Genomic DNA, 230686 nt, shown 5'->3' with positions numbered 1-230686 from the left:
CGGTGGCCTGCACTCTGGCCCCATGTTTTCGATTGAGCATGAATTCGACTCGACAGTCATTACCCTCGTGGATGAAGGCCCCAAGCCTTTGCAAGAGGATGTGGTGATCAACAGCTTCGCCGAATGCGTGACGCTGGAACAAATGGACCCCCGCACGGATCAGATCCAGAAGATCACCCTGTCGCCCGAACAGGTCCGCGATCTGGCTGCGGCGCTGGATTTGCCAGAAGGTGTCTATCAGATTCGCGAAACGCAGGATCAGGGCTCGTAGGGTTCGAGCTGTGGCGGTTCTGGCCAAGCGACGCGGAGTCTAAAATCCGTGACCAATGGTTTATTGAATTTTCGTAAGTCGCCAAGCCCCCCATCCAGTGTCATTGCGCTTGCACCCGGCGTGCCGGAATGAAAATGATCCCCAAAAATCCAACGGCCCGCCCTTGAATCGCCAGCCGTACCGCCCAAGATACAGATGGCCGATGTAAAGGAAGTTAACATATGTCCCTGAAAAACCCTGCCGCCCTGGAGTTTTTACAGTCGCGCCGGTCCAGACCGGCCAAAACACTGATTGCTCCGGCCCCGACACGGGACGAGCTTTTGCCTTTGCTGACCGCCGCCGCCCGCAGCCCGGATCATGGCAAACTGGAACCCTGGCGGTTTATCGTGATCGAAAAGGGCGCGATGGCGCGTCTTGCTGACCTGACCGAAGTCTGTGGCAAGGCGCTGAACAAATCGCCGGAAGACATTGCCAAGGCCCGCAGCCAGTTCGACATGGGACATCTGGCTGTGGCCGTGATCGAGGTTCAGAAACCGTCGGAAAAGATCCCGGCGATTGAACAAACCTACTCTGCCGGTGCCGTCTGTCTGGCCCTGCTGAACGCGGCCCTCGCCGCCGGATGGGGCGCGAACTGGCTGTCTGGCTGGCAATCGCATGACCGGGATTTCTGCAAATCCGCTTTTGGGTTGGCCGAAAACGAACGACTGGCCGGCGTGATCCATATCGCAACCGAAGGGACCGCCCCGCCAGAACGCCCCCGGCCGGACGTTGCCGCCCTGACTGAATGGCTCACGGAATGATCATCCTGAACGCGTTCTTCGCGGCCCTTGGTCAGATCGGAGACCCCAAGTTCCGCTCAGTCCTGTTTCGCGGCATAGGTCTGACGATCCTGTTGCTGATCCTCGCCTGTGCTGCCGCGATCTGGTTCATCAATGCGCTGTCCGGTGACGAGATTTCACTGCCCTTTGTTGGCACCGTGTCGTGGCTGAACGATGTGCTGAACTATTCCGGCATCCTGCTGGTTCTGGTGTTGCCGGTGTTCCTGATGGTGCCCGTCGCCTCGGCCATCACGTCGATCTTTTTGGAAGAGGTCGCGCAGGCGGTCGAAGACAAAAACTACGCGCACCTGCCCCCGGCCCCAAAAATCCCGCTTGGCGAGTCCATTCAGGATGGTCTCAGCTTTATGGGCGTTCTGATCGTGGCAAACCTGCTGGCGCTGATCCTGTATGCGATCTTCACGCCCCTTGCTCTGTTTATATTCTGGGGCATGAACGGGTTTCTGCTGGGCCGGGAATATTTCACGCTGGCCGCGATGCGCAGGTTGGGGCGTGAGCGTGCGCGCCAGCTGCGTGCGAAACACACGGCAACTATCTGGCTTGCCGGGACGCTGATGGCGATCCCGCTTTCAGTTCCGCTGGTAAATCTGGTGATCCCGATTATCGGTGTCGCCACCTTCACCCATATCTATCACAATGTGTCAGGCCGCGCGGCCTGACACGGCTCAGCGCGGCTCAAGCTGGTTCAACCAGTCGAAATCCCGAACCGAGATCACCCCGGACAGGATAATCCCGGCGATGATGGCCCATAAAACGATCGAAATGCCCGTGGTGATCCACATCTTCTTCTTCATGTGATGCACCTCCGGCGCACCCGCATGGGTGCCCGGAACGATCTCGCCCAGATCGCCCTGCGTCTTGATGCGAATGGGCAGAACGATCAGCAGGGTCAGAAACCAGATGACTGCAAACAGCACCAATGCGGCAGTGATGGTCATTTCGGGCCCTCCGAGCTTGTGGCGTTACACCTGTTCCAGTTCGACGAGGCAGCCGTTGAAATCCTTGGGGTGCAGGAACAGAACGGGCTTGCCATGCGCGCCGATCTTGGGTTCTCCGCTACCCAGCACACGTGCACCACTTTCCTTCAGGTGGTCGCGGGCCGCGATGATGTCTTCGACTTCATAGCACACATGGTGGATGCCACCGGCCGGGTTTTTCTCAAGAAAGCCATTGATCGGGCTGTCATCGCCCAGCGGGTACAGAAGCTCGATCTTCGTGTTGGGCAGTTCGATGAACACCACCGTCACACCATGATCCGGTTCGTCCTGCGGCGCGCCCACTTTGGCGCCCAGCGCGCTGCGATACTGCTCGGATGCGGCCTCAAGATCCGGAACGGCGATGGCGACGTGGTTTAGTCGTCCGATCATAGTAAACTCCTCTGTCCTACGTTGAGTGGGTTATGGGGGCAGTTCCGGCAAAGGACAAGTGCGCCAAATCGCCCGTTAACCCTGTGTTAGCCAGAAGTTCCTAGCGTGAGGCATCTGCTGGATAGGAGATCTGACATGGACGATTCGGTTCCTTTCGCCACAACTATCGCTACGCCCACAGCGACGCGGCCTTTGCTGGGACAGACCATTCTGGTTGTCGAGGACAGCCGCTATGCCTGCGACGCGATCCGCCTGATGTGCCTGCACAGCGGGGCAAGGATCCGACGTGCCGATTGCCTGAAATCCGCGCGGCGTCACCTTCAGATCTATCGCCCCTCGGTCATTCTTGTGGATATGGGTCTGCCGGACGGGTCCGGGGCCGATCTGATTGCTGAACTGACACAGGCCTCGCCCAGGATCAGTGTCATTCTGGCGATGTCCGGTGATACATGCACCGAGTCTGCTGCCCTTGGGGCCGGGGCTGACGGGTTTTTGCCCAAACCCCTAAAATCCATGTCTTATTTTCAAAAAGCCATTCTGGAACGCCTCCCCGAGGACCGTCGGCCCAGCGGGTTGCACGCCGTTCGGGACGAAGTCATTCACCCCGATCCACTGGCCTATCAGGACGATATGGCGCACATCGCGGACGTTCTGGCAGGGCCGACCGATCCGCGCATGCTGGACTATGCTGCCCAGTTTCTTCACGGCGTTGCGCGTGAGGCCAACGATACGGTGTTGGCGGACGCGGCCCGAAAACTATCACTCTCCCGGGCGCAAGGCAGTCCGATCACCGCTCAGGCCGCGCAGGTTGCCGGGCTAGTTCAAAACCGGCTGGAACAGCGGGAGGCGATCTGAGATGGCCACCGCCTATTTCATCACCGCGTCCCTGGTGTTCGGGTGGATGTACCGGCAAACCCGGCAGAGCGCCCGATCCATTCGCGTGAACCGGCAGAAGCTGGGCAAAGGGATTGATTGAATCCCTTGACGTTGCGTTTGCCGGTCTGCCCTAGACACAGGTGACAAACGCAAACCGCCCGCGCGTAGCGGACGGTTCAGTCGTCATACGGTTTGCGCCGCGCAATACGTGCGCTCATCACCAGACAAGCGACAGGCTTAATCCTGCGGAATGATCCGCAAACCAAGTTCCATCAACTGATCCGAAGTCGGATCGGACGGCGCGTCCATCATCAGGTCTTCGGCGCGCTGGTTCATCGGGAACATCATGACTTCGCGGATATTGGCCTCGTCCGCCAACAGCATCACGATCCGGTCGATGCCCGCAGCACAGCCCCCGTGCGGCGGCGCGCCATAGTGGAAAGCGTTGTACAGGGCACCAAAGCGGGATTTGACCTCATCCGCGCCGTAACCTGCCAGCTCAAAGGCTTTCAGCATGATCTCGGGCTTGTGGTTCCGGATCGCACCCGAGACCAGCTCATACCCGTTACAGGCCAGATCGTACTGATAGCCGCGCACGTCCAGCGGATTGCCCTGCAGCGCCTCCATACCGCCCTGCGGCATCGAGAATGGGTTGTGTTCGAAATCGATCGCGCCGGTTTCCTCGTCCTGTTCATAGATCGGGAAATCCACGATCCAGGCAAAGGCAAAGCGGTCTTTTTCGGTGAGGCCAAGGTCTTCGCCAATCACGTCGCGGGCCTTGCCTGCGACCTTTTCAAAGGCTTTCGGCTTTCCGCCTAGGAAGAACGCCGCATCACCGACACCCAGACCCAGTTGCTGCCGGATTGCCTCGGTGCGTTCGGGGCCGATGTTTTTGGCCAGCGGACCGGCTGCCTCCATCCCCTGCCCCTGATCGCGCCAGAAGATATAGCCCATGCCGGGCAGACCCTCTTTCTGGGCGAATGCATTCATGCGGTCGCAGAACTTGCGGCTGCCGCCGGTCGGCGCAGGGATGGCGCGGATTTCGGTGCCGTCCTGCTCCAACAGCTTCGCGAAAATCGCAAAGCCACTATCGCGGAAGTGGTCGGAGACCACTTGCATTTTGATAGGATTGCGCAGGTCGGGCTTGTCGGTGCCATACCACAAGGCCGCGTCCTTGTAGGAAATCTGCGGCCACTCTTGGTCAACCTTCCGGCCACCTCCGAACTCTTCGAACACGCCGGTCAGAACGGGCTGGATGGTGTCGAACACGTCCTGCTGCTCGACAAACGACATCTCAAGGTCAAGCTGGTAGAAATCGGTGGGCGAGCGATCGGCGCGCGGGTCTTCGTCGCGGAAGCAGGGTGCAATCTGGAAATACTTGTCAAAGCCCGACACCATGATCAGCTGCTTGAACTGCTGCGGGGCCTGCGGCAGGGCGTAGAACTTGCCCGGATGCAGGCGCGAGGGCACCAGAAAGTCACGTGCGCCTTCGGGCGAGGATGCCGTGATGATCGGCGTCTGATACTCGCGGAAGCCCTGATCCCACATGCGTTTGCGCATTGAGGCCACAACGTCCGAGCGCAGCGTCATGTTGCGCTGCATCGCCTCGCGGCGCAGGTCGAGGTAGCGATAGCGCAGGCGGGTTTCCTCGGGGTATTCCTGATCGCCGAACACCATCAGCGGCAGTTCGTCAGCGGCACCCAGCACTTCCAGTTCACGTACGTAAACCTCGATCTCGCCGGTGGGCAGCTTGGGGTTCACAAGATCCGCGTCACGCGCTTTGACGGTGCCGTCGATGCGGATGCACCATTCCGAGCGCACCTTCTCAAGTTCAGCAAAGGCCGCGCTGTCGCCGTCGCACAATACCTGCGTTACGCCGAAATGGTCGCGCAGATCGATGAACAGCACGCCGCCGTGATCTCGGACCCGATGCACCCAACCGGACAGGCGAACGGTTTCACCGACATTGGCGGCGGTCAGAGCGGCGCAGGTGTGGCTGCGATAGGCGTGCATGGAATATCCCTTCGGGCGCAGAATTCGTCGCGCCGATACACCCTGTCAGGCCCGGAAAGTCAAGGCAGGTCGCGCCGTCAAAACGGCCTTTGCACATTGCCTGAATAGAAATAAACGCCCAGCCCCACGGCAAAGATGATGTTCCCCGCAATCGCGTGCAGCAGAACGGCGTAAAAGAACGAGCCGCGCTTGCGATAGGCCCAGCTGAACAGCAGCCCGCCGACAAAGGTCATGATGGCGACAATCCAGCTCCAATACATCAGATGCGCGAAGGCGAAGATAGCCGCGTTCAGCAGGTCGGCCCTGCGCCCGTCCGGCAGGATGGCGTGGTAGCGGCGGAAAAACAGCGGGCGGAATAACAACTCTTGCGGCAGGGCGGACAGAAGCGGATAGCCGATCCAGATGAAGGCCAGCATCTCGGGCCGGTTTCTCAGCAGAAAAAAGGCCGCATCTGGCCGGGTCAGGTAGATCAGCGCGGTACAGAATGCAGCAGTCACCAGTGTGAATACCGCCAGTTCGCGAAATGACCAGTTTGCCCACTCGTATCTTAGTTCTGCCCACTGAAAGCCGGGCGTAACATGCAGCAGAACGATGCCCAAACCGGTAAAGGCAAACAGCGCCGGGAACATCCAGTTGGGTGGAAAAAACACCGCGATCACCAGCGGGGCAATGATGAAAAACAGGCCAAACTCAACCCGCAATCGCGCTGCCGCGACCGGAGGGGCGACCATCGTGCTGTCTTTGCTCACAGGTTCACCAACTCCACCGGTATCAGGCCACGTAACGAATTCCCCATGAAAACAGACTGGGCCTCTTTCATATCATTCAAGGTCAGAACCGCCTCGGCAAACTCTTCTTGTTCCAACAATTCCTCGCGCAGGATACCCGGCAATAGCCCGCTGGACAGGGGCGGAGTCAGCCGTTGCCCTTCGCGCGTTTCGATAAACAGGTTGGTGATGGAGCCCTCGCACAGCTCCTCCCGTTCGTTCAGGAACAGTAATTCGTCGATACCCTTAGGCATCGCAGCGCGGGCGGTGTCATAGAGATCACGCCGGGTGGTTTTGTGGCGCAGCCATATGTCGCCAGAGGTCAGGCGGGTCTCGGACACCCCCACCCGCCAGATCGGCGGGTTTTCCGCCAGCGGGGCGGTGGTCAGGTCGAACTGACCCGCAACATCCATGGTCAGACGACAGCGCAAGGGGGCCTCACCAGCCCCTTCGGACAACATCGCCACAGCGGCAGGTCGGTCGAAGGGCAAGCCCAAGGCATTGGCGGTGCGCGCCATTCGGTTCAGATGCCGGTCCTGTCGGACAAACCCCTGCCCGGGCCTGAAGCCCAGCGTTTCGATCAGGCGGAAATCAGGCTCAACTGGCGGGCAAAGCGGGCTTTCCATAGGGCTTCCTCGTATTCAGACGGGGCCGTGCTGTCCCAGACCACCCCACCGCCGACATTCAGCGTTGCAGCGGCACCGTCCACCATCAGCGTGCGGATGGCAACGTTGAACTCGGACCGCCCGTCCGGCGCAGCCCAGCCGATCGTGCCGCAATAGATGTCGCGGGGCCAGGGTTCGAGGTCGGACAGGATTTCCATCGCGCGGATCTTGGGTGCGCCGGTGATGGATCCGCAGGGGAACAAAGCGGTCAGGATATCGGACAACCCGGCCCCGATCTGCAACTGCGCCCGCACCAGCGACACCATCTGATGCACGGTGGCATAGGTTTCGACCTTGAACAGTTCGGGCACATGAACCGATCCGGGCAAGGCCACGCGGCTGATATCGTTGCGCAGCAGATCGACGATCATCAGATTCTCAGCCCGGTTCTTTTCGTCGCTGGACAGAAAATTGCGGCGGCGCGCATCCTCGGCCATATCTTCGCTGCGGGGCTGGGTGCCCTTCATCGGTCGCGTCTCGATACGCCCGGTCTCATCCGTGCGGAAAAACAGTTCGGGCGAGCGGCTGAGCAGGTCGGGCAGCCCCTCTTGCTGAATCAAAGCGCCGTGGCCAACGGGTTGCCCAGATGTCAGGGCCGCGTAAAGCGCCGCGCTGTCCCCTTCAACCGTCAGATCGATTGGGAAGGTCAGATTGGCCTGATAAATGTCCCCGGCCCCGATGGCGTCATGCACGGCCCGGAACGCCCGACTGTATCGGGCCTCATCCCAGCGCGGCTGGAACTGGGCAATTCCGCCCGACGCTTTGGGCAGTTCGCTTTGGTCCGGTTGGTCATAGACCCCGAAACACAGCAACGGCAGTGTCCGGTCGCCCGGCAGACGGGACAACAGGCGCGGCTCCAATGCATAACCAAGCTCGTAACAGGCGTACCCCGCTAGCCAACCACCCGCCGCGCGCGCCTCATCCAGTGCCGCCAGCGCCTGGGGCACCTCGTCCGCCGTGTCCGCGCGGATGATGTGGGATGGCCGGTCGAACCGGGTTCCCGGACCGGCTGGCCCCTGATCGAAACGAATACGCAAGTGCATCCTCATAAGCCGTGCTGCGCGATATAGAGAATACGCCGCCAAGGGAAAGAGGGGAAAGCGGCAATTTCGCACCTGTTTCCGATACCTCTTGCACCTTTTCGCGCGGTCCCTATAACGCAGGACAATTTGGGCGCTGGGGCGGTGCCCTGACTCGCGGACAATCGAAGGAACAAGGCATGCCGAGAAGAACCGACATCCAGTCGATCATGATCATCGGGGCGGGCCCCATTGTCATCGGGCAGGCGTGTGAGTTCGACTATTCCGGCGCTCAGGCCTGCAAGGCGCTGCGCGAGGAAGGTTATCGGGTCATTCTGGTGAACTCGAACCCCGCGACGATCATGACCGATCCCGGTCTGGCGGATGCCACCTATATCGAGCCGATCACGCCCGAGGTTGTCGCCAAGATCATCGAGAAAGAACGCCCCGACGCGCTGCTGCCCACGATGGGCGGACAGACCGGCCTGAACACCTCGCTGGCGCTGGAAGAGATGGGCGTGCTGGAGAAGTTCGGGGTTGAGATGATCGGCGCCAAGCGCGACGCCATCGAGATGGCCGAGGACCGCGCCCTGTTCCGCGAGGCAATGGACCGACTGGGCATCGAAAACCCCAAGGCCGAGATCGTGACCGCTCCCAAGGACGAAGACGGCAAGAAAGACCTGGATGCCGGTGTCGCCTTGGCGCTGGAAACCCTGGAAACGGTGGGTCTGCCCGCCATTATCCGCCCTGCGTTTACCTTGGGCGGCACCGGCGGCGGTGTGGCCTATAACCGCGAGGATTATATCCATATTTGCCGCTCGGGCATGGATGCCAGCCCCGTGGGTCAGATTCTGATCGACGAAAGCCTGCTGGGCTGGAAAGAATATGAGATGGAGGTGGTGCGCGACACTGCCGACAACGCCATCATCGTTTGTTCCATCGAAAACGTGGACCCGATGGGCGTACATACCGGCGACTCGATCACCGTGGCCCCGGCCCTGACGCTGACCGACAAAGAATACCAGATCATGCGCAATCATTCGATTGCCGTGCTGCGCGAGATCGGCGTCGAAACTGGCGGCTCGAACGTGCAATGGGCGATCAACCCGGTCGATGGCCGCATGGTCGTGATCGAGATGAACCCGCGCGTGTCCCGCTCCTCGGCGCTGGCCTCAAAGGCGACCGGTTTCCCGATTGCCAAGATCGCGGCGAAACTGGCGGTGGGATACACACTGGACGAGTTGGACAACGACATCACCAAGGTCACGCCCGCCTCGTTCGAGCCGACCATCGACTATGTCGTTACCAAGATCCCGAAATTCGCATTCGAGAAATTCCCCGGTTCCGAACCGTACCTGACCACCGCCATGAAATCGGTGGGCGAGGCGATGTCCATCGGCCGCACTATCCACGAATCGATGCAAAAGGCGCTGGCCTCGATGGAATCCGGGTTGACCGGCTTTGACGAGATCGAAATCCCCGGCCTGAATGTCGGTGTCTGGGACGAGGCCACCGACAAGGCCGCCGTGATCAAGGCGATCAGCAAGCAGACGCCCGATCGCCTGCGCACCATCGCGCAAGCCATGCGCCACGGCCTGACCGACGACGAAATCTTTGGTGTCACCAAGTTCGACCCGTGGTTCCTGGCCCGCATCCGCGAGATCATCGACGCTGAACGTCAGGTCCGCAAAGACGGCCTGCCCATGACCGAGGATGGTATCCGCAAGCTGAAAATGCTGGGCTTCACCGATGCGCGTCTGGGCAATCTGACCGGCCGCGACGAAGACAACGTCCGCCGCGCCCGCCGCAATCTGGGCGTCAATGCTGTCTTCAAACGCATCGACACCTGCGCCGCCGAGTTCGAGGCGCAGACACCCTATATGTACTCGACCTACGAGGCCCCGATGATGGGCGAGGTCGAATGCGAAGCGCGTCCGAGCGACCGCAAAAAGGTCGTCATCCTTGGCGGTGGTCCGAACCGGATCGGTCAGGGGATCGAGTTCGACTATTGCTGCTGTCACGCCTGCTTCGCACTGACCGAGGCGGGGTATGAGACTATCATGGTCAACTGCAACCCCGAGACGGTCTCGACCGATTATGACACCTCGGACCGGTTGTATTTTGAGCCGCTGACCTTTGAGCACGTCATGGAAATCCTGACGAAAGAGCAGGAAAACGGCACGCTGCATGGTGTGATCGTGCAGTTCGGCGGTCAAACCCCACTGAAACTGGCCAACGCGCTGGAGGCCGAAGGCATCCCGATCCTCGGCACCACGCCCGACGCCATCGACCTGGCCGAAGACCGTGAGCGGTTCCAGGCGCTGGTCAATGATCTGGGTCTGAAACAGCCCAAAAACGGCATCGCCTCGACCGACGCGCAAGCGTTGGAGATTGCCGACGAGATCGGCTTCCCGCTGGTGATCCGCCCCTCTTACGTTCTGGGTGGCCGAGCGATGGAAATCGTGCGCGATATGGATCAGCTGCGGCGCTACATCAACGAGGCCGTGGTGGTCTCGGGCGACAGCCCGGTTCTGCTGGACAGCTATCTGGCCGGTGCGGTGGAACTGGACGTGGATGCGCTGTGTGATGGCACCGATGTTCACGTTGCGGGCATCATGCAGCATATCGAAGAGGCGGGCGTGCACTCGGGCGACTCGGCCTGTTCGCTGCCGCCCTATTCGCTGTCGGATGAGATTCTGGAACAGATCAAGGATCAGGCGTTCAAACTGGCCAAAGCGCTAAACGTCGTCGGCCTGATGAACGTGCAGTTCGCCATCAAGGATGATGAGATCTACCTGATCGAGGTGAACCCGCGCGCCAGCCGCACCGTGCCCTTCGTGGCCAAAGCGACCGACAGCGCGATTGCCTCCATCGCCGCGCGTGTCATGGCGGGTGAGAAGCTGTCGAACTTCCCGATGCGCCCGCCCTATCAGGAAGGTCAGGATACAAAAATTGCCGACCAGATGACGCTGGCCGACCCGAACATGCCGTGGTTCTCGGTGAAAGAGGCGGTCCTGCCCTTTGCCCGCTTCCCCGGCGTCGACACGATCCTGGGCCCGGAAATGCGTTCGACCGGCGAGGTCATGGGCTGGGACCGCGACTTCCCGCGCGCCTTCCTCAAGGCGCAGATGGGCGCGGGTATGGTCCTGCCGTCCTCGGGTCGTGCGTTCATCTCGATCAAAGATGCTGACAAGACCCCCGCGATGCTTGAGGCCGCACAGGTTCTGGCCGCGCAGGGCTTTGTCCTTGTGGCAACCCGTGGCACACAAAGCTGGCTGGCCGAACAAGGCGTTGCCTGCGATCTGGTCAACAAGGTCTACGAAGGCCGCCCGGATGTGGCCGACATGCTGAAAGACGGTCAGGTGCAGCTGGTGATGAACACCACCGAAGGCGCGCAGGCGGTCGAAGACAGCAAGGTCATCCGCTCCATCGCGCTCTATGACAAGATCCCCTACTTCACCACCGCCGCCGCCAGCCACGCCGCCGCGCTGGCCATCAAGGCGCAGGCCGAAGGGGATGTTGAGGTGATGTCGCTGCAGGGGTGATCCTTCACCCCAAAGGGAACAAAGCAAAACCCCCGGTCCGTGACCGGGGGTTTTTCAATTAAACAGCGGATTGCGCGGCCATTTGCCTTGCCTCCTCCCGCCTGAAGAACAGCAGGTAGAACACTGGCGCGGCGACCATGGTCAGGACTGTGGCAAAGGCCAGACCGCCCATGATCGTCACGGCCATCGAGACGAAGAACGCGTCTGTCAGCAGCGGGGCCATCCCAAGGATCGTGGTGATCGCGGCCAGCATGACCGGGCGCAGACGCGAGACCGAGGCTTCGATGATCGACTCTTGCAGGGGTTTACCGGTGGCCCGGACCAGATCGATTTCCTCGACTAGAACAATGCCGTTCTTGATCAACATCCCCGACAGGCTCAGCAGGCCCAGCAGGGCGGTGAAGGTGAACGGCAAGCCGGTTCCCAGCAGGCCAATCACCACACCGTTGACCGACATCGGCACCAGCAGCCAGATGATGATCGGCTGACGGATCGCATTGAACAGCAGGACCGAGATCAGCACCATGATCAGTAAGCTTAGCGGCAATTGCCTGCCCAGACTTTCCTGCGCGTCGCGCGAGTTTTCGAACTCGCCCCCCCACTCCATCTTGTAGCCGGGCGGCAGATCGATTGCCTCAATCGCGGCGCGCACCTCGGTATGGACCTGAGCGGCGGTAAAGCCCGCCGGGATGTCGGCTCCGACCGTGATGGTCAGAACCCGGTCGCGCCGGTGGACCAGCGTGTTCAGGGCCTGGTATTCAAACCCGTCCACCATCTGTTCGATGGGCACGAAACGTTGCGATTGATCCGAATAGACGACCTGATCGACGATTGAATAATCCCCGTCCGCCGGGCGGCGCAGGATGATCGGGATCAGGCGGTCACGCTCGCGCAGGACCCCACCGGTGATCCCATCGGTCGAGAATTGCAGCGTGGCAGCAATATCTTCGCGGGACACGCCAGCGGTCTGGGCGCGTTCGGTCGCATAGATTGGCTGCACCGCCAGTTCCTTTTCACGCCAGTCGTGATGGACATGCAGCGCGTTGGGCGAGGCGGCGGCCATGCGCTGGACCGCCTCATCCGCCAATCGCCGCAGAACTTCCGGGTCGCTGCCCGAGAACCGAGCCTGGATCGGATCGCCGCCGCCGGGGCCAAAGACCAAGCGCCTGGTGCGGAACTCGCTTTCGGGAAACTGCACCGAGCCGAACGCCTCAAGATCCGCCTGCAAAGCAGGGATATCGTCCAGCGTTTCGGTGCGGATGATCATATGGCCGTAGCTGGGGTTCGGATCTTCGGCGGCATAGGTCAGCATGAAACGGGTGGCCCCCTGCCCCACGAAGGTGGTGACGGACACAACGTCGTCGCGGTCATTCAGCCACTCTTCAAACACGGCCATATCTTGGGCGGTGCGGGCGATGGTGGTGCCCTGAGGCAGCTTGTAATGCACAAAGAACAGGGGCGTGTTCGAGTCCGGGAAGAACTGCTGCTTCATCAGCCCGAAGCCCGCGTAGCAAACCACCGTAACCGCAGCCAGCCCCACAACCACCAGCCAGCGAAACCGCAGCGCGCCGCGCAGAACCGAGCCGTAGATGCGGAACAGAATGCCGCTATAGGCGTCCACTTCGCCTTCCTTGCCCTGTTTGAAGAAGTAGTGCCCCAGCATCGGCGTGACAGTGATGGCCAACACCCAGCTCAGCAGCAGCGAGATGCCGATCACCGCGAACAGCGAGAACAAAAACTCACCGGTTGCATCGGGGCTGAGACCGATGCCCGCAAAAGCCATGATGCCGATCACCGTAGCACCCAGCAGGGGAATTTGCGTTTTCGAAGCCACATCTTCCGCCGCATCGCGCGAGGATTTGCCGCGCAGCATGGCGATCTGCATCCCCTCGGCCACGACGATGGCATTATCGACCAGCATCCCCATGGCGATGATCAGTGCACCAAGCGAGATCCGCTCCATCTCAATCGAAAACATCGCCATGAACAACAGCGTTCCGACCACCGTCAACAGCAGCGTCGAACCCACGACAACCGCCGCGCGCCAGCCCATGAAAAGGCCCAGCACCGCGACCACGATGGCCACGGACATGGCAAGGTTGACCAGAAAGTCGGTCGAGGCTTGTTCGACCACCACGTGTTGCTGGTAAATTGGCAGGATTTCGACGCCAAAGGGGATCGCGGTGTCCAACTCGTCAAACTTGGCATCCACGCGCTTGCCGACTTCGACAATGTTCTCGCTCGACAATCCGGCGATGCCCAGGGTGAACGCCTCGACCCCGTCAAAGCGGATCATGATGTCCGGGTCAGTCTGCCGCGCGCGATAGACGTTGGACATATCGAACAGGTTGATCACCTGCCCCTGAGAGCCGACCGAAAGCCCGGCAATGGCAGACACGCTGTCCGAACCTTCGGCGGTCAGGATTGTGGTCCGGTCGTCCGCAGACCGCAGCGAGCCGGATGAATTCACCGAATCCGCGTTCGAAATCGCCTCGTTAATAGCCTGAATCGGCACGTTCTGGTTTACCGAGATGGCAAGGTCGGGCTCGATAAAGATCGCCTCTTGCGGCAGGCCCTGAACCTCGACATCGGCGACGCCGCTGACTGTCAGCAGCTCACGCCGAAGGAACGTGGCCAGTTCATGTTTTTCCGCGTCCGAGTAACCCTCGGCCGTCACCGCGTAGAACAAGCCAAAGACATCGCCGAACCCGTCATTCACGTAAGGCTGGCCGACGCCCGAGGGCAAGCCGCGCGCCGCATCGCGAATCTGGGCGCGCAAACGGGTCCAGATGGCGGGCAGTTCGTCACCGTCATAGGTGGACTTGATCTCGACCTCGATCAGCGACCGGCCGGGTTGGTTGACAGAGGTGATCGTGTCCACCTCGCCCATTTGCTGGATGGCGGATTCAAGCGGTTCCGAGACCTCAAGCGCCACTTGCTCTGCTGTTGCGCCGGGATACTGGGTGATGATTACGGCGTTCTTGATGGTGAATGCCGGGTCTTCGAGACGACCCAGAGACAGAAAGCCCCAGATACCGCCAAACAGGGCAATCAGGATGATCAACCACGTATATAGTGGCCTGTCGATCGAGGCGCGTGCGATGTTCATATCTCAGCCCCTCAGTTCCCAAAGCCGGAAAACCGGCGCACGGTTTGACCATCGGCCAAGGCGGCGCCACCTGCGACAACAATCTCTTCACCACCAGACAGGCCCGTCAGCACCCGAACACCACCCAACTGGGTCGGCTCGATGGTCACGGGAACGCGGCGAACGGTGCCCTCTTCTGCGCCAACCGGTGAATAGACCATGACGCCCAACTCTCCGCCCGCATCTGCGACGATGGCAGTGGCGGGCATGATGATGCCAACGCGCTGGTCCTGAACCTGTACATTCACGGTGACGGAGGATCCGGGCAAAATCTGCAGCCCTTCCGGCGGGGTCAGGCCGAACTGGATGCGGAAGGTCTGACCGACGCTGGAGGTTTCAGCATCGAATTCGCGGATTTCCAGCGGAAAGACCTCATCACTGGCGGGAAACTTGGCAGTGATCGTAATGTCGTCCTGCTGGCCGGTGCGTTGGAACAAAATCTCAGGAACATCCACTTCGATCCGCAACTCGGACATATCGTGGATGCGCACAATCGGTGTGCCTGCAGAGACGGTCGTAAACGCCTCGACCGTACGGCTGGAGATCAGCGCATCGAACGGGGCGGTCAGAGTGGCGTGTTCCAGTTCGTATTCGGCATCGCGCACGGCGATAGCGGCCAGTTGCGCCTCGGTCTCGGCGTCGTCGACGGCGACCTGGCTGGCCGTGGTGCCCCGCAGGCGCGACAGTCGGGCCTCGGTCCGGTCTGCCTGTTCCTTTTGCAGGCGCGCCCGGTCCAGGCGCAGCTGGAACGGCTCGGAATCAAGCTGGGCGATCAGCCCGCCTTTGGGAATAACAAAGCCCTCGGTGACAGGCATTTCGACAATCTGGCCTGACACCTGAAACGCCAGATCAACCGTCTGCCGCGCCGCCACACGGCCAAAGAACTGGCGCGAAAACCCCGGCGTGGTTTCCTGCACAAGCATAAGTTTGACCGGCTTTGCAACCTCTTGCGCGGCCATCGGCGATGCCAGAACAGCCAAAACAAGGCCCAGAGAAGTCAGCAGTTTCATTTCTTCAATCCCTCGGGAATTCCCGTTTTCAGAATGGTGTCACGTATCTTACACGCCAGATGCGCGAATTGAGCGGTTTCTTCTTCGTTCAGGCCAGACGCGCGATGAAACAGCGCCCCCGCTTCGGCCACAAGCATATTGCGGGCATCTTCGCCCTGTTGGGTCAGCACCAGCAACCAGGCCCGCCGATCCTGCGGGTCACGTTCGCGTGTCAGATACCCCGCCTTTTCAAGCCCATCCGCCGTCGCTGTAATGGTCGAGGGCACGGTCAGCATGTCCGTGGCCAGCACCCCCATGCGCTTGGGCCGATCCAGTTTGATCAGCATATGGCATTCCGGATGGCTCAGATCGGTCTCCATCGAATCGAAAACTTCTTCGAGTTTCCAATACAGCGCATAGACGCCCATGATCGCCTGTATCTCGGGGCTAAGGCGGCCCAACCTTGTGCTAATGTCGTCCTGCACGGTGCGTCTCCTGCGTGATTGCTGGCCATATACTTCAAAATTTGAAATATTCAAGATATGAAGTTGAAATCGACCCCTCAGAGTGTATTCCCTTAGGTTAACAACTCTTGATCAAATGCCGCTGTGACTGCATTTTAGGCGGATTCGAAACCTTCAGGACCCGTCATGTATACGCCCGCCATCACCGGTACCGGCGTTTTCACGCCAGAAAACGTCATCACAAACGCTGAGCTTGTGGAAGCATTCAACGCCTATGCCGATAAGCAGAATGCCGAAAACGCCGAGGCCATCGCCGCCGGTCAGATGGAACCGATGCAGCATTCCTCGGAAGAGTTCATCGTCAAGGCCTCGGGCATTCAAAACCGCTATGTGATGGACAAGACCGGCGTTCTGGATCCGGACATGATGTTCCCTGCCCTGCGTCAGCGCAGCGATGACGAGCCGGGGATCATGACCGAGATGGCAGTGGACGCCTGCAACAAGGCGCTGGCGCAGGCCGGTCGTACGGCCGCGGATGTGGATCTGGTCATCTGTGCCGCGTCGAACCACGAACGCGCCTATCCGGCGATTGCGATCGAGATTCAGCAGGCCCTGGGCATTGACGGGTTCGGGTTTGACATGAATGTGGCCTGTTCCTCGGCCACTTTCGGCATTCAGGCGGCGGCGGACATGGTGCGGTCCGGCTCGGTCCGGGCGGCGCTGGTGGTCAACCCCGAGATCTGCTCGGGCCATTTGGAATGGCGCGACCGCGATTGCCACTTTATCTTCGGCGACGTTGCCACCGCCACGCTGATCGAACGGATCGAAGACGCCCAAGGCCCGCATTTCGAGGTCCTGTCGACCCGTTGCGCCACCGCCTTCTCGAACAATATCCGCAACAATAACGGCTTCCTGCGCCGGTCGCGCCCGGCAGGCATGGTGGACCGTCGCGATATGCAGTTCATGCAGAACGGTCGGAAAGTGTTCAAAGAAGTGCTGCCGATGGTCAGCAAGCATATCGGCGACCACATGGACGCCGAGGGCGTCAGCAGCGATGACCTGAAACGCCTTTGGCTGCATCAGGCCAACAAGACGATGAATGATTTCATTGGCAAGAAAGTGCTGGGCCGCGAGCCGGAAGCCGGTGAGCAGCCGAACATCCTGCAGGACTATGCCAACACCTCATCCGCCGGATCGATCATCGCGTTCTCCAAGTATTCGGATGACTTGCAGGACGGAGACGTCGGGCTGATCTGTTCCTTCGGGGCTGGCTATTCGGTCGGATCGGTGATCGTGAAGCGGCACGTTTGATTGGCCTGACAGCGCGCCGTGTGCCCTTTGCACTCCGGGATGATGCGCTGACGCCAAAGGATCGCTGCGCATCCTCAGGTCAACTTGGCCAACGGCAAGCGCGCGAGACAACGCGCAGATGAACGCCCGATTGGTTGAGCCTTAGCTGACGCTTTCTTCCTCGAGATGCAGTTTCATCTCGATCAGAACCTGTTGCAGCAGGCTGGTCTCTTTCAGCAAACGCTTGGCTTCGTTCACCGTGATGATGCCGTCTTCAATCGCGGCCTGATATTCTGTCATCAGCATCGCAAAGCGCTGGCTCAGGGCAATGACATCCGAATTCACGCCGCCGGTTCGTGGCTTGTCTGTGTTGCGCCCGTCATAGGACAGGGTGATGTTCTTGAGATCGGCCAAAGCCGAGGTCACATGCGGATAGGCCGCCGCATTCTCTAGCCGGGCCACGGCGTCAACTGGCATGAACCTGTCGGCATGTTCCGCATTGTCAGAATAATACCGGCCCAGAGTCGCCTTTGATTTACCCGTAATCTCGCACGCCGCTTCGATCCCGACGTCTTTGACAAGCGCCTCGGTGTGTTTCTTCAGATAAGCCCCGATCTCTGCCATTGTTTTACCTTTGTTACCTGCACGCGCTGTTCCACCCCTGTTGTTGGGGGAAAGCCTCGGGAAATTTCCCATAACAGAGTCATAATTGAAATGTCATACATTGGCTATCCCTCAGATATGCGAGGGATTTTGTGAGTGAGTGGCGGCAGTTCCTGCCGGTAATGAGTGATCGTGGGGCAGGATTGTTTAGCCTCACACCGTTAAGGCCGCATGTTGGCCGACGGCGTCGCTGTTGTGAGAGTGGTGGTTCCATCCCCAAAGAGCATGTGCTCGGCCTTCGCAACTGCAATGGCGACGTCGATTCTTTTCAGGCATTTTGAACCCTTGTCCGTTTGGCGGATGCGTTTTAGACCCGGCGCATGGCAAAGCTGTATTTCAACTACTCTACTATGAACGCGGGCAAATCGACCGTGTTGCTGCAGGCCTCGCACAATTATCGCGAGCGCGGCATGGACACCTACCTGATGACTGCCGCTGTTGACGGGCGCGCGGGAACAGGTCGCATCGCGTCACGTATCGGCATTTCCGAACAGGCCGACACGTTCCGGCCTGATACAGATGTGTTTTCCATGATCGATACGCGGCTGAAACAAGGCTCTGTCGCCTGCGTTTTTGTCGATGAGGCGCAGTTTCTGTCGGACGATCAGGTCTGGCAATTGGCGCGCGCCGTTGACGACCTGCGCGTCCCGGTTCTGGCCTACGGGCTTCGGGTGGATTTTCAGGGCAAACTGTTCCCCGGATCCGCCGCTTTGCTGGCGCTGGCCGATGAGATGCGCGAAGTCCGCACCATCTGCAAATGCGGGCGCAAAGCCACGATGGTGATTCGTCAGGATGAGAACGGCAGGGCCATCACCGAAGGCGCACAAGTTCAGATCGGCGGGAACGAGACCTATGTTTCACTCTGCCGCAAACACTGGCGCGAAGCCGTCGGCGACTAGACGCGATTGGGCAGGTCCCGGCCCGCAACAAACGCCGCCACGTTATCCAGCGCCATGTGCCCCATGTTGGTCCGAACCTCTTCGGTCGCAGTGCCCAGATGGGGCAACAGGGTGACGTTCTCCATATCGCGCAAGGCCTGAGGGACCGCAGGTTCGAATTCGTAGACGTCCAGCCCCGCCCCGGCGATCTGACCCGCCTGAAGGGCAGCGATCAGGGCGGCTTCGTCCACCACCTCTCCGCGCGCGATGTTCACCAGAATGGCTGCCGGGTTCATGGTCTCGAGCACCGTCGCGTTGATCAGATGGCGGGTTTCGGCCCCACCTGGCACGGCCAGAACCAGAAAATCGACCGACGCGGCCAGCGCAGGCAAATCCGCAAAGTATTCTGCATCGAACTCCAACTGCTTGGCGCTGCGGGACTGGTAGGCAATCTGCATCGCGAACCCGAAATGACACCGTCGGGCAATGGCCTGACCGATGCGCCCCATACCCACGATACCGACGCGCTTGCCGGTGACGTGATGCCCCAGCATCTGAGTGGGATGCCAGCCCTGCCACGCGTCGGACCGGACCAGACGTTCCCCTTCACCCGCGCGGCGTGCGGTGGACAGCAGCAGAGTCATCGCGATGTCTGCGGTGGCATCGGTGACGGCGCCCGGCGTGTTCGTGACCGTGACCCCCGCCGCGTTCGCCGCTTCGACGTCGATATGGTTGTAGCCCACACCGAAATTGGCCAGTAGCTTGCAGCGAAGCGCAGGCACATCCGCAAACACGGCGGCAGAGAATTGGTCGCCCAAAGTTGGCACGACCACGTCGTACTGCTCTAGCGCTCGCCTCATCTCATCCTGTGACAGTGGCGAGGTGGAACTGCGGATGTCGACCTCAAACTCAGCTTTTGCCCGCGCTTCGACCGCTGGCGTCATGGGGCGGGTGATCCACAGTTTCATCAGTGCATCCGCCCGCCCAGCGGAACCTTTCCGTCTGGCCCGATCAACACGATCTCGCCGTTTTCGTCGGGCAGGCCCAAGACCAGCACCTCGGACATGAACTTGCCAATCTGGCGCGGAGGGAAGTTGACCACAGCCATGACCTGCTTGCCGACCAGAGTTGCCGGATCGTAATGCGCAGTGATCTGGGCCGAGGTCTTACGCTCGCCAATCTCATCGCCGAAATCGATCCACATCTTGATCGCGGGCTTGCGGGCTTCGGGGTAGGGCTCGGCCCGGATGACCTCGCCAACGCGGATATCGACCTTCATGAAGTCGTCGAAGGAAATCTCACTCACCGGACAGTTCCTTGGATCGGTCGGTCGCGGCTTTGACCGCGCGTTGCAGCAGATCGGGGAACCCTTCCTTCTCGTGCATCAGAACCTCAAGCGCGGCCTGCGTGGTGCCGTTGGGCGATGTCACATTGACCCTCAGTTGCGAGGGGTCCTCTTCCGCCGCCATCGCCAAGGCCCCTGCCCCGGCCACGGTGGATTTGGCCAGTTTCATCGCCAGATCATGCGGCAGGCCCTGCGCCTGTCCCGCGGCGGCGAGCGTCTCGATCAGATGGAACACATAAGCGGGACCCGAGCCGCTGACGCCGGTCACCGCATCAATCTGCGCTTCGGCCGACAGGCGCACAGTCTCACCGATGGCCGAGAGCAGGTTTTCTGCCAGCGCCAGATCATCTTCGCATGCATGGGTGTTGCCGATCATCGCCGTAATACCCTGACGGATCGCGGCAGGCGTGTTTGGCATCGCCCGCACAATCGGGGTGCCTGCACCCAGCACATCCTCGAACGTGGCAATCGATGTACCTGCCGCAACGGACACGAACAGGCTGCCGCCCCCGCCCAGCGCCTGTATAGCGGGCAATGCGTCGCCCATCATCTGCGGCTTGACGGCCACCAGAACCACGGCGGGTGCTTCCGGCAATGTGGTGTTGATATGGACGCCCTGCGCCTTCAGCCATTCTGACGGGTACGGATCAATCACCCAAACGGATGAGGCGGGCAGGCCATGTTCCAGCCAACCCGCCAACATCGCGGACCCCATCTTTCCGCATCCCAACAGCACCAGGCCGTGTTCGGCCACGCGCGACATGTCCATGATTGCCCCTTCCCTGACGTAACGGTTCGGGGCAAAGCTTTACGCCCGGCCGTAAGCCTCTGCAATGGCAACCTGCATCGCATCTTCCGGGTCGCGATTGCCCCATGTCACCAGCTGGATCGCCGGGTAGTAGCGTTCGGCGCTCATGACGGCGGCGGTGATCATCGTATCGATCTGATCCGGGCTTGCCATCTGGCCGCCGGCCAGCACCAATCCGTAGCGATAAACCATCAGCTTCTGGTTCGCCCAATATGTGAACGCCCCCGCCCAGCACTGATCGTTCATCCTGTTCAGCAACTCATAAAGCTCGCTCTCACGCTCGGACGGTGGCTCCATCTCGAACGAGCAGACCATGCGCAGCGTTTCATCATAGTTGGACCACGCCAGAGTAATGGAATACGTCCGCCACTGCCCCTCAACAGCCATGGCGATCTGATCGTCGCCGATGCGGTCAAAATCCCAGTCGTGATGTTCGGCCAGGTGTTCAACAATATCGATCGGATGAAGGTCTTCTTCGAGAAACTGCTCGGAAAGGGCCATAATGCCACCTCACTAATCTCTAGCATTTCGGGGCTGGCAGCGCCCCAGCGCTAGTTGCCTGCTCTACAAGCCGGGCTTCCCCCATGGGCCTGTACTAAATATGGTGCGCCGCTGGATGGAATCTGGCAACCCTATTTCTTGGGGATAACAGCAATAAGTTGTGGACAGTCGGCAACGGCGAACAAAATATTGGCACTAGCGCCAGCTTTGTCTTGATTAATTCCTGCAAGACGGCAAGATACACACCACCGCACAATCCTGACTTGGATTGCGCGGCGTTCGCTTTGTCTGAAAAACTTCGATTTGGACGTTACTTGTCCAGTTTCGCCTCAAGCGCGGCGATGCGCGCCTCAAGTGCTGCGTTCTCTTCCCGGGCCTTCTGGGCCATGGCGCGCACGGCATCAAATTCTTCACGGGTAACAAAGTCGCGGTCGGCCAGCCAGCGGTCGATCATGGACTTCATCGCATTCTCGGCTTCTTCCCGCGCGCCCTGCGCCACACCCATGGCGTTGGTCATCAGCTGGGAAACATCGTCGAGGATCTTGTTGCGGGTCTGCATGGCTATTCTCCGATTGCGGGCTTTTCCCTATATGGGGAATGATTGGCGCAGGCTCAAGGTTGACTTGCCCCGTAAACCCCGGGCAATGAGACGCACATGCAGGCTGTTCTGAATTTCCCCGATCTGTCACCCGAATTGTTCTCGATCTCACTCTTCGGGATGGAGTTCGCCTTAAGATGGTACGCGCTGGCCTATATCGCGGGTATTCTGATTGCCTGGCGGCTGGCCGTTGTCGCCCTGCGCCGCCCCGCGCTGTGGCCCAATGACACGCCGCCGATGAAGCCCGAACAGCTGGACGACCTGCTGACATGGATCATTGTCGGCGTCATCCTTGGCGGTCGGCTTGGGTTTGTGCTGTTTTATCAACCGGCTTACTACCTGTCGCACCCGACCGAGATTCTGAAGGTCTGGCAAGGCGGTATGGCCTTTCACGGCGGTTTGCTGGGCGTCATCCTTGCGTCTTATCTATACGGTCGGCGTCACAAAATCCCGATCCTGTCGCTGGGCGATCTGGTCGCCTACACGGTTCCGCCCGGCCTGCTGCTGGGGCGGCTGGCCAATTTCGTCAATGCCGAGCTTTGGGGCCGACCCAGTGAGCTGCCATGGGCCGTGATCTTCCCCGGCATGGCCGCGCAGGATTGCCCCGGCGTCGTCGCGGGAATGTGCGCCCGCCACCCCTCGCAACTTTATGAGGCCGCGCTTGAGGGCGTTTTGCTGGGCGCGGTCCTGCTGTGGCTGGTCTACCGTCGCGGGGCCTTTCACGCACCGGGCCGGATCATGGGGGTGTTTCTGGCCGGGTACGGTGCCTCCCGCTTTATCGTTGAGTTCTTTCGGCAACCGGACGCGCAATTTGTCTCGCCCGGAAATCCGCTGGGTCTGGCATGGCATGTCGGCGGCTATGGCCTGACTATGGGGCAGTTGCTGTGCCTGCCCATGATCGCGCTGGGCCTTTGGTTCATCCTGCGCGCCCGGCGCGCGGCATGAACTTGTCGGACCACCTGATCGCGCGCATCCGTCAGGATGGCCCGATCAGTATGGCTGAATATATGACCGACTGCCTGTTGCATCCCAAGCTGGGCTATTACAGCACCCGCGACCCGCTTGGGGCGCAAGGGGATTTCATCACCGCCCCCGAGATCAGCCAGATGTTTGGCGAACTGATCGGGTTGTCGCTGGCCCAATGCTGGATCGATCAGGGACGCCCCGTGCCTTTTACCCTTGCCGAACTTGGCCCCGGACGCGGCACGCTGATGGCCGATGCGCTGCGCGCCACGCGGCAAGTCCCCGGATTCCATGCAGCGGCTAAGATATGTCTGCTAGAGGCATCGCCTGCATTGCGGCAGATTCAGGCCGAAATGCTGAACCAGTACACGCCCGAATGGATTGAAAACACCGCCGACCTGCCTGAACAGCCCTTATTCCTGATCGCCAACGAGTTTTTCGACGCCCTTCCCGTTCGTCAGTTCATCCGTGACGGCGACGGCTGGCGCGAACGGCTGATCGGAGAGGCGGACGGCGCGCTTGCCTTTGGTCTGGGCCCGAATGCGCCTCAGGTCGCGTTAAAGGACAGGCTGGCAGACACCGAAGACGGCGATCTTGTCGAACTCTGCGCTGCTGCAATCCCGATCATGACAGTCCTCGCCAGTCGTATTGCAACCCATGGCGGGGCTGCGCTGATCATTGATTATGGCGACTGGCATTCACTGGGCGACACGTTGCAAGCGTTGAAAGCGCATGAACGGTCGGACCCGCTGGCCGATCCGGGGCAGTGCGATCTGACGACGCATGTCGATTTTGAGCCTCTGGCCATTGCGACCCGCGCGGCGGGTTGTGCGCACACGCGGCTGACGTCTCAGGGGGTCTTCCTCGAACGTTTGGGAATCACGGCCCGGGCGCAGGCCCTGACGAAAGCCGTGGACGGTTCAACGCAAGAACAGGTGATTGCTGCACATCGCCGGTTGACGCATCCCGATGAAATGGGAAACCTGTTCAAAGTACTGGGCCTGTATCCATCACATTCAGCGCCACCGCCGGGACTGGAGCCATGACACTGGAAATTCTGACCTCTGAAATGCTCGCCCCCGTGCGCCACGGCTTCTTTACCCGCCGGGGCGGCGCCTCATCCGGGATATTTTCGGGGTTGAATTGCGGCCATGGGTCGTCGGACCAAACCGAAGTGGTCGCGCTGAATCGCAGACGTGTGGCCGAAGCCATGGAGGTGACGCCTGACGAACTGGTCGGCGTTCATCAGGTGCATTCCCCAACCGTTTTGACCATCGATGCCCCGATAAAAGGCGAGAAGCCCAAGGCCGATGCGGTCGTCACAGCAACGCCAAACCTTGCCCTGACGATTCTGACCGCAGATTGCCAACCGGTGCTGTTTGCCGATCCTGACGCCAATGTGATCGGGGCCGCCCATGCCGGGTGGCGCGGCGCGCTGGATGGTGTGCTCGAAGCCACTCTGGAAGCCATGGAATCACTCGGCGCGACACGCGAAAACACCCGTGCTGTCATCGGGCCGTCAATCTCGCAGCGCGCCTATGAAGTCGGGCCCGAGTTTCTGGACGACTTTCTGGCCGATTCCCCCGAAAACAGCCGGTTTTTCGCCAATGGTCACGAAGACAGGCTGCAGTTCGACCTGCCCGCGTTCGGCCTGCACCGGCTGCGACAGGCCGGTGTCGGGCACGCCGAATGGACCCGTCACTGCACCTATTCCGACCCGGATCGCTTTTATTCCTACCGCCGTGCGACGCATGCAAAAGAAGCCGATTACGGACGTCTGATTTCTGCGATCAGATTGTAGAATTAGCCTCGATTAAGGCAATCCCGCCACCTTTCCGCCACATTCATTGTGTTTACCTGAAGGCAGAATCGTAGCGTAATTTTTTGCCAGTACTCAGATGGTTATCTGACTTTCAGACATGTGAATTCTGGCACCTCAACACGGAGGATCTGTCAAACTTCACCTTCTGTCCTGATATTTTCCCGGATACGTCACATCACTGCCGCAAATTTGCGTCACATAAGGGTTACAAAAGGAAAAAGGGGCGTCAGACCCCGCATCAGAGCAGGATCAGAAATGAAATCGAAGTCTCGTTTTCTCAGCGCGGTTGTTGCGGCCGCGCAGGACCAGAAACTGGAAATGCCGTGGAAACGAGTTTCTAGCAATTCTGTCAGGGTCGCCCGCCGGTTGGCAGCGCGTCGCTGAAAAAGAAGCCCTCGGGACCAAGCTGCCGGTCCTTTTGGGAAACGCGTGTCAGGGATGCTCCGACCTGATGTGTGTTTGGTCGCATAACGCTATGCGGCCTTTGGTTCAGGGGTGTGTGTGCGGGCAATTTCAGCCTGCAAAGTACGAGTTTGTCTGGGGGGTCAATGTGTTGACCAATGGAATGCGACGTTTTTCTCGCTGTGCACTGCGATTTCGGGTGCCCAAAGGTCTCTCATTCATTTCAAGGCAAAGAACTGTTCCGTCAGGCGGGCCTGCACGGGGGTACGCCCCGTCTGTTCGGAGATTAGAGGGGAAGGAATATTAATGACTATTCCTAATTCACTGGCCCGCGCAGCCAGAAACGCCGTCGAAACGTCGGCTTTATTGCGCGAGGCTCCAAGACCAACCGCCAAACCCAAGGCGCAACTGCGCCGATACGAGGTTTGCACGCTGCTCGATAACGGGGATATCGCGCAGACACGCCACATCGCACCAGCTCTGCCCATGTTCGAAGACGCGTTTTGCGCCTTTTCGCGCGGCTCGCTGGTCGAGACAGAACAAGGACCGATGGCAATCGAAGATCTGTTGCCGGGGGATACGGTCCTGACGCAGGATGGCACATCGGAAACCATCGTTTGGAAAGGGTCAGTTACTCTGATCCCCGGACGCGAGGATTCGCGGGGGCGCACACGACCTCTGACGCGAATCATGGCCGACACGTTTGGAATGCAAAAGCCGATGTCAGGCGTTATCGCAGGCCCGGCGGCGCGTTTGCTGGGGACACCTGCGCATTTGCGACACCTGCATGGCGACGCGCCGGTTTTGACGCCAATTGCGGAATTTCAGGATGGGATGAGCGTGATTGAAACAATGCCGCCGACTCCGGTGGAACTGTTTCACATTTGCCTCAGAAAACATTCGGTCATTCGGGTTGATGGTTTACAGTTCGAAACCTATCACCCAGGAGTAAACGCGGTTCGGATGATCAGCCATTCCTTGCGGTCGATTTACCTGAACCTGTTCGCGCATATCGAATCGCCGAGCGATTTTGGCCCGTTGCTGATGCCGCGCGCCGGAGACGGAGAGGTGGACGCGATCACTGCGTAAACGTTAACGATTACTGCATCCTGGGGGCATTATGCAGATATTACTAAGTTGGATTGTATCCTTGGCGGTCGCAGCCATGCTGCCGCCCTGTCAAACACATCAGAATCAGATGCGGTTCACGCCGTCCGGTTCATGCGTTCTTCCAGAACGTCGAATGGCACGCCTGGTTCGTCTTTTGCGCCGCGGATAACAAGCGACGTTTTAACGCTGGCCACGTTCGGCGTGGTCAGCAACTCTCCGGTCAAGAACTGCTGAAAGTTGCTGAGATCGGGGGCCACGCATTTCAGAATGAAATCTACCTCGCCATTCAGCATGTGGCATTCACGGACCAATGGCCATTCACGGCACCGGTCTTCAAAGGCGCGCAGCTCGGCTTCGGCCTGACTGTCCAGACCGACCATTGCAAAAACCTGCACCTCAAACCCCAGTTCGCGCGCGCTGACTTCGGCGTGGTATCCGGTGATATAGCCGGATTCCTCCAGCGTGCGCACACGGCGCAAACAGGGCGGGGCCGAAATCCCGACGCGTTTGGCCAGTTCGACATTGGTCATGCGACCGTCTGCCTGCAACTCTGCCAGAATCTTACGATCAATCTCATCCAGCCGCGTCGTGACCATAAAATGCTCCTGATTTTTTCGGTTCTTATATCAGCACCCACCGAGTGCGCAATAATGTTTCGCAGGGGCGCAATATTATTCTGTGACGGGTCGCGAATTTGCCCGCGCCTGGGAAAATGAGCCCGGACAGGAAAGGGCTTTAAGCCCTGCCCCCGCGTCGCTATATCGGGGCGACGGGCAAACGGCCCAATTCAGGCAGTTCGAGCGGGGGTACAATGGCCGACACACGACACACCAAGGTTCTGATCATCGGATCTGGACCGGCAGGATATACCGCAGGCGTCTATGCCAGCCGGGCGATGCTGGAGCCCATTCTGGTGCAGGGAATCGAGCCCGGCGGGCAGTTGACCACCACGACCGAGGTTGAAAACTGGCCCGGCGATACCGAGGTTCAGGGCCCCGATCTGATGGTGCGCATGCAGGACCACGTCAAGGCGATGGGCTGCGAGGTGATCGGCGATATCATCAACGATCTGGATCTCAGCCAGCGCCCCTTCACCGCCAAGGGTGACAGCGGGACCACATACACGGCCGATGCCGTCATTCTGGCGACAGGCGCGCGCGCCAAGTGGCTGGGCCTGCCGTCGGAAGAGAAATTCAAAGGCTTCGGCGTTTCGGCCTGCGCCACCTGCGACGGGTTCTTCTATCGCGGGCAAGAGATCGTTGTGATCGGCGGCGGCAACACCGCCGTGGAAGAGGCGCTGTTCCTGACCAACTTCGCCAGCAAGGTGACGCTGATCCACCGCCGTGACGAATTGCGGGCCGAAAAGATCCTACAGGATCGCCTGTTAAAGAACGAAAAGATCGAGCCGCTGTGGTTTCACCAACTGGAAGAAGTGGTTGGCACCGATGCACCTTTAGGCGTCGAGGGTGTCCGCGTGAAAAACGTCAAGACCGGCGAGATCACCGAGATCCCCTGCAAAGGCGTCTTCGTCGCCATCGGCCACGCGCCCGCGAACGAGTTGGTCAAGGACACGTTGGACACCCATATGGGCGGCTATGTCGTGACCAAGCCGGGCTCGACCGAAACGTCCGTACCGGGCGTGTTTGCGGCGGGCGACCTGACCGACCACATCTATCGTCAGGCCGTGACCAGCGCCGGAATGGGCTGCATGGCCGCGCTGGATGCGGAACGTTTTCTGGCGGAACAGGAATAAGTCTGGGGCCAGGGGTGTGGCTGAACCCCACACCCTTGGCCGTTTTTCCCGCACCTATGCAGGTCGGCTTGACCCTTGCCGGGCGGCCCCGCACACTCGGCCCTGACGAAGCATTTGCGGGTACTGGCATTGGACAACGCACTCTGGCGCGGCGGGTGGGCAACCCGGCTCAGGATCGGCAGCGGTCTGGTTCTGTTCGTCTTTGCCTTCTTCCACTTCATCAATATCGGTCTGGGCCTGTTTCACACCGACTATCTGCACGGGATGCAGGATGGCCGAAAAGCGGTCACACGGCATGATGTCGTCAGCGTCTTGCTCTATGCGGCGCTGATCGTGCATGCGGGGTTGTCGCTGGCCTCGATCGCCCAGCGCAGAACGCTCAGGATGCCGCTCAGCACCGCGTTGCAGATCGTGCTGGGCCTGCTGATCCCGCTGCAACTGATTTCCCACATCATTCACACGCGCGTCGCCCACGAGATTTACGGCGTCAATGATGAGATGGGCTATATCATCATCCTGATGTGGCCCAGCTCGGCAGTCTGGATGCAAAGCCTGCTGCTGTTGATTGTATGGGTCCATGGTTGCATCGGGCTGCACATGTGGCTGCGCCTGACGTCGTGGTGGTCGAAGACCGTGCCCTACCTGATCGGCGTTGCGGTCTTTGTTCCGTCGTTCGCGCTGGCGGGCGTTCTGACCGAGGGCCGGCGCATCTGGGCCGATTTCGCGGATGAGTTTCTGCGACAGCAATATATCGAGCATTACAACTGGCCCTCACCCGAAGCCTTCCAGACCATGTTCACGGTCAAGGATAACGCGGTTCTGGCCTTTCTGATCACTCTGGGCGCTTGCGGGGCCATCTTTGTCGGGCGCAAGCTTTGGCGTCGCAGGCATTCGGTTCGCATCAAATATGCACGTGGACCCGAGGTCGTCGCAGAAAAGGGCATGACCTTGCTGGAAATCTCGCAAGCCAATGGCATTCCCCACACCGCGCTGTGTGGCGGCAAGGGGCGGTGCACCACCTGCCGCGTCATTGTCGAAGAGGGCGGCACCCAGCTTGAGGCCCCCAGCGATGTCGAGGCCCGCAGTCTGGCAGCGGTAGGGGCCTCTGCGCAAACGCGGCTGGCGTGCCAGATTCGCCCGACCGAGCCGCTGACCGTCTTTCGCGTGTTTCGCCCCGATGGTGGGCGCAATCGGGGCCATGCAAGCCAAGGGCAGGAACGGCAACTGGCCGTTCTGTTTTTGGACATGCGCGGGTTCACGGCCCGCACGACCGGCCAATTGCCCTATGACATCGTCTTTCTGTTGAACCGGTTTTTCGATGCAATCGTTCCAGCCATTACTGACGCAGGCGGCATTGTCGACAAATACATGGGCGATGGCTTGCTTGCGGTGTTCAACAAGCCCGACGCGGCGGCGTCAGCGAAGGCCGGGTTGCGGGCGGCGATAGAGATCGGCCTAGCGCTGGACAGTTTCAATCAACGGCTAAAGGCTGAAGGCAGCCCCGGCATCCGCATCGGCATGGGCTTGCATCTGGGCGATCTGGTGTTGGGTGAGATCGGCGCAGCGGGCCATGCCTCGCAAACGATTATCGGCGATGCTGTCAACGTCGCCAGCCGCCTGGAAAGCGAAACCAAGGCGCTGGGTGTCGAGTTGTTGGTGTCGGACGAGTTGCTGCAAGCGGCTGATCTGACAATCAACCCCGACCGCATCCGCCTGTTCCAGTTGCGCGGCGTCAGCCAACCCGTACCGGCGCTGCCGGTCACCCGTGCCGCCGACCTGCGCGAGACATCGGCGACACAAGAACAGGCATACTCTGGCTGACCCAAAATCGCATTTGGCCCGGAACCGCGGTCGCAATCCGACGTAGCATATGGAAAATCCTTCCATTTCGGAGGAAATCAGCGCATATCGTCCTTTGTTTCACGACCGCTTGTGGACTTCGGGCAAAAGTCGGGGCAAACGCGCCCTCAAAAGACCGAGAATCACCGGCAATCCAACACTGCGACAAGAGTATTCTGATGACGATGTTAAGTAATCTGGCCCCGATCCCTGAATTGTATGTGTCTTACGAATCGGCACAAAAACTGAAGGTCGACGCCGCCGACCTGACCAGCTGGGATCTGAGCCCGCGGCAAATCTGCGATCTGGAATTGCTGATGAACGGCGGGTTCAACCCGCTGAAAGGGTTCCTGTCCGAGGCCGATTACGACAACGTCGTCGAGAATATGCGTCTGGCCGATGGCACCCTGTGGCCGATGCCAATCACGCTGGACGTCAGCGAGGATTTTGCAGACAACATCGAGCTGGGTCAGGATATTGCCCTGCGCGATCAGGAAGGCGTTATTCTGGGCACCATGACCGTGACCGACCGCTGGACGCCGGACAAGGCACGCGAGGCTGAAAAGGTGTTTGGCGCCGATGACGACGCGCACCCTGCGGTGAACTATCTGCACAACGTCGCCGGTAAGGTCTATCTGGGTGGTCCCGTTGTCGGCATCCAGCAACCGGTGCACTATGATTTCCGCGCCCGCCGCGACACCCCGAACGAGCTGCGCGCCTATTTCCGCAAGCTGGGCTGGCGTCGCATCGTTGCGTTCCAAACCCGCAACCCGCTGCACCGTGCACATCAGGAACTGACCTTCCGCGCCGCCAAGGAAGCGCAGGCCAACCTGTTGATTCACCCGGTTGTCGGCATGACCAAACCGGGCGATGTGGACCACTTTACCCGCGTCCGCTGCTATGAGGCGGTGCTGGACAAATACCCCGCATCCACCACCTCGATGTCGCTGCTGAATCTGGCGATGCGCATGGCTGGCCCGCGCGAGGCGGTCTGGCACGGCCTGATCCGCGCCAACCACGGCTGCACCCATTTCATCGTCGGCCGCGACCATGCTGGCCCCGGCAAGAATTCCGCCGGTGAGGATTTCTATGGTCCCTATGATGCACAGGACCTGTTCCGTCAGTTCCAGGATGAAATCGGCGTCGAAATGGTCGACTTCAAACACATGGTCTATGTGCAGGAACGCGCCCAGTACGAACCGAATGACGAGATCGCCGACAAGGATAACGTCACGATCCTGAACATCTCAGGCACCGAACTGCGCCGCCGTCTGGCTGAAGGGCTGGAAATTCCGGAATGGTTCAGCTTCCCTGAGGTTGTGGCCGAGCTGCGCAAGACCAAGCCGCCGCGCAGCCAGCAGGGCTTTACCGTGTTCTTCACCGGCTTTTCGGGCTCGGGCAAATCCACCATCGCCAACGCGCTTATGGTCAAGCTGATGGAGATGGGTGGCCGCCCGGTCACGCTGCTGGATGGGGACATCGTTCGTAAGAACCTGTCATCCGAGCTTGGTTTCTCGAAAGAGCATCGCGACCTGAACATCCGCCGCATCGGCTATGTCGCGTCCGAGATCACCAAGAACGGTGGTATCGCCATTTGTGCTCCGATTGCGCCCTACGCCACCACCCGTCGCGCGGTGCGCGAAGATGTCGAGCAGTTCGGTGCTTTCTGCGAGGTTCACGTGGCCACCAGCATCGAGGAATGCGAACGGCGCGACCGCAAGGGCCTGTATAAACTGGCGCGTGAGGGCAAGATCAAGGAATTCACCGGCATTTCAGACCCCTACGACGTGCCCCAGAACCCCGAGCTGACGGTCGAGACCGAGAATGTGGATGTGGACAACTGCGCCCATCAGGTTTTGTTGAAGCTGGAAAGCATGGGTCTGATCGCCGCGACCTGATCTAAAGGCATACTGAATGAAAAGCCCCCGGTTCGCCGGGGGCTTTTTTGTTTCCAAACTGTCACCGAGCCAAGTTTCGTTGAGCCTTAGCCCAAATCGACCTGCCCGCGCATCAGGATATGGCCGCACCCTGCGACCTTAATCCCGGTCATGGCGTCAGGTGGTCCAACACAGGTTACAGTCGCCTGTCCGGGACGGCCCATATCGTGGCCTTGTTCGGCAATGAAACTGTCCTTGCCCATCAAGCCGTATTTCCAAATATAAGCCGCCATCGCGCCGGTTGCTGATCCGGTGAACGGATCCTCGGGCGGGCTGGGCGGTGTCAGCAACAGGCGCGAGAACGTGTCCCCCGCAGATGTCGCGCCTTGCAGCGTCACCAGAAACGGTTCCGCCATATCCGAGCCCGAATAGCCAGCGGCGGCGGCTACTTCTCGCAATGGCCCTTCATCCAGCCGTGCCGCGCGCAGGGCATCGTGATCGCGCAGGACCGTGATACAGAACGGCAACCCGGTGGAAACCAGTTGCGGCGGCGAGATAATGGCGCTTTCCGGCAGGCTGATGGCCGAGGCCACCAATTCCGCTGGAACATGTACGCCGAACTGCGGCGCGACTTGCGTCATTTCGATCTGGTCCCCGATCAACCGGATCGACACAATCCCGGCCCCGGTTTCCAGGGTCAGCGCATCGCCCGAAATCATCCCGCGCGACCGCATCGCGGCAACTGTCGCAATTGTCGGATGCCCGGCAAAGGGAATCTCACGGCTGGCCAGAAAGTACCGGACGCGAATATCGGCCACCTCGGACGGGCCGGTAAAGGTGCATTCTACCAGCGAGGTTTCCCGGACATAGGCCATGCACACATTCTCGGGCAGTTCCGCGCCTTCGTGCACCACGGCACAGCCGTTACCGCCAAAGGCCCGGGCGCTGAACGCGTCTACCCAATCGAAGTCAAACCAGCTCATGCGAAAACTCCCTGACACAGATGATGCGGCGGCATCCGCCTGTGGTCATGTGTCGCGCGTGTCGCTGGGAATGTCACGCCCAATCGGGCGTGACGGGGCCGTTCAGTGAACGGCCACCGGGGACAGGTCATGCTGTCGGGCCAGCACAAAGGCCAGCTTGCGGTCGGCCACCAGCGCCAATTGCTGGCCATCCGAGTCATGGACCGCATAAAGCTGATCCAGATCGCCTGCCTGATCGCGCAGATCACGCGGTAGATCGGCCACCTCAACCGTTTTGACATAAACGATACGGTCGCCTTCGGTGTTGATCTCAATCGGTGTATTCATTGCTCTTACCCCTTCCGTATGTTGATTGTCTGAACCACGGTTTCCGGCACGGCGCGGGTCAAATCCACATGCAGCAGACCGTTTTCCATGATCGCCTCACCGACCTCGACACCGTCTGCCAGCACGAACATGCGCTGAAACTGACGCGCCGCGATGCCACGGTGCAGGAATATGCGCCCCTCGCTGTCGTCGCGTTGACGGCCCCGGATCACCAGTTGGCGATCCTCGATCGTGATCGACAGATCCTCTTCCGCGAACCCGGCCACCGCCAGAGTGATGCGGTACGAAAAGTCTGAGGTCTGTTCGATGTTGTAGGGCGGATACCCTTCATTACCAGCCTTTGCAGACCGTTCCAGAAGGCGTTCCAATTGCTCGAACCCCAAAAGATGCGGGTATGAGCCAAGAGTAAGTTTTGACACGTTTTCTCGTCCTTTATTGCCAAAGCGACGTGTTGTGCGGCCCCGTTCCGGCAACCGCGCATAATAGAATATGGGAAGAAACCAGGATGTCCACAAGGTCTGGCGCGATAACGTCTGACACACTATCTTGTTGATGACGCACCACAACCAGCCCGAGTCGCCAATGAACGCGCCCACCGACCTTTCGATGAAAACAGATGACGTTCTGCGGGTTGAGCTTGAGGTTTTCCGACGACAGCACCGTGATCTGGACGAAGCCATCGAGGCGCTGCAATCCACCGGAACGGCGGATCAACTGACGATCAAACGGTTGAAAAAGCAGAAATTGCGGCTGAAAGACATTATCCGTCTGATCGAGGATCGCCTGACCCCGGACATCATCGCCTAACGCATTGCCACGAAGGCGGATTTGGATATAGTGCGCGCTCTGCAAACGGGCGGGGATTTAGCGGATGGGTAACGTCAAGGTCGGGATCATCATGGGCAGCCAGTCGGACTGGCCCACGATGAAAGAAGCTGCCGATATTCTGGACGAGCTGGGTGTGGCTTATGAAAAGCGCATCGTGTCGGCCCATCGCACACCGGACCGTCTTTGGGACTATGGCAAAACCGCCGTTGAACGTGGTCTGAGCGTGATTATTGCCGGTGCAGGCGGTGCGGCACATCTGCCGGGCATGATGGCGTCGAAAACCCGCGTGCCGGTGATCGGTGTTCCGGTGCAGACGCGGGCCTTGTCCGGCGTCGATTCGCTTTATTCCATCGTGCAGATGCCCAAGGGGTTTCCTGTTGCCACCATGGCCATCGGGTCCGCTGGCGGCGCAAATGCGGGGCTGATGGCTGCCGGAATTCTGGCCCTGCAGGATGACGCTTTGGCTGAACGGCTGGATGCGTGGCGCGCGGCCCTGTCGGCCTCAATCGCTCAAGAGCCCGAGGGATGAGCCGCATCGGCTTTGTCGGAACCGGGCACATCGCAGCGCCGATGGTGCGTTTTCTGGCAGCCAAGGGGCATGACATCTGGGTCACCCAACGCAACGCTGAGGTCTCGGCGAAACTGAAATCGGAACTGGGCGTAACCGTCACGGACCCGCAAACCGTCATTGACGCTTCTGAGATCGTCTTTCTGTGCCTGCGCCCGCATGTGGCCGCCGACATTCTGACCCCGCTGACGTTCCGCGCCGATCAGCAAATCGTGTCGGTCATGGCTGCAGTCCCTTCGGATCAACTGGCCGAACTTTGCGCGCCTGCGAAGGGTTTTGTTCAAACCATTCCTCTGGGCTTTCTGGAAACCGGCGGGTGCCCTCTGGCTGCATTGGGCAATGATCGCCTTCTGGCCGATCTGTTCGAGCCGGAAAACCCCGTGATCAAGGTCGAATCCGAGGCCGCCCTGAACGCCCATTTCGCGATTTGCGCCATGGTGCCGGGCCTGCTGGATCTGATGGCAACCGGGTCAGAATGGCTGGCCGGTCAAACCGGCGACGCAGACGGTGCGGAATTTTATGCGACACAGCTGTTCTCGGGCTTTCTTTCCGCGATGGAAAAGGGCAAAGCGGGGCGACTGGCGGCCGAACGAGATGCGCTGGCCACCGATGGAACGCTAAGCCTGCAAATGACCGAGAGTTTGCGGTCGGGCAAAGCACATGACGCGCTGAACGCGGCCCTGGCGGCGATTGGCAAACGGTTGGAGACCTGACGATGACAAAGATGCTCGCCCCCGGCGCGACGATTGGAATTCTGGGCGGTGGTCAATTGGGCCGGATGCTGTCGGTTGCGGCGGCACGGCTGGGCTTTGTCAGCCATATCTATGAGCCCGGCGCAAACCCGCCTGCGGGACAGGTCGCAGATCGGGTGACAACGGCGGCCTATGACGATGCCGAGGCGCTGAAGGCCTTCGCGGATTCGGTCGATGTCATCACTTATGAATTCGAAAACATCCCCACCGAAGCTTTGGACATTCTGGAAGCCCACCGCCCCATTCGCCCCGGACGCGAGGCGCTGCGGGTCAGTCAGGATCGTCTGACCGAAAAGACATTTCTTCAGGATCTGGGCCTGAACACTGCGCCATTTGCGGACATCACAGTTATGGCCAGCCTTGAGGCCGCGATTGACCAGATCGGCGCGCCTGCCATCCTGAAAACCCGCCGGTTCGGCTATGACGGCAAAGGACAGGCGCGCTTGAGCACGCCGGAGGATGCCGAGGCGGCTTTGGCCGACATGGCCGGAGCACCTGCGATTCTGGAAGGCTTCGTCAATTTCAGCCACGAGGTATCAATCATCGCGGCGCGCGGTCTGGACGGTCAGGTGGCCTGTTTCGATCCGGGCGAAAATGTCCATCGCGATGGCATTCTGCGTACAACGACCATCCCTGCCCGTCTGCGGCCTGCGCAACGCAGCGACGCGATCCTTCTGGCGGCCAATATTCTGAACGCGTTGGACTATGTCGGCGTGATGGGTGTCGAGCTGTTTGTGACGCCAGAGGGTTTGATCGTGAATGAAATCGCCCCGCGCGTCCACAACTCGGGCCACTGGACGCAGAATGGCTGCGCCGTGGATCAGTTTGAACAGCATATCCGGGCAGTAGCTGGCTGGCCTCTGGGTGATGGTCAACGTCATTCGGACGTGGTGATGGAGAACCTGATCGGCGACGACATGGACCGCGTACCTGAATTGGCGCAGGAACGGGATGTCGCCCTGCATCTGTATGGCAAGGCCGAGGTCAAGCCGGGCCGCAAGATGGGTCATTTCAACCGGATCGTTCGGGGCTGAAAATCGCGCTGACGCGCGATGCCTCCGGCGGAGGTATTTTTGAACAGAAGAAGGCGGGCCGGGATCAGGTGATGAACCGGGCCGCGATATCTCCGGACATGTAGCTGACGCGCCCTGCCGCCAGCGTCGCAGCGACACGGTAGGTTTGCGCGTCCAGAATGACCAGATCGGCGCGTTTGCCCGGTTCAAGCGTGCCGCGATCCGTCAGGCCAAGAACACTTGCGGGACCGGACGAGATCAGGCCCCACGCGCTTGCCAAATCCAGAACGCCGGACTTGGCCAGCATCAGCGCGGCACGGCGGGGGCTGGGATAGTGGTAGTCCGACGCCAGAGCGTCGCAAAGGCCCATCGCGACAAGTTCGACCGCGCTTGCATTCCCTTTGTGCGACCCACCGCGCACAACGTTCGGCGACCCGAGTATGACGTGATCACCGGCCAGGCGCGCGGCCTCGGCCGCCTCCAGCGTTTCCGGAAACTCGGCGATCAGGGCACCCTGATCCCGCCACCAGGCACGGGTCTCGGCGGTTGCGTCGTCATGGCTGCCCAGACGAACACCCATTTCCGAGAGCTCGGCGCTGAGCGCCTCAACCGCTGCGGGAACGTCACCCCGGCGCGCGTGCATGTCGAGAAGCAGTTCGAAATGCGCGTCAGGATTGCGTCCGGCTTTCAACGCCTGCCCGGTCAGGCGCGGCGGCTTTTTGCCCTGGGCCAGCCGGTCATGTGGCAAGTGGTCGTTGAACACCACGTAAGGGACCTGCCAATCGGCGATGCGCCGGGCCATACCAGCGTAATCGTCGAGCATATTGGTCTCGAACCGCAATTGCGGGATCAGATCGGTGACCGTGTCGGTTTTGACGGCCCGGATCGCCTCAAACACCTGCCCCGCGAACTCCGGCCCCCGCACGCCGCCTTCCCAGCTGTAGAACTGGGCCAGTACGGCGGTCGTGATTCCGTTTGCGGCCAGTTCGGCCTCGACGGACAGGATGCCTTCGTTCATCTGCTTCATCGCACCACGACGCGGGGCGATGTGGCGTTCGAATCCGTCGCCGTGAAGGTCGATGATCCCCGGCAGAACGAGATAGCCGGACAGGTCAACCTCGCGCCCGACCTGCGTTTCCTGCACCTGCCCGTCGGCGATCGAAAGCGGCGCGCGAGACAGACCCTCTTGCGGCAACAGCACCTCTGCGCCGGTCAGCGTAAGGTTTAGGCGGGTCATCGCGTCGGTTCCGAGTCAGGCTCGGAACAATCTTCGCCGATACAGATTTCTTCGATGACGTCGAGCACGCTGTCGAGCCACGTGATTTGCGGATCAAACTGTCCGAATTCGATGAAATGCAGCGCCTGCGCCATGACGCGTGGGTTGTTCATCATGAAGGTATGCGTGACCGGCAAAACGATGTGATCTGCCATGCCGTCGACCTTCGTTGTCTCAACCGACACTTTGCCATCATCGGGACCGTCGATCAGCGATGAGAACAAAGGGTTCAGAGAATTCTCGCCCGCGATCACGCCCAGATCGAAATCCACGGCAGGCAGTTTGCGCGGGATGCCTTCCGGACCCGTTCCCAGTTGCAATCCGGCGGGGCCGTTCAGATAGCCGAACACTTCCCACGCACTGAGTTCGTCGACCAGTTGGCTGCCCTGATTGGGCGGGCCCAGCATGACTGCGCGACCCATGTTTTCGGGATGGTTGTCCTGCAACCAATAGCGCAACAAGATGCCGCCCATCGAATGCGCCACAACGTTGGCCTCGTCCTCACCACAGGCCGCAAACGCGTCCGGCAGGGTTTGTTCGGCCAGTTCGGGTATGCCCATGTCGGTCGACGGGTATCCGGGCCGAACGACCGTATAATCATGGGCCTTGAACAGCTGCTCCATCACCGAAAATGACGCCTCGGTCCGTGCCAGCCCATGCAGCAGGATCACGCATTTCGCACTTGCCGCGGCAGGCAGACACAGGAAAATCAGGGCGCACAGAAGTCTCATACCCGCCCAATAGCGCCGATCTGAAGCTGTGGAAAGACCTACCCTCGGGTCCGGCGCAGAACGGCCAGGGCGATTCCGCCCAGAACCAAAGCTGTCCCTGCCACCAGGCGCGGGCCAGCAACCTCGCCCAACAAGACAACACCTCCGACGATGGCGATCACCGGCACGCTGAGTTGAACCACCGCCGCAACCGACGGGGAAAGCTGCGGCAGCACACGGTACCAAAGCGCATAGCCCAGGCCCGATGTCACGCCCCCAGACAACGCGGCCAGCAGATACCCCAAACCGGTCATTTGCCAATTGCCACCCATACCGACCAGCACCAGCCCTGTGATCGGCAAGGCAACCACAAAGTTCGCAGCCGTGCCTGCCAGCGCGTCCGGTTCGGACCGTCCTGCCAAGGAATACACCGCCCAGCCCAACCCGGCCGCAACCATCAGCCCCGCGCCCAGCGCATCGACGTGAACCGAACCGCTGGGCCACAGCACATAGGTCAGACCCGCCAACGCAATCCCGGCCCCTGCGACCTGCCGCATGGTCGGCGTCGCCCCCATGATTGCGCCGACGGCAAACATGGTAATCTGCACAACCGCAAACAGGATCAACGCGCCCAGACCCGCGTCGAGGGTCAAATAGGCCAGCGAAAACCCGATCATATAGAGGGACAACGATCCAGCCCCCACAATCCGCCTGCGCGAACGCAGCGGTAGTGCGACGCCGCGCAGCAGTACCAACGCCCACAGAACCGCCGCACCGGACATCACCCGAAACACTGCGAAGCTGGCCGGGTCACTGGCGCCGCTGTCAATCGCCAGCCGGTTCAGGATCGAGTTCGCCGCAAAGGCGCACATGGTCAGGGCGGTCAGCAGAAGCAATCTCATTCCAACCGCATAGCCGGTTCCGCTGGGTTTGCACACTCACATTGCCTCAGCCGACCCAAATCTTCTTCTGTTCAAAAATACCTCCGCCGGAGGCATAGCCGCGCAGCGGCTATTCAAAACGAAACGGGGCCGCCCGAAGGCGACCCCATAACTCAGTCTTCCAAAAAGACGACGTCTTACATCATGCCGCCCATGCCGCCCATGTCGGGCATGCCGCCACCGGGTGCTGCGCCTTCTTTGGCAGGCTTGTCGGCAACCATTGCTTCGGTGGTGACCAGCAGGCCAGCAACCGATGCCGCATCTTCCAGAGCGGTGCGGACAACTTTGGCCGGGTCGATCACGCCGAACGAGAACATGTCGCCATATTCTTCGGTCTGAGCGTTGAAGCCAAATGCAGCGTCCGACGATTCACGGACCTTGCCAGCAACAACCGCACCGTCAACACCTGCGTTTTCAGCGATCTGGCGCAGCGGCGCTTCGATGGCCTTGCGAACGATGTTGATACCCGCGTTCTGGTCAGCGTTTGCACCTTCCAAAGCTTCCAGTGCTTTACCGGCCTGAACCAGAGCAACACCACCGCCTACGACAACGCCTTCCTGCACCGCAGCGCGGGTCGCGTTCAGAGCATCGTCCACACGGTCCTTACGCTCTTTCACTTCGACTTCGGTCATGCCGCCGACGCGGATCACGGCAACACCGCCTGCCAGTTTGGCAACACGCTCTTGCAGCTTCTCACGGTCGTAGTCGCTGGTGGTTTCTTCGATCTGAGTGCGGATCTGGCCAACGCGGGCTTCGATCTCGGCTTTCTCGCCTGCACCGTCGACGATGGTGGTTTCGTCTTTGGAGATTTCGATTTTCTTGGCGGTGCCCAGCATGTCCATGGTGACGGACTCGAGCTTCATGCCCAGATCTTCCGAGATCACCTGACCGCCGGTCAGGATCGCGATGTCCTGCAGCATGGCCTTGCGGCGATCACCAAAGCCCGGTGCTTTGACAGCAGCAATTTTCAGTCCGCCGCGCAGTTTGTTGACAACCAGAGTTGCCAGCGCTTCGCCTTCAACATCCTCGGCAATGATCAGCAGCGGCTTCTGCGACTGGATCACCTGCTCCAGCAGCGGAACCATCGGCTGCAGCGAGGACAGTTTCTTTTCGTGCAGCAGGATCATGCAGTCGTCGAGCTCTGCGATCATCTTGTCTGCGTTGGTGACGAAGTAGGGCGACAGGTAGCCACGGTCGAACTGCATACCTTCGACAACATCGGTCTCGGTTTCCAGACCTTTGTTTTCTTCGACGGTGATAACGCCTTCGTTGCCAACCTTCTGCATCGCATCCGCGATCTGCTGGCCAATCTCGGCTTCGCCGTTGGCCGAGATGGTGCCAACCTGAGCAACTTCTGCCGAGTCTTTGACTTCACGCGACGCGTCTTTGATGCCCGCAACAACCTTGGCAGTTGCCAGGTCGATGCCGCGCTTCAGGTCCATCGGGTTCAGGCCAGCTGCAACCTGCTTCAGACCTTCGCGAACGATGGCCTGTGCCAGAACGGTTGCTGTGGTGGTGCCGTCGCCGGCTTCGTCATTGGTGCGGCTGGCGACTTCTTTCACCATCTGCGCGCCCATGTTTTCGAACTTGTCTTCCAGTTCGATTTCCTTGGCAACCGAAACACCGTCTTTGGTGATGCGCGGTGCGCCGAAGGATTTGTCCAGAACCACGTTGCGGCCTTTGGGGCCCAGGGTCACTTTGACAGCGTCGGCCAGGATGTTCACGCCTGCCAGCATGCGGTTACGGGCATCGGTGTCGAACTTGACGTCCTTTGCAGCCATGTCGTTTCTCCTTGAGAAATAGGTTGGAAATGAAGATCAGAGGAAGCGTGCGCTTACTCGATGATCCCCATGATGTCGCTCTCTTTCATCATCAGCAGCTCTTCGCCGTCGACCTGAACCTCGGTGCCCGACCATTTGCCGAACAGGATCTTGTCGCCAGCTTTCACAGCCATCGCGATCAGCTCGCCGCTGTCCTTGCGCGCGCCTTCGCCGGTTGCGACGACTTCGCCTTCGCTGGGCTTTTCTTTTGCGCTGTCAGGAATGATCAGGCCGCCTGCGGTTTTCTCTTCGCTTTCTGTACGGCGAACCAGCACACGGTCATGAAGCGGTTTCAATGCCATCTTTGCAGCTCCTTGGGCTCAAAGTTTATCTATCCTCCCCTCACCGGCTGGTGAGGCGTTAGCACTCGGGGTGTGTGAGTGATAACGACGCATAGCTAGGGGGTCTGAAACCCCGAGTCAACAAGCCGATACGGATTTTTTGCCACAAAGGATCAGTCAGCCTGTTCCCAACTGTAAGCCCAGTGTTTCAGGCCCTCGGACCCTGCATCCGACAACGCATAGACGCCTTTTTCGACCTTGTCGAACCAGCCGTAATGGTTTTCGCGCATCAAGCGGGTGGCGGCGGGCACGCCGGTGGCCGATGCGACCACAGCCCCCTTGGTGGCACCATGTTCCGCCAGGTGGGCGGCGCATTTCAGCGCATCCTGCCGATAGGCCGTAACGATCCCATGGCGGGTTGCACCACCCGTGTTTGGATCCCCTTCCAACCGGTCAAATTCGCGCAACATCCGCGCGGCCTTGGCTTTGTTCTTGCGCGGCGCATACGGGCCGGGATCGCACTGAACCTCGACAACCCCATCCTTGCGAACAGTGATCAGGCCCAGCCCCAACCTGCGGCACAGGGCCAGATTGTCCCGCAAGGCACGCCGGGCCGTGCGCCCCGTGGGCTTACTGACCCCCAGATATACCTGATCGCTGATCCGAAGCCGCGCGACAGCCTGATGGAACAAGGCCAGTGAGAACCGCAGTTTCAACTCGACGATTACCGGCTCGGACCCGTCGCGCATGGCGACAATATCGGCTGCGCCGACCTCACCTTTGACGGTATAGCCCTGCCCCTCCAACAATGCCTTGATCGGGGGGTAAAGATCCTGCTCGCGCTCCATGCGCCCATGCTATGCGTTTTGGCCTGAAATGCCAGACGGGTTGCCTTGAATATGCTGCATTTGCATGACTACATCCTTGGTCGTCCCGCCTGACAAATCTCTGAGGTTCATCCATGCGTCTGTTGGCCCTGTTCGGTTTTCTGCTACTCCCCATGACGGCCAACGCCGCGTGTGAGGGGCATGATCTGCGCCCGCTTATGTCCGAAGCGGACCGCTCGGAACTGCATCAGGCACTGGCTGACATCCCCTATCCGGAAGGCAACCACTGGATCGCCCGCAAGGGCGACACCACGCTGCATCTGATCGGCACATTGCACACAAACGACGCGCGCATGGATGCGGTGGTCGAGCGGTTGGCGCCAACCCTGAGCCAGGCCGACGCCTTCTATTTCGAGGTCACTCAGGCCGAGATGAACACGTTTGAGCAGGGATTGGCCAAGGACCTGAGCCCGGTAATGATCACTTCGGGGCCCACATTGATTGATCTGATGAGTGCCGAGGATTGGGCCGCCCTGTCAGGGTCGCTGACGGAACGGGGCATTCCAAGCTGGATGGCTGCCAAGATGCGGCCCTGGTTTCTGAGCATGATGCTGGGCATTCCGCCCTGCCTGATGCAGAACCCCGACGCGAAATACGGCATGGACGCGCGTCTGACAGATCTGGCCGAGGCCAACGGCATCCCCCAGCACTCGCTGGAACGGATCGAAGACCTGATGACCATGTTCGACGATCTGCCGCTGGATCAGCAGGTAGACTCGTTGGTGCGACTGGCCGGGGCGATGCAAAGCGACGCCAATCATCTGACCACCATGGCCAATGCCTATCTGGAGGAACAGCACGCCCAGATCCTGCAACTGGCGCGGTTGCAGGGGTTTGAGGCCTCGGGCCTGTCGGAAACCGAATACAACGCGGAATGGGACCAGTTCGAACAAAAACTGCTGGTGACCCGCAACGCGAATTGGATGAGGCATATTCTGGCCATTCAGGATCAAACCGCCGTCATCGCCGTGGGTGCCGGGCATCTCAGCGATGACTTTGGTCTTCTCGCCTTGCTGGAACAGGAAGGGTATACCCTGACCCGCGCGCCGTTCTGACCCAGACGCATAGCAGACCAACAGTCGCAGCAGGCCGCAACCGGGTGACAAGCGGTGCCTTGCGCCCTATAAGGCGCGCAAATTTCCAATCCTCAGGATAGCTGACATGACAACCCTCGTATTTGGCCACAAATCTCCCGACACAGACTCGACCGGTTCTCCGATCCTGTGGTCGTGGTACCTGAACGAAGTGAAAGGCGAACAGGCCGAGCCCGTTCTGCTGGGCGAACCCAACACCGAAGCGGCCTTTATGCTGCAACGCTGGGACCTACCCAAGCCGCGCATCATCGACGATGTCGAGGCCGACGCGCCGGTTGTTATCGTGGACACCAACAACCCGGCGGAACTGCCCGCGAGTGTCAACAGCGCCGACATTCGCGCCATCATCGACCACCACAAGCTGGTCGGCGGGCTGGAAACCAAAGGCCCGATCGACATCACCGTGCGCCCGCTGGCCTGCACGGCAACCATCATGGTTGACCTGATGGGCGACGATGCCGCCAAGATGCCCGAGGCCGTCAAAGGCGCGGCGCTGACCTGCATCTTGTCGGACACGCTGGAATTCCGCTCGCCCACCACCACCGCGCATGACCGCGCCGTGGCCGAGAAGTTGGCGGCTGAACTGGGTCTGGACGTCTCGGCCTATGCGGCTGATATGTTTGCGGCGAAGTCGGACGTATCCTCGTTCTCGGACGCCGAATTGATCCGCATGGACAGCAAGGAATACGAGGTCGACGGCACCAAGTTCCGCGTTTCTGTCCTGGAAACCACCGCGCCGGGCGTTGTGCTGGACCGCAAAGACAGCCTGGCTGCATCCATGGTCGATGTGGCAAAGGAAGACGGTGTTGATCAGGTGCTTTTGTTCGTCGTCGACATCCTTAACGAAGAGGCCACCTTGCTGGTCCCGAACGATCTGGTCAAAACCGTTGCCGAGAAAAGCTTTGGTGCATCGGTTGAGGGCGACGCCGTTGTCCTGCCCGGCATCATGAGCCGCAAGAAACAGATCATCCCGAACCTGAAGGTCTGATCCTCTGCCATACCCGTGTGAAAGGCGTCCGAACTGGGCGCCTTTTTCTTTTTTGCGAGGCTCTGCCTCGCGCTCCGAGATATTTTTGGCCAGATGAAGAACGGATCCCTTGCTTCATCTGGCCCGAAATATTCCGGGGGAGACGCCCGGCACGGGCGGCGGGGGCAGAGCCCCCTCTGGCAAAACCCGTCAAGCTCTGCCATAGGCTTGGCAGCCGCAGTTCATCGCCGAAAGAGACCCAATGACCCAGATTATCTCCTCTCTGACCGAGATCTCCGACCGATATAAGGCGCTTTTTGTCGATCTCTGGGGCTGCGTTCACAACGGTATCACCGCCTATCCCGAAGCGGTGGCAGCGTTGCAGGCCTACCGCGCCGCTGGCGGGTTGGTTGTATTGGTAACAAACTCTCCCAAACCGCGCGCCGGGGTTGCATCGCAGCTGACCCAGTTCAACGTGCCTGCTAATGCCTATGACACGATCGCAACCAGCGGAGATTCAGCCCGGTCCGCCATGTTCCGCGGCGCGGTCGGGCACAAGGTGTATTTCATGGGGGAATGGCAGCGGGATGCGGGGTTCTTTGAGCCGCTGAAGCTGCTGCACCACCCCATCCACATCGAACGTGTTCCGCTGAAAGAGGCTGAGGGCATCGTCTGCTGTGGACCTTTCGATCCGATGGCGGACCCCGATGTGAACCGCCCCGATTTCCTGTACGCCAAGCAGATGGGCATGAAGCTGCTCTGTGCGAATCCCGACATCGTTGTTGACCGGGGCGAGGTGCGTGAGTGGTGCGCGGGGGCTCTGGCAAAGCTTTACACCGAGATGGGTGGCGAGAGCCTGTATTTCGGCAAGCCCCACCCGCCCATCTACGATCTGGCCCGCCGCCGCCTTCAGGAATTGGGCGCGGATGTTGCCGACTCTGACATCCTTGCCATTGGAGATGGCCCCCACACCGACATCCTTGGCGGGATGGGAGAGGGAATCGATACCCTGTTCATCTCGGGCGGGTTGGCGGCAGCGGAAACAAAAACGTCGCACCATCCGCACGCTGATTCTCTAACTGACTATATCCAAAGGGAAAAGATCAACCCGACATATACAATCGGTCGCTTGCGATAGTCATTTTTGACTTGATTTTCTGCAGTTGCGAAGTAATAAAGTTGCCAACCTAGGCCTGATGGTGGATTTTTCTTTCACGGCCAACTTCGAGTGAGGGCAACATGTTGGACAATCTTCCACGCGGAACGATCTGTATCGAAGACATCGAGATGGGCATGTCCCGCCACCTGCGCAAAGTGGTGACGGATGAGGATATCGAGATGTTCGCGCAGGTTTCGACCGACCGGAATCCGGTGCATCTGGATGACGATTATGCGCGTGACACGATCTTTGAAGGGCGCATCGCCCACGGGATGCTGACGGCGGGTCTGATCTCGGCCGTGATCGGAGAGCAGCTGCCTGGCCATGGCACCGTATACATGGGTCAGTCGCTGAAATTCCTGGCCCCCGTGCGCCCCGGCGACATGGTCTATGCCGAGGTGAAAGTCATCGACATCGACTTTGCCAAACGCCGCGTCAAGCTGGATTGCCATTGCTCGGTCGACGGCAAGAAGGTCCTGATTGGTGAGGCTATGGTTCTGGCCCCGTCGCGCAAATTCGACTGAGCCTTGATCACATCACGTCACAGCAAAGGCGCCCAAACCGGCGCCTTTTTTGTTGTTGGCGTACAAGATCATGGGATCGTAGAGGGATAGCCGTTCATCAGGCCAATGGGTCAAATAGTGCCCCGCTTCAATTCCTATTTCATCTGAACCAGCTCCTACAGTGGCAGCACTCTGTGATGTCGACTGTTACGTGAAACCGGGTGCGCGGGTCGGCCAGACACCTATTTTCACGCGCCATCCCCGTCGGATTGGCCTAGGTGATGCAAACCCTGGCTCTTGATCCGGATCTGGCGCAGGGCGTCGAAACGCCGACGGCCAAACTCTCGGATGCCACGAACAGGGACTGGGTTCGCCAATTCGCGGCAAAGCACATCTGAGATGCCGTGCATGCAAGAACAATCAGGTGCTTGAACCCGCGTGACAGTCCAGCTAGGCAAGCCATATGCACATCATCCGGGATTTTCAGTACATCGAGCCTCAGGACCGCGGCGCCAGTGTGGCGATCGGGAATTTTGATGGCGTTCATTTGGGGCACCAGTCGGTGATCGAACTGGCGCGCCGCGCTGCCCCTGATGCGCATTTGGGTGTTTTGACGTTCGAGCCGCATCCGCGCGAGTACTTCGCCCCGGACGCCCCCCCTTTCCGGTTGATGCGGGGCAACGCGCGGGCGCACCGGCTTGAGAAGCTGGGCGTGCAGATGCTGTACGAACTGCCGTTCAATGCGGCGCTTGCCGGGTTGTCCCCGGAAGAGTTCGCCAGAAACGTCATTTGCGATGGGCTGGGCCTGTCCCATATCGTTGTGGGGGCAGATTTCTGTTTTGGCAAAGGTCGTGTCGGCACCGCGCAGGATATGGTCAACTTTGGCGAGCAGATGGGATTTGGCGTCACCATTGCACCACTGATGGAGCGGTCGGAAAACGTTGTTTCCTCGACCGCCATTCGCACCGCTCTCAGCGACGGGCGTCCGCGTGATGCGGCCGCCATGCTGGGCCATTGGCACCGGATCGAAGGCGTGGTGATCGGGGGCGAGCAGCGCGGGCGCGAGTTGGGCTTTCCAACCGCGAACATGTCCATCGAAGGTCTGCACCCGCCCAAATTCGGGGTGTATGCCGTGCTGGTCGACGTGTTGGACGGACCGCATCAGGGCAGCTATCACGGGGCGGCCTCGATCGGTGTGCGCCCCATGTTCCATGGCGAAGCCCCCAACATCGAAACCTTCCTGTTCGACTTTTCCGGTGATCTTTACGGCTCGACCCTGTCCGTCGGTCTGATCGACTTCCTGCGACCAGAGCTGACATTCGATGGGCTGGACGGCCTGATCGCGCAGATGGGTGCCGATTGCGAAAAGGCCCGTGGCATTCTGGCCGCCCTATGACCACCGATCCGATTGAACGCACGGGCCTGCCGGCCCGGTTTTGGGAACGCAAGCCCTTGCGCAAGATGAACCAGCGCGAGTGGGAGGCCCTGTGCGACGGCTGCGGCAAATGCTGCCTGAACAAGCTTGAGGATGAGGACACAGGCGAGGTTGCCCTGACCTGCGTTGCCTGTCGCCTGCTGGACGATGAAAGCTGCAGCTGCACGCAATATGACATCCGGCACCAGTTCGTGCCCGAATGCATCGTCATGACTCCCGACAATATCGACGACCACGCCTATTGGTTGCCGCAAACCTGTGCGTATCGATTACTGTGGGAAGGCAAACCTCTTTACGACTGGCATCCTTTGATATCTGGTACGCCGGACAGCGTACACGCGGCGGGCGTCTCGGTTCAGGGCCGCACGGTGTCCGAGTTCGAAACCCCCATGGAAGAGTGGGAAGACCATATTATCGAGGAGCCAACCTGATGTATTTCGCGTCTGACAATTCCGGCCCGGTTCACCCGCAGGTCATGGCCAAGCTGGCCGAGGCCAATCAGGGGTACCAGATGGCCTATGGCGCGGACACGATGATGAACGAGGTGCGCGACCGTATCCGCAGCATCTTCGAGGCACCGGGCGCTGCGGTTTATCTGGTGGCGACGGGGACGGCGGCAAATTCGCTGGCCCTTGCGACGCTGTCCAACCCCTGGGAAACGGTCTTCTGTTCTCCGGTCGCGCATATCCACGAGGATGAGTGCAACGCGCCCGAGTTTTACAGCGGGGCCAAGCTGACACTGGTGCCGGGTGGCGACAAGATGACCCCCGACGCGCTGCGCGGCTCGATCCTGGGCGAAGAAACCCGTGGGGTGCACGGGCCACAGCGCGGGCCTGTATCGATCACTCAGGTCACCGAGCGCGGGTCAGTTTATTCGCTGGAAGAGTTGCAGGCCCTGTGCGGTGTGGCCAAGGAATACGGCCTGCCCGTCCATCTGGACGGGGCGCGGTTCACCAACGCGCTTGTTGCCCTAAATTGTTCCCCGGCCGAGATGACGTGGAAATCGGGTGTCGATGCGGTCAGCTTTGGCGGCACAAAGAACGGCCTGATGGGCGTCGAGGCCGTGGTGTTCTTTGACGAAAGCAAAGCGTGGGAATTCGAGCTGCGCCGCAAACGCGGGGCGCATCTGTTTTCCAAGCATCGCTACCTGTCGGCCCAGATGGCGGCGTATCTGGAAGATGATCTGTGGTTGAAAATGGCGCGTCAGGCCAACGACAACTGCGCCCGGCTGGCCGATGGATTGCGCGCCAAGGGGGCTGCGTTCCTGCACGAGCCGCAGGCCAATATGATCTTCGCCTCATTCCCGCGCGCCAAGCACAAACAATTGCACGAGGCCGGGGCGGTCTATCACCTCTGGGGTGCCGAGCTTGAGGGGGACGATGACGACGAAAACCTCGCCTGCCGATTGGTTTGCGACTGGTCGATTGGCGCGGCTGAAATCGACCAGTTCCTCAGCCTGCTGTAACGCCTGTCGCGGGGTTGGCTTTCCAGAACTCCTGAAGCAGCGCGCCTGTCTCATGGGGGTGCGAGATGGGCAACATGTGCCCCGCGCCGCGTACCACCTTATGCCGCGCATTTGGCAGGCGCTGCCGCAAACCTTCGCAGATCACCGGCAGTGTCGGGTCGGTTTCTGATCCGCTCAGCAACAGGGTCGGCATCGTGACGCGCTTGCAGTTCTCCGGGTCCAGCAACCCGGCGCGGTCCTCGTACAGCACGGGATGGGAGGCAGGAACAACATGTATTCCCCGCACCATGCTGGCCCGCGTTCGTTCGGGCAGGTCAGGCCATTTCGGGCTGATGCCGGTGCTCCACATCCGGTTGAACAGCCGTGCGGCCAAAGCTGTATCGCCCGCCGCGAAGGCTGCATTGATCGGTTGGGACGCGTGGATGTGCTGGTCGAACAACTGGGGCGCATCCTGTTTTGCCACGGCAAAGAATACGGGTTCGATCAGGGTCAGGCTGCGCACGTATTGCGGGTTTACCATTGCCAGCCGCAGCGCGGCGATCGCCCCAAAGGAATGACCGATCAGATCCATGGGTTCGGTCAACTCCTGCGTCGCCTGCCCAGTCACCGCATCGAAGAAATCGCTCTGCCCGTCCCAATCCGGACTGCGCCCGTGCGACGGCATATCTGGGGCGATCAGAGACGCGCTGCCCTCCAGAACCTTGGCCAAACCGGACCACGCGCCGGAATGCGCAATGGTGCAGTGAAGGGCGAGCAATTTGCGCTCCCCCTTCCCCAAATGCCGGACGAAGGCCGCGTGTGACGCCGCAGCCAAGGCTGTCACCCGTTCATCCCTGCCAGATGCCGATCCAGATCGTCCAGCCGGTCCTGACCCCAGAACCGCTGGCCATCGGGCGTGAGGTAGAACGGCGCGCCAAACACGCCGCGATCCACGGCCTCTTCCAGATTGGCGGCATAGGTCTCGGCCCCGACCAGCAAGCCACTATTGGCCAGATCGGGGTCAAACCCGGCATTCGACAGACAGTCGCGGATCACATCATCCTGTGCCACATCCTTTTCCTCGGCCCAGCAGGCGCGCAGGATGGACTGGCACAGCTTGCCCACATCGCCCGAGCCATCCTTGATCGCGGCGATCACCGCATAGGACGACGGGGCCATATTGGTCGGCCAGTGTGCGGGCTGCAGATTGAACTCCATCCCCAGATCCCTGGATTGCCGCAGCAACTCCTGCGCGCGGTATTCGGTGCGCGAGATATGGCGGTCTTTTGGCGGCGTTCCCCCGGTGCGCGCGAACAAGGCCATGATATCCAGCGGTTTGTAATTGATCGTCGCGCCGTGCTTCGCCGCGATCTCTTCCAGCCGGGAACCGGCCAGATAGGTGTAGGGCGAAATTGTCGCAAAAAAGTAGTCAATCTGGGTCATGTGCACTTTCTCCGCAGCGTTATCTTTGCGGGACGGTAAGGCCATGCTAAGCGGTGTCAACATCACGAATCTGTCACATTGCCAACGCTGCCCGGGGATCTCAGCCAATGCCGACACTCCACGAACCCAAGCTTATTGCTGGGAACGCAAACCTTCCGCTTGCCGAAACCATCGCTCGCCGCATGAGCCTGTATCGCGGCGTTGACCAGGGTCTGGTCGATGCGCGGGTCGAGCGTTTCAATGACGGCGAGATCTTCGTCGAAGTCTTCGAGAACGTACGGGGCGAGGATATGTTCATCATCCAGCCGACCTCGAACCCGGCCAATGACAACCTGATGGAACTGCTGATCATCGCCGACGCGCTGCGCCGGTCGTCGGCCCAGCGGATCACCGCCGTGATCCCCTATTTCGGCTACGCCCGTCAGGACCGCCGCACCAAGGCCCGCACGCCAATCAGCGCCAAGCTTGTCGCAAACATGCTGACCGGTGCAGGGATCGAGCGGGTTCTGACCATGGACCTGCACGCAGCCCAGATTCAGGGGTTCTTTGATATCCCGGTAGACAACCTTTACGCCTCGCCGATCTTTGCGCTGGATGTGAAGCATCAGTTCAAGGACAATCTGGACGAAATCATGGTGGTCTCGCCCGATGTCGGCGGCGTGGCCCGCGCCCGCGAGTTGGCCAAGCGCATCAACGCCCCGCTGTCGATTGTCGATAAACGCCGGGAAAAAGCGGGTGAAGTGGCTGAAATGACCGTGATCGGTGACGTCAAAGACAAAATCTGCTTGATTGTGGACGATATGTGCGACACCGCCGGAACGCTGTGCAAGGCGGCTCAGGTCCTGCTGGATAACGGCGCGAAAGAGGTTCATTCCTACATCACCCATGGCGTCATGAGCGGCCCCGCGGTCGAGCGTGTGACCAATTCGGTCATGAAATCTCTGGTCCTGACGGATACAATCCAGCCGACCAAAGAGATCCTGAAGGCCAAGAATATCCGCATCGTTCCGACCGCACCGATCTTCACTCAGGCCATCCTGAACATCTGGAACGGCACCAGCGTGTCATCTCTGTTCGAAGACAAAACGCTGACGCCGATCTACGAATCCATGTACCAGATGGACTGAATGTGATGACTGCCAACAAACGTATTGTCCTGTCCAGCGACCACGCAGCGATCGATCTGCGTCAGGCCGTGGCCAACCACATCGCCCAGCAAGGCTGGGAGGTGGTCGATATCGGCCCGACGACCCGGGAAAGCACGCATTACCCCAAACACGGCAAAGCCGCAGCGCAAGCTGTGGCGTCGGGTGACTGTCAGCTGGGCATCATCCTTTGCGGCACCGGGCAAGGGATCATGATGGCGGCGAACAAGGTCCGCGGCATCCGTTGCGGCGTGTGCTCTGACGCCTTCTCGGCCCGGATGATCCGCCAGCACAACAATGCCAACATGCTGTCCATCGGTGCGCGCGTCGTCGGCGAAGGTCAGGCTCTGGACATCGTGGACGCGTTTCTGTCCGCCGAGTTCGAAGGCGGCCGCCACGCTACACGAGTGGATATGATCGAGGCGCAGGACAGCTAATCCGCGCCCTGCTCCGATCAGGAGATATTCCAATCATCTGCGTGGGCGACTTCACCAATAGCCGTCCATGCAACCCGGATGCGGGCGATACGGGTATCCGACCAGGTGCGGAATACAGCCGTGAACCCCTGGGGCGTCACATCCTGCGCCTTCACCTCTGCCCGTAATGCCGAAGACGTGTCCACGTCCCACAGCGAAATGCCCACCTGTACAACCGGGATCGACCGAAAGGCTTCGCTGAATCGAATCTGAGCCCGACGTTCGCGCGGGCCTTCGCCGGTCCACATATCGCCGCCTTCGGCGAATTCGGAAAACAGCACCTCTTCGCCCTGATCGATGCCGATGGGATGGGTAAGAAATTTCTTCATTCTGTCATCATTATTCTTGAATTCCCGCAACTTATCCCGGCTTTTCGGCAAAAGCACGACAAAAAAACGGCCCCGCAGGTGCGAGGCCGTTCAAATTTTCAGCTGTGATGCCTGTTACAGGCTCATATGCGTTCCAAGCGCTTCCATGTCGGCCAGCAACTTGGCGGCATCATCGACGATGGTCTGGTCGTCACCACCCTTGGCCGCCTCGTGCGAGGCGCGGGCGTCTTCGATCAGCTCGTCCAGATGTGCGCGGGTCACTTCGGCCACCGGGATCGCTTTTTCGGCCAGAACCGAAAGGCTGTCGCCGTTGATCTGGGCAAACCCGCCGGTGACCAGGTATTCGCTGGACCCTTCGGGTGCCTCAACCTTCAGCAGACCGGGGCGCAGCGTGGTGATGGTGGGGGCATGATCGGGCATCGCCGTCATGTCCCCGTCCGCGCCGGGAATCTGGACCGCGGTAGCGCTGAGCGAAGCGAGGCTCCGCTCGGGGCTGACGAGGTCGAATTGCATCGTGTTTGCCATCAGGGATACTCCTTAGGCGGCTTCTGCTGCCATCTTCTCGGCTTTGGCGATCACTTCTTCGATGCCGCCAACCATCAGGAAGGCCGCTTCGGGCAGGTGATCGTATTCGCCAGCCACAACGGCCTTGAACGACGAGATGGTGACATCCAGAGGAACCTGAACGCCCGGCGAACCGGTGAAAACCTCGGCCACGTCGAACGGCTGCGACAGGAAGCGTTCGATCTTACGGGCACGGGCCACGGTCAGTTTATCCTCTTCCGACAGTTCGTCCATGCCGAGGATGGCGATGATGTCCTGCAGCGACTTGTAGCGCTGGAGGATCTGCTGAACGTCGGTCGCAACCTTGTAGTGCTCTTCACCAACAATCGCCGGGTCAAGCAGACGCGAGGTCGAGTCGAGCGGGTCAACCGCCGGGTAGATACCCTTTTCCGAGATCGCACGGTTCAGAACGGTGGTCGCGTCGAGGTGCGCAAACGAGGTCGCAGGCGCAGGGTCGGTAAGGTCGTCCGCAGGCACGTAAATGGCCTGCACCGAGGTGATCGAGCCCGACTTGGTCGAGGTGATGCGTTCCTGCAGCGCGCCCATGTCGGTGGCCAGTGTCGGCTGATAGCCCACAGCCGAAGGAATACGACCCAGCAGAGCCGAAACCTCGGAACCCGCCTGCGTGAAGCGGAAGATGTTGTCGACGAAGAACAGAACGTCGGTCCCGGACTGGTCGCGGAACTGCTCGGCCAGGGTCAGACCGGTCAGAGCAACACGCGCACGTGCTCCCGGAGGTTCGTTCATCTGACCGTATACCAGGGCAACCTGCGATTCCGACAGGTTGTCAGGTTTAATAACGTTCGATTCGATCATCTCGTGATACAGGTCGTTGCCTTCACGGGTCCGTTCACCAACACCCGCGAACACCGAAAAGCCCGAGTGCACTTTTGCGATGTTGTTGATCAGTTCCATGATCAGAACGGTTTTGCCAACGCCCGCGCCGCCGAACAGGCCGATTTTACCGCCTTTGGCGTAGGGGGCCAGCAGGTCAACAACCTTGATACCGGTGACCAGGATTTCCGACTCGGTCGACTGTTCGTCAAACTCGGGTGCGGGTTGGTGGATCGCGCGGGTCTCGGTTGCGACAACCTCGCCCTTTTCGTCGATCGGCTCGCCGACAACGTTCAGGATGCGGCCCAGGGTGGCGTTACCAACCGGAACCGAGATCGGCGCGCCGGTGTCGGTAACCGCTTCGCCGCGGACCAGACCTTCGGTCGCGTCCATCGCAATGGTGCGGACAGTGTTTTCACCCAGGTGCTGAGCAACTTCCAACACCAGGCGCTTGCCATTGTTGGTGGTTTCCAGCGCGTTCAGAATTTCAGGCAGCGCATCATCGAACTGCACGTCAACGACGGCCCCGATGATCTGTGTGACTTTGCCTTTTGCATTCGCCATGTTTCGTCTCCGGTTTTCTTACAGCGCTTCGGCGCCGGAAATAATTTCAATCAGCTCGTTGGTGATCACGGCCTGACGCGAGCGGTTGAACTGGATCGTCAGCTTGTCGATCATCTCACCCGCGTTGCGTGTCGCGTTGTCCATCGCGGACATCCGTGCACCCTGTTCAGACGCTCCGTTTTCGAGCAAGGCCGAGAAGATCGCGGTGGCAACCCCCTTGGGCAGCAGGTCGGCCAGAATGGCCTCTTCGCTGGGCTCGTAATCGAACACGGCACCGCTGTCGTCACCTGCCGCTTCGTCCTCGAACGAGGCGGGGATGATCTGCTGTGCCGACGGGATCTGCGTCACAACGTTGACGAACTTCGAGTAGAAGATCGTGGCAACATCGAACTCACCCCCGTCAAAGCGGGACAGGATATCCTTGGCGATGTCCTGCGCGTTGGTGTAACCCAGACGCTTGACCTCGCTCAGGTCGATATGTCCAACGAACAGATCGCCAAAATCACGCTTGAGCGCGTCGCGGCCTTTCTTGCCGACGGTCAGAACCTTGACCGTCTTGCCTTTGGCACGCAGCTCGTCCGCCTTTTGGCGGGCCAGCTTGGCGATGTTCGAGTTGAAGCCGCCGCACAGGCCGCGTTCAGCTGTCATGACAACCAGCAGATGGACATCATCGCTGCCCGTACCCCGGAGCAGCTTGGGGGCGCTGTCGCTGCCCCCGACCGACGCCGCCAGCCCCGCCATCACGGCATTGAACCGTTCGGCATAGGGGCGCGAGGCTTCGGCAGATTCCTGGGCGCGGCGCAGTTTTGCGGCCGCGACCATCTGCATGGCCTTGGTGATCTTGCGGGTCGATTTGACCGACTCGATCCTGTTTTTAAGGTCCTTAAGATTTGGCATATGCCCGCCTCTCCCTTAAGCGAAGGTTGCGGCGTATTCGTCCAGCGCAGCCTTGATCTTGTCGGAAGCGTCACCCTTGATCTTGGGATCTTCGTCCGTGATCCACTGAAGCAGATCCGCGTGCTTGCCACGCAGGTGCGCCAGCAGGCCAGCTTCGTAACGGCCAACATCGGACACGTCGATCTTGTCGAGGTAACCGTTGGTACCGGCGAAGATCACGCAGACGATCTCAGCGTTGGTCAGCGGCGAGTACTGCGGCTGTTTCATCAGCTCGGTCAGACGCGCACCACGGTTCAGCAGCTGCTGGGTCGCGGCGTCAAGGTCGGAACCAAACTGCGCAAACGCAGCCATTTCGCGGTACTGCGCCAGTTCCAGCTTAACCGGACCGGCAACCGATTTCATCGAGTTGGTCTGAGCCGAGGAGCCCACACGCGAAACCGACAGACCGGTGTTCACGGCAGGACGGATACCCTGATAGAACAGTTCGGTTTCCAGGAAGATCTGACCGTCGGTGATCGAGATCACGTTGGTCGGAATAAAGGCCGAAACGTCACCACCTTGGGTTTCGATAACCGGCAGAGCGGTCAGCGAGCCAGCACCGAAATCTTCGTTCAGCTTCGCCGAACGCTCCAGCAGGCGCGAATGGAGGTAGAATACGTCACCCGGATAGGCTTCACGGCCCGGCGGGCGGCGCAGCAGCAGCGACATCTGACGATAGGACACAGCCTGTTTCGACAGGTCATCATAGATGATCAGCGCGTGGCGGCCGTTGTCACGGAAGTATTCGGCCATCGCGGTCGCGGCATAAGGTGCCAGGAACTGCATCGGCGCCGGGTCGGACGCGGTTGCGGCCACAACGATCGAGTATTCAATCGCGCCGGATTCTTCCAGCTTCTTCACCAGCTGCGCAACGGTCGAACGCTTTTGACCGATGGCAACGTAAACGCAGTACAGTTTCTTCGACTCGTCGTCGCCTGCTGCGTCGTTGTAGGTTTTCTGGTTCAGGATCGCGTCCAGAGCAACCGCGGTTTTGCCGGTCTGACGGTCACCAATGATCAGTTCCCGCTGGCCGCGGCCAATCGGGATCATCGCGTCAACCGATTTCAGGCCGGTTGCCATCGGCTCGTGCACCGATTTACGTGGGATGATGCCCGGTGCCTTAACGTCTGCAACGCCACGCTTGGTCGCGTTGATCGGGCCTTTGCCGTCCAGCGGATTGCCCAGACCGTCAACAACGCGGCCCAGCAGTTCGTCACCAATCGGAACGTCCACGATCGAGTTGGTGCGCTTGACGGTGTCACCTTCTTTGATGTCACGGTCGGAACCAAAGATAACGACACCGACGTTGTCGCTTTCCAGGTTCAGCGCCATGCCCATGATGCCGCCGGGAAACTCGACCATTTCACCCGCCTGCACATTGTCCAGGCCGTATACACGGGCAATCCCGTCACCGACGCTCAGCACGCGGCCGATCTCGGCCACTTCGGCTTCCTGACCAAAATTCTTGATCTGGTCCTTCAGGATTGCAGAAATCTCTGCAGCTTGGATTCCCATTTATCCGACCTCTTTCATTGCATTCTGTAGGGAGTTCAGCTTCGAACGGATCGAACTGTCGATCATTTTCGAGCCCACTTTAACGACAAGACCGCCGATGAGGCTTTCATCCACGGTCGCATTGATTGTCACGGTCTTGCCCACACGCTCGGACAGCGTCTTGGACAGTTTTTCCAGTTGTGTCTTGGTCAGCGCCTTGGCCGAGGCGACATCGGCGGTCACTTCGCCACGCTCATCCGCCAGCATGTCGCGCAGAACCTGCACCAGCTGCGGCACCACGAACAGGCGGCGTTTCTGCGCCATCAGGCCCAGCGTGTTGCCCAGAATGGTGTTAAGACCCATTTTCGCAGCGATTGCGGTGATTGCGCCTTCTTGTTCAGAGCGGGAAACCAGAGGCGAGGCAATCAGGTCGCGCAATTCGGCGCTGTCGCCCAGTGCTGCTGCCAGATCATTGATGCCGGTTTCCAGACCTGCGAGGTCATTATTCTCTTTCGCGATCTCGAAAATCGCGGTGGCATAGCGCTCGGCGATGCCTGTGGAAATCGAAGCTGGTTCGGACACGTCCACCCTTCCGATATTTTGGGCCCCGAATTCGCGTTGCGGCAGCTACCCCGGGGGCGTGAAGAAACCCCGTCCATAAAGGGCGGGGATCAAAATCACCGGGGATGTAGCAGAGCCGAACCAAGCTAGCAATATATTATCACGGCCAGCGCCTTATCCACAAAACGTTGAATTTCATACACTTACGCAAAGTGCGACCCTTTTGACCGGCTGGCTTGAGATAAAAATGTTACCAAACTGTAGGTTTTTGCGATTCCTGTGGCCGATTTTCATCAATTTCGGGCGGTAAAAACGCCCCGCAGGTTTCGCGGTTACGCGGGCTTGAGCAGCCCGTCCAGTGCCTTGATCGGCCGTTTTGCGGTATCTTTCGTTACACTACCGCTGGGTGGGCGGATATGTTTGCTGACCTCGACCATCAGAACGCCACCGGCCATGACTGTCGGGATCCGCTGGCCCGTCTTTTCGATCAGACTGCCGGATTTCAGCCAGAAGCGCCGGAATGACGGCGGCAGATAAAGCGCCGAGCAATGGTTTTCACGCTTGAAATGATGCGCCTTCAACTGGTTTTCCAACTGTGTCGCCGAATACGGACGCCCAAAGCCAAAAGGCGTGCGATCGGTTCGGGACCACAGCCCGGCCCGGTTCGGTACGACGAACAGGGCCTTGCCACCCGGCCCCAGAACCCTCCAGCATTCGTCCAGCAACTGGCTTGGGCGTTCCGAGGTTTCCAGCCCGTGCATGACCACCAGCTTGTCGACATGACCGGTTTCGATGGGCCACAGCGTCTCTTCGGTCAGGACCGAAACATTGGGCATGCCCGCAGGCCAGGGCATCACGCCCTGCGGACCGGGCATAAGGCCGATCACGCGGCGCGCATCGGCCAGATAGGGGCGCAGCAAAGGCACCGCGAACCCAAATCCCGCAACCGTTTGGCCCTTGGCTTCGGGCCACAGATCGACAAGCCGCCCACGGATCGCCGCCTGCGCCGCACGGCCCAGCGTGCTGCGGTAGTAAAAGTTCCTCAGATCCTGCACATCAAGATGCATTGCGGATACCCGGTCAATCGGCTTAGCTGGGCGCAGTCTAGCAATGAAAGGGCAAAAGGCCATGCCTCTTGAGATCGTAACCATCCCATGTCTCAGCGATAATTACGCATTTCTGGCGCATGATGCCGCAACCGGCCAGACGGCTCTGGTCGATGCGCCCGAACCGGGGCCGATTCTGGCCGAACTGGACCGCCGCGGCTGGAGCCTGAGCCACGTGTTGCTGACCCATCATCACTGGGATCACGTCGATGGTCTGCCCGGCATTCTGGAAAGGCATCCAGCCAAGGTGATCGGGGCCGCTGCAGACGCCCATCGCCTGCCCCCGCTGGACCTGCAAGTGTCCGAAGGCGACAGCTTTGAGATCGGAGGAGAGCCGGTCGAGGTGCTGGACGTTTCGGGCCATACGGTTGGTCATATCGCATTTTATCTGCCCCAAAGCGCCGTGGTCTTTACCGCAGACAGCCTGATGGCCCTGGGCTGTGGTCGCCTTTTCGAAGGCACGCCGGATCAGATGTGGGCCTCGCTCAGCAAGCTGGCTGCGCTACCCGAGGATACTCTGGTGTGTTCGGGCCATGAATATACCCTGTCGAACGCCAAGTTTGCCGTCACGGTCGATCCCGATAACGCCGCCTTGCAACAACGCGTCGCGGAGACCAACCGCGCCCGCACAGCCGGAGAACCGACAGTTCCGTCAACTTTGGCCCTTGAGAAAGCAACAAATCCATTCCTGCGGGCCGCTGATCCCGCGATTCAGGCGCATCTTGGCATGGTGGGGTCTGACCCTGCTGCTGTTTTTGCCGAGATCAGGGGTAGAAAAGACCGGTTTTGATGCCTATTTGCCCCTCTTCACGGACACGGTCACAACAAATGTGACTGTCAAGTGAAAGAAAACCCTTGAAGCCGGGCGTCGATCAACCAAACTCTAATAGTATGAGGACATGGTTGGGATGGGGTTCCGGCCGAAAGCCCGCCCCCTTCTGACCCAAGACAGAGGAGCACCCGCGTGCCTTCATTCTCGAGCACATTGGAACAAGCCATCCACGCGGCCCTTGCAGCTGCGAATGAACGGCGACACGAATTTGCAACGTTGGAGCATCTGCTGCTGGCGCTGCTGGAAGAACCCGATGCCATTCGGGTCATGAAGGCCTGCAGCGTCGATCTGGACGAATTGCGCAGCACCTTGGTCGAATTTATCGACGAAGACCTGTCTAATCTGGTCACTGACATAGATGGGTCCGAAGCAGTGCCCACTGCCGCCTTCCAACGTGTTATCCAGCGCGCCGCGATCCATGTTCAAAGCTCGGGCCGGACCGAAGTGACCGGGGCCAATGTGCTGGTCGCCATTTTTGCCGAACGCGAAAGCAACGCGGCCTATTTCCTGCAAGAACAGGACATGACCCGTTACGATGCGGTGAATTTCATCGCCCATGGCGTTGCCAAGGACCCGGCTTATGGCGAAAGCCGCTCGGTCTCGGGCGCGGATCAGGTCGAGGAAGAGGTGCAGTCCAGCGCTGGCGATGGTGAGCAGAAAGAAAGCGCTCTGGGCAAATACTGCGTCGATCTGAACGCCAAGTCGCGGGCCGGAGATGTGGACCCGCTGATCGGTCGCGCGGATGAGGTCGAACGCTGCATTCAGGTGCTGTGCCGTCGCCGCAAGAACAACCCGCTGTTGGTGGGGGATCCAGGCGTCGGCAAAACAGCCATTGCCGAGGGTCTGGCGCATAAGATTGTGGGCGGCGAGGCCCCGGATGTGTTGTCCAACACCACCATTTACTCGCTGGACATGGGCGCGTTGCTGGCCGGAACCCGCTATCGTGGTGATTTCGAGGAACGGCTCAAGGCGGTTGTGACCGAATTGGAAGATCACCCCGACGCGGTTCTTTTCATCGACGAGATTCATACCGTAATCGGTGCCGGTGCCACATCAGGCGGGGCGATGGATGCCTCGAACCTGCTGAAACCTGCCTTGCAGGGCGGCAAGCTGCGCACCATGGGCTCGACCACTTACAAGGAATTCCGTCAGCATTTCGAAAAAGACCGCGCGCTGAGCCGCCGGTTCCAGAAGATCGACGTGAATGAGCCTTCGGTAGAGGACAGCGTGAAGATTCTGCGCGGTCTGAAACCCTATTTCGAAGAACATCACGAGATCAAATATACTGCGGATGCCATCAAGACGGCCGTCGAACTGTCGGCGCGCTATATCAACGACCGCAAGTTGCCGGACAAGGCCATCGACGTGATCGACGAAGCCGGTGCCGCGCAGCATCTGGTCGCCGAAAGCAAGCGTCGCAAGACCATCGGTGTGAAAGAGATCGAAGCGGTCGTCGCCAAGATCGCCCGCATCCCGCCGAAGAATGTCACCAAGGATGATGCGGCGGTTCTGAAAGACCTTGAAGCCTCGCTGAAACGCGTGGTGTTCGGGCAGGACCTGGCCATCGAAGCGCTTGCCAGCGCCATCAAACTGGCCCGTGCCGGTCTGCGCGAGCCTGAAAAGCCCATCGGTAACTACCTGTTCGCCGGTCCGACCGGTGTGGGTAAGACCGAAGTGGCGAAACAGCTTGCCGACAATCTGGGCGTGGAACTGCTGCGCTTTGACATGTCGGAATATATGGAGAAACACGCGGTTTCCCGTCTGATCGGTGCCCCTCCGGGCTATGTCGGGTTCGATCAGGGCGGTCTGCTGACCGACGGTGTCGATCAGCATCCGCATTGCGTGCTGCTGCTGGACGAGATCGAAAAGGCCCACCCGGATGTGTTCAACATCTTGTTGCAGGTGATGGACCATGGCGAGTTGACCGACCATAACGGTCGTACGGTGAATTTCCGCAACGTGGTGCTGATCATGACCTCGAACGCGGGCGCGCAGGAACAGGCCAAGGCCGCCATCGGCTTTGCCCGCGACCGCCGCGAGGGCGAGGATACCGCCGCAATCGAACGCATGTTCACGCCGGAATTCCGCAACCGTCTGGACGCCGTGATTTCCTTCGCGCCGTTGCCGAAAGAGGTCATCCTGCAAGTGGTCGAGAAATTCGTCCTGCAGCTTGAGGCGCAATTGCTGGATCGCGGCGTGACCATCGACCTGACCCCCAAAGCCGCCGCGTGGCTGGCCGACAAGGGCTATGACGACAAGATGGGCGCGCGTCCGCTGGGCCGTGTCATTCAGGAGCACATCAAGAAACCTTTGGCCGAGGAATTGCTGTTCGGCAAACTGGCCAAGGGCGGCGTGGTGCGCGTCTCGGTCAAGAAGGGCGAGTTGGATCTTGAAATCCTAGGCCCCGATCAACGCCGCATTCCGGGTGATAAGCCGCCGTTGCTGACTGCCGACTGATCGGTGAAAATACGAATGAGAAAACCCGCCAGTCTTTGGCGGGTTTTTTCGTTTCATAGCATTCTCGCGATGAGAACATACTGGGCAGTACCCAACCAAGTCACCGGTTGCGTGAGCGGAAACTGGTCACGTGGCATGGCACGGGCAAAACCAGTGGCTCTCTGCCCCGCGCTTCCCGATATGCAAGCGCCAAACTGACCGCATAACGCGGCCCATCTACACCCTGAGAAAAGGCAGATAGGACAGCGATACTCAGATCGCGCGCCTTGCGCAGCCTGCCCGCTTTTGTGGGCACAAAATACTCAAAATCGATAAAACGAAGCTGACGACCGTCCCAGCACATATCCCGAAAAGCGGGACGTCCATGCGCCAATCCCATCGCGTGAAGACGCGCCAGCGCGCGCCCAGCAGCCCGGCACGCCCTGAGCTTTTCCGCAACCGTAATGGACCTTTCGGTGCAAAACTTGGTCAGGCTGCGACCCGCATCCTCAACCGCTATGTAACCGCATCCTTCGGCCAGGATTCTGGGGACAGGCGCACCAAGGTTCCAAAGATTGCGATGAGAAGACCGATCCCGTTCAAAAGCCTGTTCGGGATTTCCTTTGACAAGCCAGAGGTGGGGGGCAAACCGTTCGACACGTTTCAGCCAGAACTTGTCGCCTTGCCTGGTCTGACACAGGGCCACGCGCTGATGGGACGCAAGCAGAGCCTCATCGACCGCATTAGCCAGACTTGTCACCCTGCCTTTCAAACACATCCCCTCTCAACCTCTTGAAATAATATAGGAAGCGAAGTGCCGTGTTTCATCGGATCCAGAGGCGAAATTCCCGCCGGGCAGAACGATTTAATCCAAAGTTGACGCCTTACCGCTCGGTCAGTTTCAACTCGATCCGTCGGTTTTGCGCGCGGGCTTCGGGGGTGTCGGCTGGATTGACGGGCTGGAACTCACCAAACCCGTTGGCTGCCAGACGGTTCGGCGGGATGCCCAGCGCATCGACCATGTAGCGCACGACCGACAAGGCGCGACCCTGGCTCAGTTCCCAATTGTCGCGATACCGCCCGGACCCGGCCAGGGGCACATTGTCGGTATGGCCATCGACCCGGATCACCCAATTCAGGCCCTCGGGGATTTCGGCGGCAACGGTGCGCAGGATCGCGGCGACCTTTGCGACCTCCTGCCGGCCTTCGGCGGACAATTCTGCTGAACCTGTGTCAAACAGCACCTCGGATGAGAACACGAACCGGTCGCCCTCGATCCGGACACCTTCCTGATCGCCCAGAACATCGCGCAACCTGCCGAAAAACTCGGACCGATAGCGTTGCAGGTCCTCGGCCTGTGCAGTCAGTTCCTGATTCTGCCCGGCCAGAGCCTCGGCCTCGGCTTCAAGCCGCTGACGTTCGGCCTCTTCCAACAAGCGGCGGCGGCGCTCTTCGGAGGCGGCCCGCGCAAGCGCTGCGTTCAGGTCCTGGCCCAAGGTCTGAATCTGGATGTCGGCGGCAGCATTGCGTTCTTCATAGTCATCCAGCAACGCCTGTAGGGACCCCAACTGCCCCCGCAGGGCCGCAATCTGCTGGTTCAGCAAAGCGGCCTCGCGCTGAGCCTTCGCCGAAATCGCCTGCTCTGCAGAGAGTGTTTCACGCGCGACATCCAATAGCGCCGCGCGCTGTTCCGCCAGCGTTCTTTGCGCATTGGCATCGGTTTCCGCCTGTGTCCGCGCATCCAGGGCAGCCTGCAACTGGGCTTGCAGGTCTTCGTTGTTCAATTCACCGAACTGGCGCTCCAACTCGGCACGGGCCGCTTGCGCGGCGGCCAACAAGGTAAGCGTGTCCTCGGCCTCCTTCCGCTGCGCCTCAAGCGCCAAAGTCATCGCGGTCAGTTCGGCATCGGCATCCTGCAAGCGGTTGCGCAGGTTTTCCGCTGCGGCGGCTTCAGCAAGCCGTGCGGCCTCTTCATCGCTAAGCTGCTCCTGCAATTCCGCGATCTGCGCCGCGCGCTCCTCGCCGCTTTGTTCCAGATCGGCCACCAGTGCTTCCAGCGCCTCGCGCCGGGCAGCGGCAAGGCGAGCGGCCTCGGCCTGCGCGTCGATTTCCGCGCGGCTTTGGGCCAATGCCTGATCCAACGCGTCCCGTTCGCCCAACAGGTCCGCGCGCTGTGTTTCCAAGGCGGCAATGTCGTCCTGCGCGCGCGCCTGATCGGCAAGCAACGTTGCGACCTGAGCCTCAAAATCCGTAATGCGGGTCTGCGCCTGCGCCAGATCGTCCTCGGCCTGCGTCAGGGTGGCGTTCAAGGCCCCCAGCCGGGCCTGCAAGCGGCTGTTTTCACGCTCTTCCAACCCCAGCGCACCGGCCAGCGCCGCGACCTCGTCCGACAGAGCGGTCAGTTCATCCTCCTGCCCGGAAATCGTCTCGCGCAGCACGAACTGCACCACCATGAAGATGGTCAGCACAAAGGTCAGCACCATCAGCAGGCCCGTCATCGCATCCACGAATCCGGGCCAGACCGAGCCCTGGAACCGTTGACCGGTGCGACGGGACAGGGCCATGGGTTACTCTCCTTCGGGCGTCGTACGCACGGCGCCGCGTGGCAGGGTCATGGCCTTGACCAACAACTCGATGTCCTTGCGGAATTCGTTCATGCTTTCCTGACGGCCAGCCGAAATCTCTTCGAGGATGCGCAGCAGTTGGACGTCCATGGATCGCAGGCGCATCCGGCTTTCAGCGTCGATGCCGTCGCCTGCGCCGTGATCGCGCATGTGATCCAGCAAGGCGTCCTGCCCCAAGGCCACACGTTCCAGCGCGGCTGTAATGCCTTCGTTATCCGCCTGACGCTGGTTCATTTGCCCGATGGCATCGACCAGCTGCCCCAGCTTGTTCGACACGTCAGCCCGGTCGGTTTCCTGCGCCACGAACAAGGTTTGCAAGGCGTCCATCTGTTCGGACATCGCATCCAGAACCGGGGTCAGTACAGCAATCTCTGCCCCGCCTTCCTCGCCCGAGGCAAAACCGACGCGGGTGATCGAGGATAACCATTCCTCAAGCTCGCGGTAAAACCGGTTCTGGCCGTGGCCCGCAAACACCTCTAGCAAGCCCACGATCAGCGACCCGGCCAGACCTAAAAGCGACGAGCCAAAGGCCACGCCCATGCCCTGCAACTGCGCCTCAAGCCCGGTCATCAGGCGGTTGAAAACAGCAAGACCTTCCTCACCTTCTTGCGGGTTCAGGCTGCGGATGGTGTCGACGATGGCGGGGACCGTGGTGGCGAGGCCAAAGAACGTGCCCAGCAGGCCCAGATAGATCAGGACGTTGGTGATATAGCGCGTGATCTCACGTTCTTCTTCCACCCGCTCGGCCACCGAATCCAGAATCGACCGGGTCGAGGTCGAACTGATCTGCGACCGCGCACCCCGTTCCCGCAGCAGCGAGGCCAGCGGGGCCAGCAATTGCGGGGTTCGGGCATCTTCGCGGACAACACCGCCCACAAACGCCTCAATCCAGCGGACCGAGCCGATCAGTTGTGTGACCTGATAGAAACAGGCGAACACACCGATGATGAACACCATCAGAATGAAGCCGTTCAGATACGGGTTGGCGAAGAACACCGGCAGCACGTAGGGCAGCGCCAGAAAAACCCCCAGCCCGGACAGACCGATTGCGATCAACATCATCACGATCTGTCGAATGGGATGCGAGAAATGGGGTCTCGCGCCCTGATGTGCCTGCGCCATGCGCGTGGTTCCCGGTCTTTATCTGCTCTGGCCCGAATCTAGCGAAAATCCGCTGGTGACGCCAAGGGTTTATGCGGTGATACTGCGCACCCGTTGCGACAACCACTCAAGATCGGGGTCATGCAGCCCGATCTCGGCCAGATGTTCGGCAGTGTTGTACAGATACTCGGTGTTCGGACCGCGCCCGCCAACCGCATGGGCGATGATCTGGGCCTGTTCTTCCAGCGGGATGCCCCCGCAATACTGCACGTGGCCTTCGTCAATCACATAGGTCACGGCAGTGACGATGTCGCCATTGTCCAGATGCACGTCCAGCATCCGTTCCACGTAAGCGGATGAGATCAGCTCACGCTCGCGCAATTCGTGCAGGGTGCGGTCCTCATGCCCGGCCTCAACGGCCAGCGCCAGCCCTTTGCAGTGGGCATCGGGTTGCTCGTCCAATGCCAGAACAAGGCCGGGTTTCTCTTCGGTGCCGCGATGGTGGATCGAGCTCATGCAGAAGGACCGCGCATATCCTTGCAGCGTCGCAAGCTCGCTTCGGGCCACGGGGAAGCCGGGGTTCCACAGCAGCGATCCATATCCGAAAACCCACATTGTCATTGCACTGGTCCTTGCCTGTTTCGACCTATAAACATCAATTCCGAGGCAGGAAAAAGGGCCGAAGCTCATGCGCCGTCTGATACGAGTGTTCATTTTTGCAGCCATCGCATGGAGCGCCTATTGGTTCATCGCCGGATATGGCCTGCGCAACGCGATCACAGGCTGGTTTGACGCCCAGCAATCCCGCGGGTGGCAGGCCGAGTTTTCGGATGTCGAAACAGCGGGATTTCCTGCGCATCACATCACGCGGCTGAACAGCCCGGCCCTGGCCGATCCTGCCACCGGAACCGCGTGGAGCGCGGACTGGATCGAATTCCAAAGCCCCGCGATCTGGCCGGGGCGGCAGATTCTGCGCTTTGCCGACACACCCCAGCGCCTGTCCTATTTCGACCAGACCGCAACCATTGAGGCGCAGGAGCTTCAGGCCCAGTTACAACTGCAACCCGGTGTCGCGCTGGTGCTTGAGAAGATGGCGCTGACCGCCGGGCCCTGGCTGATCTCGGAAGACGGCGAGGCGCTGGCCGGCGGCGACACCCTTGGCCTTGTGATGGAGCAGACGGCGACCCCCGAAGCCTATGCAATCACGGCGCAGATCGAAGGGTTCGCCCCGGGGGACGATCTGCGGGCTCTGATGCAGTCCGCCACCTCGCTGCCGCAGCGGTTCGAAACGCTGGAACTGGACATGGTAACCACATTCGACAAGCCGTGGGACCGGACCGCGCTGGAAGAAAGCCGCCCTCAGCCCGTGGCCATTGACCTGAACCTGGCCGAGATCAAATGGGGAGAGCTTCGGTTATTTGCCGCAGGTGAGCTGGACGTGGATGCCCAAGGCATTCCAACCGGCGAAATCGCCATCAAGGCCGAGAACTGGCGCGACATGATTGCGATGGCAAACGCGGCGGGGGCCCTGCCCGATCAGGCGGTCGATCCGGTCACCCGTGCGCTCAACTTTCTGGCGGGGCTGGGCGGCAACCCGAATGCGCTGGATCTGCAACTGAATTTCCGCGACGGGTTTGTGGCGCTGGGGCCCCTGCCCTTGGGCCCGGCCCCACGCCTGATCCTGCGTTAACGGCAGAAGGGACCACGGCGATAGCGCGCCGTGTCCAGATGGAAGTGATCACGGTGGTACCGGTCAGAATTCGGCCCCAGAACCGTTCCAAAAGGCCCGCACGCCCCGCGCCAGACCTTTTTAAGTTGTTTCTGCGAAGGGTTCTTGCGCCAGCCATCATAGACGGTGACAACCTCACCATCCGCCATAACGAAACCCGAAATGTCGATGGCGCGGCCTTTGCCATGTTCAGAGATACGCGCGCCTTTGCGATTGTTCCGCGTCCGGCAGGCATAATGGGCAGCGACCTGCAACTGCACCACCGGTCCGCGCCGCTTGAACGTGGGCTTGACCGATTTATCCACCCACTTGTTCAACGCAATCGCCGTTCCGCAATCCATCGTTGATGGACGGCTGAGCGCAACGCCCGACACCGAGGTAATCTGCACCGCATCCTTGATCCCGCAGGCACTGACCTTGCTGCTCACGCGCCCGACGGGTTTGCCCTGAATCGCAATATCCCCACAAACCGAGCCTTTGCGCAGCTTACGTCGCTTGAACAGAATGGCTTGCTCCAGCGACTCGGGCCGCAGGTAAGGCATCAGGGATGTATCCGGGCCCAGCAACGGCAAATCCGACGGGCGCGCGGCGGCTGCAGTAACCTGCGGTGACACGGGGCGCAATTCGGGGCGCATTTTGGGGATGCTCAGCGGGGTTGCCGCGCGGCTGGAGGCCGCGACCAATTCGACGCTGTTCGAAGTGCTATTGGGACGCGCAACGGGAAACAATGACTGTTCCGGGGGCTTTGCCTGCGCGGCAACGGCCCAAAGCGCCGCCATACAGAACAGGATATGCCCCCGGACACGTGTCACGAACTGACCTTTCCCCGGCCAAAGTCCGGCGCGTCCGTGTCCTGACCCGCATCGATAATCCCGCGCCGGATCGCACGTGTGCGGGTGAAATAGTCGAACAGATGATCCCCATCCCCGGTGCGGATGGCGCGTTGCAGGGCAAACAGTTCCTCGGTGAAGCGCCCAAGGATTTCCAGCGTTGCATCCTTGTTGGTTAGAAAAACATCACGCCACATGGTCGGGTCGGATGCGGCAATCCGGGTGAAATCCCGGAAACCCGCCGCCGAGTATTTGATAACCTCACTATCCGTCACCCGACGCAGATCATCTGCCACACCCACCATCGTATAAGCGATCAGATGTGGCGCATGGGACGTCACGGCCAGCACCAGATCGTGGTGATCAGCGTCCATCTCATCAACGTTGGACCCCATGCCTTCCCATAAGGCCCGCAAACGCGCGATGGCATCGGGGTCCGAGCCCTCGACCGGCACCAGCAAGCACCAACGGTTGTCGTAAAGCTCCGCAAACCCCGCTTCCGGGCCGGAATGCTCGGTCCCGGCCAGCGGGTGGGCGGGGATGAAATGCACGCCTTCGGGAATATGCGGCGACACCGCCTGAATGACGTGGCGCTTGACGGAGCCCACATCCGTCACCGTCGCGCCCGGCTTCAGAACCGGCGCGATATCTTGGGCAACTGCGCCCATAGCCCCAACCGGAACACACAGCACGACCAGATCGGCCCCTTCGACCGCCTCTTGCGCGGTGTCACACACGCGGTCGCACAACCCGATCCGGCGGGCCGTTTCCCGCGTGGCCTCCGAGCGCGCATAGCCCGTCACCTCACCCGCAAGCCCGGCGCGTTTGATCGCCCAGAACATGGATGAGGCGATCAGGCCCAGCCCGATCAGCGCCACACGGTCGTATATCTGGCTCATGCAGCGCCCCCTTTAAACGCAGTGACGGCTGCAACCACGCGGCGGCAGGCCTCTTCATCGCCGACGGTGATCCGCAGCGCGTTGGGCAGGTTGTAGCCTGCAACGCGGCGCACAATCAAACCCTGCGTTTTGAGATAGTCGTCACATGCCTCGGCCTCGGCTTGATCCGCAAAGCGCGCAAGTATGAAATTGGTGCAGGACGGGTCCGAGGGTACGCCGACCTTGGCCAGTTCATCTGCCAGCCAAACCCGAAGCCGCGCGTTCTCGGTCTGGCAGAAGGACAGGAATTCAACATCGTTCACCGCCGCCTTTGCCGCAGCCAGAGCCGTCAGCGACAGGTTGAAGGGCTGGCGCACCCGGTTCAGCACATCGATGATCGGCTGATGGGCATAGCCCCAACCCACGCGCATGCCGCCCAGACCGTACACCTTTGAAAAGGTCCGGGTCATAATCACATTCTCATGGGCGTCCACCAGCCCGGCGCCGCCATCGAACCCATCGACAAACTCGGCATAGGCCCCATCGATAACCATCAGGCAAGTTTCGGGCAGTGCGCTGGCCAGACGGTCCAGCTCGGCCTCGGGGATCATGGTCGAGGTCGGATTGCCCGGGTTGGTCACAAAGACGATCCGCGTCTGCCCGGTCACTGCGGCCAGAATGCTATCGACATCCACATGGCGGTCGCGCTCAGCCACCATAACCGGTGTGGCCCCGGCCATACGCGCAATGATCGGGTACATCGAGAATCCATGTTCGGTATAGATCACCTCATCCCCCGGCCCCGCATAGGCCTGAGCGATGAATTGCAGCACCTCGTCACTGCCAACACCGCAAATGATCCGCGCCGGGTCCAGCCCGTGCCGCGCGCCAATAGCAAAGCGCAGACTGGCATGATCGGTGCTGGGATAACGATGCAAGGTCGCGGCGCTATCGCGCACAGCTTCAATCGCCTTGGGGCTGGGTCCAAACGGGTTCTCATTGGAACTCAGCTTGATCACATGCTCGACCCCCGCCACATGCGACTGGCCGCCCTGATATAGCGCGATGTCCATGATGCCGGGTTGCGGGGTGATCTTGGTCATTGAGAGGCTCCGTTGATTGGAGCCTCTCATACCTGTCTCAAGAGGTTGAGAAAAGCGGCAATTCCCTCATGCGGCTTTGAAGCGCGCGGTTGCCGGGTCGGCGTTGTAATAGGGCGCAAATTCCGCAGTCCGGCGGGATAGGTCATTGACACTGTCGATGATGAACTGAACCGTTTCCTCGCTCATCAGATACGAGAAGTTCAGCCGCACCCAACCGGGTTTTTTCATTTCCTCACCCGCAGACAGCGCCGCGTGCAATTCGTCTGACGTCGCCCGGTCGATGCCCAGCAGACGATGCGCATAGGGCCCCGCGCAGGCACAGCCGCCACGGGCCTGAATGCCGTAAATGTCGCTCAGCATACGCGTGAACAGCTGCTGGTGCACCAGCTGCCCCGTATTATCCCGCACAAGGAACGAGTAGATCGGTAGACGATGCGCCGCGCCTGTCCCAAGCAAAGTCAGGTTTGGATTGTCCTGCCAGCCGTCTAGGGCCATGCGGTTATACAGCGCCTCGCGCCGCGCGATTTCATCGGTTCCCACCACATCCTTGACGATAAAGGCCAGCGCAGCACGGATGTCGCCGATCACGTTCGGCGTTCCGGCCTCTTCTCGCGTGGCAAGATCGGCGCTGTAGTCATGCCGCCAGGGTGAAACGAAACTGACCGTCCCGCCACCAGGCCAGCTGGGGCTGGTGCGCTGTACCGCCTGCCCGTTCACGATCAACACGCCCGACGCGCCCGGCCCACCCGGAAACTTGTGCGGCGAGGCCACGATCGCATCCTTGCGCGCATCCTCTGGCCCCATATCCATGGGCAGATACGGCCCGCCACCGGCATAATCCCACACCGCCAACGCCCCATGGCGCTTCAGCACCCGCGTGACCGGATCGGGATCCGTGATAATCCCCGTCACATTGGATGCCGCTGAAAACGACCCGATCACAAGATCCGCATCCGCATGGCGCAGCAAAGCGCCTTCCAGCGCACCCATATCAACCCCGCCATCCGCGGCTTCGGGAATCTCAACCACCAATGCCTTGCTTTCACGCCACGGCAGGATGTTCGAGTGATGCTCATACGGCCCGATGAAAACAACCGGCCGGTCTGCCTCCTCCACTCCCAAAAGGCTGACCAGCCGGTTCAAACCCGCAGTGGCTCCGGACCCGGCAAAGATCACCGCGTCGTCTCCCCTCGCACCAACAATGCGGGCAATTTCAGCACGCGCCTCATGGCGGAGCCGCGTCATGTAAGACCCACAGAAAGAGGCCTCGGTATGGCTGTTGGCATAGAACGGCAGAACATGCTCGGCCACAAAATCCTCAACCTGCCGCAATGCGCGGCCCGAGGCGACGTAATCCGCATAAACCAGCGGTACGTCCCCGTGCAGACCCGGAATCAGAACATTCTCTCCGATCAGCCCATCGCGCAGCTTGGAATTGCGAGTGGTGGATTGGATTTCTGCGCGAAACTTGGACAAGGTCATTACACCGGCTCCTTACTGTGACACCAATGTGATTGAGCAAAAGCGAGTAAACTTCACCAATCTTTGCATGGAAAACGCAAATTTTGTGTCATATGATCAGATATGACCGCAAAATTAGATCAAATTGACATGCGTATTCTGCAAGCGCTGCAAAAAGACGCCACCCTGTCCCAGCGAGAACTCGCAGATCAGGTCGGCCTCTCGCAAAACGCCTGCTGGCGGCGGCTGAAGGCGCTGAACGAAGACGGTGTTCTTCTGGGTTCCACCGCCCGGATCGCGCGCGAGAAACTGGGGCTCAACCTGGTGGTATTCGTCATGCTGCGCACGCGCCACCATTCGGCGGACTGGCTACAAGCCTTTCGCCGCCATGTGCTCACCATCCCCGAAGTGGTGGATTTTCACCGCATCGGCGGCGACTACGATTATCAGCTCAAAGTCGTCACTCAGGACATGGCATCCTACGACAAGGTCTACCAACGCCTGATTGAGAAGGTCGAGCTGGACAGCGTAACCTCATATTTCGCCATGGAGGCCATTGCCGAAGCCCGCCCCCTGCCACTCTGATCCGCCCTTCATCTGGCCAGAAATATCCCGGGGGAGTCGCGCAGCGACGGGGGCAGAGCCCCCTTCAAACAAAAAAGACCGCGCCAGATGGCGCGGCCCTTCGAATTTCGAATGTCAGCGAAGATCAGTTCTTCGCGTAGAATTCAACAACCAGGTTCGGTTCCATGACAACCGGATAGGGCACATCACCCAGACCCGGCGCGCGCACGAAGGTCGCGGTCATTTTCGAATGGTCGGCGTCGATGTAGTCAGGCACATCGCGCTCGGCCAAAGCAGCCGCTTCCAGAACAACGGCCAGTTGCTTGGATTTGTCGCGCACTTCGATCACGTCGCCTTCCTTGACGCGGTAGCTGGGGATGTTGACCCGCTTGCCGTTCACTTTGACATGGCCGTGGTTCACGAACTGACGTGCGGCAAACACGGTCGGCACGAACTTGGCGCGATAGACAACAGCGTCCAGACGGCGCTCCAGAAGGCCGATCAGGTTTTCACCGGTGTCGCCTTTGACACGCTCGGCTTCGGCGTAGATGCGGCGGAACTGCTTCTCGGTCAAGTCGCCATAGTAGCCTTTCAGCTTCTGCTTGGCGCGCAGCTGCAGACCAAAGTCCGACAGTTTGCCCTTGCGGCGCTGGCCGTGCTGGCCGGGGCCGTATTCGCGACGGTTGACCGGGGATTTCGGACGACCCCAGATGTTCTCGCCCATCCGGCGGTCGATTTTGTACTTGGCAGACGTGCGTTTAGTCACGGCTGATCTCCTTTACTGTGGCATTTCGGCTTGATCCGAAAACCGGTTCCCACTTTTCGGGCCGAAATAGCGTCTCCGCTCGGACCGTTCGGTTCCAGTTCAGACCAGACATCATGCCGGGTTATAAAGGGCGTTGTCCTCTTGAGGTTTCCCCCATGACAGGCATCCCCTTGCGGGGGCCACCAACACCAATGAAGCCGCGCTTATATCTGCAGATCAGTCAGAGTCAATAAGCTATTCGGCAAGAATTTCCCGGGAAAAGAGCGCAATTCGAAAGGCCGCAGGTCGCTAAGCCTGGATTGCCGCTGCGCCTAGGTCTTCCGCGTCACAGCGTGCAGCGGAAAGGTAACGACGGTCGCGTCCTGAGGTGGCTCGATAAACGCCTGACCGCCAAAGTCCGAAACATCGCAGATCCAGAATGACTGATCGCGCGGCGGGCACCCGTCCGAGAACACAAAGGTCGGGTCAATCTCGCCGTCCTGAACAACCAGATCCGCGCTGAACCGTTGCGCGCCATTGGTCAGAACGACCGAGCCAAAAACCTCACCGGAGATTTCCCGAACAATCGCAAATCGGTCACTGGTCCGAGAGGATACAGCGCCAACACTGCCCGCCCGTTCAACTGCCTGCTCGGCACCATCGCTCAGCAGAACAGCCTGCCCGCGCCAGGACCACGCAGCCCCAACGACCAAAAAAGCCAGAGGCGCCGCCTCAAGCTCGTCAAGCTCTGTCTGTTTCCACGATATGGCTATACGACCGCTTTGCCCTGGTCTCATCTGCCCGCTCAAACCTTTCAACATCCCACCACTTACTCACACGTCCATATCAACCCTGAATTCGGCGAAAAAGAGACCGAATTCAAGCAATCCGAAGATTGTTGCAAAACTGATTCAAATGGGCACCGATCAGTTCGCTACCCTTCACTGTTACAACCGGGTGTCAGACGTCAAATAACAGATAAGTTACCCGCACTTAGAGTGGCCGCAGCTGCGACAGGTCATGCAGCCTTCGATCATGACCATATCGAACTGCCCACAGGACGGGCACGCTTTGCCCCGCGGGGCGTCCATGTTCACCACCTGCGCCTGCGGGTCGGATTTCAGGCCCATCCCCTCGCCTTCCAGAAAGCCGATGTTGATCATGTGCTGTTCGATCACACCGCCGATCGCCGCCAGGATCGAGGGGATGTACTTGCCCTTGACCCAGGCACCGCCGCGCGGATCGAACACGGCCTTCAACTCCTCGACCACAAAGGACACGTCTCCGCCACGACGGAACACGGCCGAGATCATTCGGGTCAGGGCCAGCGTCCAGGCGTAATGCTCCATGTTCTTCGAGTTGATGAACACCTCGAACGGACGACGGCGGCCACCGATGACGATGTCATTGATCGTCAGGTAGATGGCGTGTTCGCTGTCGGGCCATTTCAGCTTGTAGGTCGACCCCTCCAGCGCTTGCGGGCGATCCAGCGGTTCGGACATATACACGACCTCGCCACCATCGACCTCATGCGGCGCATCGGCGCTTTCGCCCGGTGCCTTGTCGTCGCTTTCCGATACCGTCAGGACCGAGCCGGTCACGTCGTTGGGGCGATAAGTCGTACAGCCTTTGCAGCCCTGATCCCAGGCCTGCATATAAACATCCTTGAACGCGTCAAAGCTGATGTCTTCGGGGCAGTTGATCGTCTTCGAAATCGAACTGTCGATCCATTTCTGCGCCGCCGCCTGCATTTTCACATGATCAGACGGTGACAGAGTCTGCGCGTTGACAAAGTAATCCGGCAGATCCGCGTCGCCGAACTTGTCGCGCCACATCTGCACGGCGTAATCCACGACCTCTTCTTCGGTGCGCGAGCCGTCCTTCTGCAACACTTTGCGCGTATAGGCATAGGCAAAGACCGGCTCGATCCCCGAAGATACGTTCCCGGCATAAAGCGATATGGTCCCCGTCGGCGCAATCGAGGTCAGCAAAGCGTTGCGGATACCATGTTCGCGGATCGCATCGCGCACGTCGTCGTCCATCTGCTGCATCGTGCCGCTGGCCAGATATTTCTCGGCATCGAACAGCGGGAACGCCCCTTTCTCCTTTGCCAAGTCCACCGACGCCAGATATGCGGCGCGGGCAATCGCGTACAACCAGCGCTCGGTCTGACGCGCCGCCTCGTCGGACCCATAGCGCAGGCCCAGCATTAGCAGCGCATCGGCCAGACCGGTCACGCCCAGCCCGATCCGGCGCTTGGCCTGCGCCTCGGCCGCCTGTTCCGGCAGCGGGAATTTCGACGCATCCACCACGTTGTCCATCATCCGCACGGCAGTGGCGACCAGCTCCTGCATCGCGGCCTCGTCCAGATGCGCGGCATCTTCGAACGGCTCGGCCACCAGACGTGCCAGGTTGATCGAACCCAGCAGGCAGGCGCCATAAGGCGGCAGAGGTTGCTCTCCGCATGGGTTCGTCGCTGCGATGGTTTCAACATAGCTGAGGTTGTTGGCCTTGTTGATCCGGTCGATGAAAATCACACCCGGCTCGGCATAGTCATAGGTCGCCTGCATGATCTTGTTCCACAGATCGCGGGCCTGAACGGTGTGATAGACTTTGTCGCCGAACACCAGCTCCCACGGGCCGTCGGCCTTGACGGCCTCCATGAAGGCATCGGTCACCAGCACGGACATGTTGAACATGCGCAGGCGGGCCGGGTCGGATTTGGCTGTGATGAACTGTTCGATATCCGGGTGATCGCAGCGCATGGTCGCCATCATCGCCCCGCGACGCGAGCCTGCGGACATGATCGTCCGGCACATCGCGTCCCACACATCCATGAATGACAGCGGGCCAGAGGCATCCGCCGCCACCCCATGCACATCCGCGCCACGCGGGCGGATGGTTGAGAAATCGTAGCCGATGCCCCCGCCCTGTTGCATCGTCAGCGCCGCCTCTTTCAGCATGTCGAAAATACCGCCCATGCTGTCCGGTACGGTGCCCATGACGAAACAGTTGAACAATGTCACCTGACGCGCTGTGCCTGCGCCTGCGGTAATGCGCCCGGCGGGCAGGTATTTGAAATCCTCCAGCGCCGCAAAGAACTTATCCTCCCAATGCGCCGAGTCAGCCTCAACCCGCGCCAGGTCGCGGGCGATGCGCCGCCAGCTGTCCTCGACCGTCTGGTCGATGGGCGTGCCATCCGCCTGTTTAAAGCGGTATTTCATGTCCCAGATCTGCTCGGCGATGGGGGCGGCAAAGCGGCTCATTGGTGATTCCCTGTTCTGAAAGAGGTATCCAGACTACCCTAATACACACACCTGCCACAACACCTTGATGACACCGGCCAGCGAGCTACAATATAAAGATGGGCCTCGGGACGACTCTGTGGGAAAGCTGTGGATAACTACGTAAACCTCATAAAACTCTCGGTCGGCTCGGAAAGCGTCGAGACACTGCAAGCGTGGCAGGACAGTCGCAAGCCTCTGTATGAGGACGGCTGCCCGCGCCATGTCACCCGCATGTGGCCAAAGCGCGAGGCCGAGATTCTGAATGGCGGGTCAATCTATTGGGTGATCAAGGGCGTCATCCAATGCCGCCAGCGCATCTTGCGTCTGGACGAGGTCCGCGGCGAGGATGGCATCCGCCGCTGCGCCATTGTGCTGGACCCCGAGGTGCATCGCACCCAGACCGCCCTGAAACGCCCGTTTCAAGGCTGGCGTTACCTCAAGCCCGAGGACACCCCCGCCGACCTGCCGCAGGGCCGCGAACAAGACGACGCCCTGCCCGACGATCTGAACCGCGCTCTGGCGGAAATCGGGGTGCTGTAATCAGCCCAGTCGGTCCAGCAATTCGGTCAGAACCGCTTTCTCAGCCACGCCATATTTCGCCACCCGGCTGCGCCACAGGGTCGCCTGTGACTGCAACACAAGCCCGTCCGTCAGGATTTTCAGGTGATTGGCCCGCAGGGTTTCGCCGCTGGAGGTAATGTCCGCAATCGCCTCGGCGGTTTCGTTCATCACCGTACCTTCGGTCGCGCCCTGACTGTCGACCAGCGTGTAATCGGCCACGCCAGCATCAGTCAGGAACTCGCGCACCAAACGGTGATATTTGGTGGCAATCCGCAGCCGGTGGCCGTGGGCCTTGCGGAAGGCCGCCGCTGCAGCATCCAGATCGTCAAGTGTGTCCACATCGACCCAGCAGGCGGGCGTGGCGATGATCAGGTCGGCCTTGCCGAACCCAAGCCGCGAGACTTCTTCGACCTGCTGTTCCCAGCGCGGCAGTTTTTCCTGCACCAGATCGATGCCGGTGACGCCCAAATGGATCCGCCCCGCCGCCAGTTCGCGGGGGATTTCACCGGCGGACAACAGGATCAGGGAGACGCCATCAATGCCTTCGACCTTGCCCGCATATTCCCGGTCCGAGCCGCTGCGCGACAGGGTGATGCCGCGCTTTTCGAACCACGAAAAGGTCTTGTCCATCAACCGGCCCTTCGAGGGCACGCCCAGTTTCAAGCTCATTGCGCGTCCTCCTCAACCTCAAGCATCAGGTCCGGGCGCAGCACGCCGCCCACGGCGGGGATTTCCGCGCCATTGCCCAATTGCCGCGTCAGCGCGTCATAGCGCCCGCCGGTGGCAATCGGTGGCAGGTCCGGGCGACCTTCGGCATAAAAGCCAAAAACAAACCCGTCGTAATATTCCATCGACGTGCGGCCATAGGCGGCCTCGAAATCCAGCCGTTCGACATCGACGCCACGCGCCTGAAGCGAGGCCACCCGCGCCTCGAGCCGGTCCAGCGCCGGGGTGATCTGCGGCAGGTCGACGACCACGTCGCGCAGTTGCTCCAGCGCGAAAGGCATGGTTTCGCGCACGTTCAGCAGCGTTTCCAGCCCGACCAACTCATTGTCGGAAATCGGTGGCGTGTCACGATCCTCGCGCAGCGCCGCGATCCGCGCCTCGATCTCGGAGGCGCGGCGTTTGCCGATCATGGGCACGTCGATGGCCAGAGGGTCGGCAGCCTGCAACAGCGTATCCCGCCCTTCGGGGCCAGATTTACGCCCGGCGAACCGGTCCAGCAGAGTACGGAACCGGCGCGGTCGCCACAGATGCCGCATCAGCGCATCCTTGCGCCTATCGGTCGTACGCAGGCCCCGCACGGCGGCTGTCAGGATACCGATATCCCCGGTGGCCGCACGCAGGGGCAGCCCGCGCAATTGCAGCGCAAACAGCGAGAACACCTCGGCATCCGCCCCGGCGGGGTCATTGCGGTCAAAAACCTCATACCCCACCTGAATGTATTCGTTGGACCGGTCCGGGTCGTGTTCCTGCCGCCGAAACACCTCGCCAGAATAGGTATAGCGCGCGGGCTCGGCCCCATCGTTCATATGCATCTGCACCACGGGCAGCGTGAAATCCGGGCGCAGCATCTGTTCACCGCGCAGCGCGTCCGAGGTCACATAGGCACGGGCGCGGATGTCTTCGCCATAGAGGTCCAACAACGTGTCCGCCGGTTGCAGCAGCGGCGTGTCCACCACCTGCGCCCCGGCGGCCTCGAACCGCACCCGCATCATCGCGGCGCGGGCCTGTATCTGGGAACGATTGGGCATGGCTCAGTCCTGACTGTCCAGAATTTCACGCACCTTTGCGACCAGATCGCCGCGCGGCACTTCGAACTGGCTGGGGCGTTCTTTCCATTCTTCCAGCGTGGCGCTTTCGGCGATCTTCGCGCCAAGGATCAGGTCCTTGATCTGGACGATGCCACCCGCCTTTTCGTCACCACCTTCGATCACCGCAATCGGAGAATTCCGCTTGTCCGCGTATTTCAGCTGATTGCCAAAGTTCTTGGGGTTGCCCAGATAAACCTCGGCCCGGATGCCCGCATTTCGCAGTTCGGCAACCATCGCCTGATAATCAGCCATGCGGTCACGGTCCATCACGGTGACAACCACGGGGCCAGTGGCTTGCGCGGCGATGCGGCCCTTTTCGCGCAGGGCGGCCAGCAGGCGGTCAACGCCGATGGACACGCCGGTTGCAGGTACTTCCTGCCCAGTAAAGCGTTTGACCAGATCGTCATAGCGCCCGCCGCCCGAGACCGAGCCGAACTGCCGCTTGCGGCCTTTTTCGTCGAAGATTTCGAATGTCAGTTCAGCCTCATAAACCGGCCCGGTGTAGTAGCCCAGACCGCGCACGACCGAGGGATCAATCTCGATCCGGTCCGCGCCGTATCCGCCTGCATCCAGCAGCGCGCCAATCTGTTCCAATTCGGCAATGCCGTCTGCACCGATCTTGCTGTCACCCACGGCGGCGCGCAGGTTGGCCAAAGTTCCGGCGGTATCAGCGGCCTTTGACGTCAGGAAAGCAATCACCGGCTCGGCCTGATCATCGCTGAGGCCCACACCGTCGATAAACGCGCCCGAGGCATCCAAGCGACCCTTGGTCAGCAACTCGCGTACCCCGGCCTCGCCCACCTTGTCGAACTTGTCGATGGTGCGCAGGACGTTGTCTCGGGCAGCGGCGTCTTCGCCCAAACCCATCGCCTCGAGCACGCCATTCAGAACCTTGCGGTTATTCACCCGCACCAGATAGTCGCCGCGCGGGATGCCGACGGTTTCCAGCGTGTCCGACAGCATTGCACAAATCTCGGCATCTGCGGCCATCGAAGCCGTGCCGACCGTATCCGCGTCACACTGATAAAACTGACGATACCGCCCCGGCCCCGGCTTTTCGTTGCGCCAGACCGGACCCATCGCATAGCGGCGATAGGGCGTGGGCAGATCATTGCGGTGCTGCGCGTAGACGCGGGCCAGAGGCGCGGTCAGGTCATAGCGCAGGGCCATCCAATCGCCCTTATCGTTCTCGTCCACTTCCTGCCACGCAAAGACACCCTCGTTCGGGCGATCCACATCGGGCAGGAACTTGCCCAGCGCCTCGACGGTCTCGACCGCGCTGCTTTCCAACGCGTCGAACCCGTAACGATGATAGACATCCGCAATAGCCCGCAGCATCTCGGTGCGCTGCGTGACTTCCTGGCCGAAATAGTCGCGGAACCCTTTCGGCGTGATGGCCTTGGGGCGGGGCTGTTTCTTGGGCTTGGCCATGTGGGGCGTCCTTGGGCGTTTAGTGTTCCGCGCGCGGTCTATCCCATGGCCCGCATCGGGGCAAGGCGCGCTTTGGCTGGCCTTGGCCCCAAAGGCCCGCTATGACCGTCGCGGAAGGAGCCCGCAATGCAGCATTTGGAAGAACAGATCGCCCATCTGACCCGCACGGTGGAAGAACTGAACACAATCGTCACCGCGCAACAGGACGAAATCGACCGCCTGACCCGCCGCGTCGCGATGCTGTATCAACGCGAGGCCGAACGGGCGCAAGAAGGATCAGGCGGCATCGTTTATGGCGACGAACGGCCGCCGCATTACTGAGGGATCACAACCCCAGCGTGGATTTCACCGCGTTATCGACCACACCACCCAGAAGGGCATTCTTGTCCGCCGCGCAGCCCTTGGACAACGCCGCGATGAAAGCTTCGCGCAGTTGGGCTTTTTCCGCGTCCGTGCTCGCGTGATCTTCGATATTGATCTGACGATTATAAAGCGACAGGGCCGTCATCTTTCCAACAACCGCCACAACAAAGGCTTCGTCGCCATCCGCCTCTTCGGCGATCGAAGCGCAGGTATAGTGCATCACAGGCAATGCATCCTGCACCATCTGCTCTGCTGCGTCGTCAGCGAACGCGCCACCCGGCAGTGACAGGCAAAGCCCGGCAGCAGCGATTTTGGACAGGGTCATACGCATCACGTTCATTTCCAGTTATGTCCGATAATCGCACCGGCCACGCCGCCGATTGCTGCGCCCTTGCCGTCGCCGATCAAAGCGCCGACACCCGCACCGATCAATGCGCCTTCGATTGTCTTTTTCTTCTTTTTGTCATCCGCAAAACCCGCAGTCGCCACCGAAAGCGAGATCGCCCCGGCCAACATCAGCGCCTTGGACCCAATTCCTGAAAGTGCCAAACCAATGCCCTCCTGTTTCACAGGTCAATGAGAGTATGGGTTCAGCTTAGCTAGGCAAAAAGGCTGTGGCAACAAATCCGAGGGTCAGACCTCTTCGACCGACAGAACGCCATCCAGCGATTTGATCGCACCCTTGATCTGCGGGTTGATCGGAAACTCCTGCCCCAGGTCCATCTCAACGTCGCCGGGCAGGGTCGGATCCATCAAGCACACCTGTATCGGCCCCCTGGATGCCCCCTTGGCGACGCTCGCCGCGTCCGCCAGCACCGTGGCGACGGTGGACAGGACCTGCGGTTGCTCCACAAAAATACGCAGACCGGTTGACCCGGCCTCGGCAACAACCGAATCCGCTGGACCAACCGAGCGGCCCAGCAGTTTCAGTTGATCGGCCTCCATGGTTGCCTCAGCCGTCAGCACCACCTGCGCTCCGGTTTCCAGAAACTCGCGGCATTTCTCCAACGTGTCCGAGAACAGCGTGACCTCATAAGCCCCCGTCGGGTCCGAGAGCTGGGCAAAGGCAAAGCGGTTGCCGCGCGCGGATTTCCGTTCCTGCCGCCCGGCCACAACACCGGCCATTTTGGCGATCAACGGGCCCGAGCGCGCCTTTTCCGTTACCTCATCCAGCGTCAGCACCTGCTTGCGCTTCAGCGCGGGCATATAGTCGTCCAGCGGGTGGCCGGAAAGGTAGAAGCCGATGGCCTTGAACTCTTCGCTCAGCCGTTCCGCAGGCAGCCAGTCGGGCGTGGGCGACAGGCGGGGTTCAGGCAGGTCGTCCCCTGCCTCACCAAACAGCGACACCTGGTTCGAGTTCTTCTGTTCATGGATCGCCGCCGAATACTGCACCAACGGATCGAGGCTTTCGAACACGCGGCGGCGGTTCTTGTCGAGTTGATCGAACGCCCCGGCCCGCGCCATCATTTCCAACGGGCGCTTGCCGACCTTCTTCAGGTCAACACGGCGGGCAAAGTCGAACAGGTTGACGAACGGTTTGTCGGCACGCCCCTCGACCACCAGATTCATCGCCTCGACGCCCACGTTTTTCAACGCGCCCAGCGCATAGACCAGATGCCCTTCGACCACATCGAACGTCGCAAGTGAGCGGTTCACGCAAGGCGGCACGTGGGGCAGTTCCAGACCCTTGCGGACCTCTTCGAAATAAATCGCCAGCTTATCGGTCAGATGAATATCGCAGTTCATGACGCCCGCCATGAACTCGACCGGATGGTTCGCCTTCAGCCAGCCGGTCTGATAGCTGACCACCGCATAGGCCGCAGCGTGGGATTTATTGAAACCATAGTTGGCGAATTTCTCGAGCAGGTCAAAAACCTCGGACGCTTTCTTGGCATCCACGCCATTCTCACCCGCGCCTTTTTCGAACTTGGGCCGCTCGGCATCCATCGCCTCTTTGATCTTTTTGCCCATCGCGCGGCGCAGCAGGTCAGCACCGCCCAGCGAATACCCCGCCATCACCTGCGCGATCTGCATCACCTGTTCCTGATAGACAATGATGCCCTGCGTTTCTTCAAGGATATGGTCGATCAGCGGGTGAACGGATTCGATCTTGCGCAGCCCGTTCTTGACCTCGCAATAGGTCGGAATGTTCTCCATCGGGCCGGGGCGATAGAGCGCAACAAGGGCCACGATATCCTCGATACAGGTGGGTTTCATCCGCTTGAGCGCATCCATCATGCCGGTGGATTCCACCTGGAACACCGCCACCGTCTTGGCCGCTGAATACAGCTTGTACGTCGCCTCATCATCCAGCGGGATGGCGTTGATCTGGTTCTCGGCCCCGTCGGCGGGTTCATAAAGCTCCGTGCCATCCGCCGCCACATGCAAGGGCCGCCCGGATTTGAAGATCAGATCCATCGCGTTCTGGATCACCGTCAGCGTTTTCAGGCCCAGAAAGTCGAACTTTACCAACCCGGCCTGTTCCACCCATTTCATGTTGAACTGGGTCGCCGGCATGTCCGAGCGCGGATCCTGATACAGCGGCACCAGCGCATCCAGAGGCCGGTCGCCGATCACAACCCCAGCGGCGTGGGTCGAGGCATTTCGCAGCAACCCCTCGACCTGCTGGCCATAGTTCAGCAGACGGTCCACAACCTCTTCGTTGCGTGCCTCTTCGCGCAGGCGCGGTTCGTCTTTCAGCGCCTTTTCGATGGAGACAGGTTTGACGCCTTCAACCGGGATCATCTTGGACAGGCGATCCACCTGCCCATAAGGCATCTGCAGCACCCGCCCGATATCGCGCACTGCGGCCTTGGACAGCAAAGCACCAAAGGTGATGATCTGCCCCACCTTGTCGCGCCCGTATTTCTGCTGCACGTAACGGATCACCTCTTCGCGGCGGTCCATGCAAAAGTCGATGTCGAAGTCGGGCATCGACACCCGCTCGGGGTTCAAAAACCGTTCAAACAGCAGCGAATAGCGCAGCGGATCAAGGTCGGTGATCGTCAGCGCATAGGCCACCAGCGAGCCCGCGCCCGAGCCCCGCCCCGGCCCCACCGGAATGTCGTGATCCTTGGCCCATTGGATAAAGTCCGCAACGATCAGGAAGTAACCGGGAAAGCCCATGCCTTCGATGATACCCAGCTCGAAATCCAGCCGCTCCTGATATTCGTCGGGCGTCACCGCATGGGGGATCACGGCCAGACGTTTCTGCAATCCTTCATTGGCGATGCGGCGCAGTTCGGCGACCTCATCATCAGCAAATTTCGGCAGGATGGGATCGCGACGATAGGCCATAAAGGCGCAACGCCGCGCGATCTCGACCGTGTTTTCTATCGCCTCGGGCAGATCAGCGAACAGCGTCACCATCTCCTGCTGCGACTTGAAATAGTGCTGCGCGGTCAGACGGCGGCGGCCCTCTTGCTGATCGACATAGGCCCCTTCCGAAATACAGATCAGCGCATCATGCGCCTCATACATATCCGAGGTCGGGAAATAGACGTCATTGGTGGCAACCAGCGGCAGGTTCTTGGCATAGGCCATCTCGACATGGCCCCGCTCGGTCAGACGCTCGGCCTCGGGCTGGCCACCTTCACCGGGATGACGCTGCAACTCGATATACAGCCGATCCGGGAACATCCCCGCCAGCCGGTCTACCAGAGCCTCAGCCGCCGGGCGCTGCCCCTGCTGCAACAGCATTCCCACCGGTCCGTCCGGCCCGCCGGACAGGCAGATCAGACCGTCCGACCATTCCGCCAACTCGTCCAGCGTGACCTGCGGCAACTGCCCGCCCTTGTCCACATAAAGGCAGGAACTCAGTTTCATCAGGTTCTCATACCCCACCTCGGACTGCGCCAGCAGCACCAGCGGCGCGGGCGCTTTGGGCTTTTCACCGGGCTGCGCCTGCACATAGGTCAGATCGACCTGACACCCCATGATCGGCTGCACCCCGGCCCCGCTGGCGGTGACGGAAAACTCCAGCGCCGAGAACATCGAATTGGTGTCGGTCACCGCAACGGCGGGCATCTCGGCCTTCTCACAAAACGCGGGCAGCTTTTTCAGCCGCACGGCGCCTTCCAGCAGGGAATATTCGGTGTGAACGCGGAGGTGAATGAATCGTGGGGAACTGCTCATGACCCCTACGCTATCCCAGCCAGAGGCGCGGCAAAAGCGGGAACCGACGCTTTGGGATGCCTAAAAAATCGGCGCTGATTATTCGTCTTTTTCAGAAGGTGCTTCGGGGGCCGCGGCTAGGCCGCTGCAGAAAACGCTTTAATTTCAATCGCCTGAACACTACTGAAAACCCGCACCTTCGCGCCGACTGGGGGTAATGGTACATCACATAGGCAGTTTTTCTTGCCAGAGAACCTGCCCTGTTTCTAACATCACACGGCAAGCACTCCGCCCGCCACTCTTTCTACGTCGCATCGAAGGAGGGCACCCAAGGGCGCAACCGGGTAACGCGACGGGTTTCTCGTATGACGATCACGTTTCTTCTGAACGGAGAGACAGTGGAACTGGCGGATGTCGATCCGACAGCCACCCTGCTGGACTGGCTGCGCGAGGATCGCGGCCTGACCGGCACCAAGGAAGGTTGCAACGAAGGCGACTGCGGCGCCTGCACCGTCATGGTGACGGATGCGGATGGCCACAAGGCGCTCAATTCCTGCATTCTGTTCCTGCCCCAGTTACACGGCAAAGCGGTCCGCACCGTCGAAGGGGCCAGCGGTCCAAACGGCGAAGCCCACCCGGTGCAACAGGCCATGGTCGACCTGCATGGCTCGCAATGCGGCTTCTGCACCCCGGGCTTCGTGATGTCGATGGTCGCAAGCCACGCCACCGGTGCCACCGATCACGACACGCAACTGGCCGGAAACCTCTGCCGCTGCACCGGCTACGCCCCGATCATCCGCGCCGCCCAAGCCGCCGAACCAAAACCGACACCGGACTGGATCACCAACGACCAGTCCTTCTCTTGTTCAAAAATACCTCGGGGGGAGGCCGCAGGCCGGGGGGCAGAGCCCCCCTTCCTCCCCCACAGCGCCGAAGAACTGGCAGCTCTTTACGCCGACCACCCAAGCGCCACCCTGATCGCAGGGGCCACCGATGTCGGGCTCTGGGTCACCAAGCAGTTGCGCGATCTGGACCCGGTGATTTTCCTCAGCCGCTGCGACGATCTGAAACAGATCACCATCACCGATGACGAAATCCGCTTTGGCGCGATGGTCGATATGAACCGCATGGGCGCGGCGCTGACCGACCTACACCCCTCCTACGCCGAAATGATCCGCCGCTATGCCAGCGTTCAGGTGCGCCACGCGGCCACCGTGGGCGGCAACATCGCCAACGGCTCGCCCATCGGGGACAACCCGCCCGCCCTGATTGCGCTGAACGCCACGCTGCACCTGCGCAAGGGCGACACCCGCCGGTCCCTGCCGCTGGAGCAGTTCTTCATCGACTATGGCAAACAGGATCGCACCCCCGGTGAGTTCGTCGAGGCCGTCAGCTTTCCGCGTCAACCCGACCGGCTGAAGGCGTATAAGCTCAGCAAACGATTCGATCAGGATATCTCGGCCGTCTGCGGCTGTTTCAATATCACCGTCTCGGACGGCACCGTCACCCAGGCGCGCATCGCGTTTGGCGGCATGGCGGCCATCCCGAAACGGGCAGCCCATGTCGAGGCCGCGTTGATCGGCAACCCGTGGACGCGCGACACCATTCAGGCCGCGCTTCCCGCCTTTGCCGACGATTTCACACCACTCACGGACATGCGCGCCTCGGCCACCTATCGACTGGAAACCGCCAAAGCGATGCTCGAAAGATATTTCCTCGAAGATCAGGGTGAGGTGACAAACGTGCTGGAGGTATCGGCATGAGCGTGACCAAACCCCTGCCGCATGACGCGGCACCGCTGCATGTCTCGGGCACCGCGCGCTATGTGGACGACATCCCGACCCCCAAAGGATCGCTGCATCTGGCCTTTGGCCTTAGCCCGATTGCCAAGGGCAGGATCACCGCGATGGACCTGTCTGCGGCGAAAGCAGCCGACGGGGTCGTCGCGGTCCTGACCGCCGACGACCTGCCCTTTGCCAACGACGTCTCGCCCTCGATCCACGATGAACCGCTGCTGTCGGACGGCACCGTGCACTATATCGGCCAGCCGGTTTTCCTTGTGGTTGCGACCAGCCATCTGGCCGCCCGCAAAGCCGCGCGACTGGGGCAGATCGACTATGCCGAAGACACCCCGATCTTGACGGTTGAAGAGGCCCTGGCCGCCGACAGCCGGTTCGAAGACGGCCCGCGCATCTACGCCAAGGGCGACGCCGACGCGGCCATCGCGGGCGCGGCCCATGTGATCGAAGGCACGTTCGAGATCGGCGGACAGGAGCATTTCTACCTCGAAGGGCAGGCCGCGCTGGCCCTACCAAACGAGGGCGGCGACATGCTGGTTCACAGTTCGACCCAGCACCCGACAGAGATTCAGCACAAGGTGGCGGACGCCCTGGGCGTACCCATGCACGCGGTGCGGGTTGAGACCCGGCGGATGGGCGGTGGCTTCGGCGGCAAGGAAAGTCAGGGCAACGCGCTAGCCGTCGCTTGTGCCGTGGCGGCACGGGCAACCGGCAAAGCCTGCAAGATGCGCTATGACCGCGACGATGACATGACCATCACCGGCAAGCGCCACGCATTCCGGATTTCCTACAAGGCCGGGTTCGATGACAATGGCCACATTCAGGGCGTCTCATTCCTGCAATATGCGATCTGCGGCTGGGCGCAGGACCTGTCCCTGCCCGTCGCCGACCGCGCCATGCTGCATTCCGACAATGCCTATCTGCTGCCCAACGCGCGCATCGAAAGCCACCGGCTGAAAACCAACACCCAATCCGCCACCGCCTATCGCGGCTTTGGCGGCCCGCAGGGGATGGTCGGAATCGAGCGCGTGATGGATCACGCCGCGCATGAACTGGGACTGGACCCGGTCGAACTGCGGCGGCGGAACTACTACGAGCCTGCGCATGTTGTTGCTGACCCTGTTCTCACGGAAAAACCGCTGGGTCACCCCGACCCGCACGAAGACCTGACCAGCCGCGGCGCGGTTGAGACCGGCAACGCCCCAGTGCGCCCCCTGCCCGCAGGCGGCAACACCACCCCCTACGGCATGGAGGTCAGCGATTTCGAACTGCACGGCATGACCGAGGCGTTGCTGAAATCCAGCGACTATACCGCGCGCAAGGCCGCTATCGAGAAATGGAACGCCGAAAACGCTGTTATCAAGAAGGGCATCGCCTTCTCTCCGGTCAAGTTCGGTATCTCCTTCACGCTGACCCACCTGAATCAGGCGGGGGCGCTGGTGCATGTCTATCAGGACGGCTCGGTCCACCTGAACCATGGCGGCACGGAAATGGGTCAGGGCCTGTTCCAGAAGGTGGCGCAGGTCGCAGCCTCGCGCTTTGATATCCCGCTTGAGATGGTGAAGATCACCGCCACCGATACCGCCAAGGTGCCCAATACCTCGGCCACGGCGGCATCCTCGGGCAGTGACCTGAACGGCATGGCGGTCAAGGCCGCCTGCGACACGATCCGCGACCGGATGGCTGACTATCTGGCCGAACGGCATCAGGCCGATCCGTCGACCGTGACCTTCTCGGACGGGCATGTGTCGGTCGGTGAGGAACGCTATACCTTCGCCGAGGCTGCTGCGCTGGTCTATCAGGGCCGGGTCAGCCTGTCGGCGACCGGTTTCTACAAGACGCCCAAGATCGAATGGGATCGGATCAAGGGCCGGGGTCGCCCGTTCTTCTACTTCGCCTATGGGGCCTCGGTGACCGAAGTTGCCGTAGATACTCTGACCGGCGAAAACCGCATTCTGCGCACGGATATTCTGCATGACGCAGGGGCCTCGCTGAACCCCGCGCTGGATATCGGACAGGTCGAAGGTGGCTATGTGCAAGGCGCGGGCTGGCTAACGACCGAGGAACTGGTCTGGGACCACAAGGGCAATCTGCGCACCCATGCGCCCTCGACCTATAAAATCCCCGCCTGTTCCGACCGGCCCGACATCTTCAACGTCGCGTTGTGGGACGGTGAAAACCGCGAGGATACGATCTATCGCTCGAAAGCGGTGGGAGAGCCGCCCTTCATGCTGGGCATCTCGGCCTGGCTGGCGCTGTCGAATGCAGTGGCGGCCTGCGGGGATGGATACCCGGCATTGGATGCCCCCGCCACGGCCGAGGAAGTCTGGCGAGGTGTCCAAAGGATGAAGGGAGGCATCTGATGGGATTTGATCTGGAGGCTTTGAGGGAGGCGGTCAAAACCCACGGAAAAGTGGTCCGGTTGGTCATAGCCGGGATTAAAGGGTCGTCCCCGCGCGAGGTCGGTGCCGCGATGCTGGTCTGGGAGGGCGGGCAATCGGGCACCATCGGCGGCGGTACGTTGGAGTATCAGGCGGCGCAAGCCGCGCGCCATCAGACCGATCGGGTACGGCTGAGCCAACACGCGCTTGGCCCGGATATGGGCCAGTGCTGCGGCGGGGCGGTATCGCTGCTGAGCGAGGTTTATGACCTTGATGCGGTCAACACTCTGGATGACAAGTTCATCGCTCGCCCGGTTTCGGGTGGCGAAATGCCCCTGTCCGTCAAACGGCTGCTGGCGCGGGCGCGGGGTCAGGGCATCGAGCCAGACCCGCAACTGATTGACGGATGGATGATCGAACCGGTTCACCAACCGGCTCGCAATCTCTGGATATGGGGCGCTGGCCATGTGGGCCGGGCGTTGGTTGATGTCCTGTCACCCCTGCCCGATCTGGCGATCACATGGGTTGATACCGGGCCAGAGCGCTTCCCCGAAACCGTGCCGCGCGGCGTTACCGTCGTCCCGGCGGCAAAACCGGCGGAACTGGTGCGCCATGCGCCCCGTGATGCCGAACACCTTGTGCTGACATATTCACACACTCTGGACTTGGAACTGTGCAACCGGCTGCTTTTGCACGATTTCCGCTTTGCTGGGCTGATTGGCTCGGCTACGAAATGGGCGCGATTCCGGTCGCGGTTGGCGGCCCTTGGGCATTCGCCCGAGCGGATCAGCCGGATCACCTGTCCAATCGGGGACCCCGGCCTGGGCAAACACCCGCAGATGATCGCCGTTGGCGTCGCGGCACAGCTGCTGCGCCCGGCCCGGCGGAACGAATTGAAGAAGGACCTGAGCGCGTGACCACTCCACTTCTAAGCTTGCAAGGGCTGACCAAAGCCTATCCCGGCGTCGTGGCCAATGATCAGGTGTCTTTTGACATTGGCGAAGGCGAGGTTCACGCCCTGCTGGGCGAAAACGGCGCGGGGAAATCCACGCTGGTCAAGATGATCTACGGGCTGGTGAAGCCTGACAGCGGCACAATGCTGCTGCGCGGCCAACCCTTTGCCCCACCTGAGCCCCGCGCGGCGCGGGCAGACGGCATTGCGATGGTGTTCCAGCATTTCTCGCTGTTTGACGCGCTGAATGTGGCCGAGAACATCGCTTTGGGGATGGAGAACCCGCCCCCGATGGGCGATCTGGCCTCGCGTATTCGGCAAGTGTCCGAGACCTATGGCCTGCCGCTGGACCCGTACCGCACGGTCGGTGATCTGTCTGCGGGTGAACGCCAGCGGGTCGAGATCATTCGGTGTCTGCTGCAAGATCCCAAGCTGTTGATCATGGACGAACCGACCAGCGTGCTGACCCCGCAGGAGGTCGAAATCCTGTTCGAGACGCTGAACAAGCTGCGGTCCGAGGGCACCTCGATCCTGTATATCTCGCACAAGCTGGAGGAAATCCGCACGCTGTGTGACCACGCCACGATCCTGCGTCTGGGCAAAAATGTGGGTGAATGCGTGCCGTCCGAGACCTCGGCGCGGGATATGGCCGAAATGATGGTGGGCTCGACCCTGCAGACGCCGGAACGGTCCGGTCGCGCGTTCGGCGAGGTTGCGCTGGATGTCAGCGGCTTGTCGGTGCCGTCGCCATCGGAATTCGGGACGGCGTTGAAGAACGTACATATGACCGTCCGCAAGGGTGAGGTTCTGGGCATTGGTGGCGTTGCCGGGAACGGACAAGATGAATTGCTGGGGGTTCTGTCGGGTGAAATCACGACAGCCGCTGATGCAATCAAGTTCAACGGACAGCCGGTTGGCAAACTTGGACCGAGCGCGCGCCGGAAGCTGGGCGTGCTGACAGCACCCGAGGAACGGCTGGGCCATGCGGCGGCACCGGACATGAGCCTGACTGAGAATGCCCTGCTGACCGGATCTGTCCGCGAAGGGCTGGAGAGCAACGGTTTTCTGAAATGGGCAGAGACCAAGGGTTTCGCCGAGAAGATCATCAAGGCGTTCGACGTGCGCACGCCGGGGCCGGAAAATGCGGCGCGGTCGCTGTCAGGCGGCAATCTGCAGAAATTCGTGATCGGACGCGAAGTGCTGCAGGACCCGGACGTTCTGGTGGTGAACCAGCCGACCTGGGGTGTGGACGCGGCGGCTGCGGCCTCGATCCGTCAGGCGATTCTGGATTTGGCGGCCAAGGGGACAGCGGTTGTCTGTATCTCGCAGGATCTGGATGAGTTGATGGAAATCTCGGACAGCTTTGCCGCCTTGAACGAAGGACGACTGAGCGCGCCACGCCCGACGACGGGTCTGACCGTGGACGAGATCGGCCTGATGATGGGCGGCGCGCATGGCATGGAGGTGGCGCATGTGTGATCTGTTGAGCCGCCTCCGGCGGGAGTATTTACAAAAAGATGAAGAACTTGGGGGGATGAGCAGGTGATTGTGTTGGAGAAGCGGCCGCAGCCGTCGAAGGCGTGGTCTTATGCGACCCCCTTGGTGGCGGTGCTGGCGACCATGGTGTTTGGTGGCATTCTATTCGCCATTTTGGGCAAGAACCCGGTCGAGGCCATTGGCACCATTTTCTGGGATCCTCTGTTCGGTGAGTTCGCCTTTTACTATCGCCCGCAATTGCTGGTGAAAGGCGCGCCGTTGGTTCTGATCGCCATTGGTCTGTCGCTTGGCTTTCGCGCGGGCATCTGGAATATCGGGGCCGAGGGGCAGTATATCATGGGCGCCATTTTCGGCGCGGGCGCTGGTCTGGCGTTTTATCCGCTAGAGGCGTTCTATATCTTTCCGATCATGGTGGTTGCCGGGGCCTTTGGCGGTTGGCTCTGGGCGATGATCCCGGCCTTTCTGAAAGTGCGGTTCGGCACCAACGAAATCCTTGTGTCGCTGATGCTGGTCTATGTGGCCGAGCAGATGCTGGCCTCGGTCTCGCTGGGGCTGTTGAAAAACCCCGAAGGGTTCGGCTTTCCTGGCTCGCGCAACCTGCAATCTTATGACAGCGCGCATAATGCTGAGCTGATCGCCGGTTCGGGGATGCATTGGGGCGTCGTGACCGCGCTGATCGCGGTGATCTTTGCCTATGTGCTGTTGAACCGGCACATGCTGGGCTTCCACATCCGCCTGACCGGCGAGGCCCCAAGGGCCGCGAAATTCGCAGGCGTGAACCCGGCGCGGCTGATCCTGTTCTGTCTGGGCCTGTCCGGCGCGCTGGCAGGGCTTGCCGGGATGTTCGAAGTGTCCGGTCCCTCGGGCGTGGTCAGCATCGACTTTAACGTGGGCTATGGCTTTACCGCGATCATCGTGGCCTTTCTGGGCCGGTTGCATCCGGTGGGTATCCTGCTGGCCGGTGGCCTGATGGCGCTGACCTATATCGGCGGCGAGATTGCGCAATCCCAACTGGGCCTGCCCGCCGCCGCCATTCAGGTATTCCAGGGGATGCTGCTGTTCTTCCTGCTGGCTTTCGATCTTTTGACCAACTACCGCATCCGTGCGGCCCGTAGCGAGGTAGCGTAATGGATCTTGGTGAGATTAACCCCGTCCTTCTGGTCGCCTCGCTGATGGTGGCCGCAACCCCCCTGCTGCTGGCCGCGATCGGAGAGCTGGTCGTCGAAAAGGCTGGCGTTCTGAACCTTGGCGTCGAGGGCATGATGATCGTGGGCGCGATCAGCGGCTTTGCGATCTCGGTCGAGACCGGCTCACCCTGGCTGGGCTTTATTGCTGCCGCGATTGGCGGCGCCGTGCTGTCCCTGCTGTTTGTGCTGCTGACGCAGGTGGCACTGGCCAATCAGGTGGCAAGTGGTTTGGCGCTGACGCTGTTTGGACTGGGGTTCAGTGCGCTGATGGGTCAAAGCTATGTCGGGGTCAAACCCCCCAGCATGGGCGACATCCATATTCCCTTGATCAGTGATATCCCGGTGATTGGGCCGATCCTGTTCCAGCATGATCCGATCCTGTATGTCGGCATTGCGTTGACCGCCGCTGTTTGGGCCACGCTGAAATACACGCGCGTCGGTCTGATCCTGCGTGCAGTGGGCGAAAACCACGACGCGGCACATGCCCTGGGCTACAAGGTCATCAAGATCCGCATTCTGGCGATCCTGTTCGGCGGGGCCTGCGCGGGCCTGGGCGGGGCTTACATCAGCCTGATCCGCGTGCCGCAATGGACCGAGGGCATGACGGCTGGCGTGGGATGGATCGCCTTGGCGCTGGTGGTGTTTGCCAGCTGGAAACCCTGGCGCGCCTTGCTGGGCGCCTATTTGTTCGGCGGAATCACAGTGTTGCAGCTTAATTTGCAGGCAGCGGGCGTTGCCATCCCTGTCGAGTATCTGGCAATGTCGCCCTATATCATCACGATCCTTGTGCTTGTGATCCTTTCGGCCGACAAGAGCAGCGCACCTGCCTCACTGGGCCGGATCTTCCATGCCTCACACTAGGGGCCAACTGAACCAACTTGGGGAGTAACACATGAAATTCACATCACTTCTGGCAAGCGCCGCCATGGCGCTGGGTCTGGCCTCGGGGGCCATGGCCGAAGACAAAACCAAGGTCGGCTTTGTATATGTCGGCCCCGTGGGCGACGGCGGCTGGACCTATGAACACAACAAGGGCCGTCTGGCCGTGGAAGAACACTTTGGCGACAAGGTTGAAACCGTGTTCGTCGAGTCCGTTCCCGAAGGCCCCGACGCCGAGCGTGTGATGACCCAGATGGCGCTGGAAGGCGCGGATCTGATCTTTACAACCTCGTTCGGTTACATGGACCCGACCATCAACGTGGCCAAGAAGTTCCCGGATGTGAAATTCGAGCACGCCACCGGATATAAGACTGCCGACAACGTTTCCGTGTACTCGGCCCGGTTTTACGAAGGTCGCGCGGTTCAGGGCCATATCGCCGGAAACATGACGGAATCGAACATCATCGGTTATATCGGCTCGTACCCGATCCCCGAAGTGATCCGTGGCATCAACTCGGCCTATATCCACGCCAAGAAGGTGAACCCGGATGTCGAGTTCAAGATCGTATGGGCTTACACTTGGTTTGACCCGGCGAAAGAAGCCGACGCCGCCACGGTTCTGATCGAACAGGGCGCGGACGTGATCCTGCAACACACCGACTCGACCGCGCCGCAAGCGGCAGCGCAAGAGGCAGGCAACGTGGTCACCTTTGGTCAGGCCTCGGACATGAGCGAATACGCGCCATTCCCGCGCGTGTCGTCGATCATCGATGATTGGGCACCGTATTACATTGCACGGACCCAGGCCGTTATGGATGGCACATGGGAAAGCGCGAACACCTGGGATGGCATCCGTGAAGGCATGGTCGCAATCGGTGAAATCACCGACGCCGTTCCGGCTGATGTCAAAGAAGAAGCCTTGGCCCTGAAAGCCGCCATGGCTGCCGGTGAATACCACCCCTTCACCGGCCCGCTGAAGAAGCAGGACGGCAGTGACTGGCTGGCCGAGGGCGAAACCGCTGATGACGGTACGCTGGCTGGCATGAACTTCTATGTCGAGGGGCTGGAAGGCGAAATTCCGCAGTAAGTCCTAAGTCAAGCAAACAGAGAAAGCCCGCACCGACGTGCGGGCTTTTTTTGTCTCGGAATTAACCCGCTTAGAACAGGCCAAGGAACTTTGATTTCTTTCGGGTGCTTCCGTCTTCAAAGGAATAGCCAAACAGTTCGATGTCACGCGCGTAGGCCTGCGCAACCACATCCCGGCTGTCGTCATCGAAATAGTCACGGTAGTCCGAACGCGCCGTCTTTTTCCTGTGGCGCACCGTCGACCTTCGAAGGCCAAGCTGTTTCATCACCACTTTGAGATCGTCATCAAAGCGTTCGAACCGGCCGATGAAATCAATCGGCATCTCGCCCGAGCGTGCCGTCAGAAAATAGCTCTGCGGTATGAAATACCGGATCTTGAGGAAACGGTCCGGGTCACGCGCAAATGTCGCCATGAACTCATCAAACGACCCGCAATCGCTGACTTCTGTCAAATCCGGGCGCCGCTGGCACACATAGTGATAGGCCGAGACAAAGCGATCCCACGGGTTTCTGACGAACGCGAACTTGTAGTAGTCATCGGCCTCATCCCCCACCAGTTTCAGCAGCCCGGATATGGTCGCGCGTTCTTCATCTTGTGGATGGCGTTCGTTTACACGACGACTCAACAGATGGTCCCGCTTGAGCAAAGTGGTCACAGTCGAACCGCCGGTTTTCGGGATGTGCACGAACACGGTGCGAAGATTGGGATATACAGGCATCCGGCTTCCTTAACTGTGCCACGTGTCGGCGTGGTACGGCTTTGGTGATCGGTTGGTTCAGCGGTCAAACGCGTGTACCGCCACTTCGGCGCGGTCGCAATCAGAACCGATATGCGACACGCGCGGTTATGGTGCTCAGATCAAAGTCACTGTCGTTGGATGCTTCGTCAAACTGGCCCGAGACGTCGCGATAGGTGTAATCAGCGGCAACGAACCAGCGATCCGTGACGTTGTATTCGACGCCCACGCCGATATTGAAACCATCCAGCGTCGTTTGACTTTCCCGAGACTCAAAAGCTGCGCTTGGATGAACACGCAGGCGCGACCAGGACCAGCCCACGGCACCGTAAAGCAAAAAATCACCGCGGATATAGCCCACGCGCCCGCGCACGTCTGCGAAATCCATGACTTCACGGTTTTCCGGTGCGGGTGCTCCGCGTTCAAGCACGTAAGACAGGTTCGAATACCGGGCTTCGGCGCCGTACAAGATATTGCCGCGTTGCAGGTTGTAGCCAACCAAGACACCGAAACTGCGTCCGTTATCCGGATCGAAAGAGGCATCTAAGGTTCCACCGGACAAGACAGGGTAATCCGTGTCACCGCTTGCCGTGGCAGCGCCAATTTCCAACCCGGCATAGAGGCCATGAAAGGCCCCGTCAGCCCCTGTCAGCCCATCTTGCGCCTGCGCGGTTTCTGGAATGAACAGCGCAAGCTGTGCCAGCACAATACCTGCTACCGCATTTCGCATATTCGACATACGTAACACCTCAATCGTTCCTTTTTTCGCCGCCTTACAGCGCCCGATACACAAAATCTAGCAGCACCTTCTGAAAAGCCAAAAACGACTTATTCTTTTCGCGCGCCTGCGGGACATACCCGCAACAGTCGCTAAAATAATGGGCATCTTCCAAGTTGTGCCTGATCAAATCGGCCCGTTCGTAACTCACTGTCTCATCTTGAGAATACCACGGGCAAGCGCATTCCTAAATCCCTTATCGTCCTGAACACTCGGGACATGTTCGCCGCATGGCGCTAAAGCCACATCGCGTCCGTTGAGTGATCGGATGCTCTGACCAAATCACCGCAACGATCTGCGCGTACACTCAAAATCCAGCAAGAAATTGCCGAAACCCCAAAAGGAAGGGATTCTTGGGGTCACTGACACAACGCGTCAAGCCCGCCCAAACCGGTCCAGCACGTTGCGGGTGATCTGCTCGACCTGCCAATCGCGGCGCGTCAGGCCCATGACCCACTCGCAGGTGGCGGCGGTAAAGACTTCGCCTTGCCCACGCTCCCAATGCACAATAACTCCGTTTCCGCGCGTGCTGCGGTCAAGCGTTTCCTGGGTCAGTTCGCCGAACAGTGTCCGTGCTTTGAAAGCAGCGTCGGCGCTGCCGATATACATCGTCTCACCCCAAATTCCGTGATCCGGCTCTAGGTTTGTTGCCAGACCCATGGCCAGAATAGAGATGTCGGGATCAGCTCCATCGGTCCCTGTCGGAAACGGCAGGCCATCCTCCATTCTGTAATCCAGCCCGTCGACCTCGTACCCGTAAATCCGCGAGCTACTTCCCAGTTGATCGCCATAGCCCAATTGCGTTCCGGCAAGTGCCCAGTGATCGGGGCGGTAGACCGTGAAACCGCTGTTCTGCCCCGCACACCGGCCCAAGCCCGCGTAGATGCCCTTAAGCCCGTTCACCCCGAACGTCTGGGCACCCGGCCAGTTCACCGGATCAACCTCCCACGCTGCTGTCACCAGATGCTGCTGGTCCGTTCCGGCCAGCGGATCGAGCTCTGCCGTGTATTTGTAGCAGATCTGGGTCTGCCCTTCGTCTTCGATCCGGGTCTGCCACAGGAAGTTCCCTGCAAACCGGGCGACCCGACCGCCGTTGGTGACAAAGCGATCCACGGCCTTGCGCATATTCGCCGACCAATACTCGTCATGCCCGACAAAAACCGCGCATCTGTGGCGTTCCAACAGGTCGGGATCAGCCTCCAGATCATGTTGGGTGGCAAAGTCGAATTCATAACCCTGCGCTTCGGCCCACCTGGCAAAATGCCGTTCATAGCTGGCCCACCCGGCCGAGGCATATTTCTTCGAATACCCATAGGCATAGGCCCATTCCATATAGGGGTAACGCACCATCTCACCAGCAGTATGAGCCCTGTCAGGCACCGCCCGAGGGGCCCCGGCTGGCAGTTTGCAAAACCCCCGCGTCCAGGGGCGTTGGGTTGAAACAACAGGCGAAAAGGCATTCTGGTCCGGGCCGGTGATACCCTCGTAATGATTGGACCCGCCCCAGCAATTATACGCCAGCCAAGTGCCCGTGGCGCAAACCAACAGATATGGCGCGGCTGGTTTGTCCTTTGCGCGGCGTAGCAGAAACAGATGGTGTTCTTCGACGTGATCCCCGTCTCGCCCGGCCCTGAACGTCACCAGATACCCGCCTGCAGGCCAGTCGGCAGGAATGGTGAATTCGTAAGACGCCTCCCAATCGCACCCGGAAACCGAACAGTCGAAGGGCGTATCCTGATGCACCCCTTTCAACCCGCTTTCCCGAAGCACGGGCTGGTAGGAGACCCCATCCCGGCCAATCTCCAGATCCCATTTCTGCGCGGTTGTCGAAACGCGCAGCGCCACGCGTTCACCCGGGGCGTAGGTCATGCGGTCGGTGTAACCCCAGATCTCCAGCACATCGGCGTCACGGGACGGGCCAATGTAATAGTTGTCCAGAATATGCCGCGCCTTGGCGCGGGTTCGTGGCGTGATGGCCGGTTCGCTGGATTCTGAACGCGTCATTGGCGGATCGGCTTCGATGGGTCGAGTTCAGTCTTTGGTCGCATCTTCAGGCTGGCTTGGCTCATAAGCGGCAAGAAACGCCTTAAGCCGCGTGTTGTGGGTTTTGACCGCAACTGCGGCTGTTTGCGAAAACTGTGCCCAAGGCCATTGAGTGCCGTCAACAAGCGAGGACAAACGGTCGAACAAGGGGTTATCGGCACCTTCCGGCCCCGCCTTATGCAACGCCACGCGGTAATCACCTGGGGCATCCGCTTCGTTATAAAAGCGCAGCGAGGCAAGGTTCAGGTCGGCATCCATAAGAACCGCCGCCCCTCCGATCAGGGGTTGCGGGTCGGGGCTGTCGACCACCCAGCCGCCGCTGTTGACGGCGGTGAAACGGGGGGCAGTGAAATCTTCGATCTCCATCACTTTCTCAAATGGCTTGTGCGTGTGGCCGAAAACCACGGAAATGTCGGCGGGCACCGGCTTGTCGCCATAGGCGGCCCTGATCTGACCCTGAACCGGAACCTGCAAAAACCGACGCAGACCTGCACCACCATCGCTGAGCAGATGCTGCGCCGAGCCTCGCTCGAACGCTTTTCCGACCAGATCGCCCACCAGTTCTCCGGCCCCCTCGCCCAGCGATTTGCCCAGTGACCCGGCCTTGGCCTCCAGAAAACGCCGGACCGCCGCGCCTGCCAGCGCCCCCAGTTCCTTGGGGCTGTTGCCGAGGTTATAGATGATCTCTTCATCCGGCCCGATCCGGCCTGAACGACCGATCAGGGACCAGACAAAATCGATCCAGGCAAAGTTCTGCGCCTCCCATTCCTCCATCGTGACAGGGGGCTTGGTGTCGGGGAACAGAGTATCGGCAAAGGTGCTGGCCAGCAGATAGACATCTTCGATGAAGTGACCGTGGGTATAGATCACCAGCTTTTGGCCCGAGGCAAAGGCCAGGTTGGGATAGACCGTTTCGACCGTAAGATCGGACAGCCACGGCAAGCGTCGGCCAATCGATTGCAACAGGCAATCAGGCAGCGGATCGGGGTCCATCAGCGGCGTGGTATGCGGCACGGTTGGCGCGCTGTCCTGCCAGTCGGACCCTGCCAGATGATCGGCAAACCGGCGCTCCCGGCAGGTTTGCCACAGATGGTGATCATGGTTGCCCGGCAGATAGATCATCTTGGTCGAGAACAACCGGCTATCGGGATCCTCGGGCATGGCCAGTTCCAGAAACTGCTGAAACGCCATGGCCGAAACGGTCTTGGTGCTGAAGGCCAGATCCAGAATATCGCCATTCAGGATCAGGGTCGGAAGGGGCGCATCCCCGTTCGCGTTGATCAGATGACGCAGGCAGCCCACCAGTTGCACCAGCAGATCGCTTGGATGGTTCGGGTCCACTTTACCATCGGCCCAAGTCAGCCGCGTCAGGATGCTGTTATCGGCCCCGAAATGCATGTCGGACAGGCTGATGTACCGGATATCGCTCATGATTGTGCTTTCTCCTGCGGCCCGTTTTTCGAGGCGATCGCCGGGGATATGACCCGGGTCAGAGGCGCCAACTCTTACTTGACGCAGGGGAACTCATGCGGTCAAGCTGAAAGAGTTAACGCGTTAAACCTTATTTTGGGGCGTTTCAGGGGGCAGAGATGGTTCATTCCGACGAAGACCTCTCGAACCGGCACAATGTCGTCGGCGAACGCCGGCAGCTTGTTGTGGTCTTCGTCGATCTGGCCGGATCGACCGATCTGAGCGGCCGGATCGACACCGAGGATTACGCCGCGCTGATCCTTGCCTATCAGGAAACCGGACGGCGCATTTTCACAGACTATGGCGGACGGGTCGCCAAATATCTGGGCGATGGCCTGCTGCTGTATTTCGGCTATCCGCAGGCGCGGGAAAACGACGCTGAGCGCGCTGTGCGGGCCGCGTTGGACCTGTTGAACGCGATGAAACAACCCCTGCCCGGTACGGACCCGGACGCACCACGCCTGCAGGCCCGCATCGGGGTGCATACCGGCGAGGTGGTGGTGGGTGAAAGCGAACAGGGCGGGCGCGATGTTTTGTTTGGTGAAACAGTGAACATTGCCGCCCGGATCGAGGCGCAGGCCCGTCCCGGAACAGTATTGGTCAGCGATCCGGTGATGTCGCTGTTCAAACAGAAATTCGTATCGCAACCTCTGGGACCGGTTGACCTGAAAGGCGTTGCCCGCCCATTGCCTCTGCACCGCGTATTGCGCCCTGCCGCTGCCAATGCCAGGTCGGGAAACGTCACAGGCTCGACCCTGCTGCTGGGGCGCGAGGCGGTGCTGGGCCAATTGCGCGATCTTTGGCAAAAGGCAACCGAACACGGGCCGGTCGCCGCAACGGTGAAAGGCGATCCGGGGATTGGCAAAACCAGCCTGCTGCGTGCCTTCCGGGCCCAATTGGCCGAAACGCCCCATATCTGGCTTGGGGTACAGTGTGACGCGTTGTCGTCAGGCGCGCCGCTTGCACCCTTCATCGGGCTGATCCAACAAAGTCTAGGTATCACTCCGGGCATGGAGGACGACGAGGCGCTCAACCGTCTCAGACAGGGTGTGACGCAACAAGACAATGCACCGGACGAGACCGTGCCGCTGATTGCCCGGTTGCTTGGTATCCATACCTCCGACACGGCCGCGTTGGAAAATTCCAGCCCGGAAACCCTGCGCCACCGGACACTTCTGACCCTCGGGCACTGGCTTGCACGACTTGCCGTTGATCGCCCTGTCGTGCTGGTCTGCGAAGACCTTCACTGGTGTGACGCCACCAGCCTGGAACTGCTTGAGATGTTGCTCGACTGGCCGCAGCCGCTGCCGGTTTTCTGCCTTGTAGCGCAGCGTGATGATGGCAGTCTGGGGCTGCCGGCAAAACGGTCCGAAGTGATCGCGCTTGCAGCGTTGGATCACGACCAGGCGACGCAGTTGGCGCAACGGGCCGCTGCCCCCGCGGACCTGTCGGGTGCGGTACTGGAAGACATCCTGACGCGCGGCGCAGGCAACCCCCTTTATATCGAAGAACTGGCCCGCTTTGCCGGGGAAAACCAGACCGGACACCGCCAAAGCCGCGCGGTTCCGCCAACCCTGAACAGCCTGATCATGGAACGCCTGGACGCCCTGTCGCCCGAGTCGAAAAAGACCGCTCAGGTCGCCGCCGTTCTCGGCGAGGATCTGGATATGTCGATCCTGTCCCAGGTCGCCCAGCGCGATGAGGTCGAGATATCCGGAACGGTCGGAGATTTGCTGGAGGCCGATATTCTGCGTCCGCGTTCGGGCACCAACGATGGCTACATGTTCCGCCACGCGCTGACGCAGGACGCGGTCTATGCCACGCTTCTGCGGGCCGAGCGGACCGATCTGCATGCCCGCGCCGCTGCGTGCCTTCAGGACGGGACGGCGGAGCAGCCCGACAAGATCGCCCATCACCTGCATGCTGCCCGGCATTTTACCGATGCCGCCATCTGGTACCGCGACGCCGGGCTGCGCGCGGTCAAGCAAGCTGCGGTCGAGGATGGAACGGTGCTGTATCGCCGTGCTTTGGCAGCGCTGGAGCAGACCGAAGAAACCCGCCAGCGGGATGAGATCGAGTTGTCCATCCAGATCCCGCTGGAGAATGCGATTATGGGCGTACGGGGCTTTGCCTCACCCGAAATCAAACCGGTGCTGGATCGCGCGTTGGAACTGGCCGAACGTCTTGGTGACGCGGATGAGACCTCATCGGCGCTGAACGGGCTGGCCGCGCATTTTCTGGACAAGGGCGACTGCGCTAAGGGCATAGAATATGCCGACCGCATTCTGGCTATGCCCGGCGCAGCCGCGAACCGGATCGGCATGTTGCGCGCCCATACCACGCTTGCCTTTCTGCGGTTTCAACTGGGCGAAGGTGAAATTGCCGTTGAACATGCAGAAGAGGCGATCCGTCTCTACCGCCCCGAGGATTACGCCGAAGTTACCTATGGCATTGGCACCGATCAGGGCGTTCTGGCCTATGGGGTCGGCGCAGTGGCCCATTGGTGGTGCGGCGCGCCCGATACGGCGCTGAAACGTGCCGAGGCGGGGTTGGCGCTGGCCGAGGGGTTGAACTCGGCGCTCAGCCTGGCCGCCGCACGGGCCTTTCTGATCATCACCCTGCATTGTCGCCGGGACAGTGATCGCGCCTATGCGCTGGCCACCGAGACCTATGAGACATGCACCCAGCTCGGCATCCCGCTTTGGGGCGGGCTAAGCCAGTTGTTCCGGGCCGGGCAACCCATCGACCCGCCGGGCAAGCGGTGTCAGGAGGTAGATGCCGGTCTGGCCCTGCTGGCAAAAACCGGCAGCCAGACAGGTTCGGGTATGGGGTTTGCGATCATGGCTGACACACGGCTGGCCAATGATGATCCGGATACAGCGCTGGCGATTGTTGACACCGGGCTGCAAATGTCGGGGATGTTGAACCAGCCGGTCTGGAACCCGGACCTGATGCGGTTGAAAGCACAGGTGCTGGCTGTTCTGGACCGACAAGACGAGGCCGAGGCGCTGCTGCGCACCGCAATTGACGAAGCCGGGGCTGCCGGATCGGTTTCGCTGGCCCTGCGCTGCGCGCGGGTGCTGTCTGATATGCTAACCGGCACCGCGCGCGAAGCCGAAGGCGCGCAGTTGGTTGCCGATTGGGCCGGTCGGCTGGAGCCCGGCGCAGCCGCTTCAGACCCGGCCTGACGACACTGAATTTCAACCAGAGGACCATTTCATGACAGACCATATCGTTTTCTGCTCGGGCCCGATGTTCAGCGTCGGTGATCTTTGGGAGCAATATAACATCGCCGCCGTGCTCGAGGCCGGAGGGTTCGGCACCTATCTCGCCCCGCGCGACGGCGTCGAGATCGCCAAGATGATGGATATGTTGCAGGACCCTCAGGTCTGGTCGCAAAAGGGCCAGGAGATGCTGTATATCATCCTCAAGGTCGGCTATGCGCAGGATATCTACCAATTGCTCGGGCGCTGCTCGAGCCTTGTGTTCAACATGGATGGCCGGGTGCCCGATGGCGGCAGTATTGTCGAGGTGACGACCGCCTACGCCGCTGGAATGCCCCTTGTGATCTACAAGACGACACCGGTGACGCTGTTTGGTGGGGTCGATAACCCGATGATTCAGGGGCTTTCGACCAATTGGGACTATGTGCATGACACCGCATCCATCGTGCCCGCCCTGCTCAAACGGATCGAAGCTCAGTCGCAGAACGGCTATGTCTACACCCCGCCCCCGAATGTCAGCCTTGTGATGGAGGTTGGGGCGATGACCGCAGACCCCAGTTCCGACCTTCACAAACGGCTCGACGCCATTTCGAATGCGCCCAACGAGAAGGCCGCGATGGAAGCGGGTGAGGAACTGATCGAATGGGCGAAAAGCAACAAGGCTTATCAGGCGGCGTTTGGCGGGTCGGCACCCACGTAAGCCCTGTTGGATTGGTGGGGTTGAAACGAATTCAGTGACACTCGCCTTGATTTCGAGACCTCGTTCCTGGATTTCATCCAACACACGCTGATAGCGCCAAGCTGCATCACAGGCCGTTCTTCACTCGGGCATTCTGAATGGTCAGTGCCGTGGTCTTGCAAACCGCGCCCATTTGTATACCATTGGATACAATTGATCCCATGACTTCGGACCTGAAATTTGTCCGTCCAAGCCACATCACCAAGCCGCCCCGTAAGGCGGGCCATCACCTTCGGCCTTGCCGTGCTGGGAACGGTCGTATTCTGGATGCTGGGCCTGCCCCTGCCATTTCTATTCGGCCCCATGACCGCCTGCCTGATTGCGGCACTGGCGCATACGCCGATGGAAGGGTTCGGGCAGATCTCGGTCGCGGCGCGCACTATCCTGGGCGTGGCGGTGGGGGCTTCGATCACGCCGGACCTGTTTGGCCAACTGCCGCAAATGGCAGCGTCAATTGCTCTGATCCCGCCCTTCATCCTGTTGATCGCTTTGGTCGGGGTGCCGTTCTTTCGCAAAGTCTGGGGCTTTGACGACAAAACGGCTTTCTACGCAGCCATGCCCGGCGGGTTGCAAGACATGATCATCTTCGGCACCGAGGCCGGTGCCAATCCGCGCGCCCTGTCCCTGATCCATGGCACGCGCGTGCTGATCATCGTGACGCTCGCCCCGATGTTCCTGACCCTGTTCTACGACGCTGACCTGACCAACCCCATTGGCGAACCCGCCCGCGACCTGCCCTTGCACGAACTGGCGCTGATGGTCGTCGCCGCCATTGTCGGCTGGAAAGGCGGTGAGCGGATCGGCCTGTTCGGAGCGTCCATTCTGGGCCCAATGATCCTGACTGCGGCCTTGTCACTGGGCGATTTCATCCACACCCGCCCACCGCGCGAGGCGATCCTTGTCGCGCAATTCTTTATCGGCTGCACCATCGGCGTGAAATTTATCGGTGTCACATGGGTCGAGCTGCGCAAAGTTGTGGCGGCGGGCTGCGCCTATGTTGTTGTGCTGGCCATACTTGCGGCAGCCTTCACGGCCCTTGTGACCACGTTGGGGTTCGGGCAACCGATCGAGGCCTTCCTCGCCTTTGCCCCCGGCGGGCAGGCTGAAATGACGGTCTTGGCCATCGTCTCGGGCGCGGATCTCGGGTTTGTCATTACCCACCATCTGACACGGATCGTTCTGGTGATCATCGGCGCGCCCATCGCGGCCAGTCTTCTGGTGCGCTGGTCCGGCTCTCGGGATTAGAAGGGTTTCGCAGTTTGATTTGGGTTCAATTCCTGCCGGGTTGCAATCCGACGCTGCGTGCTTTGCTGGCACCAGTAGACACAGCTTTGGCCTTATGAGACTGTGCTGCCGATGGTGTCCGACGCTCTGAGTCGGCTGAAAAGGGAATGCGGTGCGGGCAAACGCCCAAAGCCGCAACTGCCCCCGCAACTGTAAGCGGCGAGCGACCCCCGACAGACCACTGGATGACCCCGCTTGGGTTGTCCGGGAAGGACGGGGACAGCGAAGAACCGCAAGTCAGGAGACCTGCCATCTCCGGCGCATATGTGCCGCAGTCACCTTAACTCGGGCGGGGTGCCCGTGGACGGAGCGACAAGAGATGGACCGCACTGGCCAGACACCACTGTTGATGACCCACACAAGCCGCCCAAAAGCGCGGAGGGCGTCGTTATGCTTGACCTGACCATTTCCCAACTGGATACCGGCCACGTGCCACCGCAGCGCGCGCAAGAGCTGGGGCAGATGGGCTATATGCAATGGCTGGGCGGCCTGCCCGGTTCGGCAAACTACCACGCGCAGGCGCGGATTGCTTTGGCCAAGGCCAAACCGTTTGCCGAGACTTCTCCCGCCATCGCTGTGTTCTGCGACCTGCTGGCCCGATCCATGCAGATGCCCCTGGAACCATTGTTCCTGGCCCTGCCCGCAAAACAGCGCCGAGGGGGCCATCGCGCGCGCCGCGCCGCCTTGTGACCTCATGCGGGCAATTCAGCCTGTGCCACCGCCCGCATTTTGGACGATTTTGGCCGGGCAATGCTTTGACTGCTTATTGGTGATTTCGTTGGATATGCGCGACGAACAAGACACATTATGACGCAAACTCATAATTTAGTCGAATAACAATCATTTCACCTCATAATGCCAACGCGCTATACCTTCGGCCCACACAGCCGATTGGATACCGCGAATGCTTGACTTTACCTTGCCCGACACACCCGCGCTCGCGACGCTGCGCGCATTGGCTGCCCAGCGCATCCTGATCCTTGACGGGGCCATGGGCACAATGATCCAGGCGCTGAACATGACCGAAGAGGATTTTACCGCCAACGGTCACATCCATGGCCCCGGTTGTCGGCATCATTATCACCCGGACCTTCCGCAACAGGGCAACAACGACCTGTTGGTGCTGACCCAGCCGCAGGCAGTTGAGGACATTCAATACGAGTTCGCAATGGCCGGGGCGGATATCCTTGAAACCAACACTTTTTCCTCAACCACCATCGCGCAAGCCGATTACGGGCTGGAGGCTGCGGTGCATGATCTGAACGTCGCAGGCGCGCAGGTGGCGCGGCGCGCGGCGGACCGGGCCACGGCTGAGGACGGCAAACCCCGGTTTGTGGCCGGGGCTGTGGGTCCGACGAACCGGACGGCCTCGATCAGCCCGGATGTGAACGATCCCGGATACCGTGCCGTCAGTTTCGATGATCTGCGCACAGCCTATGGCCAGCAGATCGAAGGGCTGATCGAGGGCGGTTCCGACCTGATCCTGATCGAGACGATCTTTGACACGCTGAACGCCAAGGCGGCGATTTTTGCGGCGTTCGAGAGTTTCGCCAAGGCCGGACGTCGCCTGCCGTTGATGATCTCGGGCACGATCACCGATGCCTCGGGCCGGACGCTTTCTGGCCAGACACCCACCGCCTTCTGGCACTCGGTCGCCCATGCGCGCCCTTTCACCGTCGGGCTGAACTGCGCCCTTGGCGCTGCATCCATGCGCCCGCATATGGCCGAGATTTCGGGCGTGGCGACCGCCCTGACCTGCGCCTACCCCAACGCAGGCCTGCCGAATGAGTTCGGCCAGTATGACGAAACACCGGACCAGACCGCCGCTCAGGTCGAAGAGTTTGCCCGCGATGGCATCGTCAACGTGGTCGGCGGTTGCTGCGGCACCACGCCCGACCATATCCGCGCGATTGCCGAAGCGGTTGCGCCCTTTGCCCCCAGAAAGGTACCGGCATGACCCCTCACCTGCGCCTCTCGGGGCTGGAACCCTTTGTCCTGACGCCCGACATCCCCTTTGTGAATGTGGGTGAGCGGACCAACGTCACCGGCTCGGCCCGGTTTCGCAAGCTGATCGTGAACCGCGACTATGCCGCCGCGCTGGACGTTGCGCGGGATCAAGTGGAAAACGGCGCTCAGATCATCGACATCAACATGGATGAAGGGCTGATCGACAGCAAACAGGCGATGGTCGAATACCTGAACCTTGTCGCGTCCGAGCCCGATATCGCCCGCGTGCCAATCATGATCGACAGCTCGAAATGGGAGGTGATCGAGGCCGGGCTGCAGTGCGTGCAGGGCAAGCCGGTGGTGAACTCGATCAGCCTGAAAGAGGGAGAAGAGGCGTTTCGCCATCACGCGGGTCTGTGTCTGGCCTATGGTGCCGCCGTGGTGGTCATGGCCTTTGACGAGGCCGGTCAGGCCGATACGTTCGAACGCAAGACCGAGATTTGCGCCCGCGCTTATCGCATTCTGGTCGAGGATATGGGGTTCCCACCCGAAGACATCATCTTTGACCCCAACATCTTTGCCGTCGCCACCGGGATCGAAGACCACGACAATTACGGCGTGGATTTCATCGAGGCGACCCGCTGGATAAGGCAGAACCTGCCCCATGCACATGTGTCGGGCGGCGTGTCGAACCTGTCTTTCAGCTTTCGCGGCAACGAGCCGGTGCGCGAGGCGATGCATGCGGTGTTCCTGTATCATGCCATTCAGGCCGGGATGGATATGGGCATCGTCAACGCGGGCCAGTTGGCCGTTTATGACCAGATCGACCCAGACCTGCGCGAAGCGTGCGAGGATGTGGTCCTGAATCGCCAGCCGAAATCCGGCGGCACCGCGACCGAGAACCTGCTGGACATCGCCGAACATTTCCGTGGCGACAAGCGCGAGGAGAAAACCCGCGACCTGGCCTGGCGCGACTGGCCGGTCGAGAAACGGCTGGAGCATGCGCTGGTCAACGGCATCACCGAGTTCATCGAAGAAGACACCGAGGCCGCGCGCGCCGATGCGGAACGGCCTTTGCATGTCATCGAGGGCCCTCTGATGGCCGGGATGAACGTGGTCGGCGATCTGTTCGGCGCGGGCAAGATGTTCCTGCCGCAAGTGGTGAAATCGGCCCGCGTGATGAAGCAGGCCGTGGCCGTGTTGCTGCCCTATATGGAGGAAGAAAAGCGCCGGAATGGCGGTGAGGGCCGGCAATCTGCGGGCAAGGTGCTGATGGCGACCGTGAAGGGGGACGTGCACGATATCGGCAAGAATATCGTCGGCGTGGTTCTGGCCTGCAACAATTATGAGATCGTGGATCTGGGCGTCATGGTCCCGCCGCAGAAGATCCTGCAAGTCGCGCGCGAGGAAAATGTGGACATTATCGGCCTGTCCGGGCTGATCACGCCGTCGCTGGACGAGATGGTGCATCTGGCCTCGGAGATGGAGCGCGAAGCGTTCGATATTCCGCTGCTGATCGGCGGCGCAACCACGTCGCGGGTGCACACAGCGGTCAAGATCGCGCCGCGTTACACGCATGGGCAGGCGGTCTATGTCACCGATGCCAGCCGCGCTGTCGGGGTTGTCGGCGCATTGCTGAGCCCGACGCAGAAGCCCGATTATGTCGCCGGGATTCAGGCCGAATATGCGGATGTGGCCGACAAGCACGAGCGCGGCGAACGCGCCAAGAACCGCCTGCTTTTGGCCAAGGCGCGGGCGAATGCGCTGAAGCTGGATTGGGATGATTACGAGCCCATTGCTCCGTCCTTCACCGGCGCGCGCGTGCTGCCCGATTGGGATCTGGCCGAAATTGCGCGCTATATCGACTGGACGCCCTTCTTCCAGACCTGGGAAATGCGCGGTGTCTATCCCGGAATTCTTGAAGATGAAAAACAGGGCGCGGCGGCGCGGGCGCTTTTTGCCGATGCGCAGGCAATGCTGGAACAGATTATCGCAGAGCGCTGGTTCACACCCCGAGGGGTTGTTGGATTCTGGCCTGCCAACGCGGTCGGCGATGACATCCGGCTGTATACCGGCCCGGATCGCGCTGAAACTCTGGCCACCCTGCACACGCTGCGCCAGCAGACCGTGAAACGCGGTGATCGCCCGAATGTCGCGTTGTCGGATTTTGTCGCCCCGGAAGGCCATAGTGCGGACCATGTCGGTGGCTTTGTCGTCACGGCAGGACCGGAGGACTCCGACATCGCCGAGCGGCTGGACAAGGCTAACGACAATTACGGCGCGATCCTCGTCAAGGCTCTGGCCGACCGGATCGCCGAAGCCATGGCCGAGATGCTGCATGAAAGGGTCCGTCGTGAATTTTGGGGTTACGCAAAGGGTGAAGACTTCGACCCACAGGCCCTGATCAGCGTACCTTATGCCGGTATCCGCCCCGCGCCGGGCTATCCGGCCCAACCCGATCACACCGAAAAGCGCACGCTGTTCAGCCTGCTGGACGCCGAGGCCGCGACCGGAGTGACGCTGACCGAAAGCATGGCGATGTGGCCCGGCTCATCTGTCTCCGGGCTCTATATCGGGCACCCGGACAGCTATTATTTTGGCGTTGGCAAAGTGGAACGCGATCAGGTCGAGGACTACGCCCAGAGAAAACGAATGACCGTGGAAGAGGCCGAACGCTGGCTGGCCCCGGTGCTCAACTACGTCCCGGCCAAGGCATCGCGCAAGGCAGCCGCGTAAGGTAATATGTTGTCAGTCAATCGCCGGGCTACGAGGTCAGCAAACCCGACAGTTTGCGCGCACCGTCCTGTAGCAAGGCAAGAAATTTCTTCAAACTGTTCAGATCATGGCGCTGCGTCGGCGCATGAACGGACAGAGTGGCGGCCAGCCTGTTGTTCTTGTCTATGACCGGGACCGCGATGGCCGTCATACCGGGCATGAACTCCTCATCATCTGTCGAAAACCCGTTCTGTGCGACGCGGGTTATCTCGGCCCGCAGGGCCTGGGGCTTCGTTATCGTGCGATCGGTATTCGGGCTGAGGTTACCTGCGGAAAGAAACCCATCCAAAGTGCTCGGGCGCAGGGTCGACAAATACATCTTGCCACTGGCGGTGCAGTGAAACGGGACTTGTGTTCCGATCGGCAACTGAATTCTCAGCGGCCATTTCGTCTCGACCCGGTCCAGATAGATCATCCCCTCGCGATCCGGGATCGCCAGATTGCAGGTTTCACCGATTTCATCCGCGACGCCGCGAATAATGGCCAAACGGGCCGTGCGAAGATGTTCGGACGACACTGTATTCAGCGACAGCTGGCGCAAACGCGGACCGGGACCATAAGACCGACCATCCAGATCACGCTGAAGAAACCCCCCGGCCTCGGCTGTTTGCAGCAGGCGATGTATCGTGGGTTTTGCCAGACCCAATGCGTCGATCAGGTCCGAGGGTTTGACGGCGACCCCGCGCCGTGCCACCTCTTCCAGGATCAGCAGCAGGCGCAGGTTCGTGGGAATCTGGGTGTCTTTGTCTTTTGTGTCCGCTTCGGTCATCCCGCAACAGTCTAGTTATTTGGCAGCAGGATCAAGGCCAGATCGGGCACCAGCGAAACCAGAATCCAGACCGACAGCAGTGCTACCAGATAGGGAACCGTATAGCGCAGAAGCCGGAAATAGGGCACGCCGGTCACGCCCGACGCCACATACAGGTTCAACCCGTAAGGAGGCGTAATGAACCCGATGGACGCGCCGACCAGAAAGATCACCGAGAAGTGGATCGGATCGATACCCACCGATGCCGCAATCGGCGCAAGGATTGGCGCAAGGATGATGGTCACCGGCAGGCTTTCCAGCACCATGCCCGAGAAGAAGACAATCACCATCGAGGTAAACAGAACTGCATGGTAGCCACCCATCGAGGTCACGAAGTTCCCGATGGTTTCCTGTGCCCCCAGCAGAGACAGGATTTGCTGCATCACCACTGAAATCGCGATCAGCGGCGCAAGGATGCCGGTGATCTGGGCCGAGCGGATCACAATTGACGGGATTTCCGGGATCGTGAAGCCTTCGACCACGAACATCTCGGCAAAGGTCTTTTCGGTGGGTGGAATGTCATTCCGCGCGCCCATGATGCGGTTGATCGGATAGCTGACCAGACCCGCGATGACACAGAAGCCCACGGTCACGCCCGCCGCCTCGGTGGGTGAGAATTTGCCCGTATAGATGCCCCACAGCACAAGCCCGATGGCGAAGAAGCCAAGCCATGCACCGAACGCGGTTTTCAGAACGCGGTTCAGTTGTAGCGGGATCAGGTGGCCCCAGCCATTCATGCGGCAGATGATCCAGCAGGCGAATTGCATCCCGAACACCATCAGCGCGCCGGGCAGGATACCTGCCACAAACAGCTCAGAGATTGGCAGATTCATCAGGAACCCGTAGACGATGAAGATAATTGACGGGGGAATGATGATCCCCACCGTGCCGCCCGCCGCAGCGGTCGCGGCGCTGAACCGTTCGTCATAGCCGCCCTTGACCATTTCAGGGTGCAGCATCGAGCCAATAGTGGCCGTCGTGGCCGAGTTCGACCCCGAGATCGCCGCGAACAGCCCGCAGGCCCCCAGCGATGCCATCGCCAAACCGCCGCGTATCCAGCCCAGACAGGCATAGGCAAAATCGCTGAGCCTGCGCGCAATGCCCGATTTGTTGATAAGGTCCCCGGTCAGGATGAACAGGGGCATCGCCAGCAGGGCAAAGCCTTTGTTGAACACGTTCAGCAGTTCAGCGCCCATATTGTCCAGTGTCAGGCCGAGGACAAAGGAACAGCCAATGACCCAGTAGCCGATCACCAGCAGAACCGGTACGCCCAGCATGAACAGGAAGGTGACCCCAAGCGAGATCAGTGTGACCATGGTTCCATCTGTCATCAGTCTGCTCCGATCACGGCCTGCTTGATCAGCGGCTCGCCTGTTTTCCAGTTGCGCAGATCGTCGGCAAGGTTTTGAAACACGCGCCCGACCATCAGGAAGAAGGACAGTGGCGCAGCCAGCAGGAACCACCACTGCATGATATTGTCGGTGCCCAGAACGATCTGGAAGTTAGACGCCGAGAGCGCCACCAACCGGGTCGTGGTCACGATGACGATCACCGCAAAGATGAACCACAGCACCGCATCCAGGATCAGACAGGCCAGTTGCCCGCCGCGCGGCATGGCCGTGCGAAACTCGCTAAAGCTCAGATGCGTGCGCAGGCGGACGTTGTAGGAGGCTCCGAACCAGGCCATCACCATGAACAGCAGCGGAGGGATCGTGGTCGACCACGGCTCTTGGTCGTTGAACACGAACCTGTCGATCACACCCCAAAAGATGATCAGGGCAATCGCGAGGTAGGAATAGACCATCACCGACCGTTCGAAATGACGTTCGACAAAGGGAACTGCCCGATAGATCAGCATGATCACGAACCCGCCGATGGCCGAGACAATTGCCCCCAAAACCCATGCGGCATCGGATTCCAATGCGGATTGAATCTCGAACGAATCCTGGCTGAGAAAAGCGCTGAAAATCGCGCCGATATCTGCCCAAAACGACATGTACCCCGTCCTCCCAGTCGGTGTGTTTTTTGGAACCGGCCCGCGTGGGGCCGGTTCGCATCAGCTTATCAGGCCTGGCCCATCCACCAGCGGCGCGGCTCGACATTCTCGGGCAGCATATCTGCCGGGATCTCTCGCGCGATGTCGTAGATCTCCTGATAGGTGTCGATGCCACCGGCCCATTTATTCAGACGCTCACGCCACTGCGCCCACGGCTCGGGGTTGAAGTTGGGGGCACACATCTCTTCGGCCAGTTTGATCTGATCATCCGGCAGGAAGGCCGCGCGCACGCCGTTTTCGGCAAAGATCGTGCCCGGCAGTTGCGGGTCCGAGAAGCCAACGGTGTTCAACAGCGCCGCCTCGTTTGCGCCCTGAATCAGCGCCTGAGTGAAGTATGAGGACTCCATCACGGCATCCTGCAACTCGCCGCCCAGACTGTCGAAGACCTTGGCCGACATCGAGGTATGCTCGGTCCCGCAGAAGAACTTCAGGTTCACCGACTGCGATACCACTGGTGCCATGTTGGCATAGGCCACAGCCGAGGCCCATGTTTCGGCCCCATCGATCAGACCGGTTTTCAGCGCGTCCAGCGTTTCTTCCCACGCCACCGGAACCGGGTTCAGGTTCAAAAGCTGCATGGCGATCCGGCCCAGCTGAGTGCCCGTCACGCGGTTCTTGGTGCCGAACAGTTCCTCCAGCTTGGTGACAGTTGGCTTGTCGGCAAAGGTTGATCCCATTTGCAGACCGCGCAACTCGCAATGGGTGAACAGGAACTTCAGCCCGTGCCGTTTTTCCAGCGGGTCGCGCAGGATGCGCTGGCTGGCGGGGCTGTAGAAGAAGTGATACTGCGCCGCGCGGCTGGGGAACATATAAGCATAGTCCAGCACGTTCAGATAAGGCGCACCACCGGCCGAGTTCTGGGTCGAAGCCGCATAGATATCGACAATGCCCTGCTGGGTTTTCTCGACACAGCTTAGCTGTCCGCAGATCTGGTTGTCGCCGATGAACTCGATGCGAATCTCACCATCTGTGCGTTCTTCCAGGTCACGGGCGAATTCGATGGCCCCGGCGCGCTCGATCAGAAGGTTGCGGGTATTGAAGCCCGACGCACCAAATTTCAGCGTATGTTTCGGCTCTTTCGAGAAGCGTTTTTCGTAATTTGATTCAGCGGCCTGCGCCAAATTCGCCAGACTCATCGCGCCGCCGAACCCGCCTGCCGCAAGCAGCGTCGAGCTCATGCCATAGCGTCCGGCCACGCGGAAGAAATCCCGCCGTGAAATCCCGCTTAGTTTCTTACCGATCTCCATTGCTTACCTCCCTGATCGCAATTATTGAGACGTTTTGTATCAAAAAATGCTAGTATAATTCCTGCATCTTGCATAGAGTTTTTTTCAACGACGTTGGAAGGAGGCGATCATGGAAGTGGATTATGCGATTGTCGGAGCAGGGTCTTCGGGCTGTGTCATCGCCAATCGGCTCAGCGCCGATCCCAATACCAAGGTCGCCCTTCTGGAAGCCGGTGGGCCGGATACCAACCCGTGGATTCACATCCCGGTCGGCTATTTCAAAACCATGCACAACCCGTCGGTCGATTGGTGCTATCGGACCGAACCCGACCCCGGCCTGAACGGCAGAAGCATTGATTGGCCGCGCGGGAAAGTGCTGGGCGGATCATCCTCGCTGAACGGGCTATTGTATGTGCGCGGACAGAAAGAAGATTACGACCGCTGGCGCCAGATGGGGAATATCGGCTGGGGTTGGGACGACGTGCTGCCCCTGTTCAAACGCTGCGAGGATCAGGAACGGGGCGAGGACGAATTCCACGGAGTCGGCGGGCCCTTGTCCGTGTCGAACATGCGCATCCAACGCCCGATCTGCGACGCCTGGGTCGCGGCGGCGCAGGCTGCGGGCTATCCGTTCAACGCCGATTACAATGGGGCCGAACAAGAAGGGGTCGGCTATTTCCAACTGACAACACGCAATGGCCGACGGTGCAGCGCGGCTGTGGCCTACCTCAAACCTATCCGCAATCGCGACAACCTGAACATCATCACCCATGCCCTGGTGACAAAGATCGAACTGGACGGGAAACAGGCGACCGGAGTGGTCTATCAGGACCGGTCCGGCGAAACCAAGACGTTGAAGGTACGTCGCGAGATCATTCTGTCCGGCGGCGCGATCAACTCGCCACAAATCCTGATGTTGTCCGGGATCGGAGACCCTGATCACCTGAAAGCCAATGGCATTGAACCGACCCACGCCTTACCTGCTGTCGGCAAAGGGCTACAGGATCACCTGCAGGCCCGTCTGGTGTTCAAATGCAACGAACCCACGTTGAATGATGAGGTGCGCAGCCTGTTCAATCAGGCGCGCATCGCGCTGAAATATGCGCTGTTCCGCGCAGGTCCAATGACAATGGCGGCCAGCCTGGCGACCGGCTTCCTGAAAACCCGCCCGAATGTACAGACGCCGGATATTCAATTCCATGTTCAGCCATGGTCTGCCGACAGCCCCGGCGAAGGCGTACATCCGTTTTCCGCCTTCACCATGTCGGTCTGCCAGCTTCGCCCCGAAAGCCGGGGAGAGCTGCAATTGGATGGTCCCGACCCGTCCAAATACGTGAAGATCATCCCCAACTACCTTTCAACGGAAACCGATTGCCGAACCATCGTCGCCGGCGTGAACATCGCGCGCAAGATCGCCACCCACAACCCGCTGGCCTCGAAAATCTCCGAGGAATTCCGGCCAACATCGGACCTGTCTTGCGACGACTATGAAGGCACGTTGGATTGGGCACGGTCGAACTCGGTTTCGATCTATCACCCCACTGGAACCTGCGCGATGGGCACCTCGGAAAACGCGGTTGTGGATCCGGAACTGAAGGTGAAGGGGATCGATAACCTGCGCGTTGCCGATTGCTCGATCATGCCGGAAATCGTCAGCGGGAACACCAATGCGCCCGCGATCATGATTGGCGAGAAGGCAAGTGATCTGCTGACCGAGCGCAGTTGAACCAAGCGACAGTGCCAATCCGCGCCATTCACCTCGCTTGCCCTGATGCACCACCTGATGCAAACTGATCTGCGGAGGAGGGATGTGCCATGACATCCAAAACCGCAGGATCCACACCACCGGACAATCTGGCGCCGCAGCAGCCAGCCGCGCCCAAGATCAACAAGGTGACAGCAGATGACATCACCGCATCTCTGAAAGCCGGGTTTTCCGACTTTCTGGCGCGCCCTTTCATGAGCGGTTTTTTCGGCCTGTTCTATGCAGTCTTCGGCATCCTGCTGGTTTGGTGCCTGATCTGGCTGGGAAAAATCTGGATGATCATCCCCGCCATTGTCGGCTTTCCGCTTGTTGCGCCGTTTGCTGCCGCGGGCCTGTATGAAATGTCCCGTCGCTTGCAAAAGGGCCAGAGATTCGGCTGGTCAGACATCCTGACTGTCATGGCCAATCAGCGCAAACGCGAGATGGGCTGGATGGCCTTTGTCACCCTGTTCATCTTCTGGGTCTGGATTTACCAGGTTCGGCTTTGGCTTGCGATCATACTGCAGAATGCGTCTTTCTCGGATTTCGACGGGTTTTTGAACACCGTTTTCTTCACGCCGCAGGGCTGGACCTTCCTTGCTGTCGGCACCTGCATAGGCGCGTTGCTGTCAGCTGTGCTGTTTGCGGTGACTGTCGTTGCCATGCCCATGCTGCTGGACCGGGAAATCAATTTCGTGTCGGCGATGCTCACGTCCATTCGGGTCGTCAACGAAAGCCCGGTGGTCATGCTGGGCTGGGCGGCGATCATCTCGGTCACGATGTTGCTGTCGATGGCTCCGGCGTTTCTGGGCCTGATCTTCACCCTGCCGATCCTTGGGCACACCACATGGCACCTGTATCAGCGGGCGGTGACACCGGCGGAGGGGTGATCCATCCCAACCCGGATCAGCAAGATCACCTCTATTCCCGGCGCTGCGGTGCTTTGAACAAATCCTTGCGAAGGGTCATCAACGCGCCGGGGTCGATTTTGGCCTGAATAACAGTTGTTTCCCCCGAGGCTATTGCCTGTTGTAACGCAGGCCCCATGCCACCGGGGCCATCGACCCAGATGCCTTTGCCGCCGCAAAGTTCCGCGAATTTGTTAAAGCGGGGCGACTGGATTTCGGCCCCCAACAGACGTCCGCCATAGAACTCCTGCTGATAGGCTTTCTCGGCCCCCCATGCCTCATTATCCAGAACCACGATCACGATGGGCAGATTGTGTGAGATGGCGGTCTGGATTTCGATCATCGTATACCCCACCGCACCGTCGCCCATGACGGCAACAACGGGCCGGTCGGGGGCTGCGGCCTTGGCCCCGATGGCGGCGGGCAGGCCAAAGCCAACCAATCCGAAATCCAAAGGGGTGATCAGCGACAAAGGCTCATAATGCGCCAGACGGTCCGCGGCTTGAAGGCAGGTGTTACCGGTGTCCAGCGTGACGATGGCGTTTTCGGGCAGCGCGTCGCGCAGCTCGCCCAAGGCACGGCGGGGATGCATGGGCAGGGTCTCGATTGCTGCTTCCTCGGCGCGCTCGGCCCGAAGGGTCTCCATGTCGGCACGAAACGCATCACGCCATGGATCGCAATCAGGTTTAGCGGCCGCATCGGTCAGCACCTCGGCAGTCAGGCGCGCATCCCCCTGGGCCGCAATTTCAGCCGGGAAATAGCGCCCCACCGCAGATCCGTCGATATCCACATGGGCGATCCGCGTCTCGGCCCCCACATAATCGTTTGAATGAAAGGTCGAGTTGAACCCCAGCCGTGCCCCAAGCACGACCATCACATCCGCCTCTTTCGTCAACCGGCTGGCCACCCGGTTGCCACGCGGCCCGGCCTGCCCCGCAAACCACGGGTGTCCGTGGCGCATCACGTCGGCATGGCCGGTTGATGCAACCACCGGCACCTCAAGTGTCTCGGCCAAAGCGGTCAGCGCGTCTCGCCCGGCGCTCCATTTGAAGCCACCGCCGGCAAAAATCACCGGGCGTTTGGCTTCACCCAGAAGCGCGGCGATGGCGGCAACATCTTCGGAGGCCGCAGGACCGGGCCGGGCGATGTTAACTGACACCGGGTCAACCGCAAGCACCTCAGCCGCAAACAGGTCGCGCGGCACATGCAGCACGACCGGCCCACGACGGCCCGAATTTGCCAGCCGTATTGCATCTTCCAGCATCGGGACCAGACGCGACCGGTCCGTGACCATGACCGAGCGTTTGCAGATCGGGGCAAACAGCGCCACCTGATCAACCTCCTGAAACGTGTCTTTGGCTTGATCGGCCCGCGTGATCGCGCCTGCGATGACCACCAGCGGGGAATAGGCCAGATGCGCCTCGGCCACGGCGGTGACGATATTGACCACACCCGGCCCGGCCTGCGCGCCTAGAACAACACCGGGCTTGCCGGTCATCCGCGCCCAGGCATCGGCCATATGCCCCGCCGCCCGTTCATCGCGCGCACCGACATACGCGACCTCGCCCCCCTGATACATCGCGTCATACAGTTCGAGCATCGAGCCGCCCAGCAGGCCGAACACGGTGTCGATCCCATTGGCCTTGAGCACGCGATAGACGGCCTCGCCGCCGGTGATTTTGGTCATGGTCTAGTCCTCGGATCGGGGTCTCAGGTTTTGTGGGTCAAACAGGGCGTCGTCATGCACGGTCACGGGGATGGCACGGTTCAGGATTTGCACGCTGAGGCCATCGCGCGGGGTGCCTTTGCGCACGAACAGCCAGCCCAGCGACTTGCCCACCGTATAGCCATACCCGCCCGAGGTGGTCAGACCAACGGGCATGCCATTCAACAACACAGGCTCGCCGCCATGAATGTCGATGCCGTCGGCACGGAGTTCCGCATAGAAGAGCTGCCAGTCCGGATCACGGGCCAAAAGGGCATCCTTGCCGATGAAATCGCGACCTTCGGCGCGGACAAAGCGGTCAAGGCCGACGTCGAACGGACCGACATCCGTGGTCAGCTCGCCGCTGGCGCGATAGGCTTTCTCCATCCGCATCCCGTTGAACGCGTAAGAACCCAGATCGACCAGCCCGTGCGTGGCACCAGCCTCAAACAGCGCATCATAGAGCGCACCGATCCGGTCCAGCGGCACGTGCAACTCCCACCCGAGCTCACCCACAAAAGACACCCGCAGCGCATAGCAGGGGATGCCTGCAACGGTGATCTCTTGCCCCGACAGCCAGGGAAAGGCAGCGTTGCCGAGGTCAGCCTCGGTCAGTTCCGACATGATCCGGCGTGACGCCGGGCCGGACAGGGACAGCATCCCCCAATCGGCGCTGCGATTGACCATCTGCACGTCTTCACCGGGTCGGATATGGGATTTGATCCAGTCAAAATCCGGGTTCGCCCGCGCGATGGCGGAACCGGTGAAATAGCGACCATTGGCGATGCGCCAGATGGTGATTTCGGTCTCGAACCTGCCCTTCGGAGTCAACAGGTGGTTCAGGCTCATCCGCCCGTCTGTGGCGGGGATTTTGTTGGCCGACAGCCGGTCGAGCAAGGCGCCCGCATCCTTGCCGGTGATCTCGAACTGGGCAAAGGCGCAGAGGTCGATCACACCAGCGGCGGTACGAGTCGCTTTGGCCTCGGCCATGGCGTTTTGGTGCCAGGTCTGGTGGCCCCAGCCGATCTGCTCGACCTCACCCACCGCACCGAAATAGCGCGGGCGTTCCCAGCCAGCGACCTCGCCAAACACCGCGCCCTTGGCGGCCAGCCGGTCATAAAGCGGATGGCGGTTCAGCGGGCGCAGGCTGTCGAACTGCTTGCCGGGGCAGGGCGTGTCATGGCGGCGCATGAACTCGTCCTTGGTGCGCTCGACGATGAAATTGTCGGTGCTGAAGTCGCCATAGCGGCGCGGGTCCATCCCACGGGTGTTGATCTGGGTTTCGCCATGCACCATCCAGTCGGCCAGCACCTTGCCAGCCCCACCGCCCCATGCGAGCCCGATGGAAGACCCGCAGGACAGCCAGACATTTGGCGCACCCGACGGCCCCACCAGCATCCCGCCATCCGGCGTATGGGTGATCGCCCCGCGCACCACGCGCCTGATCCCCAGTTCGGCCAGCACGGGCATCTTATCGAGCGCCACCATCAGAAAATCGCCAATCGAGTCGTAATCGACCTCGAACAGCTCATTCTCCGCTGCCCATGGCGCGCCTTGCGGCATTTCCCAGACCGTAGGGCAGACATGGCCTTCGTAAATCCCGATCAGGCCCGATTTCTGCTCCTGCCGGATATAACCGCCAAAGGCATTGTCGCGCATGACGGGCAGTTCGGAACGGTCCTGAAATTCGGGCACCGTATCCGTGACCAGATAATGATGCAGGCAAGACACCGACGGGATTTTCAGCCCGAACCATTCCCCCACCTGATTGGCGTACGAGCCTGCGGCGATCACCACATGCTGGGCGAGAACATCACCCTTTTCCGTCGCCAGACGCCACATATCACCCTTGCGCGATGCGCCGGTGACGCGGGTATGCCGCTCGATCCTGGCCCCACGCGCGCGGGAGGCGGCGGCCAGCGCCATGGTGACACCGGATGGGTCGATATGGCCGTCTTCAAAGGTCTGCACGGCGGCCTTGATGTCAGAGGTCCGGTAGAAGGGGTTGCCTTTGGCCACTTCCTCGGGCCCGACCAGTTCCATCGGCAGGTCCAGCAGCCTGCCGACCCCCATAATCGACTTCATCCAGTCGACCTCATCATCGGTGGTGGCGATCCGGAAGCCGCCGACCTGATGCCAGCCGATGCTCTGGCCGGTCTCTGCCTCGACGCGCTTGTAGGTCTCGATCGAGGTCTTGTTGATCCAGCCCGCGATCCGACTGCCGACCGCATGGGCGATCTGGCCCGCCGCATGCCATGTGGAACCGGAAGTCAGTTCTGCCTTTTCGAACAGGATCGTGTCGGTCCAGCCGTTTTCGGCCAGTTGAAACTGGGCGGCGACGCCCATGATCCCGCCGCCGATGATCGCGACCTGAGTGGTGCGGGTCGTATCACTCATTGGAATGCCTCTTTGGCGGGTTTCGGGGCGGCGCGGGCGGTAAAGCGGGTGCAGGCGATTTCCACCTCCACCGCCCATGTGCCATCTGCGGAGGAAGATTTTTCGTCGAAAAATCTCGGCGCGCCCGAGATCATTGCCAGCGCAACAGATCGGCCGAACCGGTAACTCCACGCGGCAGAGGTGATCTGGCCCGCGACCTTCCCTTCGAAATAGACAGGCTCGTCATGGATCGGGATCGCATCCGGGTCATCGAATAACAGCGAAACGATCCGGCGTGCGGGTGTGTGATCCCGCAACGCCTCTTCGCCCACAAACCCGGTGCCCATGGCGCAGAATGCGTCCAGACCGGCCTCGTGCGGGGTGGTGCCGGGGGTCAGCTCGTGCCCGAAAGCGCGGAACCCGCTTTCGATGCGAAGGCTGCCGCTGGCGTAAAGACCCGCATGGCTGGCCCCGGCAGCTACCAGCGCCTCATACGCGGCCATGGCCATGTCGGCCTGGATATAAAGCTCGTACCCCTCTTCGCCGGTAAAGCTCAGCCGCCCCGCCCAACCGCGTGCAAGGCCGATTTCGACCGGCGCGAAGTGAAAGCGCTTCAGATCAGGGACCGGCATGTTCGAGGTTGCTTGCAACACGGAGCGCGCCCGTGCCCCGGCCAGTCCCAAAATGGCATACCCGCTGGTCACATCGATGAATTCCACCCGGAAATCGCCCCGTGTCTCGCGCATACGCTTGAGGACGCGCACGACCTCGCCCGTGCCGGTGATCAGCAGATAGGTCTCGGGGCCGTGGCGCTGAACGGTCAGATCGCTTTCCACCCCGCCGCGTGCGTTCAGGATTTGGCTGTAGGCGATGCGCCCGTCGGGCATATCCATCTGCGCCGCGCAGAGACGGTTCAGAAAGGCGTAAGCGTCCGGCCCCTGTACCATGATCTTGCCAAAGGCGGATTGATCCAGAATGGCGGCACCGTTGCGGCAGGCCTCGGCCTCGGCCCCGACCTGATCGCGCCACGCGGGCACACCGAATGTCAAAGGCAGATGCGCGGCCTTGCCGCCGAAATGCACGGCGCGTTCCCAGCCGCCGCGCGATTCAAACTGTGCCCCCGCAGCCACCAGACCGGCGTGAATGGGGGACCGGCGCTGACCGCGGGCGCTGTCCATGGCCCGACCCGGATAGGGGTTGTCGTAATGGCGGCCCAGCACCTCGGGGATGCGGGCCTCCAACGCGCCCAGCACGTTCATTTCGGGGCTGAAGCGGCGAATATCGGCCTCGTTCAACTCCATTGTCGGCTCGCCTGCGATGATCCATTCGGCCATCGCCTTGCCCGCACCTCCGGCAAGGGCAATGCCGGTCGAGTTCATGCCACCCAGCAGGAACAGGCCCGACACCTCGGGGCTTTCGCCCAGCATGAACTGGCTGTCGAGGGTAAAGCTTTCAGGCCCGTTCAGCAGCATCCGCACCTCGGCCCGCTCCAGCGCGGGAATCCGACGCAGGGCGTTCTCCATCATTGGCGTGAAGTGGTCCCAATCCTCGTCCAGCAGATCAAAGCTGAAACCCTCGGGCAAACGGTTCAGAGGCAGCCCCTTGGCGTTGGGTTCAAAGCAGCCCACCAACAGCCCCTCGACATCGTCGCGGGCATAAAGGAACGCGTCCTGATCGTTCAGCGTCGGCAGATGCGCCCCTTTGCCAAGCGCCTGCACCTCGGGCAGGGGTTTGGTCAGGATGTAGAAATGCTCGCAGGCATAAAGCGGCATATGGGCACCGGCCATCGCCGCCACCTCGCGGGACCAGAGGCCACAGGCGATCACCACCTCGTCGGCCTCGATCACATGGTCCCCCACCGCGACGCCCGAGATACGCCCGGCCTTTTTCCGCAAGCCGGTGAGGGCGGTATCCTCGAAAATCCGCACCCCCCGCGCCCGTGCGCCTTTCGACAGCGCCAGTGCTACGTCCGAGGGGTTCACCCGCCCATCTGCCGGGGACCAGACCGCGCCGATTACGTCATCGGTTTCAATCAGCGGCCACAGTTCTTTCGCGCGGGCGGCATCGACCACCTCGGCCTCAAGGCTAAAAGCACGGCCCAGCGAGACCTGCCGTTTGATATTGGTCAGCCGGTCCGGATTGGTGGCCAGCGTCAGCGATCCGGTCTGGGTCCAGCCGGTGGCTTGGCCGGTTTCACGCTCCAACTCCCTATAAAGATCAATCGAATAGTTGATGAGCCTGGTCAGCGTTGCCGAGGGCCGCAGGCGGCGCACCAGACCGGCGGCGTGCCACGTCGTGCCGCTGGTCAGTTTCGAGCGTTCGAGCACCACGATGTCCGTGCGCCCCTCGCGCGCCAGATGATAGGCGATGGAACAGCCGATAACGCCGCCACCGATCACAACCGTGCGGGCATGGGACGGCAGGGTCATGGCAGTACCCCGTCGCTGATCATATCGGACAGCGTGGCGCGAAACGCCTCCAGCGCCTCATCGATCATGTCCGGCTCATGCGCCGCCGAGGTGACACCGGACGTGTAGGACATCATTTCCACCCCGCGTGCCAGCAACCCGTCGCGGTAGGCTTTGACCGTCGATTTGGGCAAGCCGCGTATCTGAGCCGGGCCAAGACCGTCCAGAGAGTCTTGACCAAAGAACACATGAAAGACCGAGCTGTCGCCATAGGTAATCCCGGCAACGCCCAGATCTGACAGCACGGCATTCATGCCGTCCCGCATCCGTTCGGCCATCTCATCGGCCTTGGCCTGAGCCTCGCCACTGGCCAGCAACGGCATTGCGGCGCAGGCTGCGGCGGCCACCAGCGGTGAGGCATTGAACGTGCCCTTATGACTGACCGCCGGTGCGATGCCGTCGCGCATGGTTGCGTTGTTCATCAACTCCATGATCTCGACCCGGCCGCAGACCGCACCGCCCGGCAGGCCGCCGGTGACGATCTTGGCCAACGTTGTCAGGTCGGGCACGATGGCGTCTCGGGCCTGTCGCCCGCCGGGGGACCAGCGAAACCCGGTGATGATCTCATCAAAGATCAACACCACACCCGCCGCCCGCGCCACGTCGTGCAGTGCCCGCAATGTCGCGGTCGACAATGGAACCGATCCATAGTTCGCCCCGGACGCCTCGATGATGACCGTTCCGATACGATCATCTTGCAGCGCGTCTGCCATCGCGTCGGGGTTTGCCGCGCAGACATGGATCAACTCATTCACCGCCTCTGGTACGCCCAGCGACGCGGCATGATTTGTTCCCGGTTTTGCACCTTTGAGCGCGTGGTCGTGCCAGCCGTGGTAATGCCCATCCACACGCAGCACGTGGTCCTTGCCGGAATACGCGCGGCCCAGACGCAAGGCGAGCATTGTCGCCTCGCTGCCAGACGCGGTGAACCTCGTACGCTCGGCGCAGGGGTATAACTGATTGACCCAATCGGCCCAGAGGATTTCAGCCTCGTGACAATCGGCGCTGAAGATCGACTGTCCGGCCTGCTGTCTGATCGCCTCGATGATCGCAGGATGACCATGGCCCAGCAGTTGGCTGGCGCTGCCCATCTTGAAATCGATATAGCGGCGGCCTTCACTGTCCCACTTCTCGGCCCCCTGCGCACGCTCGATGTAGACGGGATGCGGGTCGCGATAGCGCAATTCGTGGCTGACACCGCCCGGAAGGGCCGCGCGGGCGCGCTGGCTGAGGTCAGAATTCTTCATTCAGGTCGTCCGATTTGTGTCCGTGTCAGACGGATGTCAAAACTGCCTCGCAAGCTGCGGTCGATGTGATCGGGGATATGCGCCGGGAAGTGGCTGTTCAGGATCTCGCGCGCCCGTTCGCGGGCGACGTCGCCGATCCTTTGTCCGCCGTGTTCCTCCCAGTCACGCGGGGCCCGACGGTCGCCGATTTCGGGGTAGAAATAGTCCGACTTCATCCGGCTGAACGTGTGCATTTCGCCCAGATAATGACCCTCGCCCCGGCACACATCCGCAATGACATCTGCAGCGATGTTTTCCGGCGTGGCCTCGATCCCGCGAATGGTGCGCAGGATGTTGCCCAGCAGATCGTTGTCGCTGACATATGCGGCGTGGCTGACACCCAGAAGGCTCGACATCATGCCCGCCGCCTGCGTGACGATGTTCGACCCCGCATGGGCGGCCATGGTCACGGCCAGAGATTTCTCGGCACCGTATTGGGCGTCCAGCCGCTTGGCATCGGTGATCCCGGCGATCGAGCTGGTAGGCAAATCCCAGTGCCGCCCCATCTGCGCCGCCCCCGCCATCAGGATCGCCTGCTCGCCGCCGCCGCCACTCATGGATCCGGTGCGCAGATCAGCCACAAGCGGTTTGGGCGCAAAGATCGCCTTGACCTCGGGATCGACCAACCGCGCGAAAACCAGCCCGGCCAGAGTTTCCGCGACCGCCTGCACCAGCGACCCAGCAATCGTCGCCGGGCTGGTCGCCCCGGCCTGACCGGCGCTGATCAGTTGAACGGGAAAACCTGCCCTGATCGCAAGGTCCAACACCTGGCAGGCCTCTTCGGCGAAGCGCATCGGCGGGACCACGTGGCAGACCATGACGGTAAGAAACGGGCGGGCGCGAAATGCGGCCTCACTGCCTGCGATGCTGTAGCAAAGCTGGGCGATCTGGGCGACGTTCTGCGGTTCAGTGATCGAGATCGACACATGCTTGGACGTGCCCGCCAGACAGGCATAAGCGGTATTAAGGTCCATCACAGCGGGGTCCTCGATATCCCGCGCCACAACCGACCGGCTGAAATGATGGATATTGTCCATCTGATCCACGATCCGGGCCGCATCATAGAGGTCCTGCAACGTGGAATCGCGATACTCGTGCGTGTTAAGGTCGAACACCCCCGGAGCAGCCCCGCCGGTTGACATATGCACCCGCGATCCTTCGATTTTAAGGTCGCGGTCGGGGTGCTGGCCACACAGCGAGAACCCGCGTTGCGCCCCATCAATCGCCCAGCACACCAGATCGGGCGGAAACAGCAACCGCCCGTCACCCGTCCGCACACCGCCCGCCGCAACAACCTTGTCGATCATCGACGGGGTGGCCTGACTTAGACCAAGCGTTTCCAGCAATGCAAAGGCAGAGCTTTCGACCAACGCCACCTCATCCGGGGAAAGCGGTTTGAGACGACCGCCCATGACCCCCGGCCAGACAGGCAGAGAGCCTTCGCTTTGCAGGGTGTCCTTCAGCCGGTCTTTGCGACCTCGGCGGCGGCTGGGTTTGACCATCGACTCATGAAGTTTGCTTTTCGTCGAGATCAGGCTTTCATATCCGGAACACGTTTACAAAGGCAGCTTACTCAGCAATAGATGAGTAAAACTACTCTATAGGCCTGACATGAAACCGTCCCTTCCCGCCCTGCGCGCCTTTGAGGCCGCCGCCCGGCTGGGCAGTTTTCGCGCCGCGTCCGAAGCCTTGTCAGTCACCCCGACGGCGATCAGCCACCATATTCGCGGACTGGAAGATCAGCTTGGCACCAAGCTGTTCACGCGCAGCGGTCGGGATGTCACACTGACCGAAGACGGCGAACGGCTTGCAAACGCCGCCGCACAGGCCTTCGGGATATTGGACGAAGCGGTGCGCACGCTCCACCGCCGGTCCCGCAAAGTGGTCCGGCTGGCGGCCGGCCCGATTTTCACCGCGCGCTGGCTGATGCCAAAGATCAGCGATTTCTGGGCCTCTCACGCGGATATCGAGCTTGAGGTTCTGCCCACTTTCGAACCCGGAACAAGCGTGCGGGAAAACCTCGACATCGTGATCCGCTGGGACCGCATGGCCGAGACATCGGGTGACGCGATCAAGTTACTTGAGCTCAGCCCCGTCGCCATTGCGTCCAAGTCATTTCTTGACACCCACGGACCCATTGAGAACCCGAAAGACCTGCTGAATTTACCCCTGCTGCACCAAAGGAACCACTGGGGATGGCTGGATTGGTTCGCAGCCATGAACGTGCCCGTCCCAAACCGGCTGCGCGGTTCGATTTTCCAGGACGCAAACGCCCTGCTGCGCGGTGCTGCCGAGGGGCAAGGGATCGTGATCGGCTGGCTGCCGCTGATTGATCAGGACCTTGCCGAGGCACGGGTCGTTCGCCTTTTCGATGAAAGCATCCCCCCCACACATGCCTATTTCGTCGAGGTGCGCGGCAGCCGCCCCGTGAGGCGGGAGGTGCAGAAAGTCGTGGACTGGCTTGCGGGCTGATGTTTGCGGCTCGTAGCGCGTGCAATTGTGGTCGTCACACAAACCTGTTCACATAATTCTCCAGCATCTCCTGACGCCCTGAATGTGGTTCTGGGTTGATCCCATCCCGCAAGACTCGGGCGGCAATGTCATCGAGGCTGCTGTTCAACATAGCTTGCGCTGCGGGTGAACTCCAATTGGAATACCTGTCAGAAAGCGCAGCTTCCAAGCCCCCGTCTTCGATCATTACTGCAGCGGCCCTGAGACCTCGGGCGCAAATATCCATGCCACCGACATGCGCGGCGACAAGGTCTTCTGCATCAATCGACTGACGGCGGATTTTGGCGTCGAAATTCGTGCCGCCGGTTGTAAAGCCGCCCGCTTTCAGAATGTAGTAGTAGGCCAAGGCCACCTCGGGCGCGTTATTGGGGAATTGATCCGTGTCCCAACCCGACTGATAGTCGTTTCGGTTCATGTCGATGGACCCCAGCATACCCTCGGCCGCTGCAACTGCGATCTCGTGTTCAAAGCTATGACCGGCAAGGATTGCGTGTCCCTGTTCGAGGTTCAGCTTAACCTCGTCCTCCAACCCGTATTTCCGCAGAAACCCGATGCAGGTTGCAGCGTCATAGTCGTACTGGTGCTTGGACGGCTCCTGCGGTTTGGGTTCGACAAGAATGGCACCCTTGAAGCCGATCTTGTGTTTGTATTCCACGACCATGTTCAGAAACCGGCCCATATGGTCCAGTTCAGTCTTCAGGTCGGTATTCAGCAGGGTCTCATAGCCTTCGCGGCCACCCCAGAGGACATAGTTTTCGCCGCCCAGCTTGTGGGTTGCGTCCATGCACGATTTCACTGTTGCAGCCGCAAACGCGAACACGTCGGGATCGGGATTGGTGCTGGCCCCGGCCATCCAGCGTCGGTGGCTGAACATATTGGCCGTCCCCCACAGCAGTCGGGTGCCGGACGCCTGCATCTTTTCACCGATATAGTCGGTGATGTCTTCCAGCGTTCTCAGATTGTCGGCAAAATTGCCCTGTTCGGGCCGGATATCGGCGTCGTGCCAGCAAAAGAAGGGCTGGCCCAAAAGCTCGAACAATTCGAATGCGATATCCGCCTTCATACGGGCCCGGCCCATATCGTCCTGCGGATGCCAAGGGCGTTCGAACGTGGGACCACCAAAGGGGTCTCCGCCCTCCCACGCGAAAGAATGCCACCAGGCGACCGCAAATCGCAGATGATCTTCCATGCGTTTGCCCATGATCACCTCGTCCGGGTCGTAGTGGCGAAAGGCCAAGGGGTTTTTGCTGTCCGTACCCTCGAACTTGATCTGTTCGATCCCGTCGAAAAATCCGCTTTTCATTCCTGCCCCCTAGTCCGCCTTCTGACCGGGCTGTTTGCCCAGAATAATCATCGACAAAAGATCGTCATCAGTGACGTCTGCGATATCGACAGTTCCCACCAGTTTCCCGTTTTTCATCACCGAGGCGCGGTCGCACAGATCCATGACCGCGTGCACGTCGTGATCAATCAGGAAGATCCCGATGCCCTGCGCCTTGAGTTGATGGATCAGATCCGCGACCATCTGCGTTTCATGCGGGCCAAGCGCCGCGGTGGGTTCGTCCATGATCAGGATGCGGGCATTGAAATAGACGGCCCGTGCAATCGCCACAGACTGTCTTTGGCCGCCCGACAGCGCGGACACCGGATCGCTGAACTTCTGAAAATTCGGGTTAAGCTGCGCCATGATCTTGCGGCATTCAGCCTCCATGGCGGCGTCGTTGACCAGCCCAAAGGGCGTCGCCATCTCGCGCCCCAGAAACAGGTTCGACGTTGCATCCAGATTATCGGCCAGCGCGAGGGTCTGGTAGATGGTCTCGATATTATTCGCCCGCGCATCACGTGGGTTGTTGATCTCAACCGGATTGCCATCAATCAGGATCTCGCCATGATCCATTTGATAGGCACCCGAAAGCACCTTGATCAGCGTCGATTTCCCGGCCCCGTTATGGCCAAGCAAGCCAACGACTTCGCCGGGGTAAAGATCGACCGATACATGATCGACCGCCTTGATCCCCCCGAAGGAAATCGAAATGTCGCGCATTTCGACCAAGGGCGGCGCACCGGTTCCGCGAGCGGATGTTGAGGGCGTTTTCTGCGTGTCCTGAGCTTGCATCACTTTGCCCCCAGTCGCTTGCGGTAGACGATGTCGATATAGACGGCCAGCACAAGAACGCTGCCGACCACGATGTTCTGGAACGGCGCGTCAACGCCAACCATGGCCATGCCGGACTGAAGCGCCTGCATGATCAATGCGCCAAGGATCGCGCCGTATATGGTACCGATGCCACCGGACAAGGCGGTCCCGCCGATCACTGCCGCCGCGATGACCCTCAGTTCATCCAGCGTGCCGATGTCGTTCGAATGGTTCGCCAGCCGCGCCGAGGCAACCACGGCGGATACGGCGCACAGGAACCCCATCAGCGCAAAAATCTTCACGGTCAGCAGACGTGTGTTGATACCTGAAAGCTCTGCCGCGTCCGGGTTGCCGCCGGTGGCAAAGATATAGCGGCCGAACCGGGTTTTTCGGGCCACAACTGTTAGGGTGACCGCAACGATGATCAGGATGAGGACCGAGATCGGGATACCGTAGCCAACGACCAACCCTTCGGGCATCGTCTCTCCGCGTGCTTCGAACATGCGTTCCAGACGGCGCGTGGGAATGGCGTAGCTGTTGACAACGTATACATAGCCAAGGATCGCGACAGCGATGATCCCGGCCAGGGTGCTTTCAGCCCAGACGGGTTTGACAGGAAACCCGTGCGCGGATTTTGCGCGCCGTCCGCTCCACAAGGCCCAGATGGCGATTGCGGTGGCGAACAGCCCGAACAGCCAGCTTACCGTTGTGCCCAGGGTTCCATTTGTGCCGCCGAACATCAGGAAGGTGCTGTCCAGCGGGCCAATGGTCTGACCGCTGGTCAGGTACCAGGCCACGTTTCGCCAGACCAGAAAACCACCAAGGGTGACAATAAAGGCCGGGATCGTGAGATAGCCGACCAACCAGCCGTGAAATGCACCGATCAGCGTGCCCGCGAACAGACCGATCACTATGGTAATCGCCCAGGTTGCCGGGTTGTTCAAACCCATCCCCAGCATGTGCGGCAGCAGTTCGGTCTGCGTCATTGCCATAACCGCCGAGGTTGTAGCCAGCAACGCCCCCACCGACAGGTCGATATGCCGCGTGACGATGATGAACACCATCCCGCAGGCCATGATGGCCACTGAAACCGTCTGGATGGACAGGTTGAACAGGTTGCGCGGGGTCAGGAACCGTCCGTCGGTGACGATGTTGAACCCGATGCACAGGATGACAAACGCGCCGATCATGCCCAAAAGCCGCATATCCAGTTCCAGTTGCTGGAACAGGCTGGGTTTTGCCTTTTCAGGTATCGGCTGAGACGAAGTTTCGGTCATTTCCGATCTTTCATTTTCAGCAAGTACCCCCGGCCCAAACAGGGCCAGGGGCTGAGTGGTTTAGTTACAGGGGGCAGGTCCGTTTTCGACGCCCTGACACAGCGCTTCCTGCGAAATCCAGCCCGCATCCACGACAACGGACAGGTTATCCTTGGTAATCGGGACCGGAGCAAGGAAGACCGAGTTCATCTCGGTGCCGCCCGGCGATGTCCAGCTGACCACACCATCCACGTCTGCAGGGCTTGTGCCACTACTCAGCGCAACCGCAATTTCACCGGCGGCTTTGCCCAGTTCACGGGCATCCTTCCAGACCGAGACAGTCTGTGTTCCAAGTGCAACCCGGTTCAGCGCTGCATGATCGCCGTCCTGCCCGGATACCGGAATACCCTCCATGCCCTGCGCCGTCAGCGCCGCGACAACACCGCCTGCTGTGCCGTCATTCGACGCAACAACCGCGTCCACGTTGTTTTCATTGGCCGTCAGGATCTGTTCCATGTTGCGCTGCGCATTCGCAGGTAACCAGCCGTCGGTATAGGCCTCACCAACGATGACGATGTCACCGCTGTCCACCGCCGCACCTATGACCTCTTGCTGACCGCCCCGCAGGAAATCGGCGTTTGGATCGGTGGGGGACCCCTTGATCATCACGTAATTGCCCTTGGGCATGGCATCAAAGACGGCGCGGGCCTGCATGCGGCCGACCTCGACATTGTCGAAGGTCAGGTAAAAGGCCCGGTCATCCTCGATCAGACGGTCATAGGCAATCACCGGGATACCTTCGTCAGCCGCAGCCTGAACCGCCGGCCCGATGGCCTGCGCGTCTTGCGCCAGAATGATCAACGCGTCCACGCCCTGTGCGATCAGGCTTTCAATATCCGAAAGCTGCTTGGCGGATGACGACTGCGCATCAGATGAGATGTATTCAGCACCACCCGCTTCCAGCGCTGATTTGATGGCTGCTTCGTCCGTCTTCCATCGCTCTTCCTGAAAGTTGGACCAGCTTACGCCGACCACCGGCTCTGCGAAGGCAGCAGAAGCCAACAAGGTGGCCGCAGCCGAGAAGCTGAGAATTCTTTTCATGATTTCCTCCCATTTGCCGAGCCATCGAATCTCGATTCGCGGCTCTCACAATTTTGAATACCATATTTATTTCAGTCGGTAAAATATTTACTCTACAAGAAAGCGGCAATTTCAAATAGATTGGGCCAACGGCAAGATTCGCGAGGATAAGATGCTGAAAAGCAAAGCCTCTCTGGTTTCATTGGAGCAAAGAAACACAACCCGTCTGCGGGTGTTGGAGCATATTCGAGCGCAAGGATCCGTCTCGCGGATCGATATAGCATCCGCTTTGCAAACCAGCCCGGCCACCGTCACCGCAGCAACAGCCGATCTTATTTCCGCCGGGTTGATCAAGGAAACCGAAGGCGAGGCGCAGCCCGGTTCCGGCAAAAGAGGCAGGCCCAGGGTTTTGCTGCAACTGGACGGGCAATCCCACCTTGTGGCGGGTCTGAAAGTCGCGCGGCAAGTGATTTCAGTTATTCTGGTCGACTTTGAAGGCAACGAAGTAACATCGCACAAACAGCCGCTGGAACACGCCCGAATGACACCGGCGGAATTCGTAGAGGCAGTGTGCAAAGCCCTTCGGGAAACCTGCAGGCAGATTGGAGGCACGCTCGACAATCTGGCCGGTGTTTCCATTGGCGTGGCAGGTCTTGTCGATGCAAAACGGAACTTTGTGCACTGGTCGTCTTCGATCACCGACCGGAACATTGATTTCAATCTATTGCTGTCGAAGGAAATCCCCTGCCCGGTCTTTGTGGACAACGACGCCAATCTTGTCGCCAAAGCCGAACAGCTGTTTGGGCTGGGCAAGGGGCTGAAAAACTTTCTGGTTGTGACGATCGAGCATGGTGTCGGTCTGGGAATTGTTCTGGACGGAAAACTCTACCGCGGAGAACGCGGCTGCGGTGCGGAATTCGGTCACACCAAGGTTCACCTCGACGGGGCGCTGTGCCAATGCGGCCAACGTGGATGTCTTGAGGCTTATGTCGGGGATTATGCCCTGATACGCGAAATGACCGTGACAGGCCACGACAGTGAGATGGAGAGCGTGTCCGACATCTATGATCGCGCCAGTTCCGGGGATGAAAGGGCTGCGTCGGTGCTTGCCCGCGCTGGTCAGATGTTCGGCCTTGGGGTGTCAAATCTGATCAACCTGTATGACCCTGAATGTATCATCGTGTCCGGCACCCAAATGAGCTTTGAACATCTCTGCTCAGACCAGGTGATGAACCGCATCCGAAACGGCGTTGTCAGTGTCGATGCCCCCCTGCCGGAACTCAAAGTCCACGATTGGGGCGATCTGATGTGGGCCAAGGGCGCAGCCGCCTATGGGATCGAACAAATCTCAATCCTCAAAGTGCAGGAGCTTACGGCCCATGCGTCCTGAACCGCTGGTCTTTTTGGTTCTGGCCAGTGGGGCTTACGCCGAGGTGCCTTCCCCTGAATTCCAGCGCATCGACGTCCCGGCCCATGTCTACGATGGCGGATGGGAGCATTTTGTCGGCGGCGGCGTCGCGGTTTTCGATTGCAACGGTGACACGCTGCCCGAGTTGTTTGTTGCAGGTGGATCAAATCGATCCCAAATGTTCAAGAATACCTCAGGCGACACGATTTCCTTTCGGGCCGAAACACCCGATCAGTTGTCGCTGACCGGGGTTTCCGGTGCTTATCCCTTGGACGTTGACAGCGACGGCTTGATGGATCTGGCAATTCTGCGCGTTGGCGCAGACCTGCTTTTGCAAGGCCTGCCAGATTGCCAGTTCAAGCCCTTTGACAACCTTGGTTTTCTGTCCGCCGACCACTGGACCACCGGCTTCTCGGCCACTTGGGAAGACGGGCAAGACTTGCCCACTTTGGCCTTTGGAACCTATGTTGATCGATCCGATCCGGACGGTCCGTTCGAGGCCTGCGGGCCGACCCTGCTCTATCGACCCGAAGGGCACAGCTACGGGCAACCGCAACATCTTGAACCCGGCTATTGTTCCCTGTCCATACTGTTCTCGGATTGGGCACGAACGGGGCGTGCGGATCTTCGTGTCAGCAATGACCGCCACTATTATGTGCGCAACGGGCAAGAGCAGCTTTGGGCCATGGAACCGGTGCCCCGCCTGTACACGCCCGAGGACGGCTGGATGCCCTATTCGATCTGGGGCATGGGGATCGCCTCGCGCGATCTGACGGGGGACGGCTTTCCCGAGGTTTACCTGACCTCCATGGGCGATCAGAAGCTGCAGGTGTTTGACCCAACCGCCCAAGGCCCAACGTGGCGCGATGCCACTTATGACAAGGGAACGACGGCCCACAGACCTCATGTCGGCGATGATGGCAGGCCGTCGACCGGGTGGCACGCGCAGTTTGGCGACGTCAACAACGACGGCCGCGACGACATTTTCGTTGCCAAGGGCAATGTAGAACAAATGCCGGATGCCGCTTTGAACGATCCCAACAACCTGCTTGTGCAGACACCCCATGGGCAATTCGCTGAGACCTCGGCTGAGGCGGGCGTTGCTTCAATGGCAAAGTCCCGCGGTGCGGCAGTTGCCGATCTGAACAATGACGGGCGGCTTGATCTGGTGGTCGTCAATCGAGGCTCGGAACTGGAAGTCAGCCAGAACATTTCGCGCGCTGGCTACTGGCTGTTGCTTGGCGTTTCTCAGGATATATCCAACCGCTTTGCAGTTGGTGGATTTGTCGAAATAAAAACTCCGGCAGGGGTTCAAACCCGCGAAATAACGATTGGTGGCGGTCATGCAGGGGGCATCGCAGGGTTCCATCATTTTGGTCTGGGCAATGAAAGCGACGCGCAAGTTCGAGTCATTTGGCCAGACGGAAAAACGGGCGAATGGCAGAGGGTCAGCGCCAACCAAATCGTCCGGATTTCCCGTTGATCATTGATCCACTGGCAGGCCACTTGGAACTTGAGAGGGCACCCCCAACCGCTTTGCCGGGTCTTCAAGACTTGCCAGAAAACTGAGAAGAGCGTCGATCTCCTGATCTGTCAGAGATTGCGGCGGCAGGCTGTTGCTTTCCGCGATCTCGCCTATGTGTTGCCGATCCAATAGCGGGCTCTGATCATCAGCACCGGGGAATTCCGGCAACAGGGCCATTTCAATCGTGTAGTTCTGCAAAGATGCAACCGGGTCCAAATGGTGGCGCACCATATCCTCGAGCCGGGCGAAGGCACCGTTATGTCCGTAGGGCGCGGTCAATGTCACGTTGCGCAGCGATGGCGTGCGAAACGCAAATGCATCTTCCGGGTTACCTGTGACGCGAAAACGCCCATCATCGCGCACATGACTTTCAAACCGCGCGGATTTTCCCGGCCCGATCTGCGGCACTGCAATCGAATGGAAGCCGTGATCTGTCTGGAACCAACCTGAATGGCAGGTACTGCACCCGGCCTTGCCATAGAACAGGCCCATGCCGATTTCGGCGTCTTCCGGCAATTCACCTTCGCCTCTCATCGCACGGTCAAAGGGGCTGTTATCCGCGCGCCACTCGAACGCGATGAAATCTGCAATCGCGTTGGCAATGGCAGTAAACGTAATCTCGGCATCCGGGGCGATGTCGCCAAACCTCTGCCGGTATTCCGGAATGGCCGCAACACGGGCGGCTATCAAATCCCACGCGCCGTCTTGCTGGGTCAAAAGACCCAGTCGAACCGCCTTGCTGACATCATTTTCCGAGTAATGACCCGCCATTTCATCTGGCGAAAGCACCGGGAACATGGCTTGCGCCGCCAAGGCGGATTGAAAGCCGGGCCGCATATGCGTGCCCAGCGGCGTTCTGATCCCGTTCGGTTGCGTGGGGTCCGCCTCAAGCCGCCCATCGTGGAAAAACGTTGTAAACTCCGTCGCGCCGAGGTTCCAAAGCCCCGGTGAGTTTCTGGGAATACGTTGCTCAGGCGTGTTCTCGGGATCCAGCCTGCGTTCGGGACCCAGACCAAGCCCCCCTTCCCCGGTGCCAAGGGACAGGCCGTCTGATGTACCAAGATCGGGATGGTGACAGGTTGCGCAGCTGATGTTCTTGTTGCCGGACAAAATCGGGTCGTAGAAAAGCAGCTGCCCCAGTTCGACGCTGTTTAAATCAGGCTCGAGGAATTCGGGCCGATCACCAAGGTTCTGGGCACTTGTGCTGCCTGCGCTTGAGATCAATACGCAAAGAACCGGAAAGAGCCACCTAACCTTCATCACGACCCTCTGAGATCTCAAGGGTAAGCACCTGGCGGTACGGGCTTTCGGGCGTATGGATAATCGAAGGAAAGGACGGGATGTTCAGGGCGTTTGGGTATCCCGAAGGTTCGATGCACAGACCGGGCGATGCATATGGCGGCTTTGCCAGATTGGCACCTGAATAGACCTGCGCACCGGGCTGGTCGGAATAGGCTGTCAGCGTCAGGGCGGACGGCGCGGTAAATACAGCCACCGGCGCGTTCGGGTCACGATCCTGATCGAAGCAGAAATAATGGTCGATCCCCTTTGACGCCTGTCTGATCGGACTTGGTGCCGAAAAATCCAGTTCGCTGCCAACGGTCGAACACAGTCGACCAGTAGGAACTCCCTGCTCATCGATTTCCAGATATCGGCTTGAAGCAAGTTCCAATCGATGTGCGGCAACGCCTTTGAAGCCACCTAAAGTGTAGTAGTTGTGTTGCGTGACACTGATGGGCGTCGGAAGGTCAGGATGTGCCGTGATTGTATAGATCAATCGCGGAAACCGCAGGGTGACGCGGACCTCGAACCTGACATCGCCGGGGAACCCGCCTTCCCCATCACGTGACTGATGGCTCAGCACAGCCTCGTTTGGTGCCGTCTGCGCAAGGGCCCAGAACTGCCGGGACAGTCCCTGTGCGCCACCGTGAAGAGTATTGCTGCCTTCATTGGCGCTCAGGTCGTAACTGCGACCCGCCAATTCAAACCGGGCACCGCCGATCCGGTTCGCGACGCGCCCAATGATTGCGCCCATGAAACTTGTATCCGAGAAATACGCGGCAGGGTCATCGAACCCAAGCACAAGTGACGTGTCCTTGTACCACCACCCTTGCGTGATCGCCCCGTAGTTCAGAACCGTGACCCGCATGTCACCATCCGACAACATGGCCGTTTCGATCCGAGAGCGCGTTCCCGCATCAGGTGTCATCTTGCAGCCAACGGCGCCAACGCCTTGTAGAATTGCCGGTATCGCCCGTATTCACGTTCATACATGTCGATCAGGTCGCTGCGCGGATCGATACGATCCTCGATTTCAGGCGGCGTCATAACCTCGGCTGGCGCGGCGCTGTTGACGGCGCAGATGGCAAGGCGCGCGGCCCCCATTGCGGCACCGAACTCGCTGCCCCTGGGCAGGTCCAGCGGCACTTGCAAGACGGTGGCCAATGTCTCCAACCAGAACCGGGATCGCGCGCCTCCGCCCACTGCCATCAGACTGCTTGGTCTTGTCCCCGTGCGTTTCAGGGCCTCAAGGCAATCCCTCATCGCAAAGGCAACGCCTTCCACGACGGATTGCGTCAGATCAACGGGCTCCGAGGCGACATCCACGCCCAAGAACGCGCCCCTGATGTGGCTATCGTTATGCGGTGTCCGTTCGCCCGACAAATAGGGCAGGAACGTAACCGACGACGGGCCCGACACCGCGCGAGGCAAGGCCGCAACCAGTTTTTCAACAGGCTGGCCCAGGTTCCGCGACAACCAGTTCATGCTGTTCGTGGCAGACAGGATGACGCCCATTTGCATCCACTTGTCAGGTACGGCGTGACAAAAGCAATGCACTGCCGTTTCCGGCGCAGGGGCGTAACCATCCCGCGCAACAAGCAAAACGCCCGACGTTCCCAGCGAGACAAACCCCGTGCCGTCCCGAATGCTGCCAATGCCACAAGCCGCAGCCGCGTTGTCACCTGCCCCTCCGGCCACGATCACATCGCCGGAAAGCCCCCATTCCTGTCGCAATGCAGCCTTCAACGCGCCGCCCGGATCGCTGCCTTCAACCAATCGAGGCATCTGATCGGCGCGCATATGACCCAATGCAAGCGCTGTTTCCGACCACCGCCGGGTTCCAACATCCAACCAGGATGTTCCGGCACTGTCTGACACGTCCGAAATGTATTCGCCCGTCAGCCAATACCGCAAATAGTCTTTCGGAAGCAAAACCTTGGCTGTCTTCGCAAACACATCGGGCTCGTGCGAACGCACCCACTCCAGCTTTGGCGCTGTAAAACCCGGGAAGACAATGTTACCCGAGATCGCGCGCATGTCCTGTGCCTGATCCAGCACTGCCGCCTCTTCGGCTGAACGCGTGTCATTCCAGAGGATACAGGGCCGCAACACGCGACCGTCCGCATCCAGAAGTGTCGCGCCGTGCATATGTCCGCTCAGGCCAATTCCACGCAGTTCGGAAAACGCCTGTGCATCACGCGCGCGGAGTTCGGTGACAACCTTTTTGCACGCATCGACCCAATCTGACGGAGTCTGCTCGGACCACCCGGGTTTGGGCGTTGCGGTCGAAATGCTGACTTCGGCGGCACATAAGACGAGACCGGCGTCATCCACCAGAATCCCTCTGAGACCGGACGTTCCCAAATCCAACCCAAGGTACATTCGGCATTATCCCACATTATTATTTTAGTTGGTAAAATTAATTGTAGCAGAAATCTTGTCAAGGTGCCTCGAAAGATACGACTTTCCCATCCTGAAAAAGCCGCTATCGGCGAACACCTCTCATGTGTCCAACGGAAAGTCGCAGTTTCAATTGCTGTGACGCGGACGAGAACAGACTGTTTTCAGTATGGTCATGCTGCATTCACAAATTGAGCCGCCATTTTGTAATTTAAACCGGCCTTCCGGTTTCAGTTAAGTGTGAGTTGGGGCAAACCAAAATCTCCCTTTGGTTGTGCATTTCCGCCACAGCACTTCCGTCAAAAAAGCTTAACGTCGCGATCAGATTGACTAATTAGATCAATGAACTAATGGTGCCCTCATATTACGTGATTTGAGGCTATTGCTATTAATGGACCCTGCTACTTCGCCATTAGGCATACATCTTATAGCGGATTTTTTCGATTCAACTGCGCTTTATGATCCTACCCCGGCTCAAGACGCTTTGACGCGCGCGGCACTGGCTGCCAAGGCCCAAGTTCTCAGCGTCGAGACCCATGATTTCGGACAGCGTGCCGGCTTTACCGGCGTGGCGTTGCTGGCCGAGTCCCATATCTCGGTCCACACCTGGCCCGAGCATGGCTATGCCGCCATCGACATCTTCATGTGCGGCGACGCCGAGCCGCAGCGCAGCCTGGATGTGCTGAAGTCCTTTTTCCGCCCGCAACGCGTCGAAGTGCAGTCTATCCAGCGCGGTCTGATCGGCCAAACCGTACCGCGGCTGGCGGTGGCGGGTTGCTGAAGGGCGAATGAAAGAACTGCGCAGATGCCCGGTCACGATCTCTCTTATCCTGTGCGCGATCTGCGTCTACTTGCTGTTCGGTCCGGTGCGCTATTCGGGGCCGGTCCTGAGCTTGCCCGACCATCTGGTGTTCGTGATCCGGCATGGGGATCTGAACCATCTGACGCTCAATTGCCTGATGATCCTTGTGGGCGGTTCCCTGACCGAACCCCGGTTAGGCAGCATCGCAACCGCAGGTCTGGCGGTTCTGAGCACGCTTGCCGGAACGGTGGCAGAGTTCGCACTGGCCGGGCCGGGATTTGTTGGGTTGTCGAGCGTTTCCTACGCCCTCGTCGCCTATGGCGTGGTTGCATCGCGCCCGGCAGCGCAGCGTGTCTGGGCGCTGGCGCTGATCTGCGGACTGCTGACGGCCGAGTTTCTGTATCTGCGGTCTCAGATCGCGGTTTTCACCCATATTGTATCCGCGTTGATCGGAGGAGGTCTTGCCGTGTTTAACGCCCTGTTCGGCTCGAAAGGTCCGACGCTCAAACCTATGGAATGGCGGCATGTTTCACCTGCCGTTCAAATCATCGCCCAGACCGACGAGGATGACGCGCTTGAGGCTGAAGGCACGTTTGTCAACGAAGGCACCGACAACATGTTTGTGTTGCTGGATCGGGGCAACGTGCTGGGGCTGATCGGCTACAGCGTCGACGAAGACGTGCCCGATGTCGCGTGGCTGTCCTGGACCTATCTGGATCAGGCCCATACCGGCAAAGGTCTGGGCGGGCAGATGCTGAACGACTTGTTGGGCAAGCTGGCGCAGCTGCACATCCGCAAGATTTTCATCGAAACCAGCGACTATGAAGAGTTCGGCAAAAAGATCTATGCCGCCGCACACAAACTGTATGAAGAGTTCGGCGCTTCGGTCGAGCTGACTGTGCCCAGATATCACAGCCCCAAAGAGGCGAAGATCGTCTATGGGCTGGACAATCCCGATGCGCCCGACCTGCCGCCCGCGCCTCTGGCCTCGACCACGGGCCTGTCTGTCATTGACCTGCATAAAGCTGCCGAAACCGATGATATCGCGGGTCTGCGCTGGCGTGAAGCCGGGACCGGGCTGGCCGGGCTGGATCAGCAGCTATCGCTTGCGCGCACGCAGAAATACCGCATGGCGGTTCTGGCTGTCCCCTCTGACCTGTCCGATGCCCACGCGGATGAATTGCAGGCGCATGGGATGACGAAATGCGGCGAACTGAATGAGTTCTACGGCAAGGACCTGCACCAGGTGTGGTGGTCCTGCCCCCTGGGTGAAACCTGAAAACACTGACTAAACTCGATAGGAGATTTCATGTTTGGAAAACTAAAACTGATTGCCATTTTGGGCTTTCTCGGCTTCGTCGGCTACACGATGTTCCTGGCCCCCAAATCCGAACAAACCGCCGATCTTGGGCAGGTTCTGGACCGGACCGAATTTGCGATCAATCAGTATCAGGAATACCTGACAGCCAACAGCATCGCCGAAGCCTCGGACGAGCAAGTGGATGAATTCACAATATATCTGACGCAGGTCATGAACTCGGAACCGCGCTTTTATGACAAACCGCTGGGTCTGGAGATTCTGTCCGACGCCAAATTCTCGGGCTATGCGGATCCGAACAGCAACGGTATTCGCGACTCGGACGAGGGTGAGGTTTTCACCATCGAGATCGACGAGGCCAACAACCGTCTGATCGCCACCGACACCGCCGGTGAGTCCGCGGGCCTGCGTTTCTCGGGCGCTGGCTTTCTGGCGGGTGCGCTGATTGGCAACCTGATCAGCCGTCAGCGTTCGGCCGGGATCAGCGCGTCCAGCTTCAACAATCGCAGCGTGACACCGCGCACCAGCTATTCGGCCCCGCGCAGCGCCCGCGCCGGTGGTTTGCGCGCCGGTAAATAAGCGCCGCGCCTACCCGAACCCCAACTTTGGCCCGGCGCGCTGATCGCGCCGGGCTTTCCAGTTTTCCGGATTTCACTATGACCGACACACTGACACCGCGTTACACCGACCTGCCGCGCCGGCAGGCGATGGTTCTGCTTGGCGCGATCCTTGTTGTTGCCCTGTGCGGCATCGTCTACGAACTGATCATTGGGACGGTGTCCAGCTACCTGCTGGGCAACTCGGTCTATCAGTTTTCGCTGACCATCGGCTTTTTCATGTTTGCCATGGGGGTCGGGTCGTATGTCTCGCGCTTTTTCCACGGCAACCTGATCCAGACCTTTATCTGGGTCGAACTGATCCTGGCCCTGATCGGCGGCCTTTGCAGCGTGTCGCTGTTCATGCTCTTTCCATATGCGCCGTGGTTTTACACGGTCGGCATGTTCACCTTTATCTCATCCATCGGGTTTCTGGTCGGGCTGGAGATTCCGCTGCTGATGCGTGTCCTGTCCGAAAGCAGCACGACGCGGGAATCCATCGCCGACGTGCTTTCGCTGGACTATGTCGGCGCGCTGTGCGGGTCGGTTCTGTTTCCGATCCTGCTGCTGCCGTCGCTTGGGCTGATCTCGTCCTCGTTTGCCATTGGCCTGACCAATGCCATGGTCGCGTTGTTAAGCGTGCTGTGCCTGCGCGATCAACTGGACACGCCCAAACGGATGCTGGGCTGCGCCATCGGGACCATTGTCCTGCTGTTCGCGCTGACCCTGCTGGCCGGACGGATCACAGCGTTCGCGCAGGATCACCTGTATTTTGACCGCATCGTCTGGCGCAAGCAGTCGCAATATCAGTCGCTGGTGGTCACCAACACCTGGCAGAAAAACGATGTCCGCCTTTATATCGACGGCCATCTGCAATTCGCCGAAACGGATGAGTATCGCTATCACGAAGCCCTGGTCCATCCTGCCCTGTCCTGGGGTGAGACCGCCCCCAAATCCGTGCTGGTTCTGGGCGGAGGCGACGGGCTTGCCGTGCGTGAGATCCTGAAATACCCAACCGTATCGCGCATCGATCTGGTGGATCTCGACCCGGCGATGACCGATCTGGGGCGCAATCTGGCCCCCATCGCGCGCCTGAACGAAAACAGCATGGAGGCGTCGGCCCTGCACGTGCACAACACCGACGCGTTCAACTATGTCAAATCCACCGACCAGACCTATGACCGGATCATAATCGATTTCCCCGATCCCCATAACGAGGCGCTGTCAAAGCTCTATTCGGTCGAATTCTACGCCATGGTCCAAAGCATCCTGACCGAAGACGGCGTGCTGGTGACCCAAAGCAGCTCACCTTTCTTTTCGCCTCATACCTACTGGACGATTTCCAGAACCTTGTCCGAGATTTTCCCGCAGGTCGTGACGTACCAGATGTCGATCCCGTCCTTTGGCGTCTGGGGATACAACCTTGCCGCCAATGACCCGAACTCGACGCTGGGCCAGCTTCCGGACGGTCTGCGCTTTGTCACGCCCGATGTTTTTGCCGCCGCGCGGGTGTTTTCCGAGGACCTTCTTCCCAAGCGCGAACTGGCGGTCAATTCCATCTTTGATCCGGCCATTTATCACGAATATTCGCGCGACGTTTCGGGGTATTGATCCCTTCGTGACGCCGGGCGGAGGGCCCGCTTTTGCGGGGGTCGTTTCAGAACTGAATGTTCTGGACCGAATTACCTGTAAAATTTGATGGTCGCACTCTTATGGATACGCGGACCGAATGGGTTCAGTTTCGTTGGGCCGTGACGTGTAACCATCCGGTACAATGGCTGTCTTACGCCCGCTTAGCAGAGCAAACCCAAATCGCGAAACATTGCCCGGCGAATTCATCGATATTCCGATCACTGAATATATTTGCTACCTTAACGCTATTGGTGACGCCGCCAACCTAGGCGATCAGTTCCGAGGGGCCAGCAATGGGAAGATTTCTTGCAGTCGTGACATGCGTCCTTGGGCTGGCCACACCGCGTGCATCATACGCCTGCGCAGTGTGTATTGAGTTGCCGGATGCATCTTTGGCTGATCAAATTCTATCCGCGGAAGTCATCGTGCTGGCGGGTCCGGCATCAGACAATCCTTTCAAGTTCGAGGCGCAAAAAGTTCTCAAAGGGGATAACGAAAAGCTTAAATCCGCACCGGACATTCCTTTTTTGATCGACAGCGTTACACGGCGGTCGTTCCGCTCGGATCCCACGCGAACCGTTTTGCTGACCTATGGACCGACCTACAAGGATACTACCGGTCGCAGTTTTTCGCGGCATTGGAGGCGTTTGTTTATTCTGACCCCCGAAAGACACGACTTTCTGGAAGACCTTCGTACCTTCGGTCGGCTTTGGGCCTACGGAGAAACGGATAATCCCGACAGGGTTTTGTTCTTTGCCCGGTATTTGGGGCACTCGGATCATGTGTTGCACAACATGGCTCTGGTTGAAATCGGCCGCGCGCCCTACGCGCTTGTGCGCCCGTTGAGCGACAGAGTTCCCGCAAGCTTAATTCTACAGGAATTCAGCGACATAAACCGCTTCGCATACAGATCCGCCGCCATTCGTTTGCTCGGGTTGCAATCCGATCCCCAGGCGCGCTCGTTTGTGCGCGCGCGATATGTTCGTTCGCTGGAATCGGGGGGGCTGAATTCTTTCGAGTGGGCTCTTGCTGGAATAGAAGCGGACCAAGCGATTGCGATCAGCGCCATTGGCGCGGCCCTTCAAGATCCTGGCAAGACAAAAGAACACAAAAAGGCGTTGATCCGGGCTTTGGCCGAAGCGGGCACCCTACAATCAGAGTACAAGCCAAAAATCGTTCAGATTTTTTCTGCTGCTCTGGAAAATGACCCCGAGCTTTTGGTTCAAATCGCTGTCGCAACGCGAAATTGGGGTGAAACTGCGCTGCATCAACAGTTTGAAGCTTTAGCCGCTTTGGAAGAAACGGACCTCGCAACGCAGTTTGTTCTCAATATGGTTTTGGAAGCTGATTTACCGGCAGATTGATTTGGGTCTGTTCATGCCTCGCCGGTGCTGCACGTCTACGCTCAGGCTTTGGTGCCAGAGCCGACCAAGTAGTCAGCACTTGGCGCACGAAGGAACACGCCTGCATTGCTCAGACCAGCGTTCTGGAAGGCTTCAAGCACACCGGAAAGAAAAACCTCACAGAAACCAAAACACCATGATATAAACAAAATCGAATATAAACAGATTGCGAAAATTCTACTTCTTCGCAGGTTTTTTCGATGTGGGAGGTCCCAATGCTTCGGTTATCCGTTTGTTTTGTCGCTTTGATGTTGGCACCGGCAAGTGTTCTTTCTGACGCCGTGCCCAGCGAACAGGCGGCAGAAGGTTTATTTCAGGATCAGCCGTATTCCCCATATGCCGAACGCTCGTTCCCTGAACGTCCGCTTTGGGGGGACACCCATCTTCACACCGGGCTTTCGCTGGACGCCGGAGCCTTTGGGAACACTCTGCTACCAGATGAAGCCTGGCGTTTCGCAAAGGGCGAGCAGGTCATTTCGTCGACAGGTCAAGCTGTCAGATTGGCACGACCTCTGGATTGGATGGTTCTTACGGATCACACAGACCTGATGGGGTTTGCGCCGGACCTTCAAGCCGGAAAACCCGGCGTTATTGCTGATCCAAAAGGGCTAGAGTGGTACGAAGGCTATAAAGCTGGCGGGGAAGAGGCCGGGAAAACGGCCTTCGATATTATCACCAATTTCTCGCAAATGACTTTGCCGGAAATTCTTCTGGAATCCTACAGCCCCGGCGCAGACGCTTTTGCGTTTACTTGGGAACATATCGTTCTGGCGGCCGAGCGGCATAATGACCCTGGCAACTTTACCGCCTTCATCGGGTTCGAATGGACCTCGGTTCCCAAGGGTTTCAATCTGCACCGGAACGTCATGCTGCGTGACGGCCCGATCCGGGCCTTGCAAATGGTTCCCCCGGTCACGCAGCCCCCTTACGGCGATACGGACCCCAAATCGCTCTATGCCTGGCTTGAGGAGTATCAGGAAAAAACCGGGGGCCGCGCAGTTGCCTTTGCGCATAACGGCAACCTGTCGAACGGATGGATGTTCCCGACCGAGGATACGTATCACGGCGGCAAGGTTGACGAGGAATACGTCGCAGCCCGCGCCAAATGGGAACCTCACTATGAGGTTACGCAGATCAAAGGTGACGGCGAAGCCCACCCCTTCCTGAGCCCGGATGACGAATTTGCGGATTACGAAAACTGGGACGTCGGCAACCTCGACATAACCGAATTGAAAACCGATGACATGTTGGCCGGAGAATACGCCCGTGAGGCACTGAAACGCGGTTTGATGCTGGAGGAGAAATTCGGCGTTAACCCCTATAAATTTGGCATGGGCGGTGCGACGGACAGCCATACCTCTCTTGCCACAGCCGAAGAAGACAACTTCTTTGGCAAATCCGTCAGCGTTGAGCCCTCGGCCTCGCGTATCAAGCACCCGTTTATTGCCAATGATCTGGGTGAGATTCCCGGTGATCTGCTTGTCGCATCCGGCTATACGGCTGTTTGGGCGACCGAAAATACACGTGCTGCGATTTTTGACGCATTCAAGCGGCGTGAAACCTACGCGACCACGGGGCCCCGGATCGGTCTGCGGTTCTTTGGTGGGTGGGATTTCAGTGACGCTGATGTCGAAACCCGCTTTCTGGCAGATGTTGGCTATACCAAAGGTGTTCCGATGGGGTCGGACCTGCGCCCCCGCGAAGGGGACGGCGCGCCATCCTTCCTGATCGCCGCTTTGCGCGACCCGATCGGGGCAAATCTGGATCGTGTGCAAGTCATTAAAGGCTGGCTTGATGCCGAAGGTGCCTTGCAGGAAAAGGTCTATGATGTTGCGTGGTCAGACAACCGTGTTGCAGATGATAGCGGCAAGATCCCCGCGGTGGGGAACACGGTGGATGTGGATACCGCCAGCTGGACCAATACAATCGGAACCGCCGAACTGGTCACGGTCTGGTCTGACCCTGATTTCGACCCGAACGCGCGGGCCTTCTACTACGTGCGGGCGATCGAAATCCCGACCCCGCGTTGGGTGCTGTACGACAAGCTAAGGTTCGGCTCCGAACTTCCCGAGGATGCAGTGCTCACGCATCAGGAACGCGCGTATTCGTCCCCGATTTGGTATACGCCGGCCGAGTGATCCGCTGCGTAGTGCAGATCTGCGAACCGAGGTCGTGATCGCGACCTCGGTGGGCACGGCCAGCCCCTGAATCGACAGCCGTCCATCACCTTGCAAAATCCAACCCTCTGATGCCAGCATCGAGACGTAGAACCAGATCACGTTTTACGAGGAGCCTTCATGCGAATACTGAAAGAACCTCTGTTCCACTTCTTCCTGATTGGAGCGGCCATTTTCGGTTGGTTCCATATTGTTGCGCCAGAGGACCAGACGGCGGAAACCACCGAGACGATTGCAATCGACGAAGAAGATGTCGCGGCTTTGTCCTCTCGGTTCAAAGCCAGATGGAAACGCCCACCAAACGATACTGAGCTTCAGTCTTTGGTCGATGCATCCATCCGCGAAGAGGTTCTGGTCAGGGAGGCAAGGAAACTGGGGCTGGATCGCGGAGATACCGTGATCAGGTCTCGGTTAAGCCAAAAGATGGATTTCCTGACCGAAGCAATCGCCATGTCGGTTGTTCCGAAAGATGAAGATTTACAGGCATTTGTCGACCAAAACCCGGGCCGCTATGCAACGCCTGACAAGGTTGCCTTCACGCACGTCTTTCTGGGGGAAAGGCCAAGCGAGGCAGAAATTGAAACTGCTTTGGCCACGCTGCCTGAGACCGACGACATCTCGGCTTTCGGGACCTCAACGCTGCTGCCCGCTTCGATGCCGTTGACCGCGACAAAGGTCATCGACTCGGTCTTTGGGACAGGGTTTTCCACGGGGCTACTACAGGCCGAAACAGGCCGCTGGACGGGGCCTGTCCAATCCGGTTACGGGACGCATCTTGTGCAGGTGATTGCCGTTGAACCGAGCCAGACACCGCCGCTGGCCGACATTCGCGATGCGGTGCTTCGGGACTGGCGTCGCGCCACAAGCGAAGACATGGCCCGGGCGCAATACGAGACGCTTGCCGCCAGCTACGAGATTGTAACCCCCGATCTTTCAGGCTTGGCGAAATGAGACCCCTGATCTGCCTATTGTTTGCGATGTCGCTGTCATGGCTGGGTGGCAACGTCACAGCCCATGCCCTTGACCCGGGATACTTGGAAATGCGGCAGATCGCGCCGGACACCTGGGCTGTTCATTGGCGAAAACCCGATGTGAATGGTCAACCGATGGCGATCGAGCCCGTATTGCCGGAAACCTGTGTTCCGGCCCGTGGGCCAGGTCCCGTCTTCGACAGCCGGGCCTGGGTTTCATCCTGGATCACGGAATGCCCCAAGGGCATGGCAGGTGAATTCATCGCCATTGAGGGTCTGGAAAGGCAGTTGAATGACGTATTGGTACGTTTGCACCCGACGGTATCCGAACCTGTGACGCTTCGACTAACCCCTGATGCGCCCGTTCAGGGAATTCCCTCCGATCAAACGACGTGGTCTGTGTTCGTGGCATATTTCCAGTTGGGATTTGAACATATTCTGGAAGGCTGGGATCACCTGCTGTTTGTCTTGGCGCTGTTCATTCTGGTTCGCGATCCTTGGCGGTTGGTCGGCGCCGTGACAGCTTTCACCCTTGCGCATTCCATAACTTTGGCGCTGGCGACTTTTGGCGTGCTGAGCATTCCCGGCCCTCCGGTTGAAGCCGTTATCGCGCTGTCTATCGTCTTTCTGGCTATGGAGATCGTAAAAGGCAGCGAAGGTGGATTCCGGCTTTCGAACCAAAAGCCCTGGATTGTCTGTTTCGGGTTCGGGCTTTTGCATGGGCTGGGTTTTGCAGGGGCTTTGGCCGACATTGGGCTGCCCGCGAACGATATTCCTGCGGCGTTGTTTGCGTTCAACCTGGGTGTTGAAGCCGGTCAGCTGAGTTTCGTCGGCGCTCTGGCTCTTATGGTTGCTGTCTGGCGGCTGATCGCGCGCCCGGTTGGCCAGAGGGCAACAGTGATTGCCGCCTATTGTATCGGCTCGGTGTCGATGTATTGGCTCATTGAACGAACCAGCGGGTTTTAACTGATCCGCGGCGTTGCTCTTCCAGAGAGTGCCGCAGTATGTGAACGCGCAAAAAGGCAATCATTCAGGTCAAATACAGCCCGAAGGCGATCAATCGGCGGGTCGGTCCGGCAATCCGGCAGTCCGCAAATCGTCGATAAAGCGATCCGGAATGCCCTGATCCCGGAATTTGCCCTTAAGACTGTGGCGTTGATCCTCAATCGTATAGCCAGGTTGATTTTCCAACAGCGTGTCTATCGAGGCTTTGGCCTCGTCCAGCCGCCCCAACCGGACATACAGCGCCGCCTGTGTTCGGCGCGCCAGATTGGGAATGTTTGTCATCCGATCGATCGCGTCTAACCCGGCTTCATACTCACCGGTGAAATACTGCGCCCAAGCGAGGCTCCACAGATACCAGTCCGGATGATGGGGATTCAGCCGGATCGCGGTTTGAAGCCTTTCGACGGCCTCGGTCGCGCGGCCAAGATATACCAGCGTTTCGACCGAGCCCGCCAGCACACCCGCCGAGTTCGGATTAAGCGCTATGGCGCGGTCGTACTCTCTTTCGGATTGCTCAAGATCGTTGGCCTGCATAAACGCGTGCGCAAGAACCCAGTGCGCCAGAGAACTGTCGGGATCAAGTTCAACAGCTTTGCGAGCCGCCGCAAAGGCGAGGTCCAGAGCTTGGTCTCGTGGCCGGTCAGCACACCATCCCCACCGATCACAATTGATATGCACCCAGGCAAGGCTGAAATATGCAACGGAATAGTCGGGGTCCAGTTTGATAGCCTCTTCAGCCAACCGCTTGGCATCTTGATTACCAGCCGGCGTGAATTTGAAACGTTCGGCGCGGCTTAGATAAACAAGTTCATACGCTCCGTGGCTTTGAGTGGACTGGCGCAGCAATCGGTCGAATTCGGCAAGATCAAGGTTCTGTTCCAGCGTTGCAACAATTGTTCGGGTAATTTCATCCTGCAGCGCAAAGATATCCGTCAAATCGCGATCATAGGTTTCAGTCCAAATTGCATTGCCAGCCGCCGCGTCAATAAGGGTTGCATTCACGCGAAGCTTGTCGCCGAACTTTTGCTGGCTGCCTTCCAGTACGTACCGAACGCCAAGTTCTTTGGCGATTTCACGAATATCTGCCGATTTGTCTCGGTAAAAGAAGCTCGAGTTTCGGGCGATGACAAAAAACTCGGGGAACCGGGAAAGCTTGGCAATGATCTCTTCACTGATTGCGTCGCTAAGGTAGCCCTTGTCGGCACCCTGACTTACGTCGCTGAACGGCAGCACGGCAATCGAAGGCTTGTCCGGCAGTGGATGTTCCATTTCTGCCGTTGCTACCGGCTGAAAATCCGGTGTTATGAAACGCCAAGCGACAAATCCGGCGACAAGAGCCAAAGCAAAAAAGGCAATGGCAGCCGTCCGCACGGCAAAGGGTTTTCGGTCAGGTTTTGCGGTTTTGACCGAAGATACTAGCTTTGCCGCTTTCTCGTTCAGGTCCAGGCGAAACACCGGAACAGGCTGTTCGATATTCTTGACCGTGATCCCGCCCAGATCCTCGAAATCCAGATCCAGTTTTCCGCGGACCTGACTGAAGACGTTGCGGTGAACGCAGACTCCGCCGGCTTGGGCGAGGCTCTCGATCCTTGCAGCCAGGTTTACACCGTCGCCGAAAATGTCCCCGCTCTCATCAATCACGTCACCGACGTTGATGCCGATACGAAATTCTATTCGGTCGCCAACGGGAACGTCCGAATTCCTATCGGACATGGCGCACTGTATTTCGACGGCAAATCGGACCGCATCGACAACGCTGGCAAATTCCATCAACGCACCGTCGCCCATCAGCTTGATCGTTCGCCCGCCATACTGAACGGCCTTTGGATCAATTAATTCCGAGCGATGCGCTTTGAGCGCGTTTAGTGTTCCCGTCTCGTTTTTTCCCATGAGGCGGGAATAGCCCACTACATCGATTGCAAGTATGACCGTGAGTCGACGTTTCACCATGGGCCTCCCTTAGTGCAGGTTAAGGAAGAACGATAAGGAATTCCACTTTGCCCAACGGTCTTAGAAATGCAGGGCTTCATAGCGTAGTTGTTTCGGGGTCACGCGGCCTTAGCGACAGCCTGTCACTCACGGCCGAGGTCAGCAACTGAAGGATCCTATCAGCAATCAGCTGTCAGGTTCGGGCGGATTCGAATTCAGACCACGCGGTTTCGAAAGCTTCAAAATCAAATCCCGGCTGGCTGGCCGCGTCCAGGACAATGCGCTCGGTCGTCAGCAGCTTTTGGATCGCGGCTTCCAGTTGGCCCGCGACGTCTTCGGGCACCACCAGCGCGCCGTGACGGTCAGCATGGATCAGATCGCCGGGATTGACCTTCAGGCCAAAAACCGAGACCGGAGTGTCGAGCTCGCGCACATGGACAAAGCCGTGGCTTGGGCCGACCGACCCGGCAACCACCGGGAAGCCTTGCGGAAGATCGCCGAGGTCACGCATCACCCCGTTGGTCAGCGCCCCCGAAAGGCCGAAACCTTTGTGGACCGTCGTGTTGATCTCGCCCCAATAGGCACCGATGCAATCGGGGTAGTCCAGATCCTCGATCACCGCGACGGACGGCGACGGTGCTTCGGCCATGTATCTGTAATAGGCCATGCGCCGCGCCCTGATGGTCTCGGGCGGTTCGGCGGGCGGATTGACGGCGGCGATTTTTGCAGTCCGTGCGTACCCCACAATAGGTGGTTCTTCGGGGGCCGAGCAGTGCATGGTGCCGCGCGTGAAACGGTCGAAACCGCGCTGGCCTTGTGCCACTTCGATGGCATTGCAGACCGTGGGGGTATCAACCTTGCGAAGCAAAGACAAAAGGGACGGTTTCATAGGTTCTCCAACCAGCGCGAGATTGCGGCTGTGGTTTCATCGGGTTTTTCGAGGGTGGGCAGATGGCCTGCGCCGGAAATGATTTCGAGCGTGCTGTTAGCCAGAAGGCGGTGCATCAGTTCATGGCGTTCTACGGGGCAAAGCCCGTCATCCTGACCGCACAGAACCAGAGTTTTGCCTGCATAGGCAGACAGGGTATCGCATTGATCAGGGCGATCCATCAGGGCCCGCGATTGACGCAGAAATACGTCCGGCCCCAGATCGGTCGCCATCGCCATGCACAGGTCAAGAACGGCCCCCTGCCTTGGTCCGTCTGCCAGATAGTTGGGCTTCATTTCGTCCCGCATGACGTGCCACAAGCGCCCTTCGCGCACAGCAGTCATCTGGGGTGCGCGGCGGGCCTTTACCTCGGGGGTTTCAGCAAGCGGGTTGGTATCGAGCAGCGCAAGGTGCGACACGCGTTCAGGGGCCTGACGCACCACCTCCATCGCGACAATCCCACCCATCGAAAGGCCCAAAAGCGCAAAAACAGGCGGCGCGTTTCTCATAATGTCTGCCGCCAGAACTTGGACGCTGTCATGCTGGCCAAGTGGAAAGGTCATTACCGGCATTCGACCCGACAGCGCCTGAATCTGCGGGCCGAAAAGGCGCGCATCGCACATCATGCCGGGCAACAGGATCAACGGAGTCATGATGCGGTCAACTTGGCCCCGTCTGACAACGCCGCCAGCTTGGCATAAGCGATCTGAGGATCAACCGCGCCAAAGCCCGCAAATGTGCCAAAGCCGCAATCGCTGCCGGCGATGACACGATCCACGCCCACGATCCCGGTGAACCGTTCGATCCGTTGGGCCACAAGTTCGGGATGTTCAACGAAATTGGTGGTGGTATCGACCACGCCCGGCACCAGAATCTTGTCATCTGGAATCTCGACCTTGCGATCCTGAAACACCGTCCACTCATGCGCGTGGCGGGGGTTTGACGTTTCGAACAGGACATAGCGCGATTTGGTCGCCATCAGGGTGCTGAACACCTTGTCCATCGCAATATCGCAGCAATGCGGGCCTTCGTAATTACCCCAACAGATATGCACGCGAACTTTCTCGGCAGGCACGTTCTGCAGCGCGTGGTTCAGGGCCTCGACATGCATGTTGGCGATCATGACGAACTCGTCATCAGACAGATCGGTGAACAGCATATGCCGGGACAGTGCCAGATCCGGGCAATCCAGCTGAAGGTCCAGACCTGCCGCCACGATGGTTTCGTATTCTTCCTTCATGGCATCGGCCAACGCGGCCAGATACGCCTCGCGCGTGGGGTAGAAATCATTCTGCAGGAACAGCGAAATGACACCGGGCGAGGCCGCATTCATAAAACCCCGTTCGGCCCTGTGTTGCGCCATGGCGGCTTTGAGGTTGGCGATGTCCTTCTCCAGCTCACCCTGCCCTTTTGAGCGAACCTCATCCGTGCACATGGGCCGCGCATATTGCGGCGTGCCACCATCATCTGCCAAGCGTTGCAAGAAACCCGGAAACATCTTCAGATCCGCAGGCGCATTGCGCGGGCTGTCACCCGAAAAGCCGGTGTAGCGGTCTTTGACATAAGTTGCGTAGGAGATTTTCGAGGTCTCCCCATCGCTGACAATATCGACCCCGGCTTCAACCTGTTTGCGCACCGTCTCGGACACGGCATCCGCCATACAGGCGTCAAAGGCCCCCGCGTCGTAGGGTTCATTGTTTTCACGGGCGAAGATGAAATCCACGACCTCCTGCGTGCGGGGCAGAGACCCGACATGGGTGGTTTTTACGGTCATTGGGGCCTCTCCTTACAGTTTTCGTGCCATCAGGACTGTGTGGCTTTGGGTTTCGGGGTCTTCGGCCAGAAATCCGGTCAGGTGCAGCCTGTTTTCTTCCAGACACACGGCATAGCCTGCCGGGGACAGCGAGGCGTGATATACGCGCTCGGCTCCTACCGTGCCGCTGACCTCACCCGCACGTGGACCGACGGTCAGCATCAGCATTCCACCGGGCCGCAAATGGCGCGCCATACGCGCGATGCAACCCTTCTGCTCATCTGCTGTCAGATGAAAAAAACTGTTCCACGCGATGATGCCGTCAAACTGCTGGTCCAGCTCGAAATCCCGCATGTCGGCTTTGCGCCAATCGCCATCGGGCCAGCGGTCCCGCGCCAAGGCCAGCATCGCCTCGGAAAAATCGACGCCGGTGACGGCGAAACCTTCGGCCATGAACCAGCGCGCTATAGGGTCGCCGGTGCCGCAGCCCAAATCCAACACATGATCGCCGGGCTTCAGGCTGGCCGTAAAGCGCGCCAGCCAGCGCGCCTCGAACAAAGCCTTCGAGCGGCGCTTGTCGTATTCGCTCGCCTGCCGCTCGTAAACGTCGTGTGTGTCATTGGGATCTGCTTTCATCCTGTCCAGGTCGCTCCTGCCGGGTCATCGGTTGCGGTGATCCGGTACAGGCCCGCCTGCCCGGTCATCGATGGAACAACGCGATAGGATTCACCGGGCAGAACCAAAGCGGTGTCTCCAACGGACAAAGTGGTTTCGTAGCCGTCGACAGTGACACGCCAATGGCCGCTGGCTGGCATTAACACCACGGGTTTCTCAGTTTCGGTCGCGTCTGCTACGCAAGAGCCCCGCCCAAGGAAATCGACCTCAAAACCCGGTCTGTCCTTGATCAAGCCATCCTCGCCAATAACCACGGCTGGCTTATTGGACGACAATGCCATCAGATCCCAGTACCGGGCCACGTATTTGCCAACCACATCCTCAACCGGAACCTCGGGATACGTCTTCAGTTGGTCTTCGGTCAGCAAAGGCATCGGGCGCACATTGTGCGGCAGCTCCTGCCCTTTCTTGGAATCATAAAGAACGCCGTTGTCGCCCAGCATCAGACCATGCGCCTGCGCGTCTTCGATCACCTGCGGTGCCCATGTGACGCCGCCGCCCGCATCATCGCCGCCGAGGATCGACATGATCATGCCGTAGTCCTGACCGACATTTTCAAAGCCACGAAAGATACCGGTGGGGATGTTGAAGATGTCACCTTCTTCGGCAATGAACTCACCAGCCGTGCCATAGCGGCCCCAGAAGAACCGCCAGCGGCCTTTGGCGACAAAGAACACCTCGGCCGTGGTGTGGCTGTGCAAAGAGTTGCGGCATTTCGGAGGTTGCCCGGCAGCGCCGATATTGAACCCGATCTTGTCGGTGATGTGCACATGCTGATCCGGAGATTCGGACACCCCACCGCCGATGATGGTAAAGTTCTCTTTCTGATCGCTGCCCGGTGTGTGGGCGTCGATAAACGCGGTTTTGCAGGGTTTCAGTTCGCCGTAGCGGACGATGCGTTGTTGAATGGTGCTCATGTCAATTTTCCTTGTGTTTGGGGTACAACGATCTCAACCCCAAAGCCCGGAGGACGGTTGTTCAGCCGCCGGGCGCGCAGGCTGGCCCGATGGGCGTGGAACCGCCGCATCGCCTGCCCGGCATCCAGATTTGACATAAGACAGGCCATCTTAAAGATCACCGGTCTTCAACAGGATCTGTTTCCAGACAGATGTTTCATCGAACAGCGTGTATTCGCGGCGCAGGCCCCACGGACCGAATTCGGCATGGCTGATGCCAAGCACAAAAACCTCGGCTCCGGTTGGTACACCGAAGACACCCCACCCATCGTGTTTGCCGTGCAACGTCCAACGAAGCGCGGCACGCGGCGGCATCATCGGGTCGTCGCGACCAATCTGGTGCTGGATTTTGAATTCTGCATTCGGGAAAGAGGCACGCAGGCCCATCCAGAACCGATCCACAGGCCCCCAGCTATGACCTGTGGTGCCGCCGGGATATTCTGACAGGACGGCGCGGTCATACTCTGCCTCGATCACGCCCATATCGGCATTCATGATCCGGGTCAGGATGTCCGCATATTTCTGACCCCATTCGCTGTCATTGCCATGGCCTTTATAAGGACCAGGCTGATCGTTTGCGGGCGTGTAGGGTTGAACACAGGCGTCCGGACCGCCCTCTCGCGCAATCAGGTCGCGGGTGTAATCCTTGGGGTCCCAACCCATCTGCTGCACGATCGCGCTCTGGTCACGGATCAGCCATTCGTCGTTGATCTGGTTGTTGATAGCGTGGCAGTCGGCCAGAATTCGGTAAACAAGTTTTTTGCCAGTCGCCTTGCCATAAACACCGCCGCCCAAATGCGTTGCCGTGGACAGCAGGCGGTGCGACGACAGCATGCCCTCTTCCGGTGTGCCCGACCAGATCACGTCTTCGCCCAACAGCGTTCGATCCGGAAACTCGGCCAGCGTCGCCATCGTGGCCGCTATTACCCCCTGATTGCCGACAACCACCGACCCGGGCGAACGCACGACAATGTCCGGCGCATAGTAATCATGCAGCGTGGCAATTCCGCGATCTTCCCAAATCTCTTTGGTGATCCCGATGATGTAATCGGGAAAGTCTTTGAATTTGGGGTCAAATCCCTTCATGTTTTCCATCCTTCAGGTATGCGGGCAGAGCCTCGGATGATCAGCGGCCCATCAATCTCTAATCGTCGGGGACCCCTGCGCGGGTCATCGATTTTACTCAGCAAGATGTCCACGGTTTCAGACACCATGCGGTTTGCGGGTTGTCGGACGGTGGTCAGGTCGTAGCTGGGCCAGGCTGCAACGGTTACGTCGTCATACCCCACAACGGACACGTCCTCGGGTATCCTCAGACCCAGCTCAAACCTGAGCGTGTCCATCACAGCGATGGCCATGTGATCGTTGGCAACAAAGACCGCTTCGGGCGGATCCGAGGCGAACATCCTGCGGGCCGCTTCCTGCGCCTTTTCGGTTCCGAAATTGCCAACCTCGCGGGAATGCAGTTCTACGCCGGCTGCGTGCAGAGCCGCCGTAAAACCTGCTTCGCGATCACGCTGTGTCGATGCACCTTCCCATCCGGCGATGTAGCCGATTTTCTTGTGTCCGGCGGCCAGCAGGAACTCGGCCACTTTGCGGCCGCCCGCCGTGTTGTCCGAGGTGACCGATGACATGGCCGGGTCATCCTGCGCCCGGTTAAACAGTACCATCGGCACACCGGCAGCGCGGCACCGATCGGAAAGGTCCGATGACAATGCAACCGACGCCGCAATGATCCCATCCACCTGAAAATCAAGAATTTCTTCGACAACCTTGTCGATATTCTGAGCTGAGTTCGAGGCCATGAAGATCAAGACGTGATAGCCGCGTTCCTGCAACGCGTTGGTCAGTTTTTCCAGCGCCTCGGGGTAGAACTGATTGTTCAGATAGGCGACCACAAGGCCAATGATCCGGCTTCTGCCCGACACCACAGCCCGGGCCAGAACATTTGGACGATAGCCCAACTCCTCTGCCGCTTTGCGGACCTTTTGAATGGTCTTTTTGGAAGCCGATGCGCCGGGGGTGAAAACACGACTGACCGCCGATTGGCTTACTCCGGCCAACCGCGCAACGTCCATCGATGTGACCTTCTGTATTGCCATCAGTCCGCCGTCCAACCTCCGTCCACCAGCATGGAGGTGCCCGTGACCAGCGCCGAGGCGTCAGAGGCCAGATAGACAACCGCGCCCATGATGTCTTCGATCTCACCCGGTCGGCCCAGCTTGATCTTGTCCAGAATCCAGGCGCGTTTGTCAGGGTCTTCAAAGGTTGGGCGCGTCAGATCGGTCAAAATGAAGGTCGGGCAGATTGTGTTGACACGAATTTTCTCCGGGCCGAATTCCAGAGCCATGGCTTTGGTGAAGCCTTCGACAGCAAACTTCGAGGCGCAATAGACCGCACGCTCGCGCCCGCCGACATGGCCCATCTGGCTGGAGATATTGATCAGCGATCCTGACCGCCCGGCCTCCAACAACCCCCTTGCCACGGCCTGAGTCAGAAAATACGCACCCCGGACATTCACATCCATGACGGCATCAAAATCCTCGGGGCGCGTGTCCACAGCCTTGCTGTGACGCGCCAACCCGGCTGAGTTCAAAAGAACATCAAACGGGCCGCTTTGTGCCACTGCCTGCGCCGTCGCCTCGATATCCGACACATCCAACTCCAGCACATTGGCCTGCCAGCCACGCGCCTGCATTTCAGCGGCTATGTCTTGCAGCGCGCCGGTCCGGCGCGCTGCTAATGTCACCTCTGCCCCGTGTTCCGCCAGCGCCACGGCACAGGCCATGCCGATGCCAGAGGATGCCCCCGCAACCAAAGCGCGCTTGCCGCTTAAACTGAAACTGGGGGTGCTGGGGAATTGGGGCATATCAAACCTCGCCGACCGGGAATGGAATCTCGCCCTGTACGCGTACCTTGTTGAATTCACGCAGCCGGGCAAAGACATCTACGCCCAGTTGCCGGTAGGCGTCCAGCAGGTCGACCAAAACCCAGTTTTCACGGATCAGACCATTCTCCAAGCGCCAGAAATCAAGGCTGCGCATGGTGATCCGCTTGCCAGATGGCGCAATGCCCATCCAACCGTCATGGGTCACCGTCTGGATCATGTTCGGCCAGCCGGTCACGGCGGCGTATTCAGCATCCCCGAAGAAATGATAGGTGATGTCGTCCACGTATTTGCCGCGATCCGGCATCCCGTTCAGGAATGGGATCTGATGCCAATTGCGGAACCCTGCAATGCCGCGCCCGGTGCCGATCCCTGCGGGGCCATACCAGTTCATGCGAGGATGCCAGAATTTTGGCATCTCCATCACCTCAGGGCCACCCTGGCTTGGGTGTTTCTTGAGGTGTTCCAGCATTTCAACGATATGGGCGCAGGACGCCTGAGATTTGGCCTCATCCCACGGGCCCGGCACAATTCCGTCTAAGGTGGCAGGGCCTGGAATACAGAACTCCAGACCCAAGGACGGCGCCATGGGCCAGGCTTTGGCCTGCATCATAACTTCGGGGATATCCCAGAGCGTCTGAATCTCGACCACTTGCCCATCCACGACGCGATAGAATTCGTGATACCGCATATGGGTCAGGTGCCCGGTTGGCGGAATGTCCAGCCACGGGGCGACCAAGGTGCCGTAGTAATGACCGCCGCACCCGATCCAGTCATCGCCATGTTCGGTTGTGCCGCCCATCACGATCCAATCCCGTCGTTCAAGGTCGGGCATGGCTTTCAGCAGGGGCGCATAGCAGGTGTCATAGAGTTCCTGCGGACCGGTCAGATCACCGAAGGGATGCGGCATATGGATGACGGCGTCGGCGGCGATCACGCCCTTCAGCGCCGCCTGAACACGGACGTCGTCAAAGTCATACATCGCGGCCCGAAGCGGCGCGATCAGTGCCTTGTTCGCCGAATGGATATCGCTCATTCCGCCGCCTCTCGATAAGGCGCACCTTCGCCATAGGGAACATTGATGCCGCCATAGCGACGCACCCGGATATTGCACTGCTCAGCATGGCCAACGAAACCTTCGAGCATACACAGGCGCGACCCGAACTCGCCGATCATCGTTGCGGCTTCATCCGTCAGAACCTTTTGATAACTGTGCGTTTTCAGGAATTTACCGACCCAAAGACCACCAGTATAACGCCCGGCTTTCTTGGTGGGCAGCGTGTGGTTGGTGCCGATCACCTTGTCACCATTGGCCACATTCGTTCGCGGCCCCAGGAACAGCGCGCCATAGCAGGTCATGTTCTCAAGGAACCAATCGTCGCGGTCGGTCATGATCTGCACATGCTCGGACGCGATGTCATCGGCCACTTTCAACATCTCTTCATACGTGTCGCAGACAATCACCTCACCATATTCATCCCAACTGACGCGGGCCGTGTCCGAGGTTGGCAGGATGCCCAGAATACGGTCGATCTCGGCTAAGGTGTCCTCGGCCAGTTTGCGCGAGTTGGTTAGCAGAACACAGGGGCTGTTATACCCATGCTCGGCCTGACCCAGCAGATCGGTGGCACAAAGCTCGGCATCTGCGGCAGTTTCATCTGCGATGACCATGGTCTCGGTCGGACCGGCAAACAGGTCGATGCCGACACGGCCAAAGAGTTGCCGCTTGGCTTCCGCAACAAAAGCGTTGCCGGGACCGACCAACATGTGCACGGGCTCGATCGTTTCCGTTCCGATGGCCAAGGCGCCCACAGCCTGAATGCCGCCCATCACGTAGATCTCATGCGCGCCGCCCAAATGCATCGCCGCGATGACAGCGGCATTGGGCTTGCCCTGAAACGGCGGGGTGCAGGAGATGATGCGTGGGACACCGGCAACCTTGGCCGTCGCGACGGACATATGCGCCGACGCCACCATCGGGAACTTGCCGCCAGGAACGTAGCAGCCCACAGACTGAACCGGGATGTTCTTATGCCCCAGGATCACTCCGGGCAAAGTCTCCACTTCGATGTCCAGCATTGAATCGCGCTGAGACTGGGCGAAATTCATCACCTGCGCTTGCGCGAACTTGATATCCTCCAGTTCCCGTTCAGACAGCGATGCGATCAGATCGTCGATCTGTTGCTGGCTCAGGCGATAGCTTTCGGGTGAGTAGTTGTCGAATTTCTCCGACAATTCGCGCACAGCCGTATCCCCACGCGCTTCGATGTCTTTCAGGGTCGCCTCGACGACAGCGCGGGTCTTGGCATCATCTTCGGCCCTGTCGGCCTCGGGTTTGCCGCGTTTCAGATATTCGATTGCCATTATCCTGATCCTCAGTTTGCGGGCCGGGGCGGCGTTTTCTCGCCCCGGTCGAATGTTTCCCAGCCTTCGCCGTTGAAGACGTCCACGCCCAGCTGTGCGGCGACATGAGCGAAATCGACATTCACCCAATTGTCGACGATCTTGCCGTCGACAACTTTCCAGAAGTCCATGTAGCGGATTTCGACCCGCTTGCCGGTTGGGGCGATCCCCAGAAATTCGCCTGAATGGGTGGCTTCCTGGCGACCGAATGCGGCGGCCCATTCGCCCATGTAAAGGCGGGCCTCATCAATGCAGGTCTTGTCCGAAAACGCCGCCTGAAACGGGCGTTGCCAGTTGTCCTGAAACTGTTGCAGGCCGGTTTTGGTGCCACATCCCTGATTGCCCATCCAGCGGAAGCCCTGCGAGAAGAACTCGCCAATGTCGTCAATGCGGTGGTCGTTCAAACCATCGACCATCCCTTCGATCACCGCGCGAGTCTGGTCGGTTTTGCTCATGTCCGTGTCGCGTGTCAGCACGGCCTGTTCGGGGCGGGAGCCCTTCATCTTTCTCTTCCTTTTATGGTTACCAAGGGGTTTTCTGTATGGACGGGGAGGGTTAGTCGGCCGTCAGAAAATCCCTTGGCATCCGGTTGAGCGCCGGGTGGCGCGCAACGGCGTTATGTCTGGCGGCGGAGCTCACTAGCCCTTTACCGCTCCGGCGGTCAGACCGCTGACGATCTGGCGCTGGAAGAACAGGATCAGGACAAACAGCGGAGCGGTGGCAGAAACCACGGCAGCAACCGCGTACATGACCTTGCCTTCAACCTGAGTGGTGCCCATGAAGCTGTTGATGGCGGGAATGATGGTCTCATTCTCTTCACTCAAGAGCATCACGGCCACGGTAAAGTCGTTGTAGGCCAGCAGGAAACTGAACAGACCGGTGGTGATCACGCCGGGCCACATGACCGGTACGATCACGTGCCGGAAAGCCTGAAACCGGGTGCAGCCGTCGACCATGGCGCTTTCGTCCATGTCCTTGGGGATATTCTTGAAGAACGAGTGCAGCATCCACAGGGTAAAGGGCTGGTTGATCGCCACGAGAACGATGATGGTCGTTGGCAGAATGCCCCAGACGTTCCATTCGAAGAACCACAGCAGATAGCCTGAAACCAGCGTGATATGCGGCATGGCGCGGAATACCAACGCCGCCATCAGGATCCAGAACGCATAGCGGAAACCGGACCGGGCCAATGCGTAGCCGCCCAATGTTCCGAAGGTCAGCGAGATGACCACAGTGAAGAAGACAACGATGCCGGTGTTCTTGAAGTTGAACCAGAAATCTTCCTCGATCCACGCGCCGTAATAGCCTGCACCGGTAAAGGCGCTTCCGGTTTGCTCGATAGTGTTTGTGCCGCGCAGCGCGTTCATCCAGTCGGCTTTCGACAGGAAGTCAGCCTGAACCTTGAAACTGCCCCAGAAGGTCCAGAAGAAAGGGAACGCTGCGATGATCAGCCAGAACGCCACAAAGGTGTATGAGAACAGCTTTAGCGGGGTCATGCGGGATTGTGCTTTGGTCGCCATGTCGTGTCCTCAGTGAGATTTACGGGTGAAGTCGCGCCATGTGCGCACCAGCACCGGCATCATCAGAATGACCACGATGATGATGGTGATCAGCGAGGTCGCGCCAGCCGAGGCGTAAAGCGGATTGCCGCTTTCGCGCAGGTCGTTGAAAATGATCCAGCTGAGCGAGCGCGCATGGGCCTCGGCCTTGAAGCTGACGATGGGTTCAAAGACACGCAGGTTGTCCATGATCATCATCAGGGTCACAAACGAAACCAGCGGCATCAGATGCGGCACAACCACATGGATCATGCTTTGCCATTTGCTGGCACCGTCGATCTGCGCCGCTTCCATCGTGTCTTCGGGCACCGTCTGAAGCCCGGCGTAGAAGGTGATGAAGCTGAATGGCAGGGTGTGCCAGACACCATACACCATCAACATGATCCACATCAGCGGCGTGGATGCCTTCAGGCTGAGGGTTGGATCATTGAAAAGCCGTTGAATTGTTGCCCCGATCACCCCATCACCGTCGACCATCCAGAACAGGATCAAGGAACCAACCAGTGGGGTTACGAGGAATGGCAAAAGGGAAATGAAGATCGCAAGGCCCTTCAATGCGCGTGGCAGGTTGTTCACTCCAACCGCAATCGCCAAACCCAGAACCAAGACCAGAGGCGTTACAATGAAGGTATAGGCCAGCGTGAAGGTCAGGGCGTTGTAAAATGGCAGGTTGTAAACCTTCGACCAGAACTCACCCAAGCTGTCTGAGGTCGCCCATGCCTCGCCAATGTCGGCGAGCGCAAGATGTGACCGGTCGAAATACGTGCCCAGACCGTTGAAACGACCCAGCGGTTGTTCTTCCCGCAGCTTCTCGGTCGCTTCCGTATCGACTGTTGTCGTCGGGTTACATCCAAACGGACCGCAACTTTCCGAGACGACCAGAACCTGCTCGTGTTCGACAAAAAGCGACTGGATAAACACTGACACGATCGGCAGCGCGATGAACAAGATCATCGCTGACAGTGTCGGCAGAACAAACCAGAAGAAGGTGCGGTGTTTCATAACATGCGTCCCGATCTAAATTCGAGAAAGAGAGGGGGCCGTGACAGCCCCCTCAAGTCGGGGAGATTTACTGGAGGAAGCCAGCCTCTTTGGCCGACGTCCGGTAGGACGCTTCGACATCCGAAAGCGCTTGCTCAGCAGACTCGTCACCCTTCAGGAAGTCTGACAATTCCTTGCCAAGCGCGGCATGCAGAATGCCGATCTGCGGGATCATCGGATACGGTTTTGCACCGCCTTGCGCCGTCGCCGAAACACCAGCTGCGGCTGGTCCAGGCTGATAGCCATTCAGCAGCCAGACGGCATCATCGTTGTTTGCCGCCACCATCTCCGGTGTCAGCGCGCTGACCAATGCCGCAAAGGTTGCCTCGGCCTCTTCATCCGACACGTTCGAGGCAATCGAAATGCCATCCCACCACAGGGTCGCAGCAGGGATCGAACCGCCGCCAACAGTCGGTGCTGCAGACAGTACCGTGTTCGACGTCACCTCTTCCGAGGATCCTTCGTCGTCCAGAATTGGCGCACCGCGCGAGCCCCACATGACGCCCAAAGCTGCCTGACCGGCTTCCCACAGGCCTTGCGTCTCGTTGGACGCATGCGTCAGGTGATCGGGGTGCGCGTATTCTGCCAGCGCCTTCATGGTTGCCAGCGTGGCCAGACCTTGTTCGTTGTTGATTGCTGGCTCGGCTGTGCCCGGCTCAAAGAACTCGCCGCCATGCCCGAGGTAGATCATGTTGAACACCTCAGCGAGGTTCCAGCCGCCGTCACCGGCGCTCAGGTTCATCACGATCGGATGTTCCATGATACCGGCGGCGCGGATCATTTCGGCGGCTTCAAGGACTTCTTCGTAGGTTGCGGGAATACCGTCAAAACCTGCCTGCTCCAGAATGTCCGTACGCGAGAACAGGTGCTGCGAGTTGGCCATGAAGGCCACAGCCATGACGTTGCCATCGATGGTGATCAGAAGGTTGGGCGAGATATTTTCGCCATACTTTTCAACCAAATCGTTCAGCGGACGCACCAGACCGTCATTCATCAGCTGGGTCAGTGTCGAATTGGCCAGAATGACCGACGTGTATTCAGAAGGGTTCGGCGTCAGGGCCGCGTTCATGATCTGGCGCGCTTCGGTTGTGTGGTTGGTCGAAAACTCGGACGCCCCACCTGCACAGTTTTCCTCGGCTGTGCCTGCAACGGCATGGATGGCCGGAAAATCACTGGCCAGAATTCGGATGGATTGACCTTCGGGACCGCAGTTCGCCGCATATGCAGCCGAACCCATCAATCCGACGAAAGTGGTTACGGTAGCTAGCTTTTTCAGAAACATCTCATCTCCCTGTTTCTCTGAAGTGTCGTGCGCGCCCCTGTCGCGCACAAAGTTCTGGTCCCGAGGCTGATCCCCGGTGATTTACGGGGCTACTTTCAGATCCGTTCGCCGGTTTGGCCGTCAAACAGATGGCAAATCTCGACCGGCACCGAGATCGACACCATGTCGTCAATTTCAGCCCGGAAATTCTTGTCGGCCTTCACGGAAACCAGCGCGCCACCAACGCGAACCGAGATCATCGTCGCGTCGCCCAGCAACTCCTGGGTATAGATCGGAGCATTGATTTGCCCCTGCCCGTTCTCCGCAAGCGTGGCATCTTCTGCGCGGAACCCCAGTGTCAGCGGGCCCTCGGGCGCTTGCACGCCAGGAATTTCCACGTTCTTCGTGACAAAAACACCGTTGCGCACCTCGCCTTCCATCAGGTTCATCGCCGGGTTGCCGATGAAGCTGGCGACAAATGTGTTGGCAGGCGTGTCGTAAATCTCGGTCGGGCTGCCCACTTGCTGCACGACGCCCTTCTTCATAACGACCACACGATCAGCAAGGGTCATCGCCTCGATCTGGTCATGCGTTACGTAGATGGTTGTCACCGCAAGCTCGTGGCTCAGGTTCTTGATCTGAGCGCGCGTGGAAACCCGCAGCTTGGCGTCTAGGTTCGAAAGCGGCTCGTCCATCAGGAAGACATTCGGCTCGCGCACAATTGCGCGCGCCAGGGCGACGCGCTGACGCTGACCACCGGACAGTTCCGCCGGTTTGCGATGCAGAAAATCATCAAGTTCGACCATAGCCGACGCGCGGCGCACCTTGTCGTCATGGGTCGACGGGTCAATGCCGCGTACTTTCAGCGGAAATCGGATGTTTTCGTAGACGTTCATATTCGGGTAGAGCGCGTAGGACTGGAACACCATCGCTACGTCGCGGTCCTTGGGCTCCATATCGTTGACGCGCACCCCGTCGACCAGAATGTCGCCTTCGCTGGCATCTTCCAAACCTGCGATCATCCGCATGGTCGTGGTCTTGCCGCAGCCCGAGGGCCCCAACAATACAAGGAATTCCTTGTCAGCTATGGTCAGATCGAAATTGTCGACGCCGACAAACGAACCCCATCGCTTGCCAACATTCCGCAATTGAATCTCGGCCATCAGCCCCTCCCGTCAGATTTTTTTGCATACGCTTGCAATTACGGTAGACTTAACTGCGGCATTTTGGCAAGATTTTTTTGCAATCGTATGCAGGGAGCGCCTTCACATGCCAGATTTTTCGGCGGAAAAACAAGTCATAAGAAACTTCTACGCCAAGCTGGACACTGCCGAACCGGGGACTGAAAGCAGCGTTTTGGCCGAGTTCTACGGCTCGAATCGCATATGGCGAGGCTTTCATCCCTTCGACGAAATTCACAACGCAGCAGAGGTCGCGCGCACCTTCTGGACCCCTTTGAAGGCCGCCCTGAAAAACCTGCAAAGACGGCAGGATATCTTTATGGCCGGGGCCAACGAGATTGATGAATTCTCATCGGTCTGGGTTGTCTCGATGGGGCATTTGATGGGGTTGTTCGACGCGCCCTGGCTGGGCATCCCACCGACCGGCAAACTGGCGTTTCTGCGGTATTGCGAATTCAACAGGGTCGAAAACGGGCAGATCACCGAGACAGCCATGTATTTCGACATACCGCATCTGATGCTGCAAGCTGGTTTGCGGCCCTTTCCACCGCAAACGGCAGCGCAGCTTGTTCAGCCCGGCCCCATGACCCATGACGGGTTGATTTTCGAACCGCAGCCTCCTGAAGAAGGGCAAAAGACCCTTGCCGCAATCAACGCGATGATCGCAGATCTCGGCCAATGGAACAGCGGTCTGAGCCTTGAGGATGAACTGCGGCGCACATGGCACGAAGACATGCTGTGGTGGGGACCGACCGGCATCGGCGCGACCTACACGATCAAGCGATATGCCAAGCAGCATGCCGGGCCATTCCGGGCCGGGTTCACGGACCGGTCAAAGACCAAACATATCTGCCGCATGGCCGAGGGGCATTACGGGGGGTTCTTCGGATGGCCCAATTTCACCGCACGGCCCACCGGCGGTTTCATGGGCATGCCCGCCACAGACAAGGCGGGTGAGTTCCGCGTCATCGACATCTACCGCCGCGCCGGGGACAAGCTGGCCGAAAACTGGATCTTCATCGATCTGCTGCATTTCTGGAAGCAGCAAGGCATCGATATTCTTGAACGCATGCAAGAGGTGCCGCGCACATGACCGGATGGATCGACGCCCATCACCATCTTTGGGATCTCGGGGCGGTTCACTACCCCTGGCTGATGGCCCGCGGGGTAAAGCGCTTTTTCGGGGATCCGACGCCAATTCAAAGAAACTACTTACTGGATGAATTCCGGTCCGACGCAAAAGCCAACGGCATTCGCGCCTCGGTTCACATTCAGGTCGGCGCTGAAGACGGCCTGGCCGAGGCCCGCTGGGTTCAATCTGTTGCCGATGCCAATCCCGATTGGCCAATGGCGCAGGTCGTTTTCTGTGATCTCACCGCACCGGATCTGCCCGACCAACTCGACGCGTTCCAACACCTAAACACAGTGCGCGGCGTGCGCCAGATCGTCGGGCGTGCACCGGGCGAGGATGCCCGGACCGGCACTAATGCCCTGTTGGACGACCCCCGCTTTCTCGTAGGATTGCAGGAGGCAGGGCGCCGCGGGCTGAGCTTTGATTTGCAACTCATCCCCGAGCTTTACGCAAAAACCGCCCACATCCTTGCGCAAGCCCCGGACACGCAGATAGCGCTATGCCACGCGGGCTCCCCTCATGACCGGAGCGCTGACGGTTTGGACCAATGGGCTGATGATCTGCGGGCATTGTCAGAGCTGCCCCACATAACATGCAAGTTGTCCGGTCTGGGCATGTTTGATCACAGTTGGTCAGTCCAGAGCATTCGTCCGATCATTGATATTTGCCTCGCGCAGTTCGGAATGAACCGAGTGATGTTCGGGTCGAACTTTCCGGTCGACAGCCTTTACAGTGACTATGCAACACTGATGAAAGCCTTCCGCGATCTGATCCCAGATCAGGCCAAGTCAGCAGTATTTCGCGAAACCGCGGAACGGTTTTATCGATTTGGTACTTCTTAGAGCGGTTAGCGGGTGCGTTGAAGATCTGGAAGCAGGTCAGAGCCAGCAGGCTTTGCGGCGGACATATTTCAAGTCTGTTCAGGTCAATCCCAACGGCTAGGCTCAGCACCCAAACTACTGGATGCTGCAAAATGCAACAGAATCCAGCAGTGTCCGACCCTGTCAATCGAGGGCGATCCTTTGCGCTCGACTACAGCTGGGCGCGCGAGATTCTGTGTTACACTCAGGTCTTCAAGGCTTCGAAAATACAGATCACTTTCGAGCTTTGATCGTGCAGTATCGTGCCGGTCACCTACGGCTATTCGCCCCAAGCCGGACAAGCCGATACCCCAACGTTGTCGCTATTTTTTTAATTTCCAAACAACACGTTACCCGGAAATCAATGAATTAGTGACTCAAGAGTGTCTATTAGCTTGAACTTTATCCGTTAACGGGTCGAGGTATTTCAATGAAATTGAATTCCAAAGAGCCTAGCTCTGAGAGTGGGTATCCTGAAACCAATATCATCATAATTTGTGCGCGCCTTCTTCAGGATCGATCTGAAAGAGGATCGCGCGATTTCTTACAATCAATGAGCGCGCTTCACTTGGGATCATTGATTGATCGGAAAAAATATAATCTGAAAATTCATTTGGAAGATTGGCATGGCCCATACAATTGCGCCGAGACTACTGGTGTGGATATCTGCGTTCTGACCGGACTCCAAACGGATTTTGACCGCATGCGGCAACTTGCATATTCCTTTCGAAGCGCCGGTGCAAAGGTGGTCGCCGGGGGTAGTTTGTGCACGCTGTTTCCAAGATTCGCCAGTCAATTTTTTGACACCGTCTGTGCAGGCGGGGTGGAAGCGTTCCGGGATTTTCTAACCGACTACGAAATCGGCGAAACGAATGAGATCTATTATTCGTCGTCGCATCAGATTCGAGATTATGAGATTGATCACGGTTTGCTTTCAGAGAATGGAATCGACCTGCCGCTTCATTTAATCGAGGCGTCACGTGGATGCAGCTTTCGTTGTGATTTCTGTGTTCTTCCGGCAGAAAATGCCCTGCACGCTAAATACAAATTGGAGCGGGTGGCCGCAACGATCGACGACGCAATCAAAAAAAGCCCGTCGGGCAGCGCTCGCGCCAAATACCCAATTATCTGGTTCATCGACAACAACTTTATCGACAACCGCGCCCACATGAAGGCAGTAGTCAACCTTCTTGCCCGCAACCCAAAAGTCAAAGCGTGGGGCGCAATGCTCACGCAAGATGCTTTGCGGGACCGGGATTTGATCAATCTTCTTGTTCAATCAAAATGCAAATACGTCTTTGTTGGAATTGAGTCGCTTGATGAGAATTTTCTGAAGAGCCACAGAAAAAAGCAAAACCTGTCACGCAGATCGAATGTCATCGACGACGTTATTTATGCCGAAAAGCAGGGTTTGTGTGTCGGATACGGGTATCTCTTTGACCCTGAGACAACATCTGTCGAGACAATGCGCCGACAATTGCGCCACATTGGCGATAGGCGCGATTTTCCGCTACCCTGTTATTGCAGTTTTGTGACGCCCTTACTCGGAACCGGATTTTTTTGGAAGTGCGCCCGCGAGAGGCGCCTTATGCCCAATGTCCGTCTGCGAGATCTGGATTGCGAGACTATCGTGGTAAACAACACGATTAGCTCCCATGATGAAATTACGGTTTTCGCTCGAGAACTGCTTGAGAGCCCCGGACGTCTGTTTGGCTGGGCAAATGTTGTTTCATCAACACTGTACCGGCTTTTCCGGACTCGCAGTCTTAATCCATATTTTTGGTTTATTGCTGTACGTTCCAACCTGCGCATGATGTCTTTTGCCTCTCGATATTCAGATGTGGCAGAGCGCAGTTTCATTGCCGGCCAAGATCGTCTGGATCCTCAATATGCCAATATACCGGACGGCATTACCGAGGCGGATCGAAGAAAGTATTTCGAGCCAATTATGATAACCGGCAACGACGGACAACTGGCAAGTTGGCTGATGGATGCTGCGCCCAAAGATGTATTGGAAACCGACGAGATGCACTTGATGGAGGCGCATTCATGCTGAAGGGTCAAAACTCGCAATCGTCAGGCGGCGAAAGACGTCAGATTACAGCTTTGTTTTGTGATCTCGTTGATTCCACCCAGTTGTCACAACATATCGACCCCGAGGACTTGCACAGCATTCTAGAAGGGTTTCGCGAGGAATGTATGAATGCGGCCCGGGCGGCGAACGGGAAAATCGGCGGCTTTTCCGGGGACGGTGTTCTTGTTTACTTCGGTTACCCAACCGCTCACGAGGATGCCCCTCGATTTGCAATTTCGACCGGGCTGGAGATTGTGCAACGCATATCAAAACTCAACGAACGGTTCTCTCTCGCGCTCGACAAACAGCTGCAGATACGTATCGGTATTCACACCGGAATAATGTTTGCGAACGATACGGGGGCTGACGAAGGGCCGGAGGCTGCAGAGATCGTTGGCGACGTTCCCAACGTAGCCTATCGCGTCCAAGGAATGGCAGAACCCAATTCGATTGTTATCAGCGCAAATACCCAACCACTGGTCTCTGGTTATTTTGACCTTGAAACGATGGGGTCGGTCGAGCTTAAGGGTGTTTCTGTTCCGATAGAGCTGTTCCGCGTCGTTTCCAGCCGCGATGTGCCCAACAAGCTCTCCATCCGGCTTCATAAAGTTGTCAGCCCTCTTGTGAATCGTACAAGCGAGCTAAGAATTCTCGAGGAGACGTGGAAGAGTACGACCGAAGGTCAGGGTCGCTGTATTGTCCTGATAGGGGAAGGTGGGATAGGAAAATCCCGCCTGATCAGGGTGCTGCGCAAAAAGCTTTCAGCTCAGGGTAATGCCAATATTCTATCTCTTTATGGCTCAGCAGAACATAAGAATGAGGGGTTCTTTCCCATCTTCGATGGTATAGCGCGGCTATCGGCATTGAACATGCCGGACGCGACCCACAACACCCCTGCTCAACTACACGAATTACTAAGTGAGGCAGAATTCGATGGCTCAGATCTCGCGAATTCCCTATCGCAGTTCTTAACCAAAGAACCCAAGCAAACGAGCGAAACGAGAGATTCCTGGGAGCTTCGCCAAAAGCTGGTTTCTGATCTGATCCAGTTTATTCTGTCACTTGCGGAACAGAAGCCGTTGCTTGTCATTCTCGAAGACGCGCACTGGGTCGATCCTTCAACGATGGAACTGTTCGGCCGTTTGATCGCGGAGATTTCATCACGGCAAATTATGATAGCAATAAGTTCGCGTGAACCGATCGCTATGCTAGCCGGAACCCTCGCAGTTGAAGTCGCGTTGGACCCGCTTTCTCGCGATGATAGCAGAAGATTATGCCTGCAAGTGGTTGATGAAGAAACTTTGGTAACCGACGCGGTTGACGCGATTGTCGCTCGGGCCGATGGAAATCCATTGTTTATTGAAGAGGTCACTCGCGTATTTCTCGATGCCGCCGACAAGGAAAGTCATTACGATTCAGGTACCAGCGGATTCCGTGTTCCCGCGACACTGCGGGATTCTTTGATGGCCCGATTGGACAAGCTGGGTCCGGAAAAGGAGCTTGCGCAAGTTGCCGCCGTTTTTGGCCGCAGTTTCGACAGGGCGGGTCTGAGTGCAATACTCGGATGGGATGAACTTGAAATCGACCAGGCACTGGAATCCTTGCTTGCGGCGGGACTGATCTTCAGGGTTATTCGAGACCCGTCCACTGATTATCGCTTCAAACATGCGTTGGTGCGAGATGTGGCCTATCTGTCCCTTCCGAAACCGCGGCGACGGGAATTGCACAAGGTTGCGCTGGACTTTCTCAGAAAGATGCCTTCCGACCGCAGTTCCTGTTCGCCGCTTGTACTTGCACAACACGCGTCCCGGGCGGGATTTGCCAAGATCGCGGCGACCTACTGGCTGCAGGCGGCGCAGCTTTCGTTAAATGGATCATCTAATCTGGAGGCAATCGCAAACCTTCGCCATGCGCTGGAAGAGGCAGAAAAACTGCCCGAATCCCGACAGGTCGGTGTCACCCTGATGGCGGTAAAGGCTGCACTCCGGACCAATTTCCGCCGATAGGAAAGGAAAGATACAGCGAACGGCGGCAATACGGACTGCAAACGCGGCATTTGGAGTGCAAGCCTAGGGTCCGAAATAGGCCACCAATTGCAAAATGGACTTGCCTCTACTCCCAGCGACAATCGACCCGGGTATTCACCTAGCTCGGCAGGTATTCCTCACTCCAAGACTCGGCGACATCGCGGGATTTGATCATCACTTCGATGGCCTCGCTCGAATAGCCGAGTTCACCGAGGATCGTGCGGGTTGAAGTGCCGAACTTCTCGGATGGCTCGACGGCAAAAACCTTTGCACGGGTTGGGCGCACCGCGTAGGGATCAAGCTGTGTGACTTCATGCCCGCTGGGGTGATCGGGATAAATCGAGAAAGAGTAGCTGCCGTTTTCGGTGCCCGGTGTGCCATTCGCCACGCGTGAATTCCTCGCCCGCAAGGCGTCAAGGTTTTCGCAGATTGCCACGCCGATATCGGCGGCGCGCAGCTTTTCCACCCAATCCGACGCAGGCAGGGATTGGAAAGCCGTCGCCAGATAGGCCGCGCGGTCTTCTTCTGGCAGATCAGGCAGATCCTCCAAGCCTTCGACTTTTCGGAACCTCGGTAGGTCGGCTTCGTAGGCGCTGAGCAGGACGTAGCGACCTGATGCGGTGCTATAGAACCGGGTCAACGCATCATAGCCATTTGCCTCGGGGCCCGAAGGTTCGTCAAATAGCCCACGGCCCTTGTAATCAAAAGCAAAGGGGATCTGCAAAAGGCCGCTATTGGAACTGAGCGAGGTGCGCCCGCGCCCAATCCGACCGAAGCGGTATTTTTGATAAAGGGCTGCCGCTACGCCAAGCGCGCCACCAAATCCGCACATAACGTCGATCGTGCCCACATGGGCGTGCTCCTCTGGTCGGTCCATGGCACCACCAAAGCGCAGCATGATGCCGGTTGTCGCCTGAACCAGATCGTCATAGCCGATGTAATCGGTCCGCGTGCCCCGGCGGACACCGCTGAAACAATCGAGCTTGCAGAACAGCGCATCCGGGTTGAGCTTGCGCAGGCTATCGGCATCGAGACCCATTTTCCTGATCTGATTGTCGGGTGCGTTCCATACGATGACATCGACAGACTTCACAAGGTCTTCGAATACCCGGCGTCCGTGATGCGAGGTGATGTCTGCCAGAACAGAGCGTTTGCCGCGCATCTGCGACATGCCATAGATGACGGTGTTCCAACTGTCATACATCGGCACCGATGGGTCGAGCTTGATCACCTCGGCCCCGAAGCGTGCCAGATAGCTGGCCGAATGCGGGCCCGCGATCACATTGCACAGGTCCAGAACACGCACGCCGGACAGCCAGCCTTCTTTGGCGGCTGTATCAGAAGGGGCTGGGATCTCGGTGCGATGCTTCCGCAATAGTTTCAGCGCCTCGTCAAAGTCGACCCATCGGCGGGGCTCGGGCTGCAATGCCTCTTCGCCGCTTTCCTCCATCCAGACCACCGGGCCGGGTTGCGTCATGTCCCCATAGATCGGGTCGTGGACGTCGATCATCAGCCCCGAGGTCTCGGCATATTCGTCGTGAATCCATTCCTGCAGCCAGCGCTGCGGCGCGCCGGGGATCAGGCCTCGACCGAACATTTTCTTCCACTCGTGCGATGTGCGGGTCATGAAGACCTCTTTCATCCGCGTGGCGATCTTGTCGGCCCAGAACTTCGGCATCGGATAGACACCCAGCGACGTGTCGTGTTCCCATTCCGACCAGGGCTTGTAGGTGTCTTCTTCCGATGTCAGCCCGTCTGCGACCAACTCGTCATAAATGCCGAGCACTTCCAGACAGCGGCGGGCGTGGTTCTTATGGCTGGGGCAGACCACGTAGAACATGCGCCCGTCCTTGCACATGTAGCTGCGGAAGAACGGGTCCAGCAGTTCCTGCAGATCTTCATAGTTAACGTTCATCGGCAGGCCTTCGATGCGCCGGCGTTCAATCTCGACCTCGCGCTGGGTCAGATAGCGCTCGGGCATGTTTTCAACCTTGATCGAGTTGTAGCAGAGCCCCTCCATCACGGCGGCTGCCAAGGGAACTTCGATCTGGTCGCCAAGGCCAGTCACCTGACGGGACTGCAGAGCCAACACCGTGGCAGAAGCCGCGATCTGCGACGCGTAAGCCGAGGCAAGCGGCAGAGGAGAAAATGACGGGTTCAGCCCCATCAAAACCCGATTCAGCCCCATGTCGGTAAACACGCCGGAACTTGCCGCGACGATGCTTTCATAGGCACGCAACTCGCGCCGTTCTTCGTCGTTCGAGGCAAAACCGGGGATTGAGATCGTGATCAGCTCGGGCCTTTCGTCACGCATTGCCGCAAAGTCTATTCCAAGCGCGGCCAGTTTCCCGGGGCGGAAGTTCTCGACGATGATATCGGCCTCGGCGCAGAGCGTCTTGGCCCTGTCCAACCCCTCTGGTGTCTTGAGGTCCAGATTTACGATCACCTTGTTTCGGTTCAGAGCAGCATTAGCCGGGCTGTCCCACATCGGGCCGTCAGGTGGGTCGATATGAACCACGGTTGCGCCCAGATCGCCCAGCAACATCGCAACAGCAGGGCCCGCGATGTACTGACCGAAATCGACGACCTTCACGCCGGTTAGCGGAAGATTGGAAAACGAATTGCGCATGGGTCCTCCCGGAAACTCTTATACCCGCATGTCGACGTGTCTTATTGGCCCGCCAGCATCCAGCCTGCGGCCTTTTCTGCGATCATGATCGTGGGTGAGTTGGTGTTGCCACTTGTGATCTCTGGCATGACAGAGGCATCGACCACGCGCAGGCCGGCCACGCCCTTCATGCGCAGATGCGGATCGAGAACGGCGGTTTCATCGTCCTCGCGGCCCATCTTGATCGTACCAACTGGGTGAAAGATCGTGCTGGCAATGTCGCCTGCCAACCGGGCCAGTTCCTCATCGGTTTGATATTGGATGCCCGGTTTGAATTCTTCTGGCTCGTAAGCTTCCATAGCGGGCTGAGCCATGATTTCGCGCACCTGCCGCAGGCTTTGGGCGGCCACTTTCCGATCTTCGTCTGTGTCCAGATAATTGGGCGTGATCTGGGGCGGCTGACGGAAATCCGAAGACGCGATGCGGACATGCCCACGGCTGGTCGGGTTCAGGTTGCAAACACTGACGGTGATAGCGGGGAAATCATGCAGGTCTTCACCAAACGCCTCAAGGCTCAGCGGCTGGACATGGTATTCGAGATTGGCATGCGGGCGCGTCGGATCCGAACGGGTGAAAGCACCCAACTGGCTGGGCGACATGCTCATCGGGCCCGAGCGTTTCAGCACATATTCCAGACCGATCTTGGCCTTACCTACAAGGGAATTGGCCAAGGTGTTCAGCGTCTTGGTGCCCTTGACCTTGTAAACCGCACGGATTTGCAGGTGATCCTGCAGATTTTCGCCCACATAGGGCGCATCCATCACCACATCTATCCCATGCTCTTTTAAAAGGGCCGCCGGACCAATCCCCGACAGTTGCAGGATTTGCGGTGAGTTCACGGCACCAGCCGACAGGACCACCTCTTTTGAGGTCGCGACCGCAATGGGTTGTCCTTTGTGGTGAACGACCGCTCCGGTGCAATGCAATCGACCGTCTTCGCCTTTTTCAAAGGTCAGCTTCTCGACCTGCGCCTCGGTCCATATTGTCAGGTTCTGACGCGACTTGGCGGGGCGCAGAAACGCCTTGGAGGTATTCCATCGCCACCCCGCGCGCTGGTTGACGTCGAAATAGCCCACCCCGGCATTGTCGCCTGCGTTGAAATCATCGGTCTTTGGAATGCCGTTTTCGACCGCAGCATCGGCAAAACTGTCCAGAACATCCCAGCGCAGACGCTGTTTTTCGACCCGCCATTCACCGCCATGTCCATGCAGGTCGGAAAACCGGCTGTTGTCGCCGGTGTGCGGGTCGGCGCCATCGTCCAGCTTGTAGTGGTTCTCATGAGCCTTAAAGTCGGCCAGCGAGTTTTCCCAACTCCAGGCCTCTTCACCGGTAAGCTTGGCCCAGTTGTCATAGTCGCGGGCTTGGCCCCGCATATAGATCATCCCGTTGATCGAGGAGCACCCGCCGAGCGTCTTCCCGCGCGGGTAAAGCAGGCTGCGTCCGTTCAAACCTTTGGCTGGCTGGGTCTTGTACATCCAGTCTGCGCGCGGGTTGCCAATGCAGTAGAGATAGCCAACCGGGATGTGTATCCACGGATAGGTATCGGGCTTGCCCGCCTCAAGCAGCAATACCCGGTTCTTCGGGTCAGCACTCAGCCTGTTGGCCATCAGGCATCCGGCTGATCCGCCACCAATCACGATATAGTCGAACCTGTTAGCGCCGTCAGACATGTTCGTCTTCCACCTGTTCTGTCGTTTCATTGCCAACTGTGCCGCAGGCGGAGCGATGAACCGTCTTGGTTCGTGGTGACCTAAGGCAAGCCGGTTTTGATGATTTCTGAAGCGCGCTTACAGAAAAAGCTAATGACAATTCGCACAATGCCATATTAGTAAATTTTATATGGACCGGTTTTCGAACATTAACACCATTCTGGCCTTTGTGACGGTGGCTCGTGAAGGCAGCGTTTCACGCGCAGCCGAGGTGTTGAACCTGACCCAACCGGCCATCAGCCATCAGATCAAGCGTCTTGGTGAAGAGACGGGGCTTACGCTGTTCAACCGAACGCCGACCGGGTTGCAGATTACCCATGACGGAGCGGCGGTCCTAGCGAAGGCGCAAAGAGTTCTCGATGCAGTCAGTGACTTCCACCGCAGCGCCCGCCAGCGCGTCGGTCGCCTGAGTGGAAAACTGACAATCGGCACGATCGTCGACCCGGAGTTCATTCGGTTGGGCCGTCTGTTGGCACATCTGCGCGCCGAGCATCCGGGCATCGAAACCGAACTGGTACATGGGGTCAGCGGAGACATCCTGACATGGCTCAGGCGGGGTCGGGTCGATGCGGGGTTCTACCTGTGTGGACCCGATGACCTTTCCAGCATCGAGTTGGACGGAGGCGATCCGGTGCACGCCATAAAGCTGGCCGATTTCACCTATCGCGTGATCGGGCCTGCTGGTTGGCAGAAGCAGGTGGAAAGCTCCGACTGGTCTTCGCTTGCAGCCCTGCCTTGGATTGGCACCCCCGAAGCCTCTGTCCACCATCGCCTTCTGGCCAAGGTTTTCGAAAGTCAGGCCAGCCGCCCGAACGTGGTCGCCTTGGTGGATCAAGAAGCTTCGATGCTTGAAATGGTAAGATCCGGCATTGGCCTGAGCCTCTGCCGCGACTCCATCGCGCTCCATCAAAAACAATCCTTCGGACTTGCTGTCTGCAATTCCGTGTCAGTTCCTGCTTGCCTGTGTTTCGTGGCGTTGGAACGGCACAAGGATAGCCCGATGATAGCTGAGACATTCGACCTGCTGCACCGATCCTGGTGATCTGGTTTTCAGAAGCGGCACAATGACTGACGTTGAAGCTGTGGCGGTTATCGAACCGCCCTGATCAGATGAAAGACCTTTTAGTCGCAAAAAAGGTAACACCTCGCCATTTTCGCCTCACGTCTTTCATCCAGCACCTACGCTGACTTTCTGTTCAGACGGCGAAGCCGCCTGTTCTCGGTAGGCTACCGCGTAGCGAACGTGGGAATGGGGCGAGGCAACGCTATTCAACAATGGTGGTGCGGCAAGCAGGCGCAGCTTAGGACAAGGTGCAGTCTATTAGGGTCGCCCGTGGGGGAAGTCAGCGCCTTAAACACAAACGGAAGAACGTGGTACTGTTCCACGCTGGATCAATCCCCCAGCGGCTGCGGGCCTGTTCGTCCATGATAAGCGGTGAGGGATGCCCTGATCCTCCGCAGGTTCTCTTTGGTCTCGTCCGTCATCTCTTGCGCCACGGTCATTGCTAGTGCATCGACGATTGCAAGATGGGCGTATCGGGACGCGGTTGGTTTGTAGATGTCGCTGTCTTCCGGCAGGTCGGTCAGCAGGGCGATCTTTGAGGTATTGGCCAGTCGCGTATTTGGCCGGGTGATGCAGATCGTTGTTGCCCCATAACCGTTGGCGACTTCGGCCGCGGCTACGATTGCGTCCGCTTCGCCGCTGGCTGAGACTAGAAAAAGCACATCCTCGGCCCGCAGAGACGCGGCTCGCATTTGCAGGACATAGCTGTCATTGGTGAAAAAGGACGGGATGCCCAGCCGGAAAAACCGGTTGGACGCTTCCTGCGCAACAAAGGATGACCCGCCGCCGATGCCGGAAAACAGGATCTGGCGCTTGTCCAGACAGGCGTCTCGGGCCGCTTCCAATGCGTTTGTATCGACCTGACGGCGCATGGTCTCCATGGTTGTGAACATGGCACCAAGCACCTGATCTATGGCGGTATCCGCGTCCGATCCTGCGTTGCCGGGATTGCCAAACAGGTATTGCGCGCTGACCGCGATGTTCTGCGCCAGACGCAGTTTGAAGTCCCGAAACCCTTCGCAGCCAAGGCTGCGGCAGAACCGGACGACCGTTGGCTTGCTGACCGCGCATTGCTCGGCCAGATCGCCAATCGCCATGGCGCTGATGTCGTTCAGGTGCTCTTTGACATAGTCCGCGACCTTCTGTTCCTGAACGGCCAGTTTGATCTGACCGCTGTGCAGGGCCGAGATCAAATCCACAGCGCCCGAGCGCCCTTTGTGGGGCGGGAATTCGTTCTGGCCGGAGGGTTGGTCGTCGTTCGGCACGGTTTGGCCTTTCTGCATTTTCATGAAACTTAGTTACACAATTTCTTGTGAGCAAACAAGAAAGGCCGGAACGCTGGCACTTCTTTGGTCATATTTCGTAACTCAGTAACATTTTTTCGTTGATTTGACGTCAAATCACACGCAAACTGAAACTCAGTTACAGATTCGCGATCTTGGGAGGGATGCGAATGTCCAACTGGTTTGCCGACGCAAGCGCGCGGATAAACTCTGTCATCGAGGGGATCGTTGCCGCGCTGATGCTGGCCCTGGTTCTGGATGTCTGGCTGGGTGTCATCGACCGCTATTACTTTCACTGGCAATTGCCGTGGCCCGAGGTGTTGGCGCGGTACCTGATGATCTGGGCGGCGCTGCTGGCGGTGTCCTCGGGGATTGCGCGGCGCGATCACATCGGGCTTACGGCGTTTGTCATGGTGCTGCCGCGCCCGGTTCGGCGTGTCCTTCTGATCGTGATGGACATTCTGGCGCTGGCCCTGTTCCTGTATGTCGCCTGGTTCGGCATCAGCTTTGCCCAAAGCGGAGCGCCGAGGCAGGCCATGATCTTCGGCGCAAGCCTTGCCCCGTTCTATGCAGCCATTCCTGCGTCAGCGGCCCTGTCGGCGGTGCAACTGGTGCTGGTCCTGTTTCGGGATCTGGGCACTCAGATCGACGAACCACCTTTTCCCCATGAGGTGGAGGATATGTCGTGATCGTCGCCGTCACATTTGTCGCCCTAATCCTGTTTGGAATGCCCATCGGGTTCGCCATTGGCCTGGCCGGGGTCGTGGGCCTGATCGACATGGGCGGCACCCAGTTTCTGGCCATCGGGCCCAGCAAGGTCTTCAACGGGCTCAACATCTTTCCCTTTCTCGCCATGCCCTTTTTCATTCTGGCGGGCGAGATCATGAACGACATCGGGATCACCAGCCGCCTTGTGAAGCTGGCGCAGGTTCTAGTGGGTCGGTTTCGCGGCGGGCTGGCCCATACGAACATGCTGGCATCGGTGTTCTTCGCGGGTCTGACAGGTTCGGCCACGGCGGATGCGGCGGCCTTTGGCCGGACGCTGGTGCCTGCCATGGTGAAAGAGGGCTACAGGCGCGACTATGCCTGCGCCGTCACGGCAGCGGGGTCGATCATTGGCCCGACCATTCCGCCCTCGGGGCTGATGGTGGTCTATGGCTCGCTTATGGGTGTGTCGATTGCCGGTCTGTTCGCTGCCGGGGTCTTGCCCGGACTGGTGATCTGCCTTGTGTGCATGGCTGTCATCGCCATCGGCGGCAAGCGCGAGAACCTGCCCAAAGCCCTGCGCGGTGCCACCCCGCGCGAGGTCTGGGAGACGTTCGTATCTTCGCTGACCGCTCTGGCGATGCCGGTGATCATTCTGGGCGGCATATTGGGCGGTATTGTTACTCCAACCGAAGCTGCCTCGATCGCCGTCGCCTACGCGCTGTTCATCGGTATCTTTGTTTACCGGACGCTGACGTTCAAAGGCTTTTACCGGATGCTGGTGCGCACGGCGCGTATCACCGGTGTGATCTTTGTCATTATCGCCTTCGCGGGCATTCTGGGCTGGTGGATGAGCTTTGAGCGCATCCCGCAACTGATCGCCGAAACCGTTCTGGGCCTGTCCGACAACCGGTATGCCGTCATCGCCATCATCATCGGGCTGTTGCTGATCGTCGGCATGGTGATGGATATCACCGCGATCCTGATCATCCTCGCCCCGGTTCTGGTGCCGCTGACACAGCAGGTCGGGCTCGAGCCGATCCATGCCGGGATCATTTTCGTGCTGGCCCTGAATATCTCGCTGATGACGCCACCTGTGGGGGCCTGCCTGTTCGTGTTGTCCTCGGTCACGGGTGAACGGCTGGAACGGATATCGCTGAAACTCTTCCCGTTTCTGATCGCGGAAATTGGCATCCTCTTTGTCTTTGCCTTCTGGGAAGACACGGCCCTGTGGCTGCCCCGGATGTTGGGCTTTGCCCAGTGACGAACTCATCAAAACCAAACCAACAGGAGAAGTAACATGAAGAAACTGCTCACAACCGTCGCGATGACAGCGACCATGATGGCCAGCACGGCGCTGGCCGAAGGTGGTGTCATCAAGTTCGGCCATGACAACAAGACCGACCCGTTTGAAAACCCGGCACATGCCTGTACGGCGGTGTTTTCGAACCTCGTGACCTCGGGCACCAATGGCAGCGTGTCGGTTGAGGTGTTTGGGTCGAACCAGCTGGGATCGGCAGCCGAGCATGTGCAGCAGGTGCGCGACGGGATCATTCAGGCGACGCTGACCTCGACCGGTGCGTTGGCCAGTTACTACCCGCGCATCGATGTGCTGAACCTGCCGTTTGCCTTCAACGGCAATGCCGCGACCTATGAGGTGTTCGATGGCGAATTCGGCGAAGCTCTGGCCGCCGATATCGAGGCCGAACTAGGCGATGTTGTCGTGCTGGGTTTCCCGGATACCGGAGGTTTCTTTGCCGTCACCAACTCGCAACGGCCGATCGCGGACCTGAAGGATTTCGACGGCATCCGTATCCGCACCATGACCCTGCCGTCACACCAGAAGATCGTGCAGGCGCTGGGGGCCGAGGCTTATCCGCTGTCCTGGGGCGAGGTCTATTCCGGGCTTCAGACCGGCGTGATCGACGGACAAATGAACCCGGTTCCGATCATCTCTTTCGCCAACTTCGCCGAGGTGCAGCAATACCTGACACTGACCAACCACCTGTTCTCGCCCTATACTTTCATGATCAACCGCGCCTTCTTTGAAAGCCTGTCCGAGGCTGAACAGGCCACGATTCGCACCGCCGCCGAAAACTGCGTCACCGCCAGCCGTGGCCTGTCGCGCATCATCGAAGCGTCGGATCGCGGGCTTGCGGGGCTGATGGACCAGATTCAGGTGACCGCGCTGAATGACGAACAGCGCGCCGCGATGGCCGCAGCAACGCAGCCCGCGTTCGAGGCGCATGTTCAGGAAAACCTCGACGACAAGGCCAATGAACTGCTGACAAGCTTCAAGGCTGCGGTCGATGGCGCCAACAGCGCCTCGTATCTCGACTGATCCTCCCAGACTGCCGGAGACAACCGGCAGCACCTTATGTCGGGGGCCGCGATCCGGCCTCCGACCTCACCAGCGAATTGGAATGAACATGCGCGTCTTTTGTGCGTCCCTTGCGACCGAAACAAATACGTTTTCCCCCCTGCGCACGGATTTCTCGGATTTTGAGCAGAGCTTTTACGCACCACCCGGCCAACACCCCGAGACGCCCACCCTGTGCAGTGCCGTGTTTCCGGCGTTGCGGAAACGGGCGCAATCCTGTGGGCTGCAGCTGATCGAAGGCACCGCCACCTGGGCCGAGCCCGGCGGTTTGCTGAACAAGGAAACATGGCAGCGGCTAAAGCAGGAAGTGCTGGATCAGGTCAAAGCCGCGCTCCCGTTGGACGGGGTCGTTCTGGGGCTGCATGGCGCGATGATCGCCGAAGGGTGCCTGGATTGCGAAGGTGTGCTGATCGAAGCCATTCGGGACATTGTCGGGCCGGATACGGTTATCGGCGCCAGTTTCGACCCGCACAGCCATCTCAGCCGGAAACGGGTCGACAATGCGGATGTCATCACCGTGTTCAAGGAGTTCCCCCACACCGATTTTGTCGAAGCGGGCGAATCCTGCGTCGACCTGACCCTGCGCGCGATCAAGGGCGAAATCCGGCCCGTCATTTCGGTTTATGACGTTCGGATGCTGGATGTCCTGCCGACCAGTCAGGAACCCATGCGCAGTTTCGTGGACCGGATCAAGCGGATGGAGACCGAAGGCGAGGTTCTGTCGGCCTCGGTCATTCATGGCTTCATGGCCGGGGACTCGCCGGATTTGGGGGCCAAGATCATCGTGCTAACCGACAATGACCCGTCCAAGGCAGATCGTATCGCCCGCAATCTGGGGGCAGAGCTGTTTTCCTTTCGGGGTCAGACCAAGCCAGACTACCTTACCCCTGCCGAGGCCCTGTCCAAAGCGGCTCAGGCCCCGCGCGGTCCTGTCGTTGTGGCCGATGTCTGGGACAACCCCGGCGGCGGCGTGGCAGGCGATTCAACCCTGATCCTCGAAGAGGCCATCGCACGCAATATGACCTCGATCGCTTTTGGCACGATCTGGGACCCGATGGCCGTGCGCCTGTGTCATGCCGCAGGTGAAGGCGCGGAGTTCGATCTGCGCTTTGGCGGAAAAACCTCGGCGTTGGCGGGCAATCCAATTGACGCCACGGTCAGGGTCCTGCGCAACCAGCGCAACGCGGTTCAAAGCTTTGGCGCATCGGTTGTTCCGATGGGCGATTGTTCAGTCATTCAACTGGGCGGGATTCAGGTGGTTCTGAATTCGAACCGCAGTCAGGCATTTTCGCCCGATCTGTTCACCAATCTGGGTATCGACATCTCGCAAAAGAAGGTGCTGGTGGTGAAATCGACAAACCATTTCCACGGCGCGTTTTCCGACGTCGCAAGTGAAATCATCTATGCCGCCGTCGAAGGCCCCTATCCGAACGATCCGACCAAGACGCCCTACAAAAATCTGACACGCGCGATCTGGCCGATTGTCGAAGACCCCCACAAGGAGGCCGCAGAATGATCTTTCCCGAAATCGACACTCCGGCGGTTCTGATCGATCTGGACATCGCCGAGGCCAATATCGACCGCTTTCAGGCCCATTGCGCGAAATACGGGCTGGCCGTGCGGCCCCATATCAAAACGCATAAGCTTCCCTTGCTGGCCAATCGGCAAATGCAGGCCGGGGCCATTGGCATCACCTGCCAGAAGGTCACCGAGGCCGAAGCGATGATTAGTGAGGGTGGCATTGACGACGTGCTGATCACCTACAACATCCTCGGTGACACGAAACTGTCCCGCCTGCGCGCGCTGGCTGAGAAGACGCGCCTAACCGTTGTGGCCGACAACACGGAAACGGTAGACGGGCTGTCGCGGTTTTTCGCGGATACCTCCAAGCCATTGGGCGTGCTGGTGGAATGCGACACGGGTGCCGCACGCTGCGGCGTGACCTCGCCCGCGCAGGCGTGTGAACTGGCCCGTTACATCGAGAACAAGCCCGGCCTGACGTTCCGAGGTCTCATGACCTATCCGCCGGTTGGGCAGGAAGGCGCGGTTCAGGACTGGCTCAGCACGGCAAAAACCCGGATCGAACAGGCCGGGCTGACGGTCAGCGTGATCTCGAACGGCGGCTCTCCGGGAATGTGGCGGGCGCAGGACGTACCGGTTGCGACCGAATACCGGATCGGCACCTATGTCTACAACGACCGCTCGTTGCAGGCGCGGGGTATTTGTACTTGGGATGAGTGCGCCCTGAGCGTTCTGACCACTGTGATCTCGGTTCCTGCGCCTGACCGCGCCGTGATCGATGCCGGGTCCAAAGTGCTGACATCCGATCTGCTGGGGTTGGAGGGGCACGGATATGTTTTGGGCCGACCAGACATTCTGGTTCAGGGCCTGTCCGAAGAGCACGGCGTTTTGAAAGCCGACAAGATCAACCTCAAGGTTGGCGACCGCCTTTGGATCATCCCAAACCACGCCTGCGTGGTGACCAATATGGTGGATCAGGTCGAATCCGTTCGCGGCAACAGCCACCTTGGTCCTTTGCCGGTCGTCGCACGGGGGAAAGTGCAGTGATGCGTTGGGGACGGCGCGATGAGTGACCTGATCTGTCTGGGCGAGCCCCTGTTTGAACTGAACGCCCAACCGGACGGCACGTTCCAAAGCGGCTTTGGTGGCGATGTCTCGAACGTGGCGGTGGCGGCGGCCCGGCAGGGTACTAAAAGCGCACTGATCTCAAGCGTTGGGGCTGATCACTTTGGCGAGCAACTAAAGGATTTATGGTCACGCGAAGGGGTGGATCATACCCATGTGGCGCAGGTCCCTGATGGTGAGACCGGTATGTACTTTGTCTTCCACGACGAAGGCGGACACTGGTTCGTCTATCGCCGAAAGGGTTCTGCCGCGAGCCGGATGACCCCGCGCGACGTGCCCGAGGAAGCCATCGCAAATGCCGGGATGTTCTATACCTCCGGCATCAGTCTCGGGGTGAGCAACGAGCTGCGCGCGGCAACGCAGCACGCCATCCGCACCGCGCGCGCCGCTGGCGTCCCGGTTGCCATCGATCCCAATCTGCGCACAGCCCTGTGGCCGCTGGAACAGGCGCGCGCGGTCACGCATGACGCAATGCGAAACTGCCGGATCGCGTTACCCGGACTGGACGACGCACGGCAATTGACGGGTCTTCACAGCCCCGCAGACATCATCGGTTTCTACCATGATCTAGGGGCTGAAATCGTGGCCCTCACGCTGGGGTCGGACGGCGTCGCGCTGTCGCAAGGTGACGGCATCCACAGCTTGCCCGGGTTCAAGGTCGATGCCGTAGACGCCACCGGAGCCGGTGACTGTTTCAACGGCATTTTCCTGTCCACCTACCTGCGCACCCAGAACGCGCTGACATCCGCCGAGCTTGCCAACCGCGGCGCCGCACTGTCGACCACGGGCTTTGGCGCCGTCGCCCCCATCCCCTACCCAGATGAGTTAACAGAAGGAATAACCTGAATGTCTGAGAAAACAATCCAACGCCTGGGCGATGACAGAACCGGAGCAGGCGGCCAGCCACTACCCTTTGCGCCCGCAGTCCGGGCCGGGGACTTCGTGTTCATCTCGGGCCAGGTCGCGATGCAGGAAAACGGCGAAATCGAACCCGGCGGCATCGAGGCGCAAACCCGAAGAACCATGGAAAACCTGATCGCCGCTCTGGCACTTGCCGATTGTACGCTGGAGGACATCGCCAAGGTCGGCGTCTGGCTGGACGATCCACGTGACTTCTGGACCTTCAACAAGGTCTACGCGAGCTATTTCCCCAATGGCGGCCCCGCCCGATCCACTGTCCGCTCGCAAATCATGGTCGACGCCAAAGTCGAGATCGACGCGGTTGTTTATAAGCCGGTTGGGTGATCCGTAGACGGGCCAGATTGCAGGAAGCCGACGTTCACAATACCTTCGCTACTTTGGCGTCAAACTTGAAGATGCACTTGCAATCGCAAAAGCGATTAAAATTTCGCCAAACATGGATGAGCATTGGCACAAGAGACTGGGCGCGTCTGAGCGCGCCCAGTTTCGTCAAGTCGCGACGTGCGACACGTCTTTGTCAGGCGAGTATATGTCCAAGATGTTCCAGTGCCCGGTCGTTGGCGTCGGGTTGTTGATCATTGGCACGTCGAGCACGGTTGGCTTGCCGCTGGCGATTGCTGCTTCCAACGCGGGCAACAACTCATCAGCGGCGCTCAGCCTATGCCCTTCCGCACCATAGGCCCTCGCAATCTCGGCATAGCCCGGTCCGTTGGCGGGTGCGGCAGCTGATCCGGGGAAGGTTGTGCCATAGGTCAGACCGTAATGCGCCTTTTGCAGACCTGCGATGGTGCCGAAGGCGTTGTTGTTCATCACCAGCCAGATGATGCCCAGATCAAGTTCGACCGCCGTCGCCAGCATCGAGGGGTTTTGGCCGAAACCACCATCGCCAACCAGGCTGATCACCACGCGATCGGGTGCTGCCAGTTTCGCGCCGATCGCGCCCGGAGGGCCGAAACCCATCGTTGCGAATCCGCCCGGTGTCAGGATCGAACCGGGGGTCAGGATATCGAATTGCTGGCCAACTCCGTTTTTGTTCCAGCCAACGTCCGTGGTGATGATGGCGTCCTCGGGCAGGGCCTTGCGCGTATCCGCCAGAATGCGCTCGGGCATCATCGGAAAGGCTGCTGAGGTCGCCATGTCCACGTTGCGCGCTTTGAACTCCGTTCGGAATTCAGCGATCTTCTGTTCCAGCGCGGGGCGGTTGAAGCCGTCGGGATACATCTCGCGGGCAACGCGGGTCAGAACGCGCAGTGCGGCTTTGGCATCTGCGACCACGCCGATCTCGGTGGGATAGTTCCGACCGATCTCCTGCGGTTCGATGTCGATATGAATGACCTTTGAGCCGGGAATGTTGAACGTATAGCCGGGGTACCAACTGGAGCAATCGGCTTCTTTGAACCGGGTGCCCACGGCAAAGATGTAGTCCGCATTCAGGCAGGACTGGTTGACCAATTCGGTGCCCCAAAACCCGGTCATTCCCAGCACAAGCGGATGGTCGTCCCGCAATGCGCCCTTGCCCATCAGGGAATGCGCGACGGGCAGACCCATATGTTCGACAAACTCGCGCAGCTCCTCGCTGGCCTGCGCCAGAAGGATACCGCCGCCGACATAGGCAACCGGGTTTTCGGCCTGCGCCAGCGCTTCGACAATTTCTCGCGCTGTTTCATCGTCAATCGACGGTTTCTTGAGAGCGCGCGTGTTATTAAGGATACGGTCGAAACTGTCCGAGGGGATCACTTCAGAGAAGATGTCCATCGGCACATTGACCAGCACCGGCCCGGGCTGGCCGCTTTCGGCCAGATGGAACGCCTTTTCCAAGATTTCGGCCATCAGGTCCGCGCGATCCACCCGCCAGGCACGTTTGACAAAGGGGCGATAGATCTCCCACTGGGCCGCATCTGCGTGCAGGTTCACCTCCTGATGCGGGTGTTTACCATAGTAATGCGTTGGAATGTCGCCTGCGATCACGACCATAGGGATACAGTCCAAGGCCGCGTTGGCGACCCCGGTGGCACAGTTTGTCAAACCTGGGGAGAGGTGTGACAACACCACCGAGGCCTTGCCCGTCACGCGGGCATAAGCGTCTGCCGCGTGGCTGGCGATTTGTTCGTGCCGCACCGTGACGAAATCAATCGGGCTTTCGGCCAAAGCGGCCAGAACCGCGATATTCGTATGTCCGCACAGGCCGAATACATGCTTGACCTCACGGCGTTCGAGAAAGTCAACGATATGTTCGGCAACGGTTTTGCCTTCCAGTTTCGCTCCGTCCATCATGCGACCTCCTGCCCGTAGAACTCACCGAACAGGTCCGGTTCCGAGGGGCGATCCTCGGGGATCGGACGGCTGACCCAGGTGTAGTTCATCATGTGTTTCATGGTGACGTTTTCATTGGTGATGTTGCCGCCCCAGATGCCGCAACCCAGACTGCTGGTCATGGGCATACCGTTGGTCCATGCACCGGCGTTGGCCTTGGATTGCGGTTGCCGCACCATCATGCGGCTGACCGGAGCCAGACGCGCCAACCGGTCGATATGATCGTCATTGTGGCTGTAGATGCCGCAGGAATGGCCCTTGCCCCCGGTGTTGTAGATCTGGCTGACCGTTTCCAGCGCGTCATCGAACGTGTCGAAGTGATAAAGCGCCATCAGAGTGGTCAGTTTTTCCCTGGAGAACTTGTGCTGCGGCCCGATTTGCCCTTGATTTTCGACCATCAGAAACTTGCGATCTTCGGGGATCGAGAACCCGGCAACTTTGGCCGTTTGCTGCGGCGGACAGGCGATGGTCGGGAACGTGCGGTTGCCCTTTTCGTCCCACATGGCTGCTTCGAGCATGGCCTTCTCTTCGTCCGAACACAGGTAGCCACCTTCGGCTTCAAGCGCTTTGACCATATCGTCGTAGACCGAGCGCTGGATGATGATGTTGCCGTCGGCTGAACAACCGGACCCAAAATCAGAGGTCTTTGATATACGCGTGTTCTGCGCCGCGATATCCAGATCGGCTGTCTCATCGATGACGATGGAGGAATTGCCCGCGCCGACGCCATAGGCCGGACGTCCGGAACTGTAGGCCGCTTTGACCATGGGCTTACCGCCCGTTGCCAGAGTCAGGTCGCAAATCTCCATCAGATGTTGCGTCAATGGGATCGACGGTTTGCGAATGGATTGAAACAGGTCTTCGGGTGCGCCTGCTGCTCGACAGGCTGCGCGCATGACCTCGACCATTTCAAAGGTGGTGTGGGCGGTTCGTGGGTGTGGGCTGAAGATGACCGCATTCCGGGCATTCGCGGCGGACACGCCAGTCACCGGCGGTGTCATCGCCGGGTTGGTCATGGGGATCAGGGATGCGATCACACCGGCGGGTTTGGCGTATTTCACCAGCCCTTTTTCTTCGTCGACTTCGACGATCCCGGTCGACGGCGTGCGCAAGACATCACGCAGTACCATATGGATTTTGAACCGTTTCGCAGGGCGTCCTTCACGATCTCCGATACCGCTTTCGTCCACGCCCTGCTGGGCCAGACGGGTAAAGGTCTTCTCGTTCCCCGCATACCACGCAATGGCCTGAGACAGGCGGTCCAGCCTGTCCTGATCCCAATCCTCGATCTCGGCCATGGCAGCGCGGGCGCGTGCCAGCATGTCGCCCGCCATGTTGCGGTCGTTTTCAGTGAGCTCTTTGCCCATGGTGATCCTCTTGGTGTTTTAGAATGGCTGCATCGGGCATACGGCGCTGTGACCGCGCCTCGCCGAATGTTCGCTTGGCGTGGCTGAGACAGCGACGCGCGTGTTCTTCATATCCCAACTCGGCAACGCGGCTTTGGTTGGGCAGTTCGATCGAATAGTCGACGGGCGGCATCCGTTCGATGATGCCGGTGAAATCGATCCAGCCCTCGCCGGGATAAAGCCGCGCATCGCGGGCCAGCTGGATCATGCCCTCGCGCGTATCGGCGATGCCGGGCAGGCAGTCTGAGATATGCAGGAAGTGAAACAGGTCCGAGGGGACGTGCAACAACTCCCCCAGATCCACGCGACTGAGGTGCAGATAGAGCGTATCGACCAGAATACCGCCATTGGGTTGATCGGAAGCGCGGACAATATCCAGCGCCTCATCCAAGGTGCGCAGGCGGGAAAAGCTTGGAAACTCAAGGTCTACGGTCAGCCCGTAGGGCGCGGCCAGTTCGCAGGTTTCGGAATAGACGTCGATCAGAAAGTCACGATCATCACGGGTGTTGGTCCACGCGCTCATGATCATGCGCTTGGCGCCCAGTTCCCCGCCGATCTCCAGAGAAGGCTCAAAACTGCGCGGGTCAACATCTTCGGTGATGCGCGCAATCTCTATATCCAGAACCTTTAGGCCAGTGGTAGAAAGAGCAGTTTTGGTGGCCTGCACCTGCGCCTTGTCGATCGGGGATTGAGTGAATTCACCGGGCACATGCATCGGAATGAACCGGGGGCTGACGGCATCGTACCCGGCCCGCGCGGCGATATAGACCAGCTCGGGCGGCGTACAGCCAATCAGCGTCAGATGCGCCAAGGAATAGAGAGAGGGGCTTGCGCCAGCCTCTTCGGGTTTCACCATGAATGACAGCTCCACGTGTCTGCGAATCTAAAATTCATCACACGTAGTAAAAAATATCTGATATTTTTAAAAATATCAACTTTTAATGCTGAGTAGAAAATGAAAACGCCCGGACAACGGCCCGGGCGTGTTTGACCTTAGTGCTGGCAGGGCTTTAGATGGTGACCCAATCGCCTCCGGACTGGTGAGAGCGCACAGAGGCATCAATGAATCGGACACCATCCGCGCCTTGTTCAACACTGGGGTAAGTAAGCCAATTGGCCGGAATCGCGACACCATCCCGGCGCGCGGCCACGGCTATGGCAAATTCCGTATAAAGGTTGGCCCAGGCTTCGATAATCCCTTCGGGGAAGCCACGCGCGGTCCGGACCAGACGTTCCGCACCGGGGCCGATGCCGTGCCCGTGACCTCGACTGAGGATACGGTCCGGCTCACCAAACCGATTGAACTTCAGCCGTTCCGAGTTCTCAAGGTCCCACTCCAAGCCCCCTTCGCTGCCGAAGACCCGCAACCGCAACCCGCCCCGGTTTCCGGGGGCAAGGCGCGTTGCCATCAAGGTTCCCGGAACCTCGTTTTGATAGCGGGTGAACATGAATACCGTGTCTTCCAAAGGCTTGGGCGCGCCGCAGACATGGAACTCGGCCCGCAGATCGGTCATGGGCAGGCCCGAGACAAAACTGGCAAGATGCGCGGCGTGGGTGCCGATATCGCCGACACAGCTGGTCGGACCTGAAATCTTGGGGTCCAGCCGCCATTTGACATGAGGCGCATCGGCCACATCTTCGGGTGTCATCCAGTCTTGCATGAACTCAACATGGATCTGGTTGGTCTTGCCGATGCCGCCTTCGGCCACGATTTGTTTGGCCTGCCGGATGACCGGAAAACATGACATCGCATAGCCGACGGCAAAAACCTGCCCCGTGCGCGCGGTGATCTCCTCAAGCCCCTCTGCCTCGGCGACTTCATTGGTCAGGGGCTTGTCGCACAGCACGTCAATACCCACCTCCAGAAAGGCTTTGGCCGCGTCGAAATGAACGTGGTTCGGGGTGGTGATCATCACCGCGTCCACACCATCAGGCCGTGCCGCCTCGGCCTGCGCCATCTCGTCGAACGACGCATAGCACCTGTCTGCTGGCAGGAACCACTCGGCCCCGCGCGCCTTGCTGCGCGCAGCGTCAGAACTGAGCGCACCTGCGGCGACCTCCCACCGGTCAGTCATCCGGGCCGCCGTTGCCTGCGTGACCGAGATACGCCCACCGCCAACAACGCCCAGCCGCAAACGGCGAGACAAGCGGGGGAAAGGACCGTCAAAATTCAGGGTTTCGGGTAGCAGTCGCTCAGCCATTCTGAACCTCCATGTCCGGGGCCCGTGCGCCTTCGGGCAGGATTTCAACCGCCATGAAGATGCTGGGGGTGATCGTCTCGTACTGATGCCAGGGATAGTTGCCTTCGGCGTCATACATCGGCTTGTGCGTCGTGCCGGGGGCCATGAATTCTTCGAGATAAAGGGTTTCAACGTCCCGTTCGCGGCATTGCTGCATTTTGCCAAAGCCTACGATTTGCGTATGCACTTCGCGAAACCCCGGAACCGGGCAGAACGGATGATCCTTATGCAATCCGACATTCAGTGGAACTGAGCCCGAGTGGTACATGGTCAGTCCAACGTTACCCACGAAGACCTTTGGCGACATGTAGTGGCTGACACCGCGCAGACGCTCTTCCTGGCGAACATCAAAGGCTGAAGGCCATGTATCCTTCACCCATGCGAACAGCGCATTGTCATCGGCGTGGGCGTCGAAACCATGAACAATGACCGCACGTTCCACGTTTTGGACGGTGCTGTTCTGCACGATCACCGACGAAAGCGGCGCAACGGTCTGATCCTCGACCGCGAGGTCCCTTCCCCCGAGGTTCAGAACAATGGCACGACCCTCGACAGATACTCTGTCTTCATCAGTGATGTGCTGGACGCGAAAGAATGGCTGTGCAAAGTCGAGTGTCTCAATCGGCATGGACCAGCTCCTTCCTCTCATCGTTCAGGAAATCGAACGGCAGAGGTGCAGGCGCTTCGCATCGGCTTTCTATTGTCTGGTAGGCACCGAATTTCGGTGCCCGTTCAATCGCGTCCATGACCTCGAACACGTGGTAGGCCAGCGCACCACTTGCACGGGGTTGGCGTCCTTCTTGTGCCGCCAGGGCAAGATCCAACAGGCCGAGGCCACGGCTGTCTTCGTTAAACCCGTGTTTGTTTTCGACCACCTGCCAGTCTTCGCGACCGGTTGGACGAGGCTGATGAGACCAGCGCGAGGTCTCCCGCGTTTTCAGCCAGACATCCCCTTGAAAGATATTGGCACCATGAACCGGGTCAGGGTCGGGGATGCTGATGGTCCCGTCTTCACCATAAATCTCGAACCGGGGCGCTTCGCTGTCCCAGATGTCGAAGCTCATGGTCATCGACCCGATTGCGCCGGATGAGAACTGCAGCAGGCTCAGGGAGTGTGTGTCGACCTCGACATCCATCCATTCGCCGTTGCGCGGGCCATTTTCGATCATCCTTTTGTCGAACGTGCGTCGCGCCATTCCTGCGACGCGGTCAACGGGACCAAGGCAACAGATCATGGCAGTCAGGTAGTATGGCCCAAGGTCCAGCAAGGGCCCGCCACCCGCCTTGTAGTAGAAATCCGGGTTGGGATGGTGGCGTTCTGTCCCGTGGGTACCGACATGGGCGAAAACCCCTGTTGGATTCCCAATCGCGCCTTCATCGATCAACCGACGAACGGTCTGCCAACGACCGCCCAGAAACGTGTCGGGCGCGCAGCCGACCAGCAGCCCCTTTTGTGAGGCCATGTGCAGGATCGCCTTGCCATCCGTTCGATTCATAACCAGCGGCTTCTCGGAATAGACGTGCTTGCCCGCCTCCAACGCACGCAGGCTGATTTCGGCATGGGCGGCTGGTATTGTCAGGTTCAGAACGCAGTCAATCGTTGGATCATCGAACACGTCATCCGGCGTGCAGGCCCTGGAGATGCCGTATTGATCCGCCTTGGCGCGGCTTTCCGAAGGATTGAGGCTTGCACAGGCCACGACCTCGACGTTCGAAAATTTTGATAGTGTTTTTAGATAGATATCGCTGATACGACCACAGCCGATAAGGCCGACCCGGAAGGATTTCGATGTCTCAATTGTCATCATTCCTGTCTTCGTAGAGGGGTAAGTAATTCGGGGGCATGGGCCCTTTGTTGCGCCCGCCCTGCCCCATCTGTTCCCAGGTGTGGGCGAGTATTCCAACCGAGCGGGACAGGCAGAACAGCCCCCGCGACAGGGGCGCGGGAAAGCCAAGTTCGCAAAAGATCACCGCCGTTGCACCGTCGATATTCATGGCGATGGGCCGACCGCCGCGTTGGCGGCCAAGCTCGGCCTGCACCTCTTCTCCGATATCGGCAAAGCGGCCGGAAACCGTGCCTTCTGCCGCCGCATCACGAACAAGCTGCATCAGCCGGGGCGCGCGTGGGTCGACGGGTTTGTGGAACCTGTGGCCAAAGCCCGATACGATCTTGCCGTAGGTCTCGCGCCAGCTGTCCAGACCGTCCCGAACCGCGTCATTCAACGAAGCCCCCGCATCCATGCGGGCGGCGATATCATAATACAGCTCGGCGCATTGCTCCCCTGCCCCGCCATGTACATCGCCCAGCATGTTCACCGCAGTCGCCATCGCGTTGTTGAGACCAACCCCGCAGGTCGCAGCCATACGCGCCGCCGCGATCGACGGGGCCTGTGGGCCGTGATCCACGCCTGCGACCAATGCAGCCTCGAACAAACGCGCCTGCGCGTCGCTGGGCAGATCGCCCCGCACCATCAGCCAGATCATCTGCGGGAACGAGACGTTCCCGATCAGGTCCTCGATAGGATAGCCACGAAAAGCGATCTGGCCGGGTTTCATGTCGATGATCGAGGTTCGCCACCAATCGCGGACCGCGCGCTCATCATTTGTCATCTGTGTGGTCATTGCGTCTGCACCTCTTTCACCGCTTGGGTTTTGCTTTGTGCAGCAAGGCGAATGGGCGCGTTGCGCGCGCCGTACCCGGCATAGCCCATGCGGCGTTCAACAATTTCGAAGAAGAAACCGTTAAAGATGGGGCGGCTGTAGATCTGAAAATACTCGGCACCCGTTGCCCGGTCGTAAAGGATGTTGCCCTGACGCATCTGGGCGATCAGATCGTCATCCAACCCGAAAGTCGCTTGCAGATCGGCGTAGTAGTTTTCCGGAATCGTCAGGCTGGGAAAGCCGGACTTGCGCAATTGCGCCGAGGTTTCAAATATGTCGTCCGACTGAAAGGCGATGTGCTGAACGCCCGCCCCAAAGCCATCTTCAAGGAATGAGGCCGCCAGAGTCCGACGACCAACGGCCCCGTTCAGGTTCAGGCGCACTTCGCCCTCGGGGCTTTCGATAGCCTGGCTTTGCACAACACCCGACGGGTCGGCGACGTTCACGATGGGCGACTTTGCCATCTCAAAGGTCGAAATGTAGTAGAGCAGCCAGCTTTGCATCTCATCGTGGCGCATGGTCTGGGCCAGATGGTCGATGCGACGCAGACCGGCGGGTTGGGTCGCCTTTGTTTTCGCAACCGGCTCGAATTCGATATCCCACACCCGATGCAGATCGGATTTCTCATCGATAAAATGAACGACGTTACCACCGACACCCCGAATGGCCGGGATATCCAGCTCTCCGGTTCCTACCGGCTGCGAAAAATCCGGGGCCCCCAGCGCGGTAGCCCGCTGAACCGTCTGATCCGCATCCTTGACGCGCAATCCCATGTCACAGACCGATGGGCCGTGGCCCAGCAAGGCTGAATGGGCGAAACCTTCCTTTTCGGTATTCACCACGATGTTGATCGCGCCTTGCCGCCACAGCTCGACGGATTTGCTGACGTGCTTTCGCTCCATTCGAAAACACATGGCTGACAGCATGTCTGCCAGCTGCGCACCGCTTACCTCGTCGGCTGTGAATTCGACGAACTCAAAGCCTGACGCATAGACACGTTCGGGCAGTTTCGGGATGCCATAATCTGCGCTTGGTTCGGTCCGCGACACTTCATCCAGAAGGTTTACCAGCGACCTGTAGCTGTCTCGGGCCAGTGTGCGACCTCCGGGTTGGGGGGCCGCCTCGTTGACGCGGGCGATGGACCAGGGCCCCTTGTACCCGGCGCGGGACAACACCCGCACAAAGCCCGCAAGGTTCAGCGCCCCAAGCCCCGGCAAAAGCCCAAAGTGCCGTTTGAGCCTGCGAATATCCATCTCAAGCCGGGGCGCGTCGGACAGTTGTACATGGAACAACCGCTCTCCGGGGGTGTCCCTAAGACGGGCTGGTTTGGACCCGTCGGCAAGCGAGAAAAATGAGTTCAGGGCCAACCCGAAATGAGGGCTGTCAATTGCCTCGACAATGCGTAACGCCTGCTCATCCGAGTGAACAAGATCGGACCATGGCAAGCCCATATAGGCCAGACGCAGCCCTATCTGTTTGGCAATTTCGGTCGCCTCGCCAAGGTCCGCGATCACCTGTTCTTCGGTGGCATCAGTGCCCACTTCGAACGCGGACCCCACAAGCAAAAGATCTGTGCCCAACGCATCCATCAGATCGAATTTACGCCTTAGCCGGTCAAAGGCGCGTTCCCGCCCCGGGCCGGTCTGACCTTCGAGGTTATGGAACGGCTGCAGCAGGCAAATCTTCAGACCGAGGTCCGACGCAATATCGCGGATGTGCGAAGGCGGCCCGTCAAACGCGGTCAGGTCAGGTTCGTGCAACTCGACGCCGTCAAACCCAGCCCCGGCGATGGCATGCAGTTTCTCTGCCAGATCGCCGGGTATGGAGGTTGTCGAAACCGACAGGCACATTACCCCTGATACCCGAACAGACGCGGCAACCACAGGACCAGATCAGGCATCAACATCATGATCATCAGCGCGAAGATGAGCACCGCCAGAAAGGCCCAGATTTCCGAGATGATTTCGCGCAGCGGAATGTCCGTCACGGCGTTGATCACGAAAAGCAGAATGCCATAGGGCGGCGTGATCAGACCGATCATCGAGTTCACGACGACCAGCACTCCGAAATGCACCAGATCGATCCCAAGCGCCTCGCAGGTGGGAATAAACAGGGGCACGATCACCAGAATGATCGTTGTTGCGTCCAGCACGCAACCCAGCGCAAGGATCAGCAGGTTAACCAGGATCAGGAACACAATCGGGCTAACATCCGAACCCTCCAGCAGGGCCGAAATCGACTGTGGAATCTGTTCCTGAATGACGATGAAGTTCAGGATGAACGCACCGCCAATGACCACGCCCACAGCGGCGGAAGACCGCGCGCTGTCGACGAACACCTGATAAAGGCCACGGAAGGTCAGTGCGCGGTAGAACAATGCGGCCAGCAGCAGGGCGTAGAAGGCAGCCACGGCGGCGGCCTCGGTCGGCGTGGTGACGCCGCCATAGATACCATAGAGCAGGATCGCGGGCATAAGCAGTGCGGGGAACGCATTGGCAGTTTTTGCGGGCAACTCGCGCAGCGGAACAGGTTCTTCCAGTGCAAAGTTCCGCTTTCCAGCCAGATAGTAGTTCATCGCCATCAGGACGACGCCCATAATCAGGCCCGGCAGAATACCGGCCAAAAACAGCGAGCCAATAGAGGCTTTCGACACCAGCGCGTAAAGGACCATTGGAATCGAGGGCGGAATGATCGGGCCGATCGTCGCCGACGCCGCGGTAATAGCAGCGGCATAACCTCTGCTGTAGCGGCCATCCTTGGTCATCATCTCAATGATGATCTTGCCGATCCCTGCCGCATCCGCAACTGCCGAGCCGGACATGCCCGAAAAGATCAATGACGCCACCACGTTGACATGCCCAAGACCGCCCTTGAACCGCCCGACCGCAGCGACGCAGAAGTTCAGCAGACGGTCCGTGATCGACCCCGCATTCATGATATTGGCGGCGACGATGAACAACGGCACGGCAAGCAGGATCGTGCTTTTGTAGAAGCCTTGCAGGATCTTCTCACCCGCAAGCGCGACGTCCAGACCAGCGACACCCAGATACATCAGTGACGCCAACAGGATGGAATAGCCGATAGGTGTCCCGATGCCTGCCAGAACAAAAAGGGTCAGCAGGCAGGAAAGAAGTTCAAAGCTCATTTGCTTGCGTCCTCGTCGTCTTCCACGTCAACGCGGGGATGATCGTCGACCACGTTAAATCCCACGACCATTTCAAGTTCGGTTTTGGGTGGGCCGTTGCGCATGATGTCGAAGAACAGCCATGCATAGCGTGCGGCTACGACCAGCATGAACACGGCATAGATCGAAAACACCGTGCGCAGCGGTACCTTCTCGCCCGAGAACGGGTTGCGAACCGTCGCGGTCTTGCGGATTTTCATCCAGTCGATGTAGTCCCAGGTCGGCAGAAAGCTGTAGAGCATCCCAATAACGATGGCGGCGGCTGCGAGCATCGCAAAGACCTGACGGACACGTCGGGGTACCGACAGGTAGATGATGTCGAACTTCACATGATCCCGTTCACGTACGATGAAGGCGCAGCTGAAAAAGATCACCCAGACCCAGAGGATGCCGATCAGTTCAAGCGTCCATCCGGCGGGGGTAAAGAAGTACCGCAACAGAATTTGCAGAAGGAAGATCAGGAAGATTGCCGCCAGCATCCCGCCGGCAATCGCTTCGGTCAGTCGGGAGAACCCCTTTATGAAGCCTTTCATGGTGGTTCTCCCTTCCGTGATTGGTCTTAGTTGCCCAGCGCGTTGATCTGTTCCAGAACGCCGTCCGGCCACGACCCCGCAAACTCGCTTTCAAGATACATGGACTGAACCTGATCGCGGAACGCGGCCAGATCGGGCTCATAGACTTCCATGCCCTGCTCTTTCAGGAAGCTGACCAGATCCTCTTCCTTCTGAAGCTGCTTCTGGCGACCCGATTCAGCCGCTGCATCCGCAGCTTCCTGAACCTTGGCCTGTTGTTCCGGCGTCAACCCGTCCCAGACCTCTTTGCCGATGGCGATGTAGTTCAGGTCGACCAAGTGGGACGTCAGGATTATCTGATTGGTCACTTCGTAGAACTTGGCATCCACCACGGTCGGCAGCGGGTTGTCCTGGCCGTCAACAGCGCCGGTGGACAGCGCAGTATAGACCTCGGAGAACGCCATCGGAGTTGGCGCAGCACCCAGCGCCTTGCCAAGGAACTGCCACGCATCAGTACCCGGCATCCGCAAGTTCACGCCTTCCAGATCGGCCGGGGTTGTGACCGTCAACTCATCCTTGGGCTGGCGCAGGTTCACCTGACGACGACCCAGATACATGACCGACAGTAGTTTGACGCCCAACTCGTCTTCAGCCTTTTGCTTGAAGGCATCCATAAGGGGATCGTTGAAGACGGCCACCTGATGCGCCGCGTCCTGATGGACATAGCCGGCGGTAAAGATCGAAAACTCGGGGAAGAACTGTGCCAGTTCCTGCGCCGAGGTGATCGACATCTCCAGATTGCCCCGGCTGATGGCGTCCAGCTCGGTGCCTTGCGCGAAGATGGTGCCGTTATAGCTGGGCTCATAACTTGCGAAATCGGCGACCATGGGCGCAAAAACCTCGGCCATGGCGACCGAACGCTGGTCGGTCTCCGATCCCGACGTTGCCATTCGAAGTTGCACTTTGTCTTCAGCCAGCGCACCATTTGTTGCACTGAACAGAACACCGGTTGCGACCAGGGCTGATACAGCAGCCCGGCGGGTAAGTTTGGTAATCACTTTGCTCCTCCCTGAGACATCATGATGTTTTTTTGACGATTCCGAGTTTTGACCTATTTTGGACATTTTGCAAGATTTTTTACAAAATATCTGATATTTTAGATTACCGAGACCTGAGCTTGCGGTGACTGCTGATAGCTTTCTATCCTAACGGTTTTCCCCGTCCGGCAGGAATTTTGTATTGCTTCAATGACTTGAAGCGTTCTCAGCCCCTCCCACCCAGAGACAATCGGCTCTGCCTTGTGGCGTGCCACATCAACAAAATGCCTGAGCTGATTGACCAAAGGGTCCGAAGCCCCCTTTTTCAGAGCCGTTGACGAGATCGGAGTCCACCAATCCCGTTGCCCGCCCGGATAATTCCAGAGCCGAAGGTCAGGGACGGATAAGGACCCATGAGATCCCCCGATCATATAACTGCTTTCCGTGGTTGATGGGTAAATCGGATATTCCTGGGACGTCATCTCCCAACTCCACGGGGCAACGATGCTGTCGGACACGGTTATTGTCCCGATCGCGCCACCCTCGAATGTCAGCAACGCCCCAGCCACATCTTCGTTGTCATATCCGCGTTGCGATGCGGCGGACTGCGCCTGTACGGTCACGACCTCTCCGGCCAGATAGCGCAGAAGATCGACGTCATGGACCAGATTGACCGAGATGGGCCCCGCTCCGGGTTTCTTGCGCCAGGGCGCGGACTCAAAATACGCGTCTGGCTTGTAAAACCAGCAATTCGCATGAACCGCGCGAACATCGCCGATCTTCCCGTCTGCAATCGCTTCCTTGGCGGACTTGATCAAAGGGTTGTACCGTCGATGATGCCCGACCATGAGCGGCACATCTGCCTTCGCGGCCTCTTGTACCAGCTCAAGCGCTGCATTGGCTTCGACAGCAATCGGTTTTTCGACCAGAACAGGGCACCCGTGTCGGACGCATGTCAGCCCCTGCTCAACATGCAACGTCGTCGGGGTCGCAAGCACAGCGCCGTCCGGTGATTGGTGGGCAAACATATCCTCAAGGGTCTTGTAACACGCGACACCATGCTCGGCGGCATAGGCACGGCCCTCGTCGCTGGGATCGACGACCGCCACAAGATCGACATGACGCAACGCCCGGATCGCGTCCGCGTGGCGGCGTCCAACAAGGCCAATGCCAATAATGGCAATGCGAAAGTTCTGAGACACTGTGTTTCCTTCCGGAGGGTTCGGACATCTCCGAAACCTGAATGTTCAACCGAGCAGCGTTGCCCAACTTGACCGCGACCGTATTGGGGTTTTTGCGATTCCGCAATAATGTATGATATTTTTATTTTTACCATACATCAGTTTGGATTGCTGATACCCCTGAAAAATGCTAATTGAGCGAAGAAACCAAGAATATCGGGTGAAACGCATGGCGAAGCAGCCGTCTACGATAGGTGCAAGCACCTATCAGCGCATCAAGCGGGATATCATCTTCGGAGAGCTGCAGCCCGGCTCCAAACTGAAGCTGGACGCCTTGAAGGAACGCTATTCGGCAAGCCTGTCGACTCTTCGGGAAACCCTGAACAGGCTTGCCAGCGACGGATTTGTCGAAGCCCCCGAACAACGGGGTTTCCTGGTCACGCCGGTCTCTCGCGAAGACCTGACCGAGATTTCAGAGCTTCGGGTCCTGTTGGAATGCCACGCTTTGGAGTTGTCCATTGCGAACGGTGATACGGATTGGGAAGGCAACCTTGTTGCCGCTCATCACAAACTGCACCTGATGGAACAGCAGCTACTCAAGGGCGACGAGTCCGAGAAAGAAACCTGGAAACGATATGACTGGGAGTTTCACCAGGCGATGATCGCGGCCTGCAACTCCAGGAACCTACTTTCTCTGCACTCGATCATCTACGACAAGTATTTGCGGTATCAGATGCTTGTGCTGACCTATCGCGGCGAAGAGGCCGTCAAAGAGCACAAGGGCATGTTCGATGCGGCATTGGCCCGAGACGCTGGCACCGCCAAGAAGCTGTTGGAAGATCACATCCGCAACGGTCTCGCACACACGCTGGAGGCTATGTAGGGCGGCATGCGGATAGCGTGCTTCGACCTCTTCAGGTCGATTTGGCGGAGACAGTCTTGAAACTCTACAGCGATATCGAGAAGTTTGTGGACGGCCCAAAGCGGCCGTTCGATCTTGCTCGCTAACGTTGCCCGCGCAATCCGCAACAAGGGCATTCGCTCCGCTTGATCGATTTAGGTTGCGGAAGAGGTCAGGACGGCGAGACGGAACGACCGTTCGTTTGGTGAAAGCGAACGGTCAGGCTGAAGCGAGATGAACACTGCATCGCTAGAGCCCCGTGTCGTAGCTGGTCAGTCGAAAGCTGTTTGGTTTGACCAGTTCGCCCATGGCCGCGAACTCGTCCGCCCAGCTTTGTGCTTGCGCGTTCAGGGTCTCCATATCAGGGCGATTGGTCCAATAGTTTACGCAAAGCCAAATACCGTTTTCACCTTGGCCCACGGTACGGTAGAGGAGCGTGTCGTTCTGGTTCATTTTTTGCGTGATGGTCTCAAAAAACGATCGAACATCCGTGGGGTCTGCGCCGTCGGCTTGTTCAAACAACACGATCTCAACATGTTTCGGCACACGCAGATCATCCGCACCTACTTTCTGGGTCTTTCCTCCCTTCAATCGCCTGAGTGGCATCTGCAAAGCTGTCGGACGGTCGTCGGGTTGGGCCAGCGGCATGCCGTCAACAGGCCGCGCGCCAAAGTAGAGATGGCCGGCTGAGACATAGAGCACCTCATATTCTGTGGTAGGCGCATTCGCCGCTATCCCCATGACTGAGCATCCGGTTTCAAACACGTCCTGCTCATTGCCGACGGACCACTCTTCAGGTCCACAAGCGCCCGTCTCGGCTGAGTTCAGAAACCCCGCGAAGCCTTCCAACTGCGGCGTGATGGTCAGATAGTCGTTGACGATCAGATCAACATTAAGTGCGCCCTGCGCCACTTCGGATGCCCCTAGGATGTTGACGTCACCGCCAAACTTCAACTCCAGAAGCGGTGCGGAACAGTTGGCATCGGAATAAGTGGTGAAATGCGCATCGATGCGGCCGGGTGCAAACGTGATCGAACGCTTAAGGTACCAAGGTGCGACGCCATCCTGCCCGACCTGTGGGCGCAGTTCGCAAGCAATGCTTTCCCAAGTCCCGTTAAGATCAAACGCTCTATCCTGTGCCAGGGCAGGTGTGGCCAGTACACTGGCAGCAAGGAGGCAAAGTGTTTTCGAGGCCAGTTTCACAGTCTTATCCCCTCTCGGCTCATGATACTGCAACGCTGACAGAGCAGATGACATGAATCAAATCGATGAATACAATGCTTGCATGAGCAAGATTAATGGAAGCCTCGCAGCCCTCGACTTGAACCTGATCACCGCATTGGATGCGCTTCTGGACCGACGATCCGTTTCGGACGCAGCTTACGCCGTAGGTCGCACACAGTCTGCAATGTCGCACAGCCTTGCGAGATTGCGCGACCATTTTCGCGATCCGATTCTTGTTCGTGACGGATGGGCGATGCGGCTCACTCCATTCGCCGAAGAGTTGCATCCCCGTGTAACAGCCGCGGCCGAAGCCGCAAAACTGATGTTCACAACCGATTTCGAGTTTGACCCTGCTACGACCACACGCCGCATTCGTGTTGCGACGCCGGATCTTTGCACGTCGCTGTTCACGGATTTCATCGGCGACATCGCGAACGCGGCTCCGCTCGCTTCCGTTGAGTTCCTTGAAGGGAACATTGCGCGGCAGGCCGTTTTAAGCTCCAAGGCAGACATTGGTTTGGGCTTTGGCCGCCAAAAATCGGACACGAACCTGGTTCTGCACAGAATTGCGCCACTCGAGTGGTGCACGTTCACGCCCGAAACGCATGAATACAGCCGGAATCCGACAACAAAGGTTTGGAGCGCATCTCGACATGTCCTTGTTGGATTAGGTGGTGTGCAAGAAGGGCCGGTCGAAAAGATTCTTCGAAAACACGGCATCGATCGCCATGTCGTTTGCTACGCATCAAACTTTTCTGCTGCGCTAAACCTTGCTTCGGAGACAGATGCACTCATAACGACATTGCGCGCGCCGTTCGAGAAAACAGCACGGCTTTTGGGGATGTTGGCCCAACCAACTCCGTTTGCGATGCCTCAAGCGACGGCCACGCTGATGTTCCGTGCCGATCACGGGAATCCGTTTTCAATCTGGTTGAAGAAGCTCTGCCTGGGCGCTGTTTAGACGGTGTTCGCACACGGCCAACATTTGGTGCATTGGGGTCAACCGGAGTGGGCGCATCAATGAAGTTAAAGCAACCGCTCTCCAACTGCGAAATGGTGGGTAGGCCAGCTCCAATTGTGCGAATTTCCATTGAGGTCGCTTCGCACGAGGCACTGTAAACTTCCTGTGGATTTTACCTGGGGGCAGTTGAAGATCCTCGAACGACGACAGAACCTTCAATCATAAGATCTTCATCGAAAACGTTCTTTCCATCCAGCAGGCGGGTTACCGCTGCGTGGCAAAGTTCCATTGCAGGTTGTGAAACGGTCGTCAGGCGGGGGATTACATGCAGTGCAAGGTCAATGTCGTCAAACCCGACCACTGACAGGTCATCGGGCACTCGTAATCCAAGATCGTTTGCTGTTCGCAATGCACCAATTGCCATCTGATCATTTCCGGTTGCTATCGCACTTGGTCTGGGCGTTTCAGATTGGGTGAGAACCTGCCGCGCAAGTGCCTCGCCGCTGTCATAGTCAAACGTGCCTTCCAGTACATTAAGTGCCACATCGTCAGCACTCGATGCGAACCGTTCGACGGCTTCGACAAAACCCTGTTTTCTAAGCCTGCCAACTTCGGTGTCTTGTGGACCGGCCAGGTAGGCTATCCGTCTATGGCCAAGATCAAGCAGATACTCGGCCGCTTTTGCGGCCGATGCGGAATGATCGATACTCACAAGTCCCGCGGTGCCGAAGCGACGGTCCAGAGACACGATCGGGATGTCAGAGTTCCCCAGTGTGGCGTTGCTGGAATCGTTTGTTGCGACAATGACAAGCCCGTGCAGCGACTGTTCGAGCAATGCCGAGATCTGACGTGCTTCTGTTTCCGGATCGTCCATGGTTGTTGTCAGCATCACGGTGTAGCCGCGCGCTGACGCCTCTTTTTCGATCCTCATCGCCAGCTTTGCAAAGAACGGATTGGTGATATCCGGAACAACAAGTCCAATCACATTCACCTTCTTCGTGCGCAATGCGCGCGCGGCCTGATTTGGCTTGTAGCCAAGATCCTCGACCGCCTTAAGAACCTTTTCCCGTCGCGCTGGTTTTACCGTGCTGTCATGCGACAGAACTTTCGACACCGTCCCGACCGAGACCCCCGCAAGCCTGGCCACATCTTTTACTGTTGCCATATCCGAACCCGATTTAGCCTGGCCGAGTAGTTTACGGCCACAGTTGGTATTCTCAACCATTTGCCAAACAGTGGGAATATGACCTTTTCCTGAAACTTTCCAGTTGGTGTTTGAAGGGCGCGGATGTTGACGCCCCGCGCTGCGTGGTTGCAAACGCCGCTGCATCCATTGCGGTTACTATGGCCTGATCGATGGTCTCTTTGGCGGCCAATCCGTGTGCAAGGGCACCGTTAAAGCAATCACCAGCTGCAACAGTGTCGATTGCGGGAACATTCGGCGCGGTCATCTGACCGTCCTCGCCATCAATGCACCAGGCGACACCCAGCCTGCCCATTGTAACTATCGCGCCCCGCCGCACCGAAGAACACAGCGCGCGCGCGGCGATGCGTGCCTCATCCAGTGTGGTTGGCAACGTTCCGAGAATGAGGTGCGTTTCATGCGTGTTGGGTGTGATGATGTCGAAGGCATTCAGGATCGATTCACTCCAGAACGGAACGGGCGCGGGCGCGGGATCCATGATGACCAATCCTCCGGCTTCATGCGCAATGCGCGCGGCGGCCAGAGATGCAGAGATCGGAACCTCGTTTTGAAGCAGCACAACAGTACTTTGCCGCAGGGCATCCGCGTGGCGTTCAACCATCTTCGCGTCCATGACAGCATTCGCCCCTTGCGAAAGACGAATGATATTCCCTCCATCGGGTCCAACATCGATAAATGCCATGCCCGAGGATCGATCCGGCAACTCGGCAACCCGCAATTCGACGCCCGCTGCCCGAATGTCGGCAACGGCGTCGTGGCCAAAACTGTCTTTGCCGACGGCGCCGATCATCGTCACCTGACTGCCCAGCCTTGCAGCGGCCACTGCCTGATTGGCACCCTTGCCGCCAAGTGTGATCTGGGTGCTGCCCGCCGCGACCGTCTCGCCCACTCCGGGCCAGCGCTCGAGATACGATGTCAGATCGACATTGATGCTTCCTACAACAGAAATACGGGTCAAAACGCCACCCCGCACACCAGAATGACATTTGCGAAAGGTGTCGTTTCACCTGTGCGAATGATTGCCTTTGCCTGTGATGTTCGCGCCTTGAACTCTGCATGGGGCAGGACGGATTGTCCTACCGCCGCCCCATGATTGGCGGGCCAGACGGTCAGCAGGTCAGTGATCTTGCCGGTGACTATCGTGCTGGCTTCGGTCGTAAGTATCGCGTGTTCCACAATCAACTCACTTCCCAGTGCTGTCAGGACCTGCTGCAGATCGGGCACGCCGGCCGTCACAGCAAGGTCGATTATGGGTACGGCCCTAGGGTGTGGCAGCCCTGCATCTGCCACCACAACTTCATCGAGGTGGCCAAGCTCGGCGACGAGGGCACTCAGGTGCCGGTTCAGGAGGACGCCGCGTTTCACGCCGCCGAATACTTTGCGCGATAATGATCAAGAATGACCGCTACCACGATGACAACACCGGTGATCATCTGCCGCATGAAGTCACTCAGGCCGATCAGGATCAGACCATTGGCCAAAACGCCGATGATGATGGCCCCCAAAAGCGTTCCGATGACTGATCCACGACCACCGCTTAGGCTGGTGCCACCAATGATGACGGCCGCAATTGCGTTCAGTTCGAACCCAATTCCTGCAATCGGAGAGGAGATGTTCAGACGTGCCATATATATGATCGCTGCTATCCCGGCGGTCATGCCACAAATCGAAAAGGCTGCGACCTTATACCAGAACACGGGATGACCGGCCAGGCGCACGGCCTCTTCATTGTTGCCGATCCCATAGATCAGACGCCCGAAAACGGTGCGGTTCAGCACGAACCATGCAACTGCGACCAACCCAAGCGCAACCAGAAAGACCACCGGCACGCCATAGATCAGTTTTGAGCCAAACTCTTCGAAGGCAAACGGAAAAGAGTAGATCGTTTGCGCGTCTGAGATCTGAAGCGCTGCGCCCCGGGCAATGTTCAGCATACCCAAAGTGATGATGAAAGAGGGCAAAGCCCAATAGGCACTGATGGCCCCATTCAAAACCCCACACAAGGTTCCCGCCAGAACACCGGCCAATACGGCCAGAATGATCAGCTCTGTTTCGCCAATTCCGGGCAGTGTGATGGCTTTGCCTGCCACAATGGCGGCGAAGGCCATGACGGACCCGACGGACAGATCGATGCCGCCGATCAGGATCACAAAGGTCATTCCAACGGCCAGGATCAGATTGATCGTAATCTGCGTCAGGATGTTGGTGATGTTATTGGCGGACAGAAAATGTTCGCTGGCAATCGAAAAGAAAACCACGATCACAAGCAGGGCCAATCCGATACCTGCATTGTTGACGATAGATCGTAAAGACACAGCGTTCTCCCTTGATGCAGGCGGAATTGATTCAATCGTGCTCATGCCGTTTTCCTTTCAGTGTCGCTCTGCTGCCCGTAGGCGAGATGCAGAATTCGTTCCTGTGAAAATTCCGTCCGTTCCAGGCTGCCCTGAATGCGGTGATTGGCCATGACGAGAATACGGTCCGCCAGTGTAATCAGTTCGGGCAGTTCCGAAGAGACAACGATCATGGACATACCTTCGGACACCAGATCGCGCAGGATCGAGTAGATTTCTGCCTTGGCACCAACATCGACGCCGCGTGTCGGCTCATCCAGCAATAGAATGTCGGGATTCCGTGCAAGCCATTTTGCCAAAACGACTTTCTGTTGGTTGCCGCCGGACAGGCTGGAGGCCGCATCCGACAGTTTCCCGTATTTCAAATGCAGTCTGGCACCGCTTTGGGTCGCCAGTCGTCTTTCTTCGGCAAAATCCAGAAGCCCGCGCTTTGTTACCGAGGCCAGATCAACCAGCGTCGTGTTTGCCGCTATCGGCATATCGAGGATCAGACCTTCTTCTTTACGGTCTTCCGTCACGAAACAGATCCCTGCCGAGATTCCATCCCTTGGGCCTTTGATTTTCAACGGCGCACCTTCGCGGAACACTTGTCCCGACACAGTTGGATCGGCCCCGAATATGGCCCTCAGAACTTCGGTGCGTCCGGCACCCACCAATCCGGCAATCCCAAGAATCTCGCCCTTGTGCAGATCAAAAGAAACGCCGTCGGGCCCGGGATTGGCCATGGTGCGCAGGTTTTGAACCGAAAGGGCGATGTCGCTGCTTTGTTTGACCTCGCGCGCATGCGAGGCGTCGACCTCCAACTCGCGCCCGACCATATACCGGACAACGTCCGCCGATGTTACGTCTGATATGTCTTTGGTCACGACCGTCTGACCATTGCGGAACACCGTGACACGCTCGCAAATGGCAAAGACCTCTTCCAGATGATGCGATACGAACACGACGGTTACGCCCTTCGCCCTGATCCCGGCCACGATCTCGAACAACCGCTCGGTTTCGCGCTCGGTGAGCGTGGCTGTCGGCTCGTCCAGAATAAGGATGCGGCTTTCGCTTTGCAGGGCGCGGGCGATTTCAACCAACTGCCGATGCGCAATCCCAAGTGTTCTTACGGGGGTCGAAACGTCGATGTCACTTAGCCCGATTGCATCCAGTGCCAGCCGAGCCCGGCGCTTCATTTCGCCCCGGTCCAGAATGCCAAACCGTTTGCGCGGCAGATGTTCGATCGAGATGTTTTCTGCGACGCTGAGATCGTTGAGCAGATTGAACTCCTGATGAACCACCTGAATTCCGGCTGCTTTTGCGTCATGCGGGTTTGACGGCTTATACGGTTGCCCGTCCAGTTCCACCGTGCCTTCGTCAAAGGGGTGGACGCCGGAAAGCACCTTGATGAGGGTCGATTTTCCGGCGCCATTCTCGCCGACAAGTGCGTGGACCTCGCCCGCGATCAGGTCAAAACTTACCCCGTCAAGAGCATGCACGCCGCCAAAGGATTTTCTCAGGTTTTTGACAGTCAGAAGTGAGGTATCAGCGCGCATTGGATCGACCTTGTTCAGCCAGAGTGATGGATGCCCGATTGGAGGGGTAACGGGCATCCGCGAGAGTTCCACCTTATTTGGTAACCAGCTCGATAGGTGTCTTGACCCACCCTTCCAGTTGCGGCCCACCGGCGATGACTTCGAGGGCCAGATCGATCGAGTTCGCGGCCATATCGGCACCAAACTGATCCACCGACGCAAGCAAGCGACCATCCTCGATCATCGGAAGAACCGCCGGGATCGCGTCAAATCCGACCACCAGAATGTCGTCACGCCCCGCAGATTCCAGCGCCTTGACCACACCGATGGCCATCGAGTCATTGGCTGCCATCACGCCCTGAATATCGGGGTTTGCCGTCAGCATGGTCGAAAAAACCTGGTTGGCTTCTTCGGTTTCCCAATGCGCAGTGCGGCTGTCGAGCAGGTCAAGCTTGTATTCCGCAACCGAGTCTTCGAAGCCCATGCGCCGCTGATTGGCATTGTCTGCACCGGGGTTGCCTTCGATGATAACGACCTTGCCACCCTCGCCCAGAGCTTTGCCCAACGCATCACCCGCCAGTTTCGCCCCGCCGCGATTGTCCGGGCCGACAAAAGCCAGTTCCACGCCCTGCTGTTCCTTTGCGCCTTCGTCCAGTGCGACGTCAAAATTGACCACAATGATTCCCGCTTCCATCGCGCGTTTCAGCGGGCGGACCATCGCCTTGGAATCTGCCGGGGCAACGACGATTGCATCGACGCCCTGCGTGATAAAGTTCTCAACCGCATTGATCTGGGATTCAAAATCCGTCTCGTTCTGCATCCCGACGGCAATCAGTTCATAGTCGCCACGCTCGGCAGCGTGCGCCTCTGCCCCAACCAGCATGTTTTGAAAAAACTCATTGGCCAGCGACTTCATGATCAGGCCAACGACCGGTTTATCGTCAGCCGCCGCCATACCTGCGGACAATAGAATTCCGGTCGCTGCCGCAGCAGCGAATTTCATGAGCTTCATAAGAGCCTCCCTAGGTTTTCAGCTTGTTCGGAAAGGCAATCTTTCACGCCGATCCACCGTCTTTATACGAAGCCATCGAATCGCTTTTCTGTCAATATGAAACGTTTCATAATTGAATATTCAGGACCCGCCGATAACATTTGCCGCGCGTTTTGGAAAATTTACCTTATTATTTTCAACTGCTTACCGACCGTTCGCCACGCAGCGGATTTATGACGACTAAAAACGACGGAACCAGGGACCAACGCCGAAGCGCAACGATGATTTCCGCAGCCGAAAGGCAACAGAAGCACTTTCCGAACATTTCGTGAAAGCAATGATTCGCCATCGAAACCGTCGCGAAATAAGTGCTAAAACAACTTTGTTTTCTGGCGCTCGGAATCGCAGGTTTTGATACCGTTGCCCCGCGGTTGTGAACCGCCAAGCCGATCCAAGCAACGTTGATGATGCCTCGCTTTACAGTACGTGTGTGCACACTGTTTCAGCGCCACTCCCGACAATTGTTTGAGAACGGACGATCTCAAATTTCAAGGCCTGCATTTAGCCGGCCTTCAGTGTCGCAAAAATGTATTCGTTTACATTTTTATGTAATCGTATACATTTTGAACAAAGAATCATCGAAACTGGGAGGAAAAACATGAAAAGGTTTGTCACAGCCAGTGCGATCGCTACCGCGATTTCTTTAGTGCCAATAATGACATACGCACAATCGGAAGTGGTTGTTTGGGTTGCCGGGGAACCCGGGCAAACAAATATCTACGATGATCTCGCCGAAGCCTATAATGCGCAGAATTCGGATGTTACGGTGGCAATCGTCAAGAACTCTTCCGACCTGTTTAACCCTGCTTTGATCCCCGCCCTTTCGGCTGGCGAAGGGCCTGATCTTTTCTCGTTTGGAACCGGCCCGGGTCAACCGGCGGCCCTTATTGCAGGCGGTCTCGTTGCCGATCTGACAGATGCCTATTTCGCAAATGACTGGAGCACGACAATCCCCGAAGGCATCGTGGTGCAGACATCAAGCGACGGTAAACTTTGGGCCTTTGGGAACGAGGTCGAGACGACCGGTATGTTCTACAACAAGGCGATTTTTGACGAACACGGAATTTCCGTGCCCACCACATGGGCTGACATGGAAGCCGCCGTGGCAAAACTGCAAGAGGCGGGCTTTGATACACCCATTGGTCTCGGCGCTGCCGACAAATGGCCCGTGTCGCACTGGCAGTCCATGATGTTTGGTCGCTATGCAGGTCCCGAAGGTATCGAGGACGTTCTATTTGGCGACGGCGCATGGACTGACGAGCCCTTTGTGGCTGCCTCGGCAAAACTGCAAGAGATGGGCAAAGCGGGCTGGTTCGGGCCGACACCGGTTGCAATCGGATATGGTGAACTGATGGACCGGTTTTGGGCCGGTGAAGTGCCGATGACCTTCACCGGACCTTGGGTGATCGGAGGCGGAACCGAGGCCGCAGGTGATCGCATCGACGACTTTAGCGTCTTCGCCGTGCCGCCACTTGAAGATGGCCAGATAATCCACCCCACCAACTCTATCGGCAGTGGCTGGTACATTCGCGAAAGCTCTGACAACAAAGACGCCGCGATTGACTTCATGAACTACATGTTCGCGTCGCAAGAAGGTCGCGTCGCGCTGCTGAACGCCGGCACAGTTCCGGTCGGTCCACTTGATCAGGCGCTGAGCGAGGCCCAGATGCCCGCGTTGGCCGTGGACATCTGGAAAGCATCGGACGATCACGCGGCAAACGGATCCGTTCCGGCGTTTCTGGACACCATCACACCGGGAAGCCTGACCACGGTTTCTTATGATGGGCTGCAAGCCCTGCTTCTGGATGTCATGACGCCCGAAGAATTCACTGCGGAAATGCAATCCGCATGGGCCGCCGCGAAGGAAGCCGGTGAAATCATGCTGCCCGGTGGCATCGCCGAACGGTAAGGCCTTTCGGCAAAACGCCGGTCCATGGGCGCCGTGCCTGTGGACCGGCGCACTCCCAAAGAACCACTCGCATTAGTCGAAGGTGGAGCCATGTTTCTCGACCCGGATTCCAAATTAGCGCAGCGCCTGAACCCTGTTCTGTTTCTGCTGCCCGCGCTGACGATCTACATCGTCTTTGCGATCTACCCGACCTATTCGGTGCTGGAATATTCCTTTACCGATTGGGACGGAATCAGCCCCGAGCGGAATTTTGTCGGGTTGGAGAACTATCAAAAACTGTTCTCTGACAAGATCTTCTGGGAGGCTTTTCGGAATACATTTGTCTGGTCCGGCGTGATCATCGTTATCAATGTCGGTCTTGGCCTGGTGATTGCCGCTATGCTCGCGCGGGTTTGGAAAGCGCGATTGCTGATCCAGACATGCATCGTTCTTCCGGTCGTGATCTCTCCGATGGCCGTCGCCACGATCTGGCGGTGGATGTATCAGCCGACAGGTGTCATCAATCAGGTGCTTGAGAATATCGGGTTGGGGGCTTTCGCCTCCCCCTGGCTGGGCAGCCCCGATGTGGTGTTATACGCGCTGGCCTTGGCACATAGTTGGTCGACAATCGGGTTGAGCGTCATCATCTTCCTTGCCGGACTTCAGGCCGTTGACGAGGACCTGTACGAAGCCGCGCGGGTCGATGGCGCAAATCCGTTGCAATCCTTCCGCTATGTCACTTTGCCCGCCCTGAGGCCTGTGACGGCTGTGGTCTTTATTCTGACACTCACGCAATCGTTCAAGGTCTTCGACATCGTCTGGGCCACAACTCAGGGTGGCCCGATCCGGTTCAGCGAAATTCTATCGACCTACATGTACAAACGCGGGGCGCTGGAGAACCAGTATGGCTATGGGTCGGCCATTGGCGTCGCGCTGCTGGTGATCGTCAGTATTGCAACGATCATCTACATGCAGATTCAGAACAGAGAGGATCGGTGATGGGACGCTGGATTCTGCTGTTCATTCTGGGCGTCATCGCTGTTGTGATGGTCTCTCCGCTCATTCTGACGGTCTTCACATCGCTCAAGCCCACGACCGAATTGGTGAACCCGCCGTGGTATCCGCCGATCAGCCTGACCTTCCAGCATTATGCGCGCGTTTGGACCGATGGTGGCTTTAGCGTGTATTTCTTCAACACCCTGATCATCTCGGTCGTTGATGCTGTCGTCATGATCTTTATCGCCTCGCTTGCGGCCTATGCCATGGTTTTCATGGAGTTTCGCGGCAAGGTGGTGCTGCAAATCCTGTTCCTGATTGGATTGATGATCCCTGTGACGGCCATTGTCCTGCCGCTTTTTCAAATCGTTCGGTCCTTTGGCCTTCTCAACACCCATCTGGGTGTCATCTTCGCGGACCTTGCCCTGGCCGTGTCGGTTTTCGTCTTCATGTTCTCATCGTTTTTTCAGGGCGTCCCCAAGGCGCTGCACGAAGCGGCCCGGATCGACGGTGCGACCGAGTTTCAGATTTACCGCCGCGTCGTCATGCCGATTGCCACACCCGCAGTGGTCACAACCGCACTGCTTGAGTTTCTCTGGAGCTGGAACGATCTGTTGCTGCGACTGCTTCTGTTGACCCAGGACGAAATGCGCACGCTGTCGGTGGGTCTGTTGAACTTTCAGGGGACCATGACCCGCGACGTGACCGGATTGTCCAGCGGTACCGTGATCATGGCGATCCCGGTCGTTCTTTTGTTCCTGTTCTTCCAACGCCACTTCGTGCGCGGCATGACCGCGGGCGCGGTGAAGTGAGGCGAAACATGTCGAAACCCCTTCTCATTCTAGATCAACACTTTCGCCAGTTGGAAGAATTATTCCGACCGTCTGCCTACACGGCCCTGGGCGAGCTTTGCGACATTCATGGTGGCGTAAACTGGGCGATGCCGCGGGCGGATTTTCTCGCACGGCTGCCGGACGCAGAGTTTGTCGCCGCCGCCAGGCCGGAGTTGAACCGGCAGGACCTGGATGCTGCCAAAAACCTACGCGCGGTGATCGAGGTTTCGGGCACCTTTCAAACCGGTCTCGACTATGATGCGTGTTTCGAGCGCGGTATCGAAGTGTTGTCTTGCGCGCCGGGATTTCGACGCTCGGTCGCGGAAATGGCGCTTGGTCTGATGATCGCAGGCGGTCGCGGCATCGTTGATGAGCACGAACGCTTCCGCGCCGGATCCGAAAGGTGGTTCAACGACAATATCGGCACGGATTTCTCGCTTTACGGTCAACGCATTGGGTTTGTCGGGTTCGGGTCCATCGCGCAGGAATGCGTACGCCTTCTTGCGCCATTTTCCCCAAAGATCGAAGCCTATGATCCGTGGCTGAAAGCAAGCGGAACAACGTTTGACGGTGTCGAATTCTGCGACTTGGAGCAAGTGACCACCAACAACCGCCTTGTCGTCATCGCGGCAACGCCCACCGACGAGAATTATCAGCTTGTATCCCGAACCCTTATCGAAAAGATGAAACCCGGGACGCTGGTTGTTGTGATCAGCCGGTCTCATCTCGTCGATTTCGACGCCCTTGTTGAGGCCGCCAGCGCTGGCCGCATTCGCGTCGCCAGCGACGTGTTCCCACAAGAACCGGTGTCCAAGCGCGCCGCGTTGCGACAGGTCGACAATGTCATCTGGTCGCCGCACCGTGCAGCTGCCGTGGAAGGTGGCCGCCACCCGATTGGAGACATGATCCTGCATGACGTCAAAGCGATTTTGTCAGGGGCCCCTGAACGGCGGCTGCAAGCTGCGTCTTTGGATACCGTAAGAAACATCATCCGTGCGCCATTGGCGGCCGGGTAAGGGAGGAAGAGATGGCTGGAGTTGAACTCAGGAACCTGTCCAAGGCTTATGGTAATGTCGAAGTGCTTCACGACATCAACCTGTCGATTGCAGACGGGGAATTCATCGTCTTTGTCGGCCCTTCCGGATGCGGAAAATCTACGCTGCTCAGGATGATTGCAGGCCTTGAAGAAGTGACCGGAGGCGATCTGATGATTGGCGGCAAACGCGCCAACGATCTGTCGCCGCGCCAACGCGACATTGCCATGGTGTTCCAGTCCTATGCGCTTTACCCGCAAATGACAGTGGCCGAGAATATGGGGTTCTCGCTCAATCTTGAGCGCCGTTCGAAAGATGAAATCCAAAACAAGGTGCAAGAGGCAGCCGATGCGCTGAAACTTGGCCCATTCCTTGACCGTAAACCGGGCCAGCTATCCGGTGGTCAGAGGCAGCGCGTGGCCATCGGTCGCGCCATTGTCCGCAACCCGCAGGTTTTTCTGCTGGACGAACCGCTTTCGAATCTTGACGCGGCGCTTCGTTCGGAAACCCGGGTGGAAATCAGTGAACTGCATCAGCGTATGGCAACAACGATGATCTACGTCACCCATGATCAGGTCGAGGCGATGACCATGGCGGATCGCATCGTGGTCCTGAACGGCGGCTATATCGAACAGGTCGGCAGCCCAATGGACCTGTACAACCACCCCGCCACCGAGTTTGTCGCGGGGTTCATCGGTTCGCCCAAGATGAACTTCGTCAAGGGGCGTTATGCTCAAGCCGTAGGTGCTTCAACCTTGGGCATTCGGCCCGAGCATTTTGCCGTCGGTCAGGCTGACGACGCATGGGAAGGCAAAGTGACTCTGGTGGAACGGCTGGGCCACGACACAATTCTATATGTGCGGGTTCCGGATGCAGGTGTTCTGACCGTAAGCCTTGATGGTCAGCAGAACCAAGATGTAGGAGACACCATCCACTTGCGACCCCAACCGGGATTCATCCATAAATTCAATGACCAAGGGCGGCCGATCGCCGCCTGAATCAAGTTGGAAGAAGATATGAGTTCAAAGCGTCCAACCGTCAAAGATGTGGCTCGCGAGGCTGGTGTCTCGATCGCAACCGTCAGTCGAGCCATGTCGCGCCCGGACGATGTGAAAGCCGCAACGCGCGAGCACGTGTTCGAGATCATGAAACGGCTGGGCTATCGGGCCAATCAGGCGGCAGGCGACCTGCGGCGTGGGCGCAGTAAAACCCTGCTCGTTCTGGTCTCTGAGATCACGAATGCCTTTTTCGCCGAATTCTTCAAGGGCATCGAAGAAGAAGCGCGCGCGCATGGTTACGTCCTTCTCATAGGCGACACCTCGGAAGACGCCGAAAGCGAGCGTGCGTTCTCGGACATGCTGTTGATGAACAAGGCTGGCGGGCTGATCCTGAACACAAACGGCTTTCTCGAGGATTTGTTGCCCAGCGACGCCAACGGCGTTTATTCAGGCCCGCCGGTCGTTTCTTGCGGCGGGCACAAAGAAATTGATCTGCCGACAGTGCGAACGGATGACGTCTTAGGCGGGCGTCTGGCCGCCGGGCACCTCATAGAACTTGGGCACCGCGATATCGCTCAGGTGTGTGGACCGCTACACACCAATGGGTTCGAGCGCCGCTATCACGGCTTTAACCAGACGTTGAAAAACGCGGGCATCCCACTGCAAAAAGACCGTGAATTGATGGGTCAGCTCTCGGTCGATTATGGTCTGGAGGCAGCCGAGCAATTGCTGGCATCGGGCAATCTGCCGACTGCGGTATTCGTTCACAACGATGAAACAGCCACCGGATTGCTGCACGGGCTGGTGCGCGCCGGAGTGCGGGTGCCGGAAGATATTTCTGTCATCGGCTATGATGACATGCCCTATGCCGCCATTTTCAACCCGGGCCTGTCCAGCATACGCCTGCCACGCCGCGACTGGGGACGTCTGGCTTGCCGAAAGCTCGTGTCGATCCTGAACGAAGAAGAAGGGGTCGACCAACCGATCATTATCGCCCCCGAACTAATCCCACGTGCAAGCACCGCCGCGCCACGAAACAACCGCTAATCGGAGCCTTTCATCATGATCCGCGCCGTCGTATGGGGCGAAAACGTCCACGAACAGACCAATCAGGTAGTCGCCTCGATTTACCCCCGTGGTATGCATGACTGTATCGCCGGCGCGCTCAACCAAGACCCGGAAATCGAAGCGACAACCGCAACTCTGCAGGAACCGGAACATGGTTTGCCCCAAAGCCGACTGGACGGAACGGACGTGCTGCTTTGGTGGGGGCACGCCGCACATGGCGGCGTCTCGGACCAGGTTGTAGATCGCATTTCAGATGCCGTTTGGGGAGGGATGGGATTGATCCTGTTACACTCGGCGCATTTTTCCAAAATCTTCAAAAAACTCATGGGCACGCCATGCTCAATAACCTGGCGCGAAGCTGGTGAGCGCGAACGCCTTTGGGTGACAGCCCCCGGACACCCGATCACGTCAGGGCTGCCGAACTATTTCGAACTCGAGCATGAAGAAATGTACGGCGAGCCTTTCAGCGTTCCGGACCCGCTTGAAACGGTTTTTGTCAGTTGGTTTCAGGGCGGCGAGGTCTTCCGGTCAGGCCTGACCTACCGCCGCGGGGCCGGTAACATCTTCTATTTCCGGCCAGGGCACGAAACCTATCCCACGTATCATGACGAGACTGTTCGACTGGTTCTCCGCAACGCGGTGAAATGGGCAAAACCATCCACAACACGCATCACCGATGTCCAAGCGGCGCCCAATCGAACGGTTGAAAACGCAATTGAACCTATCGAAGAACGCGGTCCAAAACTGCACTCGGACGGGGAAGATGGGTTTCGCTAAATGCGTCTTGTCGAGAACTTGACTAAAGCCAAGGTTGATCGCCTTTGCCCAACTACTCCGGATATCACTGTTGATGGCAACCGTACCCGCAAATGCTGAGGATGTGTGGCCGAATAGATCCTTGAGCCAAAGCCTGAACCTCTTTGGTTTGGCGAAAACAAGCCAGAAACACCGTTTCGGCCATTCTGGAACGGACTTCGTAACAGACTCTATCGGGTAACAGGTCAATGTCCGGTAGCGCTTTCATTGCTGCCGAGTCAGAAAAACCTCGGCGACGATCAGGTGCTTTTTCTTGGTCTCCGAATCCATCCGTATTGCCGTTTTACACATCATCGACCAGCGCGGATTTTGTGCAAGCCTGTCCAGATGTTTGAAAATGAAACGCCAATACAGGCCGTCCCAAACCTCTGCCCAAGGGCCTTTGCCCCAATGGCTCATCTTCCGGATATAGTTTGAACCCGAAAAATAGGGTTTGGTGGTCATCAGCCCACCATCGGCGTGCTGGCTCATGGCATAGGTGTTTGGAACCATGACCCAGTCATAGCTGTCCACGAACATCTCCATGAACCAGCGATAAACTTCATCAGGGTCGATCTCGCACAGGAACATAAAACCACCCAGAACCATCAGCCGTTCGATGTGATGACAATAGCCAGTCTGCAGAATGCGCCCGATTGTGTCGTCAATCGGGTCGATGCCGGTGGTGCCATTGTAGAAAGAGGCGGGCATCTTGCGGCTGTGGCCCCAATGATTGGTGGTCCGCATCTCGACGCCAAGATGTTCATAGGTGGCGCGCATGAACTCTCGCCAGCCAATGATCTGTCGGATAAACCCCTCGACCGAATTGAGGGGGATATCCCGTGTCTGCGCGTGTTCAAGCGTCGCGTCCAGCACTTGTTTGGGCGTCAGCAGCCCGATGTTCAGCGCGGGTGTCAGAACAGCGTGCCAAAGCCAGCCTTCCCCTTCAACGATGGCATCTTCAAAATCGCCGAACTGACGAAACCGGCGTTCGAGGAATTGTTGCAACCAATCCGCTGCGGCCCCATGCGATGTCGGATAGTAAAGCCTGTCCAGCGACCCAGGCGCGTCCGGAAACTCAGAGATCACGCTATCCTTTGCAGCCTGGTCAACGGCGCCATGCGTGGGCCAATCAATCCACGGCAAACTGCCAAGCAGCGCTTTTGGAACCTTTTTGCGATTATCCCCGTCAAAGCTCCACCGGCCCCCCATTGGTTGATCGCCGTCCATCAAGACATCCAGACGACGACGCTGACTTTTGTAGAACTCGGCCATGAACCAACGTTTTCGGCCTGTGATCCACGCCGCGTTATCTGCACCTGTGTTCAGAAAGCCGGGCGATGGACGTATCTCCAGAGCGATACCCACAATCTCTGCGGCCTTTTCGACTCGATTTCGCGCAATGAAATCCACCAGATCCGCCATCACGACGCGATCAATCCCTGTCCTTGCCAGCCGCTGAAACAGACGTGTGCAAGCATCTGTCCGCATTTCATAAGGGTAAATTTCGGCATTCAAACCTTTGGCGATCAAATCCTGCTGGTAACGCGCCATGCTGGCCCGATGGAGCCAGAGCTTTTGCTTATGCATCCGCGCGGGATATCTCGCGTCGCCAAAGAACAATGGATCCTCGAACAGAACCACCAGCTCCGGGGGCTCTGCAAAACCCGGATGATCGGTAAATAGCTGGTTGGGCAGAAGGATTGTGGCAATGGGCATGGTCGTTCCGGCACGTTCTGTTTAGAAGCGAAATATGACGCGCCGTACCTTTGGCAAATAATTGTTCTTCTTTTGCCCCGGTCGCCGCCGTTTGCGCGCGCCGGAACGATTCATCGCAACAAGTTCAGATTTGCCAGAATGGTTGGGATTTTCTTTTTCAAAGTGAAAAAGCCGGATTTTGCGTGGGGCCAGGCGACACTATCGTACTTGCGCCTCACCCGGTGCAGCGAAACACCAGCCTCGGCCAATTTGGGTTCGGCTCTGTCCAGATGCGTCCTACGGGACCGATGGGTGGATAGGCAGTAGCGACGGTTCACACCCCGATCTGTTGGGCGGCTGCAAGGATCGGTACACTCCAGTCATCGACGGGCTGAGGCCGCATGTCAAAGCTTGCCAGCATGCTGTTCAATGCAGCCCCAGCAAATCCGAGCGTCGCCTTACCCATTGGCTGAGGAGACCTGCCAACATCCCCAATACACCTGCCGGTTCGTGCGACATAAGATGTGCGCCGCATAAACGCACGACCTCGTCAACGCGTGTGTAGAGCTGGTCCAAATTAGTTTCGCAGAGCCACGTTTAAAACTGCAAAACGACGGCCAGTGCAGATCCTTCCTTTCAACCACTCGCCCAACTACCTCTCGGAAAAGGACGTCAAAATGAATATGTTTGCCAAGACACCCTGTTTCTCCTCGGCTTTGCTGACCGGCGCTGCGCTGGCCGATCCGTACATGGAAATGAGTATTCCCCTAGAATGGGCACAAACTGCGGCCACAGTCGCATCTCAAAGCTGCGCAGGTATGGGATTTGCCACCACGGTTACGGTCGCAAACCAACGCGCGTAGCCCCGCGTCCAACTGATACGCGAAGGCGCGTTTCCCCACACCGTTCACACCAACAGCCGCAAAGCAAACACGGCCGCATCACGCCGCGAAGCGTCCTCGGTGATTGAGGCCCAAAATGAGCATGAACCTACGTTAGGTGCTGTCTTCAATTAAATCGGCCTGGTTACCCTCTCAGAGGACATCCCGATCGTTTACGAAGGCGCCGTCATCGGTTGCATCGGAATTGTCGGTTCTCTTGATGAGGATGCAGATGGCAAGGAATTCGAAGACATCTGCGCCGAAGCAGGTATTGCGGCTATCAGTAAATATCTGAAGTCATAGTCCAGGCCAATTTGAACTGAGGGGCGTCCCTTGTTGCCCCTTCTCCCTACAACTTCTACAAGGTCTACTTTTGAATTAACCAGAGACTTTAGCGTAGTGTGGGAACAGAGCCGAGACGCCAGCTACATTTGACGATACGCTTTTCTCATAGATCAATCGTCACTTCACAAGCCAAGCCGCCTAAACGTTTCGATGCTCCGAGTTCTAGCTTCGCACCATATGCAGCCAACAAATCCACGGAAATAGACAGGCCCAACCCTGTCCCCCTTATAGAAGTGTCCAACCGACTGCCGGAACGCAAGACCTCATCTCGGGCACTTTCCGGAATACCGGGCCCGTCATCTTCCACGCAAAGTTCGATACCGCTGTCCGTGCGTTTCGCGGTGATTTGGAATGTTGCCCGGCTCCACTTAAGGGCGTTGTCGAGAAGGTTTCCGATCACTTCCTCGATGTCCTGAGGGTCCATTCGGACGCGAAGACCAGCCTCGCAATCCGAGACAAGCGTCTTCCCCTCGCGCTCTGCCATGACCGAGAACAGCCGGGACAGCCGTTCGACCGAATTCGATAGGTCTGTCCTGGAATGCGTCAGCTCTCCGGTGTTTGATGCACGCATGCGCGCGAGTGAACGGCTAAGCTGCGCGTCTATTCGGGTCAGGGCCTCTTCCGCGGGCTCGGTATGTGCTCCGGCGTCTGCCAGTTCGGCCAATTCGTTTCGCAAGATGGCCGTCGGTGTTTTGAGCGCATGCGCCAGATCCGCCGCCTGCCTTCGCGAACCGGCGACAATTTCGCGATTTCGATGCAGCAATTTATTGAGATCTTCCACCAAGGGGGAAACCTCGTCCGGGTAGTCTTTGGGAACCAGATCATCGCCCTGATCCCAGCGATGGGCCACATCGGCGCGCAATTTCCTGAGCGGGCCGACAATGGCGGACATCAGCAAAAGAGAACTGGCCACGCCGATCAAACCGACCAAGCCGAAGACCGGTAGCAAGTTTCTTTGTGCGGCGCTGCGTTCGTTGATCAGTTCGCTTCTGCTTTCGGCGACTGTTACGCCCCATTCCGTCCCGTCTTCGAACGTAATCTTCTGGTAGACGCTGCGAATGGCCTCACCATCCGGGCCCATGGTGTTCCAAACGGTTGTTTCGCCACTTGCGCTTGGAGGTTCGGCAATCGTTTCATCGAAGAGCGAGGCAGACGTATAGATGGCCCCGGCACTGTCCGTTACTTGCCAATAGCGTCCCGAGTAAGGCGTGCCATAGGCCGGGTCGAACACCAATTGTCGCAAGGTTTCAGGGTCATCCGTGGTGGCGCTGAGACCAACGACAAGTTGGGTATGCCGGTCCTGCAACGCTCCGTCGAACTGATCCAGAACGCGCGTATTGATGTAGGAAAACACCACCAACGTACCAACGCCTACCGACAAAGCTCCCGAGGCGATACCACCGAGTAAGGCCCGTTGACGCAACGAGAGCATCAGGTTGGATCGATCATGTAGCCCCGCCCCCTGACGGTAGTGATCAAATCGGAGCCCAGTTTTTTGCGCAGGCGTGTAACGAATACGGCAATCGTGTTGGAATCTCTGTCGCCGTCATATTCGTAGATATGTTCGGACAACTCAGTGCGTGACACCATACGACCAATGTTATGCGCCAGATAGGTCAGAACTGCGATCTCCTGCGCGGTCAAATCGACAGGAATGCCTCCTACACTGACCCGACCGTTTCGTGTATCCAGTGAGACATCCCCCATTTCTATCACGGGGTTCAACTGGCCGCTTTGGCGTCGCAAGATGGCACGAACCCGCGCGGCCAGCTCGGGCATGTGAAACGGCTTGGTCATATAGTCATCCGCGCCGGCATCCAGGCCGTCGACACGTTCGCTCCAGCCGTCTCGGGCAGTCAGGATCAAAACCGGGGTTTTGACACCCGCGCTGCGCCATTCACGCAGAACCGAGATACCGTCACGCTCGGGCAGGCCAATGTCGAGGATGATCATGTCGTACGGTTCGGTCGACCCCAGATGCAGGGCATCCGTCCCATTATTTGCCACATCGACCACGCGGCCTTCCGCACCCAACAGCTTTTTCACTTGCTCGCAAAGCTGGGGTTCGTCTTCAGCAAGGAGTATTCGCATATCGAGAGACTATAGGTAAAGGGTCGTCAGCTTCACGCTATTTTTTACCGCCGCCTTTTCCACCACCATTGCCGCCGCCATTACCGTTGCCATTTCCACCGCCGTTGCCGCCTCCGTTTCCGCCGCCATTGCCGCCTCCGTTACCGTTCCCACCGCCATTGCCGCCACCGTTACCATTGCCACCGCCGTTACCGTTGCCACCACCGTTGCTGTTGCCGCCGGCATTGCTGCGACCTGCGCTGTTTCCACGGGTGGCAGAAGCGCTCTGACCATTATTGCTTTTGGATTTGGTTGAATTGCGTGCGGCCTCGGAAATCTCGCGCCCGATACTTGAACGGTTCGAGACGACTGTGCCGGTTTGGGCATTTACGATCACACTGACGATCTTTCCGCCCGGCTTTTTGACCAGAATACGATAGTAAATCTTGTCCGTTTTGAATGCGCGCGCGTCGACTGGGGTTCCACCGAAGGCTTTTTCCACGCCCTTGATGACACGGTTCAGCCGTATTGCGTTGCCGGACAACGTCGCCATGCGCAGTTCAGACTGTTTGAGTTCACGCGCGTCCGCATCCGCTTGCCCTCCGGACAAGACGGTCAGCAAAGCCACAACCAGAAATAACACTTTGGCTTGCATTACACCCTCAAACACAGTCGACGAAGACTATAAGGCCGGACGTGAACCGATGATGAACAAGCAGTTAGCCCTGCGTTCAAGCGACCTCAAGTTTAATGCAGCCCAACTTTGTTGATTCGACCAGGGATCATGCTGCCCGGATACAGCGGCTAAGCTGTGAATGCTGACAGCCGTTGCTGTGAGTTGTGAGGAGATTGAGATGAAAACCACCAATTGCGGACTGCTGAAAGCCTCGACAATCGCAATCGCCTTGTTGGGCTCAACAGCCATTGTCGCCACTGTCGCAACTCCCGATTTTGCCTATGCCAAGCCAGGCAACGGTAATGGCGGCGGCAATGGCAATGGCGGCGGCAACGGTAATGGTGGTGGCAACGGCAACGGCGCTAAGGGCGACAGCGGGGATCGCAGCTCTGCTGGCAATAGCGGTCGCGGGAAAGGGGCCGACAAAAGCCGTGGCGGCAGCAAGGCCGGGAAATCCGGACAGAGTAAAACAAAGTCTCAGTCTGCTCGGTCCGGTCAGAAGAAAGGCGGAGGGTTCTCTCTGAAGGACTTGTTCAAAGGAAAAAGCAAAGCCCGCAAAACAGAATCCACTCGCAAGGGCGCCACGACAACACGTGGAGCGCAAAAGGCCAAGGCGCAAAAAACGGTTCGCGAGACTGTAATTGTGGAAGAGTCGAAACGCCCTGTTTCCCGAACCAAAGGCAACCGTCTTGCAGCGCTTCTTGGCGCTCATCCCTCGGAACTGGGCGCGCTTAACGCGGCCAATGCAAGCCCAACTGCACTGGCCAATGCCGCACCCAATTCACGGGTTGGCAGAATAGCCAAGTACCGAGACACGGTGCTGGCAGGTGAGCCATTGCGTGAGGAACTGGAAGAACAGTTGGAGGTTCTTGCAGGACTGGAACAACCAGACCGGTCAGTTCAAGAAATCGAGGATGATTTGGAAGCCGCGCTGGGCGACGTTCAAGCCAACCGCGACAAGGTTGAAGAGCTTGAGCAGGCTTTGGAAGACGCGGGTGGTACAGATCCTGACATCGAAGCACAGCTGGCAGAAGCCCAGGCCGCTTTGGACGACTCGATCGAGGAAGCCCAGGACCTAAATGACGAAAGACAGGCCGCCATTGACTACAACGAAGCTGTCGAAGAGGCGGAAGAACTGGCAGAGCTTGTTGAAGAGCAGGACCTGGCTGAACGTGAAGCCTTGGAAGCAGCCGCCAACAAACCGGTCACCGACGCGGTTGAAGCGCAGGTTAAATCGCTTCTTGGGCTATGAACTGAAGCTGATTGCCCATTGTTGACCTCCACTCTTGGACGTACCGAAAGCCGGGACGGTCAAGGGCCTTTCGACGCTTCAAGCGTTGGCTTTCGGCAATCGCGGCGCGCACAAAGAAAATCCCGCCCCAAGATGGGACGGGATTTAGGTACAATTCCGATATTTAGGACGAAATCGAGAATTGTTCGGGGGTCAGCTGACTCGCCTTCAGACGTTTTGGTGAGCCTCGGATAGCCGCTTGTTTTTAATAATCTCTGTCAGTGCATTTTCGACAGGAGGGAAGCGACCATTGCTCGAATTCATCGTGGTTTGCAGACGCTCTTCAACAGATTTGCCGGCGGTTCGCATCGCAGCAGCTCTGCTGTCGTCTTCAGTCACAAAGGCAGGCTTGACCATCTTATTCCCCTTGTTTCCACCAAACGAACTAGGTGTCGTTCGATCCAACTCGATCACTATGCCCAAGCTTGGTTGAACGCATTGAGAATACATTGTTCACCTTCGGTTAATGTTGTTTACGAGACAAAAACAAATGAATTGTCTGGCCGCGCGACCCAGCTATTGCCCCTTCCGGTTTGACGATTTGGAAGGTCGTTAGGTGAGAATGTCGTGCGAAACAAACCAACGCGGCATAGCTCAAGTCGCCATCGACAAGCCATTCTCCGCCTATGGGTTGGATAAATCCGAACGGAGATCATAACTGGGATATGACGCAAAAGGAGGCAAAAGTGATGAAAACGGCATTGGGATTCGCGGCGACGTTATTCATCGCTCAGACCGCGCCTGTTTCGAGCGCGAACTTCGACGCTCATTCTCACAATCTTAAACATATTATCGATATTAACACGGAACTGCAGCCCGTTCTCGTAAAATCCAAAGCAAAGCATTGCCCACCGGGATTGGCCAAGAAAGCGGTTCCATGCGTGCCCCCGGGGCAAGTCAAACGATATCGGGTTGGGGATTACATCTATGATGGGTATGTGCGTATCGACAATCCCAGCCGATATGGGCTGCGGCGAAACGGCTATTATGTGCGTGCCGGAGACTATGTGTATCAGGTGAACCGAGAGACGCACAAGGTGTTGAACCTGATAGGTGCCATAGCTGATATTCTTAACTAACTGCCTGCTTCACTGACTAAGTATGCACGGTTGGCCGTCGTTCGGACGCAAACCGAAAACGGAGCAATGGGCTTGAACGGGATATTGGCCCAGCTTTGAGAGTTCTTTGGGGTTCAGGTGATCCGGGGCCCCGCGCTCGGCCAAAATAGTGATCAGATCAACGCACCATTCATCGATCTCTACATCATCGCGGTCTGAAAGACGCTTAACCCATTTTCAATGGCCGGTTCACCAAAGCCCACTCCAAACGGAATTGCAAAGATGGTTATTGGAGCCAACCGCAGCGCTCTGCACAAGACTCCCCGCCATGTCAGGACGAACCTACGGTTTTCACAAAATATATTATATGTAGGGCGCAGCATTTCTCACAATGGTAAAGGTTGGGTTCAAAGCGCAAAGCCGGTCAACCCTAATAGTGGTTAGAAAGCGTCACGAACTACAGTACACACACTATCGTTCGACCGATTACAGGCAGGCTGGCATTGGATTCACTGAACACGGCAAACTGGACGAACGACAATCAGGTCCTAAGCGATAAATTTGGAACGACCGCTGATTTAGACATTTTGGCTCAAAAACTCGGGCTGCCCAATGCGCTTCACTCTTCGTCAAACGAGACAATTCGTGCGTTCAGGTCAAACCTGAGAAGTGCGATTTTGTACCCCGCACAATTTAAAGATCTGAACATTGATACACATTTGCAGAGGCTTGAAGCCTTGCCAAGCCGGTCTTTATAAAGCCTGCGCCGCTGGCCTTTGATTCGGCTGATCGCAATCTCCGCGCTGTCGATATTGAGCGATGAGCGCGAACTGACACGTGTGAAAAAGTGTCCCGGCTCCGATTGCCGCTGGCTGTTTCTTGACGAAACCAAAAACGCCCGGCGCAAGTGGTGCATCATGGAAACCTGAGGAAACAGAGCCAAAGCCTCCCGCAACTACGCTGCCGGAAGCAAACAAAACAAAGAGCTTAGCTCAAATGCCTGCGCGGCGAGCGATGGAGAGAAATAGGCTTAACTGATGTCTGCAGAGCAGACACTTGCACAACATGACGGTGCTGCGGTGAAGCAATTGAACCAGTAATAACGCTGGTTTTCTGACGTTATGTTAGATAAATAAGCCCACATTAACGAGAAGCGTTGCTATGAAAATCGGTGAGATCGTCGAAAAATCAGGTTTGACGGAGCGAATGCTGCGCCATTACGAGAGTCTTGGGATCATTGCACCAACAAAGTCGGCAAGGGGTACGCGACTATACAGCGATTCCGACTTGTCGGTTGCGCGCTTGATTCATCGGTTGCGATTGCTGGATATCGGTTTGGACAGCCTCTCGGAAATAGCGCAAGAGCGCCTGAAACATCAGACCGGTGATGAGTCGGCATCATCTGTTGCGGGGTTGTTGGATAACCTTGCCGAGTTGCTTTCTGAGAAAGCGCAACAGGCTTTGGAACTCAGGTCTGAAATTGTCGAAGCATCCAAGACAGTCAGTAAGTGCCAAGGTTGCAAGAACGTTCCGGCTCCGGAGACTTGCCCGGATTGCCCGATGAATGATGTTGTCCATCACAATTCAGTGGCCGCGATGGTCTGGAAGTAGTCAGTAACGATACACCTGACCGATAATACGCCACCTGCATTCAAATTTTGTATTTTCGTGCAAGCCGCAAGACGCGAGGCGTGGTTCTGGAAACTCGATGCCACCCCTGGAGGCCGCTTGGACCGCAGACCATGACGCCATTTCGGTCTCAAGACCCTCTGGTGTAAGCCACTTTGTGAGGTGGAACTGTGGGATCTCAATGCGCAGTCCCGGGAACCTGAAACCTTTATATCCGCTGACAACCCACTTTCGTTCCGTCTCCCAAAATGGGGAAATCACTTCAAAGACGGGCGCATAGGCCTGAGTTACCTGATTTGGCAACTCTGCCACTCCCCATGAAAAGACAGCGAAAATCCCGCCGGGCCGCAAGACCCTTCTTACCTCATGAGTATGTTTTTGAAGATCAAAGTAGTGAGCCGCTTGCATAGAAAATAGAAGATCTACGCTGCTTGCCGAGTACGGTAACGCCTCTGCACGGCACTTTTGCACGGGGACGTATTGCAACGACTTGCATGGCGGCGCGGAATCGGTCGCGATGACCCGGCTAAACACTGGCTGCAAGTATGCGGAAAACTCGGCTCGACCGGCTCCACATTCCACACATAAGTCTCGTTTGAAGGGCAAAGCAGCAAGCCACCGCAAGAAATCTGCGGGGCCTGGCTGCGTTGTGTGATCCATATCCTAGTTGATCATTGCGAGGAACTTTTGATGTTCGCCCTCATGCATCGTATGACTCTGATCAGGCTTAGGAAACTGCCCGTTCGTTGCGGCAGCGAAGTAGGCTCCGTAGGCACGTTGCATCTCGCCCCATACATCGCCGAAAACCTCTCGCTTTGGCGGGATAGGAAAGACCGAGCACCCGATGATATCGCTCGATACATGGAAAATCCCGTGCGCGTGAGGGCCAGATCCAAGGCTGGCCACGGCCACAGGTAGGTTTTCATAGCACCACTTCGTAAGCTCAACAGATGTATGCTCGAAGAGCGCCGCGAAAATACCAGCATCAATCGAAGCCTTCACCAATTCGACAATCTGGGCGGCTTCTTCGGCCGTTCGTCCTGCGGGAGAATGACCAGAGTTCATGACAGCACGTTCACCTTGAACACCAAAATGACCAACAACAGGTATCCCAGCATCTACGATTGCTCGGATGTGATCTACAGTTCCAAGAGAGGGTTCGATGTGGACCCCGTCAGCACCAAGTTTCACGACTTTTGCTGCGTTGCGCACTGACTCTTCAATCGAGATACAGGCCGTTGTGTTCGGCATGTTGCAAATGATGAACGGGGACGACGCGCCTCTGAGAACACCTTCCAGCATGTAGAGTTGTTCTTCGAAGTCGACCGTTGCCATGGACGGATGGCCCATAAGTCCCATGGGTCCTGGACTGCCGCAGCACAGAAGGTCCATTCCGAGCTCTTCTGCCATGACTGCACTTGGCGTGTCATGGCACTCCATGCCGACGATACGCTCGCCTTTTTGTACTTTTTCGGCGAGGTGCTTCAGTCGTGTCTTTCTGCGCATTGTCTTAGTTCCTCCCACTGCGTCTTAATTTTTGGCGAGAGTATTATCTGACATTAATGTTAGATTTGCAATCCTAATGGGAATATTAGGCCTATGACGCGAAACCTGAACTTCATAATCCAATCATGGCCGTATGGATTGCGCTCTCGCGTCTCCAATTCGAAGAGCGCACGGCGACACTAACCCCGACTGGCTCATGAGGCAGAGCGCAACGAAGCTCAGCTTCTATAATCTGCTGGCCGCACCACTATTGTCGAATAGCATTGCCTCGCCCCCATCCGCGTTCGCTACGTGGCAGATCAGCAGGAACAGGCGCCTTTGGCGTCTGATCTGCAAATCAGCCCTGATTTTCCCAAAAGGAAGTCAGATCAATAATGTCGGCCTGGAAGCTGGATAAAGGGAGTGAGGCGAAAATGACAAGGTTCTGTCGCTGGTGGCAGAACTATGTGTCGCCAGACAAAGCTGTGGAACGTCACTGTTTTCTGACTCAACCGACTTCCAAAACCTCAACAAATGGATAAACTGCGTCATCCAATTCTGACCCAAACGTCAAGCAATTCTGACCCAACATAGACAACGGCCATTCACTAGCGCTGCGGCTAAGGTCCGCGTTGAGCCAATAGGAGATCTCTCAGATTTTCGCTGCGAGCGCGCGCAGCACGAAAATCGCCGCAGGTGCTCGGTTTAGGACGCCGCGTGGTGGAAGAGATCGCTGCCATTCGTTCATGGCGCAGCGAAAATCTCGACGGCAATTCTCACATGCGTGACAAAGCCGCCTGTCGTCAGGAAGGCACCAATGGCTGCTGTCAGTCTCAATGAACAAAGCAGAGCGTGTCGAAGTCTTTTCTCCATGAGGCCACCTCCTGACCCGTATCGTCGCCGTTAAGGCCACGCTTTATCAGCCCGGCAAGCTGACTTGCATCGGTCGTCGTCATGCCCCAACGGACCAGTTCTGGCGTGCCAATGCGCAACCCGTTCATATCGCCGTCAACCGCAGCCACAGGCAGTCCGATGCCGCAGGCAAGGAATCCATTCGGGCGCAGCTTCTTCGACGCCGCCTGACCGCCACCAAAGGGTTCGGCCAATACGGCGAACTGGTGGGAGTTCGTAAATCCATCGGCCCCTACGAAGACCGAAACCCCCTCAGAGTCCAATGCCGCAGCCAAGGCTTGTGACATTGCGATCATCTCTTTGGCATAGGCTTCCCCGAAGTCGCGCCAATCCAGCATGGTCACCGCCAGAGCAGCCGTCTTCGCAGCATCGAAGTTGGCAGTCATCCCGGGAAACGCGATGGCATCCAGCGCCTTTGCTATCTCGGCATCGTTGGTGACGATCAGTCCGCCAGCCGGCCCCCCAAGGCTTTTGTAAGTGCTCATCGTCATGAAATGGGCCCCTTCCTTCAGCGGGTTCGACCATGCCCGCCCGGCGATGATCCCGCATTGATGGGCCGCGTCGAACATAACCTTGGCATCGACCTCGTCCGCAATTGTACGGATGTCGGCCACTGGGTGTTCAAACAGGTTCAGACTGCCGCCGATTGTGATCAGCTTGGGTCGTTCGGCCCGGGCCAATACTCGAAGCTGATCCAGATCGACCGTGTAGCCATCTGCGTTTACCGGAGCCTCGACCGTTCGCAGGCCGTAAAGCCCAGCACAGCCCGCGATATGGTGCGTCACATGCCCGCCAATCGACGCAGGCGGCGCAATAATCGTGTCACCCGGTTTGCACGTCGCCATGAATCCGTAAAGGTTCGCGATCGCGCCAGAGGGCACGCGGACTTCAGAAAATCTGGCGTCGAACACCTCGGCGGACAGCTGGGCGGCGATGACCTCGATCTCTTCGATCGCTTCCAATCCCATTTCATACTTGTCACCGGGATAGCCCAAGGACGGGCGCGAACCGATACCTGACGACAAGAGCGCCTCTGCCCTGGGGTTCATGACATTGGTTGCCGGGTTCAGGTTGAAGCATTCCTCCTCGTGGATCACACGGTTCCGTTCTGCGAGGTCCTGAACCCGGGCAAGAAGATCGGCCGAGGTATTGGACGCAGTCTGGTTGGCAATATCCTGAACCAGAGTTTCGCTCGTTCCGGGAACCCAGTTTCGCTGTGCAAGTATCATCCACCATCCTCCTGTTTGCGCCAATCTGGCGCCCAAAGCGTGACAGCGCAAAGCAGATTTGCTATTTCTTGGCGTAGAAAAACTAAGGTTAAAAATGAGTGTCGCCCCCAAACGTCCGAAAGGACCACCACTGAACGCCATGCGGGCTTTTGAAGCCGCTGCGCGGCACGTCAGTTTTGTCGCGGCTGCGGATGAGCTTTGCGTCACGCCCGGTGCGATCTCTCAGCATATCAAGACTCTTGAAGATTGGGCAGGCACGTCACTCTTTCGCCGAAACGCTCAAGGAGTTGTGCTAACGAAGGCCGGAGCATCGCTGGTCTCGAGGTTCACATCAGCCTTTGACGCTTTGGCGGATGCAACGCGCGCCTTGCGAAACCTTGGACCGGACGTGGATTTTCACATCGCAGCCCTTCCCTCTGTCGCTCAGCTTTGGTTGCCGAAAAGACTGAGTAAGATCAGAGCACACTTCCCCATGATCAACTTCTCGGTCACGGCCATGGAAGCCCCACCGAGCCTGTCGAGAGAACTGTTCGATCTGGCGATCTTCTTCGATGTGCCGGATGGATCCCCCGATCAGGTCGCGATTTGTGCCGATGAGATTGTTCCCGTGTGCGCACCAGCGATTCTGGAACGGGGCGCAGAGTTCGAGACAGCGGTGCTTCTGCACGACCAGACATGGGCAGATGACTGGGCCGTTTGGTCAAAGGCAACAGCCACGCCCACAAGCGATCCGACGCGCGGTCCGAGGTTTTCCCTTTATAGCCTTGCGGTAGAAGAGGCCAAAGCCGGTGCCGGCGTCTTGATCGGGCATCTTTGCCTGATTGAAGACGCCCTGGCGAACGGAGCGCTGAAACCTGCCAGCGAACGCACCTGCAATACCGGGCGTCATCTGTGCGCTCAACTACCTGATGTTGGCAAGCGGAGGCCCGAAACCGATCAAGTCGTTTCGCTGCTCTGCTAGAATTTTCAAAAACCCGCCATTCGAACGTTGTGTGGCATTCGGGAATAAGGGATCAGACCGGCCCAATGCCGCCACGGCATTTCCCAACGAACAAGCAACCGGACAACGGCCGTTCTAAACGCCAGTTAGAGTCAGGTGTCAGCGCGATGCTGATGTCTGGGCTTGGAGGGAGGATTGGAGGACATCATATGCCAAGAGGCCAACTTCCCGCAGTCACCCCGAAACGCAGAGCCTGGAACAGGGCCCGGACCGTCGGCCAGAAAATGTCGCTGCTGCCGAAACAGGTCTGGGCGAGCCACTTGCGGCTCGCACCGGCGCGTAATCTGCGCGACTTTGCGCTGTCCAACGTGGCCATCGACAGCAAGCTTCGCGGATGCGATTTGGTGAAACTGTGCGTCAGCGATTTGGTCAGAGATGACGGCGTTCGCGAGAGTGTGTCTGTGACCCAGAGCAAACCCGGCGACCCGTTCAGTTTGAACTCTCGGTAAACACTAGGGATACCATTGACGCATGGGTCAAATCGCCGGGCATGATTGATTACCGTTTCGATTTCCCAGCCGGTTTCACGACCGCCGCCATTTCTCAATCCGCCAATATGACTGACTTTCGCGGGATATGTGCGCATGACCAAAGCTCAACGACCGCCAAAGCCAAAACCCATGCCGCACACCCCGGAGCCGGACCGCTACGAGCGGATGGTGTATCGGCGATGTGGGCGGTCCGGTATTAAACTCCCTGTTGTCAGCTTGGGGCTGTGGCACAATTTCGGTGCAGACTCACCGCACGAAAACAAGCGCGCCATGTGTCGTACAGCGTTCGACCATGGGATCACTCACTTTGATCTGGCGAACAACTACGGTCCACTTCCCGGTTCAGCCGAAGAGGCATTTGGCGAGATCCTCAAAACGGATTTCGCAAGTTACAGGGATGAGCTGATCATTTCCTCCAAAGCAGGCTACGACATGTGGCCGGGACCCTACGAGGAATGGCGGTCACGCAAGTATGTAATCGCGTCCTGTGACCAATCACTCGCACGCATGGGGCTTGATTACGTCGACATCTTTTTTCCCACCGCTTCGACCCTGACACCCCGCTCGAAGAGACGATGGGCGCGTTGGATCGTATCGTACGGTCTGGTCGTGCGCTCTACGCCGGTATCTCGAGCTACAACTCCCAACGCACGCGCGAGGCGGTGAAGATTCTCAACGATCTTGGGACACCTTGTCTGATTCACCAGCCTTCTTACAATCTGCTCAACCGTTGGGTGGAGCGGGACGGTTTGCTCGATACCCTTGACGATCTTGGGGTAGGATCGATTGCCTTCACGCCCCTGGCACAAGGCATTCTTACGTCGAAATACCTGCGCGATATTCCGGATGGCAGCCGTGCCACACAAGGAAAGTCGCTGCTCGATGGCATGATCAACGAGCGATCTCTGGCAAGTGTCCGTGCTCTGAACGACATGGCCGAAGCTCGTGGTCAGACTCTGGCGCAAATGGCTCTGGCCTGGGTGCTCAGAGGTGGGCGCGTGACCACCGCACTTATCGGCGCGTCCCGGCCGGAACAGATCGTCGACTGCGCAGGCGTTGTTGATAATCTCGACTTCAGTTCTGACGAGTTGAAAAAGATCGATGAAATCAGTTCGGAAGAAGATATCAATTTATGGGCAAGGTCGTCAGAAACAGAATGACCAATCTTAAACTTGCTAAAACCCGAGAACACTTGGAACTTGAGGTCATTGGCGGCTGCAGCTTCTGCAGCTCGGCTAAATAACTATCAAGACCAACCGGCCCAGTCCGGACGTTGTCCGCAACTCGAAGTTCTGCGGCGCAGAGATCTTCAAGATAATTTTTGATCCAATTGCATGTTCTTTCTGCTCACACAGGCGCGACGGGCTGTTAACGGACTGCGGACACTTCTCTTTTCCGTTGTGCATCCCGGACCAGCGCCGCCGATCGGTAAAACCCGTGTGCCATTTTTGTGTAGGGCGTCAGCAGGAAGAAGGTCAGGACCGATCCGAGGTGGATGGCCAGCAGTGCGGGCATCAGAGGCGTTGATCCGAGGGCATAGAGAA

At 58.9% G+C, this 230686-nt stretch carries 209 protein-coding genes, 1 pseudogene and 1 riboswitch; of the genes and pseudogenes, 91 read left to right on the top strand and 119 right to left on the bottom strand.

From position 1 onward, the window contains the following. Positions 1-22: 22 nt before the first annotated feature. The 3 genes from ACR0C9_RS01050 to ACR0C9_RS01040 all read left to right on the top strand — a co-directional run bounded on the left by ACR0C9_RS01050 (position 23) and on the right by ACR0C9_RS01040 (position 1766). Entirely contained in the window at positions 23-271 is a 249-nt protein-coding gene (locus ACR0C9_RS01050) for a hypothetical protein (protein WP_170452608.1), read from the top strand. A gap of 221 nt (positions 272-492) precedes the next feature. Then, complete coding sequence (locus ACR0C9_RS01045) at positions 493-1071, top strand: nitroreductase family protein (RefSeq protein WP_170452610.1); 579 nt, start codon at positions 493-495, stop codon at positions 1069-1071. Then, positions 1068-1766, top strand: a complete 699-nt coding sequence (locus tag ACR0C9_RS01040; RefSeq protein ID WP_170453141.1) for an EI24 domain-containing protein — start codon at positions 1068-1070, stop codon at positions 1764-1766. Before ACR0C9_RS01045 ends, ACR0C9_RS01040 begins: the two co-directional genes overlap by 4 nt. 6 nt (positions 1767-1772) lie before the next feature. On the opposite strand, the gene ACR0C9_RS01035 is transcribed toward ACR0C9_RS01040, so the two are convergent. Next, on the bottom strand, positions 1773-2045 hold the full coding sequence (locus ACR0C9_RS01035) for a DUF1467 family protein (RefSeq protein ID WP_170452611.1): 273 nt from the start codon (positions 2043-2045) through the stop codon (positions 1773-1775). Between the two features lie 24 nt (positions 2046-2069). Beyond that, entirely contained in the window at positions 2070-2474 is a 405-nt protein-coding gene (gene mce, locus ACR0C9_RS01030) for a methylmalonyl-CoA epimerase (protein ID WP_170452613.1), read from the bottom strand. Between the two features lie 135 nt (positions 2475-2609). Here mce and ACR0C9_RS01025 point away from each other — a divergent pair, with 135 nt between their 5' ends. Then, positions 2610-3329, top strand: coding sequence for a response regulator (locus tag ACR0C9_RS01025; protein WP_170452615.1), 720 nt, complete (start codon positions 2610-2612; stop codon positions 3327-3329). Between the two features lie 258 nt (positions 3330-3587). Here ACR0C9_RS01025 and aspS read toward each other — a convergent pair whose 3' ends face one another. The 4 genes from aspS to ACR0C9_RS01005 all read right to left on the bottom strand — a co-directional run bounded on the left by aspS (position 3588) and on the right by ACR0C9_RS01005 (position 7838). Beyond that, complete coding sequence (gene aspS / locus ACR0C9_RS01020) at positions 3588-5363, bottom strand: aspartate--tRNA ligase (protein WP_480626346.1); 1776 nt, start codon at positions 5361-5363, stop codon at positions 3588-3590. A 77-nt stretch (positions 5364-5440) separates the two neighbouring features. After that, positions 5441-6112, bottom strand: a complete 672-nt coding sequence (locus ACR0C9_RS01015) for a CPBP family intramembrane glutamic endopeptidase (RefSeq protein ID WP_480780176.1) — start codon at positions 6110-6112, stop codon at positions 5441-5443. Then, positions 6109-6756: an aminotransferase class IV family protein gene (locus tag ACR0C9_RS01010; protein WP_170521727.1), complete on the bottom strand. Its 648-nt coding sequence runs from the start codon at positions 6754-6756 to the stop codon at positions 6109-6111. The genes ACR0C9_RS01015 and ACR0C9_RS01010 overlap by 4 nt, the downstream gene beginning before the upstream one ends. After that, positions 6711-7838: an aminodeoxychorismate synthase component I gene (locus ACR0C9_RS01005; RefSeq protein ID WP_480626446.1), complete on the bottom strand. Its 1128-nt coding sequence runs from the start codon at positions 7836-7838 to the stop codon at positions 6711-6713. The genes ACR0C9_RS01010 and ACR0C9_RS01005 overlap by 46 nt, the downstream gene beginning before the upstream one ends. Before the next feature lie 176 nt (positions 7839-8014). On the opposite strand from ACR0C9_RS01005, the gene carB reads away from it, so the two are divergent. Beyond that, entirely contained in the window at positions 8015-11359 is a 3345-nt protein-coding gene (gene carB, locus ACR0C9_RS01000; RefSeq protein WP_480780175.1) for a carbamoyl-phosphate synthase large subunit, read from the top strand. Between the two features lie 58 nt (positions 11360-11417). On the opposite strand, the gene ACR0C9_RS00995 is transcribed toward carB, so the two are convergent. The 3 genes from ACR0C9_RS00995 to ACR0C9_RS00985 are packed head-to-tail and all read right to left on the bottom strand — an operon-like array spanning position 11418 to position 15981. Continuing rightward, the gene (locus tag ACR0C9_RS00995; protein WP_170452631.1) at positions 11418-14468 is read right to left on the bottom strand and encodes an efflux RND transporter permease subunit; all 3051 of its coding nucleotides are present in this window, start codon (positions 14466-14468) and stop codon (positions 11418-11420) included. 11 nt (positions 14469-14479) lie between these two features. After that, positions 14480-15517 carry an efflux RND transporter periplasmic adaptor subunit gene (locus ACR0C9_RS00990; RefSeq protein WP_480780174.1) on the bottom strand — a complete coding sequence of 346 codons (1038 nt, stop codon included), beginning with the start codon at positions 15515-15517 and terminating at the stop codon, positions 14480-14482. Further along, the gene (locus ACR0C9_RS00985; protein WP_480707756.1) at positions 15514-15981 is read right to left on the bottom strand and encodes a MarR family winged helix-turn-helix transcriptional regulator; all 468 of its coding nucleotides are present in this window, start codon (positions 15979-15981) and stop codon (positions 15514-15516) included. Before ACR0C9_RS00985 ends, ACR0C9_RS00990 begins: the two co-directional genes overlap by 4 nt. 165 nt (positions 15982-16146) lie before the next feature. Between ACR0C9_RS00985 and ACR0C9_RS00980 the strand changes: the two genes are divergently transcribed. Then, positions 16147-17271 carry a beta-ketoacyl-ACP synthase III gene (locus ACR0C9_RS00980; protein WP_170452635.1) on the top strand — a complete coding sequence of 375 codons (1125 nt, stop codon included), beginning with the start codon at positions 16147-16149 and terminating at the stop codon, positions 17269-17271. A 141-nt stretch (positions 17272-17412) separates the two neighbouring features. Here ACR0C9_RS00980 and ACR0C9_RS00975 read toward each other — a convergent pair whose 3' ends face one another. After that, the gene (locus tag ACR0C9_RS00975) at positions 17413-17874 is read right to left on the bottom strand and encodes a hypothetical protein (protein WP_170452637.1); all 462 of its coding nucleotides are present in this window, start codon (positions 17872-17874) and stop codon (positions 17413-17415) included. 359 nt (positions 17875-18233) lie between these two features. Here ACR0C9_RS00975 and ACR0C9_RS00970 point away from each other — a divergent pair, with 359 nt between their 5' ends. After that, complete coding sequence (locus tag ACR0C9_RS00970; RefSeq protein WP_170622878.1) at positions 18234-18812, top strand: thymidine kinase; 579 nt, start codon at positions 18234-18236, stop codon at positions 18810-18812. Here ACR0C9_RS00970 and ACR0C9_RS00965 read toward each other — a convergent pair. The 5 genes from ACR0C9_RS00965 to ACR0C9_RS00945 all read right to left on the bottom strand — a co-directional run bounded on the left by ACR0C9_RS00965 (position 18809) and on the right by ACR0C9_RS00945 (position 22004). Next, positions 18809-19759 carry a 2-hydroxyacid dehydrogenase gene (locus ACR0C9_RS00965; RefSeq protein WP_170622876.1) on the bottom strand — a complete coding sequence of 317 codons (951 nt, stop codon included), beginning with the start codon at positions 19757-19759 and terminating at the stop codon, positions 18809-18811. The genes ACR0C9_RS00970 and ACR0C9_RS00965 overlap by 4 nt on opposite strands. Further along, complete coding sequence (locus ACR0C9_RS00960; RefSeq protein WP_170521714.1) at positions 19759-20097, bottom strand: tRNA-binding protein; 339 nt, start codon at positions 20095-20097, stop codon at positions 19759-19761. The genes ACR0C9_RS00965 and ACR0C9_RS00960 overlap by 1 nt, the downstream gene beginning before the upstream one ends. Further along, positions 20090-20905, bottom strand: coding sequence for a pyrroline-5-carboxylate reductase (proC, locus tag ACR0C9_RS00955; protein ID WP_480780173.1), 816 nt, complete (start codon positions 20903-20905; stop codon positions 20090-20092). The genes ACR0C9_RS00960 and proC overlap by 8 nt, the downstream gene beginning before the upstream one ends. A gap of 39 nt (positions 20906-20944) precedes the next feature. Then, entirely contained in the window at positions 20945-21445 is a 501-nt protein-coding gene (locus ACR0C9_RS00950; RefSeq protein WP_170452647.1) for a YbjN domain-containing protein, read from the bottom strand. Between the two features lie 310 nt (positions 21446-21755). Then, the gene (locus ACR0C9_RS00945; RefSeq protein WP_050604795.1) at positions 21756-22004 is read right to left on the bottom strand and encodes an accessory factor UbiK family protein; all 249 of its coding nucleotides are present in this window, start codon (positions 22002-22004) and stop codon (positions 21756-21758) included. A 96-nt stretch (positions 22005-22100) separates the two neighbouring features. Between ACR0C9_RS00945 and lgt the strand changes: the two genes are divergently transcribed. From lgt to ACR0C9_RS00925, 4 genes are all read left to right on the top strand, one after another. Next, the gene (gene lgt, locus ACR0C9_RS00940) at positions 22101-22988 is read left to right on the top strand and encodes a prolipoprotein diacylglyceryl transferase (RefSeq protein WP_170521710.1); all 888 of its coding nucleotides are present in this window, start codon (positions 22101-22103) and stop codon (positions 22986-22988) included. Further along, positions 22985-24052 (top strand): class I SAM-dependent methyltransferase, encoded by a 1068-nt coding sequence (locus tag ACR0C9_RS00935; RefSeq protein WP_480780172.1) that lies wholly within the window; start codon positions 22985-22987, stop codon positions 24050-24052. Before lgt ends, ACR0C9_RS00935 begins: the two co-directional genes overlap by 4 nt. Beyond that, entirely contained in the window at positions 24049-24807 is a 759-nt protein-coding gene (gene pgeF / locus ACR0C9_RS00930; protein ID WP_170452652.1) for a peptidoglycan editing factor PgeF, read from the top strand. Before ACR0C9_RS00935 ends, pgeF begins: the two co-directional genes overlap by 4 nt. A gap of 729 nt (positions 24808-25536) precedes the next feature. Then, a complete protein-coding gene (locus ACR0C9_RS00925) occupies positions 25537-26319 on the top strand; it encodes a Hint domain-containing protein (RefSeq protein WP_480780171.1) in 783 nt (260 codons plus the stop codon). 116 nt (positions 26320-26435) lie between these two features. On the opposite strand, the gene ACR0C9_RS00920 is transcribed toward ACR0C9_RS00925, so the two are convergent. Then, positions 26436-26936, bottom strand: a complete 501-nt coding sequence (locus ACR0C9_RS00920; protein ID WP_170452655.1) for an Lrp/AsnC family transcriptional regulator — start codon at positions 26934-26936, stop codon at positions 26436-26438. 215 nt (positions 26937-27151) lie between these two features. Here ACR0C9_RS00920 and trxB point away from each other — a divergent pair, with 215 nt between their 5' ends. The 3 genes from trxB (at position 27152) to ACR0C9_RS00905 (ending at position 31830) form a co-directional block, all read left to right on the top strand. Further along, a complete protein-coding gene (gene trxB / locus ACR0C9_RS00915) occupies positions 27152-28093 on the top strand; it encodes a thioredoxin-disulfide reductase (RefSeq protein ID WP_170452657.1) in 942 nt (313 codons plus the stop codon). A 129-nt stretch (positions 28094-28222) separates the two neighbouring features. Beyond that, positions 28223-29914 (top strand): adenylate/guanylate cyclase domain-containing protein, encoded by a 1692-nt coding sequence (locus tag ACR0C9_RS00910; RefSeq protein WP_480780170.1) that lies wholly within the window; start codon positions 28223-28225, stop codon positions 29912-29914. A gap of 197 nt (positions 29915-30111) precedes the next feature. After that, on the top strand, positions 30112-31830 hold the full coding sequence (locus ACR0C9_RS00905) for a bifunctional sulfate adenylyltransferase/adenylylsulfate kinase (protein ID WP_170452661.1): 1719 nt from the start codon (positions 30112-30114) through the stop codon (positions 31828-31830). Positions 31831-31916: 86 nt separating this feature from the next. Here ACR0C9_RS00905 and ACR0C9_RS00900 read toward each other — a convergent pair whose 3' ends face one another. The 3 genes from ACR0C9_RS00900 to ACR0C9_RS00890 form a co-directional block, all read right to left on the bottom strand. Continuing rightward, positions 31917-32792 carry a PhzF family phenazine biosynthesis protein gene (locus ACR0C9_RS00900; protein ID WP_480780169.1) on the bottom strand — a complete coding sequence of 292 codons (876 nt, stop codon included), beginning with the start codon at positions 32790-32792 and terminating at the stop codon, positions 31917-31919. Positions 32793-32894: 102 nt separating this feature from the next. Then, complete coding sequence (locus ACR0C9_RS00895) at positions 32895-33119, bottom strand: DUF1150 family protein (protein WP_050604806.1); 225 nt, start codon at positions 33117-33119, stop codon at positions 32895-32897. A 5-nt stretch (positions 33120-33124) separates the two neighbouring features. After that, complete coding sequence (locus ACR0C9_RS00890) at positions 33125-33538, bottom strand: Hsp20 family protein (protein ID WP_058275530.1); 414 nt, start codon at positions 33536-33538, stop codon at positions 33125-33127. Positions 33539-33701: 163 nt separating this feature from the next. On the opposite strand from ACR0C9_RS00890, the gene ACR0C9_RS00885 reads away from it, so the two are divergent. From ACR0C9_RS00885 to ACR0C9_RS00870, 4 genes are all read left to right on the top strand, one after another. Further along, on the top strand, positions 33702-33926 hold the full coding sequence (locus tag ACR0C9_RS00885; RefSeq protein ID WP_170453145.1) for a DUF465 domain-containing protein: 225 nt from the start codon (positions 33702-33704) through the stop codon (positions 33924-33926). 64 nt (positions 33927-33990) lie between these two features. Then, positions 33991-34476 (top strand): 5-(carboxyamino)imidazole ribonucleotide mutase, encoded by a 486-nt coding sequence (purE, locus tag ACR0C9_RS00880; RefSeq protein ID WP_170452665.1) that lies wholly within the window; start codon positions 33991-33993, stop codon positions 34474-34476. Then, positions 34473-35228 carry an NAD(P)-binding domain-containing protein gene (locus ACR0C9_RS00875; protein ID WP_170521698.1) on the top strand — a complete coding sequence of 252 codons (756 nt, stop codon included), beginning with the start codon at positions 34473-34475 and terminating at the stop codon, positions 35226-35228. The genes purE and ACR0C9_RS00875 overlap by 4 nt, the downstream gene beginning before the upstream one ends. A gap of 2 nt (positions 35229-35230) precedes the next feature. Then, the gene (locus tag ACR0C9_RS00870; protein ID WP_170521696.1) at positions 35231-36301 is read left to right on the top strand and encodes a 5-(carboxyamino)imidazole ribonucleotide synthase; all 1071 of its coding nucleotides are present in this window, start codon (positions 35231-35233) and stop codon (positions 36299-36301) included. Positions 36302-36365: 64 nt separating this feature from the next. On the opposite strand, the gene ACR0C9_RS00865 is transcribed toward ACR0C9_RS00870, so the two are convergent. The 6 genes from ACR0C9_RS00865 to ACR0C9_RS00840 all read right to left on the bottom strand — a co-directional run bounded on the left by ACR0C9_RS00865 (position 36366) and on the right by ACR0C9_RS00840 (position 42156). Then, positions 36366-37517: an alpha-D-ribose 1-methylphosphonate 5-triphosphate diphosphatase gene (locus ACR0C9_RS00865; RefSeq protein WP_170521694.1), complete on the bottom strand. Its 1152-nt coding sequence runs from the start codon at positions 37515-37517 to the stop codon at positions 36366-36368. Further along, positions 37514-38287, bottom strand: coding sequence for an alpha/beta fold hydrolase (locus tag ACR0C9_RS00860; RefSeq protein ID WP_170452672.1), 774 nt, complete (start codon positions 38285-38287; stop codon positions 37514-37516). The genes ACR0C9_RS00865 and ACR0C9_RS00860 overlap by 4 nt, the downstream gene beginning before the upstream one ends. A 38-nt stretch (positions 38288-38325) precedes the next feature. Beyond that, positions 38326-39168 (bottom strand): DMT family transporter, encoded by an 843-nt coding sequence (locus ACR0C9_RS00855; protein ID WP_170452674.1) that lies wholly within the window; start codon positions 39166-39168, stop codon positions 38326-38328. 176 nt (positions 39169-39344) lie between these two features. Then, positions 39345-40988 carry a chaperonin GroEL gene (gene groL, locus ACR0C9_RS00850; RefSeq protein ID WP_480780168.1) on the bottom strand — a complete coding sequence of 548 codons (1644 nt, stop codon included), beginning with the start codon at positions 40986-40988 and terminating at the stop codon, positions 39345-39347. 53 nt (positions 40989-41041) lie between these two features. Continuing rightward, positions 41042-41329 (bottom strand): co-chaperone GroES, encoded by a 288-nt coding sequence (groES, locus tag ACR0C9_RS00845; protein ID WP_170352338.1) that lies wholly within the window; start codon positions 41327-41329, stop codon positions 41042-41044. 152 nt (positions 41330-41481) lie between these two features. After that, positions 41482-42156 (bottom strand): DUF2161 domain-containing phosphodiesterase, encoded by a 675-nt coding sequence (locus tag ACR0C9_RS00840; RefSeq protein WP_480780167.1) that lies wholly within the window; start codon positions 42154-42156, stop codon positions 41482-41484. Between the two features lie 113 nt (positions 42157-42269). Between ACR0C9_RS00840 and ACR0C9_RS00835 the strand changes: the two genes are divergently transcribed. The 9 genes from ACR0C9_RS00835 (at position 42270) to ACR0C9_RS00795 (ending at position 48818) form a co-directional block, all read left to right on the top strand. After that, the gene (locus ACR0C9_RS00835) at positions 42270-43250 is read left to right on the top strand and encodes a TraB/GumN family protein (RefSeq protein WP_480780166.1); all 981 of its coding nucleotides are present in this window, start codon (positions 42270-42272) and stop codon (positions 43248-43250) included. Positions 43251-43356: 106 nt separating this feature from the next. Then, positions 43357-44277: a manganese-dependent inorganic pyrophosphatase gene (locus ACR0C9_RS00830; protein WP_170521686.1), complete on the top strand. Its 921-nt coding sequence runs from the start codon at positions 43357-43359 to the stop codon at positions 44275-44277. A gap of 241 nt (positions 44278-44518) precedes the next feature. Beyond that, positions 44519-45394: a TIGR01459 family HAD-type hydrolase gene (locus tag ACR0C9_RS00825; RefSeq protein ID WP_480780165.1), complete on the top strand. Its 876-nt coding sequence runs from the start codon at positions 44519-44521 to the stop codon at positions 45392-45394. Positions 45395-45495: 101 nt separating this feature from the next. Continuing rightward, positions 45496-45939, top strand: a complete 444-nt coding sequence (locus ACR0C9_RS00820; RefSeq protein WP_170452686.1) for a MaoC family dehydratase — start codon at positions 45496-45498, stop codon at positions 45937-45939. Between the two features lie 183 nt (positions 45940-46122). Beyond that, positions 46123-46200, top strand: a complete 78-nt coding sequence (locus ACR0C9_RS00815) for a Stf0 family sulfotransferase (RefSeq protein WP_480583147.1) — start codon at positions 46123-46125, stop codon at positions 46198-46200. Further along, positions 46200-46316 carry a Stf0 family sulfotransferase gene (locus tag ACR0C9_RS00810; protein WP_480582642.1) on the top strand — a complete coding sequence of 39 codons (117 nt, stop codon included), beginning with the start codon at positions 46200-46202 and terminating at the stop codon, positions 46314-46316. The genes ACR0C9_RS00815 and ACR0C9_RS00810 overlap by 1 nt, the downstream gene beginning before the upstream one ends. A gap of 65 nt (positions 46317-46381) precedes the next feature. After that, entirely contained in the window at positions 46382-47314 is a 933-nt protein-coding gene (locus tag ACR0C9_RS00805) for a bifunctional riboflavin kinase/FAD synthetase (RefSeq protein WP_480780164.1), read from the top strand. Continuing rightward, on the top strand, positions 47311-47784 hold the full coding sequence (locus tag ACR0C9_RS00800) for a YcgN family cysteine cluster protein (RefSeq protein ID WP_480780163.1): 474 nt from the start codon (positions 47311-47313) through the stop codon (positions 47782-47784). Before ACR0C9_RS00805 ends, ACR0C9_RS00800 begins: the two co-directional genes overlap by 4 nt. Beyond that, positions 47784-48818 carry a threonine aldolase family protein gene (locus ACR0C9_RS00795; protein WP_480582646.1) on the top strand — a complete coding sequence of 345 codons (1035 nt, stop codon included), beginning with the start codon at positions 47784-47786 and terminating at the stop codon, positions 48816-48818. Before ACR0C9_RS00800 ends, ACR0C9_RS00795 begins: the two co-directional genes overlap by 1 nt. On the opposite strand, the gene ACR0C9_RS00790 is transcribed toward ACR0C9_RS00795, so the two are convergent. Next, complete coding sequence (locus ACR0C9_RS00790; RefSeq protein ID WP_480582648.1) at positions 48805-49575, bottom strand: alpha/beta fold hydrolase; 771 nt, start codon at positions 49573-49575, stop codon at positions 48805-48807. The genes ACR0C9_RS00795 and ACR0C9_RS00790 overlap by 14 nt on opposite strands. A gap of 62 nt (positions 49576-49637) precedes the next feature. Continuing rightward, positions 49638-50240, bottom strand: a complete 603-nt coding sequence (locus ACR0C9_RS00785) for a 2-hydroxychromene-2-carboxylate isomerase (RefSeq protein WP_170452697.1) — start codon at positions 50238-50240, stop codon at positions 49638-49640. Positions 50241-50347: 107 nt separating this feature from the next. On the opposite strand from ACR0C9_RS00785, the gene ACR0C9_RS00780 reads away from it, so the two are divergent. Further along, positions 50348-51367 carry a ribose-phosphate pyrophosphokinase gene (locus tag ACR0C9_RS00780; protein WP_170452698.1) on the top strand — a complete coding sequence of 340 codons (1020 nt, stop codon included), beginning with the start codon at positions 50348-50350 and terminating at the stop codon, positions 51365-51367. A 5-nt stretch (positions 51368-51372) separates the two neighbouring features. Then, positions 51373-51822 carry a ribose 5-phosphate isomerase B gene (gene rpiB / locus ACR0C9_RS00775; RefSeq protein ID WP_480780162.1) on the top strand — a complete coding sequence of 150 codons (450 nt, stop codon included), beginning with the start codon at positions 51373-51375 and terminating at the stop codon, positions 51820-51822. Positions 51823-51839: 17 nt separating this feature from the next. On the opposite strand, the gene ACR0C9_RS00770 is transcribed toward rpiB, so the two are convergent. From ACR0C9_RS00770 to ACR0C9_RS00740, 7 genes are all read right to left on the bottom strand, one after another. Beyond that, positions 51840-52190, bottom strand: a complete 351-nt coding sequence (locus ACR0C9_RS00770; protein WP_170452701.1) for an H-type lectin domain-containing protein — start codon at positions 52188-52190, stop codon at positions 51840-51842. Positions 52191-52304: 114 nt separating this feature from the next. Beyond that, entirely contained in the window at positions 52305-52715 is a 411-nt protein-coding gene (locus ACR0C9_RS00765; RefSeq protein WP_050604827.1) for a F0F1 ATP synthase subunit epsilon, read from the bottom strand. A 12-nt stretch (positions 52716-52727) separates the two neighbouring features. After that, positions 52728-54152 (bottom strand): F0F1 ATP synthase subunit beta, encoded by a 1425-nt coding sequence (atpD, locus tag ACR0C9_RS00760; protein ID WP_170452703.1) that lies wholly within the window; start codon positions 54150-54152, stop codon positions 52728-52730. An 18-nt stretch (positions 54153-54170) separates the two neighbouring features. Then, entirely contained in the window at positions 54171-55049 is an 879-nt protein-coding gene (locus ACR0C9_RS00755) for a F0F1 ATP synthase subunit gamma (protein ID WP_480780161.1), read from the bottom strand. 15 nt (positions 55050-55064) lie between these two features. Next, positions 55065-56603 carry a F0F1 ATP synthase subunit alpha gene (atpA, locus tag ACR0C9_RS00750; protein ID WP_152459013.1) on the bottom strand — a complete coding sequence of 513 codons (1539 nt, stop codon included), beginning with the start codon at positions 56601-56603 and terminating at the stop codon, positions 55065-55067. Beyond that, complete coding sequence (locus ACR0C9_RS00745; protein ID WP_170521667.1) at positions 56604-57164, bottom strand: F0F1 ATP synthase subunit delta; 561 nt, start codon at positions 57162-57164, stop codon at positions 56604-56606. A 311-nt stretch (positions 57165-57475) separates the two neighbouring features. Then, positions 57476-58210, bottom strand: coding sequence for a methyltransferase domain-containing protein (locus tag ACR0C9_RS00740; protein ID WP_170622838.1), 735 nt, complete (start codon positions 58208-58210; stop codon positions 57476-57478). A gap of 61 nt (positions 58211-58271) precedes the next feature. On the opposite strand from ACR0C9_RS00740, the gene gloB reads away from it, so the two are divergent. After that, the gene (gloB, locus tag ACR0C9_RS00735; RefSeq protein WP_170631953.1) at positions 58272-59039 is read left to right on the top strand and encodes a hydroxyacylglutathione hydrolase; all 768 of its coding nucleotides are present in this window, start codon (positions 58272-58274) and stop codon (positions 59037-59039) included. A 174-nt stretch (positions 59040-59213) separates the two neighbouring features. Beyond that, positions 59214-61538 (top strand): ATP-dependent Clp protease ATP-binding subunit ClpA, encoded by a 2325-nt coding sequence (clpA, locus tag ACR0C9_RS00730; protein ID WP_170452709.1) that lies wholly within the window; start codon positions 59214-59216, stop codon positions 61536-61538. Positions 61539-61638: 100 nt separating this feature from the next. On the opposite strand, the gene ACR0C9_RS00725 is transcribed toward clpA, so the two are convergent. The 4 genes from ACR0C9_RS00725 to ACR0C9_RS00710 all read right to left on the bottom strand — a co-directional run bounded on the left by ACR0C9_RS00725 (position 61639) and on the right by ACR0C9_RS00710 (position 65863). Further along, a complete protein-coding gene (locus ACR0C9_RS00725; RefSeq protein WP_480626368.1) occupies positions 61639-62295 on the bottom strand; it encodes a phosphotransferase in 657 nt (218 codons plus the stop codon). Between the two features lie 106 nt (positions 62296-62401). Then, on the bottom strand, positions 62402-64081 hold the full coding sequence (locus ACR0C9_RS00720) for a peptidoglycan -binding protein (protein WP_170452712.1): 1680 nt from the start codon (positions 64079-64081) through the stop codon (positions 62402-62404). Positions 64082-64084: 3 nt separating this feature from the next. Continuing rightward, positions 64085-65263, bottom strand: coding sequence for a biopolymer transporter ExbB (locus ACR0C9_RS00715; RefSeq protein WP_170452715.1), 1179 nt, complete (start codon positions 65261-65263; stop codon positions 64085-64087). Positions 65264-65332: 69 nt separating this feature from the next. Beyond that, positions 65333-65863, bottom strand: coding sequence for a gamma-glutamylcyclotransferase (locus tag ACR0C9_RS00710; RefSeq protein WP_170622830.1), 531 nt, complete (start codon positions 65861-65863; stop codon positions 65333-65335). Positions 65864-65930: 67 nt separating this feature from the next. On the opposite strand from ACR0C9_RS00710, the gene ACR0C9_RS00705 reads away from it, so the two are divergent. Continuing rightward, complete coding sequence (locus tag ACR0C9_RS00705) at positions 65931-66932, top strand: DUF2125 domain-containing protein (protein ID WP_170452719.1); 1002 nt, start codon at positions 65931-65933, stop codon at positions 66930-66932. Here the strand turns inward: ACR0C9_RS00705 and ACR0C9_RS00700 are convergent. From ACR0C9_RS00700 to ACR0C9_RS00685, 4 genes are all read right to left on the bottom strand, one after another. Further along, positions 66929-67750: an extensin family protein gene (locus ACR0C9_RS00700; protein ID WP_170453147.1), complete on the bottom strand. Its 822-nt coding sequence runs from the start codon at positions 67748-67750 to the stop codon at positions 66929-66931. The genes ACR0C9_RS00705 and ACR0C9_RS00700 overlap by 4 nt on opposite strands. Before the next feature lie 29 nt (positions 67751-67779). Continuing rightward, the gene (locus ACR0C9_RS00695; protein WP_170622826.1) at positions 67780-68700 is read right to left on the bottom strand and encodes a prephenate/arogenate dehydrogenase family protein; all 921 of its coding nucleotides are present in this window, start codon (positions 68698-68700) and stop codon (positions 67780-67782) included. Continuing rightward, entirely contained in the window at positions 68697-69782 is a 1086-nt protein-coding gene (gene hisC / locus ACR0C9_RS00690; RefSeq protein WP_170452723.1) for a histidinol-phosphate transaminase, read from the bottom strand. Before hisC ends, ACR0C9_RS00695 begins: the two co-directional genes overlap by 4 nt. Positions 69783-69848: 66 nt before the next feature. Beyond that, positions 69849-71264 (bottom strand): aminotransferase class V-fold PLP-dependent enzyme, encoded by a 1416-nt coding sequence (locus tag ACR0C9_RS00685; RefSeq protein WP_480780160.1) that lies wholly within the window; start codon positions 71262-71264, stop codon positions 69849-69851. Between the two features lie 102 nt (positions 71265-71366). Between ACR0C9_RS00685 and ACR0C9_RS00680 the strand changes: the two genes are divergently transcribed. Further along, on the top strand, positions 71367-71828 hold the full coding sequence (locus tag ACR0C9_RS00680; RefSeq protein WP_480780159.1) for an Lrp/AsnC family transcriptional regulator: 462 nt from the start codon (positions 71367-71369) through the stop codon (positions 71826-71828). A gap of 124 nt (positions 71829-71952) precedes the next feature. On the opposite strand, the gene rpsD is transcribed toward ACR0C9_RS00680, so the two are convergent. The 3 genes from rpsD to ACR0C9_RS00665 form a co-directional block, all read right to left on the bottom strand. Next, positions 71953-72573: a 30S ribosomal protein S4 gene (gene rpsD, locus ACR0C9_RS00675; protein WP_039537647.1), complete on the bottom strand. Its 621-nt coding sequence runs from the start codon at positions 72571-72573 to the stop codon at positions 71953-71955. A 311-nt stretch (positions 72574-72884) separates the two neighbouring features. Next, positions 72885-73349, bottom strand: coding sequence for a hypothetical protein (locus tag ACR0C9_RS00670; protein WP_170521647.1), 465 nt, complete (start codon positions 73347-73349; stop codon positions 72885-72887). A gap of 186 nt (positions 73350-73535) precedes the next feature. Then, on the bottom strand, positions 73536-75818 hold the full coding sequence (locus ACR0C9_RS00665) for an adenosylcobalamin-dependent ribonucleoside-diphosphate reductase (RefSeq protein ID WP_480780158.1): 2283 nt from the start codon (positions 75816-75818) through the stop codon (positions 73536-73538). Between the two features lie 129 nt (positions 75819-75947). Between ACR0C9_RS00665 and ACR0C9_RS00660 the strand changes: the two genes are divergently transcribed. Continuing rightward, complete coding sequence (locus tag ACR0C9_RS00660; protein WP_480780157.1) at positions 75948-76379, top strand: DUF1489 family protein; 432 nt, start codon at positions 75948-75950, stop codon at positions 76377-76379. Here ACR0C9_RS00660 and hisG read toward each other — a convergent pair whose 3' ends face one another. The 3 genes from hisG to hisS are packed head-to-tail and all read right to left on the bottom strand — an operon-like array spanning position 76380 to position 79645. After that, on the bottom strand, positions 76380-77069 hold the full coding sequence (gene hisG, locus ACR0C9_RS00655) for an ATP phosphoribosyltransferase (protein WP_170452736.1): 690 nt from the start codon (positions 77067-77069) through the stop codon (positions 76380-76382). It lies immediately after the preceding gene. Further along, complete coding sequence (locus ACR0C9_RS00650) at positions 77066-78154, bottom strand: ATP phosphoribosyltransferase regulatory subunit (RefSeq protein ID WP_170452739.1); 1089 nt, start codon at positions 78152-78154, stop codon at positions 77066-77068. Before ACR0C9_RS00650 ends, hisG begins: the two co-directional genes overlap by 4 nt. Before the next feature lie 3 nt (positions 78155-78157). Further along, positions 78158-79645: a histidine--tRNA ligase gene (gene hisS, locus ACR0C9_RS00645; protein WP_170736512.1), complete on the bottom strand. Its 1488-nt coding sequence runs from the start codon at positions 79643-79645 to the stop codon at positions 78158-78160. Positions 79646-79771: 126 nt separating this feature from the next. On the opposite strand from hisS, the gene ACR0C9_RS00640 reads away from it, so the two are divergent. Further along, positions 79772-79966 (top strand): SlyX family protein, encoded by a 195-nt coding sequence (locus ACR0C9_RS00640; protein WP_170452743.1) that lies wholly within the window; start codon positions 79772-79774, stop codon positions 79964-79966. 4 nt (positions 79967-79970) lie between these two features. Here ACR0C9_RS00640 and ACR0C9_RS00635 read toward each other — a convergent pair whose 3' ends face one another. The 3 genes from ACR0C9_RS00635 to dnaE form a co-directional block, all read right to left on the bottom strand. Then, positions 79971-80333, bottom strand: coding sequence for a hypothetical protein (locus ACR0C9_RS00635; protein ID WP_480707729.1), 363 nt, complete (start codon positions 80331-80333; stop codon positions 79971-79973). A gap of 11 nt (positions 80334-80344) precedes the next feature. Then, positions 80345-80557, bottom strand: coding sequence for a YMGG-like glycine zipper-containing protein (locus tag ACR0C9_RS00630; protein ID WP_480582689.1), 213 nt, complete (start codon positions 80555-80557; stop codon positions 80345-80347). Between the two features lie 84 nt (positions 80558-80641). Next, positions 80642-84142, bottom strand: a complete 3501-nt coding sequence (gene dnaE / locus ACR0C9_RS00625) for a DNA polymerase III subunit alpha (RefSeq protein WP_480780156.1) — start codon at positions 84140-84142, stop codon at positions 80642-80644. Between the two features lie 344 nt (positions 84143-84486). On the opposite strand from dnaE, the gene xdhA reads away from it, so the two are divergent. The 7 genes from xdhA (at position 84487) to ACR0C9_RS00590 (ending at position 93903) form a co-directional block, all read left to right on the top strand. Then, on the top strand, positions 84487-85884 hold the full coding sequence (gene xdhA, locus ACR0C9_RS00620) for a xanthine dehydrogenase small subunit (protein WP_480780155.1): 1398 nt from the start codon (positions 84487-84489) through the stop codon (positions 85882-85884). Continuing rightward, entirely contained in the window at positions 85881-88283 is a 2403-nt protein-coding gene (xdhB, locus tag ACR0C9_RS00615; RefSeq protein ID WP_480780154.1) for a xanthine dehydrogenase molybdopterin binding subunit, read from the top strand. The genes xdhA and xdhB overlap by 4 nt, the downstream gene beginning before the upstream one ends. Then, a complete protein-coding gene (gene xdhC / locus ACR0C9_RS00610; RefSeq protein ID WP_170452750.1) occupies positions 88283-89218 on the top strand; it encodes a xanthine dehydrogenase accessory protein XdhC in 936 nt (311 codons plus the stop codon). Before xdhB ends, xdhC begins: the two co-directional genes overlap by 1 nt. After that, positions 89215-90732, top strand: coding sequence for an ABC transporter ATP-binding protein (locus ACR0C9_RS00605; protein ID WP_170452752.1), 1518 nt, complete (start codon positions 89215-89217; stop codon positions 90730-90732). Before xdhC ends, ACR0C9_RS00605 begins: the two co-directional genes overlap by 4 nt. A 63-nt stretch (positions 90733-90795) precedes the next feature. Then, on the top strand, positions 90796-91878 hold the full coding sequence (locus tag ACR0C9_RS00600) for an ABC transporter permease (protein WP_170452754.1): 1083 nt from the start codon (positions 90796-90798) through the stop codon (positions 91876-91878). After that, positions 91878-92798, top strand: a complete 921-nt coding sequence (locus ACR0C9_RS00595; RefSeq protein WP_170452756.1) for an ABC transporter permease — start codon at positions 91878-91880, stop codon at positions 92796-92798. Before ACR0C9_RS00600 ends, ACR0C9_RS00595 begins: the two co-directional genes overlap by 1 nt. Positions 92799-92829: 31 nt before the next feature. After that, complete coding sequence (locus ACR0C9_RS00590) at positions 92830-93903, top strand: BMP family ABC transporter substrate-binding protein (protein ID WP_170452758.1); 1074 nt, start codon at positions 92830-92832, stop codon at positions 93901-93903. 70 nt (positions 93904-93973) lie between these two features. Here the strand turns inward: ACR0C9_RS00590 and ACR0C9_RS00585 are convergent, their stop codons facing one another. From ACR0C9_RS00585 to ACR0C9_RS00570, 4 genes are all read right to left on the bottom strand, one after another. Continuing rightward, complete coding sequence (locus ACR0C9_RS00585) at positions 93974-94621, bottom strand: sulfotransferase family 2 domain-containing protein (protein ID WP_170452760.1); 648 nt, start codon at positions 94619-94621, stop codon at positions 93974-93976. Between the two features lie 100 nt (positions 94622-94721). Continuing rightward, positions 94722-95378 (bottom strand): outer membrane protein, encoded by a 657-nt coding sequence (locus ACR0C9_RS00580; protein WP_480780153.1) that lies wholly within the window; start codon positions 95376-95378, stop codon positions 94722-94724. Between the two features lie 414 nt (positions 95379-95792). After that, positions 95793-97421 (bottom strand): N,N-dimethylformamidase beta subunit family domain-containing protein, encoded by a 1629-nt coding sequence (locus ACR0C9_RS00575; RefSeq protein ID WP_480780152.1) that lies wholly within the window; start codon positions 97419-97421, stop codon positions 95793-95795. A gap of 27 nt (positions 97422-97448) precedes the next feature. After that, the gene (locus ACR0C9_RS00570) at positions 97449-98891 is read right to left on the bottom strand and encodes a metallophosphoesterase family protein (protein WP_480780151.1); all 1443 of its coding nucleotides are present in this window, start codon (positions 98889-98891) and stop codon (positions 97449-97451) included. Positions 98892-99049: 158 nt separating this feature from the next. Between ACR0C9_RS00570 and ACR0C9_RS00565 the strand changes: the two genes are divergently transcribed. The 6 genes from ACR0C9_RS00565 (at position 99050) to metH (ending at position 108860) form a co-directional block, all read left to right on the top strand. After that, positions 99050-102118, top strand: coding sequence for an ATP-binding protein (locus ACR0C9_RS00565; protein WP_480780150.1), 3069 nt, complete (start codon positions 99050-99052; stop codon positions 102116-102118). A gap of 31 nt (positions 102119-102149) precedes the next feature. Then, positions 102150-102854, top strand: a complete 705-nt coding sequence (locus tag ACR0C9_RS00560) for a hypothetical protein (RefSeq protein ID WP_480780149.1) — start codon at positions 102150-102152, stop codon at positions 102852-102854. Between the two features lie 219 nt (positions 102855-103073). Next, a complete protein-coding gene (locus tag ACR0C9_RS00555; RefSeq protein ID WP_480780148.1) occupies positions 103074-104138 on the top strand; it encodes an AbrB family transcriptional regulator in 1065 nt (354 codons plus the stop codon). A gap of 95 nt (positions 104139-104233) precedes the next feature. Further along, positions 104234-104445: riboswitch (cobalamin riboswitch) on the top strand. Positions 104446-104567: 122 nt separating this feature from the next. Next, a complete protein-coding gene (locus tag ACR0C9_RS00550; RefSeq protein WP_170452778.1) occupies positions 104568-104867 on the top strand; it encodes a hypothetical protein in 300 nt (99 codons plus the stop codon). Between the two features lie 214 nt (positions 104868-105081). Continuing rightward, a complete protein-coding gene (locus tag ACR0C9_RS00545) occupies positions 105082-106134 on the top strand; it encodes a homocysteine S-methyltransferase family protein (protein ID WP_480780147.1) in 1053 nt (350 codons plus the stop codon). Beyond that, entirely contained in the window at positions 106131-108860 is a 2730-nt protein-coding gene (metH, locus tag ACR0C9_RS00540) for a methionine synthase (RefSeq protein ID WP_480780146.1), read from the top strand. Before ACR0C9_RS00545 ends, metH begins: the two co-directional genes overlap by 4 nt. A gap of 28 nt (positions 108861-108888) precedes the next feature. Here metH and ACR0C9_RS00535 read toward each other — a convergent pair whose 3' ends face one another. The 4 genes from ACR0C9_RS00535 to ACR0C9_RS00520 form a co-directional block, all read right to left on the bottom strand. Continuing rightward, positions 108889-109668 carry an IclR family transcriptional regulator gene (locus tag ACR0C9_RS00535; protein ID WP_480780145.1) on the bottom strand — a complete coding sequence of 260 codons (780 nt, stop codon included), beginning with the start codon at positions 109666-109668 and terminating at the stop codon, positions 108889-108891. Between the two features lie 11 nt (positions 109669-109679). Further along, a complete protein-coding gene (locus ACR0C9_RS00530; RefSeq protein ID WP_170429642.1) occupies positions 109680-111038 on the bottom strand; it encodes a TRAP transporter large permease in 1359 nt (452 codons plus the stop codon). Continuing rightward, positions 111038-111703 carry a TRAP transporter small permease subunit gene (locus tag ACR0C9_RS00525; RefSeq protein ID WP_170521588.1) on the bottom strand — a complete coding sequence of 222 codons (666 nt, stop codon included), beginning with the start codon at positions 111701-111703 and terminating at the stop codon, positions 111038-111040. The genes ACR0C9_RS00530 and ACR0C9_RS00525 overlap by 1 nt, the downstream gene beginning before the upstream one ends. Positions 111704-111771: 68 nt before the next feature. Continuing rightward, positions 111772-113010 (bottom strand): TRAP transporter substrate-binding protein, encoded by a 1239-nt coding sequence (locus ACR0C9_RS00520; protein ID WP_170521586.1) that lies wholly within the window; start codon positions 113008-113010, stop codon positions 111772-111774. A gap of 109 nt (positions 113011-113119) precedes the next feature. Between ACR0C9_RS00520 and ACR0C9_RS00515 the strand changes: the two genes are divergently transcribed. Continuing rightward, entirely contained in the window at positions 113120-114715 is a 1596-nt protein-coding gene (locus tag ACR0C9_RS00515) for a GMC family oxidoreductase (protein ID WP_480780144.1), read from the top strand. 89 nt (positions 114716-114804) lie between these two features. Then, positions 114805-115623 (top strand): DUF2189 domain-containing protein, encoded by an 819-nt coding sequence (locus ACR0C9_RS00510; protein WP_480780143.1) that lies wholly within the window; start codon positions 114805-114807, stop codon positions 115621-115623. A 31-nt stretch (positions 115624-115654) separates the two neighbouring features. On the opposite strand, the gene ACR0C9_RS00505 is transcribed toward ACR0C9_RS00510, so the two are convergent. Genes ACR0C9_RS00505 through ACR0C9_RS00485 form a run of 5 tightly spaced genes read right to left on the bottom strand, consistent with a single transcriptional unit; the run spans position 115655 to position 124978 of the window. Next, complete coding sequence (locus ACR0C9_RS00505; RefSeq protein ID WP_480780142.1) at positions 115655-117328, bottom strand: thiamine pyrophosphate-binding protein; 1674 nt, start codon at positions 117326-117328, stop codon at positions 115655-115657. A gap of 3 nt (positions 117329-117331) precedes the next feature. Further along, positions 117332-119743, bottom strand: a complete 2412-nt coding sequence (locus ACR0C9_RS00500; RefSeq protein WP_170452820.1) for an FAD-dependent oxidoreductase — start codon at positions 119741-119743, stop codon at positions 117332-117334. Next, positions 119740-122151 (bottom strand): GcvT family protein, encoded by a 2412-nt coding sequence (locus ACR0C9_RS00495; protein WP_480780141.1) that lies wholly within the window; start codon positions 122149-122151, stop codon positions 119740-119742. Before ACR0C9_RS00495 ends, ACR0C9_RS00500 begins: the two co-directional genes overlap by 4 nt. Beyond that, positions 122148-123437: an aminotransferase class III-fold pyridoxal phosphate-dependent enzyme gene (locus ACR0C9_RS00490; protein WP_170622788.1), complete on the bottom strand. Its 1290-nt coding sequence runs from the start codon at positions 123435-123437 to the stop codon at positions 122148-122150. Before ACR0C9_RS00490 ends, ACR0C9_RS00495 begins: the two co-directional genes overlap by 4 nt. Continuing rightward, on the bottom strand, positions 123434-124978 hold the full coding sequence (locus ACR0C9_RS00485; RefSeq protein ID WP_480626393.1) for a trimethylamine methyltransferase family protein: 1545 nt from the start codon (positions 124976-124978) through the stop codon (positions 123434-123436). Before ACR0C9_RS00485 ends, ACR0C9_RS00490 begins: the two co-directional genes overlap by 4 nt. A 109-nt stretch (positions 124979-125087) precedes the next feature. On the opposite strand from ACR0C9_RS00485, the gene ACR0C9_RS00480 reads away from it, so the two are divergent. Next, on the top strand, positions 125088-125948 hold the full coding sequence (locus ACR0C9_RS00480) for a LysR family transcriptional regulator (protein WP_480626394.1): 861 nt from the start codon (positions 125088-125090) through the stop codon (positions 125946-125948). A 34-nt stretch (positions 125949-125982) separates the two neighbouring features. Here ACR0C9_RS00480 and xylA read toward each other — a convergent pair whose 3' ends face one another. From xylA to xylF, 4 genes are read right to left on the bottom strand one after another with little or no spacing between them, the layout of a single operon-like run. Next, the gene (gene xylA / locus ACR0C9_RS00475) at positions 125983-127290 is read right to left on the bottom strand and encodes a xylose isomerase (RefSeq protein WP_480780140.1); all 1308 of its coding nucleotides are present in this window, start codon (positions 127288-127290) and stop codon (positions 125983-125985) included. 9 nt (positions 127291-127299) lie between these two features. Further along, entirely contained in the window at positions 127300-128103 is an 804-nt protein-coding gene (locus ACR0C9_RS00470) for an ATP-binding cassette domain-containing protein (RefSeq protein WP_480780139.1), read from the bottom strand. Next, entirely contained in the window at positions 128103-129401 is a 1299-nt protein-coding gene (locus ACR0C9_RS00465; RefSeq protein ID WP_480780138.1) for a sugar ABC transporter permease, read from the bottom strand. The genes ACR0C9_RS00470 and ACR0C9_RS00465 overlap by 1 nt, the downstream gene beginning before the upstream one ends. 60 nt (positions 129402-129461) lie before the next feature. Beyond that, positions 129462-130481 (bottom strand): D-xylose ABC transporter substrate-binding protein, encoded by a 1020-nt coding sequence (gene xylF, locus ACR0C9_RS00460; protein ID WP_480780137.1) that lies wholly within the window; start codon positions 130479-130481, stop codon positions 129462-129464. A gap of 151 nt (positions 130482-130632) precedes the next feature. On the opposite strand from xylF, the gene ACR0C9_RS00455 reads away from it, so the two are divergent. Both ACR0C9_RS00455 and ACR0C9_RS00450 read left to right on the top strand, forming a co-directional pair. Continuing rightward, positions 130633-131850: an ROK family transcriptional regulator gene (locus ACR0C9_RS00455; protein WP_170452846.1), complete on the top strand. Its 1218-nt coding sequence runs from the start codon at positions 130633-130635 to the stop codon at positions 131848-131850. Further along, a complete protein-coding gene (locus tag ACR0C9_RS00450; protein ID WP_480780136.1) occupies positions 131840-133351 on the top strand; it encodes a CRTAC1 family protein in 1512 nt (503 codons plus the stop codon). The genes ACR0C9_RS00455 and ACR0C9_RS00450 overlap by 11 nt, the downstream gene beginning before the upstream one ends. Here ACR0C9_RS00450 and ACR0C9_RS00445 read toward each other — a convergent pair whose 3' ends face one another. The 3 genes from ACR0C9_RS00445 to xylB are packed head-to-tail and all read right to left on the bottom strand — an operon-like array spanning position 133352 to position 137056. Further along, positions 133352-134653 carry a cytochrome-c peroxidase gene (locus ACR0C9_RS00445; RefSeq protein WP_480780135.1) on the bottom strand — a complete coding sequence of 434 codons (1302 nt, stop codon included), beginning with the start codon at positions 134651-134653 and terminating at the stop codon, positions 133352-133354. Continuing rightward, positions 134643-135602 carry an aldose epimerase family protein gene (locus ACR0C9_RS00440; RefSeq protein ID WP_170622773.1) on the bottom strand — a complete coding sequence of 320 codons (960 nt, stop codon included), beginning with the start codon at positions 135600-135602 and terminating at the stop codon, positions 134643-134645. Before ACR0C9_RS00440 ends, ACR0C9_RS00445 begins: the two co-directional genes overlap by 11 nt. Next, entirely contained in the window at positions 135599-137056 is a 1458-nt protein-coding gene (gene xylB, locus ACR0C9_RS00435; protein ID WP_480780134.1) for a xylulokinase, read from the bottom strand. Before xylB ends, ACR0C9_RS00440 begins: the two co-directional genes overlap by 4 nt. 409 nt (positions 137057-137465) lie before the next feature. Between xylB and speD the strand changes: the two genes are divergently transcribed. The 8 genes from speD to ACR0C9_RS00395 all read left to right on the top strand — a co-directional run bounded on the left by speD (position 137466) and on the right by ACR0C9_RS00395 (position 146939). Beyond that, on the top strand, positions 137466-137855 hold the full coding sequence (speD, locus tag ACR0C9_RS00430; RefSeq protein WP_480780133.1) for an adenosylmethionine decarboxylase: 390 nt from the start codon (positions 137466-137468) through the stop codon (positions 137853-137855). A 7-nt stretch (positions 137856-137862) separates the two neighbouring features. After that, positions 137863-139155 carry a GNAT family N-acetyltransferase gene (locus tag ACR0C9_RS00425; protein ID WP_480780132.1) on the top strand — a complete coding sequence of 431 codons (1293 nt, stop codon included), beginning with the start codon at positions 137863-137865 and terminating at the stop codon, positions 139153-139155. A 30-nt stretch (positions 139156-139185) separates the two neighbouring features. Continuing rightward, entirely contained in the window at positions 139186-139773 is a 588-nt protein-coding gene (locus ACR0C9_RS00420) for a hypothetical protein (protein ID WP_170452882.1), read from the top strand. Between the two features lie 77 nt (positions 139774-139850). Further along, positions 139851-141401, top strand: coding sequence for a polyamine aminopropyltransferase (locus tag ACR0C9_RS00415; RefSeq protein ID WP_480780131.1), 1551 nt, complete (start codon positions 139851-139853; stop codon positions 141399-141401). 314 nt (positions 141402-141715) lie between these two features. Next, positions 141716-142786: a hypothetical protein gene (locus ACR0C9_RS00410; protein WP_480707696.1), complete on the top strand. Its 1071-nt coding sequence runs from the start codon at positions 141716-141718 to the stop codon at positions 142784-142786. A gap of 254 nt (positions 142787-143040) precedes the next feature. Continuing rightward, positions 143041-144963: a DUF3604 domain-containing protein gene (locus tag ACR0C9_RS00405; RefSeq protein ID WP_480780130.1), complete on the top strand. Its 1923-nt coding sequence runs from the start codon at positions 143041-143043 to the stop codon at positions 144961-144963. A 159-nt stretch (positions 144964-145122) separates the two neighbouring features. After that, positions 145123-145953, top strand: a complete 831-nt coding sequence (locus tag ACR0C9_RS00400) for a peptidyl-prolyl cis-trans isomerase (protein WP_480780129.1) — start codon at positions 145123-145125, stop codon at positions 145951-145953. Continuing rightward, on the top strand, positions 145950-146939 hold the full coding sequence (locus ACR0C9_RS00395) for a HupE/UreJ family protein (RefSeq protein WP_480780128.1): 990 nt from the start codon (positions 145950-145952) through the stop codon (positions 146937-146939). Before ACR0C9_RS00400 ends, ACR0C9_RS00395 begins: the two co-directional genes overlap by 4 nt. Positions 146940-147029: 90 nt before the next feature. Here ACR0C9_RS00395 and ACR0C9_RS00390 read toward each other — a convergent pair whose 3' ends face one another. The 17 genes from ACR0C9_RS00390 to ACR0C9_RS00310 form a co-directional block, all read right to left on the bottom strand. Continuing rightward, positions 147030-148925, bottom strand: coding sequence for an adenylate/guanylate cyclase domain-containing protein (locus tag ACR0C9_RS00390; RefSeq protein ID WP_480780127.1), 1896 nt, complete (start codon positions 148923-148925; stop codon positions 147030-147032). A 175-nt stretch (positions 148926-149100) separates the two neighbouring features. Then, a complete protein-coding gene (locus ACR0C9_RS00385) occupies positions 149101-149796 on the bottom strand; it encodes an RraA family protein (RefSeq protein WP_170452900.1) in 696 nt (231 codons plus the stop codon). Then, the gene (locus ACR0C9_RS00380; RefSeq protein WP_480780126.1) at positions 149793-150488 is read right to left on the bottom strand and encodes an alpha/beta fold hydrolase; all 696 of its coding nucleotides are present in this window, start codon (positions 150486-150488) and stop codon (positions 149793-149795) included. Before ACR0C9_RS00380 ends, ACR0C9_RS00385 begins: the two co-directional genes overlap by 4 nt. Then, entirely contained in the window at positions 150485-151609 is a 1125-nt protein-coding gene (locus tag ACR0C9_RS00375; protein WP_480780125.1) for a cobalamin-independent methionine synthase II family protein, read from the bottom strand. Before ACR0C9_RS00375 ends, ACR0C9_RS00380 begins: the two co-directional genes overlap by 4 nt. A 12-nt stretch (positions 151610-151621) precedes the next feature. Next, positions 151622-152224, bottom strand: a complete 603-nt coding sequence (locus tag ACR0C9_RS00370) for a class I SAM-dependent methyltransferase (protein ID WP_170452909.1) — start codon at positions 152222-152224, stop codon at positions 151622-151624. Further along, entirely contained in the window at positions 152221-153180 is a 960-nt protein-coding gene (locus ACR0C9_RS00365) for a cupin domain-containing protein (RefSeq protein WP_170452910.1), read from the bottom strand. Before ACR0C9_RS00365 ends, ACR0C9_RS00370 begins: the two co-directional genes overlap by 4 nt. Beyond that, positions 153177-153317: a hypothetical protein gene (locus ACR0C9_RS00360; RefSeq protein WP_170449316.1), complete on the bottom strand. Its 141-nt coding sequence runs from the start codon at positions 153315-153317 to the stop codon at positions 153177-153179. The genes ACR0C9_RS00365 and ACR0C9_RS00360 overlap by 4 nt, the downstream gene beginning before the upstream one ends. 13 nt (positions 153318-153330) lie before the next feature. Further along, positions 153331-154305, bottom strand: a complete 975-nt coding sequence (locus ACR0C9_RS00355; protein WP_480780124.1) for a nuclear transport factor 2 family protein — start codon at positions 154303-154305, stop codon at positions 153331-153333. Beyond that, a complete protein-coding gene (locus ACR0C9_RS00350) occupies positions 154302-155321 on the bottom strand; it encodes a LacI family DNA-binding transcriptional regulator (RefSeq protein ID WP_170622750.1) in 1020 nt (339 codons plus the stop codon). Before ACR0C9_RS00350 ends, ACR0C9_RS00355 begins: the two co-directional genes overlap by 4 nt. Beyond that, the gene (locus tag ACR0C9_RS00345) at positions 155321-156088 is read right to left on the bottom strand and encodes an SDR family oxidoreductase (RefSeq protein ID WP_170521527.1); all 768 of its coding nucleotides are present in this window, start codon (positions 156086-156088) and stop codon (positions 155321-155323) included. Before ACR0C9_RS00345 ends, ACR0C9_RS00350 begins: the two co-directional genes overlap by 1 nt. 1 nt (position 156089) lies before the next feature. Beyond that, positions 156090-157142, bottom strand: coding sequence for an ester cyclase (locus tag ACR0C9_RS00340; protein ID WP_170452922.1), 1053 nt, complete (start codon positions 157140-157142; stop codon positions 156090-156092). Continuing rightward, positions 157139-158470: a histidinol dehydrogenase gene (gene hisD / locus ACR0C9_RS00335; RefSeq protein ID WP_480780123.1), complete on the bottom strand. Its 1332-nt coding sequence runs from the start codon at positions 158468-158470 to the stop codon at positions 157139-157141. The genes ACR0C9_RS00340 and hisD overlap by 4 nt, the downstream gene beginning before the upstream one ends. Positions 158471-158481: 11 nt before the next feature. Beyond that, positions 158482-159012, bottom strand: a complete 531-nt coding sequence (locus tag ACR0C9_RS00330) for an ester cyclase (RefSeq protein WP_480780122.1) — start codon at positions 159010-159012, stop codon at positions 158482-158484. A 135-nt stretch (positions 159013-159147) separates the two neighbouring features. Beyond that, complete coding sequence (locus ACR0C9_RS00325) at positions 159148-160029, bottom strand: carbohydrate ABC transporter permease (RefSeq protein ID WP_170452930.1); 882 nt, start codon at positions 160027-160029, stop codon at positions 159148-159150. A gap of 9 nt (positions 160030-160038) precedes the next feature. Continuing rightward, on the bottom strand, positions 160039-161070 hold the full coding sequence (locus tag ACR0C9_RS00320; RefSeq protein WP_170521514.1) for a carbohydrate ABC transporter permease: 1032 nt from the start codon (positions 161068-161070) through the stop codon (positions 160039-160041). Between the two features lie 67 nt (positions 161071-161137). After that, positions 161138-162391, bottom strand: coding sequence for an extracellular solute-binding protein (locus ACR0C9_RS00315; protein ID WP_170452936.1), 1254 nt, complete (start codon positions 162389-162391; stop codon positions 161138-161140). Between the two features lie 95 nt (positions 162392-162486). Beyond that, a complete protein-coding gene (locus tag ACR0C9_RS00310; protein ID WP_480780121.1) occupies positions 162487-163533 on the bottom strand; it encodes an ABC transporter ATP-binding protein in 1047 nt (348 codons plus the stop codon). 106 nt (positions 163534-163639) lie between these two features. Here ACR0C9_RS00310 and ACR0C9_RS00305 point away from each other — a divergent pair, with 106 nt between their 5' ends. The 5 genes from ACR0C9_RS00305 (at position 163640) to ACR0C9_RS00285 (ending at position 169623) form a co-directional block, all read left to right on the top strand. Further along, on the top strand, positions 163640-164644 hold the full coding sequence (locus ACR0C9_RS00305) for an ester cyclase (RefSeq protein WP_170622734.1): 1005 nt from the start codon (positions 163640-163642) through the stop codon (positions 164642-164644). After that, the gene (locus ACR0C9_RS00300; protein WP_170622733.1) at positions 164641-165525 is read left to right on the top strand and encodes an amidohydrolase family protein; all 885 of its coding nucleotides are present in this window, start codon (positions 164641-164643) and stop codon (positions 165523-165525) included. Before ACR0C9_RS00305 ends, ACR0C9_RS00300 begins: the two co-directional genes overlap by 4 nt. 131 nt (positions 165526-165656) lie before the next feature. Beyond that, complete coding sequence (locus tag ACR0C9_RS00295) at positions 165657-165794, top strand: hypothetical protein (RefSeq protein ID WP_170452947.1); 138 nt, start codon at positions 165657-165659, stop codon at positions 165792-165794. A gap of 302 nt (positions 165795-166096) precedes the next feature. Next, on the top strand, positions 166097-167599 hold the full coding sequence (locus ACR0C9_RS00290) for a B12-binding domain-containing radical SAM protein (protein ID WP_480707686.1): 1503 nt from the start codon (positions 166097-166099) through the stop codon (positions 167597-167599). Next, on the top strand, positions 167593-169623 hold the full coding sequence (locus ACR0C9_RS00285; RefSeq protein WP_480780120.1) for an ATP-binding protein: 2031 nt from the start codon (positions 167593-167595) through the stop codon (positions 169621-169623). Before ACR0C9_RS00290 ends, ACR0C9_RS00285 begins: the two co-directional genes overlap by 7 nt. 139 nt (positions 169624-169762) lie before the next feature. Here the strand turns inward: ACR0C9_RS00285 and ACR0C9_RS00280 are convergent, their stop codons facing one another. Then, complete coding sequence (locus ACR0C9_RS00280; protein WP_480780119.1) at positions 169763-172273, bottom strand: CoA transferase; 2511 nt, start codon at positions 172271-172273, stop codon at positions 169763-169765. 41 nt (positions 172274-172314) lie between these two features. After that, the gene (locus ACR0C9_RS00275) at positions 172315-173982 is read right to left on the bottom strand and encodes a GMC family oxidoreductase N-terminal domain-containing protein (protein WP_170622721.1); all 1668 of its coding nucleotides are present in this window, start codon (positions 173980-173982) and stop codon (positions 172315-172317) included. 169 nt (positions 173983-174151) lie between these two features. On the opposite strand from ACR0C9_RS00275, the gene ACR0C9_RS00270 reads away from it, so the two are divergent. Continuing rightward, complete coding sequence (locus ACR0C9_RS00270; protein WP_480780118.1) at positions 174152-175063, top strand: LysR family transcriptional regulator; 912 nt, start codon at positions 174152-174154, stop codon at positions 175061-175063. 350 nt (positions 175064-175413) lie between these two features. Here ACR0C9_RS00270 and ACR0C9_RS00265 read toward each other — a convergent pair whose 3' ends face one another. After that, entirely contained in the window at positions 175414-176373 is a 960-nt protein-coding gene (locus tag ACR0C9_RS00265; RefSeq protein WP_480780117.1) for a MurR/RpiR family transcriptional regulator, read from the bottom strand. A gap of 164 nt (positions 176374-176537) precedes the next feature. Here ACR0C9_RS00265 and ACR0C9_RS00260 point away from each other — a divergent pair, with 164 nt between their 5' ends. The 7 genes from ACR0C9_RS00260 to ACR0C9_RS00230 all read left to right on the top strand — a co-directional run bounded on the left by ACR0C9_RS00260 (position 176538) and on the right by ACR0C9_RS00230 (position 183343). Continuing rightward, the gene (locus ACR0C9_RS00260) at positions 176538-177056 is read left to right on the top strand and encodes a TRAP transporter small permease (RefSeq protein WP_170452963.1); all 519 of its coding nucleotides are present in this window, start codon (positions 176538-176540) and stop codon (positions 177054-177056) included. Beyond that, a complete protein-coding gene (locus tag ACR0C9_RS00255; RefSeq protein ID WP_480780116.1) occupies positions 177053-178336 on the top strand; it encodes a TRAP transporter large permease in 1284 nt (427 codons plus the stop codon). The genes ACR0C9_RS00260 and ACR0C9_RS00255 overlap by 4 nt, the downstream gene beginning before the upstream one ends. 36 nt (positions 178337-178372) lie before the next feature. Continuing rightward, complete coding sequence (locus ACR0C9_RS00250; RefSeq protein ID WP_170452967.1) at positions 178373-179413, top strand: TRAP transporter substrate-binding protein; 1041 nt, start codon at positions 178373-178375, stop codon at positions 179411-179413. An 88-nt stretch (positions 179414-179501) separates the two neighbouring features. Continuing rightward, entirely contained in the window at positions 179502-180968 is a 1467-nt protein-coding gene (locus ACR0C9_RS00245; RefSeq protein WP_480780115.1) for a M81 family metallopeptidase, read from the top strand. Beyond that, positions 180965-182020: a D-TA family PLP-dependent enzyme gene (locus ACR0C9_RS00240; RefSeq protein WP_480780114.1), complete on the top strand. Its 1056-nt coding sequence runs from the start codon at positions 180965-180967 to the stop codon at positions 182018-182020. The genes ACR0C9_RS00245 and ACR0C9_RS00240 overlap by 4 nt, the downstream gene beginning before the upstream one ends. Before the next feature lie 18 nt (positions 182021-182038). Continuing rightward, positions 182039-182944, top strand: a complete 906-nt coding sequence (locus ACR0C9_RS00235; protein ID WP_480780113.1) for a sugar kinase — start codon at positions 182039-182041, stop codon at positions 182942-182944. After that, on the top strand, positions 182945-183343 hold the full coding sequence (locus ACR0C9_RS00230; protein ID WP_170452974.1) for a RidA family protein: 399 nt from the start codon (positions 182945-182947) through the stop codon (positions 183341-183343). 165 nt (positions 183344-183508) lie between these two features. Here ACR0C9_RS00230 and ACR0C9_RS00225 read toward each other — a convergent pair whose 3' ends face one another. The 12 genes from ACR0C9_RS00225 to ACR0C9_RS00170 all read right to left on the bottom strand — a co-directional run bounded on the left by ACR0C9_RS00225 (position 183509) and on the right by ACR0C9_RS00170 (position 197574). Further along, positions 183509-185290 (bottom strand): thiamine pyrophosphate-binding protein, encoded by a 1782-nt coding sequence (locus ACR0C9_RS00225; protein ID WP_170521479.1) that lies wholly within the window; start codon positions 185288-185290, stop codon positions 183509-183511. Further along, a complete protein-coding gene (locus ACR0C9_RS00220) occupies positions 185290-186699 on the bottom strand; it encodes an aldehyde dehydrogenase family protein (protein WP_170521477.1) in 1410 nt (469 codons plus the stop codon). The genes ACR0C9_RS00225 and ACR0C9_RS00220 overlap by 1 nt, the downstream gene beginning before the upstream one ends. Further along, positions 186680-187594 (bottom strand): sugar phosphate isomerase/epimerase family protein, encoded by a 915-nt coding sequence (locus tag ACR0C9_RS00215; RefSeq protein WP_170622708.1) that lies wholly within the window; start codon positions 187592-187594, stop codon positions 186680-186682. The genes ACR0C9_RS00220 and ACR0C9_RS00215 overlap by 20 nt, the downstream gene beginning before the upstream one ends. Before the next feature lie 154 nt (positions 187595-187748). After that, entirely contained in the window at positions 187749-188939 is a 1191-nt protein-coding gene (locus ACR0C9_RS00210; protein WP_480780112.1) for a Gfo/Idh/MocA family protein, read from the bottom strand. Next, a complete protein-coding gene (locus ACR0C9_RS00205) occupies positions 188932-189606 on the bottom strand; it encodes a hypothetical protein (protein WP_480780111.1) in 675 nt (224 codons plus the stop codon). The genes ACR0C9_RS00210 and ACR0C9_RS00205 overlap by 8 nt, the downstream gene beginning before the upstream one ends. Next, positions 189596-190783 carry a Gfo/Idh/MocA family protein gene (locus ACR0C9_RS00200; RefSeq protein ID WP_480626425.1) on the bottom strand — a complete coding sequence of 396 codons (1188 nt, stop codon included), beginning with the start codon at positions 190781-190783 and terminating at the stop codon, positions 189596-189598. The genes ACR0C9_RS00205 and ACR0C9_RS00200 overlap by 11 nt, the downstream gene beginning before the upstream one ends. After that, complete coding sequence (locus ACR0C9_RS00195; protein WP_480780523.1) at positions 190773-191588, bottom strand: citryl-CoA lyase; 816 nt, start codon at positions 191586-191588, stop codon at positions 190773-190775. The genes ACR0C9_RS00200 and ACR0C9_RS00195 overlap by 11 nt, the downstream gene beginning before the upstream one ends. A gap of 8 nt (positions 191589-191596) precedes the next feature. Continuing rightward, positions 191597-193489 (bottom strand): bifunctional sugar phosphate isomerase/epimerase/4-hydroxyphenylpyruvate dioxygenase family protein, encoded by a 1893-nt coding sequence (locus ACR0C9_RS00190; RefSeq protein ID WP_480780110.1) that lies wholly within the window; start codon positions 193487-193489, stop codon positions 191597-191599. Further along, positions 193489-194784, bottom strand: coding sequence for a TRAP transporter large permease (locus ACR0C9_RS00185; RefSeq protein ID WP_008755425.1), 1296 nt, complete (start codon positions 194782-194784; stop codon positions 193489-193491). The genes ACR0C9_RS00190 and ACR0C9_RS00185 overlap by 1 nt, the downstream gene beginning before the upstream one ends. Then, positions 194781-195356 carry a TRAP transporter small permease subunit gene (locus ACR0C9_RS00180; RefSeq protein ID WP_170521464.1) on the bottom strand — a complete coding sequence of 192 codons (576 nt, stop codon included), beginning with the start codon at positions 195354-195356 and terminating at the stop codon, positions 194781-194783. Before ACR0C9_RS00180 ends, ACR0C9_RS00185 begins: the two co-directional genes overlap by 4 nt. Before the next feature lie 26 nt (positions 195357-195382). Further along, positions 195383-196393: a TRAP transporter substrate-binding protein DctP gene (gene dctP, locus ACR0C9_RS00175; RefSeq protein WP_480780109.1), complete on the bottom strand. Its 1011-nt coding sequence runs from the start codon at positions 196391-196393 to the stop codon at positions 195383-195385. A gap of 98 nt (positions 196394-196491) precedes the next feature. Then, on the bottom strand, positions 196492-197574 hold the full coding sequence (locus tag ACR0C9_RS00170) for a Gfo/Idh/MocA family protein (protein ID WP_480780108.1): 1083 nt from the start codon (positions 197572-197574) through the stop codon (positions 196492-196494). 208 nt (positions 197575-197782) lie between these two features. On the opposite strand from ACR0C9_RS00170, the gene ACR0C9_RS00165 reads away from it, so the two are divergent. Continuing rightward, complete coding sequence (locus ACR0C9_RS00165) at positions 197783-198436, top strand: GntR family transcriptional regulator (protein ID WP_170622700.1); 654 nt, start codon at positions 197783-197785, stop codon at positions 198434-198436. A gap of 267 nt (positions 198437-198703) precedes the next feature. Here ACR0C9_RS00165 and ACR0C9_RS00160 read toward each other — a convergent pair whose 3' ends face one another. Next, the gene (locus ACR0C9_RS00160) at positions 198704-199657 is read right to left on the bottom strand and encodes a hypothetical protein (RefSeq protein ID WP_170456548.1); all 954 of its coding nucleotides are present in this window, start codon (positions 199655-199657) and stop codon (positions 198704-198706) included. 52 nt (positions 199658-199709) lie between these two features. On the opposite strand from ACR0C9_RS00160, the gene ACR0C9_RS00155 reads away from it, so the two are divergent. Beyond that, positions 199710-200639, top strand: a complete 930-nt coding sequence (locus ACR0C9_RS00155; RefSeq protein ID WP_480780107.1) for a LysR family transcriptional regulator — start codon at positions 199710-199712, stop codon at positions 200637-200639. Between the two features lie 172 nt (positions 200640-200811). Here ACR0C9_RS00155 and ACR0C9_RS00150 read toward each other — a convergent pair whose 3' ends face one another. Genes ACR0C9_RS00150 through ACR0C9_RS00125 form a run of 6 tightly spaced genes read right to left on the bottom strand, consistent with a single transcriptional unit; the run spans position 200812 to position 206726 of the window. Beyond that, a complete protein-coding gene (locus tag ACR0C9_RS00150) occupies positions 200812-201864 on the bottom strand; it encodes a LacI family DNA-binding transcriptional regulator (protein WP_480780106.1) in 1053 nt (350 codons plus the stop codon). Beyond that, the gene (locus ACR0C9_RS00145) at positions 201857-202801 is read right to left on the bottom strand and encodes a ribokinase (protein ID WP_480626430.1); all 945 of its coding nucleotides are present in this window, start codon (positions 202799-202801) and stop codon (positions 201857-201859) included. Before ACR0C9_RS00145 ends, ACR0C9_RS00150 begins: the two co-directional genes overlap by 8 nt. Next, complete coding sequence (gene rbsD / locus ACR0C9_RS00140; protein ID WP_170456563.1) at positions 202798-203208, bottom strand: D-ribose pyranase; 411 nt, start codon at positions 203206-203208, stop codon at positions 202798-202800. The genes ACR0C9_RS00145 and rbsD overlap by 4 nt, the downstream gene beginning before the upstream one ends. Next, positions 203205-204158: an ABC transporter permease gene (locus ACR0C9_RS00135; RefSeq protein ID WP_480626431.1), complete on the bottom strand. Its 954-nt coding sequence runs from the start codon at positions 204156-204158 to the stop codon at positions 203205-203207. The genes rbsD and ACR0C9_RS00135 overlap by 4 nt, the downstream gene beginning before the upstream one ends. 41 nt (positions 204159-204199) lie before the next feature. Beyond that, positions 204200-205792: a sugar ABC transporter ATP-binding protein gene (locus tag ACR0C9_RS00130; protein WP_480626432.1), complete on the bottom strand. Its 1593-nt coding sequence runs from the start codon at positions 205790-205792 to the stop codon at positions 204200-204202. Positions 205793-205808: 16 nt separating this feature from the next. After that, the gene (locus ACR0C9_RS00125; protein WP_480780105.1) at positions 205809-206726 is read right to left on the bottom strand and encodes a substrate-binding domain-containing protein; all 918 of its coding nucleotides are present in this window, start codon (positions 206724-206726) and stop codon (positions 205809-205811) included. A gap of 694 nt (positions 206727-207420) precedes the next feature. Between ACR0C9_RS00125 and ACR0C9_RS00120 the strand changes: the two genes are divergently transcribed. The 7 genes from ACR0C9_RS00120 to ACR0C9_RS00090 all read left to right on the top strand — a co-directional run bounded on the left by ACR0C9_RS00120 (position 207421) and on the right by ACR0C9_RS00090 (position 214359). Further along, the gene (locus ACR0C9_RS00120) at positions 207421-208674 is read left to right on the top strand and encodes an ABC transporter substrate-binding protein (protein WP_480780104.1); all 1254 of its coding nucleotides are present in this window, start codon (positions 207421-207423) and stop codon (positions 208672-208674) included. 90 nt (positions 208675-208764) lie between these two features. After that, positions 208765-209652 (top strand): carbohydrate ABC transporter permease, encoded by an 888-nt coding sequence (locus ACR0C9_RS00115; RefSeq protein WP_480780103.1) that lies wholly within the window; start codon positions 208765-208767, stop codon positions 209650-209652. Next, the gene (locus ACR0C9_RS00110) at positions 209652-210461 is read left to right on the top strand and encodes a carbohydrate ABC transporter permease (protein WP_480582933.1); all 810 of its coding nucleotides are present in this window, start codon (positions 209652-209654) and stop codon (positions 210459-210461) included. Before ACR0C9_RS00115 ends, ACR0C9_RS00110 begins: the two co-directional genes overlap by 1 nt. 8 nt (positions 210462-210469) lie before the next feature. Further along, on the top strand, positions 210470-211498 hold the full coding sequence (locus ACR0C9_RS00105) for an NAD(P)-dependent oxidoreductase (protein ID WP_170456572.1): 1029 nt from the start codon (positions 210470-210472) through the stop codon (positions 211496-211498). A gap of 11 nt (positions 211499-211509) precedes the next feature. After that, entirely contained in the window at positions 211510-212514 is a 1005-nt protein-coding gene (locus tag ACR0C9_RS00100; protein WP_170622693.1) for an ATP-binding cassette domain-containing protein, read from the top strand. Between the two features lie 18 nt (positions 212515-212532). Beyond that, the gene (locus tag ACR0C9_RS00095; protein WP_480780102.1) at positions 212533-213561 is read left to right on the top strand and encodes a LacI family DNA-binding transcriptional regulator; all 1029 of its coding nucleotides are present in this window, start codon (positions 212533-212535) and stop codon (positions 213559-213561) included. Positions 213562-213576: 15 nt separating this feature from the next. Next, the gene (locus ACR0C9_RS00090; protein WP_480626434.1) at positions 213577-214359 is read left to right on the top strand and encodes a ThuA domain-containing protein; all 783 of its coding nucleotides are present in this window, start codon (positions 213577-213579) and stop codon (positions 214357-214359) included. Positions 214360-214602: 243 nt separating this feature from the next. On the opposite strand, the gene ACR0C9_RS00085 is transcribed toward ACR0C9_RS00090, so the two are convergent. Together ACR0C9_RS00085 and ACR0C9_RS00080 are read right to left on the bottom strand one after the other, a co-directional pair. Beyond that, complete coding sequence (locus tag ACR0C9_RS00085; RefSeq protein ID WP_480780101.1) at positions 214603-216096, bottom strand: cryptochrome/photolyase family protein; 1494 nt, start codon at positions 216094-216096, stop codon at positions 214603-214605. Between the two features lie 313 nt (positions 216097-216409). Next, complete coding sequence (locus ACR0C9_RS00080; RefSeq protein ID WP_480707663.1) at positions 216410-216541, bottom strand: hypothetical protein; 132 nt, start codon at positions 216539-216541, stop codon at positions 216410-216412. Positions 216542-216752: 211 nt separating this feature from the next. Between ACR0C9_RS00080 and ACR0C9_RS00075 the strand changes: the two genes are divergently transcribed. Further along, on the top strand, positions 216753-216938 hold the full coding sequence (locus ACR0C9_RS00075; RefSeq protein ID WP_170456580.1) for a hypothetical protein: 186 nt from the start codon (positions 216753-216755) through the stop codon (positions 216936-216938). Between the two features lie 466 nt (positions 216939-217404). Here ACR0C9_RS00075 and ACR0C9_RS00070 read toward each other — a convergent pair whose 3' ends face one another. The 3 genes from ACR0C9_RS00070 to ACR0C9_RS00060 are packed head-to-tail and all read right to left on the bottom strand — an operon-like array spanning position 217405 to position 219993. Next, a complete protein-coding gene (locus ACR0C9_RS00070) occupies positions 217405-218682 on the bottom strand; it encodes a sensor histidine kinase (protein ID WP_170622691.1) in 1278 nt (425 codons plus the stop codon). Between the two features lie 50 nt (positions 218683-218732). Further along, positions 218733-219392: a response regulator transcription factor gene (locus ACR0C9_RS00065; protein ID WP_170736664.1), complete on the bottom strand. Its 660-nt coding sequence runs from the start codon at positions 219390-219392 to the stop codon at positions 218733-218735. 37 nt (positions 219393-219429) lie between these two features. After that, positions 219430-219993, bottom strand: a complete 564-nt coding sequence (locus ACR0C9_RS00060) for a PepSY domain-containing protein (RefSeq protein WP_480780100.1) — start codon at positions 219991-219993, stop codon at positions 219430-219432. A gap of 232 nt (positions 219994-220225) precedes the next feature. On the opposite strand from ACR0C9_RS00060, the gene ACR0C9_RS00055 reads away from it, so the two are divergent. Beyond that, positions 220226-221299 (top strand): hypothetical protein, encoded by a 1074-nt coding sequence (locus tag ACR0C9_RS00055; protein WP_480780099.1) that lies wholly within the window; start codon positions 220226-220228, stop codon positions 221297-221299. A gap of 207 nt (positions 221300-221506) precedes the next feature. Here ACR0C9_RS00055 and ACR0C9_RS00050 read toward each other — a convergent pair whose 3' ends face one another. Continuing rightward, entirely contained in the window at positions 221507-221695 is a 189-nt protein-coding gene (locus tag ACR0C9_RS00050) for a hypothetical protein (RefSeq protein ID WP_170456588.1), read from the bottom strand. A gap of 332 nt (positions 221696-222027) precedes the next feature. On the opposite strand from ACR0C9_RS00050, the gene ACR0C9_RS00045 reads away from it, so the two are divergent. The 3 genes from ACR0C9_RS00045 to ACR0C9_RS00035 all read left to right on the top strand — a co-directional run bounded on the left by ACR0C9_RS00045 (position 222028) and on the right by ACR0C9_RS00035 (position 224007). After that, on the top strand, positions 222028-222417 hold the full coding sequence (locus ACR0C9_RS00045; protein ID WP_480780098.1) for a hypothetical protein: 390 nt from the start codon (positions 222028-222030) through the stop codon (positions 222415-222417). Between the two features lie 755 nt (positions 222418-223172). Beyond that, a complete protein-coding gene (locus ACR0C9_RS00040; RefSeq protein ID WP_170456590.1) occupies positions 223173-223325 on the top strand; it encodes a CGNR zinc finger domain-containing protein in 153 nt (50 codons plus the stop codon). A gap of 232 nt (positions 223326-223557) precedes the next feature. Then, positions 223558-224007 carry a MerR family transcriptional regulator gene (locus tag ACR0C9_RS00035; RefSeq protein WP_480780097.1) on the top strand — a complete coding sequence of 150 codons (450 nt, stop codon included), beginning with the start codon at positions 223558-223560 and terminating at the stop codon, positions 224005-224007. Here ACR0C9_RS00035 and ACR0C9_RS00030 read toward each other — a convergent pair whose 3' ends face one another. From ACR0C9_RS00030 to ACR0C9_RS00020, 3 genes are all read right to left on the bottom strand, one after another. Next, positions 224008-224685, bottom strand: a complete 678-nt coding sequence (locus ACR0C9_RS00030) for a class I SAM-dependent methyltransferase (protein ID WP_480780096.1) — start codon at positions 224683-224685, stop codon at positions 224008-224010. A 3-nt stretch (positions 224686-224688) separates the two neighbouring features. Continuing rightward, on the bottom strand, positions 224689-225531 hold the full coding sequence (locus tag ACR0C9_RS00025) for a 3-methyl-2-oxobutanoate hydroxymethyltransferase (protein ID WP_170456597.1): 843 nt from the start codon (positions 225529-225531) through the stop codon (positions 224689-224691). An 812-nt stretch (positions 225532-226343) separates the two neighbouring features. Beyond that, positions 226344-227651: an aminotransferase class I/II-fold pyridoxal phosphate-dependent enzyme gene (locus ACR0C9_RS00020; protein ID WP_170456599.1), complete on the bottom strand. Its 1308-nt coding sequence runs from the start codon at positions 227649-227651 to the stop codon at positions 226344-226346. Positions 227652-227745: 94 nt separating this feature from the next. Here ACR0C9_RS00020 and ACR0C9_RS00015 point away from each other — a divergent pair, with 94 nt between their 5' ends. The 3 genes and pseudogenes from ACR0C9_RS00015 to mgrA all read left to right on the top strand — a co-directional run bounded on the left by ACR0C9_RS00015 (position 227746) and on the right by mgrA (position 230302). After that, a complete protein-coding gene (locus ACR0C9_RS00015; RefSeq protein ID WP_170622687.1) occupies positions 227746-228612 on the top strand; it encodes a LysR family transcriptional regulator in 867 nt (288 codons plus the stop codon). Between the two features lie 263 nt (positions 228613-228875). Then, on the top strand, positions 228876-229100 hold the full coding sequence (locus tag ACR0C9_RS00010) for a site-specific integrase (RefSeq protein ID WP_480780095.1): 225 nt from the start codon (positions 228876-228878) through the stop codon (positions 229098-229100). A 171-nt stretch (positions 229101-229271) separates the two neighbouring features. Further along, positions 229272-230302 (top strand): annotated as a pseudogene (mgrA, locus tag ACR0C9_RS00005) (L-glyceraldehyde 3-phosphate reductase). The last annotated feature ends 384 nt before the right edge of the window (positions 230303-230686 follow it).

It is taken from the genome of Ruegeria sp. C12 (assembly GCF_056537745.1).
Note: the sequence above shows the minus strand (reverse complement) of the source record. Positions and strands in the feature narration are given on the sequence as shown.

What these genes read in the sequence shown, in the direction of transcription:
- ACR0C9_RS00570 (WP_480780151.1), bottom strand. Translation starts at nt 98,891, where the DNA reads ATGAGCGATATCCGGTACATCAGCCTGTCCGACATGCATTTCGGGGCC.
- xdhA (WP_480780155.1), top strand. Translation starts at nt 84,487, where the DNA reads ATGACGATCACGTTTCTTCTGAACGGAGAGACAGTGGAACTGGCGGAT.
- ACR0C9_RS00340 (WP_170452922.1), bottom strand. Translation starts at nt 157,142, where the DNA reads ATGAGCGATATCCATTCGGCGAACAAGGCACTGATCGCGCCGCTTCGG.
- ACR0C9_RS00970 (WP_170622878.1), top strand. Translation starts at nt 18,234, where the DNA reads ATGGCAAAGCTGTATTTCAACTACTCTACTATGAACGCGGGCAAATCG.
- xdhC (WP_170452750.1), top strand. Translation starts at nt 88,283, where the DNA reads ATGGGATTTGATCTGGAGGCTTTGAGGGAGGCGGTCAAAACCCACGGA.
- ACR0C9_RS00725 (WP_480626368.1), bottom strand. Translation starts at nt 62,295, where the DNA reads ATGTGTTTGAAAGGCAGGGTGACAAGTCTGGCTAATGCGGTCGATGAG.
- xylF (WP_480780137.1), bottom strand. Translation starts at nt 130,481, where the DNA reads ATGAAAAGAATTCTCAGCTTCTCGGCTGCGGCCACCTTGTTGGCTTCT.
- ACR0C9_RS00400 (WP_480780129.1), top strand. Translation starts at nt 145,123, where the DNA reads ATGCGAATACTGAAAGAACCTCTGTTCCACTTCTTCCTGATTGGAGCG.
- ACR0C9_RS00120 (WP_480780104.1), top strand. Translation starts at nt 207,421, where the DNA reads ATGACATACGCACAATCGGAAGTGGTTGTTTGGGTTGCCGGGGAACCC.
- ACR0C9_RS00030 (WP_480780096.1), bottom strand. Translation starts at nt 224,685, where the DNA reads ATGGATCACACAACGCAGCCAGGCCCCGCAGATTTCTTGCGGTGGCTT.
- ACR0C9_RS00235 (WP_480780113.1), top strand. Translation starts at nt 182,039, where the DNA reads ATGAGTGACCTGATCTGTCTGGGCGAGCCCCTGTTTGAACTGAACGCC.
- pgeF (WP_170452652.1), top strand. Translation starts at nt 24,049, where the DNA reads ATGACACTGGAAATTCTGACCTCTGAAATGCTCGCCCCCGTGCGCCAC.
- ACR0C9_RS00870 (WP_170521696.1), top strand. Translation starts at nt 35,231, where the DNA reads ATGACAAAGATGCTCGCCCCCGGCGCGACGATTGGAATTCTGGGCGGT.
- ACR0C9_RS00700 (WP_170453147.1), bottom strand. Translation starts at nt 67,750, where the DNA reads ATGGCGGCGCTTTGGGCCGTTGCCGCGCAGGCAAAGCCCCCGGAACAG.
- ACR0C9_RS00800 (WP_480780163.1), top strand. Translation starts at nt 47,311, where the DNA reads ATGACCACCGATCCGATTGAACGCACGGGCCTGCCGGCCCGGTTTTGG.
- ACR0C9_RS00290 (WP_480707686.1), top strand. Translation starts at nt 166,097, where the DNA reads ATGAGCGCGCTTCACTTGGGATCATTGATTGATCGGAAAAAATATAAT.
- ACR0C9_RS00270 (WP_480780118.1), top strand. Translation starts at nt 174,152, where the DNA reads ATGGACCGGTTTTCGAACATTAACACCATTCTGGCCTTTGTGACGGTG.
- dnaE (WP_480780156.1), bottom strand. Translation starts at nt 84,142, where the DNA reads ATGAGCAGTTCCCCACGATTCATTCACCTCCGCGTTCACACCGAATAT.
- atpD (WP_170452703.1), bottom strand. Translation starts at nt 54,152, where the DNA reads ATGGCGAATGCAAAAGGCAAAGTCACACAGATCATCGGGGCCGTCGTT.
- ACR0C9_RS00405 (WP_480780130.1), top strand. Translation starts at nt 143,041, where the DNA reads ATGCTTCGGTTATCCGTTTGTTTTGTCGCTTTGATGTTGGCACCGGCA.
- ACR0C9_RS00720 (WP_170452712.1), bottom strand. Translation starts at nt 64,081, where the DNA reads ATGGCCCTGTCCCGTCGCACCGGTCAACGGTTCCAGGGCTCGGTCTGG.
- ACR0C9_RS00410 (WP_480707696.1), top strand. Translation starts at nt 141,716, where the DNA reads ATGGGAAGATTTCTTGCAGTCGTGACATGCGTCCTTGGGCTGGCCACA.
- groES (WP_170352338.1), bottom strand. Translation starts at nt 41,329, where the DNA reads ATGGCATTGAAACCGCTTCATGACCGTGTGCTGGTTCGCCGTACAGAA.
- ACR0C9_RS00245 (WP_480780115.1), top strand. Translation starts at nt 179,502, where the DNA reads ATGCGCGTCTTTTGTGCGTCCCTTGCGACCGAAACAAATACGTTTTCC.
- ACR0C9_RS00855 (WP_170452674.1), bottom strand. Translation starts at nt 39,168, where the DNA reads ATGAGATTGCTTCTGCTGACCGCCCTGACCATGTGCGCCTTTGCGGCG.
- ACR0C9_RS00370 (WP_170452909.1), bottom strand. Translation starts at nt 152,224, where the DNA reads ATGAAAGCAGATCCCAATGACACACACGACGTTTACGAGCGGCAGGCG.
- ACR0C9_RS00440 (WP_170622773.1), bottom strand. Translation starts at nt 135,602, where the DNA reads ATGACACCTGATGCGGGAACGCGCTCTCGGATCGAAACGGCCATGTTG.
- carB (WP_480780175.1), top strand. Translation starts at nt 8,015, where the DNA reads ATGCCGAGAAGAACCGACATCCAGTCGATCATGATCATCGGGGCGGGC.
- ACR0C9_RS00500 (WP_170452820.1), bottom strand. Translation starts at nt 119,743, where the DNA reads ATGAGTGATACGACCCGCACCACTCAGGTCGCGATCATCGGCGGCGGG.
- ACR0C9_RS00965 (WP_170622876.1), bottom strand. Translation starts at nt 19,759, where the DNA reads ATGAAACTGTGGATCACCCGCCCCATGACGCCAGCGGTCGAAGCGCGG.
- ACR0C9_RS00830 (WP_170521686.1), top strand. Translation starts at nt 43,357, where the DNA reads ATGACAACCCTCGTATTTGGCCACAAATCTCCCGACACAGACTCGACC.
- ACR0C9_RS00425 (WP_480780132.1), top strand. Translation starts at nt 137,863, where the DNA reads ATGAAAGAACTGCGCAGATGCCCGGTCACGATCTCTCTTATCCTGTGC.
- ACR0C9_RS00075 (WP_170456580.1), top strand. Translation starts at nt 216,753, where the DNA reads ATGAATATGTTTGCCAAGACACCCTGTTTCTCCTCGGCTTTGCTGACC.
- ACR0C9_RS00525 (WP_170521588.1), bottom strand. Translation starts at nt 111,703, where the DNA reads ATGTCGTTTTGGGCAGATATCGGCGCGATTTTCAGCGCTTTTCTCAGC.
- ACR0C9_RS00455 (WP_170452846.1), top strand. Translation starts at nt 130,633, where the DNA reads ATGCTGAAAAGCAAAGCCTCTCTGGTTTCATTGGAGCAAAGAAACACA.
- ACR0C9_RS00210 (WP_480780112.1), bottom strand. Translation starts at nt 188,939, where the DNA reads ATGGCTGAGCGACTGCTACCCGAAACCCTGAATTTTGACGGTCCTTTC.
- atpA (WP_152459013.1), bottom strand. Translation starts at nt 56,603, where the DNA reads ATGGGAATCCAAGCTGCAGAGATTTCTGCAATCCTGAAGGACCAGATC.
- ACR0C9_RS00225 (WP_170521479.1), bottom strand. Translation starts at nt 185,290, where the DNA reads ATGGACGGAGCGAAACTGGAAGGCAAAACCGTTGCCGAACATATCGTT.
- ACR0C9_RS00695 (WP_170622826.1), bottom strand. Translation starts at nt 68,700, where the DNA reads ATGAGCCAGATATACGACCGTGTGGCGCTGATCGGGCTGGGCCTGATC.
- ACR0C9_RS00490 (WP_170622788.1), bottom strand. Translation starts at nt 123,437, where the DNA reads ATGAAGAATTCTGACCTCAGCCAGCGCGCCCGCGCGGCCCTTCCGGGC.
- ACR0C9_RS00125 (WP_480780105.1), bottom strand. Translation starts at nt 206,726, where the DNA reads ATGAAGCTCATGAAATTCGCTGCTGCGGCAGCGACCGGAATTCTATTG.
- ACR0C9_RS00105 (WP_170456572.1), top strand. Translation starts at nt 210,470, where the DNA reads ATGTCGAAACCCCTTCTCATTCTAGATCAACACTTTCGCCAGTTGGAA.
- ACR0C9_RS00260 (WP_170452963.1), top strand. Translation starts at nt 176,538, where the DNA reads ATGTCCAACTGGTTTGCCGACGCAAGCGCGCGGATAAACTCTGTCATC.
- ACR0C9_RS00395 (WP_480780128.1), top strand. Translation starts at nt 145,950, where the DNA reads ATGAGACCCCTGATCTGCCTATTGTTTGCGATGTCGCTGTCATGGCTG.
- hisG (WP_170452736.1), bottom strand. Translation starts at nt 77,069, where the DNA reads ATGAGCTTGAAACTGGGCGTGCCCTCGAAGGGCCGGTTGATGGACAAG.
- ACR0C9_RS01010 (WP_170521727.1), bottom strand. Translation starts at nt 6,756, where the DNA reads ATGGAAAGCCCGCTTTGCCCGCCAGTTGAGCCTGATTTCCGCCTGATC.
- ACR0C9_RS00925 (WP_480780171.1), top strand. Translation starts at nt 25,537, where the DNA reads ATGACTATTCCTAATTCACTGGCCCGCGCAGCCAGAAACGCCGTCGAA.
- ACR0C9_RS00165 (WP_170622700.1), top strand. Translation starts at nt 197,783, where the DNA reads ATGGCGAAGCAGCCGTCTACGATAGGTGCAAGCACCTATCAGCGCATC.
- ACR0C9_RS00635 (WP_480707729.1), bottom strand. Translation starts at nt 80,333, where the DNA reads ATGACCCTGTCCAAAATCGCTGCTGCCGGGCTTTGCCTGTCACTGCCG.
- ACR0C9_RS00240 (WP_480780114.1), top strand. Translation starts at nt 180,965, where the DNA reads ATGATCTTTCCCGAAATCGACACTCCGGCGGTTCTGATCGATCTGGAC.
- hisS (WP_170736512.1), bottom strand. Translation starts at nt 79,645, where the DNA reads ATGGCCAAGCCCAAGAAACAGCCCCGCCCCAAGGCCATCACGCCGAAA.
- ACR0C9_RS00825 (WP_480780165.1), top strand. Translation starts at nt 44,519, where the DNA reads ATGACCCAGATTATCTCCTCTCTGACCGAGATCTCCGACCGATATAAG.
- ACR0C9_RS00840 (WP_480780167.1), bottom strand. Translation starts at nt 42,156, where the DNA reads ATGGAGCGCGAGCAGGATCTTTACCCCCCGATCAAGGCATTGTTGGAG.
- ACR0C9_RS00495 (WP_480780141.1), bottom strand. Translation starts at nt 122,151, where the DNA reads ATGACCCTGCCGTCCCATGCCCGCACGGTTGTGATCGGTGGCGGCGTT.
- ACR0C9_RS00755 (WP_480780161.1), bottom strand. Translation starts at nt 55,049, where the DNA reads ATGCCAAATCTTAAGGACCTTAAAAACAGGATCGAGTCGGTCAAATCG.
- ACR0C9_RS00345 (WP_170521527.1), bottom strand. Translation starts at nt 156,088, where the DNA reads ATGCCCCAATTCCCCAGCACCCCCAGTTTCAGTTTAAGCGGCAAGCGC.
- ACR0C9_RS00465 (WP_480780138.1), bottom strand. Translation starts at nt 129,401, where the DNA reads ATGACCGAAACTTCGTCTCAGCCGATACCTGAAAAGGCAAAACCCAGC.
- ACR0C9_RS00560 (WP_480780149.1), top strand. Translation starts at nt 102,150, where the DNA reads ATGACAGACCATATCGTTTTCTGCTCGGGCCCGATGTTCAGCGTCGGT.
- ACR0C9_RS00010 (WP_480780095.1), top strand. Translation starts at nt 228,876, where the DNA reads ATGTCGCTGCTGCCGAAACAGGTCTGGGCGAGCCACTTGCGGCTCGCA.
- ACR0C9_RS00130 (WP_480626432.1), bottom strand. Translation starts at nt 205,792, where the DNA reads ATGCCCGTTACCCCTCCAATCGGGCATCCATCACTCTGGCTGAACAAG.
- aspS (WP_480626346.1), bottom strand. Translation starts at nt 5,363, where the DNA reads ATGCACGCCTATCGCAGCCACACCTGCGCCGCTCTGACCGCCGCCAAT.
- ACR0C9_RS00445 (WP_480780135.1), bottom strand. Translation starts at nt 134,653, where the DNA reads ATGAAGGTTAGGTGGCTCTTTCCGGTTCTTTGCGTATTGATCTCAAGC.
- ACR0C9_RS01050 (WP_170452608.1), top strand. Translation starts at nt 23, where the DNA reads ATGTTTTCGATTGAGCATGAATTCGACTCGACAGTCATTACCCTCGTG.
- ACR0C9_RS00505 (WP_480780142.1), bottom strand. Translation starts at nt 117,328, where the DNA reads ATGACCAAAATCACCGGCGGCGAGGCCGTCTATCGCGTGCTCAAGGCC.
- ACR0C9_RS00090 (WP_480626434.1), top strand. Translation starts at nt 213,577, where the DNA reads ATGATCCGCGCCGTCGTATGGGGCGAAAACGTCCACGAACAGACCAAT.
- ACR0C9_RS00205 (WP_480780111.1), bottom strand. Translation starts at nt 189,606, where the DNA reads ATGCCGATTGAGACACTCGACTTTGCACAGCCATTCTTTCGCGTCCAG.
- ACR0C9_RS00980 (WP_170452635.1), top strand. Translation starts at nt 16,147, where the DNA reads ATGTATACGCCCGCCATCACCGGTACCGGCGTTTTCACGCCAGAAAAC.
- proC (WP_480780173.1), bottom strand. Translation starts at nt 20,905, where the DNA reads ATGGACATGTCGCGCGTGGCCGAACACGGCCTGGTGCTGTTGGGATGC.
- ACR0C9_RS00115 (WP_480780103.1), top strand. Translation starts at nt 208,765, where the DNA reads ATGTTTCTCGACCCGGATTCCAAATTAGCGCAGCGCCTGAACCCTGTT.
- rpiB (WP_480780162.1), top strand. Translation starts at nt 51,373, where the DNA reads ATGACTGCCAACAAACGTATTGTCCTGTCCAGCGACCACGCAGCGATC.
- ACR0C9_RS00050 (WP_170456588.1), bottom strand. Translation starts at nt 221,695, where the DNA reads ATGGTCAAGCCTGCCTTTGTGACTGAAGACGACAGCAGAGCTGCTGCG.
- ACR0C9_RS00035 (WP_480780097.1), top strand. Translation starts at nt 223,558, where the DNA reads ATGAAAATCGGTGAGATCGTCGAAAAATCAGGTTTGACGGAGCGAATG.
- ACR0C9_RS00350 (WP_170622750.1), bottom strand. Translation starts at nt 155,321, where the DNA reads ATGGCAATACAGAAGGTCACATCGATGGACGTTGCGCGGTTGGCCGGA.
- gloB (WP_170631953.1), top strand. Translation starts at nt 58,272, where the DNA reads ATGCCTCTTGAGATCGTAACCATCCCATGTCTCAGCGATAATTACGCA.
- ACR0C9_RS00320 (WP_170521514.1), bottom strand. Translation starts at nt 161,070, where the DNA reads ATGAAACACCGCACCTTCTTCTGGTTTGTTCTGCCGACACTGTCAGCG.
- ACR0C9_RS00450 (WP_480780136.1), top strand. Translation starts at nt 131,840, where the DNA reads ATGCGTCCTGAACCGCTGGTCTTTTTGGTTCTGGCCAGTGGGGCTTAC.
- ACR0C9_RS00810 (WP_480582642.1), top strand. Translation starts at nt 46,200, where the DNA reads ATGCAAACCCTGGCTCTTGATCCGGATCTGGCGCAGGGCGTCGAAACG.
- ACR0C9_RS00510 (WP_480780143.1), top strand. Translation starts at nt 114,805, where the DNA reads ATGACATCCAAAACCGCAGGATCCACACCACCGGACAATCTGGCGCCG.
- ACR0C9_RS00530 (WP_170429642.1), bottom strand. Translation starts at nt 111,038, where the DNA reads ATGACAGATGGAACCATGGTCACACTGATCTCGCTTGGGGTCACCTTC.
- ACR0C9_RS00220 (WP_170521477.1), bottom strand. Translation starts at nt 186,699, where the DNA reads ATGGGCAAAGAGCTCACTGAAAACGACCGCAACATGGCGGGCGACATG.
- ACR0C9_RS00905 (WP_170452661.1), top strand. Translation starts at nt 30,112, where the DNA reads ATGACGATGTTAAGTAATCTGGCCCCGATCCCTGAATTGTATGTGTCT.
- ACR0C9_RS00355 (WP_480780124.1), bottom strand. Translation starts at nt 154,305, where the DNA reads ATGAAGGGATTTGACCCCAAATTCAAAGACTTTCCCGATTACATCATC.
- ACR0C9_RS00875 (WP_170521698.1), top strand. Translation starts at nt 34,473, where the DNA reads ATGAGCCGCATCGGCTTTGTCGGAACCGGGCACATCGCAGCGCCGATG.
- ACR0C9_RS00380 (WP_480780126.1), bottom strand. Translation starts at nt 150,488, where the DNA reads ATGACTCCGTTGATCCTGTTGCCCGGCATGATGTGCGATGCGCGCCTT.
- ACR0C9_RS00385 (WP_170452900.1), bottom strand. Translation starts at nt 149,796, where the DNA reads ATGAAACCGTCCCTTTTGTCTTTGCTTCGCAAGGTTGATACCCCCACG.
- ACR0C9_RS00535 (WP_480780145.1), bottom strand. Translation starts at nt 109,668, where the DNA reads ATGACCGAAGCGGACACAAAAGACAAAGACACCCAGATTCCCACGAAC.
- ACR0C9_RS00470 (WP_480780139.1), bottom strand. Translation starts at nt 128,103, where the DNA reads ATGCAAGCTCAGGACACGCAGAAAACGCCCTCAACATCCGCTCGCGGA.
- mce (WP_170452613.1), bottom strand. Translation starts at nt 2,474, where the DNA reads ATGATCGGACGACTAAACCACGTCGCCATCGCCGTTCCGGATCTTGAG.
- xylA (WP_480780140.1), bottom strand. Translation starts at nt 127,290, where the DNA reads ATGAAAAGCGGATTTTTCGACGGGATCGAACAGATCAAGTTCGAGGGT.
- xylB (WP_480780134.1), bottom strand. Translation starts at nt 137,056, where the DNA reads ATGTACCTTGGGTTGGATTTGGGAACGTCCGGTCTCAGAGGGATTCTG.
- ACR0C9_RS00780 (WP_170452698.1), top strand. Translation starts at nt 50,348, where the DNA reads ATGCCGACACTCCACGAACCCAAGCTTATTGCTGGGAACGCAAACCTT.
- ACR0C9_RS00670 (WP_170521647.1), bottom strand. Translation starts at nt 73,349, where the DNA reads ATGAGACCAGGGCAAAGCGGTCGTATAGCCATATCGTGGAAACAGACA.
- ACR0C9_RS00565 (WP_480780150.1), top strand. Translation starts at nt 99,050, where the DNA reads ATGGTTCATTCCGACGAAGACCTCTCGAACCGGCACAATGTCGTCGGC.
- ACR0C9_RS00485 (WP_480626393.1), bottom strand. Translation starts at nt 124,978, where the DNA reads ATGGTCAAACCCAGCCGCCGCCGAGGTCGCAAAGACCGGCTGAAGGAC.
- ACR0C9_RS00585 (WP_170452760.1), bottom strand. Translation starts at nt 94,621, where the DNA reads ATGCCTGTATATCCCAATCTTCGCACCGTGTTCGTGCACATCCCGAAA.
- ACR0C9_RS00330 (WP_480780122.1), bottom strand. Translation starts at nt 159,012, where the DNA reads ATGAAGGGCTCCCGCCCCGAACAGGCCGTGCTGACACGCGACACGGAC.
- ACR0C9_RS00200 (WP_480626425.1), bottom strand. Translation starts at nt 190,783, where the DNA reads ATGACAATTGAGACATCGAAATCCTTCCGGGTCGGCCTTATCGGCTGT.
- trxB (WP_170452657.1), top strand. Translation starts at nt 27,152, where the DNA reads ATGGCCGACACACGACACACCAAGGTTCTGATCATCGGATCTGGACCG.
- ACR0C9_RS00085 (WP_480780101.1), bottom strand. Translation starts at nt 216,096, where the DNA reads ATGCCCATTGCCACAATCCTTCTGCCCAACCAGCTATTTACCGATCAT.
- ACR0C9_RS00295 (WP_170452947.1), top strand. Translation starts at nt 165,657, where the DNA reads ATGCAACAGAATCCAGCAGTGTCCGACCCTGTCAATCGAGGGCGATCC.
- ACR0C9_RS00595 (WP_170452756.1), top strand. Translation starts at nt 91,878, where the DNA reads ATGGATCTTGGTGAGATTAACCCCGTCCTTCTGGTCGCCTCGCTGATG.
- ACR0C9_RS00015 (WP_170622687.1), top strand. Translation starts at nt 227,746, where the DNA reads ATGAGTGTCGCCCCCAAACGTCCGAAAGGACCACCACTGAACGCCATG.
- ACR0C9_RS00995 (WP_170452631.1), bottom strand. Translation starts at nt 14,468, where the DNA reads ATGAACATCGCACGCGCCTCGATCGACAGGCCACTATATACGTGGTTG.
- xdhB (WP_480780154.1), top strand. Translation starts at nt 85,881, where the DNA reads ATGAGCGTGACCAAACCCCTGCCGCATGACGCGGCACCGCTGCATGTC.
- ACR0C9_RS00215 (WP_170622708.1), bottom strand. Translation starts at nt 187,594, where the DNA reads ATGGTGAAACCCGAAGAGGCTGGCGCAAGCCCCTCTCTCTATTCCTTG.
- ACR0C9_RS00045 (WP_480780098.1), top strand. Translation starts at nt 222,028, where the DNA reads ATGAAAACGGCATTGGGATTCGCGGCGACGTTATTCATCGCTCAGACC.
- ACR0C9_RS01035 (WP_170452611.1), bottom strand. Translation starts at nt 2,045, where the DNA reads ATGACCATCACTGCCGCATTGGTGCTGTTTGCAGTCATCTGGTTTCTG.
- lgt (WP_170521710.1), top strand. Translation starts at nt 22,101, where the DNA reads ATGCAGGCTGTTCTGAATTTCCCCGATCTGTCACCCGAATTGTTCTCG.
- ACR0C9_RS00770 (WP_170452701.1), bottom strand. Translation starts at nt 52,190, where the DNA reads ATGAAGAAATTTCTTACCCATCCCATCGGCATCGATCAGGGCGAAGAG.
- ACR0C9_RS00580 (WP_480780153.1), bottom strand. Translation starts at nt 95,378, where the DNA reads ATGTCGAATATGCGAAATGCGGTAGCAGGTATTGTGCTGGCACAGCTT.
- ACR0C9_RS00680 (WP_480780159.1), top strand. Translation starts at nt 71,367, where the DNA reads ATGACCGCAAAATTAGATCAAATTGACATGCGTATTCTGCAAGCGCTG.
- ACR0C9_RS00020 (WP_170456599.1), bottom strand. Translation starts at nt 227,651, where the DNA reads ATGATACTTGCACAGCGAAACTGGGTTCCCGGAACGAGCGAAACTCTG.
- ACR0C9_RS00195 (WP_480780523.1), bottom strand. Translation starts at nt 191,588, where the DNA reads ATGACAAATGATGAGCGCGCGGTCCGCGATTGGTGGCGAACCTCGATC.
- ACR0C9_RS00795 (WP_480582646.1), top strand. Translation starts at nt 47,784, where the DNA reads ATGTATTTCGCGTCTGACAATTCCGGCCCGGTTCACCCGCAGGTCATG.
- ACR0C9_RS00230 (WP_170452974.1), top strand. Translation starts at nt 182,945, where the DNA reads ATGTCTGAGAAAACAATCCAACGCCTGGGCGATGACAGAACCGGAGCA.
- ACR0C9_RS00900 (WP_480780169.1), bottom strand. Translation starts at nt 32,792, where the DNA reads ATGAGCTGGTTTGACTTCGATTGGGTAGACGCGTTCAGCGCCCGGGCC.
- ACR0C9_RS00710 (WP_170622830.1), bottom strand. Translation starts at nt 65,863, where the DNA reads ATGACAATGTGGGTTTTCGGATATGGATCGCTGCTGTGGAACCCCGGC.
- ACR0C9_RS00180 (WP_170521464.1), bottom strand. Translation starts at nt 195,356, where the DNA reads ATGAAAGGCTTCATAAAGGGGTTCTCCCGACTGACCGAAGCGATTGCC.
- ACR0C9_RS00190 (WP_480780110.1), bottom strand. Translation starts at nt 193,489, where the DNA reads ATGTGCCTGTCGGTTTCGACAACCTCCATACCCGGCGATCTGGCAGAG.
- ACR0C9_RS00785 (WP_170452697.1), bottom strand. Translation starts at nt 50,240, where the DNA reads ATGACCCAGATTGACTACTTTTTTGCGACAATTTCGCCCTACACCTAT.
- ACR0C9_RS00515 (WP_480780144.1), top strand. Translation starts at nt 113,120, where the DNA reads ATGGAAGTGGATTATGCGATTGTCGGAGCAGGGTCTTCGGGCTGTGTC.
- ACR0C9_RS00305 (WP_170622734.1), top strand. Translation starts at nt 163,640, where the DNA reads ATGCCAGATTTTTCGGCGGAAAAACAAGTCATAAGAAACTTCTACGCC.
- ACR0C9_RS00520 (WP_170521586.1), bottom strand. Translation starts at nt 113,010, where the DNA reads ATGGAGATCGGTAAGAAACTAAGCGGGATTTCACGGCGGGATTTCTTC.
- purE (WP_170452665.1), top strand. Translation starts at nt 33,991, where the DNA reads ATGGGTAACGTCAAGGTCGGGATCATCATGGGCAGCCAGTCGGACTGG.
- ACR0C9_RS00420 (WP_170452882.1), top strand. Translation starts at nt 139,186, where the DNA reads ATGTTTGGAAAACTAAAACTGATTGCCATTTTGGGCTTTCTCGGCTTC.
- ACR0C9_RS00325 (WP_170452930.1), bottom strand. Translation starts at nt 160,029, where the DNA reads ATGGCGACCAAAGCACAATCCCGCATGACCCCGCTAAAGCTGTTCTCA.
- ACR0C9_RS00055 (WP_480780099.1), top strand. Translation starts at nt 220,226, where the DNA reads ATGAAAACCACCAATTGCGGACTGCTGAAAGCCTCGACAATCGCAATC.
- ACR0C9_RS01040 (WP_170453141.1), top strand. Translation starts at nt 1,068, where the DNA reads ATGATCATCCTGAACGCGTTCTTCGCGGCCCTTGGTCAGATCGGAGAC.
- ACR0C9_RS00950 (WP_170452647.1), bottom strand. Translation starts at nt 21,445, where the DNA reads ATGGCCCTTTCCGAGCAGTTTCTCGAAGAAGACCTTCATCCGATCGAT.
- ACR0C9_RS00740 (WP_170622838.1), bottom strand. Translation starts at nt 58,210, where the DNA reads ATGCATCTTGATGTGCAGGATCTGAGGAACTTTTACTACCGCAGCACG.
- ACR0C9_RS00550 (WP_170452778.1), top strand. Translation starts at nt 104,568, where the DNA reads ATGCTTGACCTGACCATTTCCCAACTGGATACCGGCCACGTGCCACCG.
- ACR0C9_RS00315 (WP_170452936.1), bottom strand. Translation starts at nt 162,391, where the DNA reads ATGTTTCTGAAAAAGCTAGCTACCGTAACCACTTTCGTCGGATTGATG.
- ACR0C9_RS00765 (WP_050604827.1), bottom strand. Translation starts at nt 52,715, where the DNA reads ATGGCAAACACGATGCAATTCGACCTCGTCAGCCCCGAGCGGAGCCTC.
- ACR0C9_RS00250 (WP_170452967.1), top strand. Translation starts at nt 178,373, where the DNA reads ATGAAGAAACTGCTCACAACCGTCGCGATGACAGCGACCATGATGGCC.
- ACR0C9_RS00280 (WP_480780119.1), bottom strand. Translation starts at nt 172,273, where the DNA reads ATGCGCAATTCGTTTTCCAATCTTCCGCTAACCGGCGTGAAGGTCGTC.
- ACR0C9_RS00805 (WP_480780164.1), top strand. Translation starts at nt 46,382, where the DNA reads ATGCACATCATCCGGGATTTTCAGTACATCGAGCCTCAGGACCGCGGC.
- ACR0C9_RS00100 (WP_170622693.1), top strand. Translation starts at nt 211,510, where the DNA reads ATGGCTGGAGTTGAACTCAGGAACCTGTCCAAGGCTTATGGTAATGTC.
- ACR0C9_RS00885 (WP_170453145.1), top strand. Translation starts at nt 33,702, where the DNA reads ATGAACGCGCCCACCGACCTTTCGATGAAAACAGATGACGTTCTGCGG.
- ACR0C9_RS00375 (WP_480780125.1), bottom strand. Translation starts at nt 151,609, where the DNA reads ATGACCGTAAAAACCACCCATGTCGGGTCTCTGCCCCGCACGCAGGAG.
- ACR0C9_RS00025 (WP_170456597.1), bottom strand. Translation starts at nt 225,531, where the DNA reads ATGCGCAGAAAGACACGACTGAAGCACCTCGCCGAAAAAGTACAAAAA.
- ACR0C9_RS00685 (WP_480780160.1), bottom strand. Translation starts at nt 71,264, where the DNA reads ATGACCTTGTCCAAGTTTCGCGCAGAAATCCAATCCACCACTCGCAAT.
- ACR0C9_RS00110 (WP_480582933.1), top strand. Translation starts at nt 209,652, where the DNA reads ATGGGACGCTGGATTCTGCTGTTCATTCTGGGCGTCATCGCTGTTGTG.
- ACR0C9_RS00665 (WP_480780158.1), bottom strand. Translation starts at nt 75,818, where the DNA reads ATGAGCCGCTTTGCCGCCCCCATCGCCGAGCAGATCTGGGACATGAAA.
- ACR0C9_RS00415 (WP_480780131.1), top strand. Translation starts at nt 139,851, where the DNA reads ATGACCGACACACTGACACCGCGTTACACCGACCTGCCGCGCCGGCAG.
- ACR0C9_RS00715 (WP_170452715.1), bottom strand. Translation starts at nt 65,263, where the DNA reads ATGGCGCAGGCACATCAGGGCGCGAGACCCCATTTCTCGCATCCCATT.
- ACR0C9_RS00285 (WP_480780120.1), top strand. Translation starts at nt 167,593, where the DNA reads ATGCTGAAGGGTCAAAACTCGCAATCGTCAGGCGGCGAAAGACGTCAG.
- ACR0C9_RS00300 (WP_170622733.1), top strand. Translation starts at nt 164,641, where the DNA reads ATGACCGGATGGATCGACGCCCATCACCATCTTTGGGATCTCGGGGCG.
- ACR0C9_RS00185 (WP_008755425.1), bottom strand. Translation starts at nt 194,784, where the DNA reads ATGAGCTTTGAACTTCTTTCCTGCCTGCTGACCCTTTTTGTTCTGGCA.
- ACR0C9_RS00265 (WP_480780117.1), bottom strand. Translation starts at nt 176,373, where the DNA reads ATGAAAATGCAGAAAGGCCAAACCGTGCCGAACGACGACCAACCCTCC.
- metH (WP_480780146.1), top strand. Translation starts at nt 106,131, where the DNA reads ATGACCCCTCACCTGCGCCTCTCGGGGCTGGAACCCTTTGTCCTGACG.
- ACR0C9_RS00575 (WP_480780152.1), bottom strand. Translation starts at nt 97,421, where the DNA reads ATGACGCGTTCAGAATCCAGCGAACCGGCCATCACGCCACGAACCCGC.
- ACR0C9_RS01045 (WP_170452610.1), top strand. Translation starts at nt 493, where the DNA reads ATGTCCCTGAAAAACCCTGCCGCCCTGGAGTTTTTACAGTCGCGCCGG.
- speD (WP_480780133.1), top strand. Translation starts at nt 137,466, where the DNA reads ATGGACCCTGCTACTTCGCCATTAGGCATACATCTTATAGCGGATTTT.
- ACR0C9_RS01025 (WP_170452615.1), top strand. Translation starts at nt 2,610, where the DNA reads ATGGACGATTCGGTTCCTTTCGCCACAACTATCGCTACGCCCACAGCG.
- ACR0C9_RS00920 (WP_170452655.1), bottom strand. Translation starts at nt 26,936, where the DNA reads ATGGTCACGACGCGGCTGGATGAGATTGATCGTAAGATTCTGGCAGAG.
- ACR0C9_RS00705 (WP_170452719.1), top strand. Translation starts at nt 65,931, where the DNA reads ATGCGCCGTCTGATACGAGTGTTCATTTTTGCAGCCATCGCATGGAGC.
- ACR0C9_RS00365 (WP_170452910.1), bottom strand. Translation starts at nt 153,180, where the DNA reads ATGAGCACCATTCAACAACGCATCGTCCGCTACGGCGAACTGAAACCC.
- hisC (WP_170452723.1), bottom strand. Translation starts at nt 69,782, where the DNA reads ATGACCAAGATCACCCCGCAACCCGGCATCATGGACATCGCGCTATAT.
- ACR0C9_RS00865 (WP_170521694.1), bottom strand. Translation starts at nt 37,517, where the DNA reads ATGACCCGCCTAAACCTTACGCTGACCGGCGCAGAGGTGCTGTTGCCG.
- ACR0C9_RS00640 (WP_170452743.1), top strand. Translation starts at nt 79,772, where the DNA reads ATGCAGCATTTGGAAGAACAGATCGCCCATCTGACCCGCACGGTGGAA.
- ACR0C9_RS00080 (WP_480707663.1), bottom strand. Translation starts at nt 216,541, where the DNA reads ATGGGTAAGGCGACGCTCGGATTTGCTGGGGCTGCATTGAACAGCATG.
- ACR0C9_RS00935 (WP_480780172.1), top strand. Translation starts at nt 22,985, where the DNA reads ATGAACTTGTCGGACCACCTGATCGCGCGCATCCGTCAGGATGGCCCG.
- ACR0C9_RS00095 (WP_480780102.1), top strand. Translation starts at nt 212,533, where the DNA reads ATGAGTTCAAAGCGTCCAACCGTCAAAGATGTGGCTCGCGAGGCTGGT.
- ACR0C9_RS00945 (WP_050604795.1), bottom strand. Translation starts at nt 22,004, where the DNA reads ATGCAGACCCGCAACAAGATCCTCGACGATGTTTCCCAGCTGATGACC.
- ACR0C9_RS00275 (WP_170622721.1), bottom strand. Translation starts at nt 173,982, where the DNA reads ATGTCTGACGGCGCTAACAGGTTCGACTATATCGTGATTGGTGGCGGA.
- ACR0C9_RS00155 (WP_480780107.1), top strand. Translation starts at nt 199,710, where the DNA reads ATGAATCAAATCGATGAATACAATGCTTGCATGAGCAAGATTAATGGA.
- ACR0C9_RS00310 (WP_480780121.1), bottom strand. Translation starts at nt 163,533, where the DNA reads ATGGCCGAGATTCAATTGCGGAATGTTGGCAAGCGATGGGGTTCGTTT.
- ACR0C9_RS00835 (WP_480780166.1), top strand. Translation starts at nt 42,270, where the DNA reads ATGCGTCTGTTGGCCCTGTTCGGTTTTCTGCTACTCCCCATGACGGCC.
- ACR0C9_RS00860 (WP_170452672.1), bottom strand. Translation starts at nt 38,287, where the DNA reads ATGAGACTTCTGTGCGCCCTGATTTTCCTGTGTCTGCCTGCCGCGGCA.
- ACR0C9_RS00650 (WP_170452739.1), bottom strand. Translation starts at nt 78,154, where the DNA reads ATGCCCAATCGTTCCCAGATACAGGCCCGCGCCGCGATGATGCGGGTG.
- ACR0C9_RS00820 (WP_170452686.1), top strand. Translation starts at nt 45,496, where the DNA reads ATGTTGGACAATCTTCCACGCGGAACGATCTGTATCGAAGACATCGAG.
- ACR0C9_RS00150 (WP_480780106.1), bottom strand. Translation starts at nt 201,864, where the DNA reads ATGGTTGAGAATACCAACTGTGGCCGTAAACTACTCGGCCAGGCTAAA.
- ACR0C9_RS00975 (WP_170452637.1), bottom strand. Translation starts at nt 17,874, where the DNA reads ATGGCAGAGATCGGGGCTTATCTGAAGAAACACACCGAGGCGCTTGTC.
- ACR0C9_RS00590 (WP_170452758.1), top strand. Translation starts at nt 92,830, where the DNA reads ATGAAATTCACATCACTTCTGGCAAGCGCCGCCATGGCGCTGGGTCTG.
- ACR0C9_RS00360 (WP_170449316.1), bottom strand. Translation starts at nt 153,317, where the DNA reads ATGTCAAATCTGGATGCCGGGCAGGCGATGCGGCGGTTCCACGCCCAT.
- ACR0C9_RS00545 (WP_480780147.1), top strand. Translation starts at nt 105,082, where the DNA reads ATGCTTGACTTTACCTTGCCCGACACACCCGCGCTCGCGACGCTGCGC.
- ACR0C9_RS00065 (WP_170736664.1), bottom strand. Translation starts at nt 219,392, where the DNA reads ATGCGAATACTCCTTGCTGAAGACGAACCCCAGCTTTGCGAGCAAGTG.
- ACR0C9_RS00990 (WP_480780174.1), bottom strand. Translation starts at nt 15,517, where the DNA reads ATGAAACTGCTGACTTCTCTGGGCCTTGTTTTGGCTGTTCTGGCATCG.
- hisD (WP_480780123.1), bottom strand. Translation starts at nt 158,470, where the DNA reads ATGGCAATCGAATATCTGAAACGCGGCAAACCCGAGGCCGACAGGGCC.
- ACR0C9_RS00480 (WP_480626394.1), top strand. Translation starts at nt 125,088, where the DNA reads ATGAAACCGTCCCTTCCCGCCCTGCGCGCCTTTGAGGCCGCCGCCCGG.
- ACR0C9_RS01005 (WP_480626446.1), bottom strand. Translation starts at nt 7,838, where the DNA reads ATGCACTTGCGTATTCGTTTCGATCAGGGGCCAGCCGGTCCGGGAACC.
- ACR0C9_RS00895 (WP_050604806.1), bottom strand. Translation starts at nt 33,119, where the DNA reads ATGAATACACCGATTGAGATCAACACCGAAGGCGACCGTATCGTTTAT.
- groL (WP_480780168.1), bottom strand. Translation starts at nt 40,988, where the DNA reads ATGGCTGCAAAGGACGTCAAGTTCGACACCGATGCCCGTAACCGCATG.